The sequence below is a fragment of the Promicromonospora sp. MEB111 genome, assembly GCF_030209445.1.
Taxonomy (GTDB): domain Bacteria; phylum Actinomycetota; class Actinomycetes; order Actinomycetales; family Cellulomonadaceae; genus Promicromonospora.
In genome coordinates this window covers 111,123-341,808 of the sequence record NZ_JARVSD010000011.1, presented here as the reverse complement: position 1 = coordinate 341,808, position 230,686 = coordinate 111,123, and the positions used below count along the sequence as shown (strand labels likewise).

Sequence of the window (230,686 nt, the reverse complement as noted above, 5' to 3'; positions counted from 1 at the left end):
CCGCCACCGCCGCCGGGGCCCGCGTCGTCTGGCTGCGCAGCGGCATCGTGCTCGCGCCGTCGGGCGGGGCGCTCGGCAGGCTGCTGCCGCTCCTGCGCCTCGGTGTGGGCGGGCCGCTCGGCAATGGCCGGCAGTGGTGGAGCTGGATCACGCTCACCGACGAGGTCGCGGCGATCCGCCACGTCATCGGCGCGGACGTGCGCGGCCCCGTCAACGCCGTGGCGCCCGAGCCCACCACCAACCGGGACCTGACCCGGGCACTCGCCCAGGCCCTCCACCGGCCCGCTGCCCTGACGGTGCCCCGGTTCGCCCTGCGGATCGCGCTCGGAGAGTTCGCCGGCGACCTCGTGGCCTCCCAGCGGGTCGTCCCCGCGGTGCTCAACCGCACCGGGTTCACCTGGACGCACACCGCCCCCGAGGAGGCGGCGCGCTGGGTCGTCGGACGCTGAGCCGGCCCGGCGCGCCCGGCGGGCCCGGCGGACCGGACCGGCCCGCCTGGCAGCACCGGGTCAGCGGACCTCGCTGACCCGCCAACCGGCCGGCGTCCAGACCAGGGTCAGGTCGGCGGACTCCTTCGATGCCGGCACCGCCGTCTCGCCGTCGGCGGACACCTGCCGGTGCGCGGTGATCGTGTACTGGATCCGCACGATCGCCTCGATCGGCACCTTCTTGGCGGACGTCTGCTCGGCGGCGTCGTCCGACGTCTGCACCGTCTTGCGCGACGCCGTGGTCGCGCTCTGCACGGCCGACGCGGCACCAGGGCCCTGGGTCACGACCTCGATGGACTCCACCTCGGCGGACGCGCCGACCACCTGGGACCGGTTCTGCTTGAGCTCGTCGAGGATCTGCTGGTCGGCAAGGTAGGCCGGCGAGCCCTCCAGGTTGACCGTGCTGATGTCGGAGACGGCGCCCGCCAGCAGCGCGAGGCGACGCTCGGTGAGCTCGACCGCGGCGCCTGCCGGGTCCTTGGCGTTGCTCACCGGGTTGATGCCGCCCCAGACGGGGGTGGAGGCCTCGGGTGAGGGCGCCGCGACGGCGGGCTCCTCGCCGCCGAACGCCTCGGGCAGGGCGGTGACCCCCGCCGTGATCCCCGTGACCACGCCGGCGGCGATCATGACCGTCGCGAGCACGGAGCCCGCGGTGACGCGCGGCTCGGCGGCCCGCGCGCCCGGTCGTGCGCCGGCGGCCCGGCCCGTGACGGGCATCGTCGCCCGGCGCCGCGCGCTGGTCGCCCAGGAGCGTGCGTCGACCGCCGCGATGGAGCCTGTCAGCGTCTTGGCCGCGGAGCGCCAGGCCGACGGCGTGTGCGCGCCGAGCGGCACGTGACCGGCGATGGGCACGGGACCGCTGATGGCGGCCGAGACGAGGGCGGAGGCGTCCGGGAGGCGCACCGGCTGCGGCGTCACGGCGTCGTTCGCGAGCGCCGCGAGCGTGCCCGGCTCGGGCCGGTCGCGCGGGTCCTCCGCCCGGGCGCGGGCCAGGACGGCCCGCAGCGCCTGGTCGGCCTTGGAGTCCAGGCTCGGCCCGGGGAAGCCCAGCACCGACTCGACCAGTGTGGCCAGCGAGGTGACGTCGACCGGGTCGTCGCTGTGCTCGGGCAGCGTGACGCGCGGGCGCAGCACGGCGCTCCCGTCGCTGCGCAGCAGCACGTCCGTGGGCCGCACGCCGCCGTGGACCAGGCCCACGCTGTGCAGCGCGGCGAGCGCCTGCGCGATGGCGACGGTGATCCCGGCGCCCTCGGCGGCGGTCAGGGGACCGCGCGAGCCGACGGCGGTCGGCAGGTCGACCGCGCCCGTCCGCGACAGCCGGACGTCGAGGTTGTCCGGGCCGTTCGGCGAGATGGCGATGAGCGGCACGAGATGGGGGTGGTCCAGTGTCGCGAGGGTGTCCAGGCGGCGCACCAGAAGCTCCCGTGCCGCGGCCTCGGTGGGGACGGCTACGCGGACCAGTTCCGCGGATTCGATGTAGTGCACCCGATCATGAGAACTCCGTGAATCGGAGCCCGCTCTTTATCCACAGGATTTGCCGAATTCGACGCCCTGTGGGTGAACTCCTGGGTACACGCAGGGAATCACACGTCGACGAGCCGCCCCTCCTTGGCCGAGACCCGGGCCGCGTCCAGGACCTCCGCGGTCCGGACGGCGTCGGCGGGATCGACGGGCACGTCGGCCTCGCCGGCGAGCCACTCGGCCACGGCGGAGTAGAAGTCGCCGTGGCCGCCGCGGGGCTGCGGCACGGCGGTCCGCTCGCGGCCGCGGGTGAGCCAGCCGTGGGTGCCCTCGGGCTGGTCGTCGTCGAGCACGTCGAAGGGCGACGCGTCGCCCTCGAACGAGTTCACCAGGTACGCGCCCCCGTCGCCGAGCACACGGGTGCGCGGTCCGGGGGCGCCGACCAGGGAACCGGCCCACAGCCGGGAGACCACGCCCTTGGCGGGCGGCTCGACGCCGAACAGGACGTCGGCGGCCGCGGCGCGCCCCGGGACCGCACCGGGCCTGGTGCCCGGCGCGGCGTGGTGCAGCACGAGGAACACGTCGTCCTCGGTGGGCGTCGAGAGCGAGCGGGTCTCGGCGTACACGGAGACCACCGGCCCGAACAGCTGGGTGGCCGAGTCCACGAGGTGCGGGCCGAGGTCGAGCAGGAGCCCGCCGCCCACGACGTCGTTCTCCTTCCACCGCTGCTGGGGCTTGGGCCGCCAGCGCTCCCAGTGCCGCTCGAAGGTGTGCACCTTGCCGAGGTCGCCCCGGTCCAGAAGGGCCTTCAGCGTGAGCTGCTCCGGGTCCCAGCGCCGGTTGTGGAACACGGTGAACGGCGTGCCCGACGACGACGCCGCGGCCACCACCCGGCGGGCCTCCGCCGCCGTGGTCGCGATCGGCTTGTCCAGCACGAAGGGCTTGCCCGCCACGGAGACGGCGTTCGCGTGCTCGGCGTGCAGGGAGGAGGGGCTGGCGATGACGACCAGGTCGTAGAGACCGGGCTCCGCCAGCATCGAGGGCAGGTCGTTGAAGAGCCGCGCGCCGGGCCAGTCACCGGCCGCCTGGACGCGCCGTCCCGAGTCGCGCGCGACGACCGCCGTTACCGACATACCCGCAGCTCGCGCCAGCCGAGCGTGAATTTGCCTGCCCGCGCCGCCGTAGCCGACAATCCCGATCCGAAGTGCCATGGCCCCATCGTGCCCCGCGGGACGCAGCGACGCGAGATTACTGGTCAGCCGCTTAATTCCCGTAACACAACTCTGGCAGACTGGGGCAAGAGGTGCGTTTCGCACGTTCTTAGACTTTGTCCGGCCATCTTTGGTCGGACCAACGGCCGACAGATTGAGGGGCTCGTGTCCGCCACAGCCAAGAAGTCCAGCCAGACCCGTAAGACCCTGCAGCTCGTGCTCATCGCCGTCGCGGCGCTGGTGCTCGCCGGCAACTTCGTCGTCAAGTCCCTGGGTGACGACGTCGCCCCCGCCGAGGGCGCGGAGGGTTCGGCCCTCGCGGCGCTGGACACGCTGACCGTCCAGGACGCCGCCACCGAGGACGGCTACGACCGCGAGTCCGACTTCGGCAGCGCCTGGCAGGACGCCGACGACAACGGCTGCGACACCCGCAACGACATGCTCCAGCGCGACCTCGACGACTTCGTGCTCACCGACGGCGACTCGTGCCAGGTGGCCTCCGGCACGCTCGACGACCCGTACACGGGCGAGACCATCGAGTTCGAGCGGGGCGAGAACTCCGGCGCCGTGCAGATCGACCATGTCGTCGCCCTGATGAACGCGTGGACCACCGGCGCGGCCGACTGGGACAAGGACAAGCGCGTCGCCATCGCGAACGACCCCCTCAACCTCGTCGCCTCGGACGGCCCCGCCAACATGGGCAAGGGTGCCAAGGACGCCTCGGAGTGGCTGCCGGAGAACCAGGCCTACCGCTGCGAGTACGTGGCGCGGCAGATCGCCGTCAAGGCCAAGTACGAGCTGTGGGTCACGCCGGCCGAGCACGACGCCATGGAGGACGTCCTGACGAGCTGCCCGGCGGAGACGCTCCCGGCCTCCTGACGGGGCGGATCCTTTCTGACGGTGGATCAGCAGGCAGTCGGCGACCATCACCGGACCGCACGCAGTCGTCCCCGGCCTGCTGAACGCCACTCAGCACCATTGGCCCGGCAGACCCTGGTTGAGGTGGCAGCAGAGGCGTAGCGCGACCACAGGTCCGGGTTCGGCGAGGTTGTGCACAGGCTCGGCCCGCGCGCCGTCGACGGCGGGTTCCGCGGTGATCTGATCCCCGCATGCGTTCGCTCACCGCGGTCCCCCAGATGCTGCACGACCTCGCCGCCAGACAGGAAGGCCTCGTCTCCGTGCGGCAGTGCTACGCCGCAGGCGTCGACCGGCGGCGCATCGGACGGCTCGTCGACCGCAGTGTCTGGCGCAGGGAGGGTGGCCGCGTCGTCGACACCGACCCCGCTCCGCCGGCCACGCGGGTAAGGGACGACTACTTCGACCATCTCCGACGCCGGTCCGCGGTGAAGGGTCTGCTCGTCTGGCCGGGAACGGCTGCCGTCGGGTGCGCCGCACTCGCCCTGCACGGCGTCGCCGGCCTGCCCCGGCGCATCGACCCCGAGGTCTCGTTCCCCCCGGGGCACTCGCCATCAGGGGCGGGACGGCGTGCTCGTGCGCCAGTACGGGAACTTCGGGTCCCAGGTCCACGGCTCCTGGCGCATCGCGAAGGTCGAGTGCGCGCTGGCCCAGGCCCTGCCCGGTCTCTCGCGGGACGACGCGGTCGCCGTGGTCAGCAGTGCCCTGAACAAGGGCCTGCTCGGCACGACCGGGCGCGCCGACGTCGAACGGCTGCTGCGCGGGCGCCGGGGATCCGTGGAAGCCGTACGTCGGCTCGGCCTCGCGGACGGCGGGGACGAGTCCCCCGCGGAGACACGTACCCGCCTCTCCTGCATCGACCACGGCGTACCCCCGGACCGCGTCCAGGTTGAGTTCCGAGAGAACGGGAAGTTCCTCGGCCGCTGCGACCTCGGCTGGCGGCTGCGTGACGGGCGATGGCTCGTGGTCGAGGTCGACGGCGTCGGACCGCACTCCACACCGGAGGCCCTGGTCAAGGACGCACCCCGGCAGAACCGGCTGCTCGCGACCGGGAAGATCGTGCTGCTGCGCTTCAAGCCGGCCGACAACGACCTCCCGGGAGGCATCGGGGCGGTCGTCGCTGCCCGTCTCAAGCACCTGGGCGGCCACTCCCCAGAACCCGCGCCCCGACTGTCTCCGGTCCACCTGGACTGAGTGCGGTTCAGCAGGCCGAAGGCGACCGCGACCGGGCCCCTGACGGCCGTCGATCTCCTGCTGAACCCTGATCAACACGCTCTCGGCGGCGGCCCGGCGGCGCGGGTCTAGGCTTGCGCGCATGGACATCCGACACCTCACCGGGCACGTCGAGTACCACGAGGGCTGGGACCTGCAGCGACGCACCCACGAGGGCGTCCGCGCGGAGGACCTGGCCGACACCGTCTTCTTCCTGGAGCACGAGTCCGTCTACACGGCGGGCGCGCGCACGCACCGCGACGAGTACCCGACCGACGGCACCGAGGTCGTCAAGGTCGACCGCGGCGGCAAGATCACGTGGCACGGGCCGGGCCAGATCGTGGCCTACCCGATCATCAAGCTGGCCAAGCCGTTCGACGTCGTCGAGTACGTCCGCACGCTGGAGCAGGCGGTGATGGACGTGTGCGCCGCGTTCGGCGTGGAGACCATGCGGGTCGAGGGCCGCTCCGGCGTCTGGGTCGCCGCCGACTCCCCCGACGTGCCGAACCCCCGGCTCGAACGCAAGGTGTGCGCCATCGGGGCCCGGGTCGCCAAGGGTGTGACCATGCACGGCCTGGCCCTGAACTGCGACGCCGACCTGGCCGCGTTCGACCACATCGTGCCGTGCGGCATCCCGGCGGAGGACGCCGACGTCACCTCGCTGACCGCCGAGGCCGGCCGGCGGGTGACGGTCGACGAGGTCCGGCCCCTCCTGGAGGCGGCCCTGATCGAGCGCCTCTCGCCGCTGCTCGCACGGGACTCCGCGCCGGCCGAGGCCGTCGCCGCGTCAGCGTGACGAACGCCACGTGCCGCCCCGGGGACGGCCGCGCGACGGCGGTCTCCCGAGGCTTAGGCTGGGCCAACCCGCTGACCTGGGAGGGATCTGCGTGACCATCGCACCTGAAGGCCGACGCATGTTGCGCATCGAAGCGCGCAACTCGGCCACGCCCATCGAGAAGAAGCCCGAGTGGATCAAGACCCGGGCGGTGATGGGACCCGAGTACCGCGACATGAAATCGCTCGTGAAGGGCGAGGGCCTGCACACGGTCTGCGAGGAGGCCGGCTGTCCCAACATCTTCGAGTGCTGGGAGGACCGCGAGGCCACCTTCCTCATCGGCGGTGACCAGTGCACGCGCCGCTGCGACTTCTGCCAGATCGACACGGGCAAGCCCGCCGACTTCGACAAGGACGAGCCGCGCCGCGTGGCGGAGTCCGTGCGGACCATGGGCCTGAAGTACTCGACCGTCACGGGCGTCGCCCGCGACGACCTGGCCGACGGCGGCGCCTGGCTCTACGCGGAGACCGTCCGCCAGATCCACGCACTCAACCCCGGTACCGGCGTGGAGCTCCTCATCCCGGACTTCAACGCCATCCCCGAGCTGCTCGACGCCGTCAACGAGTCCCGCCCCGAGGTGCTCGCGCACAACGTGGAGACCGTGCCGCGGATCTTCAAGCAGATCCGCCCGGCCTTCACCTACGAGCGGTCGCTCTCGGTCATCACCCGGGCCCGCGACGCCGGCCTGGTCACCAAGTCCAACCTGATCCTCGGCATGGGCGAGACCGTCGACGAGGTCAAGCAGGCGCTGCAGGACCTGCACGACGCCGGCTGCGACATCATCACGATCACCCAGTACCTGCGCCCGTCGCTGCGCCACCACCCGGTGGACCGCTGGGTGCGGCCGGAGGAGTTCGTGGAGCTGTCCGAGGCAGCAGAGGAGATCGGCTTCCTCGGCGTCATGGCCGGGCCGCTGGTGCGCTCGTCCTACCGCGCGGGCCGGCTGTGGGGCCAGGCGATGACCAAGCACGGCCGCGCGATCCCCGAGGCGCTCTCGCACCTCGCACAGCCCACCACGTCCCGTCAGGAGGCGGCGAGCCTGCTGGCGCGCTGACCCGGCACGCCGAACCCTCGCAGCGCACTAGAATCGATGACCATGGCCCGAACCTCGTCCGGAGGCGAAGCGCGCGACGACGCGTCCGTCACCAAGCAGAAGAAGCCCAAGAAGCGCCGCTGGTATCACCAGCTGTGGGACGTCTACCAGATGACCCGCAAGCAGAACCCGCTCGTCACCTGGTGGATGCTCGCCGCGTTCATCGGTGTGGTGGCGGTGGCGCTGCTCATCGGCGTGCTCGCGGGCCCGTGGGTCTACGCGCTCGTCATCGGCGTGCCGTTCGGCGTGCTGGCGGCGATGTTCGTGCTGTCGCGCAGCGCAGAGAAGGCCGCCTACACGCAGATCGCCGGTCAGCCGGGTGCGGCGCGCGCCGCGCTCGGCACCGTGCGCGGCGGCTGGACGTTCGAGGACGAGCCCGTGGCCGTCGACGCCCGCAACCAGGACTTCGTGTTCCGGGGTGTGGGCCGAGCCGGCGTGGTGCTGGTCTCCGAGGGTCCCTCGCACCGCGTGACGCGCCTGCTCGACCAGGAGCGCAAGAAGGTCAGCCGCATCCTGTCCAACGTGCCGGTCACCGTGATCCAGTGCGGCGACGGCGAGGGCCAGGTGCCGCTGACCAAGGTCGCGCGAGCCGTCACCCGGCTCAAGTCGACGCTGACCCGGGCCGAGGTGGCCGAGATCAGCAAGCGCCTCAAGGCCATCGGCGGCATGAAGCTGCCGATCCCCAAGGGCATCGACCCGACCCGGGCCCGCCCCGACCGCAAGGGCATGCGCGGTCGCTGACCGGCTCCCGGCCGGCACCGGCCGGCCGCGGACGCCGTCGGGCAGCCGAGCGGCCTGACCTCGAAAGGGGCGCCTCCCGTACGGAAGGCGCCCCTTTTGCGCACCCGGCGGCCGTCCGATGGACGGACGCCGCCGGGCCGCGGCATGTGAGTTCTGGCACGCTGTGATAACGCTGCCGGAGCTACCACCAGCACATCTCCCCACGGTTACACGGTCGAGAGGCGCGAGAAACACTCCGGCAACAATCAGTAACCCGAGAGAAACCACCTGCCCTTAGGTTCGTGGCGATCCGCGTGCAAGCCTGCCCAGCCGTTCGGCGTCGTGCGACGGACTCCCCCTGGACTTATCGAGCGAGCAAGGAGCGCAGATGTTCAACAACGCCGAGGAGGCGATTGCCTTCACCCGCAACGAGGGGGTGGAGTTCGTCGACGTCCGGTTCATCGACCTGCCGGGTGTCACTCAGCACTTCAACATCCCGGTCGAGCAGTTCGACGAGGACGCCTTCACCGAGGGCCTCATGTTCGACGGCTCGTCGATCCGCGGGTTCCAGGCGATCCACGAGTCCGACATGAAGCTCGTGCCGGACATCGCGACGGCGTACATCGACCCGTTCCGCAAGGCCAAGACGCTGATCGTGAACTTCTCGATCGTGGACCCGTTCACGGGTGACGCCTACGCCCGCGACCCGCGCAACATCGCGGCCAAGGCCGAGGCGTACCTGAAGTCGACCGGCATCGCCGACACCGTGTTCTTCGGTGCCGAGGCCGAGTTCTACGTGTTCGACGACGTGCGCTTCAAGACCGCGTCGAACGAGAGCTTCTACTCCATCGACTCCGTCGAGGCCGCGTGGAACACCGGTCGCGAGGAGGAGGGTGGCAACCTCGGGTACAAGACCCGTTACAAGGGCGGCTACTTCCCCACCTCGCCGAGCGACCGCTTCGCGGACCTGCGCGACGACATGGTCAAGACCCTCGGCCAGGTCGGCCTCTCCGTCGAGCGCGCGCACCACGAGGTGGGCACCGCCGGCCAGCAGGAGATCAACTACAAGTTCAACTCCCTGCTGCACGCCGCCGACGACCTGATGAAGTTCAAGTACGTCATCAAGAACGTCGCGTTCGAGGCCGGCAAGTCGGCCACGTTCATGCCGAAGCCGATCTTCGGCGACAACGGCTCGGGCATGCACTCGCACCAGTCGCTCTGGAAGAACGGCGAGCCGCTGTTCTACGACGAGAAGGGCTACGGCGGCCTGTCCGACCTGGCTCGCTGGTACATCGGCGGCATCCTGAAGCACGCGCCGTCGCTGCTCGCCTTCACCAACCCGTCGGTGAACTCGTACCACCGCCTGGTCCCGGGCTTCGAGGCCCCCGTGAACCTCGTCTACTCGGCCCGCAACCGCTCCGCCTCGATCCGTATCCCGATCACGGGTACGTCCCCGAAGGCGAAGCGCATCGAGTTCCGCGCGCCGGACCCGTCGTCGAACCCGTACCTGGCGTTCTCCGCGATGCTGATGGCCGGCCTGGACGGCATCAAGAACCGCATCGAGCCCCCGGCCCCGGTCGACAAGGACCTCTACGAGCTGCCGCCCGAGGAGCACGCGCAGATCGCCCAGGTCCCGACGTCGCTCAACGGCGTGCTCGACGCCCTCGAGGCCGACCACGAGTACCTCACCGCCGGTGACGTGTTCACGGAGGACCTGATCGAGACCTGGATCGCGTACAAGCGCGAGAACGAGATCGACCCGATCCGCCTGCGGCCGCACCCGCACGAGTTCGAGCTCTACTACGACATCTGATCCCTGGGCCCGGTAGGGCCTGGAGATGTCGCCGGAACGGCGGCTGACCTGCGCTCTCGTCTCGCGACGAGGTGCGGCGTCGGCCGCCGTTTCTCGTGCTCCGGTGTATCTCGTGTGTGGGGGTTCAAGTCCCCCTCCGGACACACTCACGACCAGGCGCCACGAGGCAGCGGACGTACCGCCGAGCCCGCCGCGCCCGATACCGGTCCAGCACAGCAGTTGCTGCCACACCGGGCTGACTCCTGGCAGCACCTGCTGTGGTCAAGCAGTCCAGCGGTGTCGAGCTCCCGTGACCAGTCCAGCCCCGTCAGCGGTCGTAGAACTGCATCCTCCAGTCGACGGTCCAGTTGCCCGGTTCGTACTCCAGCACGATCGGGCCGCCCGTCCCGCCCACGATCTGGTACGGCGTGGTCGGGAGTGCGGTGTCGACACCATGCGACGTGTTCAGGATGCCGTCGAACCGGTCGAGGGTGACGAACGCGGCGAACGGGCCCCCGCAGACCTCGGTGGTCTCGCCGACGTCGGTGCGGACGGCCACAGCCACGTAGGACCGTCCGCTCGGCACCATGCCGACGCCGAACCAGGGACTCTCGGGGCAGTCCCCGGGGCCGTCGTTCGCCCACATCAGGGTCCGAGGCCCCCAGCTCGTCCCGGCTGAGCGGGTGTAGAACCGGTGCTCGTCGCCGGTCATCCCGGCCCAGACCAGCCGCGTGAGGGAGTCGCCGGCGGCGAGCTCGGCGCGGTTGCTGGTCCGGAACTGGTAGGTCGGCATCGTGGTGCTGCTCGCCTGGCGCCACAGCTTGTCGCGCGCGAGCAGCGTCTCCCGCCCACCACCCTCGGTGACGAGCCGGAGCCGCGGCCTGGGATGGTCGACGGTGCCAAGCGCCACCGACGGGGACCAGGTCGTGGCCCCGGGCTGGATCACGGTCCGCCGGATCTCCGCCGTCGTCCCCTTCGGCGCCGCCCAGACCACGGTGACCTTGCCCGCGTCGTTGATGGCCACGTCCCTCGGCGCGTCCACCAGGACCGAGGGGACGCGGCGGGTGACCCAGGAGCTGCCCCGCTCCAGCCGGCTCAGGTACGCCCGCCCGCCCGCAGCGCTCCACAGCAGGGCGGCGTCTCCGTCCTTGTTGCCCACGAGCTTCGACCGCGCGACCTCCTGCGCGGCAACCGTCACGGGGCCGTCCCATCCCGTCCCGTCGAACAGCCAGGACACGCTTCCCGTGACCGCCATCGCGTAGTCCCCCGGCCCCGCGATCACGCCGCCCTGGGAGCTGGCGGGTACGTCGACGCGTGACCAGTCGAGCAGGCGGCCGTGCTCGAGCCACGACTCGTCCTGGGTGCCGGGCCCGGGTAAGCTCACGCTGAACACGCGACCCGACCCCGAGACCGCCACGTCCCGGTGGACCTCCCCCTCCGGGCCGCTCCAGCCGGACGCCGGGTCGCCCGGAGCGGCGGACGCCGACGCTCCGGCAAGCAACGTCGTGGCGAGCAACGCCGCGGCAAGGGCACCGGCCGCGATGCTCGCGGCTGCAGTCCGACGCATGATGCCTCCTGGGTCAGCGTCACCGCTGCCGCTCCGGAGCCCGTGGCGTCGTTGCCAGGGGCTGGGGTACGCGCGGTCTGTTCCGATGGTGGCACGGGCCCACGACACCCGACAGCCCTTTCACCCGTGCGTCACCTGAGGTCAGGCCGCCGCGGAGCGCCGAGGTCCCGGCCCCGGACCACGGTCGCCCGTTTCGGGGGAGGCCCCGCGGGCCGCCGTCCGCCATCGTGTGCCTAGCGGACGAGGCGCCGACCTGCTCCAGGGTGCGCCCGCAGGACCGCGCTGGAGGCGACCATGTCGCGGACCGTGGGCCGGATCGCGGTGGACCCGGCGTCCACGCACGCTATCGAGGTCGCCAACCGGCTCCACGTGGACGTGGTACAGGGCCTCTCCCTTGCCGAGGCGGGCCGTCGGCTCCAGATGTACGGGCCGAACCGGCTGACCGCGGCCAAGAAGGAGTCGCCGCTGCAGGCTTTCGGGCGCCAGTACCGCGACTTCATGCAGATCGTCCTGCTGGTCGCGGCGGTGGTGAACCTCCTGGTCACCGGCGACGTCGGCACCTCGCTGGTGCTGGCCGGACTGACCCTGTTCAACGCCGTCATCGGCCTGCGGCAGGAGGCCAAGGCCGAGGAGAGCGTCGCTGCCCTGGCCAAGATGATGAAGACGGTCGCGCGCGTCCGGCGCGACGGGCAGGCTGTCGAGATCGACGCCGGGGACCTGGTGCCGGGCGACGTCGTCCTCGTCGAGGCGGGCAACCGTGTGCCCGCTGACGGCCGGATCACGCTCGCTGCCACGCTGGAGATCGAGGAGGCCGCGCTCACCGGGGAGAGCCTCCCGGTCGGTAAGTCGACCGACCCGGTGGCGGGCGACGACGTCCCGCTGGGGGACCGCACCTGCATGGCCTACATGAACACCGCGGTCACCCGCGGCCGCGGCGAGATGGTGGTCACCGCGACGGGCATGAACACCGAGATCGGGCACATCGCGAACCTGCTGGCCGGCACCGAGACGGACAAGACGCCGCTGCAGAAGCAGCTCGACGGCCTGTCCAAGATCATCGCGACGATCGCGGCCGTCGCCCTGGTCTTCGTGGTCGTGCTGGGGCTGGTGCGGGGCGAGTCGTTCGACACGCTGTTCATCACCGGCGTGGCGCTGGCGGTGGCAGCGATCCCGACCGGTCTGCCCGCCGTCGTGACCGCCCTGCTCTCCATGGGCACCCGCGAGATCGCGCGTCGCCACGCGATCGTCAAGCGGCTGCCCGCGGTGGAGACGCTCGGGTCGACGTCGGCCATCTGCTCGGACAAGACGGGGACCCTCACGCTGAACAAGATGACCGCCCGGGAGCTGGCGATCCCCGGCCAGCACGCCTTCACCGTCACCGGCGAGGGCTACGGCACCACCGGCGAGATCAGGCACGTGGGCGGCTCGCGCATCGACCTCGACCCGTACCTGCTGCCCATGGTCCTGTGCGCGGACGCCGTGCTCGACGGCGAGAGCCTGATCGGCGACCCCACGGAGGGCGCGCTGATCGTGCTCGGCGCCAAGGGCGGCCTGGACATCGACGCCACGCGGCGTGACTTCCCGCGCGTCGCCGAGGTGCCGTTCGACTCCGAGTACAAGTTCATGGCCACCTTCCACGAGATGGCCGACGACGCCGGACGTCCCGTGGTGCGCTGCTACGTCAAGGGTGCCCCGGACGTGCTGATCGCACGCGGTGCCGCCTACCGGTCCCCCGACGGCGCCGTCGTGCCGATCACCGACCAGAACCGTGGCCTCGCGCTCGAGGCGAACAACCGGATGGCAAACTCCGGCGAGCGGGTGATGGTGGTGGCCCAGCGGGACATCGACCACGCGACGTTCGAGGCGGCGCGCGTGAGCGGCCGGAACCTGATCGCCCTGGTCACCGACCTGACGCTGCTCGCGATGGTGGGCATCGTGGACCCGCCGCGGCCCGAGGCGCGAGCGGCGATCGCCGAGTGCCGCTCCGCCGGGATCCGGGTGCGGATGATCACCGGCGACCACGCCTCCACCGCCGCCGCCATCGCCAGGGAGCTGGGTATCGAGGGTCGCGCCCTGACGGGCAACGAGTTCGCGGACCTGACCGATGACGAGCTGCTGGCCCAGCTCCACGACATCGGGGTGATCGCGCGCGTGGCGCCCGAGGACAAGATCCGGCTGGTGCAGCTGCTCAAGCGCTCGGGCAACGTGGTCTCGATGACGGGCGACGGCGTGAACGACGCGCCCGCGCTCAAGGCCGCCGACATCGGCGTCGCCATGGGTATCACCGGCACCGAGGTCTCGAAGGAGGCCGCGGTGATGATCCTGACGGACGACAACTTCGCGACCATCGTGAGTGCCGTCTCCTACGGGCGCAGCCTCTACGACAACCTCGTGAAGTACCTCCGCTTCCAGATGTCCACGCTGGTCGCCTACATCGCGATCTTCCTGATCGCGGGCATCCTGAACATCGCGGCCGGCACGCCGCTGAACCCCCTGCAGATCCTGTGGCTCAACATGGTGGTGGACATCCCGATCGCGATCGCGCTCGGCTTCGACCAGCCGACCAAGGGCCTGATGAGTAGGCCCCCGCGACCCGTCGGGGCGCCGGTCCTGTCCCGGGCAGCCTGGGTGCGGCTCTGCGTCCAGGGCGCCGTCATGACGGCCGGGTCGCTCTGGGCGTATCAGATCGGGACCGACGCCGGGGCCGTGGTCGCGGCCACCATGCTGCTCACCACGCTGTCGCTCTTCCACGTGGTCGCCGGCCTGCTGTCCCGCGACCAGCTCGGCACGATCTTCGACCGCGACGCCGTGCCCGGCGCCGCCCAGCTACGGCGCTACGGCCTGGCGCTGCTGGCGATCGTCGCGGTCACCACCATCGGGCTGCTCGAACAGGTCTTCGGTACGACGGAGCTCGACGGGCGGCAGTGGGGTGTCTGCATCGCGCTGGCGCTGAGCCTGCTGGTGATCGAGGAGATCATCAAGGTGTTCCTGCGCGGGCGTGCGGACGGGGGCGGCAGGGCACCGCGGATCGAAGCTGGGCGAAGGGCTGGGCGGGCGGTGTGAGGAGCCGGGGCCAAAGGGCGTGCACCCGTCTGAGATGATCCGGCACGAGCAGCTCCTGCTGCCTGCCGGTGACGAGGGAGCATGGTGGCTACGGTGGAGATCGCAGACGAGCCGACGGCGATGTTGCACTTCGGCACCGTGGGCGCACCCGATCTGCCGCGGCGAATCGACCTCCTGCTGACCACGAACGGCCTGGCAGCGTTGACGGGCGCAGAGTTCCTGCTGGATGTGGAAGCCGACTTCTCCGTACGCGATGGCCAGGACGTCATCCTCGCCGAGCCGTCGTTTCCCGTCGCCGAACTTGCCCGGGCCCTGGAGCTGTGGGCGCCGGAGACAGACGAGCCGCGAGACGACTTCGCGTTCGACTCCATGGTGTACGAGGTCCTGGGTGCCGTGCGGATCGTCAACACGGTCGACGGATGGACGATCGGGTCCCACTACGGGCGGACGACGACGGAGCCGCGCCCCTGGCCGGTCGTTCGCGCAGAGATCTGGGCCTTCGTCGAGGCGGTCAAGGCAGCCACCCCCGTCGCGGTCCACGCCGCCACCGGCTCGATGATCACCGCGATCCTGGCCATGCACCGCGCCTTCGACATGCACCTGGCCGATGCCAAGTCCTTTGTGGCGGACGCCGTCGGCGAGGTCGATCCGGTGAGCCCGTGGCCGCAACGTGGCGGCATGAATCATGCCTGACGCCGCGAACGGTCTCTTTCGATGATCGATCGTTCGCCGTCGACGAGTACCGCCGGCGGCGGGTGCGTGACCGGCCCTACGCTCGCGCCCATGGACGGCATCGAACGATCTGACGAACAGCGGATCGTCGGACTCCCCGAGACCTTTGATGACTCGGCGAGCTGGTACTTCGGCATCGAGCACTACAAGACTGAGTACCAGCATGGGCTCGACGCGATCACCGCCAGGCACGGAGATCGCCTGGACGCACTGGCAGGGCGAGTACTCAGGCGCACCTGGGTGCTCTGGGACGCCGAGGACGACTCGTGGTTCTCCGATGCGCCGGTACTGTTCGACTTCGGGAACGAGCAGCTCGAGATCCAGCACTACAAGTTCGACGAGCTCTCGATCACCTGGAACACCATCGATGCCCGGTCCGCAGTCCGTTGGCCGGAGAGCGAACTCGTCTGGAGCGATGACGCGCTGGCCGGCCTCTCGCACCTGCATGGGCAGCGGGTGCTCGCCGGGCAGCTTCTCGAGTGGCGGGGACCCGACCCCGACCTGGCGAACGGGATGGTCGCCGTCGGAGTCGTTCTCGAGAACGGTCGGGTGCTCGTCTACAACGCCCTCGACGAGAACGGTCTCGATTTCGGGCAGCCACGCCCTGAATACCGGTCCTGGTCCCTCGACACTCGATAACCCATCATCCGAGCCGTACCACGCGGGCCCACGACGGCGGCGACGGTCGTTGGTAGGTGCTGTCCTCGCGCCACTTGCTCGGTCGAGGGAACAGCCCCACCACCGTCCGGCACGACGGCCTGGCGGAGGGCCACGCCGTCTGGCCGTCGGTCAGGACCACGAGCGCGTCGGGCTTCGGGTGACAGCCGAGGGCTGCCGCCATTCCCGTCGTCAGGTCCGTGCCCCCGCCGCCGACGAGCGGGATCCCCGCCGTCTGACAGACGCGTCCCGCGGTCTGCACGGCCGCGTCGCACGAGAACACGGTCACCAGGTCGCGCCGTCCACCCACTGCCTTCAGGATCGCCGAGACCTCCAGAAGTGCGGTGCCGAGCTCGTCGTCGCTCACCGATCCGGACGTGTCGATGACCACGCTGACCCGCGGCGGCCGACGGCGCAGGCTGGGCAGAATCGCCCCGGGCAGCGAGGCACTCCTCCGACCGGGACGCCCGTAGGTGTAGTTGTCGCCGACGCCGCTGCTGGTCACCGCCGAGCGAAGGGCAGCGCCCAGCAGGTCGCGCCAGGTCTGCGGCGGATGGACGACGTCGTTGGCCCAGCGCTGCCACCCCGCGGGCGTGCTACCGGGTGCCCCGACGATCCCGCGTGCGACCCGGAACCTGACGGCCTCACGCTCCGACTCGGACAAACCGTGGGAGCTCCCCTGCCCCAGGTCCCATGCCCGGTCCTGCCCGTCGGCACCACTGCCGCAGTCGTGCCAGGCGTACGGGTCGGTCAAGGGACCAGGGCTGATGTCGTCGACGTACTCCTCCAGGAGCAGGCCCGGCTTCAGATGCAGCCGGGCAGGAGTGACGGCACCCGACGGCAGCGGCAGGTCGTCGTCGTCGATGTCGTCGTTGATCTCGCAGTCGGCGGCAAGGTTGATCTGGAACGGCCGGACACGCGCCTCGGGGCCCGTCCGGGCCGCCACGAGGCGTTTGCCGCGACCGTGGTGGTCACGCAACAGGTGGGAGACCTCGTGCACCCACACCCCGGCGAGCTCGTCCAGCGGCGTCCGTTCGACGAAAGCCGGCGAGACGTAGCAGCACCAGTGCCTGTCGACGGCCATGGTCGGCACCGTCGAGGTCGGCACCACCTCCAGGGCGAACAGTGCGGTCGCCAGATAGGGGCGCAGGTGACAGGCCCTGAGCCGGGCCGCATACAGCTTCTCGGCATCCATGTTCGTCGTCACGCGCTCACGGGCAGCAGGCCGGCGTGCTTGCCCAGCGGCACCGCGACCGCGAGCCGTTCGATCGCGGCGGGCACCGCCCAGTCCGGTCGGCGCAGTGTCGACAGGGTCATGACCGGCGTGACGAGCAGGTCGGGTGCGCCGGTGTCCAGGGCTCGGACTAGCACCTCCCATGCCGCGGTCCACCGGCCCTCGTCCGGCCGCTTCTTCACCGCCAGCACGACGGCGTCCAGGACCGCCAGCCGCAGGTCCCCCCGCTCGGGCAAGACAGCCGAGGCAGGGTCGGCGAGGAGTGTCTCCGGATCGGGCAGGTCGAGCCGGTCGATTGCAGCCAGCAGCTCGAAGCCCGGCCCGTCCCCTACTGCGCCCTTGACCAGCAGCGAGAGAACATCACGGTCCACGTCCGCTGCCGTGGCGAACGCGATGAGACGCAACGCCGTCTCCCAGCTGCGCGGCGACGGCCAGGCGCCGCCGCGACGAGTCTCGGTGGTCGGCAGCTGGTGCATGAGCGCGGGCCGCGCCTCGAGGAAGGTGCACACGGCGCGCCGGGCGAAGGCCACGGCATCGGGCAGATTCTCCGCGTCCAGCCTGGGCAGGACGGCGCTCGGCCAGGTCCCGCTCAGCCCGCGGACAACCACGTCGGGGTCGTGCCGCCAGGGTAGGTGGACGAACCGGTTGGCCAGCGGGGCACTCAGCTCCCACCCGTCGGCGGCCGAGCCTCGCGGGTTCGCCGCAGCCACGATACGGACGCCGTCGGGTAGCCGAAGCGCCCCGACCTGGCGTTCCAGGACGACCCGCAGGAGGGCCGCCTGCACGGCCGGCGGTGCCGTCGACAGCTCGTCGAGGAAGAGCAGTCCCCGGCCGGCATCGGCCAGGCGGACCGCCCAGTCCGGCGGGGCCATCGGCACGCCGAGACGCGCCGGGTCGTCACCGATGACCGGTAGGCCATTGAAATCGGACGGCTCGTGCACGCTCGCGATGACGGTGGTCAGGGGCAGAGCCAGGGAGTCGGCGAGCTGCGCGATCGCCGAGGTCTTGCCGATGCCCGGTTCGCCCCACAGGAGCACGGGGACGTCGGCGGCCACCGCCAGCGCGAGTGCGGTGAGCTGTGGTTCGGGTCGTGGTTCGGTGGTCGAGCCGGTGAGCAGAGACAGGAGGTCGGATGCGACCGAAAGCTGAGAAGTCATGGGTCACCTGTGAGTGGTAGAGGTCCGGCCGGGGCCGGGCAGGTCAGTGGGACGCCGCGAGAAGGCGGCGGGTGTGCCGGTCCCGCTGACGGCGGGGTGTGGAGGAAGCGACCACGCGCGCACGGAAGCTCTGGTCGGAGCGGGCATACGGATCGGGCGGAACCTCGGGGTCGATGTCGAGCAGCAGCGGCAGAAGGCCCGCCCGGTATGCGCCGTACGCGGTTCGTCCGGCCGCCACCGCGGCCAGCTCGTCCTGGAGGTCGCCGACCCGGAGCACTGCCTCGGGACCCAGGAGGTTCTCGATGACGGCCAGGGCGGAGTCGACGTCGCCGTGGTCGAGTCGTGCACGCACGTCCGCGAGCGCCGTCGGCGCACGGTGCAGCTGGTCGATGACGTGGAGGCAGGGCAGCGGCGTTCCGCCGAGCCGCGCCAGCAGCTCTTCGCGCCGGACCTCGTCGGGAGGGTGGTCGAGGGCGGTGAGGACGCCGTCGACAACCGCCAGTCGGTGCAACGCGCCGCGGCACTCAACCTGTCGTGTGCCCGGCGCCGGCTCGGGGCGCCGGCTGCGGATGCTTCCGGGAGCCAGCGCATGGGCGACGAGCGGGTGCAGGTCGCCGGGCGCGATCAGCCCAGCCCGCAGGAGCAGGACGTCGGGTGGCACCCAGGTCGCGGCATTCGGGAGCACCGCAATGCCGGGGACCCGACGTCGTCTGGCCTGGGGCGTTCCGGAGAGCCGGCCCTCGTCGAGAAGGTCCGCCAGGTCTTCGGGCGTCGGCGGCCACGGGGTTCCGTCGTCGTCCAGGCGGAGGACCAGGCGCCTCGCGCCGAGGTATACCACGACGCCACTATCAGGCGCGCCGTCCGACTCGACGAGGAGTGCGGCTTCAGCCGCCCACCGGGTCACCGCCCAGTCCGACGGCGTAGCCACGGCCGGGTCAGGCCCGACCGGGATTACGGCCTCCGGCGCTCGCCCGGCTCGTTCGGCGAGCTCGTCGCTGCGCCGCACATCCCAGAGGTGCCGGTGCAGGTCGAGCCGGAATCGCCGGTCGGGATGTGGCGCCGCCGCGTCGGCGGCGTCCCACCACGCCAGGCTCATCCGTTGCGGCCCGGCCGCCCACGCGGGCGGTGTCCGGACCACCAGGTGCCCGGTGCCGCCGTCGGGCAGGTGGTACCGGGCGAGCGTGCAGCTGGTACCGGGCCGGAGCAGGCCGTCGGGCAGCACCCGCGGCATGTGCCAACGCAGCAGGTCGGGTGCGAGGTGGCGGAGGTCCGCCCGGACCGCAGAGGGGAGCTCGGCGCCGTGACGATGTCGAAGGTCGCGCAGGTTCACGTCAAGGTCCACGTGCGCGGCCGCGCAGGCGCCCGCCCAGTCGCCCATCTGACGGCGGGCCGTGGAGATCTCGATCATCGGCGGCGGTACGGCGTACTCACGTACCCGCTGCCAGGAAAGGAGCCGGAGGTTCTCGGTCGACCTCGATGAGTGCATCAGCACTCACCTTCGGTGTACCGGACCCCCAATCTGGTGATCGTGAAGGTCATCATCGGGAGGGAGGCTAGCAGGCCGGATGCTCGACCGGTAGCCTCCGTGACGATGAAGCTCGTGGACGACCCGACGGCGGCTCTAGCGGGCCTGCCGATCGAGGACGGCGGCCTGACCGGGATGGACGCCGTCGGATGGCTGGACAGCACGTGGGTCCTGCACGACTTCGAGCTCGAGGTCGCACGTGAGCCGGCGAGTGACCTCGTGTGGGAGCGGAGACGATGGGCCGACGTCGCGTCTGAGCCAATCAGTCCTCGCCTCCAGTCGAGCACGAGGCCGCCGAGCTCGTGGCTACTCCCGCGGGAGCTTGGCGGCACCACGACCGAGGGCTCGATGCAGGGCGAGAGTGTTCGCGGGTTGCTCGAGGTCCTGGCCGGCGTTACCAGGGCTACCGACACGTGTTACGCGTTCTATGCGCAGATGACGACGTGGGACTTCGACTCACTGGCGCTGTACGAGATGTCGTGGGACGTCCCGCATGTCTTCGGTTCGGTGAATCTTCCCTCGTCCAGTCCGTCAAACCTCTGGCCCGCGGACAAGTCATGGTTCGTCTGGACCGACTATGACCTGTGCGCCACAAAGGTGAGCGGAAGTCCGGAGCTCATCACGGCCGTCCGCACACACGCGCTGCTCGAGACAGTGGAGTGGCCCCGTGACTGAGGACCCGGACCTGGACGGCCCGGCCTTCGTCGCGTTCTTGAATGCCGCGAAGGCGTATTGCACCGAGGTCGAGGCCGTCGGGGCCGAACCGCCCGACAGCGCGGACGAGAGGGCGATGGTCCTCGGGTTCAGGGCACGGGTCGCGGCGCTCTTGGCCGCGGCTGTCGCCCTTCCCGACGTCGAGGTCACGACGTCGGAGATCTCGCCGAGTATCAGTCACGAGGCCTGGAGCGCCAAGTTTGCCGCCCTGGACAGGGCTCTCGGTCCGGCGGCGACCTACTGGGCCGCCTTACCGACCGCCGGCACTGAGGCTGATGTCGCACTGGTGCCACTCGCCGACGACCTGGCCGACATCTGGCGTGACCTTCGTTCGGCGCTGGACTGGCTGGACTCCGGCGCGGACCCAGCCGATGTTCTCTGGGAGTGGCGGTTCGGGTTCGAGACGCACTGGGGCCGGCACGCGACCCAGGCACTTGGCGCATTGCACGCAGCCGCCGTGAGTTCCTGACGACTCGACCACCATGCGGTTGCTGCCAGGACCTGCCCGGTCCTGGCAGCAACTGCATGCCCGATTTGTGGAGCCGGCAACGGAGCCGGCGGTGGAGCCGGCAGCGCAACCCCGCACCGCTCGCGGCGCGTCACGCCCACGCCCCCTCCCGCACCGGTTCGAACCGGTCGTGCTCCGTGCGGCACATGCCCTCCCCGTGCGTCAGGCCCGGCAGGTCCCGCTGCAGCGCGGCGACGCTCCCCGCCGGGATCTCGCCGCGCATGACGACGATGCCGCCGCTCCCGACGCGCGACTCGAACGGCACCCCGCCCATCCGGCCCACCAGCGAGGCCACCGGTCCGACGGTGTCCTCCGGCAGCTCGATCACAAACCGGTGCACCGGCTCGCACACCACAGTCCCGGCCCGGCGGACCGCGGCGGCGAGCACGCGCGGCGCCAGCCCGCGGAAGTCGGCCCCCGTGCTGGACATCGCCTTGTTGAACTTCTGGTGCATGTGGCTCTGTCGGGGTGAGTAGCCCGAGTGAGTCATCACCACGCGGGCGTCGGGAACCGGGAACCGCAACGGACCGCGAGCGAGCGAGCGGCGCACGGTGTCCTCGGTCGCGTCGAAGAACGCGGGCGGCATCGATCCCCGCTCGCACTCCAGCTCGAACGTCACGCCGCTCCCCGGAGCCGCGGGCTCGATCCGCAGCCCGATCGTGGCGTGGAACTCGTTGCCGTTCTGCTTCTTGATCTCCAGTGCGTGCCCGGTGCCGACCAGCCGCTCGGTGCGCGCCGTCCGGACCTCGCCGAACCGCGCGTCGACGCGGTACTCCCGCTGCAGGATCGCGGCCAGAACCTCCCGCTGGACCTCGCCGTACAGGGAGACGGTGATCTCCTCGTCGCGGCGGCGCACCCGGATCAGCGGGTCCTGCTCCGCCAGCTCGGAGAGTGCGGCGTACAGCCGCCCGCGCGCGGCCGGTTCTGCGTCCACCACCGTCTCGTACGACGGCGGCGGGAACTGGCTCGCCCGCTCGTCCCCCGGCCGCGGCTGCCCGACGACGTCGCCGACGCGCGCCGTCGCCAGCCCCTGCACGACGGCGATCTGGCCGGGCCGCGCCGTCGAGCGCGGTTCGAGCGTGCCGCGGTGCGCGACGCGCAGCCCGGTGATCCGCTCGGACCTCCCGTGCCCGAGGTCGATCCGGTCGCGGACCCGCAGCGCGCCGGACCGCATCCGGACGAACGCCCGCTTGCGGCCGTCCTCGCGGTCGATCGCGAAGACGACGGCGGACGGCGCGTCCTCGCGGGGGCCGACGGCGGACGGCGCATCCGGACCGGCCTCGGGAGCATCGTCGGCTCGCGCGTCCCCGGGCGACGCCGGTCCGCCGCCGTCGGCCACGACCGGGAGGTAGGTTCCCAGCGCCGCGGCCAGCTCGGACACGCCGACGCCGGTCACCGCCGACCCGAACAGCACCGGGTGCGCGGCCCCACGGCGCGACTCTCCCGCGAGCCAGGCCCGCAGGCCGTCGTCGGGCAGGGGCTCCACCCGGGCCGCGGGTGCGCCGGCGTCGAGCACCCGCTGCACCGGCAGGACGTCAGGGCTGAGGCGGCGCGCGACGGCGTCTGCCACCGCCTCCGGACGCGCACCGCGCCGGTCGATCTTGTTCACGAACACGATCACGGGCAACCGCAGCCGTTGCAGGGCGCGCATCAGCACGAGGGTCTGCGCCTGCACACCCTCGACGGCGGACAGCACGAGCACCGCGCCGTCGAGCACGGCGAGGCTGCGGTCCACCTCGGCGATGAAGTCGGGGTGGCCCGGGGTGTCCAGCACGTTGACGGTGACGTCCCCCGCGGGGAAGGACGCCACGGACGCGCGGATGGTGATGCCCCGCTCGCGCTCCAGCGCGAGCGAGTCGGTGAGGGTATCGCCGCCGTCGACGGAACCGAGGCGGTCGATCACGCCCGAGTGGTGCAGCAGGCGTTCGGTCAGGCTGGTCTTACCGGCGTCGACATGGGCGACGATCCCGAGGTTGAGGTACGACAAGAGCAGTCACGTCCGTGGTCAGGTGGGTCAGGGCACGGGGCGTGACAGCTGTCATCGGTGTTCCAATCTCTCGGGTTGCCCCGACCCTGCCCTCCCGACCGAGGCCGGGGCAACGGTTTATTCGGCCGCCTGCCCGTCGCACCGGGCCACCGACCAGGGTCGCCGTCGCGTCCAGGGGGCACTCGTCCGCATTCGCTCCGCCATGTTCAGGCCATCACAGGAGCCGTCATGGCGCGAACACTTCTGGCCTCCGGCGGATCGTGTGTCACGGGCCGAGGGGATGGACACTCGCCGTCCCAGACGCGCGCTGCAGGCCTCCCTCAGACGTCGGCGAGACGCGCCGGATCGACACCGGCCAGGCGGGCCGCGTCCTGGCCTGGCGGGAGCCCGAACAACCGTCGGTACTCGCGGCTGAACTGCGAGGCGCTCTCATAGCCGACGGCGAATCCGACGGCAGCCACGTCGCCCGGTTCAGCCAGTAGCCGGGCTCGCGCCGCCTGCAGCCGGATCACCTTCTGGAACTGGATCGGCGTCATGGTCGTGACGGCCCGGAAGTGGCGGTGCAGAGAGGTCACGCTCATCCCCGCGACCCGTGCCACGTCCTCGACCCGGAACAGATCGGCGTGGTGCTCCCGGATCCAACGGATCGCCCGGCCGACCTGCACGACGTTGCCGTCGCCCAACCCGATCTGCCGAACTGTCCCCCGCTGCGGACCGGTGAGCAGCCGCCACACCAGCTCGCGCTCGGCCCCGGTCCACAGCACACGCTGGTCGTCGGGTCGGTCGAGCAGCCGGAGCAGCCGGACCACCACGTCGAGCAGCTCGTCGCCGGCCGGGCTGACCCCGACCCCCGGAGACGGCCCGCCTGCCGCCGGAAGCGGTGCGTCCAGGACGAGCTCGGCGATGAGCGTGGGTCGGAGGGCCAGGCCCATCACCAGGTAGGGCTCGGCGGCAGAGGCTCTGCTGACATGGGCGATCACCGGGAGCTCCATCGATGCGACCAGGAACTCGCCGGCGCCGTACGTGAAAACGCGCTCGCCGAGCACCGCGCGCTTCGCGCCCTGCACGACGAGCACGAAGACGGGAGCGGTCTGACCGGGCATCGGCTCGGTCGGACCGTCACTACGGTGCAGAACCAGCCCCGCCGGCGTCGCACCCCCGGCGTGGCGGAGGACCAGCTCGCGTATCTCTGGCAACGCACTCACGGTCCCACAGTGTCAACGTTGGAAGGATCAGGCAATCCGGTGGCAGCATCGCGCTACCTCGGCAAGGTCGTGCGGGTGTGCAATCGACCCATGACACTCGACAGCTTTGTCACGCTGGGCCGCTCTGGCCTGCGGATCAGCCCCTACACGCTCGGCGCGATGACCTTCGGGGAGGACCATGGCTGGGGAGCCCCTGTCGCGGAGTCCGAAGCGATGATCACGGAGTACCTGGAACGTGGCGGCAACTCGATCGACACCGCCAACATCTACACCAACGGCCACTCCGAGAAGATCATCGGCGACTACCTCGCCGCCCGCCCTGGCCTGCGCGACCGGGTCGTGCTGGGCTCGAAGTTCTTCGGGAACCTGTTCCCCGGCGACCCCAACGGTGGCGGCGCAGGGCGCAAGGCGGTCGTCGCACAGGTCGAAGCCTCGCTGCGCCGGCTGGGCACCGACTACCTGGACCTCTACTGGCTTCACAACTGGGACCGCGGTGTCCCGTTGGAGGAGACGCTGCGCGCGCTGGACGACCTCGTCACCTCAGGCAAGATCCGCTACGTCGGCCTGTCGGACCTGCCCGCGTGGAAGGCCGCGGAGGCACAGGTCGTCGCGCACTTCCGGAACTGGACGCCCGCCGTCGGGATGCAGCTCGAGTACTCGCTGCTCGAACGCACCGTCGAGGGCGAGCTCATCCCCATGGCAGCCGAGCACGGGCTCGGGGTGCTGCCCTGGAGCCCGCTGAAGAGCGGATGGCTGTCCGGCAAGTTCACGCGCGGAGGCGGTACGACCGACACGATGCGTGGCGGCATCGTCGGTGGGCCGGGAGATCGCGACTGGCCGGTCATCGACGCCCTGGTGGACGTCGCAGCCGAGGCAGGCGTGACGCCCGCCGCGGCGGCGCTCGCATGGGTCGGCGCGCGACCGGGTGTCACGTCGGTGCTCATCGGGGCCCGGCGCCTCGACCAGCTCCGAGCAAACCTCGACGCCGTGGACGTCCGGCTCACGACCGCGCAGACGGCGCGGCTCGACGAGGTGTCGGAACCGGCACTGAGCTTTCCGGCGGCCAACAACCGGGACCTGGCGCCGAGCCTCGGCTTCGCGGGCGCGACGGTAGACGGCAGGCCCAGCAGTGCGATGCCCTGGCTCGAGGGGAGCCCGACGCGCTACTGATCGGCTGCTACGGGCCGGCCGCGCTATCGAGCGGCCGGCCCGCGGACCGTGAGCTACTCCGCACCGTAGAAGATCCGCTCCATCACCGCCCGGGCCCGCCGGGCCACGCGCAGGTACAGCTCCTCCAGCTCCGGCCCCGTGCCGACGTCGCCGAGCAGCCGGGCGATGCCGGTCAGGGCGTGGCTGTCGTGCGGCAGCATGTCGACGCCGGCGCCCGTCGTCCGCCCGGACCACAGCACGATCGCCGACCGCAGCCGCGACGCGAGCACCCACGCCTCCAGCAGCACCTCGGCGTCGTCGTCGGTGAGCAGGGCCGCCTCGTTCGCCGCCTTGAGCGCGGAGACCGTGCCCGTGGTCCGCAGGCCCGGCACCTCGTGCGCATGCTGGAGCTGCAGGAGCTGGACGGTCCACTCGACGTCGGAGACCCCGCCCCGGCCCAGCTTCAGGTGCCGCGCCGGGTCGGCCCCGCGCGGCAGTCGCTCCGACTCGACGCGCGCCTTGATGCGCCGCACCTCGCGCAGCACCGCGGCGTCCAGCCCGCCCTCGGGGTAGCGCAGGGGGTCGACGAGCTCCGTGAACCGCGCGCCCAGCGACCGGCCGCCCTCGGCGCCGGGTCCCAGGTCGAGCTCGCTCCCGCCCTCGGGCAGCGCACCCCCGCCGTCGGACAGCGAGGCCGCCACCGCGCCCTCGTCCGGGCCGCCCGCCGCGACCACGCTGAGCGTGCCCGACAGGGCGCGCGCCCGGAGCAGCGCCTGGGCCTCCCAGGGCGAGGACCAGCGGCTGTAGTACTCGACGTACGACTGGAAGGAGCGCACCAGGGGCCCGTTGCGGCCCTCGGGCCGCAGGTCGGCGTCGACGGGCAGGCCCGGCTCCGGCCCGACGGCGGTGAGGATCCGCCGCATGCCCTTCGCCACCGTCAGGGCGTAGTCGTTGGCCTCCTTGTCCCCGGCGCCGCCCACGGCCTCGTAGACGAACATGATGTCCGCGTCCGAGCCGTACCCCATCTCCTGGCCGCCCAGCCGGCCCATCGCGACGATGAGCAGCCGGGCGGGCTCGTCGCCGCGCGCGATGTTCCGCTCGCCGCGCGCCTCGTGCTCCGCGATGCGCAGCCCGCCCGCCAGGACGACGTCGGCGGCGTCCGAGATGGCTCTGGCGGCGTCGACCGGCCCGAGTTCGCCCAGCACCTCGGCCACGCCGGTGCGGGCCAGCTCTCGGCGGCGCAGCGCGCGCAGCGCGACCGTGGCGGTGTCCACCTCCTGCGCGCGCCCGAGCAGCGCGTCCGCCTCCGCGGCCAGCCGCCGCGCGCCGCGCGGGGCTAGCGAGTCGGACTGCGCCAGCCAGCGCACCGACTCCGGGGACCGCCCGATCGCGTCCGCGAGGTAGCGCGACGAGGACAGCACCTGAGCCAGGTGGGAGGCCGCCTCCGCGGAGTCGCGCAGCAGCCGCAGGTACCAGTGGGTGGAGCCCAGGGTGTCCGACAGCTTGCGGAACGCGAGCAGCCCCTCGTCCGGGTCGGCGCCCTCGGCGAACCAGCCGAGCAGCACCGGCAGGAGCTGGCGCTGGATCGCCGCGCGCCGCGAGACGCCGTCGGTCAGGGCCTGGACGTGGCGCATCGCGCCGGCCGGGTCGCGGTAGCCGATCGCCGCGAACCGGGCCATGGCCGCGCGTGGCGCGAGCGACGCCTCGCTCGTGGACAGCAGCGCCGTGGCCGGCAGGAGCGGCCGGTAGTAGACGGCCTCGTGCAGGTCGCGCACCTCGCGCCGCACGGACCGCCAGGTCTTGACCAGGTCGTCCGCGCCGCCCTGCCCCAGCCCGCGGGCCAGCCGCCGCAGCTCCGCCTCGGCGGTCGGCATGAGGTGGGTGCGGCGCAGGCGGAAGAGTTGGATCCGGTGCTCCAGCGCCCGCAGGAACCGGTAGCACTCCCCCATCCGGCGGGCGTGCTCGCGCCCCACGTAGCCGCCCCGCGACAGGGCCGCGAGGGCGTCGAGCGTGGTCCGCGACCGGATGTCCTCGTCCGCCCGCCCGTGCACGAGCTGCAGCAGCTGCACGGTGAACTCGACGTCGCGCAGGCCGCCCTTGCCGAGCTTGATCTGCCGGTCGGCCTCGGCCACCGGCACGTTGTCCTCGACGCGCTTGCGCATCGCGCGGGCGTCCTCGACGAAGTTGGGCCGCTCCACGGCCTGCCACACGAGCGGCCCGACGGCGGCGGTGTACGCCTCCCCCAGTGCCAGGTCGCCCGCCACGGGACGCGCCTTGAGCAGCGCCTGGAACTCCCACGTCACCGCCCACCGCTCGTAGTACGCGACGTGGCTGGCCAGCGTCCGCACGAGCGGCCCCTGCTTGCCCTCCGGCCGCAGCGCCGCGTCGACCTGCCACAGCGCCGGCTCCGCCGACGCCCCCGAGCACACCTGGGCCAGGCGGCCCGCGAGCCGTGCAGCGACCCGCAGGGCGTGGTCCTCGTCGCACGCGGGCGCGCCGTCGGGCAGCACGCCCGGCTCGGCCACGTAGATGACGTCCACGTCCGAGATGTAGTTCAGCTCCCGGCCGCCGGTCTTGCCCATCCCGAGCACGGCCAGGCGGACGCCGGCCGCGTGGTCCTCCTCCTCGGAGCGCGCCACGGCCAGCGCGCCCTCCAGCGCGGCGGCCGCCAGGTCGGCCAGCGCCGCCGCGACGGCGGGCAGCACCGTCGTCGGCTCGGACGCGGTGACGTCGGTGGCGGCGATCCGCAGCAGGCGCGCGCGGTAGGCGCGGCGCAGCCGGTCGGTGTACGACGACGAGGTGCCCTCGTCCGGTGCCGTCTCCCCGTGCCGGCCGTGGGTGCCCGCGACGGGCTCGGCGGAGTCCGGATCAGCGTCGACGGCGCGCAGCAGCTCGGCGCGCACGGCCTCGGCGGGGACACCGGTGCCCGGGGTCAGGTCGCGGATCAGGTCGAGCAGCGCGGGGTGGCGCACGAGCTCGTCGCCGAGCGCCGAGGACGAGCCCAGCACCCGCAGCAGCCGGTCGACGGCGGTCGGGCGGGGCGCGCCGTCGGCGTCGGCGGGGCCGTCGTCCGTGCCGTTGCCCGAGCCGCCGTTCGCGCCGGAGCCGTTGGTGGAGCCGTTGCCGGCAGATCCCTTGTCCGGAACCTCGGCGTCGGCGCCGGCGGCCGCGAGGACCGGGCGCAACCGGTCCGGGGCGGCCGCCGCGAGGCGGACGAGCTGGAGCAGCGCCAGGTCGGGATCGGCGACACCGGCGAGCGAGCGCAGGAGCGCCACGTCGGCGGGCTCCAGGACGACCGCGCCGCGGTCGGGGCCGGCCGCGCGGCCCGCTCCGTTGCCCTTGGGGCTGCTGTCCAGGACGGCGACCAGGTCGGGGTCGCGCCACAGCGAGGCGGACCGGGTGAGGTCGGCGAACCCGGCCCGGATCAGATGGGTCGTCAGGGTCTCGGGTCGGCGGCTCTGCACCCCCCGACCCTACGACGCGGGTGGGGGGTGCAGCACCCCTGTCAGAGCTGCGGGAACGTCAGAGCTGCAGGAACGTCAGAGCTGCAGGAACCGCTTGAGCTCGAACGGCGTCACCTGGGCGCTGTACGCCTCCCACTCCTCGCGCTTGTTGCGCAGGAAGTAGTCGAAGACGTGCTCGCCGAGGGTCTCGGCCACGAGCTCGGACTTCTCCATGAACTGGATGGCCTCGTCGAGGTCGCGCGGCAGCGGCGCGATGCCCAGCGCGCGGCGCTCGGCCGGCGTGAGCTCCCAGACGTCGTCCTCGGTGTGGTCCAGGAGGTCGTAGCCCTCCTCGATGCCCTTGAGGCCTGCCGCGAGGATCACGGCGAACGCGAGGTACGGGTTGGCGGCGGAGTCCAGCGCGCGGTACTCGATGCGCGCGGAGTTGCCCTTGCCCGGCTTGTACATCGGCACGCGGACCAGCGCGGAGCGGTTGTTGTGGCCCCAGCTCACGTAGCTGGGGGCCTCCTGCCCGCCCCAGAGCCGCTTGTAGCTGTTGACGTACTGGTTGGTGACGGCGGTGATCTCACCCGCGTGCACCATGAGGCCCGCGATGAACTGGCGCGCCGTCTTGGACAGCTCGAACTGGGCGCCGGGCTCGTAGAACGCGTTGCGGTCGTCCTCGAACAGCGAGACGTGGGTGTGCATGCCGGAACCGGGCTGGTCGGCCAGCGGCTTGGGCATGAAGGACGCGAACACGCCCTGCTCGAGCGCCACCTCCTTGACCACGGTGCGGAACGTCATCAGGTTGTCCGCGGTGGTCAGCGCGTCGGCGTACCGCAGGTCGATCTCGTTCTGGCCGGGGCCGGCCTCGTGGTGCGAGAACTCGACCGAGATGCCCATGGACTCCAGCATCGTGATCGCGGCACGGCGGAAGTCGTGCGTCGATCCCCGGGCCAGGTGGTCGAAGTACCCGCCCTGGTCCACCGGCTCCAGCTTCGGGTCCGACTTGGTGAGCTGGTTGAACAGGTAGAACTCGACCTCGGGGTGCGTGTAGAAGGTGAACCCGCGGTCGCTCGCCTTGGCGAGGGTGCGCTTGAGCACGTTGCGCGAGTCCGCCAGGGACGGCTGCCCGTCCGGCGTCAGGATGTCGCAGAACATGCGGCCCGTACCGTGCCGCTCGCCGCGCCACGGGAGCACCTGGAAGGTGGTCGGGTCCGGCTTGGCGACCATGTCCGCCTCGAAGACCCGGGTGAGGCCCTCGATGGCGCTGCCGTCGAAGCCGATGCCCTCGCTGAACGCCGACTCGAGCTCGGCGGGTGCCACAGCTACCGACTTCAGCACGCCGAGCACGTCGGTGAACCAAAGCCGGATGAAGCGGATGTCGCGCTCCTCGACCGTGCGGAGCACGAACTCCTGCTGCCTGTCCATGGGCCCATCTTGCACTAAACCTGTTACAGGTGCGTGTACCGAGCATGGACGACCGGTCGTAGGCTTTCCAGCGGCACCGAGGCCGTTCGAACCACAGGAGGACCATGTCCGCCCACACCTCACCCACTCAGGGTCCCAAGAGGGTCCGCGTGCACCATCTGGCCGAGGCCAAGGCCAAGGGTGAGAAGCTCGCGATGCTCACCGCGTACGACGCGGTGACCGCAGCGATCTTCGACGCGGCCGGCATGGACATCCTGCTGGTGGGCGACTCCATCGGGAACGTCATGCACGGGCACACCAGCACGATCCCCGTGACCGTGGACGACATGATCCCGGCCGCCCGCGCCGTCGCGCGGGCCACGAAGCGCGCGTTCGTGGTGATCGACCTGCCGTTCGGCTCGTACGAGGCCGGGCCGCAGCAGGCGCTGGAGACGTCGGTGCGGATCTTCAAGGAGACGGGCGCCGACGCCGTCAAGCTGGAGGGCGGCGTCCGCTCCGCGCCGCAGATCCGGGCGCTCACCGACGCCGGGATCCCCGTCGTCGCGCACCTCGGCTACACGCCGCAGTCGGAGAACCTCCTGGGCGGACCGCGCGTGCAGGGCCGGGGCGACGACGCCGTCGAGCGGCTCGCCGACGACGCGAAGGCCGTCGAGGAGGCCGGCGCCGTCGCCGTCGTCCTGGAGATGGTGCCCACCGACGTCGCCGCGCGGATCACCGAGATCGTGCGCATCCCGACCATCGGCATCGGCGCCGGACCGCACTGCGACGGCCAGGTGCTCGTGTGGACGGACATGGCCGGGATGACCGACTGGTCACCGCGGTTCGCCCGGCGCTACGCCGAGCTCGGCGCGGCGCTGCAGCAGGCCGCGGAGGACTACGTCTCCGAGGTCAAGGACGCCTCGTTCCCGGACGCGGAGCACTCGTTCGAGAAGTGATCCACGTGTCAGACGTACAGATCACCCGGGTGACCTGTACGTCTGACACGGGTGCTCACTTGTTGCGCCAGTCCTCGTCCTCCTTGTCCCAGGACTCGTTGCGCGACCTCGCGCTGTCCAGCGCCCGCTCGGCCTCGGCGCGGGTGCTGTACGGACCCATCAGGTGCGACCAGGACGAACGGCGTCCCACTTCGACCGCCCCGGTCTCGGTGTTGTACCAGTACTGCTCCTCGGTGCTCATGAGACGATCCTGACATGAGCGACCTGGCGTTCGGCATAGACATCGGAGGTTCGGGGATCAAGGGTGCGCCCGTCGATCTCACGGCGGGCGAGTACGCGGAGAAGCGGACTCGCATCCCGACACCCCAACCGTCCACCCCGCAGGCCGTGGCGGACGTGCTCGCGGAGCTCGTCGACACCTACCACCTGCCAGACGACGTCCCGATCGGCGTGGCCTTCCCCGCACCGATGCAGCACGGCGTGGTGCGTTCCATGGCGAACCTCGACCAGTCCTGGACCGGCGTGGACCTGCCGGCGCTCGTGCAGCGCGTGACGGGGCGCCACGTGGTCGCGGTGAACGACGCCGACGCGGCCGGAGTGGGCGAGGTCCGCTACGGCGCCGCCCGCGACGCGGACGGCGTGGTGCTGGTGGCGACGCTCGGCACGGGGATCGGGTCGGCGCTGGTGGTCGACGGCGTCCTGGTGCCCAACACCGAGCTGGGCCACCTGGAGATCGACGGGCACGACGCCGAGTCGCGCGCGGCCGACTCCGCGCGGGAGCGCGAGGACCTGTCGTGGGAGGACTGGGCCGAGCGCCTGCAGCGCTACTTCGGGGTGGTCGAGGACCTGATCTCCCCCGACCTCATCGTCGTGGGGGGCGGCGTCAGCAAGCACCACGAGAAGTACCTGCCGCACCTGCACCTGCGGGCGCCGATCGTCCCGGCGCAGCTACGCAACGCGGCCGGCATCGTCGGCGCCGCGGCACTGGCCGCCGGGCGCTGAGGCGCGCGCGCCCGGCCTCCGTGCCGGGCGCGGTCAGGCCTCGCGCGCGGCGCGGGGGTGCGCGGGCTGCGCGAAGAGCGCGTCGACCCCGAGCATCTCGATGACGTTCCGGACCACCGGCGGCGGCTCCGGAAGGCTGACGGTCAGGCCCTCCTGCGTCCCGTAGGTGTACATCTGCATGAGGAACGCGACGCCGGTCGAGTCCATGAACGTCACCTTGGACGTGTCGATGACCACCGCCTTGGCCCGCTCGAGGGCGTTGGCTATGGCAGCACTCGACTCACCGCGCAAAGAGACATCGATCTCTCCCCACATGCTCACGACGCTCGTGCGAGCCTGTTCCTCGAACAGGATCCCGCCCGTGCGCCCCCTGTTGTCGAATTCGGTGTTGCTCACTTGCATCGCCCCTGTTCATTGCTCCCCGACATGGCCGCCGGAACGGGTCGCCCGACCCCCCGGGCAACTCTGGGAGATTGCAACGCCTTCGTCGCGATCACGGGCAGCCTACATCCGTGAAGATCGCAAGTGGAACAGCCTGCAAGGGTTACATTTCGAAGACCCTACTGGTATAACCCAGTATTTCTCCGGGCAAACTAGCACACAACTCCCGGTCAGATCGGACATAAAGATACCGAGTTGGACATACGTCCAAGAAAAAAATTCACCGGAATCAATTCTCCGACGACCGATTGGGGCCGTCCGGGCCTTCGGAGGCACCGGGATTGCGAACGTTCGGTGCGCTTTCCTTCTCCCATGCATCGAGCTGCATAGTGAGAGCCTTGGCGAGCTCGAACACCTGCTGCGGAGGAATGCGCACGCGCGAAACCACCCGGCCCGGCACGGTGATCGACGTGACCTCACCCGACTCCGGGTCCGAGACCGGGCTCGGCGGCTGCTTCACGGCGATGAAGTCCAGGATGAACGACGTCGGTGTGTGCCACACCGAGGCGAAGTCGGCCGGTACGCCGGTCTCCATCTCGTCGGGCACGTCGATCTGGAACTCCTGGGGCAGCTCGTCGGACGACACTGAGGCTCCTCGTTAGGCCGGGCGGTGCACCGACCGTACCGTGGGGCAGGTTGGCGCGACAGTGGAAACGGACTCGAAGGACATATGGTTCCTGACCGGCCGAGCTGGCGCCCCGGTCAAGAAAATGTGCCGCCACGTTCAGGTTCCCGGCACTAGACTCACGCGGCCGTTCGCGCGAGCGCCTCGCGCGCCGAACATCCCGCACCGACCCGCTCACACACCCTGGAGGACCTGCCATGCCCGCCGACGCGTCCGAGCTCGCCACGGAGCGGGAGTTCCTTGCCGAGGCCCGCTCACAGCTCGGCCGGATGCGCGACCGCGTCGCCGCGCTCGACGGCAGCTACGCGGGCGACTGGGTGAGCGCCGAGGTCCTGGAGGCCACGCTCGCGCGCCGCATGGAGCAGCTCACCGACGACCCGGAGATCCCGCTCTTCTTCGGCCGCATCGACCTCGCGGCCGGCGAGACCTTCCACATCGGACGACGCCACGTGTCGGACCCGGACGGCGAGCCCATGGTCGTGGACTGGCGCGCCCCCGTGAGCACCCCGTTCTACCGGGCCACGGCCAAGGAGCCGATGGGCATCACGGCCCGGCGCCGGTACGGGTTCGCCCGCGGCCACCTGACGGCGTTCGAGGACGAGTCCCTGACCCGCGCCGGCCTGGGTGGGCAGGGCGGGCAGGGTGACGACGGCGCCGCACACTCCGAGATCCTCGAGGCCGAGATCGAGCGCCCGCGCTCCGGCCCCATGCGTGACATCGTCGCGACGATCCAGCCCGAGCAGGACGTCATCGTCCGTATGCCGCTCGAACGCACGCTCGTGGTGCAGGGCGCGCCCGGCACCGGAAAGACGGCGGTGGGCCTGCACCGCGCGGCGTACCTCCTGTACGCGCACCGGGACCAGCTCACCCGCCGCGGCGTGCTCGTCGTCGGGCCGAACAAGAGCTTCCTGAGGTACATCCGCGACGTGCTGCCCGCCTTGGGCGAGATCCACGCGACTCAGGCGACCATCGAGGAGATCGTGAGCGGCCACGCCCCGGTCCGCGCCACGGATCCCGCCGACGTCGCGACCCTCAAGGGCGACGGGCGGATGGCCGAGGTGCTGCGCCGCGCCGTCTGGTCGCACGTCGGCACCCCGGAGGAGACGCTCGTGCTGCCGCGCGGCTCGTTCCGCTGGCGGGTTCCGGCCTACGAGGCGCGCGAGGCCGTGGAGCAGGTCATGGGCCGGGGCGTGCCGTACGCGCTGGGCGCGGCCCAGCTCCGGCACGCGCTGGCGCACCGGGTGCTGGTCCAGATCGAGGAGACCGGCGACGCGCTCGACGACAAGGCCTGGGACGTGCTGGCCCGGACCAAGCCCGTGCGGGACTACGCGGCGGCCGTCTGGCCCGCGGTGGACCCGCGCAAGCTGCTGTTCCGCCTGTTCTCCGACCCGGAGTTCCTGGCCGAGTGCGCTCAGGACGTCCTGACCGACGCCGAGCAGGCCCTCCTGACCTGGGCCCGTCCGCCCCGCACCGCAGGCTCCGCCCGCTGGACGACGGCGGACCTCGTGCTGCTCGACGAGATCGCCGACCTGCTGGACCGGACCACGTCGGTGGCGCACATCGTGGTCGACGAGGCGCAGGACCTGTCCGCGATGATGCTGCGCTCCCTCGGCCGGCGCGCCGCCACCGGCTCGCTCACCGTGCTCGGCGACCTGGCCCAGGCCACGACGCCCTGGGCGGCACGCGACTGGGCGGACGTGCTGCGCCACCTGGCCAAGCCGGACGGGTACGTGGAACAGCTCACGGCGGGCTTCCGCGTGCCCGCCGACGTGATCGAGCTCGCCGCCCGGCTGCTGCCGAGCATCGCGCCCGGCCTGGAGCCGCCCACCGCGGTGCGGCGCGCCCGAGGCCGCCTCAGGTTCACAGCGGAACCGCTCGACGACGTGCTGGTCGGCGTCGGCATCGCGGACCTGGAGGGCTCGGTCGGCCTCATCGTGCCCGACGCCGCCGTGCCGGACGTCCGCGAGACGCTGGCCGCCGTCGGGCTCACCTTCGCCGTCGTGGGCGAGCAGGAGGACGCCACCCCGGCCGCGGCAGGCGGCGACCACGCGGAGCCGGACGACTCCTCGGAGTTCGACGTCCACCTGGACCTGGTGCCCGCCTCCCTGGCGAAGGGCCTGGAGTTCGACCACGTGCTGCTGCACGACCCGGCCGCGATCGTCGCGGCCGAGCCGAACCACGCCACCGGCCTGCGCCGCCTCTACGTCTGCCTCACCCGCGCGGTCACGTCGCTGGTGGTGCGGCACGACGGCGACCTGCCGCCGGAGCTCGGCGTCGAGGCTCCGGACGGGGCCACGGACGAGGCTCCGGACGGGGCCGTGGCCGGCGTCGGGCGCTAGTCCCCGCAGCGGCAGCCGTCGTCGCCGCACCCCTGCTCGGCCCTGAGCCCACCCTGGAGCTCGCCCTCGCCCACGAGCTGGGCCACGGGGGTGCAGCAGGCGTCGCCGTGCCAGGCCTCCCAGCCCTCGCGGACGGCGAAGCCCGCAATGACCACGGCAGCGACCGGGTCGGCCCACCACCAGCCGAGCAGGCTGTTGAGCAGGAGCCCGGCGAGCAGGGCCGCCGAGAGGTAGGAGCAGATCAGGGTCTGCCGGGAGTCGGCCACGGCGGAGGCGGAGCCCAGCTCGCGCCCCGTGCGGCGCTCGAACCAGGACAGCCCCGGCATGACCAGCAGGCTGACGGCGGCCAGGACGATGCCGACCGTGGAGTGCTCGGGCGAGGTGGCGCCGAGCAGGGCGCGGGCGGCGTCGACGGTGACGAACGCGGCCAGGCCGAAGAACGAGACGGCGATCAGGCGCATCGCGACCTTCTCGCGGGCCTCCGGGTCGCGGCCCGCGAACTGCCAGGCGACCGCGGCCGCCGACAGCACCTCGACCACGGAGTCCAGGCCGAACCCGATCAGCGCGCTGGAGGAGGCGATGTGGCCGGCGGCCAGGGCGACCGCCGCCTCGACGACGTTGTAGGTGATCGTGGCGGCCACGACCCAGCGGATGCGGCGGGCCAGCACCGCACGCCGCGCGACGCCCAGCGGCCGGGGCACGGGGAGCGCGGTCATGCGCACGTGCAGTCGGGGCCGCAGCAGCCGGGGTCGACCGCCAGCACCAGGCCGAGCAGGTCACCCAGCGCGGGCGCGAGGCGGGTGTCCGCGAGCCGGTACCAGGACCGCCGTCCGTCCTTGACGGACTCGACCAGCCCGCAGCCCCTCAGGCAGGCGAGCTGGTTGGACATCACCTGCCGGGACACGCCCAGCGCGTCGGCGAGGTCGGACGGGTAGGCCGGCGCCTCCCGCAGCGCGAGCAGGATGCGGGTGCGGGTCTCGTCGGACAGCGCGTGCCCCAGCCGCGCCAGGGCGGCGGTATGGGTCAGGGTCACCGACTCGGCGATCGTCTCGGTCATGGGAGCGACAGTACACGGAATCGTGTATTCACGGAACGCTGTATCGAGAGCCGGTGCGGTCGTCGGTGATCGGCGGTGCGCCCCCTCGTCGGGAAGGGCCTACGGCTCGACGGGTTCACCCGTCGGGTCGTCCGCGGCCGGCGCGGCCAGCTCGGGCCCGCCCGCGGGGTCCGCGTTCCACGCCTTCAGCCGCCAGCCGCCCACGGGGTCGCCCTCGACCTCTACCAGGCCGGTGTTGGCCAGCGGCGTGCGCTCGGCGTGGTCGACGTCGACGTCCGCCGCGCGCGCCGCCGCCCACGCGCGGATCGCGGCGCCGTGCGAGACCACGAGGACGCTCTCGAGGCCCTGCGCGGCGAGCTGCGCGACGGCGTCGTCGTACCGGCTGAGGAACGCGCGGCCGTCGGGGCCGCCGGGCATCGCACGGCCGACGTCGCCGCGCGCCCAGCCGAACACCGTGTCGAGGTAGCGCAGGTGCGCCTCGTGCGCTCCTGCCATCTCCAGCTCGCCGGCGTCGATCTCGCGCAGGCCGTCCAGCACCTGCGGCTCGATCCCACGCTCCTGGGCGAGCGGCGCCGCCGTGAGCGACGTCCGTACCAGCGAGGAGACGGCGATCGCGTCGATCTGGCGGCCGCGCAGCGCCGCGGGGACCGCGGCCGCCTGCCGCTCGCCGAGCCGGGTCAGGCCCGGTCCGGGGTGTGCCGTGTCGAGCAGCCCTTCCACGTTCGAGGGGGTCTGTCCGTGGCGCAGCAGCAGAAGTCGCATGGGCGCATTCTCCCCGACCGGCCGGGTCCGGCCGACGCGCGGGGCCCGCGCGCCGGCCGGGCCGGTGCTAACTTCGAGACGTGGCTGACGACGCGCCGCACGGCCTGCGTATAGCCCGTCCGGCGCGGTGGGCGCTGGGCCGGGTCGAGCGTTCGGGCGGGTTCGTCACCCGGATGACCTGGCATCTCGTCGACGGCTCGTCGGTCCGCTGGGCGTCGCGCGCGGTCCGTCGCCGCGGCCGGGTCGAGATCCGGGACGCCGACGGGAGCGTGACCCGCGTCGTCGGTGCCGAGCCCGCGACCGCGACCCGGCTGGCCCGGGCGAACCTCGCCGCGGGCATCGCCTTCATGATCGGCGGCTCCCTGTTCGCCCTCGGCCCCTTGCTGGCCCAGTTCGGCGCGGGGAGCGTCCGGGGCGTCGACATGGTCTACCTCGTCGGCGGGGTGTTCTTCAGCGCGGGCGGCTACGTCTCGGTGGTGCAGGCGTCGAACATGCCGACCGACATCGACGCGCGCGGCATGCTGCGCACCACGTCGTGGCGGTGGTGGGCATGGTGGCCCCGGCAGATCGGCTGGCTCAGCGCGGCGGTGCTGTTCGCCGGCACCCTGTCCTTCGGGGTCAGCCTCGTCGCCGCGTTCGCGTCCGACCTCACGGCGCGGCAGTCCAACGGGTGGATCTGGTTCCCGGACATCGTGGGCTGTATCTGCTTTCTCGTCTCGGGGCACCTCGCCCTGGTCGAGGTCTGCCACGGCCGCATCGGGCTGCGGCCCCACGATCTCGGCTGGTGGGTGGTGGCGGTCAACCAGCTCGGCTCGGTCTTCTTCTTCCTCGCCGGGCTCGCCGCGTTCACCCGGCCGGCCACGTCGACCGTGGTGGACCTGGGCATGGTCAACTGGGGCACGTTCGCGGGGGCGGTCTGCTTCGTCGTCGGCGGGGCGCTGCAGCTCGCGGAACGCCCGGACCGCTGACACCGCGGACAGACCCGCGAGCGCCGGGTCAAGTTCGCCCTCCCTCGGGTCGACGGTGCCGGGGCGCCGTGCTTGACTCGAAAACATGGCCACGCGCGACGAGCGCACGACGGCGCTCTACGGAAACAGATTCCTCACCGAGGAGGCACCCTCCTCGGTGTTCCCGGCGACGGGGATGAGTCCCACCGACACCATGCGGATGCTGGGCGAGGACCTGGCGCTCGAGGGTGACCCCATGCGCAACCTGGCGACGTTCGTCACCACCTGGATGGAACCCGAGGCGCAGCGGATCATCGCCGAGAACCTGCACCGCAACTTCATCGACCACGCGGAGTACCCGATCTCCGCGGAGATCGAGCAGCGGTGCGTGCGGATGCTCGCGGACCTCTTCCACGCCCCCGGGGAGACCACCGGGTGCCGCACCCAGGGGTCGTCGGAGGCGATCATGCTCGGTGCGCTCTCGCTGAAGTGGAAGTGGAAGGAGCGCCGCGAGGCAGCAGGTCAGCCCGTCGACCGCCCCAACCTGGTCTTCGGCGGCGACGTGCACGTGGTCTGGGAGAAGTTCTGCCGGTACTTCGACGTCGAGCCCCGGATCATCCCGCTGGCGAAGGACAAGTACACGATCGGGCCCGACGACGTGTCCCCGTACCTCGACGAGAACACGATCGGCGTGGCCGCCGTGCTCGGTACCACCTTCACGGGGCACATGGACGACATCGTCGGCATCAACCGGCTGCTCCTGGACGTCCGGGCGGAGCGCGGGCTCGACATCCCGCTGCACGTCGACGGCGCCAGCGGCGGCTTCGTCTGGCCCTTCCTCTACCCCGACTCGCCGTGGGACTTCCGGCTGGAGCAGGTCCGGTCCATCAACGTGTCGGGCCACAAGTACGGACTGGTCTATCCCGGGATCGGCTGGCTGGTCTTCCGTGAGACGTCGGACCTCGCGAAGGACCTCGTGTTCTACGAGAACTACCTGGGCAAGACGGACGCGACCTTCACGCTCAACTTCTCGACCGGCGCGGCGATGGTGCTCGCCCAGTACTACAACTTCGTGCGGCTCGGCCGTGAGGGCTACACCTACGTGATGACGCAGATGCAGCAGAACGCCCGGGTGCTGGCGGCCAACCTGCGCGAGACGGGGCGGTTCGAGGTGATCGGCGACGACGCCGAGCAGCTGCCGCTGGTCGCCTTCCGGCTGGCGGGCGACCACGTGGGGTACGACGAGTCGGACATCGCCTGGCAGCTCTCGGCGGAGCGCGGCTGGATGGTGCCGGCGTACACGCTCCCGCCGGACGCGCAGGACGTGAAGATCCTCCGTGCCCTGGTCAAGGAGACGATGAGCCGGGCCCAGGTGGACCGGCTGACGCAGGACATCGAGGACGCCTGCACGACCCTCGACCTCAAGGGTGGCGCGCACCCGACCGAGCGGCTGCAGGCCAAGACCGGTACGGGCTACTGACCCGCGGGGGCCGGGTCGTCGGCAGGGTCGTCGGCCGGGTCGTCGTCGAAGGCCCGCAGGCCGTCGATGCTCGTCAGGTTCTTCCGTCGCCGGTACTCCTGCTGCCCGGCCTCGCCCTTGCGCTCGAAGTAGGGGCCCATCAGGTCCCGCTCGCCCTCGTACGCCATGAGCGGCACGCCCCAGCCGCAGCTGTCGGAGACACGGTCGACGTCGACGACGACGACCGCGCGGGCGCCGGGCACGTTGATGAAGCCGCCCGCGAGCGCCGCGTACCCGTCGTCGTACCGAGTCACGACGCGGCCGGTGCCGTGCAGCCGGACGATGTTCGGCGGGCCGTCGAACGCGCAGAACATGACGGTGATCCGGCCGTTCTCGCGCAGGTGCGCGATGGTCTCGCTGCCGCTGCCGGTGGCGTCGAGCCACGCGAACGTGTGGTCGTCGAGCACGCCGAAGGTGCCGGGGACGCCGCGGGGCGAGAGGTTGACGTGCCCGTCCGCGGCCAGGGGCGCCGTCGCCACGAAGAACACGGGCTGCCGTTCGACGAACTCTCGCAGCCGGCCTTCGATCCGTTCGTGCAGCTTCATGGCCCGCATGCTGCCATGCGGGGCGCGGCTGGTGCTGGGGCGTCCGAGGGACGTCAGGGCGGAGCGACGAGGACGGACGAGGGCGGGCAACCGGCCGGCGTCCGGGGCGCCGGATAGGGTCGGTCGCATGTTCGTGCTGGAGACCGAACGCCTGCTGCTGCGGCCGTGGCGCGTGTCCGAGGCCGCCGTCCAGCACGAGATGTGGACCGAACGCGACCCGCGGGTGCCGCGGCACCGGCGGATCGGCGCCGACGGCCGGCCCACCGTCGAGGACGTCGAGGGCTGGATCCGCGACGGTGCCCCGCCCGGTTCCCTCGGGCTGCCGGCGCTGGAGGTCAGGGCGACCGGCGACGTCGTCGGCTACTGCGGGCTGATCGCGAACACGCACGGGCCGGAGGACGAGCCGGAGCTGGCATACGAGCTGCTGCGCCGCGCCTGGGGTCAGGGGTACGCGACCGAGGCCGCACGGGCGGTGCTGGGCTGGGCACGGGAGTCGGGCTACCGGCGGCTGTGGGCCACGGTGCGGGACTGGAACGGCGCGTCGCTCCGGGTGCTGGCGAAGGTCGGGTTCGTGGAGTCCGGCCGCGTGGAGAAGGACGCCGTGCACGGGGACTCGCTGTTCCTGACGACGGAGCTGTGACCGGGTTCGACCGGTCACACAACGTCGAAGAACGTCTCCGGGCGGCCGAGGAACCTCTTCCAGAGGGCGACCGACTCCAGCTCGGACCAGGTGCGCTCGGCGATGCCGTGCTCGGTCATCTCCAGGATCTGCGCCCCGGGGAGCGCCGCCACGAGCGGTGAGTGCGTCGCGTAGATCACCTGGGCGGCATGGTCGGCCACCAGGTCCTGCAGCCGGTACAGGAGCTGCAGCGTGGACTCGAACGACAGCGGCCCCTCGGCCTCGTCGAGCAGATAGAGGCCGGGACCGCTGAACCGGCCCGAGATGGCCTGGAGGTAGGACTCGCCGTGGCTGACCTCCGTCGACAGCCGGTCGCCGTAGCCGCTCACCCCGGCGCCCGTCATGAACTCCAGCATCCCCGCGGCCGTCTCGGCGCGCAGGTAGAACCCCTTCGCCTTCTGCCGGAGCATCCGGGACCCGGCGATCGTCCGGTCCAGGACGAGCGCCTCGCCCAGCGGGCTCGTGTCGAGCTCGCTCGCGTACTTCCGACCGCCGTGGCCACCCCGCACGTCGATCCCGTACTGCTCCGCGATCGCTTCGAGCACGGTGGACTTGCCGGACCCGTTCGCCCCCATCAGGACCACGATACTGCTGGTCAGCCGCACGCCACGCGCGGCGATCTCGGCGACGGCGGGTACGGTCCACGGCCAGGCGCCGTCTTCGACCAGGGCGGGTCTGACGCTCACTCGCTCGATCAGCACCCCGCCAGGTTAGCCGCGAGGAGGCCGAGCACCGGCGCCCCGCGCTCACTCGACGAGCCCTCGCTTTCGCGGCATATGCCCGTATCCTCACGATGGTGGACACGCAGGAGAGTTCGCCGGGCCGCCGGGCGGGCTGGTTCGGCCAGCACTCGGTCGCCGTCGTGGCGGCCGTCGCCGCCGCGGTGCTCGGCGGCGTGGCGACGGCCTGGGGCGAGAACCTGTTCGCCCCGGGCACGTCGGACTCCGGGGCGCAGGTCCGCGTGCTCGAAGCCACGATCAAGGACCTGGAGGCGGCCAACGGCCGGCTCGACGACGAGCTGACCGCCCTGCGCGACCAGAACGACGGCCAGCGGGCCGAGCTCGACGACCTCGAAGCGCAGAACCAGGAGCTGCGCGAGGAGATCGATCGCCTCAATGACCAGGCGAGCGCGGACGACAGCGCCGGGACCGACGCCGGGAATGATGACGGCACGCAGGACGATTCCGCCGGGGGCGCTTCCGCCGTCGTCTCCGGTGTCAGGCGCGAGACGGACGCCGCCGTCCAGGTGATGCTCCACACCTGCCTCGACCTGGACACGACGTCGGCCGGCTGGGGCGCGGCGTCGGTCCCCCAGGACCTCTGCTACGGCGACGCCGGCGTCGAGGGCGCGCGCCTCACGATCATGAGCGGAGTGCCCAGCCGGGCGGACTGCGAGGCGCAGACGACCTGGCAGCAGACCATCGCCTCGGACGCGGTGACCGAGGGGATGCACCTCTGCGTGCAGACCAACGAGCGCCGTACCGCGTACGCGCACATCGCGGCGGTCGACCGTGCCGCCGAGACCGTCGCTTTCGACCTCGTGGTCTGGGAGTCGAGCTAGCGCCGCTGCCCGTTGATCACTGCCTTCGCCGCCCGGTCGACGTTGTCGGCGAGCTGGTAGACGCCGACGACGAGCTGGACGACGCCGACGACGATCGCCGCACCCCCGAGGAACAGGAACAGCGAGACTCCAGCTCCGCTGGCCGTGCTGGCGAGCAGGCCCACCAGGAAGAAGACGACCCCGCCCCCGAGGACCAGGCAGAGCCCGATCGTGAGCGAGCTGGCCGAGCTGTGCACAACCTGCTTCGGGGACGCGGCCTTCGGGGCTCCGCCCGTCTCGTCACTCATGGGGTGAAGCGTGCCACCGAACCGCCCGGGAATCGACGGAAGTCATGGCTCGAGAAGCGCACGAGCCGAGCCGGCTGTCGAGTCCGGGCAACACGCACCCTGGGCGATGCCGGCGTCAGACCCCGAGTCTCCGGCTCAGCACCGGCACGCCGTCACCCTCCAGGTCCGTCAGCGCCTCGCGCCGTCCCGCCATCGCCATGACCAGGGAGAGCAGCGGACCCTTTGCCACTGGCCCGTCGCCGGTCCGGAACTCCGCGTCGGTGGCCGTCAGCCGGAGCCCCTTGACCAGCGACCTGCTGTTCACCGCGAAGTCCTTCGCCGCGAAGAAGCGCGCGACCAGGATCAGGCCCTCGGCGTCCGGCTCGTGCTCCAGCCCCAGGGGCCGGCGGATGTCCTCGGCATGCACGATCAGCTCGCCCAGCCCGCCCACGCTCTCCTTCCGGGGGAGCGCGATGGGCCCGAATACGGCGTAGCGCTCCAGCGTCTGCGCCGACGAGTCCCCGCGGAACTCCTCCAGCCGCCGCTGGTTGTGCACGTCGGCGTCGAAGCGGGCACCGGCGATGCTGCGCAGCCAGCCCCAGAACGTCAGCGTCGACGCGGCACCCAGGTGCGCGACGACGTCCTCGACGTCCCAGTCGCCGCACAGCGTCGGCGAGCGCCACTGCTCCGGCGTCAGCATGCGCAGGTCGGCGACGAGCGCCGCGTGCTCCCGCTCCTGGATCTGCGACGGTCGAGTCATGGCGGACAGTCTAGGAGCGGGGTACGTCTTGTGATCGGGGCCCTGCCTTCATCCGGCGGGGAAGTAATGGCCGTTGTCCAGATCGGCGAGCAGGCTCGGCTGAGCGGGTTCCCAGCCGAGGGTCCGGCGGGTGATGAGGCTGGACGCCGGGTAGCTCCGCGTGACCACGTTCGTGAGGAACCCGAAATACCCCGGCAGCACCAGCTCGTCCAGGGGCACGCTCACAGCGGGCAGACCCAAGCGGCTGCCGATGGCCTCGGCGATCTCGCGGACCGAGATGCCCCCGTCCCCTACTCCGTGCCAGTACCTGCCGGCTGGGCCCGTCTCCAGCGCCAGGCGGAACACGGAGGCGACATCGCGGACGTGCACGGCGTTCCACTGGTTCGCGCCGTCTCCGGGATAACCGGCGAAGCCCTTCTCCTTCGCGAGCGCGATCAGCATGGGGAGGAAGCCGGCACGATCGGTCGTGCTGTGCGCGATGTTGGCGATCCGCACGACCGAGGACCGCACTCCCCGCTCGGCGAGTCCGACCACGGCGGCTTCCACGACGTTACGGGCCCGCAGGGTGCCCTTGTGCTCGTCGCCGACGGGAAGGGCCGGGTCCTCCTCGGTGGCCGGCCGGCCCAGGTTCCGCCCGTTCCCGGGCGAGCCGATGCTCCCCGCCGCGACCAGCGGCTTTCCGGTTCCCGCGAGTGCCTCGCCGTACGCGAGCACGACCGGGAGCTCCGCGGCGGTCACGGCGTCGATCCCGCCGGACGGAAGCAGGTCTTGCCGGTGCGCCACGTGGATGACGCCGTCGGAGTCCGCGGCCGCCTCCTTGAGCACGTCGAGGTCCTGGAGATCGCCGCGGCGTACCTTCGCGCCGAGTGCGGACAGGGCCGCCGCGGCCGTGTCCGACCGGGCCAGGCCGGTGACCTCGTGCCCGGCGGCGAGGAGCTCGGGGATGATGTACGAACCGGAGTGGCCGGTCCCGCCGGCGACGAAGACGCGCACGCTGCTGCTCCTTATGAGTTGTGCGGGATGAGTTGTGCGGGCGTGTGATGCGGGTAGGTGAACTGGCGCAACAGATGTTGGTGGAAGTGCGCTCAGCCCGTGAATTCGTCGACGCCGAGGGCGAAGCCCCAGTGGCCCACCCCGTTGCCGGCGAGGCTCACCGTGACCAGGCCCATCCCTTCCAGCCAGTGCGCCATCCTCAGGCCGCCGACGTCGAGCGGGCGCAGCCCGAGGCTCTCGACGAACGTGGCCACGTGCACCTTGGCCTGCGCGTCGTCGCCGGCGATGAAGACGTCGGGCCGGCCGTTCTCCAGGACGTTGCGGAAGATGGTGTTGAAGGCCTTCACCACACTCGCGCCGGCCGGGGCCACCTTGGCGACCTCCTGCGCGATCGAGGTCTCCTCGCCGTGGGCAAGCCCGTCGAACGTGGCGTTGAAGGGGTTGCTGATGTCGACGATGATCTTGCCCGCAAGAGCGTCCCCGTACTCGGCGACGACCGGGACGACGCCGTCGTACAACAGCGCCGTGATGACGATGTCCCCGGCCGGGACGGCGCCCCACTTGCCCGCCGTCGCGCCGCCGCCCAGAACCCTGGCCAGGTCGTCGGCCTTGGACTGATCCCGTCCCATGACCTCGACGGTGTTGCCGCCCGCCACCGCGAGCGTGCCGATGGCACGGGCCATGTTTCCCGTACCGATGAGGGTGATGCTGCTCATGAGTTGTGCTCTCTTCCCGATGCGTGGTTCCTGGTGCGTGCTTCAGATGGCGGTGGTGCCGCCGTCGGCGACCAGTTCCAGGCCGTTGACGTAGCTGGAGTCGTCGGAGGCGAGGAACAGGGCGACGGCGGCGATCTCCTCGGGGCGGCCCATCGTTCCGCGGGGGATGAGGGACTCGAATGCGGCCTTGGTCGCCTCGTCGAACAGTTCTTCCTGCTTGGCCGTGGCGACCTGGCCGGGGGTCAGGACGTTGACCCGGATCTTGCGGTCGCGCAGCTCGTTGAGCCAGACGCGGGCCCAGGCCTGCTGGACGGCCTTGCTCCCCGCGTAGAGACTCCAGCCGGGAAAGGCGCCGAGTGAGGCGTTGGACCCGGTCATGAGGATCGAGCCGTTGTCGTTGATCAGCGGCAGCGCCTTCTGCACGGTGAACAGGGTGCCGCGCGCGTTGAGCGAGAAGGCACGGTGGAACTGTTCCTCGGTGATCTCGCCGAGGGCGGCGGGTTCGCCCATCCCGGCGCTGGCCCACAGCACGTCGATCGAGCCCTTCTCCCGCTTGACGGTGTCGTACAGGCGGTCCAGGTCGTCCAGCTCGGCCGCGTCACCCTGCACGGCGGTGACGTTGCGGCCGATCAGCCTGACGGCGTCGTCCAGCGCCTCCTGCCGCCGGGCCTGGATGAAGACGTGCGCTCCCTCCTCGACGAACAGCTTGGCGCCCGCCAGTGCCATTCCGGTGGATCCGCCGGTGATCACCGCTACCTTGCCATCGAGCTTTCCCACTATCACTCCGTTGAATTGATGGATACTGCGATCAGATCCCGATCCCGAATTCCGGTTGCCGAATTCCGGCGTCGAATTCTTGTGCGGGAATCTTGTGCCGAATTCGCTCGGCCTCATGAACGATGCCATTGGCGCGAACGTGCCGTCCAAGACCCTTTTCAGCCGCGGTGATACCTTGGGGGCATTGCCGGACCGGGAGGGCCCATGGATCTGGACCTGCGCAAGCTGCGCTACTTCGTCGCCGTCGCCAACACGCTGCACTTCGGTCGCGCCGCGGAGGAGCTGCACATCGCGCAGCCGGTGCTCAGCCGGCAGATCCGCGCGCTCGAACACGATCTCGGCGCCACGCTGTTCACCAGGGACAGCCACGGCGCGGCGCTGACCGACGCGGGTCGACAGCTGCAGGACGACGCCGGTCCGCTGCTCGCCTCCGCGCACGCGGTCCGGCGCCGGGTGTCCGCGGCCGCCCGCGGCAGCCGGCGGCTGGTGGTCGGCTTTCGGGCGGGCATACCGGTCATCCCGGCGGCGCGGGAGTTCGAGGCCCGGCATCCGGACGTCGTCGTGGACGTGCAGCGCATGGAGTGGGACGACCAGGCGCCGATGCTGCTCGACGGCCGCGTCGACGTCGGCTATGTGCGGCTGCCCATCGACGAGACCGGACTGCGCCTGACACCGCTCTACACCGAGCCGCTCATGGTGGTGCTGCCCGCCGGTCACCGGTTGGCCGGCAAGGAGGAGGTCACCGAGGCCGACCTGGCCGGCGAGCCGCTGGTCTGGCACGCCGACGCGAGCACGCAGCCCACCAGGCGCCCGCACCCCGACTCCGGGCTCCGGGTGCGCGGGGTCGAGGAGAAGCTCGAGCACGTCGCGGCCGGCCGGGGTATCTCGTTCGTGGGGCGTTCGGAGACCGTGTTCTACTCACGTCCGGACATCAGCTACGTGCCCGTCCCGGATCTGGCGCCCGAGCAGATATACCTGGCCATGGCGGCGTCGCGCACCTCGCCGATGGCCGACGACTTCTTCGCCGCGGCTCAGGCGACGGCTGAGATCACGGCGGAATGCGGGAACTACGAGATGTGGCAACGTGCGAACGACGCCGTTTCACGGCGCAGTTGACCGGTCGCGGAGACGCGGACGTCTCCTGGCGGGGTGGCCATGAACCGGTACGAGACGAGGTGCTGAGCGCGGTCCTTCCTCGGCGGGTTCGGCCGACGGGTTGCGCGCTCGACCTCACCCGTTTCGGATGACTCGCGGGGACCGTCCCGGGCGCATACTGGCGCCGAGAGTGAGGTCGAGATGTGTCGTTGGCTCGCGTATTCAGGTTCGCCGGTGCTTCTGCAGGATCTTCTCTACAAACCTGAGAACTCGCTGGTGGTGCAGAGCAGGCACTCACGCCTGGGCGTGGAGACCATCAACGGTGACGGTTTCGGTGTCGGCTGGTACGGCGCCCTGGAGGAACCAGGCATCTACCACAGCACCGAGCCCGCATGGAACGATCGCAACCTGCGAGAGCTCTCAGCCCACGCATCCGCCGGGCGGGTCTTCGCTCACATCCGCGCATCGACCGGCACGGCGGTGCAGCAGACCAACTGTCATCCCTTCCGGCACCGCAGCTGGCTCTGGATGCACAACGGGTCCATCACGGACTTCACGGTGCTGAAGCGCGACCTGATCCTGGCCGTCGATCCTGCCCTCTACACGGAGATCGAGGGATCGACGGACTCCGAGCTGTTCTTCTTCCTGGCCCTGACCTTCGGACTCGAAGAGGACCCACCCGAAGCAGTGGCCCGAGCAGTCGGCCTCATCGAGGAGACGGGGCGACGCCACGGCATCGAGCACCCGATCCAGATGACGGTGGCCACCACCGACGGGACCACCACGTGGGCGTTCCGCTACTCCAGCGTGGGCAAGTCTCGGTCGCTGTTCCACAGCACCGACATCTCCACGCTCCGATTCCAGTACCCCGACAACCCCGTGCTGCACGAGCTCTCCAACGACGCACGGCTCGTGGTGTCCGAACCGCTGGGGGACCTGCGCGGAGCATGGCGAGAGGTGCCGGAGTCCACGTGCCTCGTCGTCCATGGCGGCCGCGAGGAGCTTCGCGAATTCTCACCCACGCATGCCCTGGGATGACGGCCGGAGCGACCACCCCGCGAACGCTCTCGCGCCCTGATCCGGGGCCCTGCGGTCATCACCCCAGAGGGGCCCGGAGGCCCTGTGGTGGCTACTGTGGAAGACGCAGGGGGCTGTCACCCAGGAGGGCGCTGTGGCAGAACATGCCCGCGAGAGAACCAAGCTCCTGCTTGATGCCATGGCGAACTTTGGACGCGGTCTTGATCTTGAAGCCGTCTTGAATCAGATCAGTGCGGTCGCTGCTCAGCTGGTCGGGGCGCGGTATGTGGCACTCGGCGTACTGGGCGACGACGGGCGCATCGCCCGGTTGCTGACGGTCGGGCTCTCAGCCGCGCAGGTCGGGGCCATCGGCCCTTACCCGACGGGGCGCGGAATCTTGGGCGAGCTGATCCGGCGCCAGGTGCCGTTGCGGCTGCATGATCTTTCGGCACACCCGGCATCCGTGGGTTTCCCGGCCAATCATCCGCCCATGCGGTCCTTACTCGGGGTGCCGCTACGTGTGCACGGCACGGCGTTCGGCAATCTGTATCTCACGCAGAAGGTGGACGGTGGCGACTTCACCGATGAGGACGAGCGGCTGCTGGAGGCACTGGCCGCCGGAGCGAGCGTCGCCATCGAGAATGCTCACCTCTACGAGGAGTCGCGCCTGCGGGAGCAGTCGGCACGTGCAAACGACGAGATCTCCCGCCGGGTGCTCGCCGGTCACTCACAGGAGGACTTGCACGCCCTGATCGCGGACCGTGCCCTGCACGTGGCAGACGCGGATCTCGCGGTCATCGCCAGGCCGGAGCCCGAGTCAAAGCGCCTTGTTGTGAGATCCGCGTCGGGGGCCGAGGCCAAGCGACTGGTCGGCGTCATGCTCCCGCCGGGTAGCACCTTCTCGGGCGCCGCGTTCGAGCCGGATGGGTCGAGCGTCGCCCCCGACGCCATGGCGGACGAACGCGCCCAGCTCTCCTTCGATCTGCGCCGTGAGATCGGCGCCCTCCTGGCGTTTCCGCTGGGAGAGCCAAGCAGTACGCGTGGGGTGCTGGCCATCGGGAGGTACGGCGGCAGGGTGCCGTTCGCGCCCCTCGTCGTCGAGGCGTTGCAGGGTTTCGCGGCTCAGGCGGCCGTTGCGCTGGAGCTGGCGGAGCATCGAGCGGACGTCGAGCGGTTCGCCGTGCAGCGTGACCGGGGGCGCATCGCGCGCGACCTGCACGATCTCGCCATCCAGCGCCTGTACGCGACCGGCTTGTCGCTGCTGGCCGCCGGCCGCGACCTCGACGATGATCACGCACGACGGATCGGCCGGGCGGTCGACGAGATCGACGAGACGATCGCCCTGATCCGGACCACGGTGCACAGGCTGCAGCCCGAAGGTGCGGGCTCACGACAGGCGGGCCTGAGATCACGGGTCTACGCGGAGATCGATGCGGCAACCAGCCGGTTGGGCTACGCGCCCCGGTTGCGGTTCGACGGCCCCGTCGATGCTGCTGTCCCACCAAACATCGCGGATCATGTCGTCGCTGTCCTGCGCGAAGGGTTGTCGAACGTCGCCAGGCATGCGCACGCGCGGACAGTCTCGGTACGCCTGGTGGCGTTGGACGACGTCGTCCTCACCGTGGCCGACGACGGAGTCGGCATTCCTACCGACGTTCCCCTGAGCGGGCTACGCAACCTCGCCCGGCGGGCAGCAGACCTCGGTGGTGCGCTCAGTGTTCAGCCGGCCGGGGCGAACGGCACTCGCCTGGAGTGGCGGGTCCCCCTGTCCCAGAGCTGACCCTGCCTCCGCGTCATGGCCTCTGCCGGCCGAGTTCGTTCATGACGCGATCACCGGCAGCTGCTGGTCAACGGCTATCTTGCGCCGAGTCCGGTCTGCTTCCTGGCACGCATCGCGTCCAGCTGCACTGTCGAGGGTTTCATGCCGCGTGTCACGGTCTCGACGACCCAGTCCCTGGCGACTCGGTGGGCCTGCCCTTCCGTCCCGAATCGTGCGGCGGACTGGAGACCGTCCGGGCCGCTGAACTGCCACTCGTAGGAAGCCTCCGGATCGGCCCGATCGACCATCCTCAAGCTGTAGGGACAGATCTCCAGCACCGCGCCGCGGGTCCCCGAGCTGTCCTGGACGTTCAGGAGGCTCGTCCGGTCGGGTGCAGCGGGGAAAGCGACGCCATACGCGAGCGCGAGCAGGTCGTGCGCTGACAGACGGTGCATGAGCCCCACCTCGGGTCTTGGGTCCTCCGAGCATAGAACCACCGACTGTGGGTGCCAGGCCCGTACGTCGCTCTCGCAGGTCGCGGAGGCGTCTGGTCAGGCGGAGAAGTTCATCCGTGGGTCCGCTGCCGATCACGGCACCTGGTTCTAGCATCCGAGTATGTCGGCTGACGTCATACTCACGATGCCTGGTGCCCTGCGTGGTCTGTCGGGTTCCACGGCGACCTACCTGCCCAAGGCGTGGGTTCGATCTGCGGCTGCGATCGCCGCCGGTCATCTGGCGCTCTCCTCAGAAGTCGCGCTGGCCTTCGAGGGACGGCCTGCGGCACGCGGTGGCATCGTCCTGGGGCCTTCCACGATGATGGCCGGCTTGGTCGACCGGGCGGCGGTACATCGCCGTGGAGCGCTCGGGCCACAGGCGCTGGGCGGTTCGGGGATCGACGTCGCCTATCCGCACAAGATCGCCGAGGCAGCCAACCTGCCGATCATCGTGCCTGCGGCAGACGCCGTGCAGTACATGGCCGACTACGCGATCGCCGTGCGGAGCATGTCCTACGGCAGTCCGCTGAGCATCACGCTCAACTTCGGGCCTCTCGGCAGTGTGCTCAAGGCCGGCCTGGAGGTGATGGTCGGCCCCGGCGGCCTGCGTCAGGTGATCCGTGCCGGGCACGAGATCAGACCTGACGCGGAAGGTGAACAGCCCGACCAGGTTGCACCGGTGCTCGAACGGCAGCACCAGGAGGCGCTGTACCGCAGCGCTGGTGGTGCCACCGTGGCGGCGGCGGCCATCGCTCAGGCCCTGGGCGCCGCAGGACACCCGCCCGAGCTCACCGGCCCGCTCGCGGACGAGATCATCATGGCGCCCGACCTCGTGCCGGACGTACACGCGACGCTCGGATCAGGGGTCGAGGTCCACGCCGGTGGCGAGTACGGATCCGAGGACGACATCTATTTCGCGCGTCCCTGAACTCTCGTCCCTCGACGTCGGGTATCACGTCAAGCCGCTGCTTGCGTGGGCCGGTATCGCATGGCGACCGCCCCCGACCGGAACTCATGGCGGTCCACGAGCTCGAGCTGGATGCGCTCGCGCAGACCGGCGAGCAACGTCGGCCCGTGTCCGGCGAGGACCGGCTGCACAACGAACTCGTACTCGTCGATCAGTCCCAGATCTGCCAACGCCAGGGGCAGCGTCACGCCACCCACCCACAGGCCCTCGCCTGACTCCTGCTTGAGCTGCTGCACCGCTTGACCCAGGTCGCCTCCCACCAGCTCGGCATTCCAGTCGACCTCGCTCAGCGTGCTCGACACGACGTACTTCTTCGCCCGGTCGATGGCCTCGGCGAACGGGGTCTCCCACTCACCCATCCAGTCGGGCCACGTCCCTGTAGCCGGCTTCCGCCACGCCGACTCCATCATCTCGTAGGTCACCCGGCCGAAGAGCAGGGCATCGGCTCGCTCCATCTCAGCGGTCCAGTAGCGCATCGACTCCTCGTCCGGGGGGAGCCCTGCCTCGTGGTGGCAGCAACCGTCGAGTGTGACGTTGATCGAGTATCGGAGTGGTCTCATCTTGTTGCTCTCCCTTGATGCGCCCCGCGTTCACCGGACCGTACTCAGCTCAGACGACTATCGGCGCCATTTCTCATCGTGCCCGATCCTGGAGTTGCACCTCTCGTAGCGGTATGTGGTCCGGTTGACCCACGTCCCGCCCACTGAGGAAGGCCCTGCCCATGTATTCGTCGTTCATCCCGCCGCGCCACGTGAAGATCGGTGACGCGGCGGCCTTCGTCGGCACCACACCGCGGGCGATCCGTCACTATCACGAGATCGGCCTGCTCCCCGAGCCTGAGCGGGGCAGTGACGACCGCCGCCACTACGGCTACGAAGACATGATCCGGCTGCTGTGGATCCGCAAGATGGCCGACGCCGGGATCGCCCTGGACGACGTCCGTGACGCCTTCGCCGACACGGCACCTGCAGGTGCCGACAGCGACCACGACGTCGCGAGCATCCTGGAACGGCTGGAGGAAACCCTCGTCGCCCAGGAAGCAGAGCTGCGGCGGCAGCGGACCGCCGTGCAGCGCATGCGCACCGAGGGCAGCAGGATGGGCCTGCTCTCCGACTTCGTCACCAGCCGCCTCAAGAGCCTGCCCGAGGGTTCCCTGCGCCAGGCGGACCTGGACAACCTGCTGGTCATCGAGCGGATCTTCGGCCCGCTCAGTGCGGCCGTCAACGCCACCCGTTACATCGCCCTGGCAACCCACCCGGGTCTGCGGGAGGAGTCCGACCGCGTTGATGCCGCCGAGGAGGCACTCGACGACACGATCGCTGTCGACGACCCCCGCGTGGCACAGGTGGCTGCCGAACGGCACGCCTTCGAACTGGCGCTGCATGCCGTCATCGAGGATTCCGGCCTGGCGCAGAGCGACGATGCGCTCTTCGACTCCTGGGACGCGTTGCACCCCGCTACCGCCGATGAGGGTACGAACGAGGCAGGCCAAGCCACTGGCAGGGGGCACGAGTCCATGAGCGCGTTCGAAGCCACCGGAAAGATGCCCTACGGCTTCTCCCCCGCCCGCCTGCGCTGCATGCAGTTGGCCGAGGAACTCGCGGCCCACGAGTCACGACGCGCCGTCGGGTAGGGCTGACGTACCGTGCTGTCCGCACAACCGATGACCGATGTGGTGAAGACCTCCTGACCGACCGAACGGGCGGTCACCGGTGTTGCCGGCAACCCTCAGTCAGCAGCGTCAGTCGTTCGCTCGTCGGTCAGGTCCGGTCTCGACAAGGGATCACGATGCGTTGAAACCTGGATCGCGGCGACGACCTCTGGGCAGGTCAGAGCGTTAAAAGCGGACGAGCCGGTCTGTACGCCGGGTTCTCCCGCGGGCTGTCACGGTATGTCTCGCGGTGTCCGACGAACTGGTTGGGCACCGCGAGATCGTTGGAATCTCGAGGATCTCACGGTGTCACGCTGCGTTGGTGGGAGTGGCGCCGCATGGGCTCAGACGGCGGCCATGTGTACCCGATGTGTACCCGGCCGCTCCCCACTCACACGGCGCACAGACTTGCATTGAGCGATTTCCAGGTGCCCTGGTCGCATTGGACAGCGCCGTCGCCACGCTGATCGCAGGCGCGCTGGCACGGTCCTGAGCAAAGGCCCAGCAGCCGCGTCGGCCTTCCGCCCGCTCAGCAGAGCAGGCCGGAGTCATGGCGGTGTCGATGTCCGCCCTGGTGCCGGCCACGCGGGTCAGGTGGGTTGGATGGCGCCCATTGCCTGGTCGAGCAGATCGCCGAACGGCGGCGCCTGGTTGGTGGTGAGCCACGTGGTCCCGGCCGCGATGAGGCAGGAGAAGGCGGCGCCGACGATGGCCGCGGCGCGCGGGTCGGCCGGATCGAGCCAGCCGGTGCGAGTGCGTGTCTCCTTGAGCACGAGCTCCTGCATCCGGGACACCCGGTCGAGGTAGCTGGCGTTGAGCGTCGGATGGTCCCGCACGATCTTCTCCATGGCGATCGTTGTGGCTCCCCGGGCTTCGCTCTCGAAGTATTCGGCGACCCGGCCGAACACCTGCCGCAGCGACGCCCAGATGGGTTCGCCGGCCGGGCGGGCGGCCAGGTCCTCGGCGAGCTGCTCACCAAGGACCTCGTACTTGCCCATCACGAGCTCTTCCTTCGACGCGAAGTAGCGGAAGAACGTGCGCTTGGACATACCGGCCGCCGCCGCCAGATCGTCGATGGTCGTCTCGTCGTAACCCTTTTCGACGAACAGGTCAACGGCGAGCTGCGTCAACTCGCCGCGGACGGCCCGGCGGGTGCGTTCCCGGACCGGGAGTGGATCGCGCTGCATGACGATAACAATACCACGCAGGCGCACTCTTGACACCGAGTGACATCTTTGACGTACAGTAGCCAGAGAGCCGATGCGTGACATGGGCGGCCAGCCCCCCTCATCCCGGCCGAAGGCATCCAGAAGGAGCAACGTCATGCCCACCACCAAGCGCCGCGCACTGATCCTCATCTCGTCGGCCCGACAGCTGCCGCTGGCCCAGCCGGCCGAGGTCACGTCGATCTCGACCGGGTTCTTCCTGGTCGAGATGGCTCAGGTACTCAAGGAGTTCGAGAACGACTACGAGTTCACCTTCGCCACCCCCGACGGCAACGCCCCACAGCTCGACATCAACGGCATGGCGCTGGCGGTGAACGCCGTCGAGAAGGTCGGCGCCAGGACCATGCCCCTGCGCATGGAGCAGCGCCGCAGCTCGTTCACCGTCAGCGGCTTCCGGGAGCGCCACCCCGATATGGTGGCCCGCCGCGAGCAGGAGGTCCGGCTGCTGGAGCGGCACCTCGGCCGGATCCCGGTCTCCGAGCTGCTGCCCAACAGCGAGCCGGAGCTGGCCGAGTACCGCCCCGAGCTGCTCCGCCGCCTCAACAAGCTGCCCGAGGGGACCTTCCACTCGCTGCCCGAACTCGTCGGGCGCCACCGCGACCAGGCCGACCCGTTCACCTTCGCCGACTTCGACTTCATCCACACCCCCGGCGGTCACGCCCCTATGGTCGACTTCCGCGACAACCCGTGGGTCGGCGAAACCCTCCACCTGGCCCGGGAGAACGACGTCACCATCTCGCTGATCTGCCACGCACCCATCGCGGTGACCTCCACCCGACAGCGCGTCGACGCACAGGGCCGCCCCTACACCGTCAGCGACAACCCGTTCGCGGGCACACCCATCTCGACCGTCCCCACCATGGGCGAGATCTTCGCGCTGCGGTTCCTCTACCCGCACGTCCCGGGCAAGAAGACCCGGTTGACCTACTTCGTCGACCAGGCCATCAAGGAAGCCGGCTTCACCCTCGTGCGCAACGGGGCCGCGCCGAAACTGGCCTACGAGCCGTCCGTGCGGCTGCTCACCGGCAACGGCCCGCAGGCCATCGACCGGCAGACAACCAAGCTGCGCAGCATCCTCACCAGCAACCGCACCGCCCTCCGCGCCGGCGACAAGCAGCTGAGCAAGTAGCCACTACCGCCGCCCACCTCCACAACGAACTCAAAGATCGTCGGATCGCCATACGCGTGCGGATGGCCGTCCATACCCACAGGAGCTTTTACGTCATGAGCAAGGTCTGGTTCATCACGGGTTCGTCGCGCGGTTTCGGCCGCGAGTTCGCCCTCGCCGCCCTGAAGCGCGGCGACCAGGTCGCGGCAACCGCCCGGGACACCACAACGCTGACCGACCTGGTCGAGCGGTTCGGTGAGGCGGTGCTGCCGCTGCATCTGGACGTCACCGACCGTGCGCAGGTGTTCGAGGCGGTCGCGGCGGCCAAGGAGCGGTTCGGCCGGCTGGACGTGGTGGTCAACAACGCCGGTTACTCCCTGATCGGCGCCGTGGAGGAACTCGGCGAGCAGGAGCTGCGCGACCAGCTGGAGACCAACGTGTTCGGCGTCTTCCACGTCACCCAGGCGGTACTGCCCGTCCTGCGGGCGCAGGGCAGCGGCCACATCGTCCAGATCTCCTCGGCCATGGGGGTGGCCACCTTCGGCGGCACGGGCGGTTACAGCGCCTCCAAGTGGGCGCTGGAAGGCCTGAGCGAGGCGCTCTCCCAGGAAGTCGCGGCCTTCGGCATCAAAGTCACGATGATCGAACCCGGCGCCTTCGCCACCGACTTCGCGAGCTCGTCGGTCTTCACCGCGCACCGCCAGGACGCCTACGGCCCCCTGCACGCGTCGCTGAACGAGATGGGCGCCTCCGCCCAGGCGCCCGGCCCCGGGGCTGTCGGCGAGGCGATCCTCCAGCTCGTCGATGCCGAGGAGCCGCCGCTGCGTGTGTTCTTCGGCGAGCAGCCCTCCCAGTGGGTGCCCGCGGTGTACCAACAGCGCCTGGAGACCTGGGCCGAGTGGGCGCACGTGTCCAAGGGCGCGGAAGGCAAGTAGGAACGCCCGGCCCTCAGGCCATGACACGTAGGGCCCACCCACAACGAACTCAAAACAATCCGGACAGCCCTCCCCCTTGCGGGTGGCCGTCCACACCAACAGGAGGTTTACATCATGAGCAACGTCTGGTTCATCACCGGCGCGTCGAAAGGCTTCGGCCGCGAATTCGCCCTCGCCGCCCTCGAGCGTGGCGACCAGGTCGCAGCGACCGCCCGCAACACGGACACCCTGAGCGACCTGGTCGAGCAGTACAGCGACGCCGTCCTCCCGGTCCAGCTCGACGTCACCGACCGCGACCAGGTGTTCGCTGCGGTGAAGTCCGCACACGAGACGTTCGGGCGGATCGACGTCGTCATCAACAACGCGGGCTACGGGCTCTTCGGAACGGTCGAGGAGATCACCGAGCAGCAGCTGCGTGACCAGCTCGAGACGAACCTGTTCGGCGTCTTCCATGTCACGCAGGCCGTCCTCCCGATCCTCCGCGAGCAGCGCGCGGGCCACATCATCCAGATCTCGACCATCGGCGGCATCGCCGCGTTCCCGGCCCTCGGTGGCTACCACGCCTCGAAGTGGGCACTGGAAGGGATGACGGAGGCACTCGCCCAGGAAGTGGCCGGCTTCGGCATCAAGGTCACCCTGGTCGAGCCCGGCGGCTTCGCCACCGACTGGTCCGGTGCCTCCGCCGTCGTCGCCGACACGCATCCCGCGTACGCGGCTCTGCACGAGAACATGGCCGCGCGGCTGGCGCAGGTCGTACTCCCGGAGCCGGTCGGCTTCAAGTCCGCGATCCTCCAGGTCGTGGACGCCGAGGAGCCGCCCTTGCGCGTGTTCTTCGGGGAGGGGCCGACGCAGCTGGCACCGCAGGTCTACCAGCAGCGCCTGGCCGAGTGGGCCGAGTGGGCGCACGTGTCCAAGGCCGCAGAAGGCAAGTAGAAGGCGCCCGGCCCGCGGGCCATGACACGCCCACACCACGGCGTGCACCCGCACCGCCGGCATCTGAGGGAGCCCGGGCGGCACCCCCGCCCGGGCTCCTCACCCGCAGCGTGAAGCCTGGGTCCGAGTGATCCGGGTCAGAAGTCTCCGGCGATCCGCCAGCAACCGAGCCACGCCCTCATCACCCCGGCGCCTGGTGCAGTCCCGGCGACCTGACCGGGTCAGCGCCGGACGACGCGCATCGCAACCTGGACGATGTCCCCCTCGCCGACGCCCTCCGCGCGCTGCACCGCAACCTTGACCGGGAGCAGGTACCGGCCGTCCCTGGGGAAGAGCGCCGTCGTGAACTCGGTCCGTCCGATCGTGGCGATCACCGGAACCTGGCCCCAGTAGACGACGTCGCGGGCGGCCTCACGGATGTCGTCGCTGTCGCCCTCGGGGATCGCGACGAAGAGGTACGGCGCCGGGCCGCGCCATTCGACCACAGGTCCGCTGAATGCCCACTCCATTCGAGCAGTGTGCCCGGACCGCCATCGCATGTCACGGCCAGCGCCCGTCGCTGACCAACGGCAGCACTCCCCGCGCCAACTGGTCGCTGAGAGCCGCTATGTCGACATCGCCGAGACCTTCCCTTCGCGACGTGGTCGCCACGCTAGTGGAGTTCCATGCCACCGCTCTGTGGACACGCAGCATCATGTGACTAGCTGGCTGCGGAGACGCTGCTGGTAGCGGCAGCGACCGCTTAGGACGCTCGGCGGGAGGAGATACGCATGGCCAACCGGTACTCCTCCACGGGCCCGACCCCTGAAGCTTACGCAGGCGACCGGTTCCAAATCCTCTCGCTCGACGGCGGTGGCGCTAAAGCGCTATTCACCGCAAGTGTCCTCGCTCGCTTCGAGGAAGACCACGGCGTCAGGGTTGTCGACCGCTTTGACCTCATCGCAGGCACTTCAGCCGGCGGCATCGTGGCACTATGCCTAGGCGCCGGTCTGCCACCAGCTGAGATTGCCGACCGTTACCTCGAACTGATCACCAAAGTCTTCCCCCGCAGCAGGCGACGCAAGTGGCGCCCCAGTCGCCTGGTGCGGCCCAGCTACTCGGGTAACGCCCTCCGCGAAGCTCTGGTCGAGGTGTTCGGTGACCGTCTGCTTGGCGAAAGCAGCAAGCGACTGCTTGTACCCTCCTGGAACGTCCAGAGCGGCGAGGTGCACCTCTTCAAGACGCCACATAGCGAACGACTCGTTCGAGATCGAAACGTAAAGATGGTCGACGTCGCGCTCGCCACATCGGCTGCACCGACGTACTTCCCAGCGGCGACGGCCGACTCTTCGCAGCTAATTGACGGCGGGGTCTTCGCCAACAATCCGTCGGTATTCGCCATCAGCGAGGCCAAGAGCATGCTCGGCGTCCCACTAGAGTCGATTCGGGTTCTCAGCATTGGGACGATGGTGCCCTTCACCGACCACTCTGACCGACTCGATAACGCCGGGATCGGCCGATGGGCCACTGCCGCAGTAAACACCATCCTTACTGCGAGTAGCCACAGCAACAATGGTCTAGCACAACACCTGATCGGCTTCGACAACTTCGTCCGCTTAAACGCCACTGTGCCACAAAGCCTGTTTGCACTTGACCGCATCGACGCCGCCAAGGTAGCGGGCTACGCCGCCACGGTGAGTCGCAACCTCAGTCCGGAGTATGTCGCCAAGTTCATCGATCACACAGCACCAACACCGAGAACGGTGCTCTGCGCCGCTCGGCGTTCTGGGAGACGTGGAAGCGTGCGCTCAAGGAGGCGAAGCTCTCGGGCTACACCTTCCACGATCTGCGCCACTACTACGCGAGCCTGCTCATCCGCCACGGCTCATCCGTGAAGGCGGTTCAGGCACGACTGGGCCACAAGAACGCGAGCGAGACCCTGGACACCTACTCGCACCTCTGGCCTGACGAGGAGGAGCAGACTCGCACAGCGATCGACCTCGTCATGAGCACCCGGCCAACTCCTGCGGCCACGGCGAAGACCAACGAGGCCGCGACCGATGGCGAGCAACAGGCCGCCTGACCCCACGCGGTACACAGTCATGTGTACCCAATGTGTACCGGCCACCTTCGGCCAGCACTCCGCCGCAGGTCAGAGCGTTAAAAGCGGACGAGCCGGTCTGTACGCCGGGTTCTGTTCCCGCGCGCGGTTACCCCCGCGCGGGCGACGGTCATCCATCTAGGCCCTGCGTTGCCGCAGGGCTCGAGCGGTCTACCCGACTGTGCTTCTCAGAAGAGAATCGGGCGAGCAGCCCTCAAACACAGTCTGTCTGACCTTGCTCCAGGTGGGGTTTACCTAGCCGCCGCCGTCACCGGCGGCGCTGGTGGTCTCTTACACCACCGTTTCACCCTTACCCCCGGTCCGGAGACCGAGGGCGGTCTGTTTTCTGTGGCACTGTCCCGCGGGTCACCCCGGGTGGCTGTTAACCACCACCTTGCCCTGTGGAGCCCGGACGTTCCTCGGCGGGCACCCGAGGGTGCCCGACGCGACCGCCCGACCGACTCGTCCGCAGGTAGAAGAGTACCTGCCGGACGCCGGTTCAGACGTCCACGCGGTACCCCAGCGCCAGCTCGTCCCCCGACACCCCGCGGATCCCCCAGTTCTCGCGCGGGCTCTCCAGGATCACGATCTCCAGGTCGTCCACCGCCAGTCCGAGGCGCGGCGCGACGTCGTCGTACAGGGCGGCGATCAGCGCGCGCCTGGCCTCGCGGCTGCGACCGGTGAAGCAGACGATCTCCACGACCAGGTAGGCGTCCGAGCGCGGGGCGACCAGGTCGCCGTCGTCCAGGAGGAGGAAGCGGTGGAACCGCTTCTCCGGCGGGAGCTGCCAGGTGCGCACCAGAGCCTCGTGGAGCGCGTCGGAGACCTCCGCGCGCCGCTCGCCCCAGACCGACCGGTTCCCGTACACCTTGACCTGCACCATGCCCGCCAACCCTAGTGGCCTCGACGACCGGTCCGGGCGGCGACTTAGGCTAGGCGGGTGCTCCTGCTCCTGCCGCCCTCCGAGGGCAAGACGCCCGCGCCCGACGGCGCCGCTCCCCTCGACCTGACCGCCCTGGCCCACCCGGAGCTCACCGCCCGGCGCGAGCAGGTGCTCGCCGAGCTGGCCCAGGTCAGCGCGCGGCCCGGCGCGACGGCGGCCCTCGGGGTCAGCGACGGGCTCGCCGAGGAGGTGGCGCGCAACACCGCGCTCCACGCGGCCCCTGCGGCTCCCGCGGCCGAGGTCTACACGGGTGTTCTGTACGCGGCGGCCGGCCTCGCCGAGCTGCCCGACGCCGCGGCGCGGCGCGCCCAGGCGAGCGTCCTCACCTTCTCGGGGCTGTGGGGCGTGGTCGCCCCTGGCGACCGCATCCCCGCCTACCGGCTCGGCATGGGCGTCGGCCTGCCCGACGCCGGCCGGCTCGCCACCTTCTGGAAGCCCGCCCTGGCCGAGGTGCTCGACGCACGGGCCGCGGGCGACGTCGTCGTGGACTGCCGGTCCGCGACGTATGTCGCGGCCTGGAAGCCGCGGACGACGGCCGCCGCCGACGGGACGCCTCCCGCCGAATGGGTCGAGGTGCGGGTACTGCGCGAGACGGACGGGAAGCGCACCGTGGTGTCGCACAACGCCAAGCACACGCGCGGCGTGCTGGCCGGGCACCTGCTGCGCCGCGAGCACGAGGCCCGGACCAGCGAGGACGTGCTCAAGGCCGCCCAGGAGCTGGTGGGGTCCGTGGTGCTCACCGAGATCGGCTCGGGCAAGGACCAGACACTCATCGAGGCGAACCTGCTGGACGGCAGGCCGCGCGGACCGCGGACGCTGGAGCTCGTCCTCGCGTAAGCCTGACCCCCCGGCGTCGGTAACGGCTGGGCCACAGGCCTGGCGCCAACGCCTACCGACCGGTTGGATGTGCGGTCATGAGGATCAGCAGCCTGACGGGCGCCAGGATCGCAGTGGCCGCGGCGTTCTTCGCGCAGGGCTTTGTCTTCATCAGCCTCACCACGCGCCTCCCGCGGTTCCTGGAGCGGTGGGGGATGGACGAGGTGGCGCTCTCGCTGCTGCTGCTCATGATGGTGCTGCTCGCCGGGGTCGGGTCGCTGGTCGCCGAGCGCGCCGCGCACCGCACCGGCAGCGCGCCGATGCTCCGGCTCGGACTCGGGCTGATGGTGGTCGCCGTCCCGGCCATCACCCTGGCGCCTGCCGTCGGCTTCTTCGTCGGCGGGGTCGCCCTCTACGGGATCGCGCTCGGCCTGGTCGACGCCACCTCGAACATGCAGGCCGTCGACCTGGAGCACCGGTACGGCCGCCCCATCCTGCCGTCGTCCCACGGCTACTGGACCACCGGCGGCATCATCGCCGCCGCGATCGCCCTGGCCACGGGGCACCTCTCCCCCGCGGTCGGCGCGTTCGTCGCGGTGGTCCCCGCAGCGATCGCGTTCGCGCGGTTCGTCCCGCGCGTCGGGGCCGCGGCCGACGGCGCACCCGCTATCGGGGCGGCGCCCGGCCTCGCGCCCGACGCCGCCCCGATCCCGTGGAAGCCCATCTGGCTCGTGGGCGCCGGGCTGGTCGTGTTCTACATGGTCGACACCACGGCCTCGACCTGGGGGCCCGTCTACCTCGCGCGCTCCTTCGACGCGCCAGGCAACCTGGTGGCCCTCGCAACCTTCCCTTACCTCGTGACCTCGATCGTGGTGCGCCTGGCCGGCGGTCAGCTCGTGACCCGGTTCGGCGTGGTGCCCCTGCTCCGGGTCGGGGCGGTCGTCGCCTGCGGGGCCCTGACGCTGGTGGCGCTCGCGCCGACCTGGCAGGTCGCGGTGGCCGGGTTCACGGTCCTCGGCGCGGCGGTCGCGCTGGTGGCGCCGCTCAGCTTCTCGGCCGCGGGCCGCATCGCCGCGGGAACGGCGGCTGACGGCACGGCGGGCGCCACGGCGGACGGTTCGGCGCCCGCCGAGCCCGACCGCGCCCGGACCGACGCCGTCATCGCGCGCTTCAACCAGTTCAACTACGTCGGCGCGCTGCTCGGAGCGGTGCTCACGGGCTTCGTGGGCGCCGACAACCTGCGGCTCGGGTTCGCCCTGCCCGCCGTCCTCGTGCTGGCGCTCGTGCCGCTCGCCCCGGCGTTCGCCCGGGGCGCGCTCAACCGTCGGTAGGCACCCCGACGGCGGTCACCTCGGCGGTGCCGTCCTCCCACAGACGCAGCACCGACAGCGACGCGGGCGGGACGCGCAGCCGCGCCCAGTACGAGGCTGGCGCCCCCAGCGCCTGCCCGACGGCGGTGCGGATCTGCCCCGCGTGCCCCACCACCACGACCGTGCGGTCCACGCCGCCGGCCAGCAGCTCGGTCAGGCCGTCCCAGACGCGGGCGCCGAGCTGCGCGTACGACTCGCCGCCCGGCGGCACGAAGGTGCCGGTCGAGTGCCACTGCGCCAGCTCACCCGGCCAGCCCTGCTCGATCTCCGCGGCGGTATGCCCCTCCCACTGCCCGAACCGGCTCTCCGCGAACCGGTCGTCGGTGCTCACGTGCAGCCCGAGGCGACGTCCGACGGCGGACGCCGTCTCCTGGGTGCGCACCGTCGGGGAGGCGACGAGCGCCGTCGGACGGGGCAGGTCCGGCCAGAGGCCGCCGCCGCGCATGCCGCCCGACGACGACGCGCCGGCCCGCGGCGTCCGCCCGATCCGGAACACGGCGTCCGCCGCCTGGGCGGCCTGGAGCCGGCCGCGGGCGCTCAGCGACGGGCCGGGCGCGTCCGAGCCGGAGTAGACGCCGACCTCCGTCAGCGGGGTCACGCCGTGCCGCACGAGCACCACGGTGAGCGGGACGGCATCGTCGAACCGCGTGGGGATGCCCGAGGGACGCACGTGCGTGTCGAGGCCGGGCGCCTCGCTCATGCGCGGGTCATCCGGCGGCAGCGCCGGTCGTCGACGCGACGCGCACCAGGATGCGACCGCACTCCTCGCAGCGCACCACGGCGTCGGGCGCCGCGCTGCGGATCTTGTCCAGGTCGACCGGCGGCAGGTCCATGCGGCAGCCGTCGCAGCGGTTGCCGTTCAGCACCGCCGCCCCCGTGCCGCCGAGCTGCGCGCGGAGCTTCTCGTACAGGGCCACCAGACCCGCGTCGAGGCCCTTGACCGCCGTCGCGCGGCTTGCCGCGAGCGCCGCGACCTGCGCGTCGACGTCGGCCCAGCCCGCGTCGCGCTCGCCCTCGACCTTGGTCTTCTCCGCGACGAGCTCGTCGTTCGCGGCCTCGACCTTGGCCAGCGCGTCCTCGTGGGCGTCGAGGCGCTCCATGACGTCGAGCTCGACCTCCTCCAGCGCGGCCTGGCGGGCGGCGAGCGAGCGGAGCTCGTCGGTGAGCGCGACGGCGTCCTTGGCGCTCACGCTGCCCGTGTCCAGCCGCTGCTGGTCGCGCGCGGCGCGGTTGCGCACCTGCTCGACGTCGCTCTCCGCCTTGGTGAGCTCACGCTTGAGGTCGGCCACCCGGGTCCGCGACTCGACGAGCGAGGCGCGCAGGTCGGCGATCCGGCCGTCGAGCTCGGTCAGCTGCGTGAGCGCGGGAAGGCTCTTGCGCGTGTGGGCGAGCTGCTGAGCGCGGGTGTCGAGCGCCTGGACCTCCAGCAGCCTGCGCTGGTCTTCGGGTGGTGCAGTAGCCACGGGAGGCGTCCTCTCGGTCGTGATCTGGGGGTGGTCCAACGCTACCCCGCGCCCGAGGCCCTGGGCGCACCCGGGCCGGGTCCTCAGCGGGACGGGATCTGGCCCGTCCAGGGGTCGGTGACCAGCTCGCTGACGCGGGCCTCGACCGCTAGGCCGTCGGCCGCGAGCGCCGAGGCGAGGTCCTCGACGGCGTAGCGCAGCCAGGGCCACTCGCTCGCGTAGTGGGCGGTGTCCACGAGGAAGGGGGTGCCCGCGGGCCCGGGGACGCCGGCCGCGCGGGCCTCGAACTCGGCGCGTTCGCGCAGCTCGGAGGCCGGGTGGTGGCGCAGGTCGGAGGTGACGTAGACGTCGGCGGCGGCCGCGCGGACGGCGTCGAAGTAGCCGTCGCCGGACCCGCCGAGGACGGCGGCCGTGGTCACCGGGGCGTCCGGGTCGCCGGAGAAGCGGATGCCCTGGGCGGTGGCGGGCAGCGCTTCCGCGACGCGGCGCGCGAAGCCGGCGAGGGTGGTGGGCTCGGCGAGGCGGCCCACCCGGCCGATGCCGCGGGCGGCGTCGGTACCTTCGCCGCCCGACGGCGCGGCGCTGACCTCGAGCGGCCGCCGGTCGGTGATGCCGACCAGGTCGGCGAGCGCGTCGGCGACGCCGCGCGGTGCGGCGTCGGCGTTGGTGTGCGCCACGTGCAGGGCGCAGCCGCCGGTGAGCAGCCGGTGCACCACCGACCCCTTGAAGGTGGTGGCGGCCACGGAGCTCACGCCGCGCAGGAACAGCGGGTGGTGGGTGACGAGCAGGTCGGCGCCCCAGTCCAGGGCCTGGTCCACGACGGCGGACACCGGGTCCACCGCGAACAGCACCTTGCGCACCGGGGCGGCGGGGACGCCCACCACGAGGCCGACGGCGTCCCAGCCCTCGGCCGTCGACGGCGGGTAGAGGCCGTCGAGCGCGGCGACCACCTGGGCCAGCGTGGGAGGTACGTCGGGGGCGGGGGCGTCGCTGCTGCTCACGCGGTGCAGCGTAGTACGGGGCTCCGGGACCGGGCGGGCCGGCGGGCGGTCCGGCGCCGTGCGGCTGGCGTCGGCCGCAGGATGACCGGTGCGCCCCGTTACGCCGGAAACGTGCTCTGACCTGGGCGTTTATCGCGCCGCTCGCCAGGCGGACGGCCCGTGACCTTGCTAAGGTCATTCACTTATGGGGGATACCGTCGAGCACCGCCTTGGCGGGCCACCGACCATGCGCGCCAGGCTGACCGCTGCCGTCCGCGAGCGCGTCGACATCCGCGATCTCATGCCGTCGCGCGCCGACTACGACCTGCGGCCGCGCACGCTGCGGTCCGACCTGCTGGCCGGCATCACGGTGGGCGTCGTCGCCCTGCCGCTCGCGCTCGCGTTCGGCGTCAGCTCCGGCGTCGGGCCGGCCGCCGGGCTCGTGACGGCGGTCGTGGCCGGCATCGTCGCCGCGGTCTTCGGCGGGTCCAACCTCCAGGTCAGCGGCCCCACCGGAGCCATGGCCGTGGTGCTGGCGCCGATCGTCGCGCAGCACGGTGTCGGCTCGGTCGCACTGGTGACGCTGCTCGGCGGCGCCCTCGTGCTCGTGTGCGGGCTGCTCCGGCTGGGCCGCGTGGTCACCTACATCCCGTGGCCCGTGGTCGAGGGCTTCACGCTCGGCATCGCGGCGATCATCTTTCTGCAGCAGGTGCCGGCCGCCGTCGGCATCACCGCCGAGACCGGGCACAACACGCTGGTCACGGCGGTGCGGTCGGTCGGCTCGGCGTTCACGTCAGGGCTCACGTCCGGCAGCCCGGCCGACGGCGGGGCGCCGGGCTGGGTCTGGACGCTGGGGGTCGTGGCCGTGGTCGCGGCCGTCATGCTCGTGCTGCCGCGCGTGGCCAGCGCCCTGCCCGCGTCGCTGGTCGCCGTGGCCCTGGTGACGCTGCTGGCGGGCCTGCTCGACGCCCCCGTGCCGCGCATCGGCGCGCTGCCCAGCTCCCTGCCCGTCCCCGTGCTGCCCGACGCGACCCCGGACGCCGTCCGCGACCTCGTGGGCGCGGCCGTCGCCGTGGCGGCGCTGGCCGCCATCGAGTCGCTGCTGTCCGCCCGCGTGGCGGCCACGATGAGCGGCGCACAGGGCAGGACGGCGACCTACCACCCCGACCGGGAGCTCGTCGGGCAGGGGTTCGCGTCGCTGGCCAGCGGCGTGTTCGGCGGCATCCCCGCCACCGGCGCCATCGCACGGACCGCGGTCAACGTGCGCTCCGGGGCACGCACCCGCCTGGCCGCCGTCGTCCACGCCCTCGTGATCCTCGCCGTCATCTACCTCGCCACCGGACCCGTGAGCCACATCCCCCTGGCCGCGCTCGCCGGCGTGCTCATGGTCACCTCGTTCCGCATGATCGGCGCCTCCACCATCCGGGCGGTGCTCACCTCCACCCGGCCCGACGCCGTCACCTTCGTGATCACCGCCGTGATCACCGTCGCGTTCGACCTCATCGACGCCGTCCAGATCGGCCTGCTCGTGGCCGCGTTCTTCGCCCTGAAGGCCGTGGCCGGGGCCGCGAGGGTGCACCGCGAGCCGCTGCCCGGCGTCGCGCACGAGGGCGACGAGCGCATCGCGCTGTTCCGCCTGGAGGGCGCCATGTTCTTCGGCGCGTCCGACCGGATACTGAGCGAGGTCACGGCAATCACGCACGGCGAGCCCCGCCTGCGCGAACCCGTCAACGTGGTGATCCTGTGGCTCTCGCACCTGCAGCTCGTGGACGCCACCGGGGCGCGGGCCCTGGCCGATCTCGTGCTGGAGCTCGAACAGCGCGACGTGACCGTGCTGGTCAAGGGGATCCAGCCGCAGCACCGCAAGCTCCTGGAGGCGGTGGGCCTGAACCGGATGCTGGCGCACGAGAGCCACCTGTTCACCGATCTGCCCTCCGCGGTGGAGCACGCCAGGTCGCATGTACCGGCGCCGCTGACGGCATAGGCTCGGACCGTGACCGAGTCAGCATCCTCCCCAGCGCCCCGTATGAACGTCGAGTCCTTCAACCTCGACCACCGCGCCGTCGCCGCGCCCTACGTGCGCCTCGCGGACCGCAAGCAGCTCCCGCACGGCGACGTCATCGTCAAGTACGACGTGCGGTTCACCCAGCCCAACGTCGCGCACCTCGAGATGCCCACCGTGCACTCCCTGGAGCACCTGTTCGCGGAGCACTCGCGCAACCACTCCGACGCCGTCCTGGACTTCTCCCCCATGGGCTGCCAGACCGGCTTCTACCTGATGCTGCAGGGCGAGCCCGAGTACGACGACGTGCTCAGCCTGATCGACGCGACCCTGCGCGACATCGTCGCGGCCACCGAGGTGCCGGCCGCGAACGAGGTGCAGTGCGGCTGGGGCGCGAACCACACGCTCACCGGGGCGCAGGAGGCGGCGTCCGCGTTCCTGTCCGCGCGCGGCGTGTGGTCGGAGGTCTACGCGAAGGGCGCCCCGGGCGATGCCTCGGCCGCCGACGCCGCCGCCCGCGACGCCGCGGCCCGCGAGGCGGCCGCGCGTGACGCCGAGGCCGGCCTCCAGCGGGAGGGTTCGCCGCTGCCGGGTTCGCCGGTGTCGCCGGAGCAGACCGGCGGGGCCAACCGGTGAGCGACGCGCCTGTCGCCGTCGTCCTCGTCGCGATGGACGACGAGGCGGCGCCGTTCCTCTCCCTCGCGTCCGACGTCGGGGAGCCCGAGCGGGTCGGCCTCGCCGAGCAGCGCACGATCACGCTGGCCGGACGGCCCGTCGTGCTGGTGCGCACCGGCATCGGCTTCGTCAACGCGACGGCCGCCGGCACCGGCGCGATCCTCCGGTACGGCACGGACGTGCCGCTGATCAGCGCGGGCAGCGCCGGCGGTCTCGCCAAGGACGTCGCCGTGGGCGACGTCGTGCTGGGCGCCCGCCTCGTGAACGCCGACGCCGACGCGCGCGCCTTCGGCTACGTGCTCGGCCAGGTGCCGGGCATGCCGGAGGCGTACGACGCCGCTCCCGCGCTGGCCGACGCCGTGCGCCGTGCCGCGACCACGGTCGACGAGCAGGTGCTGCGCGAGGGCAGCATCGGGTCCGGCGAGAAGTTCGTGACCACCGACCTGGCGCAGCAGCTCCGCGCCGACTTCCCGGACGTGCTCGCCGTCGACATGGAGTCGGCCGCCCTGGCCCAGCTCTGCCACAACTTCGGCGCGGACTTCGTGTCGGTGCGGGCGGTCTCCGACCTGTGCGCCCCGGACGGTACCGAGTTCCGCACCCACGTGGACGACGCCGCGCACCGTTCGGCCGAGTTGGTCACGGCCGTGATCGGGCTGCTGGAGGACTGACCGGGGCTGGGCCGGCGCGCTGGGCCGGCGGCGCGCTACGCGGGCTCCCGCGCGGCGTCGCCGGAACCGCGGGCGGCGGCCTGGAGCTGCGCCACCGCGTGGCCGATGAGCGCGGCCCGGCGCCGGTCGAGGCGGGCGTGCACGACGATGCGCCGCACCACCGCGGGCCGCACCACGGGCCGGGCGACGAGGCCCCCGGGCAGGTCGGTGACCGCCAGGAGCGGCAGGACCGTCACCCCGACCCCTGCCAGCACCAGGCGGAGCGCCGCCCGGTGGTCGTCGAGCCGGGCGGCGTAGCGCGGGGTGAACCCCGCGGCGCTGCACGCGGTCAGGACGATCTGCCCGATCGGGCTGTCGTAGATGTCGTAGTCGATCCAGGGCTGGTCCGCGAGGTCGCGGAGGCTGACCTCGGGGCCGGCGGCGAGCGGGTGGTCGGCGGGGAGCACGGCCACGAAGCCCTCGACGGTGAGCTCGTGTCGCCGGTATCCGTCGAGGTGCACCTCAGCGCCGCCGTCGGGCTCGGTCCGGACGTCGAGGTCCGGCCGCCGTCGTCCCCGCCCGTCCACGGGCTCGTTCAGGCTGATCTCGACGGTGAGGTTCGGCTGGAGCTCGCGCACCCCCCGGACGACGGCCGGCATCCACTGCTCGGCGGCCGACGCGAAGCAGGCCACGGCCAGGTGCTGCCCCTGGCCGCTGCGGAGGTCCGCCACGACCCGTTCGAGCAGGCCGAAGTCGGCCAGGAGCACCTGGGCCTGGTCCGCCAGGTGCCGCGCGTCGTCGGTCGCGACGATGCCACGCCCCCGCTTCTCGAACAGGACCAGCCCCGTCTCGCGCGCCAGGGCGGTCATGTGCTGGCTGATCGTCGCGGGCGAGTAGCTGAGGTTCCGGGCCGCCTGGTTGATGGAGCCGGCCGCCAGGACCGCCCGCAGGATCTCGAGCCGTCGGGGATTGAGCATGACGCGACTGTACGGGTATGGCGAACGGTCGCGCGGTTTTGTTTGCTTGTCCTGATCCTTTCGGGAGACCGAAGATGGCATCCGGCGCACCGGGTCCGGTTGAGCGGACGCTTCGGTTCACACGAGAGGACGGCGATCGACATGACGTTCCAGGACGAGGCGGACCGCCTCCTGATCCGGTACGGCCCCAGCTTCAGCCCGCGGCTGATCGAGCGCGCCGCCGGCTCGTACGTGTACGACAGCGACGGCACGCCGATCCTCGACTTCACGTCGGGACAGATGAGCTCGATCCTCGGGCACGCACACCCGGACATCGTCGCGACGGTGTCGTCGTCGGTCGCGTCCCTGGACCACCTGTTCAGCGGCATGCTCAGCGCCCCGGTCCTGGGCCTGGCCGACCGGCTGACGGCGACGCTGCCCGCCGGCCTCGACAAGGCGATGCTGCTGAGCACGGGCGCGGAGTCCAACGAGGCCGCGATCAAGATGGCCAAGCTGTACACCGGCCGCTACGAGATCGTGTCGTTCGACCGCTCGTGGCACGGCATGACCCAGGGCGCGGCGTCCGCCACCTTCTCGGCGGGGCGGCGTGGCTACGGTCCGCCGACGCCGGGAAACCTCGCCCTGCCCACCCCGAACGCCTACCGCTCGCCGTTCCGGTCGGCCGACGGGTCGTACGACTGGGAGGCCGAGCTCGCGTACGGCTTCGCCCTCGTCGACCAGCAGTCCGCCGGCAGCCTCGCCGCGTGCGTCGTCGAACCCATCCTGTCGTCCGGCGGGATCATCGACCTGCCCCCCGGGTACCTGCGCCGCCTCAAGGAGCTGTGCGAGGAGCGCGGGATGCTGCTCGTCCTGGACGAGGCGCAGACCGGCCTGGGCCGCACCGGGACCATGTACGCGTTCGAGCGCGACGGCGTCACGCCCGACATCCTCACCCTGTCGAAGACGCTCGGCGCCGGGCTGCCGGTGGCCGCCGTCGTCACCAGCGCCGAGATCGAGCAGGTCTGCTACGACCGCGGGTTCCTCTTCTACACGACGCACGTCTCGGACCCGCTGGCGGCGGCCGTGGGGCTCACCGTCCTCGACGTCATCGAGCGGGAGGACCTGGTCGAGCGGGCCGCGCGCCTGAGCGAACAGCTCAGCGGACGGCTGCTCGCGCTGCGCGACGCCTACGAGGTGGTCGGCGACGTCCGCGGCCGTGGGCTGCTGCAGGGCGTCGAGCTGGTCCAGGACAAGGTGAGCAAGGCGCCCGCCGACGCGCTCGGCAACGCCGTCACCGCGGCCTGCCTGGACCGGGGCCTGCACATGAACATCGTCCAGCTGCCGGGGATGGGCGGCATCTTCCGGATCGCGCCGCCCCTGACGATCAGCGAGGACGATCTCCACCGGGGCGTGGACATCCTGGAGGCGTCGCTCAAGGCGGTGCTGGATCGGTAGAGCTGGACCGGTAGCGGCGGTCTGCGGGCCTGGCCGGCACGAGGCGTGCCCGGCCGGGCACGGAGCCCGGACGGCGCTGGCCTCGACGATCAGCCCTTCGCGTCCGCGTAGCTCTCGGTCACGGCGACGCTGAGCGGAAAGTCGACGGGGAAGTCACCGAACAGGAGCCGGCCGGCCTCCTCCGCGGCGGCGCGCACCTCCTGCGCGACGACGTCGGCGAGCGCCGCCGGGGCGTGCACCACGATCTCGTCGTGCAGGAAGAACACGAGGTGCGGCCGGCGGTCGAACGGCGCCGGGGCAAGCCCGGGGGCGCCGTCGGACGCATCCTCCCCGAGCGCCCAGAGTCGACGGCGGATGGACGCGATCCAGCACAGCGCCCACTCCGCCGCGGTGCCCTGCACGACGAAGTTCCGGGTGAACCGGCCCCAGGACCGGGTCTGGCTGCGGGCGCGGGACTGGGCGTCGGCGCCGGCGTCCTCGTCGAACGCGGAGCCCTGCACGGCGGCCCACGACTCCCCTGGAAGCGGCGAGCTGCGGCCGAGCCGGGTGGTGACCACCTCGCCGCGCTCCCCCGCCCGGGCCGCGCGCTCGACCAGTTCGATGGCCTGCGGGAACGCCCGGGCGAGCCGCGGCAGCACCTGGGCGCTGACGCCGGTCGTACCCCCGTACATGGCGCCGAGCATGCCCACCTTGGCGTGCTCGCGGGAGTCGACAGCGCCCGTGGCGACGATCCCCGCGTACATGTCGGTGCTCGCCCCGTCCTTGGTGCGGCCGGCGGCGGCCATGCGCTCGTCGCGCGCCAGGGCGGCCAGCACGCGTGGTTCGAGCTGGGCGGCGTCGGCCACGACGAAGGTCCAGCCCGGGTCGGAGACCACCGCGCGCCGCACGTTGTGCGGGAGCTGGAGCGCGCCGCCGCCCGTGCTGGCCCAGCGGCCGGTGACCACGCCGCCCACGACGTACTCCATGCGGAACCGGCCGTCAGGCGCCCAGGTGTCGAGCCAGTTCCAGCCGTTCGCGGTATAGAGGCGGTAGAGGCTCTTGTACTCCAGGAGCGGCGCGATCACGGGGTGGTCGAGCTTCTCCAGCTCCCACTTGCGCAGGCTGCGCGAGCCCACGCCCGCGTACTCCATGGCGCGCAGCAGGTCCTGGTGGGAGTCGGGGTTGAGTGTGGGCGGGGCGTCCAGCGCGGCCCGGATCTTCTGGGCCAGTGCCTCGAGCTTCGCGGGCCGTGCACCCGGCCGCGGCCGCGGCCCGAGGGCCTCGGTGAGGATCTCGTCGTGGACGTCGCCGCGCCACGGGAGGCCGGCGTGATGCATCTCGGCGGCGGCCAGCGCGCCCGCCGACTCCGCCGCGAGCAGGAGGCGGAGCCGCCCGGGGTCGGTGCTGTCCTTGATCGCGAGGAGCTGGGCGGCCAGCTCCGTGACGGGGTCGAGCGGGTCGACAGGGTCGTCTGCTGCACTGCCGGCTGGGACGGTGGCGGCGGGTCCACTCTCGCCGAGGTCGAAGAGTGCCTCGGCGCCGGGGTGCCGATCGGGCCGGACGAGGGCGGCCGCCGTCGGCCCGCCCGGGGGCGGGATGGGGGTGAGCCGGTCCCAGGCCGTAGCCCCGGCCTCGGCGAGCGCCGTGTGCGCCGACAGGGTCGAGGCGCGAAGCACCGCGTGCGCGAGCCGGAGGTCGTGCGCCCGGTCGACCCGGACGCCCTCGGCGAGGAACTCGGGGTACCAGCCGTTGGTGTCGTCCCAGGTCCATCGCACGTGAGCCGCCTCGTCGCGCGCCACCTCTTGCGCCAGGGCGGACGTCTCGACGACCCGCGGCTCCCCCTCGGGCACGCCCGTGTCGGACACCGGCCGCAGGCCGATGCCGGAGCCGTCCCGCGAGACCACCGTGTGCATGGGACCCAGTCTGCCGTGCGCCTCTGACACTCTGTCGGAGCCCCGGTACGTGCAGCCCCTCGCCCGGCAGGAAACCTCGCAGGAGACCTGGCGCGAGGCACGGAAATGCATCCACTCCGGCTGGACCCTCGTTGACCGCCACGGCCGGGAGATCCACCCGGCGGGCAGCCCGCTCCGAGCGATCGGGGGACGGAGATGAAACAGCCCGCCGGTGCTCCAGGCAGGCGGGTGCGTACCGCCGCCGTCCCGGCCGGAGCACCGGCCGGGACGGGCAGGTTGGTCAACCCGCCACGTGGTCAACCCGCCACGTGGTCAACCGCGACTTGGTCAACCCGCGACGTCCGCCACAGCTCGGGCCCGGCCCACGACGAAGGCGGCGTGCAGCACCGCGGGCGGTGTCAGCTCGCCGGCCAGGAGGCCCTGGGCCGTCCGCTCCAGTGTCGCGAGCCCGAGGTCCCGGGCAAGCACGCGCGCCTGCTCGACGTCGGACCGCTGCCGCACCGTGAGCGCCGGCCGGCCCGTGGCTGCCGCGGCGAGCAGGACGTCGCCCAGCAGCAGCGCCACGCGGCGCACCGGGGGCGGCGGCGCCGTCGGCGGCCGGACGACCTTTGCCGAGGACGCCTGGGCCTTGAGCTTGCGGATCCGCTTGCGCCAGAAGTCCCAGTGGCTGTTCTCGAGCGACCAGGCGGGCGTGATCGTGGGGCTGACCAGGCGGATCGCACCCTTGTCGCGCACGAACAGGCCGACCGGCTCGTCCCGGTCCTCGCGGCGCTCGATCGTCACCGCGACCAGCCTGGACCGCACGGACAGCAGCGTCTGGACCGCTTGCTCCCCCGCGGCCGGCAGGCGCAGCTGCCGCGTCTCGCCGTCCGAGGTGACGACGGCGAGCGTGAGCTCCTGCCGCACCTCGTCGATGCCGACCTCGCCGACGTCGCGGACCAGTACCAGCCGGACGTTCGCCGGACGGCGACCGAACCCGACGACGTCGCGCGGCCGCACGCCCGCCCCCGTGCGCTCCGCGATCACGCGGAGCTCCTCGAGGGCGAACCCGTCGCCGTCCAGGCGCTGGAGCACGGGCGTGCCGCCCGCGCCGAGGCCGCCGTCAGGCTTGGTCCGCACCTTCGTCAGGGCGAACGCGCCCTCGCACAGCGTGCTCAGGGACCTGTTCCACAGGAGCGGGCTGGTCCAGCTCCGCTGGAACCTCGGGTCGCTGCCCGACGGCCGGCCGGTCACGACCTGCCGTACCTGGCCGGCGTCCGCCGTGGCGGGCGCGCCAGCTTCGGTCTCGGCGTCCCAACCCAGGTAGGCCAGGCCGCGCGACCCGCTCTGCGACGTCCACCAGCGGGCCCCGAGCGGCACCCAGCGGGAGATGTCGATCTCGTCGTCCGTGCCCTTGCCGGGCCCGCGCCCCCGGCCTGCCGCTGCACTGCCTGTCGCTGCGCGGCCCGACGTGCTCGCGGCGCTGCCCGACGCACCAGCGGCAACGCCCGAAACGCCGGCGACGGCGCCCAAGGTGCTGACGGCATCGCCCGAACCGCCACCAGCATCTCCCGGAACTCCCGCGGCACCCGACGCTGTCGTGGGTCCTGCACCGGCAGTTGCCGCCGGGTCCGTCGCGCGTTCCAGCACCTCGCACATCGCCCAGACCTCGGCGAAGGCGTCGAGCAGGTCGGACTCCGTGACGGCGTCGTCGCGACCGGCGAGGCCCGCGACGAGGCCGCCGGCGACCCGGATGAGACCGTCGAACCGCACGTTGCCGACCTGGTCGGGCGCGACCTGGTCGAACCCGGCGACCCGCACCCGGCCGGCCAGTGCGGTCAGCGACTCCGCGTCGTCCGCCCCGAGGTGGGACAGGCCGCCCGACATGAGCCGCCCGACGACGTCGCGCACCTCCGCGAGCGCCTCGCGACGGCGCTTCACTACCGCCGCGGACGGGGCGCGGCCCGCCGCCGCGCCGGGGGCTGCGGACCCGGTGGCCGAACCGGCCGCACCCGCACCGCCGGGCGCGCCCGCTGCGCCGTCACCCGCACCTGCCGGCCCGCCGGGCCCTGCGGCCCCACCGGGTCCGGCGGTCGGGCCAGATCCGGTCAGCGCACCAGGTCCTGCCGCGGATCCCGCCCTGGGCACGGACTGCGCGACGACCGCCGCTGCGTCCGCCGACACCACGTCGGGCGCGATCCCGATCGCCCACAGGCAGGCGGCGACGACGTGCTGGCACACCCCCGCCGTCGGGCAGTCGCACGCGACCGCGGCCGGGCCGCGGCCGTCCACGCGCACCGCGACGCCGGACACGTCGAGCACCGCACCCTTGGCGTCGAGCGACACCTCGGTCACGGTGTCCTTGCGGGCGCGGCGCAGCAGGCCGGCGTTGCCGAGCGCCTTGAGCGCGTCGTCGTCCAGGCCCGCGTAGGGCGCCGCCCACGCGTAGGTCTTCCGGTCGCTCATGAGAGCACCTCCCCCAACCACTCGGCGAAACGTTCGGGCGTGAGCGCGGCGACCTCCATGCCGCACTCGGCCAGGTGCCGGGCGGTGCCCTGGTCGTAGACGGGTTCGGCCGCCTCGTCCAGGGCGGCGAGCCCCAGCATGGTGACGCCGGAGGACGCCATGCGGCGCACCGTCGTCAGCAGGTTGGACACCGATCCGCCCTCGTAGAAGTCGCTGACCAGCGCCACCACGGTCCGCGACGGGTTGCGGACCTGCTGCTCGGCGTGCCGCACCGCCCGTGCGATGTCGGTGCCGCCGCCGAGCTGCGCGGTCATCAGGACCTCGACGGGGTCTGCGGCCAGGTGCGACATGTCCACCACCGAGGTGTCGAACAGGTAGAGCTGCACGTTGATGCCGGGCAGCCCCGACAGGATTCCCGCACACACCGCGGAGTACAGCAGCGACGGCGCCATCGAGCCCGACTGGTCGACGAGCAGGATGACGTCCCAGGTCAGGGTCCGCTTGGCACGCGCGGAGAAGCGGACGTCCTCCACCGTCATCCGGCCCTCGGCGTCGACGCGGCCAAGGTTGGCGCGCAGCGTGCGCTTCCAGTCGAAGTTCCGCGCGACCCGGTGCATCGACCGGCGCGACCGGTCGATGCGGCCGTTGACCGCCGTGGTGAACCGGGGTCGCAGCCGTCGCACCACGTCATCGACGACCCGGCGGATGATGCGCCGCAGCCCGGACGCGGCCTGCTCGCTCAGGGCGCCCCGGACCTGCAGCATCGCGACGGCGAGCTCACGCGACGGTTCGAGGGTCTCGAGCGCGGTCTCGTCCTGCAGCAGCTCGGTCAGGCCGTAGCGGCTGACGGCGTCGACCTGCATGCGCTCGAAGGTCTCCCGCGGGAACAGGCTGCCGGCCTCGCTGAGCCAGCCGAGCGCGGTCACGTCCACGCCGTGCGGCTGGGACCCGCCGAGTCCCGCACCCCTGCCGCCGCGCGCTCCGCCGCCCTCGCCCGGACCCGTGCCTCGGCCGACGCGGTGCCCGCGGGCCGTGTACTCGCGGTCGTACAGGTACCGCAGCGACCGCTCCAGCCCCTGGTCCTGCTGCCCCACCTGTAGCTCGTCGGCCGCGTACCGGCCCAGCACCAGGCGCCAGCGCCGGGCGGCCTCGTCGTCCGAGACAGACGGGGCTGGTTCGGGCGCCTCAAGGTTTTCGGACGTCTGAACGCCTTGGGGCGCCCCAAGGACGGCGGGCACCACGGGATCAGACACCTCGAGATCGGGCACCGCCTGATCGGTCGCGCTCATGCTTCTCCTCCTGCCGTGCCGACCTGTGCAATACCGACTCCTGCCGTGCAAACGCCGGCGGCGCCCACGGCTCTGGTCGCTTCCGTCGCCGGGCCCCAGTGGGCCAGCCCGTCCCGTTCCAGCACCGCGACCAGCTCCCGGTCCAGCACCAGGCCGGTCGCCAGGTCCTCCTCCGACAGCGCGACCCGCACGTCCACCTGGTCCACCCGCGCGCCGGTTCGCTCGGCCACACGCTTGGCCAGCCGGTGCGTCTCGGTGGGACGCAGCCAGGTGAAGGCCCGCCGCAGGTCCGGCAGCACCGCCAGGAACGCGTCGCCGTCGAGCGTGCGCAGCGCGTCGTCCACGGCGTCGAACATCTCCGGCGTGTGCAGGATCAGGTCCGGCGCGGCGCGCATCACGCCGCCGAGGAACCGCACGGCCGCTCCCGGGTCCGCCCCCGCGGACAGGGCGCCACGCACCCGGGTGACCAGGACGTCGTCAGCCACCTCGCCGTCGGTGAAGCCCAGGGCGAGCAGGGCGCCCGCCACGGCGGGCGCGGTGCCCTCGTCATCGCGCAGGCGCGCGAGCTCGCGCTCGACGGCGATGCGGTTGGCCGCGCCGTCGGCTCGGCTCGCACCGCCGTCACGCACGACGTTGTCGGGCGCGCCGCCGTCTGCCGCGCTGCCGTCCGCCGCGCCGCCGTCTGCTGCCGCCGCGTCCCGCAGCAGGGAGCGCAGGCCGATCAGCGTCCCGATCGCGGCGTCCTCGTCCTCGGCCCGGACCTTGCCCAGGTCGCTGACCAGGTAGGCAGCCGTCGCGAGTGCCTGGCTCACCAGGTCGAGCAGCTCGCCCGCGTACTCCTCCGCACCCAGCTCGACCCGTGCCTGCCACAGCCCGAGCAGCCGGCGCGCGCCCGAGACGACGGAGTCGACGTCGCGGTCGGTGTCGAGGGTGACCCGCAGCAGGGTGACGATCCGGGGCAGGTGCGAACCCATCCCGATCACGAGCGCCTGCGCGACGAGCCGCGCGAGGGCGTCGACCGACGCGGCCGCTGCCCCGGGCACCGAGCCCGCCCCGGTGCCGGCGAGCCGCGCCTCCGCCTCGTACAGCCGGGCGACCGCGACCGCCTCGAGCGTCGCGCCGAGGTGCACCATCTCCACCAGCCGTGCCTCGACCAGCGGCGTCCAGCAGTACTGCCACTCCTCCGTGATCAGGCCCAGCCCACGGCCGGCCACGTGGTCCGGACCCGAGACCAGCTGCCCGAAACCAGCCCCGACGAAGTCGAGCAGCGCCAGCACCTGACGCTTGGCGCGGTGCGACGCCGTCCGGCGCGCGTCCAGGCGGGCCGTGCGCGGCAGCGAGTCGTCGACGACGAGCCGTACCGCCCGCACCCGCTTGCGCACGTCGCGTACGAGCGGCGGCGACGCGCTGCCGGGCGGCACCTCCCCCAGGGCCCGGCCGCCGAACACCTCGGCGATCGCCAGCCCCAGCGGCCGCTCCGGCTCGCCCGGTCCGCCGACGCCGCCGTCGTCCTGCACGTAGCACGAACGCATCGCGTCCAGCAGGTCGGTGCGGCCGGCGAAGGCGCGTTCGCGCAGGTCCGCGAGCCGGGTCGCGGACGCCGCGGCGGCCCCCACCTGCGGCAGGCTCACGGCGTGCCCCCGGTCGACGGCGCCCCGGGCGACGTCGACCAGGATCTCCGCGGCGAGGGCGCGAGCGCCGACAGGACCGGACGCCGCGGACACCGTGCCCGCAGCGCCTGCCGCAGTGCCGCTCGCCGCAGTACCGGTCGCCGCTGGACCAGTCGCCGCGGTACCGGAAACCGCGCTGCCCTTCGCGGACCGACGCTTCGTCGACCCAGGCTTCGCCGCAGAGGTCGCGGCAGTGGCACCGATTGCGCCTGTCGCGCCTGTCGCGCCGGTCGCGCCGACCGAGCCGAACGCCGGGAAAGCCGTGCCCTCGACCGCCAGCTCCCGCAGGTGCGCCGCGTGCAGGCGCTCGTAGTAGCCGGGCGAGGGCATGCCCGCGCCGTACCCGCGCAGCCCGTCGAGCCGCTCGTGGTCGTAGCGCACCAGCCAGGCCTCGCCCTCGGCCACCGGGCCGAAGCCGCCCTCGGGCTGCCGGTCGCGCACCGGAGCGCCCTCCGGCGCGCCGGACAGGGCCTCCACCAGGGCGAGCGTGTGGAAGGCCCCGGTCACGACGAGCACCGGTCCGCCCGCCCCTGCCACTGCTTCTGCCGCCGCCTCAGCCACACGGGCCGACATTCGCGCCTCACGGTCCAGGGACCCGTCGGCGTCGAGCACACCCTCCTCGTAGTCGAGACGCGCGAGCGCCGCCCACGCGAAGACGTCGTCGAAGACGGCCCGCCAGTCGGCCAGCTCGGCACTGCGCCGGGACTCGAACAGGTGGTCCCACACCTCGTCGTGGTCGCGGCACCCGAGCCGACGCGCGAGCGTCGCGACCGCCTCAGAGTGCGCCAGGTACCGCTCGGACATGAGCGTCCGCGCGAACGGATCGGGCTGAGCGGCGACGTCCGGCCCGTGGCCCGGGCCGGCACCCGGCCCTGAGGCGTCCGGTCCGAAGCCGGCTGGCCCAGAACCGCCGGGCCCCGAGACCGCGCGTTCCGCCGCCGACCGCTCGCCGAAGGAGCGGTCGATGAACCTGAGCTCCGCACCGACGTCACGCCCCGCGTGCAGGGCGACCCACTCCGGGGAGAAGGACGCGAGCGGGTAGAAGCCGGCGCCCTCCCCGGGTTCGCGGTCGCCCGTCTCCGCCGTGGAGCCCGTACCCGAACCAGCCGGGCCGCCGAGGCTCAGCACCGCGATCGGCGGCCGGGTCGCCTCGTGCAGCAGGTCCGGGATGAGCCGCGTGAACTCCTCCGGCCCCTCGATGAGGACTGCGGCCGGCCGCAGCTCCTCGATCGCCGCGCGCACCGCCACGGCGCACGCCGGGCTGTGGTGCCGCACCGGCGCGAAGTAGATGCCACGCTCGGTCTGCAGCCGTCCGACGGCGTCCGCTGCCGAGCGCAGGCGCTGCGGCGCGAGATCCCAGACGGCGCCCGCGCCCGCCCCGCCCGTCACCGCCACAGCGGTTCTGCCGCGGTGAAGAACGCCTTCCAGCGCGCGTCGGTGCGGGCACGCTCGCGCACCACGTTGTCCACGTAGTGCCGCAGCCGGCGCGCGTCCTCCTCCTCGCCCTTGAGCGCCACGCCCGCGACCTGCCGCGCCACCTCGGCGGCGGTCACCGTGCCGTCGCCGAGGTACCGGGCCTCCAGCGAGGCGGCGACGGCGACGTTGACGGCCTCGGCCGTGGACATGACCGTCTCCGGTCGCTTGACCGGCGCGCCCTCGCGGGTGCTGCCCGTCCGCAGGTCCTGGAAGACGGTGACCAGCACCTCGAGCACGTCGCGCGGCACCTCGGGGCGGTCGCCCTCCGGTCCCAGCTCGGCCGCGAGCTGGCGCTGCACCAGCTCGATCTCGAACGCGCGGTCGCGCACCGGCGCCACGGTCTCGAAGCTGAACCGGCGCTTGAGGGCCGCCGACATCTCGTGCACACCGCGGTCCTTGAGGTTCGCCGTCGCGATCACGGTGAAGCCGGGGCGGGCGGCGACCCGCGCGTCGGGCCCGAGCTCGGGGACCATCAGCTGCTTCTCCGACAGGATCGACACGAGCGTGTCCTGGATCTCGGGCGCGCAACGCGTGATCTCCTCGAAGCGCACGACACGCCCCTCGCGCATACCCGTGCAGATCGGCGACGGCACCAGCGACCGCTCGCTCGGCCCCTCGGACACCAGGAGCGCGTAGTTCCACGAGTACCGGACGTGGTCCTCGGTGGTGCCCGCGGTGCCCTGCACCGTCAGGGTCGAGCTGCCCGACACCGCCGCCGACAGCAGCTCCGACAGCATCGACTTGGCCGTGCCGGGCTCACCCACGAGCATCAGGCCCTGCCGCCCCATCAGGGAGACGACGGCGCGGTCCACCAGCGGGTCGTCACCGTAGAACTTGCGGGTCACGCCGAGCTCCTCGGAGCCCACGACGAACGCCCGCACGGCCCGCGGGCTGAGCCGCCAGCCCGGGGGTCGCTCGTGCCCGCGCTCGGTGTCCCAGGCGTCGAGCGTCGCCAGCTCGGCGGCGTAACGGATCTCGGCGGGCGGGCGGATCTCGGCATCGGCGGTCGTGCCGGCTGAGATGGTGGTGTCCGTGGTCATGACGTCCTTCGGTGCTTGCGTTCGAGTGATGGCGTTTCGGGTGCTGGCGTTTCGAGGTACTTCGAGTGGTGGCCGACGTGGCAGCGACGTTTCGCCCCAGGTCAGGGCTGCTCCGGTCAGCGTGCGATCAAGGTAGCGGGAGCCACTGACACCGCCGTAGGTCAGCTCAGAACCTGCTCTTCCTCGCCCGGTCGGGGTCGAACGACCCTGCCTGGGCCACCGTCACGTACGCCCGGTCCGAGACCGCGACGAGCGCCGCCGCCAGGTGGGCGCCGGTGAACGCGATCTCCACGGTGACGCCGGGACGCGGGTACTTGGTGTAGGCGCGGGTGTCACCGACACGGCGGCGATGCGCCGCTGATGAGCCGGAGCTCGTCGATCGGTCCCGCGGCCAGGAGCGGCTGAGCGAGCCGTGCTGCGCGGGTATCGCGACCCGCGCAGCACAGAGCTCAGTCAGCACAGAGCTCAGGCAGGACAGGGCTCAGTACTGGCTCTTCTTCTCCCAGTCCGGGTCGAAGGCCCCGCCCTCGGCCACGGTCACGTAGTCCCGGTAGGACACCGCGAGCAGCACCTTCGGCACCTCCTTGAGCTTGAGCCGGCCCCGGTCGTCCCACGTCCCGGTACGGCGGAACACCAGCTCCTGGACGGCCGCGGTGATGTTCTCCTCGGGCAGGAACGCCCCGGTGAACTCGATCTCGACCGTGAGGTCGAGGGTCGGGTACTCCTTGCGGTAGGCCGAGAACCAGCCGGCGTCCTCGGCCTGCGAGCGTGAGTACCCGAGCTTGGTGGCACGGCCGCGGATCGTGAACGAGTCGCTGAGCCAGCCCTTCCGGGTGTCGACCACGGTGGCCTCACCCGGCAGGTCCGGCAGCCCGCCGGCGTCGTCCGCCTCGGCTCCCAGGCCCTGGTCGAACAGCGGTGTGATCTCGTAGTCGGCGAGGTGGCCGCGCCAGGCGGGCGCGCCGGTCTCGTCGTCGTCCCCGAGGGTGGCGGCGTGCACCAGCGACACCCGGGCGTCGTCCGGCAGGGTGACGTCCTCGTCGTCGACACCGATCAGCGCGCCGCCGTCGCCCGGCCGGAACGTCACGGTCGGGCCAGCCGTCGTACCCGCGCCGGCGGCACCGGCAGCACCATCAGTGCCGGGCAGCTCCGCCGCCCACACCAGGCGCGCGGCCAGGCGGGACATCAGCGGGTGCCCCAGCACGAACTCGCGCCAGTCGGCGGCGCTCCACGTGCGGCCCGTGACCATGGCCTCGGCGAACCGCTGGGTCTGCAGCGCGACGACGGCCTTGAGCTCGGCCCGCGACTCCTTGAGCTGCCGCTTCGCCTCGGCATACACCTCGTCGTCGTCGGACGCGCGCTTGGCCGGCAGAGCCTTGACGACCTTGCCCGCCGGGTTGCGCAGCTCGAGCGTGAACGCCTCGGTGATGCGCCCGGTGACCACGCGCGCCTCGCCGCCGTCGGCGCCACCGTCGTTCCCGGCAGCAGAGGGTCCGCCGAGGTCGAGGCGCAGGATGCCGTCGTCGTCGAACCCGGCCGTCTGGACCGTACGGTCGGCGAGCTGGTCGCCGTCCCAGCCGTTGCGGTCGGCGATGTCCTGGGCGAGCACCCCGGCCGTCTCCTGGACCGTGCGCTGCTTGAACCGGCGTGACACCGCGAGCAGCTGCTGCACCGCGGCCCGGTCGCCGTTGGCGGCGAGCGCCCGCACCAGGTACTCGGCCTGGGCGCGGCGGCCCTTGTGCGCGGCGAAGTAGTGCTGCGCGGTCGTCGCCAGCCCGGCCCCGGGCATCCCGACGGTCAGCGCGAGCAGCCCCTTCTCCTGCGTGGCCGACCCGAGATACGTGGCCTGGTCCTCGCGGTAGAGCCTCTTCCAGAAGTCCTCGACGGTCTGCCCGGCCTGGTCCGAGTAGTACTCGGGGTAGCGCTTGATCGCGGACTGCAGGTTGTCCCAGCGGGACTGCGCGTGCTGGTCGGCGTACTCGCGGGAGTGCTCCACGGACGGGTTGCGGGTGTCCTGGGCGACCCAGGCGCGCAGCACGAACGAGCCGAGCGCGGCCCGCGAGGCCGGGTCCAGCAGCCCGACGTACCGGGCGATCAGGCCCTCGCCGCTGGGCGCCTTCAGCTTGGTGGCCAGGACGACCCACCAGCGCACGACGTCCCGCGGCACGACGCCGCCAGCCTCGCCGGCGACCCCGGCACCGGCCCCAGCACCAGCAGCACCCGCCCACCGCACCTCCGGGAGCTGCTCGAACGGGAACCAGTCGAGGCTCGCCGGGATCCTCGCCTTGAGGCCCTTGACGGCCTCGGCCAGCAGGATCTCCGGCGCGAGGTCGGCCGAGATGTCGTCGCCGAGCGTCTCCAGGGCCGAGAGCAGCGCGGCCCGCGCCGCCTCGCGACGCTCCTTCTTCAGGGCGGCGCGCAGCGCGGGCACCGCGGCGGGGTCACCGATGCGGGCGAGCCAAACCGCGGCCGACGCACGCACCTCGCCCTTGCTGTCCGCGAGCGCCTGCTCGGCCAGGGACCGCGCCCCGGTGTGGGCCTCCAGGACCTGCTGCGCCGTGACACGGTGGGTCTTGCCCGCACCGAGCGCGAGCGCCGTGAGCTTGGGCAGCAGCATCGGCGGCAGGGCGGGGAACTCGCGCAGCATCGCGAGCGCCTTGCCGGTGCGCTCGCCGCCGTCCCCGGTCCGCAGGGCGCGTTCCAGGATCTCGGGGCGCTCGGCGAACCAGGGCCAGGCGACCGGCGCCGGGATCTCCTCGTGCCCCCACCAGCGGTTCAGGACGAGATCGGTGACGAGCCGCTCGACGTCCGGGATCCCGGCGCGCTCGAGGCCGTCGTGGAGCTGGCGCAGGTCGGTGATCTCGTCGAGGTGCCCGCGCAGGCTCCACAGCAGGTTGTTGCCGTCGCTGCGGCCGCCGTGGACCAGCGCCCGCAGGCGCACGTGGAACATCAGGCCCTGGTCGGCGAACGGCTCGTGGCGCCGGTCCGTGAGCCAGGCGACCAGGGGCGAGCTGCCGAGCTGCCGAGCCGGAGCCTTCGCCGTGAGCACCCGCGGGAGGGCCTCGACGTCCTTGGCGGTGATCTTCTCGAGCTGCTTGAGGTTGTTCTGGGCGGTCTTGAGCACCCAGTCGTGGCCGCCGGCCTTCGCGTTCTTCCGGGCCTCGTCGAGGTTGGTCCGGGCCCGGGCGGTCGCCTGCTCGACGTCGGTGCGGAGCTGCTTGACCCACGCGTCGTCGAGCACCGGGTCGGGCAGCGACTCCCACTCCGGGAGGTCGATGACGACGTCCTGCGCGGGCGTCTCCAGCGCGCGGGAGCGCTCGACGGTCTGTTCCAGCAGCTTGACGCGCGCGCCCTGCCCGGCCGCGATCTTCCCGTTCTCGTCGCGCAGCGTGGCGAGCGCCGCCTCGCACGCGGCGAGGCCACCGTCCAGCGCGGCCAGCCGCGTCACGGCCTCGCCGAGCGCTCCCGACTTCGCCGTGGTCAGGAAGGGCGCGAGCAGCGCCACCTGCCGGTCGTCGGGCAGGGTCGCGAGGTGCTGGAGCGCCGCGATGCGCACGCCCTTGGCCGGGTCGGCGGCGAGACCCGCGACGATCCGCGCGAACTCGTCGCTCGGGACCTCCTGGGTCGAGATGCGCTTGCCGATCCGGTCGAGCACCTCCTCCTTGCTCGCTGCGGTCAGCCCGGGGACGACGTCGGCCAGGAGCACGGCGTGCAGGCCCACGAACTCGCCGAACGCGGCGGACTTCATGATCCCCTCGCGGGCGTCCGAGTACCAGGAGCGGCCCTTCGAGGAGCGGTGCACGATCGCCACCAGCACGGTGCGCGGGGCGTCGTCGGCCGGCACGCCGCCCTCGACCGCGGCCTCCTCGAACATCGCCGGCGTCCAGCGCGTGCGCGTGGCCTGGTCCCCGTTGCCGGGACGGTTGCGCTTGGGCGTGCCGATGTGGCCGATGTCGTGCACCAGGAGCGAGAGCCACTCGGGCACACCCGGGATCTCGACCGTCTCGCAGGCCTGCGCCAGCAGCCGGGCGAGACGGACCACCTGCGCCATGGCGCCGACGGCGTAGACACGGCGACGGCCGTTGACACCCTTGTCGGTGGTCCAGTTCTTGTGCTGGGCGGCGACCTTCTTGACGAGGTCGGGCGAGACCCAGCTCGACCAGTAGGTGGTGCGGCCCGGCTGGTCGAGCAGCCGGTCGACGTCGTCCGTGGCGGCGGACGCCACCTGGGTCAGGACCTCCGGCGTCGTGCCCTCCAGCACGTAACCCACCGCGTCCTCGTACAGACCGGTGCTGATCAGCGACAGCGGCGCCAGCGCATCCGCCACGCCTCGCGCCGTCTCGTCGCCGCCCCGCACCCGGTCCATCAGCTCCTGCAGCATCTCGCCCCATCACGTCGTCGTCGGCCATCGGGGCAGAGCTCGCCCCTGGATCGTGCCGCCTTCAGCAGCACGCGCACAAAGTAGCGGTGGCCACTGACACCCCGACCGACAGCCAGGAGGGGCTGCCCGCCCGGGCGCGACGGGAGACGCGACGGCTACGGCGTCAGCCGGTGCAGGTCCCGCGGGAACGGCGTCACCTCGCGGACGTTGGCGGCCCCCACGAGGCGCGCCACCCAACGCTCCAGCCCGATCGCGAACCCGCCGTGGGGCGGCATCCCGTGCCGGAACGCCTCCAGGTAGGACGCGTACGACGCCGGGTCTTCGCCCCGGGCCTCGATCGCCGCCACGTAGTCGGCGTACCGGTGCAGGCGCTGCCCGCCCGTGACCAGCTCCAGCCCGCGGAACAGCAGGTCGAAGCTGTTGCTCCACCGGGAGTCCCCGGGCCTCTGCCGAGCCGGCTCAGGGTGCGTGTAGAACGGCCGCTTGGCCATCGGGTAGCCCTCGACCGCGACGAAGTCCGACCCGTGCTCGGCCCGCGCCCACTCCCCCAGAGCGCGCTCGTGCTCGGGTGCCAGGTCGGGTTCGTCCGACGGCGCCCCGACGAGCTCCAGCGCGTCGGCGAAGTGCAGCACCGGGAACTCGGCCGGGACCCGCGGCACCTCGACGCCCAGCCGCTCGGCGGCCCCCGACCCGCGGACGGCATCGGCCATCCCCGCCAGCACGTCGCGCAGCACGGCCAGCACGTCGCGGTGGTCGCGCACGAACCCGAGCTCGACGTCGAGCGAGCGGTACTCCGCGAGGTGCCGCACGGTGTCGTGCGGCTCGGCCCGGAACACCGGCCCCACCTCGTAGACCCGCTCGAAGACGCCGACCATCTGCTGCTTGTAGAACTGCGGCGACTGCGCGAGGTAGGCGGGCCGGCCGAAGTAGTCGACGGGGAACACGTTCGCTCCCGACTCCGTGGCCGTACCGACCAGCTTGGGCGTGCAGACCTCGGTGAAGCCCGCCGCGTCGAGCGTCGCGCGGAACCCGCGCAGGCTCGCCGCCGCGACCTCCCAGCGCGCCTTCTGCGCGGGGTGCCGCCAGGCGACGGCGGCGTGGTCGAGCATCGTGGGCAGGGCGGCGGTCAGGGCAGGCCGCCACAGCTCGACCGGCGGGGTCTCCGCGGCGTCCGTGAGCGGCGTGATCACCGGTCCGGCGTCGCTTGGTCCGGCACCCGCCAGCCCGGTGACCTCCACGCCGCCGGGTGCCTGCGGGTTCGCGGTGACCGTGCCGGTCACCTCCACGGTGGTCTCCTCGGGCGGCACGCCCGGCGCCTCCCGCCCGACGCCGGAGCGCACCACGACCTGGGCGAGACCCGTGCGGTCGCGCAGCACCAGGAAGGTCACGGTCGCGAGCTCGCGACGGCGGTGCACCCAGCCCTGCAGCCGCACGACGGACCCAGGCGGGACGTCGGGCAGGTCGCGCGCGAGGGTGCGGGCGGGAACCGCTGCGGACGCGGTCACGGCCGGAGCCGGGGACGCCGTCGGGGACGGCACAGGTGGTCTCATCGTTCCTCCAGAGAGCGCAGGCCCTGGAGGAGCGGGCGGGGGCTAGGTCGCGGTGCCACCACTCCTTTGCCGGGAAGTCCCGGCCTCTCGTCGGTACGCCGCACGCGCGGGTGGTCGCTCGCCCGGCGGACCGGGCCGAGGTTCGTCACGCCTCACGCTCACCACCGCACACGCTATGCCCGACGGCGACGGCGGCGCCACATGATTCGGCGTCCGTCCCACCGCCGACCGACTCACACCGACTCACACCGACCGCACCGACCGCACCGACCGCACCGATACGGCCCAACCAGCTCACCCGGCATCGGCGGCGGCGAGCCAGTTCCGCACGGCGCGACCCGCCGCGACGTCGTCCTCCAGCGGCACGAGGTGACCGCGCCCGGCGAACGCGACCACCTCAGGGTCGCCGGGAAGCCGCTCTCGCAGGCGCGTGGCCTGCTCGAACGGGATCCACGGGTCGGCCTCGGCCCAGCCGATGCGCACCGGGCAGCGCACCTCGCCGAGCCGGCGCACGATCGGCGCGGTGTGCTCGGGCGAGAGCTGCGCGATCTGGCGGTAGAACGCGGCCTGCCCCACGTCGCCGAGCCACGGCTCGGTGAGCAGCTCGACCTGCTCGGGGGCGAGCGCGTGGTTGGCGGCGCCGGCGATGTACTCCCGCACCAGGGCGCCGTGCAGCGGCCCGGGCACCGCCGCGAAGACGGACTCGTTCCGCGCCACGAGGCGGAAGAACTCCGAACCCCAGGGGTCCAGCGTCACGATGTCGAGCAGGAACAGGCTCGCCAGGTCCGCGCCCTCCAGGAGGTGGGCGCCGAGCGCGACGGCTCCCCCGATGTCGTGCGCGACCAGGTGCGGGCGGTCCAGCCCCCAGTGCCGCAGGAGCGCGGCCAGCCGCCTGCGCTGGGACACGAGGTCGACGTCGACCCCGGCCCCCTTCCGCGAGGCGCCGTACCCGGGCATGTCCCAGAGAAAGACCCGGCGGTCCCGGCTCAGCGCCCGGGCCACGGGCTCCCAGACCCGCACGGACCACGGCGTGCCGTGGCAGAGCACTACATCACCGGCAGCCGGTCCGGCCGGCTCGGTCCCGTCCGGCTCGCTCCCGTCCGGCTCCGGCCCGGACCGCTCCGGTTGATCGGGCTCCAGCACATAGGTGGCGATGCGCTCGCGGGCGCCGGCACCGCCGCCGCCGCCGTCGACATCGACCTCGACGAACACCGGCTCGAGCAGGGCGGACGGGCGTGGGGCGGAGGCGCGGCCAGGCATCCCCCGACGCTATCCCGAGCCTCCGACACACCCCATGGCGACGGGCACCAAGCCAGCCGACCCAAGGGGTGAATAAGGTGAGGCTAGCCTTACTTCTATTGCTATGATCGGCTCGTGATGACACATTGTCAGCACGTCAGAACTGCGCCGGAGGAGACCCTGTGAGCCTGCCCGTCGAGGAAATCGCCCCCGTCCCCCTGTCCGCCGTGCTTCGTCAGGGCACCCGTGACGCCCATGCCGGTGCCAACTCGGAGCAGTTCATCGAGGAGCTCCTGTCCGGGGCACTGACCCGGGACGCGCACGCCGACCTCACGGCGCAGCTCCTCGTGGTCTACGAGGCTCTGGAGGAGGCGAGCGCCGCCCTGGGGAGCGACGACCGGGGTGCCGGCCTCGTCTTCGCGGAGCTCACCCGCGTTCCCGCGATCGAGCGGGACCTCGCCTTCCTGTACGGGCCGGGGTGGCGCGACAAGATCCGGATCCTGCCCGCGACCCGGGCGTACGCCGATCACGTCCGCGAGGTGGGCGGCAGCCTGCCGCAGTACGCCGCGCACTCCTACACGCGCTACCTGGGCGACCTGTCCGGCGGGCAGATCGTCAAGCGCATGATGAAGGAGCACTACGGCCTCGGCGAGGAGGGGCTGGCGTTCTACACCTTCCCCGACATCCCCAAGGTCAAGGTGTTCAAGGACGCCTACCGCGAGGCCCTGGACGAGCTCGACCTGGACGACGACGAGGTGGCCGCCACCCTCGCCGAGACGCACCTCGCCTTCACGCTCAACCGCGCGGTGTTCACGGAGCTCGCCGAGATCCACTGCTGACCCCGGTGCGTGTCAGACGCTCAGGTCACCCGCGTGACCTGGGCGTCTGACACGCACCGGCGTCTGACATGTCACATCGTCTGACTTGTCACATCCGGAGGCGTCACGTTCCGCGTTCGTGCGTTGTCAGATGGAGTATGAACACCACCGAACGTCGCATCTCCACGACAGCGCTCGTCATCGGTACGGGCGGTTCCGGCCTGCGCGCCGCCATCGAGCTCGCCGAACAGGGAGTGGACGTCCTCGCCCTCGGCAAGCGGCCCCGGATGGACGCCCACACCTCGCTCGCCGCCGGCGGGATCAACGCCGCCCTCGGCACCATGGACGCGGAGGACAGCTGGCAGCAGCACGCCGCGGACACCATCAAGGAGAGCTACTTCCTGGCCAACCCGCACACGGCCGAGATCGTCGCGCAGGGTGCCGCACAGGGCATCGCCGACCTCGAGCGGTACGGCATGGCCTTCGCCCGGGAGGACGACGGGCGCATCTCCCAGCGGTTCTTCGGCGCGCACACCTACCGCCGCACCGCGTTCGCCGGCGACTACACCGGCCTGGAGATCCAGCGGTCCCTCGTGAACCGGGCGACGCAGCTCGACATCCCGATCCTCGACTCGGTCTACGTCACCCGGATCCTGACCCACGACGGCGCGGTGTTCGGCGCCTACGGGTTCGACCTCACCGACGGCACGCCGTACCTGATCCACGCCGACGCCGTGATCCTCGCCGCGGGCGGCCACAACCGCATCTGGCGGCGCACGTCGTCCCGCCGCGACGAGAACACCGGCGACTCGTTCCGCCTCGCCGTCGAGGCCGGCGCGCGCCTGCGCGACCCGGAGCTGGTCCAGTTCCACCCGTCGGGCATCCTGGAGCCCGAGAACGCCGCGGGCACGCTGATCTCCGAGGCGGCGCGCGGCGAGGGCGGCATCCTGCGCAACGCCCTCGGCGAGCGGTTCATGCAGAACTACGACCCCGAGCGCATGGAGCTCTCGACCCGCGACCGCGTGGCGCTCGCCGCGTACACCGAGATCAAGGAGGGCCGCGGCACCGAGAAGGGCGGCGTCTGGCTCGACGTCTCGCACCTGCCGCGCGAGACGATCATGACGCGCCTGCCGCGCGTCTACCAGACGATGCTCGAGCTGCAGATGCTCGACATCACGGCCGAGCCCATCGAGATCGCCCCCACCGCGCACTACTCCATGGGCGGCGTGTGGGTGCGGCCCGAGGACCACAGCACCGAGGTCGACGGCCTGTACGCGATCGGCGAGGCGTCCAGCGGCCTGCACGGCGCCAACCGCCTGGGCGGCAACTCGCTGATCGAGCTGCTGGTGTTCGGCCGCATCGTCGGCCGCGCCGCGGCGGCCTACTCGGCCGGCCTGGAGGCGCAGCGCCGCTCGCACGACGCCGAGGCCTACGCCCGCGCCGAGGTGGCCGACCTGCTCACCGCCGACGGGCACGAGAACGTGCGCGCCCTGCAGCGGGCGATCCGCAACACGATGACCGAGCACGCGGGCGTCGTCCGGGACGAGGAGGGCCTGGTCACGGGCCTGCGCGAGCTGGACGAGATCGAGGCGCGCACCCAGGAGATCGGCGTGCACCCCGACATCGCCGGCTTCCAGGACCTCGCACACGCCTTCGACCTCAAGGCGTCCCTCATCGCGGCCCGCGCCACCCTGGAGGCCGCCCGCGAGCGCCGAGAGACCCGCGGCTGCCACAACCGGAGCGACTACCCGGACCTGGACCCGGCGCTCCAGGTGAACCTGGTCTGGTCCCCGAAGACCGGCATCGTCCGCGAGGAGATCCCGGCGGTCCCGGAGGAGATCGCGACCCTGATCGCGGCCCAGGAGGTCTCGACGGAGGGCAAGCTGGTCGAGTAACCCTCCCCCGGCTCGTTGAGTGCTGGGTATTCGCCCTTCTGGCACACGAAAAAGGGCGAATACCCAGCACTCAACGAGTTGGGGCGGGCGGGTCAGCGGCGGTGGCGGGGGTTGTGGGCGTGGCCTGTGGCGCGTTCGGTCCAGCCCGGCCAGACGCGTTGCGCGTCGCGCTCGTGGAGCTTGCCGCCCAGGTGCATCGCCCGCCAGACGCCGCGGTAGCCGGGCAGCACGCCGGAGGCGATGATCACGTGCCCGACGACGACGGGGGTCACCACATACGTGGACCACCGGTGCACCGCCGCGAACCACACGAACGCCGGTCCCCCGCTGACGACCGCCAGCCCCACGCCGGACACGACCAGCGCGAGCAGCGTCGCGACGAGCACCAGGTTCGCGATGCGCTGCCCCGGGTCGAACCGGCCCTCGTGCCGCCCGAACCGCCCCGTGAGGATCGCGGCGGGCCAGCTCCGGAACCACGCGCCGTCGCCGTGCTCGAACCGGAAGGTCTCGCGCCAGAAGGTGCGCCAGCCCCGTACGCCGACGACGACGGCCAGCACCGTGAGCCCGGCGAGGACCCAACCCGTGACGGTGTGCAGGTCGGCGTCGGACACGCCGGTGACCCGCGCGACGACGCTCGGGCTGCCCTCGTTCCCGAGCAGCAGCCACCAGCCGGTGATCAGCAGCACGACGACGGTCACGTAGACGCCGGCATGGAACCAGCGTGCCGGACGGCGGTTGCGCTCGACCGTGCCGACGACCGGTCCGGAGGCCGCTCCGGTGGCGGCACCAGCAGCAGCCCCGGCAGCACGCTTGCCGGCACCGTTGGCGGCAGGGTCGGGGCGCTCAGTAGCTGTCACCGTCGTCCTCCGTGGCACCTCCCGTGTCGCCCGAACCGCCTGCGCCCACGGTCACCTCGATGTGGGTCTCCACCCCCGCCGGCGAGTGGTCGGCGTTGCGCAGCGACGCGTCGATCTCGTGCTCACCCTCGGGCAGGTCGGTGACCTCCACGCTGTCGCCCTCGACCACCAGGTACTCCTGGTCGTCCCCGTCGAAGTACACGTGCACGTGGTGATTGCCCGACTCGGTCGGCCCGAGCTCCTCGCTGGAGGAGAGGTCGACGGTGAACGGCGTCTCGACCGTGCCGCCGTCGTCGGGCGAGGTGATCTCCAGCGTCATGCCGCCGGCCGCACCGCCCGAGTCGCCCTCGTCGCCGCCACCCCCGCCGTAGCCGCCCCCGCTGCCACCGCCGCTGCCGCAACCCGCCACGAGCAGGACGGTCAGTGCCGCCCCGGCAGCGAGCCTCGCTCCGCGCAGCCTGGACGCCCCATGCAGTCCGGACGCTCCGCGCAGCCCGGACGCTCCTCGTAGTCTGGACATGGCTACCTCCTTGTTCCGGGCGTCGCCGACGACGCCCGTCACCTGTCCCTACGTGGCGGAGCGTTCGACGGATCTCTCGACCTCCGAAGCGCGACACGATCCAGCGGGGCGAGATCCACGGACCGGTCCCGGCACGTAGGGAAGGACATGACGGCATCGGACGAGGCGCTCCTCGCCGGGATGGCCGCGGACGACCCGGACGCGGCGGCCGTCTTCGTGCGCCGGCACCAGGCACGGGTGTACGGGCTGGCGCTCTTCGTGGTCGGCATCCCCGCGGTCGCCGAGGAGGTGGCGCAGGAGACGTTCGTCCGCGCGTGGCGGCACGCCGACGGGTTCGACCCCCGGCGGGGCCGCGCGACGACGTGGCTGCTCGCGATCGCCCGGCACGCCGCGATCGACGTGCTCCGGGTGCGGCGCGATGTGCCCGTCGACCCCGTGGTCATGGCGGAGCGGATCACGGCCGAGACCGTCGCCGACCCGGACCTGCTCGCGGACCGGGTGGCGACCGGCACCACGGTGGACGCCGCACTGGCCCACGTGCCGCGGGAGCAGGCGACGGCGGTGGTGCTCGCGGCGGTCTTCGGGCTCAGCGGCGCGGAGATCGCGCGGCGGACCGGCGTGCCGCTGGGGACGGCCAAGACGCGTATCCGGCTGGGGCTGCGGCACCTGCGCGACGAGCTGGCGAGCAGCCGGGAGGAGGAGCGGCCATGAACGGGGCGAACGGGAACGGGGCGGACACGAGCGGGAGCGGCCGCTGCGCGGAGCTGCGCGACGCACTCACCGAGGTGGCGCTGGGGGTCGCCGACGGCGCCACCCGGGCCGCCGTCATGGCGCACCTGGCGACGTGCGACCGTTGCCGCGACGAGCTGTCGTCGCTGGCCGACGCGGCCGACGAGCTGCTGCTCCTGGTCCCGGAGCGCGAGCCCCCGGCCGACTTCGAGGGGCGCGTGCTGGCCCGGCTCGCGGCCGGTCCGGCACGGCACGACACCGAACCGACGAGCCACGTTCCCGGTGCTCCGTCCGATCCGGGCGCCCAGGACGGCCCGGCGACACCCGGCCCCGCGACCGTCCGGCGGCACGGCGCCCGGCGCGCCGTCCTGGCCGCCGCCCTCGGGGCGGGGCTGCTCGTGGCGGGCGGCGCGGGCGTGTGGGTCGTGACGGCGCCGGACCGGGAGCTGGCCGCGTCGTACCGCACGACGCTCGACACGGCGCACGGCCGCTACCTCACCGCCGCCGACCTGGTCGCGACCGACACGACGGACGGTTCGGCGGACGGCTCGGCGCAGTCGGTCGGCACCGTCTTCCTCTACGAGGGCGACCCCTCCTGGGCCTCCGTGGTGGTGCGCGACGCCGGGCCGGCGCCCCGCTACGACGTCACCGTGGTGGTCGCGAGCGGCACGGACGATCCGGACGCCGTCGCCCCCACCCCGTACGGCAGGGGCATCCACGCGACAGAGCCGGGCCACACGACCTTCGACCGCAGGGCCTCGGAGGCCGGCACCCCACCCGGCGCAGGCAACCCAGGCAGCACCGGCGCCGTCCGCCCCGCCAACGAGGACACCCGCGAGATCGACCTCGGCTCGTGCGTCGTCACGACGGGCACCTGCTCGACGGGCGGGATCCTCGACGTCCCCGTGCGCGACGTCGTCGCGGTGCGCCTGACGACCCCGGACGGCGAGACGTGGGCCACGGCGATGCCCTGACGCCCGACGGCGGAACTATGCGGTGAGGCCTCCGCGGACCACCAGGCGCGGCTCGACCAGCACGTACGCGGCCTCCTCGGCCGAGTCGCGCTGGTCGCTCCGCAGGACGACGCCGCCCGTGGGCCCCATCAGCAGGTCCAGCACCCCGGCCGCGACCTGCTCCGGGAGCTGCTCCACGCTGCTGATGCCCAGCGCTTCGGCGGCCGGCGTGTTGTCGAACCCGACGACGGGCAGGTCCGGCCGGCCGAGCGCCGTGGCCGCCAGGTGCGCGCCGATCGCCAGGGAGTCGCTGACGCACACGACGGCGTCCACCGCGGGGTCGGCCGCGAGCGCCGCCCCGGTCAGCTCGCGGGCGAGGCCGACGCTCTCCTCGGTGTGCCAGCGAGGGCCGGCGGACCCGGCGTCGGCCATCGCCTCGCTCCAGCCGCGGGCGCGGTCGTCGCCGGTCCCGGACCCCTCGGGCCAGCCGAGGAACGCGATCTTGGGACCCGCCTGGTCGAGCAGGTGGCGCGTGGCGGCGTGGGTGCCGGCGGCGCCGTCGACGTCGGCCCAGGAGTGTTCGCCGGCGCCGTCGCCGTCGGACCGCCAGGGGCGGCCGAACGAGACGAACGGGACGCCGCGCTCGTGGAGCCAGGTAGTGCGTGTGTCCTCGTGGGACGTGCCGGTCAGCACGACGGCGTCGATCTCACCGCCGTCGACGAGGTCACCGATGCGCTCGATCTCCTCGGCGGGCGTGCGCGCGGCGTAGAGCAGGATGCGCATGCCGCGCTCGCTGGCGCGCTCGGTCAGGGCGTGGACGAAGCGGTCGAGCACCACGCCGGAGATGCCGCCCGCGTACGGGTCGAGCCGCACCCCGATGGTCGAGCTGCGCCGGGTGCGCAGGCGGCGTGCGGCGGCGTGCGGGCGGTAGCCGAGCTCGGCGATGGCGCGCTGCACGCGCTCGCGCGTGGGGCCGCGCACGATGTCCGGCGAGTTCAGGACGTTGGACACCGTCTGGCGGGAGACGCCGGCGGCGCGGGCGACGTCCTCCACGGTGGGGGCCTTGGTCATCGTGCCCCCTCCCCTGTGCCGTCGTGAGCTCTGCCGAAGTGCTTGCGCTGTCATGACCGGCCCGTCCTGCCCGGCACTGTCGTGAATGTTCGGAACGTCATCTTAGGTGCGTCGTCAGTACCACGGTCCACCTTGACACCGCACCCGAGCGCTCCATAGCCTCCTGCACAGCATAATTTGATCGTTCAAACTCCACCACATCATGAACCACGTGCCTCATCAAGGGAGAAGAGACATGACACGGCCCATCTCGCGGAAGCTCGTCGGAGCGGGCGCCCTGCTCGTCGCCGGCGCGCTCACGCTCACCGCCTGCGGCGGCTCCGGCTTCGAGGACACCGCCGAGGAGCCCGCGGCGGGCGCCGCGGAGCTCACCAGCTCCGACGACCCGCTGTCGATCCTCATCGGCTCGTCCGGCGACGCCGAGACCGACGCGGTCACCGAAGCCGTCGCGGCGTGGTCCGAGGAGTCCGGCGTCGAGGCCGAGGTCCAGGTCGCCAGCGACCTGCCCCAGCAGCTCTCGCAGGGCTTCGCGGCCGGCTCACCGCCGGACCTGTTCTACCTGGCGCCCGAGGCGATCGCCGGCTACGCCGACAACGGCTCGCTCCAGGCGTACGGCGACCTGCTGGCGAACAAGGACGACTTCTACCCGTCGCTCGTGGAGAACTTCACCGTCGACGACACGTTCTACTGCGCGCCCAAGGACTTCTCGACGCTCGGCCTGGTCATCAACACCCAGCTCTGGGCGGACGCCGGCCTGACCGACGCCGACCTCCCCACCACCTGGGACGAGCTGGCCACGGTTGCCGAGAAGCTGACCACCGACGACCAGGTGGGCCTCTCGTTCGGCGCGGAGTACCAGCGCGTGGGCACCTTCATGGCCGAGGCCGGCGGCGGCCTCGTGGTCGACGGCGAGCCGGTCGCCAACAGCGAGGGCAGCGTCGAGGGCCTGACCTACGTGCAGTCCCACCTGAAGGACGGCACCTTCGCGTACGCGGCCGACCTCGGCGCCGGCTGGGGCGGCGAGGCCCTCGGCAAGGGGCTGGCCGCCATGGTCATCGAGGGCAACTGGGTCACCGGCGCTCTCACGAACGACTTCCCCGACGTCGAGTACACCGTCGCCGAGCTGCCCGCCGGCCCTGCCGGCCAGGGCACGCTGCAGTTCACGAACTGCTGGGGCATGGCCGCCGACAGCCCCAACCAGGAGGCGGCGCTTAGCCTGGTGGAGCACCTGACGAGCACCGAGCAGCAGCTCGCGTTCTCGGAGGCGTTCGGCCCGATGCCGTCCATCGAGTCGGCTGCCGCCGACTGGACCAGCGCCAACCCCGACCTCAGCGCGTTCCTGGACGGGGCCGCCTACGCGCAGTTCCCGCCGAACTGGGCCGGCGCGACCGACGTCATCACCGACCTCAACGCGCAGCTCGAGTCGCTGGAGTCCGGTGACCCGCAGGCGATCCTCGACACGGCGCAGTCGAACCTCGAAGCGATCGCCGAGTAGGCACGGATGTCCGTCCTCGCGTCGCCGCGTGACGCCGCGCCACGCCGTGCCGGGTCCCCTCGCGGGATCCGGCACGGCGAGGCCGTGGCCGGCTGGCTCTTCACGCTGCCCGTCCTGGTGATCCTCGGCGTGTTCCTGCTCGTCCCGGTCCTGATGGCGCTCTGGGTGAGCTTCTCGGACTGGTCCGGGCGCGGCAGCCCGCTCTCCTCCGGCGTCGGCTTCGTGGGGCTGGACAACTACGCCGCCGTCACCACGGGCGGCGGCCTCGCCGAGCGCGACTTCGGCGTCGCGCTGCGCAACAACGCCTGGTACGTGCTGCTGGTCGTGCCGCTGCAGACCGGCCTGGCCCTGTTCCTGGCGGTCCTGGTCAACCGCGCGGTGCTGCGGGGCCGTGGCGTGTTCCGCACGGCCTTCTACTTCCCGTCCGTGACCAGCTCGGTGGCCATCACGGTGCTGTGGCTGTTCCTGTTCTCGACGTCGGGCGTGGTCAACACGATCCTCGCCCGGGTCGGTATCGCCGGGCCCAACTGGTTCAACGAGCCGAGCGGCGTGCTGCACAACCTGCTGGGCGCGCTCGGCGTGCGGACCGGACCCGACGTGCTGACCCAGCACGGTTTTCTCGGCGTGACCTGGTGGGACTGGCTGGCCGGGCCCTCGGTGGCCATGTCGGCGTTCGTGCTCATGGCGATCTTCACGACCAGCGGCACGTTCATGCTGCTGTTCATCGCCGGCCTGCAGAACATCACCCCCGAGGTCGAGGAGGCCGCGATGGTCGACGGCGCGAACGCCTGGCAGCGGTTCTGGCGCATCACGCTCCCCCAGCTCAAGCCGACCCTCTTCACCGTGCTGACCCTCGGCCTGATCGGCTGCTGGCAGGTGTTCGACCAGATCTACACCGGCACGCAGGGCGGCCCCGGCAAGACCACGCTGACGCCCGCGTACCTCAGCTACCAGTCGGCGTTCCTGTCCCAGGAGTGGGGCCAGGGCGCGGCGATCGCGTTCATCCTGTTCGTCATCATCGTGCTGCTGACCATCCTGCAGCGCTGGGTCCTGCGCGACCGCCCCGACGTGCCGCGGCGGGTCCGACGACGCGGCCGTGCGCCTTCTGCCACTGTCACCTCGACGACGGAGGACGCCCGATGAGCCGCATCACGCGCCGTCCGCCGCCGCCCACGCGCCACCGCATGCCGCGCAAGGCGTTCGCCTGGCAGCTCGGCCTCTACGCGCTGCTGGTCCTGCTGGCGCTGGTCTACGTCTACCCGTTCCTGGTCCAGCTCGCGACGTCGGTCAAGACCGAGGCGGACGCCGCGGCCGACCCGGTCTCGCTGGTCCCCGACCCCCTGACCTGGGCCGCGTACGGGCGCCTGTTCCTGCGCTCCGACTTCCCGGTGTGGTTCGCCAACTCCGCCGTCGTCACGATCCTCGTGACCGCGGGGCGCGTGTTCTTCGACTCCCTGGCGGGCTACGCGCTGGCTCGCCTGACCTTCCGCGGACGCGGCGTGGTCTACGCGGCGCTGGTCGCGGTCATGGCGGTGCCCACCGTCGTGCTGCTGATCCCCAAGTTCCTGGTCATCAACCAGCTCGGCATCTACGACTCGTACGCGGGCATGGTGCTGCCGCTGCTGGTCGACGCCGCGGGCGTGTTCATCATGAAGAACTTCTTCGAGTCCGTCCCCCGGTCGGTCGAGGAGCAGGCACGCATCGACGGGGCCGGCACGTTCCGGATCTTCTGGTCCGTGGTGCTGCCCATGGCCCGGCCCGCGCTGGTGACCATCGTGATCCTGTCGTTCCAGGGCTCCTGGAACGAGCTGAGCCACTTCATCGTCGCCGCACAGTCCCCCGAGCTGACGACCCTCACCAAGGGCGTCGCGTCGCTGGCGAGCGGCCAGCTCAGCCAGGGCAGCCAGTACCCGATCAAGCTCGCCGCCGCGGCGATCATGACCATCCCCGTGGCGGTCGTGTTCTTCGTGTTCCAGCGACGCATCATGAACACCAGCGAAGGAGCCGTCAAGGAATGACGCCGTCCACCACCCCACCCCTGCAGCCGCTGCTCAGCGACGCCGTCATCGCCCTGCGCGCCCCGACCCAGGTCTGGTCCGGCCGGGACGGCGACCTGGGCGCCGCGCCGATCGACGGCGTCTACCACGGCGACGTCCGGCACGTGCGCGAGCTGGTGCTGGAGTGCGCCGAGTCGGACGTCGAATACATCTCGGTCGCCCCGGACAGCGCCTCGCACGTCGTGTTCGGCGGCCTCCTGCGCGGGGCGGACGACGCCACGCCCGACCCCAAGGTGCGCCTCGTGCGCGACCGGCGGGTCGCCGACGGTGTGCTCGCCGAGACCTGGACGGTCGCGTCACACCTGCCGTCCGCGACGCGCGTGACGCTGCGGCTGCGGCTGCGTCCGGACTTCGCGACCCTGCACGAGGTCAAGGCGGGGATCGCGGGCGCGGCGGGTTCGGACGGCGGCGGGGGCGGCGACGCCCCGGTCGTCACGGTGGCGCCGGGCTCGGCAACGGCGCGCTCCGGCAGCGCCTCCTCCACCCTGACCGCCGAGGGCGCCACGGTGACCTCGGGTCCGGGCGGCGCGATCGAGGCCGTCTGGGCCCTGGACGTCCCGGCCCACGGCGAGGCGGCGGCGGTCTGGTCGCTCGCCCTGCACGACGACACGATGGTGGTCCGGGGGGCGGACGGCGCCTGGCCCGGCGCGGCCCGGATCGCCGTCCCCGACGGCGCCGACCCTCGCCTCGGCCGCTGGCTCGACACCGCCCTCGACGACCTCGACGCCCTGCGGCTGGCCCTGCCCGGTCACCCCGACGACGAGTTCTTCGCCGCCGGCGCGCCCTGGTTCTTCACGCTGTTCGGCCGGGACGCGATCTGGGCCGCCCGGCTCGCGCTCCCGCTCGACGTCCGCGTCGCGGCCTCCACGCTGCGCGTCCTGGCCCGCCTGCAGGGCACCGCCCACGACGTCGAGACCGCCCAGGAGCCCGGCAAGATCCTGCACGAGCTGCGCGCCGCGCCGCTCGAGATCCCCGGCGAGGGCGTCGTCCTGCCGCCGCTCTACTACGGCAGCGTCGACTCGACGCCGCTCTGGGTGTGCCTGCTCGCCGACGCCTGGCGCGCCGGCATGCCCGACGACGAGGTCGCCGCCCTGCTGCCCACGCTCCGCGGGGCCCTGACCTGGCTGCTGGAGCACGGCGACAGCGACGGCGACGGGTTCATCGACTACATCGACCGGTCCGGGCGCGGGCTGGCCAACCAGGGCTGGAAGGACTCCGGCGACTCCATCCAGTGGCGCGACGGCGCCCTCGCCGACGGCCCGATCGCGCTCTGCGAGGTCCAGGGGTACGCGTACGAGGCGGCGCTCGCGGGGGCCGAGCTGCTGGAGGCGTTCGGTCCGGCGGGAGACGCGGCGTCGGGCCCTGAGGCGGCGGGCACCTCGCCGTCGGGCGGCCTGAGCCCGACCGGGCTGCGCGCCTGGGCCGCGGACCTGCGCGCCCGGTTCGCGGCGTCGTACTGGGTCGAGACCCCGGAGGGCCGGTACCCGGCGGTCGCGCTGGACCGGGACAAGCGTCCGGTCGACACGCTGACCAGCAACATCGGGCACCTGCTCGGCACCGGCATCCTCGACCCGGTCGAGGAGGAGCACGTGGCGGCCCTGCTGCTCGGTCCGACGATGTCGACCGGGTTCGGCATCCGCACCATGTCGAGCGGCGCGGCGGGGTACTGGCCGCTGTCGTACCACGGGGGCAGCGTCTGGACGCACGACACCGCCATCGCGGTGCACGGCATGCACCGCGCGGGCCTCGCCGACCAGGCGGAGCGCGCCGTGGTCGGACTGCTGGCCGCGGCCGAGGGATTCGCGTACCGCGTCCCGGAGCTGCACGGGGGCGACCCCGCGACCCGCTCCGGCGTGCCCACGCCGTACCCGGCGGCCTGCCGCCCGCAGGCCTGGTCGGCGGCCGCGGCGATCACCTGCCTGGCGGTGTCGGGCGCGCGGGCGGGCGCTGTCGCCGTCTGACCCGGATCTCTGAAAGGTCCGCCGCGGAGGTCTCGCGGCGGACCTTTCCCGTGGTCCGGGACGCCAAAGGTAATCTTTCGTCATGAACCGGGTGACCCTGCAGGACGTGGCGGATCACGCCGGGGTCTCGATGAAGACCGTGTCCAACGTGGTGCGCGGCTACCAGCACGTGAGCCCGCGGATGCGCGAGCGCGTGCAGGCCGCGATCGACGAGCTGGGCTATCGCCCCAACCGGACCGGCCGCAGCCTCGCCACGGGCCGGTCGAGCATGCTCGGGCTCGCCTTCCCCGACCTGCGGCGGCCGTACTTCGCGGAGCTCGCGCACGTCTTCGCCCGGGTCGCCGAGTCGCGCGGCTACCGGCTCCTGCTCGCGGAGACGGGCGCGACCGCGGACGGCGAGCGCTCCGTGCTGCGCGACCCCGAGGCCGGAATCATGGACGGGATGGTGCTCCAGCCGCAGGTCCTGACAGCCCGGGACCTGGACGACCAGCGCCACGGCCTGCCCATCGTCTTCCTGGGCGAGGACCCGCAGCCCGACGGCGCGGACCAGGTGGCGATCGACAACGTCGCCGCGGCCCGCGACGCCGTCGGGCACCTGGTGCGCGCGGGACGACGCCGCATCGGGTTCCTCGGCCACGAGACCGACCGGATCTCGTGGACCTCCACGCTGCGGATCGAGGGCTACCGCGCGGCACTTGTCGACGCGGGCCTCCCCGTGGACCCGGCCCTGCTCGTGACCCGGCGGCAGGACGGCGACGCCCGCGACGCCGAGGAGGCCCTCAGCGCCGCGCTGGACGCCGGGCTGCAGCTGGACGGCCTGCTGTGCCGCGACGACCTCGCGGCGATCGGCGCCCTGCGCGCGCTGCGGCGGCACGGCCTGGACGTCCCGGGCGACGTCGCCGTGATCGGCTGGGACGCCATCGAGCTGGGTGCGAGCACCGCACCGAGCCTGACGTCGGTCGCGCCCGACACCCGGGCGCTCGCGGAGCGGGCCCTCGACCTGCTGCTGGAGCGCCTGGAGGGCTACGCGGGCCCGGGCCGCCACGTCACGGTGGGCCACACGATCCAGTTCCGCGAGAGCGCCCCGGAGCTGCCGGCGTAGCGGGAGCCCCTCGCCCGGCGGCCGCCCGGTGAGCCCGGCGGCCGCCCGGTGAGTTCGGCGGCTCTCGTCCAGGTCGGCACTCTCCTGCCCAGGTCGGCAGTTTGCATCGAGGTCGGCACAGGCCTGTGCCGACCTCGATGCAAACTGCCGACGCCAATGCGAACTGCCGACCTCGCGCACTCAACGGCCCGTCACCCGCTCACAGGACGCCGCCGACGGGCGCCCAGATCGGCAGGTAGCTCGCCGAGGTCGGCAGGTTGCTCGGCGAGATCGGCGATCCGCACCGCGCGGTCGGCAGATTCCTCACCGAGGTCGGCAGGTCGCATCGAGATCGGCACAGGCCTGTGCCGATCTCGGTGCCAACTGCCGACGTCGATGCGGACTGCCGACCTTGCGCGCACGGCACCGGCGCAGTGCGCGTGGCCGCACAGCCGCCTACCCAGTCATTGGGCCCGAAACAGCCCTCATTTCGGGCCCATTGACTGGGTAGGCGCCGCGGCGTCCGACGACGGCATCCAGCGTCCGGTGCTGATGTCTGGTGCAGACGTCCGGTGCTGGCATCCGGTGCCGGCGTCCGGTGCCGGCGTCCGCAGACCGTAGGCGTGGATCTCTGTTGAGTGCCGGTTGGACTCAGCTGCGTTCAGCGCAGTCGGTCGGCGTTCACCGTGGCTGGACAGTTCGGCTCAGCCAGAACACCCAGGGCGCAGCCGGACGAAGTTCAGCCCAGGCGACACCCCTCGATTGTCCTCACGTTACCCCCGGCGGCTTCGACAAATCCCCCACACCAGTCAGCCCGTACTCACCGGCCCACACCAGTCTGCCGGTGCGAGGCAGTCTCGCCCGGGACGCCCGCCCGAGAGACCCGCACCGGGACGCCAGCACAGGACCGCTTCGCTCACGCGTGTGTCGGGTCGACGGCCGCGAGTTGCTCGACCAGCGCCGCGCGCACCGAATCCGGCAGGTCGACGGCGGAGAGCTCCGCGAGCTTCTCTCCCACCGTCCGCGTGCTGCTGACGATGTCCCAGGCCTCGAGCTTCTCCGGGTTGCTCGACTGCGCGCTCTCCAGGATGACGCGGGCCGCCTCGGTCCGGTCCGAGCCGATGCGCAGCGGCCCGCCCTCGACCCGGACCACGATCTCCGCCGTCGGCGGCGCGGAGACCTGGACGCTCCACCGCCCGTCGACGCCGTCCACCGCGACCACGGCACCGTTCACCGTCACGGGCCCCTCGGGCAGTCCGGCGAGGAACGTCACCGTCCAGTCCCGGTGTGCGGGCACCGCCGTCACGTCGCCGCGCACGGGCCCCACGCGGAACTCCCCGCGCTCGCGGTCCCAGCGCAGCGTGGCCGTCGTGGCAGGTCCGGCACCGGCCGCCGAGGCACCGCCGATCGAGGCAGCACCGTCCACCGACGCCCCGTCCGGCAACGCGGCACCGCCAACAGAGGCAACGCCGTCCACCGACGCGGCGTCGTCATCCAGCGCAGCACCAGCCGCTCCGTCCAGGCCGGCCGCTCCGTCCACGGAACCAGCCCCGCCGTCCTCGGCGTCCTCCACCAGCACGAACTCCCCCGACGCCCCCGGCGCCACGAGCACCTCCAGGGCCTCGGGGTTGCGGGTCGCGTCGAGGTCGGGGCCGGCGTCGAGCGGCAGGATGCCGCCCTCGCGCAGCAGCGCCGGGACGGACCCGAGGGTCCGGTGCATCTCGACGGTGCGTCCGCCCTGGTAGACGGCGTCGGTGAAGATGTCGGTCCACAGCCCCTCGGGGAGCCAGACCCGCACGCTCCCCCGCAGCGACGCGGCGTCCCGGGGCGAGGTGATCGGCGCGACCACGAGCTCGCTGCCGAAGGCGTACTGGTTGGGCACGCGGTAGGCCTCGGCGCGCCGCGGCTCCAGGTGGTACATCGGCCGCACGAGCGGCACACCGGCGGCTGCGCGGTGGTTCATGGTGTGCAGGTAGGGCACCATGCGGTGGCGGAACCGCAGCGCGTCCTCCATCGCGGACCGGTGCTCCGGCGGGAACACCCACGGCTCCTTGCGGATGAACGGGTTGTTCGCCGAGTGCAGCCGCATGATCGGCGAGAACACGCCGAACTGCACCCAGCGGGTCGCGAGCTCGTCGTCGCGCACGCCGCGGGTGTGCCCGCCGATGTCGTGGCTCCACCAGCCGTAGCCGATGTTGGCGGCGGTGGCGGTGAACTCCGGCTGGAACGCCAGCGACTCCCACGAGACCACGGCGTCGCCGGAGAAGCCGACCGCGTACCGGTGGCTGCCGGGTCCGGCGTAGCGGGAGAACGTCATGCCGGGCTTGCCGTCGCGGGCGGCGTCGAGGTGGTGGAAGTGGTTCAGCACCCACAGCGGGTCCACGCCCGCCGTCCCCGAGGTTCGGCCCTGCTGCCAGTCGATCCACCAGAAGTCGACCCCCTGCTCCTCCAGCGGGTGGTGCAGCTCCCGGAAGTACGCCTGGAGGAACGCCGGATCGGTCGGGTCGAACGGGATGGGCCGCTCGGTGTCCGGGTCCACGCCCAGGGCGCGGGCCATGGCGGGGTAGGCGTCCTCGAAGGCGCGGACGCCGTCGGCCGGGTGCAGGTTGAGCGTGGTGCGCAGCCCGCGCTCGTGCAGGGCGCCGAGGAAGGCCGCGGGGTCGGGGAACAGCGTGGGCTCCCACGAGTAGCCGGTCCAGCTGCTGCCGAAGCGCTCCGGCACGGAGTCCACGCGGTGCCAGTCCATGTCGATCACGGCGACGGAGAACGGGATCCGCTCGGCCGCGAACCGGTCCATGAGCGCCAGGTACGACTCGTCGCTGTAGGGGTGGTACCGGCTCCACCAGTTGCCGAGCGCCCAGCGCGGCAGCCGCATCGGGTGCCCGGAGACCCGGTACAGGTCGCGGACGGCGTCGCCGTACTCGCGGCCGAACGCGAACACGTACAGGTCCTGGCGGCCGGGCACGCGGGAGCCCACCCAGCCGTCGTCCTCGAACAGGAACGACGCCGAGTCGTCGACCACGCCGATGCCGTCGCGCGACACGACGCCGGGCTCCAGGTCGGCGCGGCCGTCGACGTCGTCCAGCGTGCGGGCCGTGCCGCCCAGGTCCCACGTGGGCTCGCCGTACCGCCAGCGCCCCGAGTCGCGCCCGAGGATCTCGACCACGAGGCCGCTCGCCGAGAACTCCCCGCCGTCGTACCGCAGCCGGGCGCGCGCCGTCGTGAGCACCACGCCCTCGCCGACCCGCTCGACGGCGAAGTCGGCGGGCGGCAGGTCGCGCCGGATCGCGAACGTGGAGGCGCGGTCCTCGAACCCGCCGTCCGCCGAGCGCTCGACCCGGAAGACGCCGTCGCTCAGCACGGTGATGCGCCAGCCGGCGCCGTGCACCTGCTGCTCGCTGCGTGCGCGGGGCGCCGCCTCCGGCAGGGGCCGGACGACGGACAGGCTGTCGACGATCTCTGACATGGAACTCCTCGGTGCTTGTCTCAACTCAGCTCTTGACGGCGCCCTGCGTCACGCCGCTGATCACCCAGCGCTGCGCGAACAGGTAGGCGACGATCGTCGGCGCCATCGCCATGAGGTACGACGCGAAGGCGACGTTGTAGTTGGTGCCGAACTGGCTCTGAAAGATGTTCTGCACCACGGGCAGGGTCTGCAACGTGGGGTCGGACATGATGAGCGACGGCATCATGAAGTCGTTCCAGGACGCCAGGAACGCGAAGATTCCGACCGTAGCGTTCATGGGCCCGAGCAGCGGCAGGATTATCCGCCAGAAGATCTGCCACGTGCTCGCGCCGTCGATCCGCGCGCTCTCCTCCAGCTCGATCGGGATGGAGCGCAGATAGGCGGTGTAGAGCAGCACGCTGAACGAGAGCTGGAACATCGCGTGCAGGATCCCCACACCCAGCGGGTTGTCCAGGCCGGTGAGCGCCGTGAGCTGGATCTGCGGCAGCGCGACGACGGGGAACGGCAGGAACAGCGCCGCGAGCAGGTAGACCATCGACCACCGGAAGAACCGGTGCGACCAGTTCCGGGCGATGGCATAGGCCGCCAGCGAGCTGAGGAACAGCGTGAGCAGCACGGCGATCGCCGCCACGGCCAGCGAGATGCCGAACGAGACCGGGAACCGCGTGAGCGACCACGCCTCGGCGAAGCTCGCCGGGTGGAACGGGGCCGGCAGCGAGAACGCGTTGCCGTCGGCGGACTGCGCGCTGGTCTTGAACGCCATCGACAGCGTCACGTACAGCGGCACGAACACCGTGAGCGTGGCCAGGCCGAGCAGGATCGTCAGCGGCCAGTTCGTGCGGTGCACGCGGCCGGCGTGGGCCGGGCGCGGGGATCGGACGGACGGGCGCGGTCCGGCCGCGCGGGGTGCTTCGACGGTGGTCACAGCTGGACCGCCCTTCCACGGGTGGCGATGATCTGGGCGACGGAGATGAGCGCGGTGACGATCAGGAACACCGTGGCGTTGGCCATCTGGTAGGCGTAGTCGCCGCCGGTGAAGCCGCCGAAGATCGTCATGGCGACGCTGCTCGTGGCCGTTCCGGGCCCGCCGCCGGTCAGGCCGACGATGACGTCGTACACGCCGAGGTAGCCCTTCACGCCGAGGATCGTGTTGATCAGGATGAAGCCCGCGATGAGCGGCACGGTGATGGACCGGAACTGCCGCCAGGGCGTGGCGCCGTCCAGGGCGCTCGCCTCGTACAGATCGCTCGGGATGGACGTCAGCCCGGCCGTGTAGACCAGGAGCGCGCCCGGGATCGTCTGCCACGCGGAGACGATCACGATGGACAGCCAGGCCAGGTCGGGGTTGCCGAGGATGCTCTCCTCCAGCGGCCCGAAGCCGACCGCCGTCGCGATCGCGGGCAGCGAGTTGGAGAACAGGAAGTTGAACACGTACGCGACGACGATCCCGGAGACCACCATCGGGATGACGAACACCGTGCGCAGCGTGGTCGCGAACCGGATGCGCCGGGTCAGGGCGACGGCGAGCGCGAGCGCGATCACCTGCGCGACGACGACGGTGACCAGCGCGAACCCGAGCGTGAACCCGTACGACTCCAGGATGCGCGGGTCGCTGAACAGCGCGGCGTAGTTGCGCAGGCCCAGGAACGACCAGTCCCCGAAGCCGACGTAGTCGGTGAGGCTGTAGAAGATGCCGATCAGCGCGGGGACGATCACGAAGGCCGTGAAGATCAGCAGCGTCGGGACCAGGAATACGTAGTACAGCGGCTCGACCCGCCGTCCGGTCGCGCGACGGCCCGTGCGCCGGGCCGTCGTCGGGCGTCCGGCCGTCGTCGAGCTCTGGTACATCGTTGTGTCAGTCATACCGTGGCCTCCCGTCCGGCGAGCCGGCGCCAGTCGGCGTCGAGCTGGCGGAGCATGCCCTCGAAGTTGCCGGAGCGGATCGCGGACTGCAGGTAGTTGCCGAGCGGGATCGACGTCGGCACGAACGTCCCGGCCCCCTGGTAGAAGGCGGCGCGGTCCACGTAGTCCTGGAGCCCGGCCAGACGCTCGTCCTGCTGCGGCGGGGCGTCCTTGAGCGTCGAGTACGCGAGGTTGTCGCTGTTGTAGGCGTTGATGATGTCGGGCCGCATGAGGAACTCGACCAGCTCGCGCGCCTCCTCCTGGTGGGCCGACGCCGTCGGGATCCACAGGCCCAGGTCGATGTTGACCCGCGCCTGTCGCTCCTCGGGGTTCTCGGAGACCGGCAGCGCGAAGGTGCCGATCTCCAGGTCGGGGTCGACCAGCGCGATCTGGCTGAGCGCCCACGGACCCTGGAGGTACATGGCGGCCTCGCCCTTGCCGAACGCGAGGTTGCCGTCGGCGTAGGCCCGCACCGCGTGGTCCTTGTTGAAGTACGACGAGATCGTCTTGGCGCGCTCCATCGGCAGGGCGAAGTCCTTCTCGAAGGAGACCTCCGAGTCCGGCCCGACGTCGGTGCCCAGCTCCTTGAGCCGGCGGAAGAACTCGCCCGGCGCCACGAGGCTGCCCACGGAGTAGTCGAACAGGCCCTGCCAGAGCGTCCAGGTGTCCCGGTCGGTCGCGTAGACCGGCGTGATCCCGGCGCGGGTCAGCTCCTCGCAGACGTCGACGAACTGCGTCCACGTCTCCGGGACGGGCAGCTCGTGCTCCGCGAAGATCTTCTTGTTGTAGATGACGCCGGCAGCGGCGAGCGAGTACGGCAGCACGCTGGTGCGGCCGGGGTACGTGGCGTACTGATCGGTGAGCTCGCCGATGTCCGTGCGGACCGCCTGCGCCGACGGCAGGTCGGAGAGGTCCCCGAGCACGCCGCGCTTGATGTAGCGGGCCAGCTCCAGGTTGTCGTTGAAGCAGCCGACGTCGGCGGGTTCGTTGCGCACGAACTGCGGGGCGATGGCGACGGTGCTGTCGTGCACCACGGCGATGCCCGGGCGCTCCTTCTCGAACCGGCGGAGCAGCTCGTCGAAGTAGGCGATGACCTCCTGCTTCTGCTCGTAGAAGCGCAGGGTGGTGCCCCCGCCGGACCCCGCCGAGGCCGACGCGCACCCCGCCACGCCGAGCGCGACCAGTGCGGCCGAGCCGGTGAGAAAGGACCGTCGGCTCAGCGATGAGGGACGACCTGAACCTGGACTCACGCTGCATCTCCCATGCTCGAACTCCGTTGCTCGCTGCGACCGTCGGAATTTACAGCGCTGTAAATGATCCGTCAAACGTCCGGGGGTTCGATTCGGCCTGACGTGGCAGGATCACCGGCGAGGGTCCAGGGAGGTCCAGATGAATACCGCGCCACCGCCCGTGCGCACCAGCGAGCGCCTCATCGCGTTCCTCGACGCCGCGATCGCCATCGCGCTGACCCTGTTGATCCTGCCGCTGATGGAGAGCGTGTCCGAGGCGGTGGGCGAGGAGCAGACCCTGGGCGACTACGCCGCCGAGCACAGCTGGCAGCTGGTGGCGTTCACGCTCAGCTTCGTGATCATCGCGATGTTCTGGCGCATGCACCACGGGATCCAGGCGCCCGACACGCCGCTGACCCAGCCGCACCTGACGCTGCAGCTCGCGTGGCTGTTCACCATCACGGTGATGCCCGTGGTCACGGCGCTGACGGGCGGTCTGGACACGGACCGGGCGCTGGTGGCGTCGTACATCGGCAACCTGGCGGTGAGCGCGTGGCTGCTGTTCGTGATCGCCGTCGTCGAGCGCCGCGACCGGACGGCGGCCGGGCTGCCCGTGGCCGCCACGCTCCCGGCGACGCCGCTGGCCGTCGCGCTGCTGTTCACGCTGACCCTGGTGCTGGCGCTGATCGTCCCGTCGTACACGTGGCTGTTCCTCATGGCGCTGTCGGGTCTGGTCCGGGCCATGCTGGTGCGGTTCAGCGTCGTGGGGCGGGACCGGGCGGCCGACGGCGGCGCCGGCAACCCGGCCGGCGGCGTCGTCGGGCACTCGTCAGGAATCGAGAAGCACACCCCGCCGTCCGCTCCCTAACGTGGTGGGCATGGCAAACATCGACTCCGTCACCCTCGAGGTGGCCGACCCCAGCACCGCCCGTTCCTTCTACGACGCCGCCTTCGGCCTGGGCGAGGACCGCCTCGACCTGCGCGCCGGCGAGACGCCCAGCACCGGGTTCCGCGGCTTCCACATCTCCCTCGTCTCCGACCAGCCCGGTGACGTCCACGCCCTGTTCGACGCCGCCGTCGGCGCCGGAGCCACCGTGCTCAAGCCCATGGCCAAGTCCATGTGGGGCCACGGCGGCGTGGTCCAGGCGCCGGACGGCACCATCTGGAAGATGGCGACGTCCGCCAAGAAGGACACGCGCCCGGCCGAGCGGCGGTTCGACGAGATCGTGCTCCTGATCGGCGCCGAGGACGTCTCGGCGAGCAAGAAGTTCTACGTAGGTCACGGCCTGACGGTCGGCAAGAGCTTCGGTTCCTACGTCGACTTCAAGATGGGCTCCAGCCCCATCGGTTTCGGCCTCTACAAGCGCGCCGCGCTGGCCAAGGACGCCGGGGTGCCGCCGGAGGGCACGGGCTCGCACCGGCTCACGGTGGGTGGCGACCTCGGTGAGGTCACGGACCCGGACGGGTTCGCGTGGGCGTGAGCCCGGCTTCGTCGGTGAGGGCGCGCCGGTCGGGCCCGTCGTAGGCGGACCCGACCGGTCAGTAGCTGTTCGGCGCCTTGACCGACTGCCAGTGCCACGGCTCCGGGTTGCGCCCGGACGGCTCGGCGAACGGCGGGTGCACCCAGCCGTAGGCCTCCGCGTTGGCCTTCAGCCAGTCGTACTGCGCCGACCCGAACGCGGCCACACCACCGCCAATGTCGATCGCCAGGCCCGTGCCGTGGTTGGAGCAGCCCGGCGGCGCGGCGGTCTTGGACGACGGGTCGTACAGCGCCTCCTGCTCCGCGTAGGTGCGGTAGGAGGAGTTGATGGTCATGTTCACGCCGAACTCCGCCGCGTAGGCGGCGTTCAGCTCGGCCAGGGCCCCGACGACGTCGGAGCGCACGTAGTGCCCCGAGGCGAACGGGATCTGGGCCAGCTCGGACGACGACAGGTGCCCGTTCTCGGCGGACCACACCTGGTCGGGCTCGGGGCACGAGCCGGCCGGAGCGGTGTCGGTGTCGTCGGTCGTGCCCGCGTCGTCGCCCGGGTCGGTGTCGGTGTCGTCCGCACCGGGGTCGGTGGCGTCAGTCTCGGCCTCGGGTGCGTCATCCGCGGTCTCCGCCGACACCGCAGCAGCGGCCTCCTCGATACCGGCCGTCGCCTCGGTCAGGGCCTTGGTCAGCCGGCTGGCGTCGCCAAGCACGTCGGCGCTCGCCTCCGATGCCGCGCCGGCCTCGGCGCCGGCGGCCTGAACGGTGCCGGCCTGCGCCGTCGCAGCGGGAGATGCGTCCGCCTGGATGTCCGCCGCAGTCTGGGCATCTGTCGCGGCCTGGGCCTCCGCCGCCCGCGCGAGCAGCTTGTCCGCCTGGGCGGTCAGATCGCCCCCGTCGTCCAGCGCGGCGCGTAGGGCATCCCGCCCGGCTGCGTCCGCGGTCGACTCCGCGTGCACCTGCTCGCCGTCGACCATCGCCGTCTTCAGAGCATCCCGGGCCGTCTCCAGCCCGGATACGGCTCGGGCCAACCGGGCCTGCCGCCCCGAGGCGGCGACCGCAGCGGTCGCCTCGCGCAGCGCGGCGGTCACGGCGGGCACGTCGACGTCGAGCGCGGCGCTCGCCTTCAGCAGCGCGGTGGCCTCGGCCTCCGTGCCCGACGGCGACGTGGTCACCGACTTCAGGGAGGTCACCGCCCGCTCGGCGTCCTCGATCGCCGTGTTGAGCGCACTCCGCGTGGACTTGTCCGCGGCCTTGCCGTCCGGGCTCTTCAGCACGGCCCGGGCGTCGTCCAGGTCGGTGGTGAGGGCGGTCTGGAGCGACACGCTCTCGGCGATCGCCGCCTGCGCCCCGGCCACTGCGGACGGCGGGTTGGTCGCCTCCGGTTCGAACACGTCGAACGCGTAGGCGCTTCCGGCGGCGACGACCAGGCTCGTCACGGCCGCGACGATGCCGATCGTCCACCGCTTGCGCCTCCGCTCCGAGGCGCGCGTGCCCCGCCGAGGCCGCGGCGACGTGGGAGGCGCCGGCGGCTCGGGCCAGAGGGGGGTCTGGGTCAGCACCGACGAAATGTACCGTCGGCGCGAAGCAGGCGCAGGCTAAATGGCGTCACGTCCCCGCGAGCGCCCCCGCCACCAGCGTCCGCAGCGCCGGCACCACGTCCTCCTCGAACCAGGGGTTCTTCGCCTGCCAGCGGAAGTTCAGCGGCGACGGATGCACCAGCGGCACGGTCTCCGGCAGGTACTCCTGGTAGGCCCGCACGGTCTCCGTCAGGCTCTTCTTCGCCCGGCCGCCCAAGTAGTGCTTCTGGGCGTAGCTGCCCACCAGGACCGTGAGACTGCGGCGCGGCAGCTCGGCGAGGATCCGCGGATGCCACCGCTCCGCGAAATCTTTGCGCGGCGGCAGGTCGCCGGACGCCCCCTTGCCCGGGTAGTAGAAGTCCATCGGGAGGATCGCGAACAGGTCAGGGTCGTAGAACTGCTCGTCGGTCACCCCGAGCCAGGACCGCAGCTTCACGCCGCTGGCGTCGTTCCACGGTGTGCCGCTCTCCTGGGCCTTGCGGCCGGGAGCCTGCCCGACGAGCACGATCCGCGCACCAGATGCCACCGAGTAGAGCGGCTCGTAGCCGAGCTCGGCCGCCCACGCGTTGGACGGGTCGGCGACGATCTCCGCGCGGATCAGGTCGAGGGTGCTGGCCACCGGCCCAGTCTGTCCCCCGTGCGAGCTACCCGCGAGTGTCCACCCTGCGGTGACGACCGCGGACCTGGGAATTCATAGCGTTCGGGGTACCCCGCGGCGCCCGGCCGCGGCCCCTTCCCAAGGAGTCATCGTGCGTCTGGTGTGGCAGCTCATCGCGATCCTCGCGGTCTCGTTCCTCGGCGGCCAAGGCCTCGTGGCGGTCCAGGACAGCCCCTGGCTGACGCTCGCCGTCGGCCTCGCCACGGCCGTGGTCGGCGTCGTCGTCTACACGTGGGTGGTGCGGCTGACCGAGCGCCGTCCCGTCATCGAGGTGGCCCTGAAGGGTGCGGCGCCCGCGCTGACCTGGGGCACTCTGCTCGGCCTCGGGCTGTTCGGCCTGGTCATCGTGAACCTCGCCCTTCTCGGCAGCTACACCGTGCACGGCCTCGGCTCGCCGCTCGGCGCCCTGGGGCTGGTCGGCTTCATGGCCGCCGCTGCCGTGACCGAGGAGCTCATGTGGCGCGGCGTCCTGTTCCGGATCGTCGAGGGCTGGACCGGCACCTGGATCGCGCTGACGATCACCGGCCTGCTGTTCGGCCTGGCGCACCTGCTCAACGCCAACGCCACCCTGTGGGGCGCCATCGCCATCGCCATCGAGGCCGGCGGCATGCTCACCGCCGCGTACGTCGCCACCCGCAAGCTCTGGGTGCCGATCGGCCTGCACCTCGGCTGGAACATCGCCGGCAGCGCGATCTTCAGCACCGAGGTCTCCGGCAACGACACCCCGCAGGGCCTGCTCGACGCCACCACGCAGGGCCACGTGCTGGTCACCGGCGGCACCTTCGGCCCCGAGGGCAGCCTCTACTCCGTGGTGTTCTGCGCGATCACCGCCGCGATCTTCCTCGTGATCGCCCACCGGCGCGGCCACATCGTGCCGGTCCGCCGCGCCGCCCGCGCCGAGGTGGCCGCTAGGCTCCCCCGGTGATCGAGCTGAGGCAGGTCCCGGGCCGGTGGCGCCGTCTCGACGTCACGGTCCGGGACCTGCCGCTCGCCCTCGGCCTCGCCTGCGCGGCATTCCTGCCCGCGCTGCGCGACTACGGCACCCAGGTGGGCGAGCTGCCCGCGCGACCCCTGGACGGGTGGGCCGTGCTGGTCATCGCCCTGGAGTGCCTCCCCCTCGCCGTCCGACGGCGGTGGCCGGCCCTCACCATGCTGCTCGTCGCGGCCGGCTTCGCCGCCGGCCAGGTGTTCGGCTACCACTCGTTCGCGGGCAACGCGGTCGGCATCGCGCTCGTCAGCACGGGCGCCCACCTGGGCCGACGGCGGCGCGTGGTCGCCGCCGTCCTGACCGTCGGCTACGTGGCGCTCGCGGTCACCCTCGACCAGCTGACCGGCGCCGAGCGCGTGGACGAGTTCGTGACGTTCTACCTGGCGATGGCCCTCGCCTGGGGCATCGGCGCCTGGCTGCGCTCCACGCGGGCGGCCGAGGCCGAGCGCCGACACCGCGTCGCCGAGGACACGCTGACCGCCGAGCGCACCCGCATCGCCCGCGAGCTGCACGACGTGGTGACGCACCACGTCACGGCGATGGTGGTGCAGACCGAGGCGGCACGCTACCTGACGGCGGCGCCCGACCGGCTGGAGCAGACGCTGGACGCCGTCACCGACACGGGCCGGCGCGCCATCGCCGACCTGCGGCACCTGCTCGACCTGCTCGATCCGGGGCACGACGGCGCCGCCCGGACGCCGTCCGCCGCCGAGGTGCGCGTGCTCGTGGAGCAGACGCGCCGGGCCGGGCAGCCCGTGGACCTGACCGAGGTAGGCGAGCCGGCCGGGTCGGCGGACAGCGCCGGGCTGACCGCCTACCGGGTGGTGCAGGAGGCCCTGACGAACGCGCTCAAGCACGCGCACGGCGCCCCGACGACGGTCGCGGTGCGACATGCCGAACAGGAGGTCGTCGTGGAGGTCAGCACGGCGGGGCAGGGTGCCGGGGCGGTATCCGGCGGATCCCCGGGGGTCGTGGCCCCGGCCGCCGTTCCCGGTGGCAGCGGCCGGGGACTGGCCGGCCTCCGCGAGCGCGTCGAGGCCCTGGGCGGCGAGTTCGGCACCCAGCGGCTGGACGACGGCGGCTTCGTCGTCCGGGCGCGCGTGCCCCGCACGTACTCGGCGGCGGGGAGCCGGTCGTGAGCGCGGGCGCGGTCCTCACGGGCGACGCCGCGAACGCTCCGGTCCGCGTCCTGGTGTGCGACGACCAGGCGCTGATCCGCACCGGCTTCGCGACGATCATCGACGCCCAGCCCGACCTGGAGGTGGTGGGCGAGTGCGCGGACGGGCGCGCCGCCGTCGACCTCGCCCGCCGCCTGGAGCCGGACGTCGTGGTGATGGACGTGCGGATGCCGGTGCTCGACGGCATCGAGGCGACCCGCCTGCTCGCGGGCGCGGGGGTGGAGCGCCCGGTGAAGGTGCTCGTGGTGACCACGTTCAACCTCGACGAGTACGTCTACGAGGCGCTGCGCGCGGGGGCCAGCGGGTTCCTGCTCAAGGACGCCCCGGCGGGCCAGCTCCTGCAGGGCATCCGGACGGTCGCGAGCGGCGCCGCGCTGCTGGCCCCCGAGGTGACCCGGCAGCTCGTGGGCCGGTACGCCGCCCGGATCCGGCCCGCCGAGAACGCCCCCGCCCACACGACCCTGACGCCGCGCGAGCTGGAGGTGCTGCGCCTGATCGCCGACGGCCGGTCCAACAGCGAGATCGCCGCGACCCTGGTGATCAGCCAGGAGACCGTCAAGACCTACGTGTCGCGGCTGCTGGCCAAGCTCAACCTGCGCGACCGCGTGCAGGCCGTCGTGTACGCGTACCGCACGGGCCTGGTGACCTGAGCGGCAGGGCCGACGTCCGCGGGTCCGGGTGATCTCTCGGCGCCGGGCGGTGGCGCCCACGGCCCGGACGTACGTTGAAGGTCCGGAGGGCGGACCGGGTCCGACCGACCTACCCGGACGCCCTTCACCACAAGGAGGTGGTGAACATGAGGCGTGTCATCCTGACGTGCGTCGTCACAGCGGGGCTGACCCTCGGCGGTGCCATGTCGGCCATGGCGGGCGAGACCAACGGCAACGGTGACCCGATCCCGGGCGCCCACCAGGCCAGCTCGGCCTGCGCGTTCTCGGGTCGGGACCTGCCCGACGCGGAGGAGAACCAGCCGCCCGAGTTCAACGACGACTTCGTCACGGACGGACGGGTCCAGAGCTACGGCAAGTACGTGAGCCACGGGCTGAAGGCCGCCGTGCCCAGTCCCGGCCAGGCGTGCCGCGGCAACGTCGACTTCGAGGGCTGACGTCGACACACGGCCGGCGTCTTGCCCGGCGACCGCCATCACCTTTGAGGCCCGGGTTTCTCCACTTTCGAACCGTCGAAAGCGGAGAAACCCGGGCCTCAAAGGGGAGTGTCAGGCGCAGTCCGCCGCCGGGTAGCCTGCCGTCAGGCCGGGCTCGCCCCGCTTCGCGACGGTGACGCTCCCGGCCTCCAGCGCCGTGGACTTCGTGCTGACCACGGCCGATCCCGTGCGGCCCGGCGCGACGTCCCGCACCACGCGCGTGCCGAACGGCGTCCGGATCTCGACGTCCGCCCTCCGGTCCCCGGTGTTGCGCACCGTGGTCACGAGCTGGGCCTGGTCGCGCCCCACGCACCGCGCCGCCACCTCGGGCACGACGGCGGTGGTGCGCGCCCCGACCCCGAGCGCGGGGATCTTGAGGTACGAGCCGGGAGTCGCGAACGTCAGGCGCACGGCCGACGCCCAGACCGGCTCGAACTCGACCAACACCGGCGTGCCGGTGGCACCGGGCACCACGTCCTGGGCCGTGGTCGGGTGCCAGGTGCCCGCGGCGTCGCGGTACTCGACGCCCACGTGCGCGATCGTGCCCTCGGTGGTGGTGAAGCCGACCCGGTCGACGGCGCGCGGCTCGGCCGGCTCCACCGTGAACGTCACCTCGTCCCGGCCGGCGCTCCCGGACCACGTGGACCAGGACGTCGATGCGTTCCCGTCGCACGCGTTGGCCGCCGGCAGGGTCTCCCACTCCGTCTGGTGGAAGCTCGCCGAGACGGTGGTGCCGTCGGCACGGCAGAGGTCCTCGACGTCGTCCGCGCCCCAGACCTGCACCTCCGAGACGGACTGCCACGTGTTCGTCGCCGTCGTCAGGCGCAGGCGCAGGCCGTTCGTGCGCGGCAGGCCGGAGACGTCGAGCACGGCGACGGGCGCGGACGACGCGGCGTCCTGGGCCAGGTCGACGCTGATGTCCGTCGTCGTCCAGGCTCCTGACGCGTCGAGGTACTCCGCCGCGACGGTGGACGGCCAGCTCGCGCCCGCACCGTCCTTGTACGTGTGCACCACCACCTCCGTCAGGTCCTGCGTGAGCGGCCAGGTGAAGGACAGCCAGCTGTTGCGGGGGTAGCCCGACGACGTCCAGTCGTCCCAGCCCTTGCCCTTGACGTTGCCGTCGACCACGGTCGGGGCGAGGTTCGCCCGGCTGGAGGCCGCCACGGACGCGCCGGGCGCGAGGTTGGCGATGCCGTCCTCGTGCACCTCGACGGTGCGTGTGAAGGTGCGGCCCGCCGTGAAGCCGTCGCCGGCGGCGAGCGTGCCCGTGAGGGTCTGGGTGCCGCGCTCGTCGAACGACGTGGCGCTCCAGGTCACCGCGACGTCCGTCGTGACGCCGTCGACCTCGACCGGGACGGCGTCGGGCAGGGCGGCACCGAAGTCCTCGCCGGGCGCCACCTGGTCGGGCACGCCGTCCTCGACCACGCGCCAGATCTTGGTGCCGGCGCCCTTGTCGTCCCAGTAGCTCTCGTCCCAGCCGGCGCCCCAGCGTGCCGGGTCCTCGGTGGCGGGGTTACGCATCTCGGCCCGGCCGTTCTCGCCGATCGTGATCGGGAGCCAGACGTAGTTCGAGTTCGCGGCCCCGGCGTTCCACCGGTCCCCCATGTAGACGAACCGGCCGCCGCCCAGGTCGAGCACGTTGGTCGACTGCGAGCCGAAGCTCGTCCGCCGGGTATCGCCGACCGACAGGAGCCCGTCGCCGCCCTCGGGGATCGCGTTGTACGCGACGTTCTCGTGCTGGTCGCCCGCCTCGACGCCGCGGATCCACGGCCCCAGGACGCTGTCGGCCGTGTAATAGGTCTGCGGGTTGGGGGCCCAGCCCGTCGCGCCCGACGCCACCGTGTAGTACCTGCCGCCGTGCTGGAACAGCGCGGGCGCCTCCAGCACGCCGCACTCCTTGACGATCTGGAAGTCCTCGCCGCGCACCGGAGCGGCGGCGGTGCCGTCCGCGAACAGGTACGGGAAGCGGCCGTCCTCCGAGTACTGCCCGGCGTCCGCCATGTCGACGTCGGTGGTGTGCGTGACGTTCGTGTAGTCGGCGTCGAGCTCGGCGATGTAGAGGGAACGGTTCTCCTCGGAGGAGTAGACGATGTACGCCGTGCCGTCGTCGTCCTGGAACACCGTCATGTCCCGCGCCTGTCCGGGCACCGCGGCGGAGATGCACGCCTGGTAGTTGGTCCGGTTCGGCATCCGGTAGACGCCCGTCATCCTGAACGGCCCGGTGGGGCTGTCCGAGACCGCGACGCCCGCCATCGAGCGCGCGTACATGCTGCCGCCCACGGTGCGCTGCCCGTCGGAGTGCCACCACAGCACCCACTGGTTCGTCTGCTCGTTGAACAGCACCTTGGGACGCTCGAAGATCGTCGTGTAGTCGGCGGCCTCATCGGTGTTCAGGTGGTAGTCCAGCTCCGCGATGCGGTCCGCGCGCGGTTCGCCGGCGTCGTCCACCGTGTCGTAGAGGGCGTCGAAGTAGTCCGACTCCAGCTCCGCGGCGTCGGACACCGAGCGCAGGACGACGCCCTCGTCGGTCCAGTTCCTCGTGTCGTACGACTTGTAGGCGTGGACGCCCGGGCTGCCGTAGTAGCCGTTGCTGCGGTCCTCGCCGTACCAGTAGTAGACGGTCTGCCCGGCCTCCTCGCCCTGGACCACGGACCCGGCGTCGACGCCGAGCGCCTCGGCCGAGACGGACACGACCTGGCCGCCGTGGGCCTGGATGTGGTTGCCGGCGTCGTCGAGCCAGGACGGCGTGAAGTAGTCGGCGGCACCGGCGCCGGGGTCGAGGATGGGCGAGTAGGCGGAGTAGGCGGCGGAGTCAGCGGTCGCCGCGAGGGGTGCGTCGTCGGTCGCCGCGGCGGAGGCGGCCGGGGCTGCCGCGGGCGCGGCGTCGCGCACGGCCGCGTGCCCGACGGCGGGCAGTGCCGGGACAGCGAGCGTCGCGGCCAGTGCGACGGCGAGCGCCGGGCGAACGGGTGCCGAGCGATCCGGGGCCGGGCGAGCGGGTGGTGCGGAGGGGCTGGTGCGCCGAGCGCGGCGAAGTCCCATGTCCGTCTCCTTCATCCTCGAAGTCTGTGGACGTGCGAGGACGGACGGCGCCGGCCTCGCGGAACGCGACCCTGCGTTCCGGCGGGCCCTGCGGGACCGCCGCGCAACAGGCTGGCACCCGCGAAATGTTCACGTCAACAAGATGTCCGAAAGTGATCGACTCGGGCACCGGTTCCGACGCCACGGGCCGACGCCGCGGGACGCCGTCGTCCCCGCCGCTCCGCGCTCAGCCGTGCGCGAGCAGCTTGAGCCCCACCACGCCGACCGCGAGCGCCGCGAGCACGCCGAGCGCCAGGATGCGCGCGAGCCAGGGCAGCTTGGTGCGGCGGATGCCGAGCCAGGCGATGAGCACCAGGGTGGCGATGAGCACGCCGACGCCCACGCGCAGGGCGGTGGTCACCTCCCACCAGCCGAGGCCGGCGGCGGCCAGGGCGAGCAGCGGGATGACGAGCGTCAGGAGGGCGCCGCCGCTGGTCCGGGTCATCGCCGCGAGGTGGTGCCGGTCGGGGAACCCGCCGTGCGCGGCGAGGTGGGAGATGAGCTCGGCGAGCCAGGCGGCGGCCACGGTGCCGACGGCGGTGATGGTCAGCGACGCCGCCGCGGTCCCGGCGCCGAGCCCGTGAGCGTGGGCCAGCAGCGTGAGGATGACGGCGAGCGAGGCGAACGTGACGTAGACGCGCTCACGCAGGCGCTCGGCGAAGCTCTCCCGCTCCTCGGGGGTGATCGTCTCGAGATCCGGGTGCGGGGCGCGGCGCGGGGTGCTCATGCGGGTCATTCTCTCGTGGCGCCATCGTGCGGCTCTCGTGCCGCCCTCCCGTGTCACCGCAGGTCGTCGCGGGCGTCCGCCGCCCGATCCCCTACCCTCTCGTCAGAACGCCGACCGGACGAGGGAGCCCGAGCATGTCGAACGACGCACCACAGGTGGTCGCGATCACCGGAGCGGCCGGCCGGATCGGCCGCGCGATCACGCCGCTGCTGCGGCGTCCCGGACGGGAGCTGCGCCTGCTGGACCGGGCGCTGCCCGCCGAGCGCGACGCCCGTGACCGGTGGTTCACGGGCGACATCACCGACCCCACCACCCTGGACGACGCCGTCCGGGGCGCCGACCTGGTGGTGCATCTCGCGGCCCACCCCTGGGAGCGCCCGTGGCCCGAGATCCTCGCCGTGAACATCGACGGCACCCAGAAGGTGCTCGACGCCGCGCACCGCGGCGGCGTCCCGCGCGTGCTGATGGCGAGCACCATCCACGCGGTGGGTTACGCGACGCCCGACGAGGCCGGGGCGACCGACGTGCTCGTCCCGCGCCCCGACACGTTCTACGGCGTGAGCAAGGCGGCCGGCGAGGCGCTGGGCAGTGTCTACGCCGACCGGTTCGGCATGACCGTGGTGAGCGCGCGGATCTGCGCCTTCAGCGACGACGTCCGCGAGGGCCGGTCGGTCGCGGAGTGGCTGTCCCCCGCCGACGCCGCCCGGTTGGTCGAGGCCGTCGCCGCCCTGGACCGGCCCGGGCACCACATCGTCTGGGGCGTCTCGGACAACGCTCCGGGCTGGTTCCCGCTCGGCCCCGGTCACGCGATCGGCTTCCACCCGCAGGACGACGGGGTGCGCCGCGCGACCGAGCGCGACGGCGTCGCACCGCCGATCCCGGAACGCGACGGGGCGCTCGCGGGCATCTTCGCGGACGACGACCACCCGCTGGGCGGCGAGTGGTGACCGCCTGAGCTCATCCGTGGGCGGACACGCCGGCGCGGTGCTCGGCCCCGGCCGGCCAGTCCCGCAGCGCCGTCGGCGCGATCCGGGCGCCGGGCTCGGGCAGGAGCGCGCGGCGGTCGACCACGCCGCCGAAGTACGTCGCGCTCGGGTCGCGGACGACGGCGTGGGCCGCGCCCAGCCGGGAGAGCGCCTCGCGCACGAAGGTGTCGAGCTCGTACTGGTCGGGTCCCGCCAGGTCGAGGTCGGTCATGCCCGGCGGCGAGCTCACGAGCCGGACGAGCTCCGCGGCGACGTCCGCCCCCGCGACCGGCTGCACCAGCAGCGGGGCGATCCGGGCGGGCCCGCCCTCCGGCGCCGTCGAGGCCCGGGCGATGGCCGGGGCGAACTCGAAGAACTGGGTCGCGTGGAGGATGGTGCAGTGCGCGTCGCCGCCGCGGACGGCATCCTCGAGCCGCACCTTCGCCGCGTAGAACGGGACGTCGGGCGCCCGGTCCGACCCGACGATGGACAGCATGACGTGGTGTCCCACGCCCGCCTCGCGCTCCGACCGCGTGACGTTCTCCCCGGCACGGGCGAAGAACTCGTCGATGCGGGCCGGGTCCAGCGAGCCGGGCTTGGCGGTGTCGACCACCACCCGGGCGCCGTCCAGCACCTCGCGCAGGCCCTGCCCCGTGACCAGGTCGACGCCGGTGGCGCGCGACGCGACCCGGACGTCGTCGCCCCGCTCTCGCAGGAGCTGGACCACCTGGGTGCCGATGGTGCCGGTGCCGCCCAGCACAACGATCGTCGTCATCCTCGACTCTCCCCTCCGGCCGGTATGCCGCGGCGCTGCGGCGTGACCAGTGCTGACCGCCCAGAGACCCATCGTGTACCGGGAGGCGGTGATCGGCTCGGTCATCCCTCTTTCCGGGCCTCTCGGCTCGCCCCTCGGTTGGCTCTAGAGTCGTGCCGTGTCCGACGAACGCACCACGCCGAGCACCACCCCGCCCGCCTGGCGGCCGACCGGCCTGACCTGGGCCGACGGCGGTGCGGCGCTGGAGTGGCTCTCCCCCGCCGGGGCGACGCGGAGCAGCGCGCTGGAGGTCGGGGCACCGCTCGGGCTGCGGGTCGGCGCCGACCGGCGCTGCCTCGGCCTGTGGTGGGACGGGCGCCGCGTGCCGTGCGTGGCGGAGGCGCGGATCGACGCCGCGGCGAAGTCGGGCCAGTGCGAGTCGTGCGCCGCGATCGCCCGCACCCGGTCGGTCGCGACCGACACCGCACTGGACGACCCACGGGAGTTCCGCGTCTACCTCGCCCACCACGGGAGCGTGATCAAGGCGGGCATCACAGCCTCGGCCCGCGGGCCGGCCCGGCTCCTGGAGCAGGGCGCGCTGTCGTCGCTGTTCCTCTCGGCGGGCACGCTGGTCTCCGCACGGCGGTGCGAGTCCCTGCTCACCGCGGCGCTCGGCCTGCCGCAGCAGGTGCACACCGCGCGCAAGCGGGCGGCCCGCTGGGCACCGGGGACGACGACGTCCCGCGCGGCCGAGCTGGCCGCCGTCGTCGGGCAGGCGGCCGGGCTGGACTGGCCGCCCGGGCAGGCGTGGGACCCGACGTCGGCGCTGGACCATACCCCGACATACGGGCTGCCCGAGGGCGGTCTGGCGCCCGCGGGGCAGCTCGACCCGCTGCGGCCGGGGACGACGGTCACGGGCGAGGTGACCTGCCGGATCGGGCGGGACGTGTACCTGAGTACGCCGGGGCGCACGACGTCGGGCGGTGTGCTGCTGGTCGACACCGGGCTGCTGGAGGGCTGGGACCTGACCCGGGCCGATCCGGCGGTGCCCGGGACGGCGAGCACGTCTCCGGTCAGCGCGCCGGGCGGGGCGGGTGCTGGTGTGGAGCAGGACGCGCTCTTCTGATGGGTCGCGGCGTCGCGGCGACGGCTGCGGCGCTGCCGCGAGCGCGGCGGGTCCGGCGGTGCGAGCAGGTCAGAGGCGCAGCAGGTCCCGGGCCAGGCCCTCGCGCAGACCCTCAGGCGGGTCGACGTATCCCTCCGCGTACAGGGCCTCGGGGAACCCGCCGGCCGCGAACGCGGTGTTGAGGTCGTCCACGAACCAGAGCGTCGGGCCGACCAGCCCGTCCACCCCGACTCCCGGGAGCTGGATCCCGTACGGGCCGTCGCCGCTGATGTTGGCCTTGTGCAGGGCATCCGGGGCGAAGTCGAGCTGGAACGGCTGGGAGTCGTCGTCGGCGTCCTCACGCCACATCTCCCACTCGCCCTCGTAGTACTCGCGCGAGCCGCCGCCGTGGAAGCTGTGCTCGAACTCGACCACGAGCGGGTCCGCGAGCACGCTCGCGGCCCACCGCGGGTGCTCGCCCACGAGCCACACGTCCCCGACCTCGCGGATCCACGCCGACACCGTCATCGGGAACGGCGCGAACGTCTCCTCCAGCCACTCGGCGAGGTCGGCGGCGCCGGCCGACGGCGGGAGGTGCGCCGGACGGGGCGTCATCTCGTCGTCGTTCTCCGCGGCGACAAACCCGTCGGACTGGAGCCGGTCGACGATCGTCTCCACGTTCCGGCGCGCCCGCACGGCCATCTCGCGGGCTACGGCCTGCGCGTCCTCGCGGTGCTGCTCGTCGAACGCCGTCAGCCCCAGGGCACGCAGGTCGCGCCACACGTCGTCGTGCTCCCCGGCCCGGTACCGGGCGAAGTAACTGGTCACGAGGGGAATCCTGGCAGAACCCGGGCGGCGGTGTGCCGGGCGGGACTGGCCGCGCCCGGGGCGGAACCGTGGCCGGCTGCCGCCGAGGGAGGCGGCGCAGCCGTGACGGGCCGCCTCTCACGGCAGCGCCTCACAGCTCAGTCCGGATCGAAGGACAGCAGGTCGGCACGCAGCCGCTCGGTCTCGGGCTGCGGTCCTTGGAGCCGGTCCCGTGCGTCCAGCGCCCTCAGCACCAGCCCGCGGCCGACGTCGTCGATCTGCCCGGTCAGGCGCAGCAGCGCGAAGCCCGCGCCGATGGTGAAGTCGGCCATGTCCATGTCGTCTTCGTCGAGGCCCGCCGCGACGGCAGCCTCGTCCTCGAACCACTCGGGGTCGATCTGCACCAGGGTGGTGCTGCCGTCCAGCTCGTCGACCCGCTTGGCGGCCTCGACGAGCGTGTCCCACCCCTCGTCGTTGCCGAACGGTGCGAAGTCGTCGCCCTCGTCGTCGTAGATCGGGTCGCGAAAGTGGGCGGCGAACGCAGGGTGCTTCGGTCCGAGGTCTTCGTCGTCAGGTTCTGCCGTGTCCGTGGGGTCGAGGCGGTCAGTTGTCATGAGCGCTCTCCAGGGTCTCGACGCCCGCCGAAGCCTCCAGTGCCCGCCGAAGATCAGCGACCGCGGCCTCCGCACTGCCGAGCCACTCGCGGAACGACTGGTCGCTGGCTTCCTGCCAGAGCTCGAACACCTCCGAATCGGAGCTGAGCACTCGGTCCGACTGGGTCAGCAGCCAGGCGGCACGATCGTCGTCGAGCACGATGCGGGCCGCGTCAGCGACGTCGTCCTCCGGAAGCTCGCGCAACCCGCGCACCGCCAGCGCCACCTCGATGAGCGCCAGAACGGCGTCCCCGGCGCTGCTGTCGATGTAGTCGTCCTGCAGATCCGCGGCCAGCTCGGTGAACGAGAACTCGCCGGCCGCGAGGTCGCCCAGCGTGTCCATCGCACTGTCGTTGCCGAGGATCTCGGTGCTCCATGTACCCATGGCCGGGAACCTACGCGGAGCCACTGACACTCAGCCTGCCCGCATCAGCTCCCGCAGCCAGGCGATGCTGGCCTCGGCCTGCACCCGCTGGAACTGGCGCAGGTGCGGGATGCCGGGCGGCGGCGCCTGGAGCGAACCGTGCACGAAGTACGCCGCCAGCACCGCGACCTGGGTCACCACGGCCTCAGGGTCGGTTCCGGCCGGGAGCGGGGTCCGGTCCAGCACCTCCGACGGCGCGGGTCCGCCCAGCGCGTGCATGGCCGGCAGCATCCCGACGACGTCGAGGAACGCGGCACCCCGTGCCGCGTGCGGCCAGTCGACCACCACGCCTCGCCGCTGCTCGTCCGGGCCGAGGATCAGCACGTTGTCCGCCCGGAAGTCGGCGTGCACCAGCCGATCACCGGCGCTTGCCTCGGCCTGCCGCTCCGGGGCGGCGACCCGCGCGATCAGGTCGAGATGCTCGGCGAACCAAGGGTCGTAGGTCGCCAACCCCTGTGGGCGCTCGTCGGCCAGGGCCTGCGCCTCCGACCGGACGTGCTCGGCGGAGTCGGGAAACACGTCGCCGTCGGGCGCCGGATGCTCACCGATCTCCAGGGCGAGGCGGGCCAGCAGGTCGACGTCGTCCAGGTCCCACGGCGCGGTGCGCACCGCGCGGCCGTCCACGGGCTCGAAGGCGAGGACGGCCCACTGCTCGGATTCGGCGGACGCGTCCGGGCTGGCCTCAGGGCTGACGGCGGCATCGGGCTCGACGGCGGTGTCCCCGCCGTCCGACCCAACGACGTCGGCGAGCCCACCGCCGCCCGGCACGTCGAGCGACCACAGGAACGCGGGCGACGGCACGCCCGCGGGCAGGCTGGCGGTCTTGGCCGCCTCCTTGCGGTGCAGTCGCAGCGCCTCGGTCTGGCCGGGGGCGGCGGTCTTGACGAAGACCGGGCCGCGCTCGGTGGTGAGCACGCTGGCCAGGCCGGGCGAGTATCCGCCGTCGTGCGAGACCCAGGAGGTGACCTTCGCGCCCAGGCGAGCCTCGATCGCCGTCCGAATCGAGGCGGGCAGGTCGGGCCAGGTGGGGCGCAGGCGGGTCATGCCAGTGCAGCCTGCCGGAGCAGGCGACACGGCACCAACGGAATTTCTGGACGGCTTCCCGTCAGAAGACGACGGCCGAGAACCAGTCGAACCCGACCTCGCCGTTGCGCTGGATGAAGATGCTCGCGAAGCCCTCGGTCGTCGTCCTGACGCCGACCGGAACCATGAGCGGGAAGGAGCTCTGCCCCACGGTGAGCACGGCAGGGCTGTTCGTGCCCGAGATGCGGACCGTGCCCGCCGAGTAGACCTGGAGGGTCACGTTGACGGTGCGCGCCTGGTTCGGCGGGAACTTGAAGAGATAGACGATGTGGTACGGGTTGTGCGAGGAGAAGCTCGGGAGCCGGTGGTACGCGGGCTCCGCCTCCGTGTTGATCAGGCAGTCCTGGACGTACATGCCGAGCACACGCCCGGCCGAGAGCCTTCGGCGGGACTGGCGGGGGTTGAGCTGCCCGATAGGTGTGGCGTCGAGGGCGGTGGCGTCGTCGTCCTCCTCCTCGACGAAGGTCGCGGCCAGGTTCGTGCCGTCACGTTCGGCCTCGTAGAGGACGTCGCGCACGGGAAGGCCGTCTCCCAGGTCGACCAGTCCGGCCGCTGTGAGCTGGTCGAGCACGTCACCGTCGGCGCGGACCGAGGTGATCTCCCTCAGCCGGGTGAGCGGGTCGATCTCCGTGTGGGTCTCATCAGACATGATCGCTCCTCGTCGAGCGTTTCCACGGTTTCTTCTGTTGCCGCGGGCTGATTCGATCGTAAGAGCGGGACGGCGCGGGTTCTTGGCGAGGAAGGCGTGACGTGCGTTGTTCACCCCTTCTGGCCCTTTGACAAGCCGGCGTTTTCAACGGCGCGTTCGAGGGCGTCGACGGACTGGTCGAGGATGTCGCGCAGCAGGCGGGCCTTGTGCAGGGCGTTCCGCGCCTCGGCCGGGGTGTCGGCGTCGAGGTCGAGCGTGACGACGCGGCCGCAATCAGCGATGGTCAGGCGTGCGCTGACGCGCGTCGACTGGTCGTCCGGGGTGAAGCCGGGTTCGGTGGTGATGTCGGCCAGCGCGTATGCACCGGCGTGGTGGCCGCGGCGGTTCAGGAAGGTGCGGCGGTAGAAGCGTCGGAACGCCATGGGTACCTCGTCTCAGGACAACTCCCGCCTGAGGGGGCGGGGTCGGTACCCGCTCGCGCTGCTCACCATGTATGAACTGTAGGTCGGTGGGGTTGGGGGACGCACGAGAATTCGGCCGCTCACCGCACCGACTGGCCATTCCGATGGCGCACGAGCATCTCTGCTGATTCTCTCCAGTCATGACACTCGTCGTGGTGGGCGCGGTCCTGTTCCTGGCGGGCACGGCGGGTGCCTTCGTCGCTGCCCGGCCCCGGGACGGCGTTCCCGCGGCCGGCTGGTATCCGGACCCGAGCACCCGGCTGGCCCGGCAGCGATTCTGGGACAGCCGCGCCTGGACCGGCGAGGTGGCCGACGGCGGCCCGGCTGCGGCACAGGGTCGGCACTTCCGCGGACGGTTCTGGGGCTCGTGGGTCTGGTACCTCGTGGCGGCCGTCGTCGTCCTGGCGGCCGGGTCGATCGTGTACCAGTCGTCAGGAAACATCCACGTGATGGGTGTGGCAAGCCTGCTCGGCATGGCCGGCGTCTGCTGGGCCTTCTACCGGTTCGTGAACCGCCAGCTCGCGCTGGACGACGTCGTAGGCCCGGTCACGGTCCTGGCGGTGGCCGTGGGCACCAGCGGCGCCGTGCTGTTGGTCGCCGCGAACATCAACTCCTGGATCATCAACGGCGCCGGGATCGTGACGGCGACCGCGTGGGTCGGGGTCGTCGAGGAGGGGACCAAGCTCCTGGTGCCGCTGCTCCTCTTCGCGGTGGGCCGGTACCGCGACCCGCGTGCCGGCATCGCGGTGGGCCTGGCGTCGGGTTTCGGCTTCGCGATCACCGAGACCACCCAGTACGCCTACGAGACGGCGGCCGCGTCCGGGCCGAACTTCTGCGGCACCGGCACGCTCGACAGCACGCCCGCGGCGGTGGTGCAGGAGCAGATCTTCCGGGTGTTCACGGTGTCGCCCTTGCACTGGCTGTGGACCGGTATCGCCGTGGCGATCGCGTGGCGACTGTGGCATCTGTACGGGTGGCGCGGTACGTGGGGCGCGCTGGGCGGGATCGCGCTGGTGATGGTGGTGCACTCGCTCAACGACAGCTCGGCGACGGCGTTCTGCGACAACCCCGCGGCTAGTACTGGTGCGGTGGTGCTGCGGTGGGTGCTGCTGGTGGTGATGTACGTGGTGTTCCGGGCGTGGGCGCGGAAGTCGGTGCCGCCGCAGCTGGTTGGGGTGGTGAGTCGGGGGTGGACGCCGAGGCGGTTGCCCCGTCGCCACGGCTCGTGACGTCGTACTCCGCCTCAGCGAACCAGGTACCGCGGGACGTGGGCCTGGATGTGAGTTCGGACAGATACCTGGTCATCAAGGGGCACTGCCCGCTTGGGCAGCCAGTAGATGAGTGAGGCCACTCCGTTTGGCACATAGACGTAGTACGCCTCGTTCGTCTCCAGTGCGCGCGTGGCCACGCTCCACGTGAAGGCTTGGCTGCCACTCGGGCCCTCGTGACGGAAGCCTTCGCTGTCCAAGACCGCGTGTACGGGTTCGCGGTTCTGCGGCTTGCGCCAGACGGCCATGCCGCCAAAGCGCGCGTACCCGAAGGCAAACAGTGTGGCCGCGACGGCAGCCACGGTGAGGGGCAGGAGCGTTACCAAGTCGATGGCGGGTTGGCCATCATCGCGGACGAGGAAGAAGCTCATCAGGACGGCAACTGCGAGCAGCGCGAGCATCAACCAAACGAACGCCTTCAAGATCCGCAGCTGGGGCATGCTGCGGAGAAGATCGGCGTAATCCGACTGTGCGGGCGCGAAATCGTACGCTGCCGCGAATGTGGTGCCGGCCGTGTGGTCGTCTAGTGTCACGCGGCGCAGCGTAACCATCGCGGACTTGCCGTTGGCCGGCGAGCGGGGTGAATGTGCGGGTGAGGTGCGCCTCGCGGGTCGCAAGACCGGGCACTGCCACACTGTTCACGACACATGTGCCAGCATGACGGCATGTCAGAGAGCGTGTTCTTCGCCGATCTCCACATGGCTGACCTCGTGCTGGACAGGGTTTACCAGGGTGGGTCGAAGGGCAACATGGGAGACGATCCCATCGGGAAGCTCCTACCGGTGGGCAACCAGGGGGGATTCCGATATAAGGGCAGCGTCGACAAGCAGGATGTACGCCTCGTCGTCCTGTACACCTCGGGCGAAGAGACTGATTGGCCCGACCAGCTTGACCCGACCACCGGCGACTTCACGTACTACGGCGACAACCGCAAGCCCGGGAGCGGTCTCCACGAGACGCAGAGGAAGGGCAACCTGCTCCTGCGAGACATCTTTGACTGGTCGCGTGGCGACGCCACCGACAGAGAAGCAGTGCCGCCACTCCTCCTGTTCCAGAAGTCGTCAGGCAGGGACGTCGTCTTCCGTGGGCTTCTCGCCCCCGGCTCCCCTCGCCTGGAGAGCGACGAGGAACTCGTCGCGGTCTGGCGAACGACACGGGACCGGAGATTCCAGAACTACCGCGCCCACTTCACGATGCTGGACACGCCAGCCGTCACGCGTTCATGGATCGACCAGATCCTCGCGCGCGACCCGCTCGGAGACGCCTGTCCACCGGAGTGGCGAGCATGGGTGAAGAGCCGGTCCTACCGCGCCCTTGAAGCGCCGAGGACCATCGCGATCCGCACCAAGGAAGAGCAGCTCCCGCTCGCTGGCGACCTATGGATCCTCGAAACCATCTACCGGCACTTCAGCCACGACCCGATCCAGTTCGAGCACTTCGCAGCGAGTGTCTGGGCAAGGTCCGACAACAACGTCGAAGCAGTCGAGGTCACCCGCCCGAGCCGGGACGGTGGCCGTGACGCGCTCGGGACTTATCGGCTGGGTCCTGCAACAGACCCGGTCAGGCTCGAGTTCGCGCTTGAAGCCAAGTGTTACGGGCTTGATACCGGTGTTGGCGTGAAGATGGTCAGCCGCCTCATCTCACGGCTCAAGCACCGGGAGTTCGGTGTCTTCGTCACGACGTCGTTCATCAGCCAGCAGGCGTACAGCGAGATCCGTGAGGATCAGCATCCGGTCGTATTCATCACCGGGCGGGACATCGTCGAGTCCATGAAGCGGCGCAGCCTGACACGACCCGAAGCCCTGGAGGCATTCCTCAGCGCGGAGTACCCCATCGAGCGAAGCGTCGTCGAGGCGACTCTCCAGGACGGATTGACAGCAGGAGTGCCAGCGCCGAAGGCGTGACGGAGTGCATGGCCGGTGACGCCGCGAGCAAACCTTAGAGAATCTGGTTCGCAGAAACTCGCGCCGACCTCACGACGGTCACGGAGCAACTAGAAGTTGATCATGTGGTTCTGGCGGGGTGGATCGTTGGAATTCTGCGGTTTGTAGGTTAGCGCGGGTGGGGCGTGCCTGCTGCGTGCCACTTCGAACCGTGCGACACCAGCGCTGATCCCAATGAGACATGTCAGGCGCTCGTAGGCGGCCAGATTCTGTGCGGCAAGCGCTGCTCACGCTGCGACCAGTTCTCGCTTAGGGACGGCCCGCCAATGCGGGAGCGAATACCGTTTGAGGGGTCCTGCCCGAACCAGGACAGCGCCCGGGTGACAGGTGGGGGAATATGATCCGGTACGAAGTGGACCGAAGCGACACGCGGGCCCTACGGACTGTGTCAGCGCAGGCGGGGTCTCATCGCTACCGATAGGTCAATTACTGTTCGGACGCGGGCCCTCGACGATTGGCCATGAGGCGGCACCAATCAGATCCCGGCGACATTCGAAGAGAAACTTGAGAAGAAGCGGCTGCACTTCGAGTGGAGCTTTCGCCGAATCAGCGTTGATCGCAAAATTCACCTCACCGGCCGCCTCAAGGACTTGCAACGGGCAAATCAGCGTCATTTCATTGAGATGTTCCCTGACATGGGACCCAAGCTCCTCGCATCTTTGCCTGACCTCGCTCAGATCCGAGCCTGGGCCCTCCTCTTCTTCGAGAAGTATTGCCGCCTGTGATTCGATCATCCACTCATCTACCGTGCTCGAGAACCTCAGATAAATCGAGCGCCGCTCATCGATGTATCTCCGCCGATCGTCTCGCGCAGCTACCTCCCCCCTTTCGCGAGCCGACTCCTCAGACTCATTTCGCAATCTCAACGTTTGTGCACGACCGTTGAACGCCATGGTAACAACCACACCGATCAGGGTTGACACTGGGGCGATAAGAGGTTCCCACCAAGACGTGCTAACCAACCTCCTAAGGCCTGGATAATCGACAGGCGACTCAGCCCATTCCAGTACGCAACGTTCGACAGGAACGGCTTCCGGACTCACAACGGCCACACCCACTTTGCCGCAGCTCTGTGCACCTGGGCGACGATGTCTGGTGTGACTCCTTTCCGTGCGGCCAACTCTAGTCGCCGACCAGGAGAGCTTCAGGCCGCGAGGGCCTGGGGCGTGACGCTCCGATGGTCCAGTTTGCGGTGCTGCCATGCACGAGGGTGCGGGGGTGTCTCCGGTACTGTCTTGCAGGCGGCTGGCGGCGGTGCCCGGACCTGGACCTGAGGGGGGGCCTCCTCCGGCACTGCACACGAGCAGATGATCCTCGCCACTCCCGCGCCCGCTCGCGCATGCTTGAGGCGATCGGTTGGGAAGAGGGGCGCTGGTCGGGATCGCGGGAACCGAAGCACGCGGCTCGCGCATCCAGCAGATCACCACCACCGCCGCACCATGCCCTGTGGGCGTCGGCAGGTCACGACATCAAATGTTGGGTCTCGCGCCCGACCGAGTCCTACGCGTTCGTGGTCTTCCTACGCAACCCGGCCGGCACCATCCCGGCGCGCACGTTCGTCGTGTTGCTGGTCGGGGATCACCATCGATTCGGCCGGATCATGTGCACGTCACGAGGGTATTCCGGCTGGAATGCAATGCGTTGAATCACCCGGCAAGCCGCGCTGGCGCCCATCTGCCGCCAAGCCCACATCACCCGATCAGGTGAGTCCACACTCGGGCTACACCCGACCGGGCGAGCAGATCTACCCATTCGGGTGATGCCGCTCCTGAGCTAAATGGGGGATCGTCATCGTGCCGGGCGCAACACGGAGTCCTCAGGACCCGGGCGCCCATCCATCATCGCCGATGACCAGACGCCGCACCGCAACTTCTGAGGAGCATGATGTCCGAGGTATTTGAGGCTCGTTCTGGATCGGCCATGCCACCGACCGCCTTCCCGCATCGCCGCCCAGAGCTTCTCTCCATGCCTGGTACGTCACCAAGTAGCCGGAGCTCCGACGGCACCGGCTCCAGGCCTGTACGCACACTGCTCCCGATCGTTCGCGTGAACGCGGGCCACGGATCCGACGACGGGACGTGCGCCCGCTTCCTGCAGGCGAAGACGCGTGTGAACGAGAAAGTCGGCCAACGGCCCCGCCGGCGCAAGGAGCGCCAGAGCAGCTCCCTCATCCCGGCTGTATTCGGGGTGCTGGACCAGATCGAGGGCAAGGAACGTCCGTGGCCCGGCGACCTGCCTGCTCTGGCGGCTGGGCAAGGCACATTCGGTCCCGCCGAGATCGCTTGGATCACCAACGCCGTCACGACCTACCCCGACCTCGTGGCCGAGGGCCTGCACCCACTGTCAGGGCATTGGGTCAAGAGCGGGACTTCGCCCGCAGATCTCCGAGAGTTGTACGCGTGGGGCCGCGGGTACACCGACAGCACCGGAAGCCTGCGGGTCCTGGTACTTCCCGTCATGTCGACCGTCTCCGCTCGTCCGCCTGCGCGGTCGAAGGTGGCGATCGCCGCGTTCACGACCGCGTTCGGGACCCTGTCGTCCTGGCCGTCACCGTGGAGCGAGCGATTCCGGCCTATCGACTCGCCGGGCCCTTCTCCGACCAGGGTCTCTATCCGACAGGTCGGACTGCTCGACGGTTCGATGGTCGAGCTTTTCGATGGGACGCCGGACAAGGCGAGGGCCCTGTACCAGGAGGCCGGACGACCAGTCGCGGTCCAGGTCGCCACGGGAGGCCCTGCCTCACCCGGGCGTGACTGCGTCTCTTGCAAATCGCTCGACAGCTGCGACGGAGTGCCTCGATCGTCCGGGATAGTGGGGGTCTCTGCACCCGGAGCACCGCTTCGCCAGGTCTCGGGCACCACCTTGCGTTACCACGTGGCCTGTCCTCGACAGGCTCGTTTGTCGGCGATTCACCTGTCGAGCGACGCGCAGGAGTCGGCGCCGATCGAGGTCGGTCGTGTGGTCGACGATGTCCTGAACCGAGCCCACGGCACAGGCGATCCTGCCGCCTGCACGGCGGACCAGCTGGTGACGTCGCTCCAGGCAACACCCACGGCTCCAGCGATCGCCGATCGCGCGCTCAAGCTGCTCGGTCACCACGCGGAGATCTGCCCGCGTGCCAGTGGCTGCGAGATCACGGAGGTCCAGGTCCAGGCGACGGTAGTCGCCTTCGACCCAGCAGCTTCGAGCGTCGTCGTCGCGCGACCTGACCTGCTGTACCGGGAGGACGGCGACCTGGTCTGGCGTGAGACGGCGACAAGCCTGTTCCCTCCCAGCGGCAAGAAGCACCTGTTCGACACGCACAAGCGCCTCCAGCTCGCTCTGGCCGTGTTGCTGTGCCACGCCGGAGCGCTCGGTGAGCCCGTCGCCCGCCTCGAGGTCGAGTACCTCACCGACCGCGGCCCTGACCTGCGCTACCTCGACGTGACCGACCCTCTGCTCCTGGCTCAGGCCCACGCCGTCGTCGGCCCTGTCGCCCAGAACTGGCGCCACGACGAGGCCTTTGCGCCTGCCCCTGGCCCCGCCTGCGGATCCTGTGCCTACACCCGGTGGTGCCCCGATGCCGCCGCGAACGAGAGGACCGAACATGCCTGACGCGATGGAGGAGACGAGCTTCCTCGCCGGCCTCGCGGCCGCTGTGAGCACGCTGGCCCAGCGTGAGGTGCCTGGAAAGGTCGCGTACGACGACGTCGTGCAGCGCGCCTACAACCACTTCGTACTGCGCACCCTCGTCGAGGACGACTTTCGGACGCCGGGGAGCGTCCCCGAGATGATCGAGATCATCGCCGACCGGCCCGTCCAGGACTGGCTTCCGGGCTCGACCTCGGAGACGGTCCTGCTGCATGGTGACACGTTCAGCCCGACCCAAGAGTGCATCGAGCTGGTCGTAGACAACAGACGAGACCCGTTCGGTGAGAAGTACGAGAACGAGATCCTCAAGCTGGCGCTCAGCGCCTGCCAGGAGGCCGACTCCCCAGAGTCCTACGTGGCGTTCCGGCGTCTGCTGATTACTCGGCCAGCCCTGACGCAGACAGAGCTGGTGCTCCAGCGTGGTGAGCTCGATCTGCTGCCCGTCGCCGACCTCCTGGACCGGTGCTATCTGCCGGTTTCGCCACGGCTGCGGCGGGAGAGGCAGTACGCCGAGTGCGCACGGTGCCACTGCCTCCTGCGACCGGTCGGCAGGGACAGCTGGCAATGCGACCTGGACCGTTGCAGGACCACGACGGTGAAGGTTCGTCGATACCTCGACGCGACGGTCCCAGGCGGGATTCTCCAGCTCGGCCTGCCGTTGCGCACCTTCGTCACCGGACCCGGCCTGTTCGAGATCGACCTGGAGATCGCGCTGGGCAAACGAGGACTTGCGGTCGAGATGTGGCCCGGATACGACGCTTACGACCTGCTCGTGACCTTCCCCGACAAGATCCGCTGGGCCGTCGACGTCAAGGACTACGCCAACCCCGGCGTGCTGGGCCGTACCTTCGCCGGCCTTCCCTCTACCCCGCCCCGCGACCGCGGTTTCCTCGTCGTTCCTGACTACCGCCGCAGCGCCAACAAGCAGTACGCCGAGAGCTTCCGCTACGCCCGGCAGTCCGCGGGACGGAGTAGCGACTCGCTCTCGGTGACGTTCCAGAAAGACTTCCTCCGGGCGGTCGACCGGAAGCTCACCTCGACGACCGCCCTGGAGGGTCCGAATGCGTAGCACCAGCGGCTGGAGCCGCCCTGTAGTCCAGGCCCTGCACGGCTGGCCGACGAACCGGCCGGACCAGCTCCGCCCAACCGAGCTGGCCGAGGTCGAGCTCGCCCTGTACCTGCTGGCCGAGGTCGACCCGGCAGCCCGGGCGATCGACCTGTGGCCCCTACTTAGCGGCTTCCCCTATGCCCAGGCGTTCGTCCCGGACCTGACCGAGGAGACGCGACGGCGCCTCGGGACGGCCCGCCACTACCTGAGTGGCCTGCGCCGCAGGTACGTGTGGACCCATCGTCTCGAGCAGTACCTGGCCGTGGACCAGCACTTCCGTGGCTATGACCTCGACAGCGCGGAGGCGGTGCCCAGAGCGCGGCGGCCTTCCCTGGCGCCGGACCGGTTCGATGTCTACGAGCGGGCCCTCGAGGGCCTGGACCCGGCACCGGGCAAGGCCCTTCCGATCGCCGGCGCCGGGGAGCACAGGTTCAGCACAGGTCGTGACACGCATGGCGTCACGATCCCTGCCACCCTGGCCGGCCTTCCCCAGCCTGCCCGGATGCCGTTCCGGCTGAGTAAGGCCGGCAAGGGCGAGCCGATCACCGTGAGCCTGAGCGATCTGCGTGAGGCAGCACGCGTTATGGACGCCGCCGAAGCCGCCAACCCGGACGCTAAACCGCGCCACTGGCTGAAGAGCCTCGGCGAGGTCGAGATGTCCGTGGCCTCTCTGGACGGGCCGGCGGCATTCAGCGACGACGGGTTCAACCACGCCGCCGACTGGGAGCTGACGATCGACAGCCTCTTCCACCTGGTCGGCATGGTGGGCGCCGGCAAGAGCACGATCATGCACCTGCTCACCTACCACTGCGTCGTCGAGCTCGGTCTCAAGGTGACGATCGTGGTGGGCGATGTCGCCGAGAGCCTGAGGACAACCACGACGTTCAACAATCTGCAGCACGGCAGTCTCACAGCAGCCCCCATCGTCGGCCGCTCCACCCGGGAGCGTCACCTCCAGCGGCTCCATCGTCGCAAGCATTCTGCCGGAGCCGCCTCGATGCTCGCCCACTCCGACCCCGCCTTCAACTACCTGTCCAGCGCCTGCCCGATCGACGCTCTGCGCAATTACGAGGGAGTCGAGCAGCTCCGGATCGCCGAGGCCCCCTGCGAACGGCTGCAGCCGGTGCACACCCCGTCTCACGACGACCTGCTGAATCCGGAGAGTGCGACCGACGAGCCCGGGGAACCGCGGGAGAAGATCACGGAGAAGAAGCCGCACGGCTGCCCCCTATGGTCCGTGTGCCCGCGCCATCGCGCGGCCCGCGAGCTGCTCGACGCCCCGGTATGGGTCGCCACCATGCCCGGGCTCCTGCACGCCCGCGTCCCTCGTCACCAGACCGACGAGAACGTGCGCTACCTCGAGGCCGCAGCCGACCGCAGCGACCTCATCATCATTGACGAAGCTGACCGGGTGCAGACCCAGCTCGACACCGCGTTCGCGCCGGCTGAAACGCTCTGCGGCAACGGGGACGAGTCATCCTGGATCGACTGGCTGCAACGCCACACGATCAGCCAGCTCACGGCGCAGGGCCGCAAGGGGCTGACCGACACGTTCGTCTCCCGCTGGACCGGCTCGCTCGACGTCGTGCACCACGCGGCCGATCGGATCTACATGATGCTTAACACCTCCGGCGACCTGCGTCGGTGGGTCGGCACGAACTACTTCTCCGCCGTGACGCTGCACCAGCGTCTCTACAGCCGTTGGGCGGGTCCCGAGGAGAACCGGACTGCCGAGCAGGAAGCCGACGCCAAGTTCTTCGAGAGCGTGCTTGACGCCTTCCGCGACAACCCGATCCAGCCCGTGCTCGACCGGTCCACCGAAAGTGGCAGGCTGGTCGCCGAGCTCGTCGACCTGACCAACATGCTGCTCACGTCCGGCGAGGACGTGGCCCGGCTCGACGCCTGCCTCACCGAGCTCACCCGGGGGGCGTTCCGCCAGTCGTCGGACCCGGAGCGTGACCGGAAGCGGTTCGCCCTGGCGATGCTCCTGGCCGCCCTCTCTGACCAGCTCACCGTCTTGACGAACATGTGGCCCAGCGTCGAGGCCGAGCTCAGCCTCGAGTCCGCCGCCAACACACTGACCCGCCGCCCGCCCAAGGACTTCGAGGCCGTGATGGCGGAGTCCCCGATGGGGAACATCCTGGGTTTCCAGCTCACCGAGGAGCGGCCTGGCCCACCCGCCCACAGCGGGTCGCTGCGGTTCTTCCACTGCAACGGCGTCGGCCGCGACCTGCTGAACCGTCTTCCGGAGCTGGGCCTGTCCGAGGACGTCCCTGGTCCGCACGTCATGCTCATGTCGGGGACCAGTTGGGCCGGCACCTCTACCCGCTACCACCTGGGCCTCCCCGTGAACGCGATCCTCCGGCCGCCGCAGAAGAATGTCGACGCGGTGCGCAGGACGTCGTTCTCGCTGAACCTTCAGTACGACCAGAACGGTGACGCGATCTGGATCTCCGGGACCCGCCAGCAGGACCGGCCCGCCGCAATGAGGGCCCTTCTCACCGGGCTCGCGGTCCCCGACCCCACCTTGGCCGGGTCTCTGAGCCCGCTGGAGATCGAGCTCGAGGACCTGCCTGCCGACCGCCGTCGGCTCCTCCTGCTGACCGGCTCCTACGACGAGGCCCGGACCGTGGCCCAGTTCCTTCACGACCAGAAGCGGTGGAAGGACAAGGTCACGCTCCTCATCGCCGACGACGCCGACCAGGACGACGTCTGGTACTCCTTGCGTCGCGGAGACGTCGCGAACTACGCGGCCCTGGACAGTGAGATCCTCGTCGCCCCGCTTCTCGCCGTGGAACGCGGGCACAACATCGTCCTCGACGACGGGACCGCGGCGATCGGCGCCGTGTACTTCCTTGTGCGCCCGCACGACAAGCCCGACGACATCAACCTCGCCATCCATGCCATCAACGACTGGGCGATGCGCTACACCCGGCCCTTCACCGGCGAATTCTTCTGGCTCCCCGGTAGGTTCCCGACCATCGATGCCGCCGCCGGCGAGTTCCGACAGGAGGCACGCCGCAAGTGGTACCGCTACTTGACTCGCAAGGTTGCTTGGAGCGGACTCGGCGATGCCGAGAAGGACTCCTTCGCCTGGGACCAGCTCGTCGTGATGTGGCAGGTCATCGGGCGACTCGTCCGCGGCGGCGTCGAGGCCCGCGTGCGATTCTGCGACGCGGCCTTCGTCCCCGTGGGTGCCAGGCCGGATCAGCTGCAGGACACCCCCAGGACCTCCCTCCTGGTCCGCTTCCGGCAGATCCTCACCCCGTACTTCGACCCCCAGGACACCACGACGACACCGGCCGACAAGACCGTCGCCGCCGCCCTGCTCCAGCCCTTTTGGGACGCCCTGACTGAGATCAACGAAAGGGACTGAGATGACCCACGACGTCGAGACCGCCGCTTACCGGCTGCGGCATACAGCGGAGCTTCCGGACTTGCTCGGCAGCTTCCACTCGTTCGACATGCCCGAGCACTGGCCGGACGTCGTCCGTCAGGTCTGGGACCACGGCGGCAAGCCGCACGACCCGAGCTGGAGCCTGCCGATCGCGAAGCGCCTGAACCATGCCCTCCGCGCACTCGTACCCGACGTGCTGTACACGGGAAAGCTGGGGCTGGCGTCGGCGGACACCTGGCTCTACGCCCGGGAGCCCGTCGACACGGGTCTGCTGAAGCGAACGATGCAGACCTACCTGCAGGGCTGGCTCGACACGAAGAGCGACTACCCGAAGCTGCGGGAGGCGGTCATGGCTCTCGACGTCGCCTCGCACGCCGGTGACTGGCGGCCCGCCAATGTCGACCCGGCGTGGGTCGGGGTGAACGCGGCCGGGACAGCCACCGTCGACCCGGTGCTGTACCGGCTGATCCCGGAGGCCGTCGCCGCCCGCATCCTGGCTCAGGGGAAGTACGACGGCGAGCTTTCGTTCGTCCAGGTCGCCACCAACGAGGGGGCCGAACTCATGTCGTGGCCGCCGCTGGAGCACGTCGAGAAGGGCAAGGGTCGCGAGACCAAGGTCAGCCGCTACTCGGCCGTCATCACGATCGCCCTGATGATCACACCGTTCGACCCGGCGCCCCGCCTGCACCTGGGAGTCAAGATCCGCCGGTGGGTCTCCTCCGGGAAACTCTTCATCCCTACTGGGTCCTCCGCCTCGGTCTACCTCCGCCCACCCACCGACCCCGCCGCGGGACCCGGCCAGACGCGCTTCGCGGTCCCCTACCTGCAGTACGACAAGGCGACCCGGGCCAACGCCTGGAAGAGCAACGGCCCGGCAGGGGTCCTGGCTGGCCTTACGGTCGCCGGCCGATTCCCTGACGCGGCTCGGATCTCGACCGATCCCGGTGCCTATCTCCCGCCAACTACGGGCCTCGAGGCCGCCGTGACCCACCACACCCGAATGACCCCGCACGCCGTCCAGACCGGGATCATGCCCGACGAGCGCCGCCGGATCCTCACCTGGGCGGCCGCAGCTCTCCCGGAGGCCTTCGAGCCTGCCGTCAACCTAGAGGCCGTCGTCGGGCGGCCGAAGCTCGAGCGCCAGTACGTCAAGCGCACCTCGATCCCCAAGGAGCCCACGCCCCCGAAGAAGAAGCCCGACCCCGAGGACACGGAGGCCATGGCGAAGTACGCGGACGACTTCGCAAAGTACGAGCGCGACCACACCGTCTGGAAGGTCGAGCTTCCCACGGCCCTCGAGCGCCGCGCCGAGGACGACGCAGAGAACGCCCGGCGCAACCGCGAGCTGCTCAGGCGGGGAATGCAGGGTACCGAGCTGCGGATCGACGTCGTCACCGACACCGATGCCGTCCGCGCAGCCCTGCTCGGTGCGGCCGGCGACTGGCTCGGGCTCGCGCCCACCGAGATGGACATGCCGCAGCACGTCGTCTTCCGCGAGGGTGGGCTTGCGGTCCGCCTCGTCTGCCACTCCGCTGGTCGGCTGACCAGCCCGCTCGGCAACGGGACGCAACCCGCGCGGGGCGACGCTCACCAGCAGGCGATCCGCGACCGCGCCGCTCTCGTGCAGGAGTACCTGGAGGCGCAGGAGTTCAAGAGCGAGCTCGTCCTGGCAGAGATCCTCGCGCCCAAGGAGTTCACCGCAACCCTCCGCAGCGACCCGTACGACGCCGTCCGCCAAGGCGCGGCCCGAGCCGGACGGGTCACGCAGTTCATCACCACCAGCGGCGAGGGCGAACTCGCCTTCCGTGCCCAGGCCGCTTGGGCCGACGGTCTCCGGTCCCTAGGGATCAGCCTCGTCCCGCCGTCGTCCAAGAACCCGAGCCTCCCCAAGTCGATCGACCAGGTGGCTTTCTGGCAGGTCCGGCGCAATGTGACGGGCACCGTCTCGAAGGCGGTTTGGATGCCGATCGCCGTCCTGGTGAAGCCCGACCAGGCCCGGGTCCTGGCCCGCACCCCTGAGAGCCAGGGCTGGATCCCCTACAACCAGCTCCTCTGCGAGCTGGCCACTGCCGAGCCTCGACTCAAGGAACTCTCCAACGCCCAGCGGCAGACCGAGGAGATGGCCCGCTTCCTCCGGGTCACGCTCCCCGCGCTCAAGGGCCGCCCGCTCCTGCTCCTGGCCGAGGCCGCAAACCTCCGGTCCCGGTGGACCTGGCTGACCGACTCCGGCCTGGAGGCAGATCGCATCTCACTTGGCGAGCCCGACACGATGCGCCTGGCAACGCACAACAAGCAGCTCCGGGTCGTCCGGGTCCGGACGGACGCGAACCGGTTGGAGACCCCCATGTGGTGGGCGACGCCCCGCGGCGACGAACCCGCGGGCTTCACCAAGACGGTCCTTCAGGCGGAGGGCGCCGGCGAGCAGAACCGGGTGTTCTACAGCCTGGCCGAGAAGAGCAGCAAGCTGAACACCCACAACAAGGCGCTGCGCAAGCTCACACGTGACGGCACCAAGGCCCCGTCCCCCGACAAGGCTGCCCCCGTCCCGCGGATGATCGAGCTCACCGTCGCCGGTCTCGCCCCGACCGACGACGCCGCCGCGGCTACGGCCTGGGCGACCTTCGTTCACCAGCAGCGCTTCACGGCCGACTACCCGGAGGGCCGGGAGCTCCCCTACGCCCTCGATCTCTGCAGGCGCGCGGGGGATTACGCCTTCCCCGAGAGCGCCCGGGAGGACAAGGAAGATGGCGACCCTGCACCGGGCGATCCCGAGCCCGAGCAGGGTGTCCTCGACCTGTGAACCGTCGCGGCCGGACCGGGCAGATCAGCTGGTCCGGCCGCCCCGTCTCGGGTCGCGGCTCAGCCCGCGCCTCCCTCGCGCCGTTCCCACGGGATCCTGGCGTCAACGACGAACCTGCCGCTGACCGCCCCCGCGGAGAAGGTACCGCCCAGGCTCTCCGCCCGGTCCCTCATCCCGGCGATCCCTGAGTGCGGGCGCCCTTCGGTCTGCGGACCTGAGGCTCCGACCGGCAGCGGGTTGTTCACGACGATCGTGACCCCGGTGCCGGGGGCACCACGCAGCACGATGTCGATCGGCTGACTCTCGGCGTGCGCCAAGGCATTTGAGACCGACTCCTGCACGATGCGGTAACAGGTCCGCGTCAGGATCCGGCTTGCGGTCTCGCCATCCGCGACGTCGAAACTGCTCGTGATCCGGAATCCCTGGTTCCGCAACCGCTGCAACAGCCCACCCAGGTCGTCGAACGAGACGTCGGCCAGGCCCTCAGCCCCGGTCCGCAGAGCTTCCAGCACCGTCCGGAGCTCAGCATGGCCCCTCCGGACGACCGTCCGGAGCCGGGCGAGCTTCTCCTGGACTGCGGGGTTGTCCCTGACCTCGCGCTCGAGCTGGGTGATCACTGTGATGATCTCGGTGAAGGCGTAGCCGACGCCGTCGTGCATCTCCCGGGCCAGGTCCTCGTGCATGACTTGGTTCTGGACCGAGACCTGCCCGACGAAGGCGGCCCTCTTGGGTCGTGCCTCCGGCAGCAGCTCGCTCGGGGTACCGTGCCACACGACCACCACACGCTCGCGCGCCCGAGTGGTCGCCACGTACAGTAGCGATCGCTCGCGCTGCAATGCCTCCGCCGGATCACCGACGACGACCCGGCCGGCAACCCTCGTGGACTCGGCGGTAGCTCCGAAGACGACGACGTGCCGGAACTCCATGCCCTTGGACCTGTGCCTGGTCATGACGACGACCCGGTCAGCCCCTGGCGTGTCCTGGTTGCGAACGTGCTGGGCGGGGATGCCGCGCCCAGCCAGCTGCCTGGTGAGTGTCACCGCCTCGTTGCCGGACCAGACAAGCACGGCGATCGTCTCGTGGGCGACCCCTGCGGACAACCAACAGTCAATCTCGCGAGCTACGGCGTCATACGCCGCCTCCAGCGTCTCGCAGCCGAGAACCGTCGGCGGAGGCCCGGAACGCGCCGACCGAAGGCCGGAGTCGTCGACGACGCTGTCCTCCAGGTCCACCGTCGGATGACCCGCCAGGACCGCCGTGGCATAGCCGAGATTCTGCGACGTGGTCCGGTAGTTGAGCTGGAGGCGTCGGGACCGGCCGGTGACGAAGATGCCGTACCGGGACAGCACCGTCCGGGGAGCGTAGATCCGCTGCTGAGAGTCCTCAGCGAGCAGCAAGTCGTCGGCATCGCGAGCTACCAGGGCCCGGAGCAGATGCAGGTGAGCCGGCCCGAGATCCTGCGCCTCGTCGACGAGGACGTGGTCTGCCACGCGGGAACCACCGTTCTCCGCAGCGGTGTCCAGGGCCATGGCGACGGTCATGGCCTTCTCGTCGAAGTTCGTGGTCCCGACGCCCGCAGCCATCTCCCGGTAAGCCTCGATCACCTCCCAAACGGCGTTTCGCTGTGCCCGCCCAAGCGCGATGCCGCGGCCGGGACGCCGCACGCGCAGGTACTCGTCACGCGTCGCGATCCGCTGCGGGACGATGACGGCCGAGTACTCCGCGTCGAGGAACGCTGGCGTCCGCAACTGTGCGGGCAGGTCCTGGCCGCGCCCCCGCAGCACCGCCTCCCACACGCCAGGGTCCGTGGACGGGACAATCTCCCCTCGCACCCGGCCGAGAAGACTTGTCGCGGCTCGCCGCACATCGAGCCCGTGATCCTCCGCGCGGACGACGAGACGACGCGCCGCAGCGTCGAGCGTACCGACGTAGACCCCCGGGTCTCCCGGCTCCTTCGCGACGACGATGTTCGGATCCAGCAGCAAGAGCTGGGACCTGAGAGCAGTGGCGAGGGTCGTGGTGTACGTCGTCAAGAAGATCCGCGCAGCGGGATTCCGCCGGTGCAGGTGCCGCGCCCGGTGCAGCAGCACGACAGTCTTGCCCGTTCCAGCCCCGCCCGAGAGCCGAACGGGCCCCTTCGTCGACGCCGCGACGTACGCGCGCTGCTCCGGGTGGAGGAAGACCCGCCAGAGAGCGAAGTCCTCGTGCTCGATCGCCTCCCGGAGCGCGACGTCGTCCGTGAGATAGGCGAACTGCATCCGCGCGACCGGATGGTCGAGTGCCGCGATGAGGTCGTCGTCGGTGTCCTCGCCGGCGCTGGCCTCCGGTGCGTTCAGCTCGTAGAGCTCCCGAACCTTGTCCACGCTCGCCCCGCCAGCGAGGAGAAGAAGTGCGTCCCCCTCGTACGGCGACGACGTACCGTACGCAATGGTCAGCAGGCTCTCTTCGTCCGCCGCGTTGATCGCGTCGTAGGCGGTCCTCGCGTCGATCCCCAGGCCGATGATGTGGTCGAACGTCACCCCGGCGGCCTGCAGCAGCGGCAGGGCCGTCGCGCCGGTGCCAGCGGCCTGCGGCTCCCCCGTCGGCGCCTCCTCGATCGCTTCCTCCGCGCCGCCGAGCGGCACGGCCTGGCCCAGGTCGACCCGGACCACCTCGGCGGCGCTGGTCTGCGGGTTGCGCCGGAACACCAGGTTCGCGGCGTGCTCGTTGGCGACGTCGTGCTTGAAGATGCCGAGGAAGATGTAGCGCGGCTCCTCGTCGGACCCCGTGAGCTTGACCAGGACCGCGCGGTAGTTGTCGTTGACCCGGCCCGTCCGGATACGGCGATCAGCGGCGCCCTTGAGGGACTTGATCCGCAAGCCCGGGGCGGTGTCGTCCTGGCGGAGCTTCTCGATGAATTTCCACGCCTTGCCGGCGACATCTCCGTCGAGCGTCGGGACGTCGGACGGAATGATGACGTAAGGCATCGACCAAGGTTATCCGGCAGGTCACGGCTGTGGTGGGATGCTGATCCCGGCCAGTTCCGCAAGCGCCGCGAGCTCGGTACGGCGTCGGAGCCCCAGCTTGGCCAGGGCATGGCTCACATGGGACTTGACGGTGTGCTCGGAGATGAACAGGTCCACCCCGATCTCGGCGTTGGTCCGGCCCGCGATGTTCGCGATGACGTCGCGTTCCGCGGCGGTGAGCGTCTCGAGGGTGGCGCGAGCCTCGGCGGCTTTGTCTGCCCCGGAGCTACCTGACGACGAGTAATCGTCGATGAGCCGCTTTGCGGCGGTCGGGCTGAGCGCGCCGCCGCCCGCGAGCACGTCGTGGAGGTAGCTCACCCAGGCCTCGGGGGCATCGTGCTTCACGAGGTACCCGGCCGCCCCTGCCTCGAGCGCTCGCTTGATCATGACCGCGTCCTCGAATGTCGTCAAGGCTACGCACGGCGGCCCTCCCGGCAAGGCCCGGACCCGGCGGATCGCCTCGACGCCACCCACCCGCTGCATCCCGAGATCCATCAGGACGACGTCGGGCCGGTGCCTGACGATCGCGGGCAGGACCTCGTCGCCGTCCTCTGCCTCGGCAACGATCTCGAGGCCATGGTCGGTCAGGATCCCCCGGATGTGCTGCCGGACCAGGGCGTCGTCGTCCACGATGAGCACTCTCGTCACGGGTGCCAGCGTAGGCGTACGGCGGCGGCTCCTGCCGTTGCCTCACCCGATCGAGGGATCTTTCCGCGGGAAGGTACCCGTTCAGGCGATGTGTCGCGAGTACTTACCGGGCGAGAGTTGAACCACCGGCACGGTCCGCGGCCCGCTGGGGCCAAGGTGCCCCAGACATCGCGGGCCGTGCCGGGCCATGATCAACGCGACGCCGCACCATTCCCCAAGAGTTACTCGGAGCGCCACCATGTCCCAGCACCCCTCCCAGCCACGGCCGGGCCGAGATTCGTGGTCGTTGACGCTGATCGGCGTTGGGCCGTCAGGTAGTTCTTGGACGGGGCGATCTATCTGCGGTCTCGTGGGCAACCCGTCTCCGGCTCGAGACCTTCACAATCACGTCTTCCCAGGGCAGGGACACCAACACTTCGTGGAGACGTTGCTCGGACGTCCCACCCGATGTACGGCCGTACTTGTCCGCCGTGTACTGATGCCAGCGGGATGGGTGCCGTTGGTCAGGGCCGACGCTCCAGACCTCGTCGATTCCTGCAGCCTTCGCGACCGTAGCGAGCCAGGCGATCTGGACCTGGGCGTGCACACGCGCCGGGCCGAGATCGTGAAGACGCCCCCAGGCTACGAGCAACTCATCAGCGGCAGCGATCGTCGTTGCCAACGGTTCCCTAGATGCGAGCCAGGTTCTGGATTCGCGACCAACCTGCCGGACGTCGCCAGACGACGTCGTCGGAAGAGAGAGGAGGTTCCCGATCATGACCATGCCGAAGCCCAGTGCTGAGGCTGCCCGACCCACGGCAGCGCGCGTACGGTTCCCCGATGTGGTTGGCGGCGAGAGCAGGACGGCGGCCAAGGTGCGCCCCGGGGCCGAGCTTGCTGGAGCAGGCGGAGCGACGACAGGCACAGCCACCAACCTTGCCTCGTCAGGCGCCGCGCTGCAAGATTCCCGCAGGCGGGCCGGAACTCCTCAGGTTTCACCTCGCACCTCACCCGACGGCGAACGGCCCGCCAGTGGCCCCGGCCATATATTGGGGCAGGTGACGACGCTCCCACCCCGCCGCAAGCTGATCGAGGTCTCGCTCCCGCTGGAGGAGATCAACGCCGAGTCGGCGAGGGAGAAGTCGATCCGATACGGGCACCCGTCGACGCTGCACCTGTGGTGGGCACGGCGGCCGCTCGCGGCGGCACGGGCGGTGCTGTTCGCCCAGCTCGTAGACGACCCGTCGTCGGACGAGTCCCTGTCGCCCGAGGAGCAGAAGGCCGAGCGCGAACGGCTGCACGGGATCATCCGGCGTCTGGTCAAGTGGGAGAACATCAACGACGAGCGGCTCTACGCCGAGGCGCGCGCAGAGATTCTGAGATCGACCGGAGGGAAGCCGCCAGCGATTCTGGACCCGTTCGCCGGAGGCGGCACGATCCCGCTGGAGGCCCAGCGCCTGGGGCTGGAGGCGCACGCCTCGGACCTCAACCCGGTCGCGGTGCTGATCAACAAGGCACTGATCGAGATCCCGCCGAAGTTCGCGGGACGCCCGCCGGTGTTCCCTGGCGCGGCGGAGTCTCGACTCGGTGACTGGCCGCGCGCGACAGGCCTTGCCGAGGACGTGCGCCGGTACGGCGCATGGATGCGCGACCGCGCCGAGGAGCGCATCGGACACCTGTACCCGAAGGCGACGCTACCGTCGGGGGAGAAGGCAACGGTCATCGCGTGGATCTGGGCCCGGACCGTCACGTGCCCCAACCCGGCGTGCGGGATCGAGATGCCGCTGGTCCGCTCGTGGTGGCTCGCGAAGAAGAAGGGCAAGGAGACCTACGTCGTCCCCGAGGTGGTCGACGACGCCTCGGTGCCAGCTGGTAGGCGGGTCGTCTTCCGGATCGGGCATGACGTCGAGCAGGCGCCCACGGCAGCGAATGGCGGAACCGTCGACGGCAGCGGTGCGGTCTGTGTGTCGTGCGATACAGCGGTCGAACTCAAGGCGATTCGTGCCGAAGGCAAGGCTGTTCGCCTTGGGGCTCAACTAATGGCCACGGTCGCGGAGGGAAAGCGGCAGCGGATTTATGTCGAGCCTACCGAGGAGCACGTGAAGGCCGCTGAGATCCTCGTTCCAGACGCAATACCTGCGGGCTCATTGCCTGCGGCCGCTCTCGGCTTCCGCGTTCAGGCCTATGGCCTCACCAGGTGGGCTGACCTGTTTACAAGTCGGCAGCTCACCGCGTTGACCACGTTCAGCGACCTGGTGTCCGAGGTGCGCGAGCAGGTCCTCAAGGACGCGGCTACCGCAGGCCTCATGAGCGGAGCTCGCCTGCCGGACGGTGGCACGGGCGTTGAAGCCTACGCCGACGCAGTCGGAACCTATCTCGGTATCGCAGCATCCAACACAACCGACGATCACTCGTCACTTGTCTCTTGGCGTTCATCGCATGGCACCGGCGCAACGCGGTCAACCTTCGCGCGGCAGGCTCTCCCAATGGTCTGGGACTACGCCGAAGCCAACCCGCTTTCTGGCACCGCTGGCGACTTCGAGAACACGATTCCAGGCATCGCCGCGACACTTGATCGCATTACGCCAGCCACTCACGGGCAGGTTCATCAGCTAGATGCGGCGGCACGCGATTTCTCCGGAGTACTTGTCGCCACAGACCCGCCCTATTACGACAACATCGGCTACTCCGACCTCAGCGACTTCTTTTACGTCTGGCTCCGCCGATCACTCCGCCAGATCCACCCCAACCTATTCGGCACGATGCTCGTCCCCAAGGTCGAGGAGCTCGTTGCTGACCCCTACCGCCACGGCGGCAAGGACCAGGCGGAGAAGTTCTTTGAGACGGGCTTCGAGCACGTGTTCGGCCGCGCCCGTCAGTCCGCAACGCCGGACTACCCGATCACTGTCTTCTACGCCTTCAAGCAGAAAGAGCTGGAGTCCGAGGGCGTAGCGAGCACCGGCTGGTCCACCTTCCTCGATGGCATGATCCGCGAAGGTTGGACCATCACCGCCACCTGGCCTGTGCGCTCCGAACGTGCCGGACGGATGCGCGACGTCGGGTCGAACGCTCTCGCTTCGTCCATCGTCCTTGCACTACGCCCTCGCCCCGAGACCGCCGCCGCCGCGGACCGCACCGGCTTCCTCGTCGCGCTCCGGGAAGAACTCGAAGAGGCTCTCCCCCGCATCCGTGAAGGCGCGATCGCCCCGGCCGATCTGCGCCAGACCGTCCTCGGGCCGGGCATGGCCGTCTACTCCCGCTACTCCCGTGTTCTGGAGGCCGACGGCACGCGCATGCCCGTCAAGACCGCCCTGGCCCTGATCAACGCCACCTTCGACGCAATCGAGACCGAACAGGACGCCGACGTCGACCCGGACACTCGCTTCTGCCTCGACTGGTACAAGTCCTACGGCTGGGCCACCCGCCCCTATGGCGATGCCGAATCCCTGGCTGTCCCCCTCGGCCTGTCCGTAGACGGAATCGCCCGAGGCGGCATCCTGACCTCTGGCGGCGGCAAGGTCGCCCTTATTAAGCCCCTCGACCTCGACCCGTCCTGGGACCCGGCCCGCGATGACCGCAACTCCGTCTGGGAGGCCACCTGCCACCTTGCGCGTGCCTACGCCACCGAAGGCCGCGAGGCCGCAGCCCGCCTCATGGCAGTCCTTACGGGCGAAGCGACCGGTGCTTCGTCGTCGGGCAGGATCAAGGTCTCCCTTGACGACGCCCAGCGCCTCGCCCTGCGACTCTACGAGCTCATGGAAACCAAAGACGCCGCCACCGCCGGCCTGTTCAACGGACTCGGCGGCGCCTGGGCCGAGGTCGCCGCCACCGCCCAGAACCTCCCGAAGCCCGCCGTCCAGGACGGCTTCGACTTCGACACCGTTGCAGAGGAGACCTTCTGACATGGTCACCCTGACGAACAACGAGAAGGTACTGCGCGGCCTCGACATCCTGCAGGAGGGGATCCTCCCGTGGGTCGAGATGCGCATGGCGATGCACGCGCCAGCCGGGACGGACTGGCTGGAGGCGTGGTCCGCGGCCGAGAACGCGAAGTTTGGCACCGCCAAAATCTTCACCAAGGACGACGTCCGCGTCCTCCTCCGCGTCGTGACCGAGCGGTGGCAGGTCTTTAAGGACGATCTGGAGCGCCCTCAGTCGGCCCTGGCGACCGAGCTCCGCGACACCGCCAACCGCGCGCACCACGGCGAGAAGTTCTCCTCGGACGACACCTACCGGGCCCTGGACACAATCGAACGCCTCCTGATCGCCATCGGCGCGGCCGACCAGGCCGATGCCGTCGCGACCCTACGCTCAGAGCACCAGCGCGAGGTGTACGAAAAGCAGGCCCGCAACCGCGCCTCAAAGGTCGCCCCGATCGCCGTCGCCGGCACGCTGGCGGGCGTCACGGTCAAGCCGTGGCGTGACGTCGTCGTCCCGCACCCCGACGTCATGAAGGGCCAGTTCTCCACCGCAGAGTTCGCGGCGGACCTCCACCAGGTCGCGACCGGGCAGTCTACGTCGCCGGAGTACGCCGACCCGCGGGAGTTTTTCGCGCGAACCTTCATCACCTCCGGCCTGCAGGACCTGCTCGAGCGGGCCCTGCGCCGCCTCTCCGGGGACGGCGGCGCCTCCCCGGTCGTCAACCTGCAGACGCAGTTCGGTGGCGGCAAGACGCACTCAATGCTCGCGCTGTTCCACCTGTTCTCCGGGATCGAGGCGCGGTCCCTGCCCGCCGGCGCCCAGGACGTCGTCGGGCACGTGCTGACAGCTGCGACCGACGAGCCGGACCCGCTGGCCGCGCTGCGTGTGCGGCGTGTGACTCTAGTCGGGACCCGCCTGTCTCCCGGTCAGGCGGCGACCAAGCCGGACGGGACGACGATCCGCACCCTGTGGGGTGAGCTCGCCTGGCAGCTCGGTGAGGCCGGCGCCCCGGGCGGCGGCCAGGCCGCCTATGCACGCGTCGCCGAGGCGGACGCCAACGGCACCCCGCCCGGCACAGTGCTCGACGAGCTGGTCCGCGAGATCGTCGACGGTGGCGAGCGGATCCTGATCCTGGTCGACGAGTGGGTAGCCTACGCCCGCCTGCTCGTCGATGCGCCTGCGCCGCTGCCGGGCGGTACCTTCGAGGGTCAGTTCACGTTCGCCCAGCACCTCACCGAGCTCGCAAAGTCCACGCCGGGCGTGATGCTCGTGGTCTCGATTCCCGACTCGGAGTCCATCGATAACGGCGGCGGTGGGTCCGCGCTGGAGGTCGGCGGGCCCAAGGGTCGTGTGGCCTTGGAGATGCTGCAGCAGGTCATCGGCCGCAACGCCGACGACTGGCGCCCCGCGACTGGCCTGGAGTCCTTCGAGATCGTCCGCAGGCGCCTCTTCCAGCAGCCCGATGCGGCGGCCCTCGCGGACATCGCGGCCGTGGCCAAGCAGTACGTGAAGTTCTACCAGGACAACCACGGGTTCTTCCCCAAGGAGGTCACCAACGGCGCCTACGAAGCCCGGATCAAGGCGGCCTACCCCATCCACCCCGAGCTATTCGACCGGCTCTACGAGGACTGGTCGGCCTTGCCGAAGTTCCAGCGCACCCGCGGCGTGCTGCGGCTGATGAGCCAGGTGATCTCGGCCCTGTGGAACGCCGGGGACACCGCGCCGCTGATCACGCCTGGCGTGGTGCCAGTCTCGTCGTCGGACGTGTACTCGGAGATCACCCACTACCTGGACGACAACTGGCGCCCCATCATCGACAAAGACGTGGACGGCCCGGGCTCCACTCCCGTGGTGATCGACGGCGAGCGGCCCGCATTCGGATCCCGGCACCTGACCCGTCGGATCGCCCGGACGGTGTTCATGGCGACTGTGCCAACACTGCGCACGCAGCACGTCGGCGTCGACATCCGCCGGCTACGGCTCGGTGCGGCCGTCCCCGGCGACGTGATGAACCACCTGGGCGACGCCCGGGAACTCCTGTCGACCCGGGCGACGTACTTCTACGAGGATGGCGACCGGTCCTGGTACGACACCGCGGCGTCGTCGACCCGTCTGGCGGCGGAGAAGGCCGCCGGATACTCGGAGGAGGACGTGTACGCGGAGATCGTCACGCGGCTCCGCCAGGAGAACAGCAAAGCCAAGGGCCAGTTCGGCACGTTGCATGCCGCACCGGAGGACGCCGGCGACGTGCCCGACGGTGACGCACTCCGGCTCGTCCTCGTCCACCCGCGGCGCACCTGGGCGAAGGACGCGTCCCAAGCCACGGAGTTCGCCGAGGAGACCCTCACGCGGGCCGGATCCGGCCAGCGGCAGCGGCGGAACCAGGTGGTCTTCCTAGCTGCCGACCGCGGCCGCTACGGCGACCTGGAGAACGCGGTGCGCGAAGGGCTGGGCTGGCGGTACGTCGTCGAGCGCGCCGAGGAGCTCGGCCTGTCCCTGCAGCAGAAGAATCAGGCGATCAAGCGCGCGGCGGACCTGGACGTCATGGTCGAGGCTCGGCTCCGGGCGGCGTACACGGCCCTGCTGACCCCGGTGGGGCAGCCGGGGGCGAAGGTCACGCTGTCGTTCGACCGGCTCACCGACGGCCCGACCTCGATGGCCGAGCGGGTCACCGCCAAGCTCAAGAGCGTGGGCAAGCTCGCCGACCTGTACGGGACCGCGCTGGTCCGGATCGCCCTGGATGGACCGCTCGCCTCGGCCTGGGCGGACGGGCACGTCGCGTTCGGGACTCTGTGGACGTGGTACACCCAGTACCCGTACCTGCAGCGGCTCCCCCGCCGCGAGGTTCTGGAGCAGGCAGTGCTGGCGGTCGGCAGCTCCCTGGTCTGGCAGGCGGAGGGCTTCGCCCTGGCCTCTGGGTACGACGACGCGAGCGGGCGGTACCTCGACCTCTGGCTCCCCGGCGACGTGCCGGAGCCTCCGTCGGTACCAGACACGTGGCTGCTCGTGCGGCCGGACCGGGCCATCACACAGCGCGCGGGCGACCGGCAGCCAGTCGCCGATCCCGAGAACGAACCCGCGGCCGACAACAGCGACGGCCGGGTCACCACCGGCCCAGGCGGCGCGCAGCTCGCACCGCGGGACCAGCCGAAGCGCCGGTTCTTCGGTTCCAAGACGCTCGACCCGGTCTCCTACGTCAAGGACTGGAACGTGCTACGCGAGGAGATCCTGGGCGCGCTGGCTGCTGCGGAAGGAACGTCGCTGCGGATCACCGTCGAGATCGAAGCGCAGAACCCCGGCGGCTTCTCGGAGAGCACCGTCCGCACTGTCAGCGAGAACGCCAACGTGCTCGGGCTTGAGCAGAAGGGCTTCGAGGAGAGGTAGCGATGTCGATGGCGGAAGGGCGTAAGACGGTCTCCTCCCGTGAGCTGCTGGACATCCGGGAGGAGAGCTGGAGCAAGCGGCTGTCGCACGTCTCGCTGGTGGCCGAAGCACTGGACAGAATCAAGCCGGAGTTCAGGCAGCAGGCCCTCGGCGTTCTAGGCAAGCTCTATCTGCGCGCTGCGCCGCGGGACCATCGCCGGATCCTCCAGCGCTGGCCGGCGGTCCATGTTCTCGCGACGACGGGGGCGGCGACCGACCACTACGCCTCGAACACCTTCTGGCCGTTCCTGGCGAAGTCTGTCGGGATGAGCAGCCCAGTCCAAGGATTCCAGCAGACCTGGGGGACCGCGTTCCTCGACAACCTGCATACCCTGGACCTGCCCGCCTTCGAGGACAGCGACGACGCCGGGACACGGTACGTCGGCCGGATCCTCATGCACTCCGGCATGCCGACGTCCTGCCTCCCCATCTACTTTGAGCTGGTCAGCAGGCGCCGAGCCGGGATCGCCGGCCTGAGCCCTGAGGCCTTCGTCTCCTGGGCCTCCGCACAGGCGGGACGAGGGGCGCTGCACAACGTCGACAAGCCTGTCGCCCGGTTCCTCCAGTATGGCGGTGAGTTCGCGGTCGATGTCACCGGTCGCGTCTTCGACTTGCTCGACGCCGTCGCCGGTGGCGGTGACGGGACGGACGTCGCCCTGCCGGAACGGTTCGCCGCGGTGGCCCAGGACCTGCAGCGCAAGGGCCGGGTGGCACGGGCGGCCCGCGGTTCGACGTCCTCGGTCGCGAGCGCAGCGGACCAGCAGCCGCGCCTGGTGCTGGACCCCTTCGGTTTCGGGGTGGTCCTGCGGCTGCCGTCGGCGTCGTCGGTGAGCGATCGGGCGACAACCTGGATCGTGGACGCGGACGGGACCAGGCAGCGGGTTAAGGCCAATATCGTCCCACCGGGCCTCGACGAGGCTCCGCCGACCGACGTCCCGCTGCCTCGCCCCGTCCGCCTGGTCTCGGCAGCTCTCACGGATCATGAGGACCTGACCGCCACGGTCGACGTGGTGGACGATGCGGATCCCCTCCTGGCATTCGACGAGAACGGTGAGCTGCGGTCGACTGCAGTGCCGCTTCCAGGTCGACCCGTTTGGTTCTTGTTTCCGGGCACGCCCGACGACCTGGTGGTAACGGGCACTCGGAACGTACGGACCGAGAGCCCGTTGCCACCCGGCTGGGCCGGCTGGTGCCTGCTCCTGGTCGATCTTGAGGGTGCGCAGTCGGTCTCCGTCGCAGACACGGGATCGCCGCGTGCCGTCCGCAACTACGCCTCGGCCCGAATCCAGATCAGCGATCCGGTGGCCGGGGTGCGCACCACGCTGGGACGGCCGGTCCATGCTCACCTGCCGTCGATCACGCTGCCGGAAGAGCTGCGCGGGGCCGAGTGGGAAGTCTCTCTGCTTGCGGCCGACCGTCTCGCCGTGGCGCGGTGGCGGAGCAGCGACGGTGGCAATCCCGACGAGATCTGGGACCGGATCGACCGGCCGCTGGTCGGCTCGTTCACCCTTCAGGTTCGCGGGCCCTGGGGGCGCGGGACGTCTCGGGCCTTCGACGTGGTCGAAGGGCTGCGAGCGACGTCCACGCCGACCTGGCGGTGGTTCGACGCCGGTGGGCTCCAGCCCGCGAAGGTCATGCTCCGAGCCGACGACGGCGTGGCACTCGCCCGCGACACCCTCGATCTGCCCTCAGTCGCCCGCGTGACCCACGTCCGGGCGGGCGCCCGGGACCGGTGGCTGACGCTCGTCGTTGGCCCGCCGCACATGACGGTCGCCTACCAGGCCGCGGGCTCAAGCATCGCGCCGTCGATCCGTCCGCTACAGCTCTCGCAGGAGGGCCTGAGAAGCGATCCAGGGACACTCGTCCTGGACGTGGGGCAAGGGGCCGAGCCGCGGCTGCACTTCCTGACTGCGGGCGGAGTCCAGCAAGTGGTGGAGCCCGGCGCGGGACGCAACGGGATGTACCAGTTCAATCTGGCGCGGTTGACGGACACGCTAGCCACCCACCCGCACGGGCGTCTTGCCCTCGATCCGGAGGGTGGGCTCGTCGTCGGGCACGTGCGACCCCAGCGGTTGTGCTCTCTCATACGCCCAATGGCCGAGGGACTAGAACTGGTCGATTCCGTCGACGTCGAGGGCTTGACGGCGATCGTCTATGCGACGACAGCACCGTGGCGGCCACCTGTGTCGCTTCCTGTGGAGGGCGGCCGGGCGGAGCTCCCGGAGGAACTGCGGAACGCGGGACCGCTCCTCGTCACGGTCCGGATCGAGGACCCGTGGGTCCCCGCCGAAGTGCCTGAGTGGCCGGGACCTGGTGACAGCAGACTCGTCGAGATCGGCGGCCACGTGACGTCCGACCAGGCAGACCTGACCGCGCTGTCGGCGTACTTGGCGGACGAAGGGCCCGAACCTGACGACGTCGCCGACCTCGAAGCCGTCTGGACCACCCGCGGACTGGCCGAACGGCTCGGGATCGGTGCCCGGGCCACGGCCGTTCGCACGGTGCTGGATCGGATCCTGCGGTCCCGCCCTCGTGAGGCCCTCCTATCGGTGACCGAGTCTCGGGCGCCGGGCGAGATGGTCCCGTCGTTCATCGTCCAGTCGGGCTTGGCGTGGGCAGATCTCGCCAATGCCCACGAAGATGAGCCACTCGTCTGGAATGTGCGCAACGCCGTGCCGGCAACGCTGCTGGCGGCGGCGGACGGCAGGTGGTCGGACGAGGAGGTCGAGGCCGCGATCGCGTTGTGTAGCTCCGAGGTGACCACACTGCTCACAGGGGCGGACCCCGCCCCTCAAGCAGGACTGCTCGACCAGTCTGCGGTGCTCTTCGACGGGTTGCCGTCCGCCGCGCGAGACGCGATGGTCCGGCAGATGGGTCTGGTGCCGAAGGGGCTGCTGAGCCTCGACTCGCGCGTAGCAGCGGGCATGGCGTTCGTGGAGCGACGCCGCGACGGGCGCTTGTCCTGGCTCGTGAAGAACGCCCACGACCTGCTGGCGGAGAGCCGCCGGTTCCTGACCCTCCTCGCGGATCCCGTCGCCTCGGCAAGCGTGTTCGCCCGAACACCCCGTGATGCCGACGGCGGCTGGCGAGTGGTGCCGGCGATCTCGCTGACCTATGCGTTCGCCGCCCGCCACGCCGCACGCGGCCACACGATGGGGGTGACCTGGCTAAGCGGTCGCCGGAAGTCGACCTGGACCGCGATCGCCGAGGTCGCCCCGGAGCTGGTCACCGTCGACCTGATCCTTGCTGAGCTGCTGGTCTCCAGCACAACCACCGACCGAACGGAGGCCTGATGGCCGAGAGCCTGGACGCGATCCGCACCTCCCGCGAGATCACCTCGACGTACCGCCGCTACCTCCAGACGCTTCTGGCAGTCCGGGACTCCGAGATCAGCGATGCGCTCGCCGAGACGATCGACCGAACCCCGATGCTGGACAAGGGGCCGTACCTGGAGGCCACGCCGCCATACGCGCCGGGCGCCACGCTGCAGTCCCTCATTGACGACGGCGTCTTGTCGCGCGGGTTCGCCGAGCTGGGCAGCACTGCCCTGCCCCTGGACCGTCCGCTCTATGTCCACCAGGAGCGGTCGATCCGGAAGGCCGCCGAGGGACGCAACGTGGTCGTCGCGACCGGCACAGGTTCGGGCAAGACGGAGTCCTTCCTCCTGCCGATCCTGGACAGTCTGGTCCGTGAGCGGGAGGCCGGCACGCTGGGGCCCGGCGTTCGGGCTCTCCTGCTCTACCCGATGAACGCGCTGGCCAACGACCAGATGAAACGCCTGCGCCAGTTGCTCGCCGGCTACCCGGATATCACGTTCGGCCGGTACACCGGCGACACGGAGACTGATCCCGCCCGTGCTCGCGAGGCCTTCGGAAACCTCAACATCGGCGAGCCGATCCTGGACAACGAGCTGCTCAGCCGGACCGAGATGCGGGCGACGCCACCGAACCTGCTCCTGACCAACTACGCGATGCTGGAATATCTGCTCCTGCGGCCGCTCGACCTGGAGCTGTTCGGCAGCGGCAAGGACAGCCCGTGGCGCTTCATCGTCGTGGACGAGGCCCACGTCTACGACGGCAGCCAGGGCGCTGAGGTGGCCATGCTGCTGCGCCGGGTGCGGGACCGGGTGGCCCCGGACCGGCCGATCCAGTGTCTTGCGACGTCGGCCACCGTCGGCGCCGACACCAACCCGTCGGCGGTGACCAAGTTCGCGACCAACCTGTTCGGGGAACCCTTCGAATGGCAGGTGAGCGACCCCGCCCGGCAGGACCTGATCGGCGCGCAGCGCGTTGCGATGCCCCCAGGCCCGTTCTGGGGCCCCCTGGACGCGAAGGACTACGTCAGGCTGGCCGAGGACTGGGACCGTGAGCAAGCTGTGCTCGACGCGGCCCGGTCCGCCGGCTGGCAGGGCACGGGTTCGGCTGTCGACGCGATCCTGCACGAAAAGACGCTCGCGACCCTCCGCACCCGCCTAGCCGACGGCCCGGAGACCTTCGGACGCGTCCAGCGGGCGCTCTTCGGCAACGACCCCGACGGCGAGCGCGGGCTCGCCTCGCTCGTCGAGCTCGCGAGCGCCCTGCACCGCCCAGACGGGACGACGGCGCTCTCGGCGAGGTACCACCTGTTCCTGCGCGCGACCGAGGGGGCGTTCACGTGTCTCTCGCCGTCGGGCCCGCACGTCCAGCTCGCCCGGCACACGGAGTGCGCGGACTGCGACGCGCCGGTATTCGAGATCGGGTCCTGCCGCCGTTGCGGTTCCGTGCACGTTCTGGGCAGCCCCGAGGTCCACGAGGGCCTGTTCCACCTCCGGCCGCGGAAGGCGATGACGCGCGGCACCTGGTATGTCCTCGGGGATCAGGAGTCGGTCGACGACGAGGACGAGGACGCGACTGTTGACCTCGTCCCCACCGACGGGAACGAGACGGACGCCCCGGCTCAGGGCTCAGACGCGCCCGTAACCGCAGTCGGCGAGGACGAGAGGCTCTGCACGACTTGTGGCGCGATCAACGCGGGTGCAGCGCGGACTTGTGCCGGGTGCGGGTCGGGTTCGCTGCGGACGATCCGCAAGCTCAAGCAGCGCGGGGACGAGATCTCGGGGTGCCTCGTGTGTGGTGCCCGCGGCCCCGGGACGGTCCGGGTGTTCGAGACGGGCTCCGACGCGAGCGGCGCGGTCATCGCGACCTCGCTCTACCAGAACCTTCCGCCGGCGACGGACCAGGCCGCGGGCGGCTTTCTGCCGGGCGAGGGCCGCAAGCTCCTGGCTTTCAGCGACTCGCGGCAGGCCGCCGCGTACTTCGCGCCGTACCTGCAGGACTCCTATGGAAAGGTCCAGCGCCGCCGCCTGATCACCCAGGGCCTGGCCAAGGCCCACGCCGACGACGAGGCCGTCTCGGTGGAGGATCTCGTGTTCAGCACGCGCGCCGCTGCGAAGAAGGTGCAGTTCTTCAAGGGCGGGCTGACGGCGCAGGGCGAGTCGCGGATCGTCGCGCCGTGGGTCATGGCGGAGGCCGTGGCCACGGACGACCGTCAGTCTCTCGAAGGCCTGGGACTGGTCGGGATCGTTTTGGAGCGGCCTTCGGGTCCGGCACCGCGTCCGCTGACCGCCCTGGGGCTGTCCGACGACGAAGCCTGGGACCTCCTCCAGGAGCTCGTCCGCACCCTGCGCCAGCAGGGCGCGGTGGAGATGCCGGGGTCCGTCCCGTCGAACGACGAGATCTTCGCTCCGCGTCTGGGCCCGATCCGAGTCCGCGGGAAGGGCTCGGAGCCGATGCGCAAGGTGCTCTCCTGGCTGCCGACCAAGGGCACCAACCGGCGCGTCGACTACGTAACCAAGGTCCTCGCGGAGCTCGGCTCGGACGCCGACCCGCACGAGTTCCTCGCAAATATCTGGCGGATGCTGACCGCACCGACCCCACCGGTCAAGTGGCTCCGCGCAAGTACCGAGAAGTCCCTGGGCGTCGTCCACCAGATCGACCACGAGCTGCTGCGGTTCTCCCTGATTACGGAGAAGGCCCCCGTGTACCGCTGCTCGGTGTGCCGCCGGACCTCCCCCGTGTCGGTCCGTGACGTCTGTCCGGCGCTGCGGTGCGAAGGAACCCTCGAGCCCTTCTCGCCTCCACCCGTCGACGAGGACCGAGACCACTACCGCACCGTGTACCGCACCCTCAACGCCGTCTCGCTGACGGCGATCGAGCACACCGCTCAGTGGGCCAACACCCGGGCGGCCGAGATCCAGCACCAGTTCGTAAAAGGCGAGGTCAACGCTCTGTCCTGCTCGACGACGTTCGAGCTCGGCGTCGACGTCGGTGAGCTGCAGGCTGTGATGATGCGGAACATGCCTCCGATGACCGCGAACTATCTGCAGCGGGCTGGGCGGGCCGGGCGGCGGTCCGGTGCGGCCGCGCTCGTCGTGACCTTCGCACAGCGCCGGTCCCACGACCTAACGAGGTTTGCCGATCCCGAGGTGATGATCAGCGGGCACGTCCGCGCGCCGTACATCCCGCTCGTCAACGAGCGCATCGATCGACGTCATGCCCAGTCCATCGCGATGGCTGCCTTCTTCCGATGGGTCTTCGAGAGCACGGGGCGGATCTACCGGAAGGCCGGCGAGTTCTTCCTGCCGGACGACGAGGGGAACGATCCTCCTGTTACCTTGATCAAGGGCTTCCTCAGTCCGGTGCCGCCCGGCGTAGCGGAGTCGCTCGCCCGCGTGATCCCGGCGGAGATTGCCGCCGAGGTGGGCCTTGACGACCAAAGCTGGGCGGGGCGTCTCGTCGACCTTCTGGAGAAGGTTCGCCTGGAGCTGACTGGCGAGATCGACGTGCTTGAGCAGCTCAGCACCGAAGCCTCCGAGCAAAAGAAGTACGGTCTGGCCGAGCGATACCAGAAGGTCAGCAACACCCTGCGCAGCCGCGACCTGCTCGGCTACCTCGCAAACCGCAACGTCCTCCCGAAGTACGGCTTCCCCGTGGACTCCGTCGAACTCCGGACCGACTTCGGATATGGCAAGGACGGCGGCGCAGACCTCGACCTCACGCGGGACCTCTCCTCGGCCATTCACGAATACGCCCCCGACGCCGAGCTCGTGGCCGGAGGCCGGCTGTGGGTGTCGCGTGGCATCTACAGGCTGCCTGGGCGCGAACTCCAGGAGTTCAAGTACCAGGTCTGCGGACATTGCGGCGCGTTCTGGCAGGGCCTGGAGGCGCTCGACAGCACGTGCTCCGTCTGCAAGCACGTGAACCAGGCGAGCCCGCGGACCCTGACGATCCCCGAGTTCGGCTTCATCGCCGGCTCTGAGCCGAAGCGCCCCGGGGCTCGCCCTCCGCAGCGCTCATGGAGTGGTGCGGTGCACGTCCTGGCGAAGTCCCCCGAGGCTCACACCCGGGAGCTGCGGCTGGCCGGCGGCGGGATCGAGGCCGAGGCCGGCCCACGAGGACGACTCGTCTCCGTCGCGGACGGTCCCGCGGGGATGGGATTCTGGATCTGCGAGTGGTGCGGGTTCGGGACGTCACGGGCCAAGCATCCGAAGGTTCCGCCAGCCAAGCACAAGCACACCTTGCGCAACGTCGACTGCACGGGGCCGATGCGACTGCTCGACCTTGCCCATCACTACGAGACGGATCTCGTCTCCCTCCGGTTCTCTGTCGGCGGCGGCCGGAGGACGCAGGGCGCCTGGAAGTCGGTCCTGTACGCGATCGTCGAGGCCGCCAGCGACACGCTGGAAATCGCCCGTGACGACCTCGGTGGTTCCCTCGTCCCGGAGGGACTCGAGGACTGGTCCATCTCCCTGTTCGACCGGGTCCCCGGCGGCGCCGGGCACGTGCTGAACGTCGAGGCGAACCTGGAACGCGTGCTCGACGCCGCCCTGCGACGGGTCAGCTCGTGCGAGTGCGGAGCCGAGACGTCCTGCTACGGCTGCCTCAGGTCGTTCAGCAACCAGCGCGATCACGACGAGCTCTCTCGCGGCGACGCGGCCGACATCCTGCGCAGCCTCCTGGGCGCCGAAGGCTCGGCTGTCCCGTCTGGCTGGGAGCAGGCCTTCTCCCTCTCGACCGGTGCGGAGCGCGCCGTCCTCCAGATCCTCGCCGACCACGGCGCGCCTGTGCCGGACCTCGGATTCGAGTCCGAAGGTGGCGTCCCGATCGGAATCTCCTGGGCCGACCGGCAGATCGCCTTGGAGGTGGAGGATCTTAGCGACGCGGATCGGCGCGACCTCGCCGCCGAGGGCTGGGTAGTCCTGCCTGTGGGCACCGAGCTTTGGGAGCGGCTCGCAGGATGACCGCGGACGACGACTCCCGTGTCACAGCGGCGCTCGGGACTAAGCTGGAGAAGCTCGTTCCCGGGCTTCGCGTGCGAGGCGTTGCCGGAGACGTCGTCACTGTTGTCGCCGCACGATGGATCGGCACGAGCGCTGTCGAGCTGACCTACCGCGACGTGTCGGGCGGTCTGGGCGAGGCCCTTCTGCGACGGTCCGACGAGGCACGGCTCCGTGTGGAGGGCTCGACCCGCCGAGCCTTCGATGCCGACCCCGCCGAGTGGCGCCTCGCCGCAGAAGCGCTGCGGATCCGGTATGCCGCGCTCTACGACCCGATGCTCGCTGTCTCGACCTCGGACCTGGACCCGCTGCCTCATCAGCTGCGCGCGGTGTACGAGGACCTGCTGCCCCGCACGCCCCTGCGATTCCTGCTGGCCGACGATCCCGGTGCCGGCAAGACGATCATGGCCGGCCTGTACATCAAGGAGCTCCTCCTTCGCGGTGACCTGGAACGCTGTCTCGTCGTCGCTCCAGGGTCACTGGTCGAGCAGTGGCAGGACGAGCTCGCGGACAAGTTCGGGCTGACGTTCGACATCCTCACCAAGAGTGCGATCGACGCCGCCCGCGATCCGGCTGAGGTCTTTGCCAGATCGCCGCTCCTCATCGCGCGGATGGACCAGCTTTCCCGGCATGAGGGCCTGCTCGAAGCGCTGAAGGCAACCGACTGGGACCTGGTCGTCGTCGACGAGGCCCACCGCATGTCGGCCCACTGGGCAGGCCAGGAGCTCAAACGGACCAGGCGTTACCAGCTCGGGTTGCTGCTGGGACGGATCGCCAGGCATCTGCTGCTCATGACCGCGACACCGCACTCCGGGCACGCCGACGACTTCCAGCTCTTCCTCGCCCTGCTCGACGCCGACAGGTTCGAGGGCCGGCCCCGAGGCGGATCCTCGGCGAGGCCGAACGACCTCATGCTGCGCCGGGTCAAGGAACAGCTGCTCACCCTGGATGGCAGGCCGCTGTTCCCCGAGCGGTGGGCCTACACGGTGCCCTATGCCTTGTCGCCCGGCGAGGCCGAGCTGTACGAGCGGGTCACCGAGTACGTGCGAACCGAGATGGGCCGGGCCGAGCGGCTCGCAGCCGATGCAGGACGTCGCAACACCGTCGGCTTCGCCCTCACCGTCCTGCAGCGCCGTCTGGCCTCAAGCCCGGAGGCGATCCTCCGAAGCTTGGAACGTCGCCACGATCGGCTCAGCTCGCGCGTCCGCGAGATCGAGGCGGGCGGAACCCCAGACACAGTCGGGCACCACGAGACGCGGCTGGAGGCCTGGGAAGGAGACGACCTCGACGAGCGACTCGACGACCTCGACGCCGGCGAGGTCGAAGGCGTTGAGGATGAGGTGCTTGATGCTGCTACGGCCGCGCGGACGGTCGCTGAGCTCCGAGCCGAGATCGCGGCGCTCGACGACCTCGTCGTCCTGGCGCGGCGGGTCAGACTCGCGGGCGCCGACCGGAAGTGGACGGAGCTGCGGTCCATCCTCATCGACCAGGGCGTGGCGGCCGGTGCCGACGGTGCGCCCCGCAAGCTGATCGTCTTTACCGAGCACAAGGACACGCTGAGGTACCTGGTCGACCAGATCGGGACGCTGCTCGGCGACTCCGGCGCCGTCGTCTCAATCCACGGCGGACTGGCCCGCGAGGCGCGCCGGGGAGTGACAGAGCGGTTCACGCAGGACCGCGAGGTCAGGGTCCTAGTTGCCACCGACGCTGCCGGCGAAGGGCTCAACCTGCAGCGGGCCCACCTGATGGTCAACTACGACCTGCCCTGGAACCCGAACCGGATCGAGCAGCGGTTCGGACGCATCCACCGGATCGGGCAGACCGAGACCTGTCACCTCTGGAACCTCGTGGCCGAGGACACCCGAGAAGGCCAGGTCTTCACCAGCTTGCTGGCCAAGGTGGAGCAGCAACGGAGGGACTACGGCGGGCAGGTCTTCGACGTGCTCGGCGAGGCCTTCGAGAACCAGCCGTTACGCGGTCTCCTGCTCGAGGCGATCCGATACGGCGACCGACCCAACGTCCGGTCCCGGCTCGAGGAGGTCATCGACGCGACCGTCGGCGAAGGACTGGACCGGCTGCTCGCGGAACGAGCTCTGACCTCGGACGCTCTCACAGCCACCGACTCAGAGGAGATCGCACGCCGGCTGGAGCTCGCCCGGGCGCGACGGCTGCAGCCCCACTACGTGCGGGCCTTCTTCCACGCGGCGTTCTCCCGGCTCGGCGGGCGCATCGTGGCGCGAGAGACGGGGAGGTACGAGATCACCCGGGTGCCGCTCCGGCTCCGCGAGCGCCGTCGGCGCGGTGCTGCTCCCTCTGTGCTCGAACGGTACGAGCGAGTCGTGTTCGAACGCGCCGAGATCCGGAAGCCTGGGCTTCCTGTCGCAGAGCTTCTCGCGCCAGGGCATCCCCTGCTCGACGCCGTCGTCGACCTGACGATCGAGGATCTCGGGTCCGCTCTCGAGCGCGGCACCATCCTCTACGACGCGGAGGCCGAGGAGCTCGACCCATGGCTGCTCGTCGCGTCGACCGAGGCGATCCACGACGGCCATGGACGCGTGGTCTCCCGGCGGTTCGCGTACACCGAGCTGGATCCGTCAGGTGAGGCACGGGCAGGCGGCCCTGCACCGTACCTCGACTACGGGCCGGTACCAGTCGATCTGTCCGACGCCGCCGATCAGGTCTCGGGTCAGGGCTGGCTCGCGGACGGCGCCGAAGCTCTGGCTCTCGCCTGGGCGACCGAGCACACGCTGCCAGCACATTCCGATGACGTCGGACGCGCGGTCGGCGCGACGGTCGGTAGAACCCGAGCAGCGGTCCGGACACGTCTGATCGCGGAGGTCAACCACTGGGACGCCGAGCACGCCAGGCTGACGGATCAGGTCGCAGCCGGGAAGAAGGTGCGGACGAGGCCGGAGACGGCCTTCCTGCGAGCCCGCGAGCTGGAGGTCCGCCTTCTTCGACGAATGGCCTCGCTCGATCTGGAGGAGCAGCTAACAGTGCAGCCTCCGCTGGTGCGTGGGGCGGCGATCGTGGTCCCGGCCGGCATGCTCCGGCCGGGTGCGCCGGTCGACATGGAAGTCGACGTTCCGCTGCATGCGCGCGACACCGCCCGTGTGGACCGCAGAGCCGTGGAAGCCGTGCTGGCGGCCGAGAGGGTGCTCGGTGCCGAGCCCGTCGAGATGCCGCACAACAACCCTGGCTTCGACGTCAGGTCGGTCAGAGCGGACGGGTCCGTGGTGCAGATCGAGGTCAAGGGGCGGATCCTCGGCGCGGTCGACTTCACCGTCACGAAGAACGAGGTCATCTACGCCAAGAACCTCGGTGACGGTCACCGTCTGGCCCTGGTGGAGGTCTCGTTCGGTCCCGCAAGCGAGGACCGCCTGCGATACGTCCTGCGCGCCTTCGACGACACCGACACTGATGACTTCACGACGACGAAGTACGTCAAAGATTGGGTGAAGCTCTGGAATCTCGGAGGTGAGCCGCAGTGAGCACTTGGCCGGTGCCGCTCCGGGTAAGCGTGATTTCAGCGACGCCGGTGGTTTCGACGGAAGATCACCCGCCAAAGGCCCAGCGCCCGTTGTCCAAATCTGTCAGGGTTACGCCGTGACCGGTGCCCAAGCCCTCGACGACGAACCGTTCCTCGACCCCGCGCCGCTCATCGATGCGGCGAAGTCCGAACGGGACCGGATCGGCCGGTTCAATCTCGTGGTGGTCGGCGGAACAGGAGTAGGAAAATCCACGCTCGTAAACGCCGTCTTCGGAGAAGACCTCGCAGAGACGGGCATCGGATTGCCCGTCACAAAGGGCATCAACTACTACACCAACGCCGACAAATCTCTGGGGATCTGGGACTTCGAGGGTTTTGAGATCGGCTCTCGCACGGATCCTGCCGAATCGGTGCGTGCCGACCTGAAAACCATCGCCGCAGGGCCGGCGCACCAGCGGATCTCCGCGGTTTGGTACTGCGTCCTGTCGACGCTCGGCAAAATTCAGCCTGCAGAGATCGCCGTCCTCCGCGAGTTCCGGAGGCAGGGTGTGCCCGTGGTCATCGTCCTCACCAAGGTCGCACGGAGGATGAACCTCACAGGAACGTGGACTGCTTCGGACGACTCGCAGAGCCTGCGCGACTGGCTTGAGGGCCCCCTCGATCGAGAGGGTGAGTCATTTGATCTGCCGGTCGATGCAGTCGTCCTGACCGCCGCCAAGGATCAGGGCAGGTTTGGTGGGCCTGCCCATGGACTGCACGAGTTGGTTGAGACGACCCTCGAATTGTCTCCTGGCGACACGAAGGATGCGCTTCGCGTCGCGCAGCGCCTCTCGCTGCCGCTCAAGCGGGCACTGTGTCGTCGGTACATAGCCGCAGCATCGGGCGCTGCCGCGGCAGCGGCAGCAACGCCGATTCCGTTGGCCGACGCCGCGATCATCGCGCCGATCCAGCTGACGATGATGGGCAAGATCGCGTCTGTCTACGGGCTTGACATCAAAGTAGTGCTCAGCGCTCAGGCTCTGGCACAGCTCGCCGTTCAGTTCGCAGGCAAGGCCCTTGCAAGGAGCTTCCTCAAGTTGATCCCTGGCCTCGGGAACGTGATCAACGCCGCCGTCGCAGGCGCCTTGACCACCGCTACCGGCGAAGCTTGGATGCGACTGTGCGAGCGGGTCTACAACGGCAAGCTCCCGATCGAAATGGTCGAGACGGCCTGGAAGGACTACGCACCGACCGTCATGCAGGTCGTCAATGCCCTTGTGAAGCAGCGAACCAAGAAGTAGTTCCCCGAAGCCTTCTGCGCAGACTTCGCCTCCTGCTTGGTATGCCTCCCCCGGGAGGCCGCAGTTTGCGAAGTCCCGGCGATCTCGCTGCGAGCCGCTCGGCCTGCCGGACGCCCAGGTTCTGGCTGCCCGCTTAGGCGGGCGCACCCAGCGCGGCCGCTCGCAGCACGGCAAGGTGCTCGGGATACTTGGTGGACACGTACTCATTGGCGCCGAACGCGGCGGGATGGGCGAGCTGCACGATCGTGCGCCGTCGACCTGCGATCTCACGCACGACGGCCGGCGTGTGCTTCTTGTCCCACCCTAGGTCCCAGATGCGCGCGACGCGGTCACGAGCCTTGCCGCCAACGACAACCATCACAGCGGCGGGACAATCGGCGAGTATGCGGTCCATGTGCAATCCGCTGCATCGGTCCAGGGCCTTATTGACTCCAGTCTCGCCCTTGCTCTTGCAGTGGACGACCTCCGTCATGACGTAGTCGGCCGCCGGACTCGCTTGATACCCGAGAAGGTCGGTGGCAACCTTGCGGATCGCCCCCCAAAACGCGACGTAGGTGTAGCCACCATCGATGCGCCGATGCTTTCCTTCGGGTCGCGCCCAGCACCCGTCGAAGCGGTGGACGACGAAGTCCGCGATGAGGTCATTGTCGTCCGCTGCCGCGGGATATGCCTCGGCGGACTCGGGTGGCTTGCCCTCCTTGGGCTCGCTGATCGACGGGTTCGAGCTCAGGAACACGATCCGCGCCTGGGCCAGGTTGCCGGCCCACCCTTCGGGAACTTGGAACCTCTCAGGCGGCCCTTCCTGGACGTTCACGATCGTGCGGCACGGGTGCGCGAGGTCGCTCCGCGCCCGATCGACCTCGGGACAGCGCGCGACCGAGAGGGCGAGGTCTCGTAGACGTTCCTCGTCACCGTTGATCGGGACCCGAGCTTTTCCTGGCCCGTGCACTGGCTCTTCACGACCTACGTCAATGTCAAGACGCCTTTCCTTCGTTCAGGGGAGGGTGATACGGATGCGGGCGACGAGAGGTCAATCTTGACAGGTCACGGCTGGGACGCATGCGTGCTCGCGGGTGAATCTGGGGCAACGAGGATGAAAAGCCGCGGTCGGGCCGGGGAGCGAAGTCCTTGCCTTCCGGTGCGGACCGAGCTTGGACGACTACGCCCGCCTCACCCTCCTGGACGGCGCACTGACGATCAGCACAGGGATCGCCATGCTGACCGCGATCCTCACGTTCATGCTGGGCATCGACACGGTGGTCGACTCTCGGACCGGGTGGGTACAGCCGGCATTCTTCTACCTGATACTCGCGGCGGTACTCATCATCGAAATCGGGAAGCTCGACGCATTCCCGAAGTTCGCTGGCCGCAGCCGGTTGCTGGTCAAGACCACACTGGCCCGCAGCGTCGCCGGACGGCGCGACCGCGCCAGGCGTGTCGGCCACCTCAGGGCGGCGCGCACACTGGGCATGGTCCTTGCCATCCACTGCGCGGGCTACCTCGCACTCGCCCGGCCGGCCGGCCGGGCCCACAGTCCTGAGCAAGAGTCTGACCGTCGCGGGTGCCGGCCTGCTCAGCATCGCGCTGCTGGCGACCCTCGCCGGCCTGCATCTGGGTATCGGCGACCGGCCCACCGCCGTGATGAGCGTGCTCACGGGCTCTTTGATCGGGATGTTCTGGGTCAGGATCCTCCTGTCCGCGGCCAGTGAACTGCGGACCTACTCGGCCAACCCGTGGAGTGTGATGGTCGGTGCGTGGCTGTTCGCCCCGCTCTACCTCCTCATCACCCTGGGCATGATCGGCACCGGACCGTTGAGCAGACTTGCGTACTACAGCCTGCAGATCGACAACGTCCTGAGCGGCTGGGACCGCGCCATGCAGGCCGGGGCCTGCAGACGGCTCGCCCTAGAACCGACCGCGAGCAAGAGCGACGGCCCGGTCGAGATGGCGGACGGCGACGCGACGCCGCAGCCCGGCGGCCGGCGGCGGCCCGTCAGTCCACCCAGCATGGCCGATGCCCGCACCGCCGAGCACACGGGTCACCCTGCCGCCGCGACAACAGCCACTACTGCGGACGACGGTCCTGCCCCGGTGCCTCCCTGCGCCGAGCGGGCCCCCGACACAGCCGTGGAGCCGCAGTACCCGGGTAGCGGGGCTGGTCCTCGCCACGCGGTCCGACCCGGGCCCGTGCGCTCGACGGGCAGGAGGGGCGGACAGAGCCACGGCAGCGAATCGAGACCGGCGATTCCTGAGTGCCGCCCCGTCATCGGCCCAACGGGTGCTTCCGCGTCCGCTCGGCCCCAGCCGGTGGCGCGGTCGTGCCGCTCCGGCTTTCCCGTGGTCTCTACCAGCTGGGCCCGGTGAAACTGTCGCGTGCACCCTCAGCATGGTCACGGCGGGCGCGCTCATCAGCCTCGCGGCGTAGCTGCTCGCCGGCACGCGATCGCGCCTCAGCCAGGACCACCGGAACACGCTTCATCGGCTGCCCAGCCGCGACGACGTTGCGATGAACTCCACCGCAGCTTCGGTTGTCACCACCACGCCGCGCGATGTAGACGGTCCAGAGAGCTTCGACGACGCACTGAGGGTGTTCGGGCTGGATGACGCATGGCTGCGCGGCTGGATCGTCGCGACTGTCGATTCGCTATACGACCGCACGGGCTGGAAGAGCGCCGTGTTCTGGATCCCCACGTACAAGGGCTACGTTGCGGTTGGGTATCCGCGAGTTCGCACGGCATACGTCCGCCGAGACAGCGTCCAATACCCCGCCGTGGATGGCTGGCCCGTCATCCAGTACCCAAGTCGGTGAGCCACCTGTCCGACCAGCGCACCTTTCGATAGGGCGTGAAAGCCGCGATCCTCGAGCAGGAAGGTGATGTGCGTCGAGCTACTTCGACCGTTCAGGACAGGTGTGCTCGTCTCGAAGAGCTTCGCGGCCTGACTTGGGCAGCTGCGCCTTCTTCCTGAGGTTCCTTCGGATCAGCACGACGACGGGTGCCGCCACGATCAGGAGAACCACGAGGGCGATTCCTCCGGCGACCATCAGGACGTTCCCGACACCAGCCATGTGGTCTCCGACGCTCGTGTCATCGAGACCGGCAGGCCGCGGGCCGAGCTCGTTCGCCAGCCACTCGTACTCGATCTCCCGGGTCTCACCCTGGTACTCGATCGCGAGGATGTCGAACTTCATTGGCAGCTCGTTCCACACCACCGTGGCAGCCGTCTTCCGCGCGAGGTCACCGTTCATGGTGTCGTGCAGCAGCACGATCGTCACGACGTCGACCGATTCTTCGAGATGTTCGAAGTACTCCTTGCGCCCGGCGTGTACCCCCGCGTCGTCGAACCCCGCGGCAACAAGCTCCGACCGAACGGAGGCAAAACTCTTGAGGAGCTCCCCCGATTCCGCCGTCGACGAGCATCCCGTCAGAAGAATGAGCGTCGCCGCGAGCATGGCTAGCGCACGCCCAAGCGGGCTGCTTCCGATGGACCCGTGTCCGGTTGCAGACCCATGCACGGTGCCACCCCTCATCGTCGTGACCGAATGGTCCCATATAAGCCTCGTCACCAGGACCGTCTTCACCCGGGCCCGGGCGAACCATCAGCATCATCGCCCAGTCAAGGTCGCCGCAAAGCGGCTCGGAGGCACCGACCTCGGTCCCGGTCTGGGCAGGTCACCGCACAGAAAAGAGGCGCCACCTTCACCTGCGCTCACGAAGACGTTCAGCCGCGGATCGGCTTCCGCCGGGCCACTGCCAGTCGAGAGTCTCCAGGAGCGGGTGCGAGCGGACCGCCTCGATCAGGGTGCGCGATCCAGACACTCGGGTCGCGGTGAGGTCGTAGTCCGTCCAGACGAACCACGATCGGTCCGAGGGCCACCAATTCGACGGGCTGAGGCCGCGGAACAGGTCTTCATTTCGTGTCAGGCCGCCGATGGCCGACAGCGTTCCCTCTAGGACGGTGAGTCTCTCGTACTCGTTGGCGGGCACCATCCCGTAGTAGGCGAAGCAGGCTAAGCCAGGTCCGGAGAAGTCACCCACGATGTCGAGCAACGCTGTCAGCGACTCGCCACCGAGGACACCCTCCTCAACCTCAATGTCCGGCCACCGAAGATTCCTGACCAGGTACGCGGCGTTCGGCGGCCATCCCCTTGCTTTCGACAACGCCGGCAGATCCTCGTCGGTGACGTCACGCCATCGGCGCCGGAGCCGTGGCCCTTCCTCGCGATCTGCGAGATCGATCGGGACGGTCAGGTCGTGCAAGATCCACGTGTCATCCTCCCAACCGGAAGCGTCCATTCCACAGGTGACTCCGTCCTCACGAACGTCCCGCGGGATCCACGCGAGCACAGCCTGTGGGTCGACGACTGGCCGGAACCCATCGACCCCATCGGCGTCTTGCGTCATGACCGTCCTTCACGTTGCGAGTTCGCTTCATCAGTATCGGCGAGGAATCCGCTGGCGGCTGTCAAACGCCACTGGAAGCACGTCATTTGCCTGGGCCCATGTCGCCCACGACGTCGACCGGGCCAGTTCTTCGGACGCGACCTTAAGCCACGCGGGTCGTGCCAAGGCCTCGCCCAAAGTGCTCAAGAGCCCGGCCTTCTCCTGCACAGAGCATCCGAGCCGTGCTGCCACGCGCGACCGGACATCGTGAGTGAGCGTTACTGCGACCCGAACCCGGGCACCAGTGGCCTCCTGAGAGGCAAGGTGGCGCGCGTACTCGGCGAGCACGATCCGCGCCGGCGGGTACCGCGACAGATCCAGTCCCATCCCACTGGCGCCTGCCATCGCGCTGAGCAGACGACCGGTGTGGTCGATCAACTCGTCGTCTACCACGGGTCGGATGATCGCTTCGTGGAGGCTTGCCGCGAGTGCGACTTTGCCCGCGAAGTACGCGTTGAGAAACTCACCGTCGAAGGCGTGACGTAGCAACCAGTCCCGATACTCACCGGAGTACTCGCTCAGCGCCTCGACGTAGTACACGCGGCCCCACCCGGACGAGCGCTCCGCGAGCCAGAGCAGGCTTTCGCCACCATCTCGGACCCGGCGCAGGAACCATACTGCGAGTGGCGCGAACCGGTCCGAGAGCAGTCCAATCGTCCTGACAACCTCGACGTCGTCGGCCGAGGGCCGCGCGGCGAGAAGTACCAGGCCGATCGTCACGGCGCACCGATCACGCGCGTGCTCGACGAGCCACCGCCCGTTACGTCGCACCAGTTCCGGATCCGCGCGCAAGGCAACTGATCGCAGGTGGTCGTTGTGGTGGATCGGAACGTCGACACCATGGAACGCCTTCTCAACCCGGTCGAGATCGTCGTGTGGATCGCTGAGAAACTCACCGAGGAGGTCCGCGGCTGCGGCCCCCTGGAGCAGCGGATCTTTTGGACGGTCGGCCTTGCGCCTACGGTGTGCCTCGTCGTCAGGAAATGGGTAGCCGTCCCTCGGCAGCGGGACGTCCGGGTTCTCGTCGCGCAACCGGACCGCGTGCTGGAACACGGAGTTCCGCGAATCCGGCGGGACATTCGATCCGGCCGACCGCGTAGCGCGGCCCGTCACGACTCCAGGCCTCGCAGCCATGTCGCGATCTCGTTGACTCCGTCGGAAGTCAGCCCGACAGACGATTCGACCTGGAACAGCAGCGCAGGCCCAGGATGCTCCAGCTCGACGAACCAGCGGTCCGTCTCCGTGATGACGTCGTCGACCCACACGAACGGTCGGCCCTCCGCAACCCGGACCAGGGTGCGCGTCTTCCACCCCAGACCGTTCGGATCGCCCTCGCCATAAGCCGGCAGGTCCGCGACCGACAGCTCTGGTAGCCCGGCCCGCGGCGCGATCACTTCGTTGGCGTCACCCATCCAAGCCGTCGCCCACACCAGGTCGCAGCCCAGACCCAGCAGGAGCGGACCGAGGGCCGGATCGATGAAGTCGAGCTCCGGGCGCGGCGTGTCGGGGTCCTCGGGCTTACCGTCGCGAGGCTGAGGCAGCATCCCGGGCCCGCCGAACGGCAACAGGGTCCCGTCGACGTCGAGGAACAGCAGCGTGCGGGCAACAGTCACGCACGCACGATAGCGGCCTGCGAACAGCGGCCGGCACTGGTGTGCCCCCGCCCTCTCAGACGATAGGAGGCGAACGATGCGCACGGACGCGCACCGCCCGGGAGATGCAGCAGATCGGGACGCCAATCTCGAACGACCGTGCCGCGGAGCGGGACCCCACGACGACGAATAGGTGCGCGCCCCTGACCAGGGCGTACGCCCCGCACACCAACAGGTGTGCGCTCCTTGGGCGTGCGGAAAGTGCGCGCACGATCTGCATGATCGCGCCCATGAACACGAAGCCAAACGCTCCCTCGCCAGATCCCGCGTTGCACGGTGACCCACGCATTTCGTGCGGCCCGCGACCACCAGACACCGCGGCCAATCTGCACGAGTTGGGGGACATGGACGACCCACACATCGACCTGCGTGAACGCCATGTCCCCCAAGCGCCGGGACTGCAGGATGCGCGCCCAGGGGGACGTCGCGTGGTACCTCGACGGGTACAGGTGCATGTCACGGTGCAGGACATGGACGCCACCGATCGCATGACGCCGCCCGGCCCGCTCGGCCAGCCGGTAGAGCCACGCAGATTCACTTCACCAGACGGCCTGCGTCAGCTCTTGCTTCGACTGCATGACGCAGGCCCTGACGTCTGGGCCACCGATCCGGAGGCAGAGGCCCTGCTTGAGCACTGCGCCTACCGGTTCGGTGCGCTGGCCCGCCGGTATCGGCAGACTCCGCACGACGCCGCGGTGGCCGCGTTCGAGGTGCTGCGTGCCGCCGCGACGGCGCGTGCCGCGGACCCGTGGGCGGTGGTGACCAGAGCGGTGGAGCTGACCGTGCAGGCGAACGAGCGCGCAGACGCCCTGCTGTGCTCCACGGGCAAGGCTCGACGCCTGATGTCCGGCGGGCACCATGACGTGGTCCGGTTCGGCGAGCGTGATGACGGCGACCGCTCCTGGACGGATCACCTCGACACGATCACTGATGCTCGGCGTCGGGCGTCGGACGACACTTCCGCCGACCCGAGTTCAGTCAACGGTGTCACACCCCGGGAGGTTCCGGTGGCCGTGGCGAACATCGTCGAGCTGCTCGTCGCGCTCGGCTGGCCCCGCGCCGTCGCGACGAACGGCTTGGACTACATCTGCTCCCGCCTGGTCGAGGCCGGCAACCCAGCCACCGCGTTCGAGTACTTGCGGCGTGACCTGACGCCGCTGACCCTGCTGGACATCCCGCACCGCTCGTGGACCGCCCTGTGCCGCATCGTCCTGGGACCCGATGATGGCCTCGGGCAGGTCTCCGGTCTCCTGCGCCGTGTCCTGTCCGGCGAACCGATCGCCACTCTGCTGACGGATCAGAAGCTCGTCAGCCAGGTCGCCCGTTCATGGCTGTCAGGACGCGACGCCATCACGCCCGCAACAGATCGATCGGCCATGACACGGACGGTGCGCAATGCCTGACGAAGCCGACGCCCTCGCCGGGGCGCTCACCGTGACAGTCGACTCGATCATCGTCGGGGCTCGCCATCGCAAGGACGCTGGCGACCTTGATTCGCTCGCCGCGTCGATTGACCAGCTCGGGTTGCTGCAGCCGATCACCGTCACGCCGGACCGGGTGCTGGTGTGCGGGTGGCGGCGTCTGGAGGCCGTCAAGCGCCTGGGCTGGGAGTCGATCAAGGTCTGGGTGCGCTCCGGGATCTCCGACCCGGTCGCAGCTCTGCTGGCCGAACGCGACGAGAACACCCAACGCAAGGACTACACCCACTGGAGAAGGAAGCGCTCTACCGCGAGATCAAGGAACTGTTGCGCGAAGATGCCCAACGCCGTCAGGCCGAGACGCGGTTCGGTGGGGCGCGGCGGAACGAGAACAAGAGGACAGCCACGGTCGGTGCCGGCGGTGGAGTCCACCGGACCTCACCGGGACAGCCTGAGGGCAGGACAGATGCCGCGCAGGATCAGTCTGGACGGGGCAAGGTCCGGGAGCAGGCAGCGCTGATCGTCACTGGCAGCAAGTCGCAGAACACGCTCGAACGCCTCAGCATGCTCGTCGACCTCACCCGCGACACCACCCGGACCGACCACATCCGGAACCTCGCCACTGGGGCCCTGGCTCGGATCCAGGACGGGCACCCGGTCTACCCCGAGTACGAGGCCGTACGGGCAGCTCTCGCCGCCACCGATCCCGACCAGCAGACCATCGAGCCCGTGACCGCCGCCGATGTTCAGGAGCTACTGGCCACGGTCCGGAAGAACGAGAACCGCCCTCACCCGTCAGGCAACGACGCGGGTAAGTTCGAGGGCCGCGAGCACGATTACCCCGACAACAGGTTGCACACCGCACCGGCCAGCCTGCGCCAGTGGGCCTCCATCTGGCCTGGCCTCAGGGGCTGGTCCGCCCAGTACGACCCCACGGTCATCGCCGCAAACGCCTCCGAGGCGGACTGGGCCACATTCCGCGAAGTGCTCGCCGAGATCAACGCGTTTGCTAGACGCGCCCAGGTCGCTCGAAACGCGAAGAGGCAGCCGCGCGACACTACCGACGACCAGACCCTCTTCGACGCGACGGACTCCGCGCCGGACGGACACGAATGATGACGGCGCAACCGGTCGCCAGAGGCTCGGAACTGACGTGTCCGCACCGTCGACTTCAGATCGGCGCAACACCCCATCTCACCTGTCTCTGTGACGCACGTCTGACTCGGGCCTGGGACGCTGCGCCAGCCACCCGACTACTGCGACGATCAACGTGATACCCACGACGCCAACCACCGACGGCAGGAGGAGCGAGACCGGTGTCACACACGGAACGGTCGTACGGCGTCCCAGGACGGATCAGGCGCTGCGTGCACTCGGACTCGAGCCCCGGAAAAGGTTCTCACCTTCGTCTTGAGGTCGTCGGCGCCCTTGTTGTCGGCGTAGACGTGGAACGTACGGCTACCGCCACCAGTCTGAACCGCGACCACCTGCCCCACTCCGTCTACGGCCGCGCTCAGGGCCCTCTCCAGGTCAGCTAGATCGCTCTCGTCGCGCGGTCCGGGCATACCCGCCGACGTCGCAGCCCGGAACTCCGCGGTGATCGCGACGTGATGGTCAAGGTCCGGAGCCTGTACAGGCGACAGCCGATTCAGGCATCGCACAAGCATGGGTCCGTGCGGCGTCCGTGCCTCGGCCACGAGCCAGCCCATCTTCCCCTCGGGGGCGTACTCCTGGGTCACCAGGGCAAGCATCGCCGGAAGCTCAGCGAGCGGACTACTACCGGCCGGCTCCTCGAGTGCCCAGTCGATCTCCCCGATCCAGAGCTCCGTCGTCTCCTCGCCCAGGGCAGCATCCAAGCAAAGGAATGCGATCTGTCCACGGACTTCAGCCGGAACCGCAGTGAACACCGGGTGATACACCGTTACGTCCAGCCCCGTTGCCCGCCGCTCAGCGACAACACGCACGTCGGCGAACGCGACCTCCGCGTCCTCGATCCTCAGCACAGCGTCCAGCGAACCTGGTAGCCGCATGTCGTAGTACGACCAAGTCCGGTCCGAGCGCGGTGCCGAGCGCCTCCACCGCCGCGCGATGCGCCGTAGTGCAGGGTCCCCGCTGGCAGTCACAGTCAGCTGGTGCTTGCTATGGATGCCCGGCCCGAACTCCCAAGCCAGCTCAGGATGGATCGCGTTCACCCGTTCGCTGACCACGTCGGCATGCTCAGCAAGGCGGCCAGCCGGCACCGCATCGGCGAGCTCCCCAGCAGCGCTGTCCCACCACCGCCAGAACTCCTCAAGCTTTGCGCTGAGTTCAGCGTCGGTCGTTTCTCGCTCGCGCTTCCTGAACAGGCCCACGACTCCCCCTTGCTCATGTCCGTTCCACCAGTTCGCGGCCGACCCTACCGCCGCTGCCAGATCGCGAAAGTCCATCTGGAAGGATGCACAGGTGCTGCTCCTGCGAGGACTCGTCACGCAATGGATCGCGGACGATCCCCAACCCGGACTGGTCAGGATCGAGATCACTGACGCCGACGGGCATGTTCATCGCCTCGAAGAGAAGGCTGCAGTTGTCGACGCTGACGGTGGACTCACCGCATCGACGCGATATCCCGCTCCGGTTCAGATCGCATGTCTACCCCGGCGGCAGGAACACCGCTCCCACGACGGACGAATACTCAACCTCGTCGATCTGTCGCCATGGGGAGTCGACGACGACACAACCCTGTATCCGGTGGAGCGAGGCTCGCTGACGTGGACGGAGCCTGCGATCTACTCGGACCTGTCGGTTCGGGCAAGGCAGGCCACCGCGTTGGTGACCTTCCGCCGCTGGCGCCACGTCGTTGGCCTGGACGTGCCGGAACTGGCGACGGTCGAGAACCACCTGTGGGACTTCATCACTACTGTCCCAGACGCGTTCGACGCCTGGCACGGGTCGCATCCCTTGGCGCGACTCGGCGCGAACGAGCTGTGGCCGCAGAACGTCCGGGACGAGATTGCGTCATGCGGCATCGACCCGGGCGCGACGCGGGAAGCGGTGGACGCTCTCGTCGAGATCACATACGGAGGGTTGCTCGCAGGCATCGACAGCGCGTCGTCGCTCAGAGAACTCGAAACTGTGGGCCGGTTCACGGCACTGCGCGGCGTCCCGCTGGCCTCCTCGGAGGGTTTCGTCGACAGCCTCTGGATCGATGACAACTGGGGAAGGCCGAGCGAGGCATTGGCACACCGCTGGCGTGCGATCGCCTGACCTCGCAGCTAAGCCTCAGTGTCGATCACGACCACGATCGCTGTGGGCGTTCCGGCGTCGTCGAGCTCGAGGTGCACGGGAAAGTCACCGTCACCGACCGATGTCATCGCCATCATGATGTCGGCGCCGCCGACCGAGATCGTGCCTGCCTCGTGCTCGTCCGCGCGGACCTTTGCCATGACCTGCCAGTGGTGCGAGTGCGGCCGGAAGTCGAAGTTGAACATCGACTGCCCGCTCGATCGCCGTCGCGACTCCAGGTCGAGCGCCCGGTTCAGCGCGTCCTGGAACGGCAGGTCCACCCAGCCGTAGCCGACGTCGCCCGGGCCGGTCAGACGCGGGGCGTCGAGCTCGACCGCGAGTTGTGCCTGGTCCCGACCCCAGAACACGACGTCGGCCAGGCCATCGATCGGGTCCTCGTGTACCCACGAGCTGAGGGCATCGGCGTCGGCGATCACGAGGCGGGCATGATCGACACGCAAGTGGCCAAGCACCCGGGTCTGGGCGGTTGCTGCCGCGCTTAGCGCGATGCGGATCTGTGTCCAGCCCCAGTCACCGGCGGTCGCGGTCACGAGAAGCGAGCTGCTGGTGGAAACACCGCCGACGGGGATCACGGGTACGCCGACATTCAGGAAGGTGTGATTACCGCTGGCGATCGCGTGCCGAACCCGCTCGCGATGCGGGACCTGCTGCGGCAAGACCTGGAGGCCGGCATCGAGCCCCGCCTTCTTGCAGTGCTCGGCGAACGCCTCGGTGACCTCCTCGATGCCTTGGGCCGGGATGTCATAGAGCCTGGTCCCGGGCTGCCGGTCGAACGTCCGTGCGGCGGCACTGGCATCGGGTCCGACGATCTCCATGTCCGCGGCGGGACCCGGCCGCGCCGCGACGTCCTCAGGGCGACGGTCACCCGACCACAGGCTGAGGTAGCCGCCGTCGGTCAGCACGAGCTGTCCCGAGGGGCAGGTGATCTTCCCGAGTTCAACGACGTCAGCCATGTGCCGGGAGTCTAGGGCTCTCCTCGGCCGTCGTGCCGAGGGTGACCGATACCGCTCAGACCTGAGCCGGTGGGAACGTGATCGCTATTCGATGAGCCAGTCAGCCTGGTAGCGACGACGAAACTCATCGGCAGCCTCATGGGTCCGTGCACTCATAAGAATTGTCGTCTCGTCGACCAGCACGATGACGTCATCGACCATCAGCCAGCGCGCTCCGGTCTGGGTGCTCAGGTGCCCCGTGGGGAAGGGAGCGATGTCCAGCGACCTGCCATGTGCAGCGACCTCGGCGAGGTCCTCAGGTCGTTCGAATTCTGTAGCCAGATCACCGACGGCGGGACGCATGCACGATTCGTAGACCAGCCATTGGACCACCGCTGCGGAGAACGTTTCGGTCCATGGCTCCCACTTCTCCAGGGACTTGTCCGCGAGGTCGCCAAGCACGACGACGGGCGGGTCGTCGCGGTCCAGGTGCTCCAGGAGGATGCCCCACCGGCACGCACTCTGGTTCTCGGGGCGGAGGATCAGCGCGCCTTCGTCGACGTAGATCTGTCTCTGCACGACGGACAGCATCACGTCCTGGTTGCTGAACAGATCATCGCGGCGGCCGAAATGCCGATAGAACTCACGCACCGCCGGCGGTAGCCGAACACCTAGGAGAAACGAGCCCCGGACGTCCTGGCCTACTTCGACCGGACCGGCACGAGCAACGGCCCGACTGAAGCGATCAACGGACGCCTCGAACACCTGCGCGGCTCCGCCCTCGGCTTCCGCAATCTCACCCACTACATCGTCCGCTCACTCCTGGAAACCGGCGGCTTCAGACCCGCGCTACACCCTCGATTCGGATGAGCCGATGAAGTACGCCCGCGCAGCGCGCTGCGACCAATGCGGCAGCGAGTTCACAGAAGCGACCCTTTCGGTCGCAGCACGCTCTTCAAGGACGAAGAGGGCACCTACTGCCTCAACTGCGGCTGTGCCATCGATTCTGCCCACTCACGTCCCGATGCGTAGCGCATCAGTTCCCCCAGGCAGAGGTCCAGCTTCAAGAACGCGACCGCCCGCACCCGGCCGGACGAGATCCCCTGCGTTCAACGCACGCCACCCGTTGCGCTCGGTACGAGCGTAGGCGCTGGCCGAGTCCCGGTCGATGTATTCCCTGGCACCGTCCACCCGCCCTCAGCAGCCAGGATCGGGGTCAGGTCGATCCGCTGACGCTCGATCGCATCCCGCCCGCCCCCGTGTGCCCGTGTGCCCGTGTGCCCGTGTGCCCGTGTGCCCGTGTGCCCGTGACAACTTCAGATACAGAAACACCCCACGCCACCTGAATGACGCATCGAGTGATGTGATCATGCGCCAGGAAGAGCCATATTCGTTATGTCGAGAATATGGGCCCATTGAATTTCAGCATGCTCGATTGCGACTGCGCGATTAAACACCCGCAGCCGAATGTACTCATCCGTCCCCGTCGCAACACGCTCGATCGCCTGATCCATCCCCCCTGCGGCGGCAGTTCGAAGCCGCCGCTACCCTAGACGACGACCTGCAGCCCGGGTCGTGGGCCAGGTACGTCATCGGGCTGATGAACCGCCTCTTCGCGCCCGCGCAGCACGACTCAGGCCAGGCGATAGTGGCGTCCACTTCAAGTTTCACAACCAGCAAGCGGGCATAAGACACGCACTATCGCCTATCAGCTCCAACCCGCAGCACGGGCCGCATGAACGGCAATTTGCTCCCGAATAGCAAAAGTTCCAACAATAGCAGTTATCCTGGAGTTAAATAGCAATGTCAGCCCTGACGGCGCCTGGAAACTCTCCCAATCTCGATCGAGCCAACGCATTTCGATATTCTCGAGAGTGCCATCAAGCCTCACACCAGGAATATCGCCCCCGCGATCAACCAAGCCATCGACGGAGCTCCAGAAATCGGCAGCCACCGTCCGGATCATCCGTGCACGATCCGCAACCGATGGGTGTGCAATATACCCGCACAGAATTGCAGCGGTGTGGACGTAGTACTCGCGGTCGAGGAAGACCACTTGCGTCGAACCCATTCTCGCAGAGCACTCTTCGATCTCCTCGAGGGCCTGGTCGAAATCGCTCTTATCATTTCTCGCTATAGAAGTCACGAACAAGGAAACTGCGGTCGCCAAACTTCTGTCTGCACGCTGAATAACTGGAGTCATGCGAAACAAACTTAGCGCGCCAACAAATCCGACCCGGTCGATAAAATTGTTCACATCCCCCACCGAGCCGAAGCTCATTCTATTCAACCCTACGAGTCATCGTTCGCCACACGGTGTTGCCGGTCTTCGAAATCCCGCGACCAAAACCAATCATATTCGCTGTCACCGACGCCACGGGTGTGCCCTGCTGGTCGCAGACCAACGAGGTGACCCCGCCAAGGCCTCGGCCGTTGCGCACCGCGACGGTCTGGCCGGCGAAGCTGTAGTACCGCGTCGTCGCCACCGCGCCGGCGGGGTCGACGTGCACCTCTTGCGCGCCGGGCAGGTACACCGTCGTGCCAGAGGCATCGGTACGCGTGATCCGCTCCCCCTCGGCGGAGTACACGTACGACGCCTCACCGGCTTCGGTGGTGTTCTCCCCCTCGGTCCCCTCGCCGCTGGTGGCGACGGTGGCCAGCTCGCCCTCGCCGTCCCAGCCCAGCAGCTGGGTCGTCTCCACGGCACCGTCACCGTCCAGGTCGTCCTCCACCTGGCCCGGGTTCGAGGTGTCGACCGGCTCGGAGAAGTTCCGTGTGGTCTGGTTGCCCGCGGCGTCGTAGGTGAATCCGGCCACGGTCTTGCGTGGGGCGGAATCGATCGTTGCCGATGGCCCGGTCTGCTGGGTCATCGACGTCACCTGGTGCGGCCCGGCTCCACCGCCTGCGTGCTGGTAGTTAGTCCGCACGACGTTCGTGCCCCCGTCGAGCACGTGCTTGGTAAGCGACGTCCGGTTGCCCACCGCGTCATAGGTGTACTCGTGCCAATAGGGCGCAGCACTATTGCCCGGGGTGCCAACATCCGCAGGCATCACGGCGTTAATCGACGCCGCGCATGTGCCGTCGGCCTCCGTCCAGGCCCCGATGAGCCGGCCAAGGCCGTTCACGTCGAAGCACTGGGTGTCGTCGTTGGCCCGTGGACTCGCGCCGTCCCCGACGACCGGCTTGTCGCTGATGGACAGCACATTGCCCGCGTCGTCGTACGTGTAGGCCATATCGACATCGCGGCCGGAGAACCGTTCCCGGTCGAGGCGAATCCCGTTCAGCCGACCCGTCGAGTAGTTCCAGTTGTAGGTGACGACGGCGCCATAGGTGTTGCCCAGGTCCATCGCCAGCGGCTTGCCGTCCGCGGTGAACTGCGAGTCGGCCACGTATGTGCCCCAGCCGAACCCGCCGCCCATCCACACCGGCATGCCCGCGTCGTCGTAGAACGTGGTCACGTGCTCCGCGCCCAGCACCAAGGCGTCCGCAGTTGCGGCGTCGTCGTCGGTAGCGGTGACGCCAGGCAGTACCTGCTGGCGCACCGAGCCGTCGAGCCGGTACTCGTACGACGTCGTGAACTGACGCTCGACCAACCCGGTCAAGCCTGGCAGCTTGTCCGGCAGGACCGTCGTGGTCGACGTCGGGCGGTACGCCGCGTCGTAAGCGTCAACCTTAGTCGTATTTGTATAGCCGTCCTGGATCCGGGTCGAGCTGGACGCCAGACCAAGGGCGGGCTTTCCACCCGGTCCCGAAGTGGCGTCGTACGTCCACGACGAGCGCACCGTACCCGCGCCGTCCGCGACCTGGGTCGTGCGGCCGAGGTTGTCGTAGGAGTAAACGAGCGTGTTGGCCTTCTTGACCGCGTCGCTCGCCCCGGCCGCGTTGCCGTTTCCGTTGATGGTGCCGGTTCCTGGCTACTGACTGCGCCGCTCATCTCAGGTGCAGAGTCGGCCATCCGCTGCGGCTAGAGGTCCGTCTGGTTCAGGAGGCGGTCGGCGTAGCGCTCGACCATGACCCGCCGCACGTCTCCAGTGGCCAGCCGCTCCCGAGAAGTCGCGTCCGCTGCGCCAACGGCGCGGACGCCAAACTCATCGGCACACCATGCGCATCCGGGTGCGTGACCACAACCGGCTCAATGTCGCGCAACGACGCCACCCGCGCTCTCAGGGGACCCGTCGAGATGTCGGCGTTGCTGTAGGCGATCGAGACGTGCGGGTGGAACTCGGGGTTCTCGGGAACCTCGTCCCAGACCTCGGCGATGCCTGAGCGGATGCCGTCGCGCACAGCATTCACAACGGCCCTTAGCCGCACCAGCAGACCGGTAGCCTCGTCGTCGGCCTAAATCGGGCCGAGCGTCAACTCAAATGCTGGGACCGCCGCCAAGCGCTCGGCTGCGGCGCGGGTGATGGCCTTGACGTCGTCGTCGGAGACCTCGTCGGTAAAGCCGAGTCCCTGCATCGTCACCTGCGGCCACCGCTGCGGGATCAGATACAACCGCTCGACACCCGCCAGCTCTTCCTGCAGCCGGCCGACGAGCTCATGCAGCGGTGCCGCCGTGGCGTCATCGAACGTGAGGTGCCACTTGTAGAACGTGCGGCCAACGGACCAGCCGGGCACCATCACCAGTGGTTGACCAGCCGCTCCAGCCGGCCGAAATCTTCCAAGCAGTGAAACTGTCGAACTCTGGTGTCGGCGTCCGCCTTCTCCTCGATGGTAGGTGGGGTGACGGGATCAGTGTGGCCTGGCCCGAGAACTAGATGTGGCACGCACGAGCCGCGGAAACATTCAGATGTATGGCGTTGTTCGGGACCGTGATGGCGACAACCATGGATTACTTACCGATCACGGTGGTCCCGCTCATCAATCACCAGCGTGTAATTCGGGATTGCCTCAGAGCCACGCGCAGCAATGTTACCCCGCGCGGGCACCAACGTTCGGTTTGGCGCGAGACCACGTAGGCATGTATCACACCAAAAAACGGCCATCGCCCGCGCAGCTCCAACATTGTCCGCAACGAAGACCAGCCGAAGTGTCATATTCGCACAGTGCGGGCATCGGACATTTCCCAGGTTCGACGGATCGCTATAGGCAAGTTCGTACGCGTTGAGCCAGGATTGATATTCATTTATCGAGCTACTCGGACTCATCGACTTGACCACCAGGCATCCTCGAAGGCGATTGCCGCCTGCTCCCACTTGTTTGCTGCATCATATACCGTCGGGTACCCCATCCCGGAGTCGATCTGGTGCACATGAAATCTCTCGTGCGCGAGCGTGCGCGCCAGTTGCTCCTCGTTCTCAAAGGCATTTCGAAAGAGTGTGATTGTCTTGTCAGGAGCCGTACTTCCATAGGCCCCTGCTCGAGATTTGTCAATCCTCACTCGAACGCCCGTCAGATCGACGTCATACTTGCACGCCACGTCACAGACACTATCCATATTCATAGGGAGGCGGGCGCTCGGGGACTTCCCACCCGCCCGTAGAAGTGCACTCTCCGCGCTCGCCGCGCCACCTGCTGCCCGAGCTGCTCCGCTGGCCCCCGCGGTCGCAACCCTGGTTGCGCCAAAACTGCCAGCCCAACCGACCAACTCAAGCTCAAGTTGATCCTGCCATGCCAGTGGTCCGCGTTCGCCCCAAAACTCCCAGAAGAGGGCAGGGTCGTTCCATGCGTGGTATGTGTCGATTCCGAAATTCACCGAATTGGTGATGAAGAAGTCGCCCCACCCCTCTTGCGTCAGATAAGGGGGCAGTGCTGGCGGGATGGTGCCGTTGGCAACACCTTCATCGTAAAGAGACAGGTCGGAGGGATCTGCCACCGGAGCTTCGTCACCCGGGTCACTTGGCCCGCTAGATCCACCACCGTCGTACCCGTTGTCGCAACCACAACCACCGCCACTACCGGGGTCAAGTGTGTAGCCGACGTATTGGCCGGTGGGATCGCTCAAGGTGGTGGGGTTGTTGTTGGAGTAGGAGTACGCGTTCCACTGCTGGGGGTCGGTCAGGTCCATGACCGGGTCGATTGTGATGAACCGGCCGAGAGCCGTGTCATACATCCGTGCCCCGACCGCGGTCAGCCCGGTCGCGTCCAGCGGCTTGTCCAGGAATGCGTGGTCGCCAGCCCATCCGGCTGCTGCACCGGTTGTCCCACGTTCGACACCGAACGGGTCGGTGTACTTGCGGGTGACCACACCGGAGACGTTGGTGATCTGGATCTGAGCAGTGTTGTGGTGGTCGGGAACGATCGTTGCGACGTCGTCCCGGGCCATCCCCGTGCGCACTGCCACTGTCTTGCCCTCGAGGGCGTAGTACCGCGATGCCGTCAGCTGACTCGTGGTCTTGTCGAGCACGAGTTCTTGCCCGCCGGGCAGGTAGACCGTGGTCGTGGAGCCCTGCTCACCGGACTGGTGTCGGACCAATCGGTCGCCGTCGGCGGTGTAGACGTACTTGTCCCCGGCGGCCTTTTCGGTGTCGGAGACGGTTCCGTCGCCGTTCTGGTCACTCCCGACACTGGCCAGCTCGCCTTCGGCGTCCCAGGTCAGGGCCTGTGCGGCCTGGCCCGCCACGGCTCGCTGGAGCATGTTCCCGGAAGCGTCGTAGATGAACGACGAGGTCCCGGCGTCAGTCCCGGTAGCAGTCACCCCGGTGACCGCATGTGGCCGCGCCACACCCGGCCCGGAGGTCGGGTAGGCGTAGGTCGAGGTCGTCGACGTCGCGGCAGTACCGCCGACCGCCGGAGTGCGGGTCGTGACCCCGGTCCGATTGCCGATCGCGTTATACGAGTAGGTGTTCCAGTACGGCGCGCCCCCGCCGAGCACGGTCGAAGTCGTGGGCGACGTGGCGCAGTCGCCATTGGACGGCGTCCACGCCTGAGTCAGCCGGCGCGCCCAGTCATACCGGTAGCACTGCTGATCGGCCGGCTGGCCGCCATCCGCTGTCACCGGGGTGTCCTTGACCGAGGTCAGGTTCCCGGCGTCGTCCCACGCATACGCAGCGTTGACCAAGGAGTCGATACTGCCGTCCGCGCGGTGAGCGTTCTGGGTCACGCCGACCAGGCGGCGCGTGCCACGCTCGATGTTGAGGTAGTGCTGGTAGCTGTACTCGGAACCAAGGTCGAGGTAGTCCAGTTCGCCGAACGGCGAGTGGGTCGCCGCGACCACGTAGTACCCGTAGTTCCCCGCACCCGACAGGGCGTCGGGCAGGTTCGCGGCCCCGTAGTGGATCCGGACGTTCTCTGCGCTCAGCTGTCCAGCGGCCGGGTAGTCGGTCTCGTACAGGCGACCGTCCTGCGTGTAGGTGTACCCGGTCGTGTACGAGGTGCCCGCCAGGCTGCCCAGCGCCGTCACGTTCGTCGGAAGTGTCACCTTCTGACCGGTCGGCTGGTAGTCGTTGGAGTACCCCGTCACCGCGGTGATGTACTCCGCGGTGCCCTCCACACGGCTGCTGGAAGTGAGCTGTCCCTTCTGGACGGTGTCGTAGGCCCACTTGGCGCGCACCGTGCCGCTGACCCCGCCCGACCGCTGCGTGGTCTTCCGGTCCAGCGCGTCGTAGGTATAGCCGAGGATCTGGTTGCGAGCGTCCTTCGTGGTCAGGACGTTGCCGACCTCGTCATAGGTGGTCTCAGTGGTGCCCTTGTCCGGGTCGGTCGTGAGGGTCTGCCGACCCCGCAGGTCGTACTCGTAGCCCCACTGGTTGCCCGCGTCGTCGGTCACGGACTCCAGGCGGTTGGCGTGGTCGTACTTGTACGTCGTGTCGTGGTGCGTACCCGAGTGGGTCGCGCCTTCGTACTGACGCAGCTCGATCGTGTTGCCTCGTGCGTCATTGATCGTCGTGGTCGGGGTGCCACCGGCAGGCGGGTTGACGTGCACGCGGTCACCGGCGTAGGTGGTGAGTGTCGTCCACGATGGGTCGTAGTTGCCGTCCGTGTCGGGCATGTTGTCCTCGCCGACATAGAACGTCTCGTTCACCGCGCGGCCGGCGCCGTCGAACTGGGTGACGGTGCGAGATGGTACGGCGATGGTCGGTTTGGCGAGCGTCGTGACCGGGGCGCTGGTGTTGTACCAGCCGTCGTTCGTCTTGATCGGCAGGTTGCGCGAGTCGTAGATCGTGTCGGTCACCACACGTCCAGGCTGGGTATCCGACGCCGACGGTGCCTGTGTCTGAATCGAACGCAGCAGACCGTCGAAGATCTGGGTCGACTTCACGTACGCCGACGCGTCATGGTTCAAGGTCTCGGTGATCACGGCGTTCAGGCCCGTGGTCCGCACCCAGTACGCGTACTTGGTGTTCGGGGTCGCGGTGGCCTGGGGACGGCCAGGCTCCCAAACTTGCTTGAGCCGGCCCAGCGCGTCATAGCTGCCGGACGTGACCTTGCCGTTGGGGTCGGTGATCTTGATCGGGGAACCCCAGGCGGGATCGACCTCGGTGGTCGTCTCATGCACCGTGAGCGCGCCGGTCCCGTCAGGGTCCGGGCTTGTCACCTTGGTCTGCGAATTCAAACCCGCGGCGGTATCCACGTAGCTGGTCTCCGTGACCCGGAGCTTGGGGTCGGTGACCTTGGTCGGCCGTGCGTAACCGGTTCCGACGAGCTCGTAGTCCGTTGTCGTGGAGACGTACTTCGGGGTGGTCCCCTCGTACCGATCCAGCTCCTCAGTCTTTGTCACCAGGCCGCGCGACAGCGTGCCGCCGTCGTACGTGTACTTCGTCTCGGAGATCGCCTGATCCGGCAGTGTAGGCGTCTGGTCGCAGCGCACGCTGACAACGTCCTGCTGCTGCACCGGCGTCAGCTGATTACGGGCCAGCACCGCCGCGCTCGCGCCCGGGTTCACCATGTAGGCGGTGGTCGTGCAGGTCTCGTCTCCGGTGGTACTGGTGTCGCCCCGGTCGGACACCGTGTGCGGCCGACCGAAACCGTCGTGCACGGTGTCGACCTGCGTGACCATCTGACCACTGGCACGTTCCGGGGCTCGCGCGGTGGTCACCACCGAGCTAACACCGGTGTGGAACGCTTCCTTGGAGGTGTCGTCCGGATTCGTCGCCGTAGAGGACGAACGCCACGGCGTGCTCACCGTCGAGGACACCTGGGTGTCACCCGCGGCATCCTGGTAGGTGATCTCCTCGCGCACCATCCCGGCATACTGGTCGAGATCCGTGATGCCATCGACATCTTCCGACTTGACGGTGTTGCCATCGCGGTCGTTGCGGTCGCCGTCCATTCCTTGGAAGTACCGGTAGGCAGTCCGCAACCGCGGAGCGTTCGCATCCCCGCTGTCGCCGGTGTACACATCCACGCGGGAGTAGCCGCGGAGCTCACCCCAGGTGCGTTCCTTGGCCTTGACCAGCTCGTTGTCGTCGTAGTGCCACGCCGGGCCACCCGTGTACACGAAGTCCGTGGTCACCAGTGTGCCGCCGATCGCCGAGCCCGCCGACTCGGTCATCCGCTCCACCCGGTAGTGATGGAAATAGTGCTCCGTCGCTTCCTCCACGCCCGGTGGGGTGAAGAACACCGGCATGCACCGCTTGTCATTGCTCCACGGGTTGGCCGGAAGAACGTTCGACGAGCACTCCGTCCCGGAATAGTCGATAGCCGTGACGCCACCAGACTCAGAAAGGATCTCGTTCACGCGCAGGCGCGTCATCGCTTTGGCACCGTCGTCGCCAATGCCGTTGACCCGGTTCGCCAGCTGCTCACTCGTGAAATCGACCACCGGCAACGCGAGGTCATCAGTGTCGTCGTTGTTGCCACCCAGGCCCTTGTGGGTGATCGTGTCCAACCACAGGGTCGGCATGGAATCGCCGACCGTCGGCAACGTCTGGACCAGACCCCAGTTGTCGACACCCACCAAGGTGCCGTTGGACCGGATCTGTGTGGTGATCCCGGTCATGCGGAACCGGTCGAAGAAGACCTGGCTCTGCACGTCCGGGCACGTCGTGCTTGACGTGCACACCAGGTCCAGGGGCAGGTCGGGCCAGTGCGAACCGTGCTCGACGGTGCGGTCCTCGGCCGCGCACGTGAACGTGCTGGTCGGGATGCATCGCTCTCCGTAGGAGAATGCGACACGCGCCGGGGCCTCAGCAGTCGACCCGGTCTTGGTGCCGTACTCGATCGAGGCCAGGCGCCCGCCGGTGACGTACTGCGTGACGCCGCCGTTGTTGTTGTGGCCGTACCGGTTGACCTCACGGTTGTAGGTGTAGGTCATCGTGTTGCCGCGTACGTCCTCGACGTAGTCGAGCATCCATCGCCAGCCCATGGTGCAGGCAGAGCCCGAGTACGTCGTGACGTTGCACGGCTCGCCGGCGTGGTTGCTGTACACGCGCGCGAAGTAGACCGAGCCCAGCGCGGCTCCGGTGGCCGAGGTCTTGTTGCGCCCGAAGTAGTACTTGGTCCCGTCGTCCGTGGTGACGATCCAGTACTCGCCGGCGTCGGTGCCGTCCTCGCCCTCGCCCCACCCACCGGTCGCCCGGGTGACCATCGTGTTGTCGTCGTTCACCGGACGCCACGTGTCCGACTCACCGTCACGGACCAGCTCGGTCGCAGACCCGTTGAAGACGAGGGTGGCGTTGTTCGTCTTCCAGCACAGGTCGCCGGTGTCACGCGTCGCGTTGTTCGGCGCGACGTTGTTCTTGTCCTGCTGGTCTTCGACGCAGGGCACGTACTTGCGCTCCACGTACCCAGAGACGTTCGCCTCCCAGCCGTCACCGACCTGCGAGGACTGCGTGTTGCTAGATGCGACCTTGCCGTCCAGCGAAGCCGAGGAATAGGCCAGCGACAGCTGCGGGGACAAACCTCCCGGGACCGGTGGCGTCCGCATCGGGTAGGACCAGTTGAAGCTACCGGTCTGCTCGGACACGTCCCAAGACGCCGACGCCGACAACGACGTCGCGGCCCAGTCACCGTTCGGGCCCTCGTCCTCGGCCATCAGTGCGACCACGGTCTGGCTCTGGGCCGTGGTGCTGCTGGCCGAACGCGCCGCCGTGTTGGCCGTGCCCTCAGCGAGAAGGTCGACCTCACCCGACAGGATCATGGCGCCCGACGTGGCGCTCTCGCCGCGCTGATCGTCGAGCGTGACGTGGTCGAGTGGGACGCGCGTGCGGCACTCCTCCAGCTCTGGTGTGCTCAGGGCGCACTGCGGCAGCTGCACCAGCGTCAATCGGGAGGCAAGGTCGGCGCCCGCTCCGGCGAGGAATCCGACGTCCACTCCCACGCGCACGCGGGTGGTCTCGTCAGCGCTAGCAGTGGTACGGGAGGTTGTGACGGCGGCCGATCCTGATTGATCCAGGGTGATGACACCGCCGATCGCGCCGACCTGTGCCGCGATCGAGCGCGGCTCGTGCTCGACGCGGACGTCGCCGGCAGCAGCGACCGCGCTACGAGCAGCTCCCGCTTCCTTGCCGGCGGTCTGCTCGGCGGCCGCCTGTTCGATCTGCACGGGCAGCCCACCCGCGCGACCCTCAGCGACCCCAGCGGCCGGTGCGGGCAACGGCAGGGTGACGTCACCGGCTGCAGGCCACGTCACCGGGTCGGCCTCGACCCGGGCCTCAGGCGTGTCCTCGTATCCGGTCAGATCTGGTGCCGGGGAGTCCGGGTCGACGTCGACAGCCGGGACCGGCGTCTCCTCCGAGGAGAGAGATGTGTCCTTGAGCTCCTCGCCGTACTCGCGGCGCTCCTCCAGAGTCCAGTTGGCCCGATCATCATCCGCCGCCGCAGTAGCGGGCACGACGCCCGTCCCCATCAGCGTGATCACGACGGCTGCGGCCACGACACTCATGCCAGCCTTACCCGTCCACCTTGCCGCGCCGTACCCGCTCACGAATGTCTCCCGCTCGTAGCCGCTAGCACCTGACGTTCGGACTGCCCTTGCACTCGCGCCACTCATGACTCCACCTGCACCGAGCAGAGCCGTGCGATCTCGGCGACGGCCGCCGCATCGCTGCCCATCCCGAGGACCTGGTCCTCGTACACGCGGACTTCGTCGATGGCGCCCTTGAACTGCCACATCGGGCTGCCGTCGCTGACTCCCGAGCCCAGGCGCAGGGGTCCTGTCGCGTTCCAAGCGGGCTGGAAGTCCTCCAAGTCGGATTGCTCGACCTCGTGGTGGCTGTTGGGTCCGGCCGAGCAGGCGTACGCGTGGATCTTGTCCGCCGTGGCGTCGTGTACGCCGACCACGAACGTCCACTCGTCAACTACTACTGGCAGGTCCACGAGGGCGATTGTGTTGTCGGAATTCGGATCGTCGGTGTTGCGCATCCAGAATGCCCAGCAAGGCTCACCTTCAGTGGGGCAGTCGGCGGACGTTGACAACCCGAGGTGGAAACTTCCGACGTGCTCGCCTTCTTGCGTAACTGCGGCTGCCGAGCCAGTCACCTCGCTCGGGTGCAGGAAGGCTGAGACAGAGAACGACTTGTCGACGCCCACCACAGCCTTGGACGACTTGGCCACGTCACCGGGCGCATCGAACACCAGGGCACCATCCGGTACGCCTGTCTCCGCCGTGGAGCCAGGCGGGAAGGTGCCGTTCACACCGTCGTAGCCCCATCCCCAGCCCACCGTCGAAGTCCTCGTCAGACCGCCCGTTCCCGAACCTGCGAGGCTATTGGCGGCTACCAGTGGCGGTGTCGTCTGCCAGCCTGCGTCATTGAACCGCCAGATACCCGTGGCGTGCGGGAACCCGACGTAGAACTCGTACTGCACAGGAATCCCAGATGTGCGCCCAGACACGTCATACGCGTACGCGGCGAGGAAGTTACGTCCTGCACGCGTGACGTCAGCCTCCAACGTCCCGGTCGTCGACTGGCCCGGATCGATGTCCGCCCACTCGGAGGGTTCCGTGGTGTTGATGCCGTAGTAGAAACCTTCGACGTCGTTGGAACCGTTGGGCGACAACGTGAACTTGATTGGCGTGCCGATCCCGCCTGAGACGATCCCGGGTGGGTAGTTCGAGCTGGTGATCTTCGGGTCGTTCGGGTCCTCTCCATCGACCCGGAAACGGCACGATGGAACATCGTCCCAGGAGAGCGTCCTGGTCGTCTCCACGATCGAGTCCGTGGACTTGGCTCGCGCCTGCCAGCGGTACTCCTTGTCCTTCACCACACCACTGGTCACCGTTGCGGTGGCATCAATGCCCGGCCCGACCGGGCCCCGCCAGCTCGACTGCCAGACCTGCTCACCCGTCAGCGCAACAACCCGGAACTGCAGGTATACCGGGGTGCCGTCCGGGTCGTTGGTCCGGGCCTCCAGCGTTGGGTTGTCTGACCGGAGCACCGGCCGGTTCTCGTCCTGGTAGCAGTCGTAGTCCGGCGCCGCGGCACTTTCGTCGTTCTTGATGTCCATCGACGCTTCGCTCGGTGCCAGCGGCGGACGGTCATACGTGATCCGCAACGCTCCGGAGTCGCCCCGGTACTGCTTCCACCAGGTCATGCTCGTCTCGTTCGCGGCCTGCAGCCCGATCGCGATCCACGACTCGTCCGCGTTCGCCTGGACCTTGGCCCGCGTCGTAAAGTCGAACTCCGCCCGGCCGGTCGAGCAGCCCGCACGGTGCGTGCCCGACCATGTGTCCTGCACCGGTCCCCAGTCAGGCTGGTTGCTCCAGGTCGTTGCGCTGCTGATCCGGCCCGTGGCGTACGCGTTGACCTGGCGCGACGTGCAGTCCCAGCTCGTCGTCCCGTCCACACCGAACTCGGCGCTAACGATGTCAGCGCCGTCAAGGTTGGCGAGATAAGTGCCGTTGTTGTCCAGGGAGAAGAACTCGAACAACAGGCGCTCAGTGTTCTCCACGCCAGCGCACCGCGCGTCCCAGCTCGGATTGCAAAATCCCAGGCCTTCGGAGCCCTCGTAGTTGAACGTGGCCGTGGTCGGCCAGTGGCTCTGCACCATCGCGTACCGGGCCGGGGTGTGCGCACCCATCTCCGGGTCGAGGTAGAACGGCGCCACGCTGCCTGGTGCCGTCAGTGCCGCGCCGTCCGCCACCACCGTGAAGGCGTTCTCGGACAGCTGCACCTCCATCGCGGCGACGTTGTCGCCCAGGACGGGCTGCTCCACCCGGTCCGGCGCGTCCTGCTCCACCAGGGCGCGAGCGGAGGGGCTGCTTTCGGCCTGGTCGCCACCGGCGCTGTCCCACATCAGGGCAGGCCCCGACGTGAACCGGGGTGTCCCGTCAGACTTCACGATCTCGAACCCGCCCTCGCTCTCCTGCAGGGTCAGGCCGGCGGACGTCTCCAACGGAAAGTCGAGCCCCAGCTCGCCCACCGGGTCGCCGGTCCGGTCAACCAGGGCGTCCAGAGCGGCAGTGTCCTCGAGTCGCACGACCGGCGTCACCGAGGTCCCCTGACCATTCAGTGAAGCGACCAGCGAGATCCCCTCACCGAGGTCGTACGTCACGCGGTCGTCTTCGACGCTAACGGCCCCGGTGATCGGCAGCGATCCAGAGAACATCCGCACCTGGTCGCCGTCGGGCCCGATGACCGCCAGCGGCAGGTCAGCACCCGCAGCACCACCTGGGTTCAGCCAGATCGGCTCCACACCACCGGTAACGGCGAGCATCCCCGTGGCTGCGTCAGGGGTCGCTGCGATCTGGACATCGACCGGAGCCCAGGCTCCGTCGTCGTCCGAGTCCTGCCGCACCGCCGAGACCGCCGTGTCGACAGCGACATGGCCCGTCTCGGCCTCTACCACGGCCGTCTGCCACGGAGTGAGCGAGTCGGTCACCGTGACGTCGATGTCGCACTCCGCGGCGATGGCCTCAGCCTCAAGGACCGTGCCTGCCTCGGTCACCGCACAATCTGCCTCGACGGACACCGGCACCGCCTCAGCCGACTCCCATGCGGCTGCGGGAAGCCCGACCATCACTCCGGACGACAGCGCGAGGCAAAGCGCTACCGCTGCCCCACCACGAAGACGCCCATCCGCACGACCCGACGTTACCACCATTGCCACCGGTGCTCCCCTAGTCCGCAAAGGCACCACCAGGACAGTGGGACCAAGACCGCGAAACCGTATCCAATCGGACAAGTCATCAAATCGTTTCGCGACCTAGATCGTGCGGACTTCACCCGGGTGAGATCGGCGCGCTCGCTGGGAAATAACCCACAACGCCGATCGGAAATATCGGACAATCGGTCACCAGGGAGCCGATTCTGATCACCTGGACTCACGCGGATGAACGCAAGCGGCGGGCCCATCCAGGCCGAGCGTGTCGCCGTCACCCTTTAGCGATCAGAACCCAGCGCAACACTCCACCGTTCAGCCGTCTCCCGTGGAGGGCGTGATCCCGACGGAGCGACCAGGTCGTCAGTGCGCAACGCACTGCTCCCCATCACGAGGCTTCGTGGCCGACCCACGGCGCTCAATCTACGAGCCACCACGCAGTTCGCCGCAAGTAGGCCCCGAGTGAGTGCGGTTCGGACAACTCGTGCCTCGTCGCCGGAGTTCGCTGCGCACCTGTGGCGTAGAGCCAGGACTTCGGAATGGAGCCATCATGCCGTACACCAACCCAGCACCCGCCCACCCCACCCACCTGGTCCCGCTGGCCGAGGCCGCCGAGCACTTTCACGTGTCCGTCAAGACGCTGCGTCGCCGAATCGCAGACGGCACCATCGCGGGCTACCGAGTAGGCCGGCTCATCCGGGTCGACCTCGATGATTTGACACAGAGCCTTATTGTCACGATCCCGTCTGCGCGTTCCGTGTGAACGCCAGACAGATCGCGGCAGCGCGTACCGTGCGACCACAGCGGCTGGACCTCCTCGCGGAGGAGGTCCAGCCGCTCGAGCATCAAGCAGCCCTGTCCCTTCGGGACTTCGCACGCTCCTTCTCCAGCCGGATCTCCTCCCCCGCCGTCGCACTCATCCGCGCCGCGAGCTCGATGTCCCGAGCCATCGTCGCCTTCTGGTACCGCAGCAGCACCGTCACATCGGAGTGCCCGCCACGCCGCATGAGCTCAGCCAGCGTCGCCCCCTCCTGCGCAATCCGCGTCAGCCCCGTGTGCCTCAGGTCGTGGAACCGGTAGCCGTCCGGAAGCCCCGCCACGGCGCCCCGAGCGCCCGCCCAGATGCCGTTCCACCGCGACGCCGACAGGTACTGATTACCCCGCGCTGCACCCGGCACCACCGGCGCCATCCGCCCCCGTCCGACGTGCTGATCGAGGTGCTCGCGCAGCCGCTCGATCATGAGCGGAGGCACGGCCATGGACCGGCGGCCGCTGTCCGACTTCGGGTCCGAGAGCTTCCCCGTGCTCCCGTTCTTCTGCCGCCGCACATGCACGATCGCCGCGGTCCGGTCGCTGTTCCAGACGATGTCGTGCCGCTGCAGCCCCAGCACCTCCCCGCGCCGAAGCTGGCACCACGCCGCGAACAGCACAGCGATCCGCCAGGGCTGAGGCACAGCCGCGTGGAGCGCGTCGACCTGAGTCGGCGTGGCGACGTCGTCCTCAGGCGTGTGGGAGTCGTCGTGCCGCACGGACTTGCGCCTCGGCGTCGGAACATCCGGCATCTTCGCGAGAACCCCGTCACGTACCGCCGCCCGGAGGATCATCTTCAGCACGTCGACGGCGTCACCCGCGATCCCGTTGTGCCGGGCGTCCTCCTTGAGCACCGAGGGCATGGCAACGAGCTTGATCACGAGCGCGCGTACTCGGTCGGTATCGATCTCCCGGACCTTCACGTCCCCGAGCGGTGCCGTGAGGTAGTTGCGCACCCGCCCTCGGTACGCGAGCACGGTCCCCGGCCGGCGGAGCTTGCCGCCCTTGCCGGGCTCGGTCGCGATGCGTTCCAGCCACCGCTCGGCGTACTCGCGGAAGGTCACGTCCCTCGCGGCTGCGGCCTCCGCGGCAGCCCGACGTCGTCGGACGGCCTCGCCGGGCGGAAGCCACTCCCCTCGGCTGATCGCCGCGTGCACACCGTTGAGCCACGCACGAGCGTCACCCTTGGTGAGAAAGGTCAGCGGCTTGTCGTCCTCGGTCCGTGCCGAGTAGACCTTGTCGTCCGGACCCACAAAACGTGCCTGCCAGCGCTTCGAGGGCAGCTTGCGCAGCCTGCCCCATGCCTCTCGCTTCTGCGGCCTTACCTCGGTCTTCGTGCCCATCGTCGGTTCCCTCCTGGTCGTATCGGCGTGCCTCCTGCGTGCCTCTCGGGGAGGCAATTCGGGGCTCCTCACGTCCATAGGTGTCCACGACACCCCAGGACGCGAAGAGGCCCGGATCCGCGGAATTCCGCGGATCCGGGCCTCTGACCAGGTTCGACTCCCGAGAAACCGGGAGACCGGTCTCAGAAGTTGATCATGTGGCCGGACGCCGCCCAGACACCAACGACCGAAGAAACTCCCGAGTCTCCTCATCCGTGGAGTAGATCAGCGTCCCGACCATCCCCCGAGTAAGCAGAACCTTGTAAGTGTTCCGGGTCAGCCGTTCGAACCGAGCATCAGTGACACTCTTCTTGGTCAGCTCCCCGTCGCGACTCTCAGCCCGCTGCACGACCCACGCCCCTCGACCCGCACCGGCAGCCTGTCGCCACACAAGGTCAGGACCAAGGATCACTCCGTTCCAGTCGTACTCGAACCCCTGCGCCGTATACACGCACCCCACCTGTCCGAACCCAGCGGGATCGGTCGCCCACAAAGGAGACGGCGGCGCCCCGCCGACCGCGCGTTCGCCACGCAGATTCCACGGACGCTGCCAGGCGCCGATCGTGACGTCCGGAACGAGCGACCCATCGTCGCGGGGATCGGACCACGGCCAGCAGAAGCCGGCCGTCATCCGCGCGCCCTTGCCTGCATTTCGGTAAGCCTGCAGCCGCGACTCGAGTTCCTCGGGCGAGTCCACAACGTCGACCTCGAAGTTCTCATCCACGCCGTCCCACGGCTGAGGTCCGTCCTCGACATCACGCAGACCGAGCAGGCGCTCGACCCACTCGATATACGCGAGGCTGCCACCGGAACGGAACTGATCGGTCAGGTCGATCTGACGCACCTCGAGCCCCTTGGCCTCAGCAGCGAGACGAATGTCGTCAGGTGTTCCCATCTCACCGGGCCGCACCACCTGGTTCTGATCCAGCAGGAAGACGGGCACGCGAGCCGCGTCGAGCAGTTCGTCGACCTGTGCTCGTGCCCGCTCGCGGAGTTCCTTGCGGGTGTACCGGTCCACCGACTTCTCCCGGATGCGGTGTGCCTCGTCCAGGATCAGTACCTCGAGGCCGTTGCGTTCGGCCTCCATGAAGTTGTTGAAGTACTTGAACAGCCCTTGCGTCCGCGTGGAGCCCTTCCCCGCGACCTTTCGAAGCGTCTGGGTGAAGCTTCGTGAACCCGTCGCATGGATCGCCGTCCGGCCCTCCCGGGCAAGCTCGCCCATGAGCGACAGCGCGATCACGGACTTGCCCGAACCCGGGCCACCCGTCACCAGGACCACCGACTTGGAATCGGCGGTTACCGCCTTCTTCACCTGGTGCAGCACCAGGTCGCGCGCCGTCTTCTGCTCGTCAAGGAGAACGAACTGCTCCTGCTCGCGAATCTCCTTGGCCACGACAGACATGAGCTGCTTGGAAGGTGCGGTCTTGGAGCGAACGAGGCGGTCTGCAGCCTCGGCACCTGACGCGTCCTTGGCAAGCAGCGACTGCAGGTGCGCGATGAACTGGCTGCGGCGCTCTCCCGTGAACATGGGGGCCTGCGCGAGCTCCTTGCTCGCGAGCAAATCGCCGACGCCGAAGTCGGTCGCGTTGTGGAGGTACACGACGCCCTGAAGCTGGTCGGGCGTGTGCTCGAAGGCCTTTGCGAAATCACGCAAGTACTGGACGTAACCCGCGACCTGAGTGCTCGGGTGCGACGACAGATAGCCGGCGCCATCAACCTCGACGAGCGCGTCGTCGTCCTCCCACAGGTGCGCCTCGCTCCATTGCTTGAGCTCGACGACCACGTAGGAGTGATCTCCTGTTCGCGGATGGACTCCCGCGAGGATCGCGTCAGTTCGCTTCGACGTCAGCGGCAGGCGGTGCTCCAGCAGCACTTCCACCTGGTCCAGGCCGGCATCGCTCAGGTCGCGAGCGAGAGCCGGTAGCGAGTTGCGCCACGAGCGACGCTCGCCCGCACCGACGTACACACCTTGGCGAGAGAGCTGGTCTGCGAGATGCGTCTCCACAGCGGATGAGTCTGAGGTGAGCGACGACGACAACGACGCCGCCGAGTAGCGGATGACCGACAAGTACGTCCCCTGAGCAGCACGAATGAACGTGCGGCGGGGACATATCCGCAGGTCAAGCCGGAAGTCCGTCGATGCCGCGTAGGCAGGTCGAGTCTAGGCAGGTCAGGCGCGTGCGAGTCGACGGCGCACGGGCGATTCGCCCAATCAGGAAGCAGGCTGGGGCGGCGGAGGAAACCGCCCGTCGTTCCGCGAGATCTTCGCGTGGCCGGCCTGTACCAGATCGACGCCGCAGACGTCGGCCAGCTGGACCAGGTACAAGAAGACGTCGGCGAACTCTTCCTCGACATCGCCTCGCGTGCGAGGGTCGGCAAGCTTTTCGTGGACCTGGTCGTCCGTGAGCCACTGCATCTCTGCGAGAAGCTCGCCCACCTCGCCACCCAGCGCCATCGCAAGATTCTTCGGTGTGTGGAACTGGCCCCAGTCCCGGGCGCGAGCGAAATCGCGGAGTCGGTCCCTGACGGACTCGATGGTGGTGGCGTCGTCCATGAGGTTGATTCTGCCCCGCTGTACGACTCCCCCCACTTCGACGCCGCTCGGCGAGGGGCGATGAAGCAGGGATCGTCGATCGACCCTCAGGCACCTTCCACGAGAACGACTCGGAAGATGGCTCCCTTGAACCGGTGCTCCGCCGCCGCCTGATAGGCGGGGCTGTCGTACCACGCGCGGGCAGCGGCCGTCGTCGGGAACTCGATCACCACGATTCCCTCGGGTGCAGGGCCTTCGAGGATCTGCTGCTCGCCGTATGCGGCGAGGATCTTGGCGTCATGTCTTTCGAACGACTTCCCGACATTCTCCAAGTAGGCGTCGACCTCGGACTGGTCGTGCGTGCTTTCCTTGAAGAACACGACGTAAGCACTCAAGGCGGGGCCCTTTCGAACGGCTTCTGGCGATGCGTGTCGTTGAGGCGTCCAGCCAACAATCCATCTAACGCCTGTGAGCGCCGAGCATAGCGACTGGTCAGAGATGCCGACCGCGTGGCGTCGTCACACGGCGGCGATCGGGAGCCGCCGGATGTCCACTCGCTGCACGATTCCCCTCCCGGCATCAGGCCCGCCACACCGCACTGATCACAATCACTACACCGATCAACGCAAGCACCCCGTAGAACGGCAGGATCGACCACGACCTCCAGACGTTCCAGCCGGGCAGCCATGGCCTGCGCGCGGCCGCCAGCCGGCCCGGCCGCGAACCCGGCCGCGCCGGCACAGCGACACCGGAAGGGTCCAGCGAGAAGGCTCTGATCGGCGCGGCGTTCCGCGCGACGGCGTCGTAGAGCTGCCGGTACTCACGCTCGACGCGCAGGTAGTTGGCGTCGATGTACATGAGCAGGAGCACCGTAGCCAGCCCGAGCAGCGCCAGGCCGGCGGACCGTTCGGTCACGCCGAACCCGTACAGGGCTGTAACCACCGGGAGCAGCCAGGTCTTCACGTTCGCCGAGGCGCCGGCCATACGGGTCACGACGGCCTGGACGAGCTCAAGATGCTTGCGACGGTCCTCACCGCTCGGTCCGTCACCCACAGCCACCCCGGTCTGGCATGCCGTGCGCAGCAGCGCCCATGCCTCGTCCTTCTCGGCCTCCGAGTACCTCGTCCTGGCGGGCCAGATGCGTCCCATCGCATCCCCGGCCCGTCTCGGCACGAGGTGTACGTGCAGGTGGAACACAGTCTGCGTGGCGGCCGCACCGTTCGACTGGATGACGTTGAGGCCTTCGGGACGGAGCGCCTTTCTGACGACGCCGGCGAGCCGCACGCAGACTCGCCCGAGGTAGGCGGCCTCGCTCTCGTCCAGCGCCCAGATGTCCGGTACGTGACGGCGCGGAACGACGAGGACGTGCCCGACGACCGCCGGCTTGGTCGGGAAGAAGGCCACCACGCGTTCGTCCTCGTAGATCACGCGGGCGGCCGGATCGTCCCCGCGAACGATCCTGCAGAACGAGCACCTGTCGGACGTCGTCAAGGTCGGCACCTCTCCGCGCAGGGCAGGACACGGGCGTCACCACTGTCCGTGTCCCGGATGTCACCTTCGTGACGATCCTTCCAGACGGTTCGCATGACGGAAACACCCGCCAACCGGTGGTGGCGCCGGACGACGCCGGTCGGGAAGGATGACGGGCACCAGGCATCTCCACCCAGGTCAGAGGAGTGCGATGACGCGGGACGTGTACCAGCTAGCCCAGGTCTTCAACGAATCGCAGGCGTCGGGCATCACCTACGTCGCGCCGGCCGAAACACAACGACTCAAGGGTTCGCTCGTGACGCCGGGAAAGCACGTCACCCTCGTCGGACCGTCCGGGAGCGGCAAGTCGACCGTCGCCGAGCGGGCACTCGCAGCAGCCGGGTTCGACGCGGACCGGGTCCTCTCCTTCAACGCCCGGGCCCATACCGGGGCGCAGAGCATCTTCACCGTCCTCGGCGCCGAGCTCGGCGTCGGGCGGACGGCGAAGGCGGTAGAGCCGAGGCTGCGGGAATTCGACCTGATCAAGATCGAGGACGTCCACCGCCTCTCGCTCAAGGCGCGCACCCAGCTCGCCTCGCGCCTCAAGCTCTGGCACGAGAGCGGCATCCGCGTCTTCATGATCGGGATCGCCAAGACGAGCGACGCGATCCTCGGCCACGACCCGGAGCTCGCGATCCGGAACGACACCTGGTATCTGGGCACGCAGAGCGACACGTTCATGGACACGCTCATGACCCAAGGGGAACGCGCCCTCAACATCAAGTTCGACGACGCGACCCGTGGTGCGGCGATCAGGGCCGCCAGGGGATCACCGTCGATCTTCCAGGCGATCTGTCGGTCTGCTTGTGTCGAGGCCGACGTGATGCGGACGGCCGCGGAGCCGCAGCAGGTCGCCATCGACCTCGCCGTCGTCGCCCCGCAGATCGCCAAGCAGTTCGACGGCCGCTACATCCGGAAGATCGTCCGCCTGACACAAGGGCGGCGTTCTGTGCACGACGTCTATTTCAAGTTCGTCCAGCGCGCCGCAACCAGCGAGGGGTTCCGCACCACCTACAAGGAGCTGGACGCCGCCGTCGTCGGAACCGCCGACCCGGCCATCAAGGGCCGGGTCAGGAGCGCGTTCCGCCGCGCGATCGATTCCCTCCCGGCCGTGATCGAGGAGAGCGGCCTGGACGCGACCCTTACCTACGAGCACCGGACCCTGCGGATCGATGACCCGGCCTTCCGCTTCTACCTCGACCACCTCGACCTCACCCAGGTCAGCTCCGAGGTGGTCCCCCGTCGGTCGAGGTACGAGTACGACGTGGCGGTGTCGTTCGCGGGGAACGACCGGTCGGTCGTTCAAAAGTTCGTCGAGATGCTCGAGGAACGAGACCTCAAGGTCTTCTACGACTTCAACCAGCAGGCGGAGCTCTGGGGAAAGGACCTACGCCGCGGGCTCGCCCGCATCTACGGGGAGCAGGCACAGTTCATGGTCATCTGCTTGTCCGACGACTACCCCGAGCGCGACTGGACGACGTTCGAGTACGAGGTCGGAAGGAACGCGGCGAGCAAGCGGACCGAGGACTATCTGCTGCCCCTCATCGTCGGAAACCGGCCACCCATCACGGGGCTGCCCGCGACCTACGGCTTCCTCAGCCTGCAGGACCAGCCGATGGAGAAGGTGGCGGACCTTCTGCTGGAGAAGCTCGCCGCGGTGCAGGAGATCTCCCCGAGCGCTCTGCGGCTACGTCCGGCGCCCTGACATCGACGCCGACCTCACCGGACCATCCAGATCTTCACGATCCCGAGATCGTCCCTGAACGACGCGCCCTCGGTCCTGAACCCGCACCTCTCGTCGAACCGACCCGCTCATCGACCACCACGGGCTCGGGGAGCTGACCGGCGCGCAGCATCAGGTAAGCAGAAGCACCGCATCACCCCGCCACGTCCAGCACCAGCTTCCCCCGCGTCCGATTCCCCTCCCCCAGCCGATGCGCCTCCGCGACCTGCTCCAGCGCAAAAGCCCGCTCCACCTCGACCCGAACCGCACCAGAGTCGACCAGCCCACCGATCGTCGTCAGTGCCGGTGCATCAGGCTCCACCAGGAACGCGCTGGCACGCACCCCAGCCCGACGAGCCACGACCGCAAGCCGCTCAGAGACTCCGCTAGGGATCGACACAACCAACCCGCCAGCACGGGTCACCGACACCGACCGCACATCGGTGTAGTCATGAGCCCCGACCAGGTCGATCACTACGTCGACCTCGCCGGCGACGTCCTCGAACCGCTGCCGGGTGTAGTCGATCACCTGGTCGGCCCCCAGCTCCTTGAGCCAGGCGTGCCTCGGTTCGCTGGCCGTGGCCACGACCTCGGCACCGAGGTGGCGCGCGAACTGCACGGCCAGGTGCCCGACGCCGCCGGCCCCCGCGTGCACCAGCACGCGCTGCCCGGCCCGCACAGCGGCGGTGTCGACCAGCGCCTGCCATGCGGTGAGCGCGGCGAGGGGCAGGGCCGCGGCCTCGACGTGACCGATCGAGTCCGGCTTGCGGGCGAAGTGGCGCGAGGGCGCGGTGACGAACTCGGCGTAGGCACCGGCGGGCCGCGGGAACCACGGCAGCGCATAGACCTCGTCGCCGGGCGCGAGCGTGGTGACGCCGAAGCCCACCTCCTCGACGACGCCGGAGACGTCCCAGCCCAGGATCGCCGGGAACGTCTGCAGGCCGGCCATGCCCTGGCCCGCACGGGTCTTCCAGTCCACCGGGTTGATCCCGGCGGCGTGCACCCGGACCAGCACCTCGGTCGGCAGCGGCTCCGGCCGGGCGACCCGCTCGACGGTCAGCACGTCGGGTCCGCCGAACTCCCTGATGGTGACGGCCCGCATCGTGTCCTCGCTCATGTCCACTCACTCACTGTCCGTTGAAGGTCGATCGCCGGGCCAACGCCCGGCGAGACCCACTCTGGGGCGCACCGACGGCGCCCAGTGAGTGGCCTGAAGGTCACCTGTCGTACCATTCTGGCCATGCCGCATCATGTTGCCGTCCTCGCTCTGGACGGCGTCCTGCCGCTGGACCTGGGCATCCCCGCCCGCGTGTTCAACGAGGCGCGCGCCGCCGACGGCACCCCGCTCTACTCCGTGAGCACCTTCTCGCCCGGGGGCCGGGCGGTCCGTACGCGCGAGGACTTCCGCATCGTCGTCGACCACGACGAGTCGGTGCTGCGGACCGCGGACACCGTGGTGATCGCCACCCAGGAGCCCGGCGAGCACCTGCTCGCGACGGGGACGCTGCCGGACGACCTTGCCGCGATCCTGGACCAGGTCCGGCCACAGACCCGCATCGTGAGCCTGTGCACGTCGGCCTTCCTGCTCGCGGCGGCCGGCCTGCTCGACGGCCGGCGGGCCACCACCCACTGGACGCTGTGCGACACCTTCGCCGAGCTCTTCCCCGACGTCGAGGTCGATCCGGACGTGCTGTTCGTCGACAACGGGCGCATCCTGACGTCCGCCGGCGGCGTCGCGGGCATCGACCTGTGCCTGCACCTGGTCCGCCGGGACCACGGGGCGGCCGTCGCGGCGGCCGCGGCGCGTCGGTGCGTGGCGGCCCCGTGGCGGGAGGGCGGGCAGGCCCAGTTCATCGAGCACGCCGTCCCCCGGGAGACCGACCGTTCGACGTCGGCCACCCGGGAGTGGGCCCTGCGGCAGCTGGCCGAGCCGATCACGCTGGAGGACATGGCGCGGCACGCGCACATGAGCGTGCGTACCTTCACCCGCCGGTTCAGCAGCGAGGCGGGCACCAGCCCGCTCAAGTGGCTGAACCAGCGCCGGCTCGCACACGCACGCCTGCTCCTGGAGTCCACCGACCTGCCCGTCGCCCGGATCGCCGCCGCGTGCGGCTTCGGCGATCCGGTCGCGCTGCGCAAGCAGTTCCACGCCTACCTGGGCCTCTCCCCGGTGGCCTACCGCCGTGCCCACAACGCGCCGGAGCCGACGGCGCGACCCGAGGCCGTCCTAGGCTCAGCACGATGAACGGCCCGACGACCGCCCACGCGCCCCCGCCCCGGCAGCCGCTGCGAGACCGCCTGGTCGACTGCGTCCTGATCGCGCTGGCCGTAGCGCTCGCCCTGATCGCCCTCCAGGTGCAGACCACCGAGCCCGACCCACTCCCCACCGGACTCCTCGTCGCCGACCGCCTCACCGGCCTCCTCGGCTGCATCGCCCTGTGGTGGCGCCGCACGTACCCGGTCCAGATCGGTATCGCCCTGGCCGCGACAAGCGTCTACTCCGAGACAGTCACCGGAGCCGCGATCGTCGCCCTCTTCACCGTCGCCGTGCACAGCTCGATCCGCGCCACGGCAACTGTCTGCGCCATCAGCGTCGCAGCCCTGAGCACCTACCAGCTCGTCTGGCCCGACCAGAGCACCCCGCCACTCACCGTGTTCACCATGATCGCCCTGGGTAACGCCGCGACCGTCGCGTGGGGCCTGACCATCCGCAACCGACGAGCCCTCGTCACCTCCCTGCGCGAGCGCGCCGCGGCCGCCGAGGTCGAGGCCCAGCTCCGCGCCGAGCGCTCCGAACGCGAAGCCCGCGAGACCATCGCGCGCGAGATGCACGACGTCCTGGGCCATCGCCTGTCCCTGCTCAGCGTCCACGCCGGCGCCCTCGCCTACGCGCGCACCGCGCCGCCCGACGACGTCGGCCGCGCCGCCGAGGTGGTCCGCGAGAACGCGCACCGCGCCCTCCAGGACCTGCGCGACGTCATCGGCGTGCTCCGCGCGCCCGTCGGAGAGCTGCCGATGCCGGCCGCAACAGACGTCCTCCAGCTGGTCGAGGACGCCCGCGCCACCGGTACCGAGGTAACCCTCCTGGACGACGCCGGGCTCACCACCGGCGCACGAACCATCCCGGACGTGCAGGGCCGCACGCTCTACCGCATGGTGCAGGAGTCGCTGACCAACGCGCGCAAGCACGCCCCGGGCGCACCGGTCACCGTCCGCATCACCGGGCGGCCCGACGACGTCGTCGTCGCCGAGGTGACCAACGCGCGCCCCGCAGCCACACCCCAATACCCCCAAGGCTCCGGGACCGGACTCCGCGGACTCGACGAACGCACCCGCCTCGTCAACGGCGCTCTCGACCACGGCCCCACCGACCGAGGCGGCTGGCGCGTCCGGCTGCGCCTACCCTGGCCGACGTGACCCATTCCGCCCCCGGCGACGAGCCGGCCATCGACGTCCTCATCGCCGACGACGACGCCATGGTCCGCTTCGGCCTCAAGATGATGCTCGACGGCGCCCCCGACCTCCGCGTGGTGGCCGAGGCAGGCGATGGCGCCGAAGCGGTCGAGCTGGCCCGGCGTCACCACCCCGACGTCGTGCTGATGGACATCCGGATGCCCGGCACGGACGGGCTCACCGCGACCGAGATCCTGCGCGGCGACTCCCCCGCACCCCAGGTCATGGTGCTGACCACGTTCGACGCCGACGCCCACGTGCTGCGCGCGCTCCGGGCCGGGGCGGCGGGGTTCCTGCTCAAGGACACGCCGCCCGACGAGCTCGTCGTCGCCATCCGGCACGCGGCCCAGGGGCGCCCCGTGCTCTCACCTGAGGTGACCCGGCGGCTCATCGCCAAGGTCGCGGAGTCGGACGACGACGCCCGGCGCACCACGGCCCGCGAGCGCCTCGACGCGCTCGGTGAGCGGGAGCGGGAGGTCGCCGTCGAGATCGGGGCCGGGCGGTCCAACGCCGAGATCGCGGCGCGCTTCTTCCTGGGTCTGACGACGGTGAAGACCCATGTGTCGTCGATCCTGGCCAAGCTCGGTCTGAACAACCGGGTCCAGGTGGCGCTGCTGGTGCAGGAGGCCGGGCTCGACTCCCCCGACGGACCGGAATGACCTGCGCGGGCGAGGAGGCTCCGACTTCGGTCGGCGAGTCCGGACCCATCGGCCGATAGCCCAGGTCGGACGGCGTTCCTAGGGTCGATCGCATGCCTGGATCAACCCGTTCCCCGAACGCCGCGCTGCGCATCGCCGCTGTGCTCGCCGTCGTCTCCCTGGCCGTGTCCGGGTGCGCCGCCGGCGCGGGCGGTGCGCTGACGGCGTCCGCCGCGAGCGGCGCGCCCGCCGCGCCGAGCGCCCCACCCGCCCCGGAAGCGACAGCCCCCACCCCCGACCCGATCGACTGGGCCGAGTGCGGCCCCAACCTGGACTGCGCCACCGTCGAGGTCCCGCTGGAGTACGCCGAGCCGGGCGGCGAGCAGATCCCGCTCGCGGTGGTCCGGCACCGCGCCACGGACCCCGACCGGCGCATCGGCAGCCTGTTCATCAATCCCGGCGGACCGGGTGTGCCCGCCTCCGAGATGGTCCGGTCGATCGACCCCGCCGGCGAGACCAGCCCGTTCTCGCCCGACGTCGTGGCGCGCTTCGACGTCGTCGGCATGGACCCGCGCGGCGTCGGGGAGTCGGACGCCGTCCGGTGCCTCACCGACGAGCAGCGGGCCGCGCAGGCCGCCGAGGACCGCGACCCGAGCATCCCGGGCGGCAAGCCGTTCGGGCAGCTGCTCAAGGACGCCCGGACCTTCACCAAGGGCTGCGCCACGCACCAGGACCGCGCGTTCCTGGCGAGCATGTCCACGGACAACGTGGCCCGCGACCTGGACCAGGTGCGCGCCGCGATCGGCGAGGACCGGATCACGTTCTACGGCGCCTCGTACGGCACGGTGGTCGGCCCCATGTACGCCACGCTGTTCCCCGAGCGCGTGCGCCAGATGGTGATCGACGCCCCCGTCGACACCGACCTGTGGCAGAACGACCCGCTTCGCCTGCTCGACGACGTCGCGCGGTCCAACGAGGAGACCCTCGACCTCTGGTTCGAGACGTGCCGCGCCGAGGGTGTGGCGGCGTGCCCGTTCGGGGACGGCGATCCGGAGGCAGCGTTCGACGCCCTCATCGCCGACCTGGAGCGGGAGCCCCTGCGGGTCCCGCCGGTCGAGGGCCTCACCCCCGGCGGGACGCTCGACGGCGCCATGGCGCTGGAGGGCATCCGCGCCGCGGCGGGCGTCCGCACACTGTGGCCCTCGCTCACCGCGGGCCTGCTCTCCGCCCAGCAGGGCAACGGGACGTTCCTGCACTTCCTGGTCTCGAACGTCACGGTCGCGCCGTTCGGCGGCCCGTTCGCCACCCTCCAGGAGCCGCACACCGCCGTCCGCTGCGCCGACTGGCCGTCCCTGCGCAACCTGGGCGAGCACCGGGCCGCCGCCCGCGAGATCGCCGCCCGCGGCGAGCGCCTGGGCAGCCGGGCCGCCTACAGCGCGCTGAACTGCGCGCTCTGGCCGGCCACGAACGAGGACCGCTTCACCGACGAGCTCACCGGCGCCGGCGCGCCCCCGATCCTGGTGGTCGGCGGCGAGGTGGACAACGTGTCGCCGTACCACTGGGCGCAGGCCATGACCGAGCGCCTAGAGGACGCCGTCCTGCTCACCCGGACGGGCGTGGGCCACACGTCCTACCGCACCAGCGGGCCGTGCATCGACGAGGCGGTGGACGCGGCGCTGATCGACGGCGTGCTGCCCGCCGAGGGCACGGTCTGCGAGGCGGTGCCGGCGGGGACGACGCGGGTGCCGGCTCCGGCGGGCGAGTAATAGTCCGGATGCCGACCGAGGCGACTCGCAGCCCCGCGAATCAGCTCGCGGCGCGCAACGCCTCGGTCGGCACCCATTCGGGCAGCGCTTCCCGCTGGCCGAGCCACGCGTTCGGCACGCCGACGACGCCGTCCCGGTCACCGTGCCCGGTGTACGCACCCACGATCCCGCCGACGATCGCAGCGGTGGTGTCGACGTCCCCGCCGGCCTCGACACAGGCCTTGATCGCCGCGGGGTAGTCAGTCAGATGGGTAGCTGCGACCCACAGGCAGAACGGCACGGTGTCCTGCGCCGAGACGCGTGACCCGTTCCCGAGCTTCCAGGCGGCCTCGCCCACCGACGCACCCAACAGGTCGCGCGCGGCGGCCACGCCCCTGGCTGTCGCACCGGACAGCAGGTACGGCTCGACGCTGTCGAGCACCTCCTCCGGCTTCGGGATGACGTGCGCAACCGACGCGTCGGCCACGAACGCCGTGGCCACCGCGACGACGACCGCGCCGGCGATCCCTTCCGGATGCGCGTGGGTGACCTCCGACGAGCGGATCGCCTGCTCGGCGGCATGGTCCAGGTCACCTGCGAAGTAGGCGCCGAGCGGCGCGACCCGCATGGCCGCGCCGTTGCCGAACGACCCGGCGGGAAACGCGGCGACGGCCGCCTCGCGCCACGGCACGCCGTCCCGGATCTGGTGCAGCACCTGGACCGCGCCCGCACCGTAACCGCGGTAGGGATCGCACCGCTGCGCGAAGTTCTGAGCGATCCTGTCGCGGTCGATCTCACCGTGCTGGATCAGCTCGGCGGCGACGGTGCAGGCCATGTCGGTGTCGTCGGTCCAGGGCCACGGGCCGGGCGGCAGGGTCCCTTCCCCGAGGAACAGGGCCGGATCGTTGGTCGGGACGAAGTACTGGGCACCGAGCGCGTCGCCGGCCGACAATCCGGCAAGGCTGTTGGCGCACAGTGCGACTCGTTGCTCGGGATGAATGGTCGGGTCAAGGCTGCGTGGCACCCGCAGATCCTGTCAGGCGGAGGACGTCGCGGCCAGCAGCAATCACGACCCGCCGGGCCGATCAACGGCAGAGGCCGTCGACCCAGACCCGCAAGTCGGGCAGTCCCGCCGGTGCCTCCGCGACGATCTGCTCCACGGGCCTACGGCGCCCCGGCGCGAGCAGCTCGGCAGCCCGCACAAGCTCAGCATGGGGGCGCACGACCCGGTCAGGCTCGGGCTGGAAGTAGCGCTCACCAGGCTCGAACTCGCTCGGGACGTCGTGCGGCCCGTACCCGTGAGCGAAGAACCACAGCGCGTCCCAAGCATCGGCGGCCAGGACGGCGACGTCGCCGTCCGACCCGAGATAGATCACCGGCTGATCCGCCAGGTCCGCACCCGGCCGGATCGTCCACGAGCAGACGTACCCGCCACCGCCGTCCTGCCCGAAGGGACGAAACTCCTGGCCGGTGACCTCCGGACTTCCCGTCCAGTGCCGGAACCACCAGCCGGTCTCCGCAACAGGCTCCAGCCCGGGGTAGGGCTCGAAGGCGACGCCCCGCCCGTCGTCGTAGTCGTGGCAGGCGTCCATGATCGCGCGCAGCGGCGGGGGCACGTCCTCGGGAACGGGCGGACCGGCCACCTCCCGCACCCAGGCTTCCACCGCAGCGGCATCGTCCTCCGTCAGTCCTAACGTCGGGCTGACGTGGTGCAGCAGCGCCGGACCAGGATGCGCCGCCTCGACCCACTGCACGTCGAGGTCACGGATCTCGTCATCGAGCCAGACGAACGGACGCCCCGCCGCGAACCGGACCAGAGCCGCCGCTTTCCAGTGCAGCCCGCCGGGCACCGGGACGTCGTCGTCCTGGTCGAAGTCGACAACCGGCAGTCGGCCGAGCGCCAAGATCGGCGCGACGACGTCGTTCGCGTCCTGCCCCCACGCAGTGGCCCACACCAGCTCGGCTCCAAGCCGGAGCAAGTTGTAGCCGGACGTCCGGCGGAGCTTGGCCAGCTGTGGGTTGGACTGCGCCCGCCACTCCTGAGGGATGTCCACGGATCGCGACCGGTCGCCAGGCCCGAGCGGCAGAAGGGTGCCGTCGATGTCCAGGAACACGATGGGTCGCTGTGTCACGAACCGGCACCCTACCGTCCGCCGTCGAGCACAATGGCCTCCATGACCAGCATGATCGGCGCCAGGCCCGGCTGGCACACCGACCCCAGCACCCTGCTGCCAGTGCTCGACGACGAGGTGGTGTTTCGTGTCGCGAACGCCACCGACCCGGCGCTGGAGGTACTCGTCGCACTCTGGTCGGGAGCCCCGGACCGCGCGGCGTCGCTGCTCAAGCCGCTGTTCGACGGCGATCCGACGTCGCTGCGCCTGCAGACCCTCGCGGCGGACGTGATCCGCGACCGTGGCGACACCTCGACCGCGATCAAGATTCTCGAGAAGCTCGTCGACACCCACGAGTACAAGCCAGGCGAGGAGGTCGCGGTCTGGCATCTGGGCGAGGCGCTGTTCGTGGCTGGGGACTATCCGCACGCCGCCGCTCGCTTCCGGCGCGCGCTCGACCTTCGGCTCGCTACCGGTGCAGACGCCTCGTCCGTCAACGACTCGCGCATGGCGCTGAACCGCGCCCTGGATCTCATCCCGTGGCCGCTCACTCACACCCGGACCTGGGGCTGGGGCGTCGCCTTCCTCAATGAACCCGTCGACGGCGAGATCCCCGAGGTCGACGACGAGTCCCCTGTCATCACGTCGCCGCTCGGACTCTGCATCCGGGTCCGGAACGCCTCGGACGTCAACTGGCAGGCCGACGGACATGGAGCCGACGAACAAGGACCGGCGCTCGTCACCATCTATGTCGACCACCCTTCGAGGTTCGCACGACCGCAGCGGGCTGTGGTGATCGACACGATGCTGGAGACCCCGAGCAAGTCATTGCGCCTCGATGACGCCGAGGGCGAGATCCTCTTGCCCGCCCCCGGCGTCCGTACCCGAGTAGTCGTCAGCCACCACGACGACGAGTGGAACCAGCCGGACGAGGTGTGGATCGACCTCTACTCCGCGAGCTGATGCCTCACTACGATGCCGATCACGAATCCCGAAGTTCAGCGTGAGAAGGTGCCGGCCCGATTGGTCTCAAGGACCACGTAGCTGTTCTCTGAGATAGTCCACGTACTCGATGGCCCACGGTTGCGTCCACAGGCGACAACCTGGCACGCGTTGCAGAACGTCGCTGGGAACGAGATCCCACGCCGCAAGCTCCGCCAGTGCATGAAGCTGGGCTTCAAGCGCATCAGGCGAGTCCTCGAGTAGGAGCGCAATCTCAAGCGCTCTGCTCACTACTTCGCCGGCACTGCGGTCAATGCTGTCAGGCCAGTCGACAGCGCCATCGGCTGCCAGTCCGCGCTCACGGGCATCAGTGACGAATAGAAGCGCAATGAGACCCCGAAGATCCGATGTGCTCACTGCGACTTCACGTCGACAGATTGCTGCCTGACCTCCACGGGCTACCAACCTACAGGGACGCACGTCACGCGCGGCCTCTCCGAGCCCTCTCGACAGACACAAAGCACAGGCCTGGTTTCAGCAACGCTCGTACCATAGTCTCAGGTCACAGTGGATTCGGAGGGAGCCCCGTGGACAGGCGCACGCTCCTGGCAAGCCCCGCGCCCATTCCCTCGAACCCCGCTTTCGACCCGTCGACCTACATCGACTTCGCCAACCTCACGATCGCTGTAGCGATGGCCGCGATCACTGTGATCACGTTTGCTCTGGCGATCGTCGCGGTGCTCGGTGTGCGGACCCTCAATGAAGTACGGCGGGACCGAGATTCCCTGCGGACGGAATTGGCAGAGGCATCCCGACGTCGCGCTGAGCTCGACGAGCGCTTGCACGCGTTCGAGCAGGAGTCAGAGCGCATCGTGCTTGCCGCACACCTCTTCAACGAAGGACAGTCGGCTTACGTCGAGGCGGACTATGACCGGGCGATCAGTTATTACCAGCAGGCATTGGAGATCCAACCGGGTAACGGACGGATCAGGGTGCGTCTGGCTCGGTCGTACATCAACAAGGGCATCAACCGGGTTGCCGAGGCAGTGCTTGAGGCCGCCGATCCGAACGACATCGACTCTGCGGGGACCTGGCGCGCTCTGGCGACGGCTTACCGGTATGAGGCTCCCGACCGAGCAATGGACAACATCCTCAAGGCGATTCGTGTCGACGGATCATCCTACGAGAGCTGGGACTACCTCGGCCTTCTGCTCCGCGACCAGAAACGGTGGGCCGAGGCGCTCGAAGCACACCGGAGGGCGTTGTCACTCGCCCCGATGGAGCCGACCTCATCATTCTTTGCTGCGCTCGTAGCACTGAAGGACGGCGACGCGGGCGGCTCACGGACGCTGCTCGCCGACGCAGCCAAAGGCGTGCAGCTCAAGCGGCAGTCCGGTCGGATAAAGCGCGCGTGGGCCGACGTCATCGAGTGGGCCTACGAATACTCGCGCGGGACGGCCTCATCACGGGCAAAGGCCCTGAGAATTGCGAAGCAGATGGCAAGGTACAGCGTGGCCAGGAATCGGCAGGCAGTGCTCGGCCACATGGAGTTCTACCTGGCCGCGCGCGGTGAGTTTCCAGCAGACAACCTCTGCATCCAGGCGTTCAGTCATCCCGCCGAGGCAAGGGAGACCACTGCGTGACCGCACTGCCACGTGACATCGTGATCGAGTTCGCAGGCATGCCCAAGAGCGGGAAGACCACCGTGCTGGACATCCTCTCCCATCGGATCCGGCGGGCCGGCTGGACCGCAGCCGACTTCCACGGCGGCGGACGGTATGCGCCGGTCGGCAAGAAGAACCTGGCGAGCCTCAATCTGTATCTCGCAGGAAGTGCGCTGCAGTATGTCGCCACGATCGGGTCCGACGAACGCCCGCCACGCTTCCATCTGCTCGATCGCGGACTGAACGACCGGGTCATCTTCTCTCGTGCACTGCGGTCTCTTGGCCTGCTCGACGGCGTCCACGTCGCCGCGATCGAACAGCTCGCTGACGTGCCTGACGTACGGTCGAAGGTCGATCTGTGCTTCGTCTTCACCACGACGTCCGAGCTCAGTCTGCGGCGGGAGCGCGCCAACCGGCTGACTACCGCCGACGGCAGGATCATGAACTCGCCACGGATCGAGGCACTACGCAAGGCCGCGACTGACTTCTCCGCCGCGGAACCAGCCCCAGCCGGCCCTAGGATCATCCCGGTCGATACGGCCCGGCTGGACGGTGCCGTCCGCGAGACGGCCCGGTTCGCTCTGGAGGCCATTGCCACCATCGTTCCTGAAGATGTCGCGCGGAGCCTTGGAGCGGACACATGACAACCAAGCTGACCCCCTTACGAGGCTTCGCCGACAATGACGTCCGCGCCGCTCTCGGCCGGATCGTCATGACCAAGGGCGTCTACGACCTCACCCACGCGGCGCACGTCAGATCCCTCGTGAGCGCCCGAGCACTGGGCGACACCCTTGTTGTCGGCCTCGCCACCGACGAGTCGGTGCGACGCACCAAGGGACCGACACGACCGATCCTGTCGTTCGCCGAACGGGCAGAGATCCTCAGCGCGCTCTCCTGTGTCGATTACGTCGTTGAGGACGACGCAGGTTCCACTGCCCGCACGATCCGCGCCGTCCGCCCTGCACGGGTCTGCGCAAGCCACTTCGGGTGGATCAATCCCGCCGACCGGGCAGACCTGGAATCCCAAGGTGTGGCCTTCACAAAGCTGCCACGCCCCGCGCTGAGGTCGACCTCGGAGATCATCGCCTCGATCGTCAACGCTGAAGGGGTCAAACTGTGATCGACAGCCAGCAAAGAGTCGGGGTGAGCTTCGCCGTCGAAGGAGAAGCCGCCGACGACGCCGTCCGCCTCAACGCCGCCCTCGCACAGAGCTTTGATTCGCAGATACGGCTGGGAGCGGGCGGCAACAGCAGCCCCCACGTCACCATCGCCCTGGGCGAAGCAGATCGCGCCGCGCTCGCCAGCATCATCGCGGTGGTGGACAAGGCAGTCCGAGACACGAAGCCGTTCCGGATGAGTTTCGGCCAGGTCGCCCGAGAGACCGTCACCGGCCGATACGTCCTCGCCGACGTCGTCATCCCAGTACAGGTCGCGGTCTGGCGAAGCACTCTGCACGCGAAGATCACAGAGCACCTCAGTGGGGTCGGCCGGACTACGGACGACCCGCACCTCACCATCGCCGTCGTCGACGGCCAGGAATCCGCCGTTGATCGGCTCCTGGCCAACCACACGGACAAACCCCTTGCGGACTGCCGAGTCACTCACGTAGATGTCGCGCGCGCCGGCGCGCGCGGGGCCAAGGGCACCGTCATCGAGAGATTCGTGCTCGGTGCCGCCTGACTTCGCTGAAAGACTCGTCCAGCATGGACCACGTCTTCTGGTGAACGACGGCGAGCCAGGGCCTCGCGTGATCGAACATGACGGCAGGTCCTGGTACCGATTCATGGACTACCTTTACGTCCCCACACCGCCCGCCGAGATGGAGCCTGAACTGGTCCAAGAGGTCTGTGAGCTCCGGCTCCGTGAACGACACCGTGTCCTGGACCAGGATTTGCACGACAAGGTCCAGGCGGCAATGGTCGGCCTCGTCCGCGATACCGAGATCGTGCCCCACAGGACCCTTGATTTCGGCACGGGCTCAGGCGAATCGATGGACGTCCTCAGTGCGTTCGCTCCGAGGGTGGTCGGCTGTGACATGAGCCTGAACTCGCTCATCGCCTGCCGACGGCCGAACACGATCGTGGTAGCGCCGGAAGGACCGCTGCCGTTCGCGGCCGACGTGTTTGACCTGCTGCACGCGCTATTCGTCATGCACTTCAGAGTTCCGACGTCGATGCTCCGGGAATTGCGCCGGTGCTCCACGACAGATGGCTTTCTGGTGGCGAACTGTTACGGGAGCAGCATCGTCCCCTACCGAGAGCAGATGACCGAGGCAGGTTGGACACTCGCCGAGTCGCGCGTAGTTCCCGACCTGGACGGACACGTGGTCGAACTGTGGAGACCGACTTGACGCGTTCTATCCCACTTCACCAGGGGTGCAGGTAGTCCTTGACGTCGTCGAGACCGTTGAGCGCCCGGCTGTCCACGTCCACCGGATCCGCCTCGGCACGCGCTGCCAAGGAGTGCACCAGCGCGACAGCTTCATCGCTGAGATGTCCGAACCTTCGAGCGGTGTGTCCGAGGCACAGACCGGCCAGCCCGAGCAGCGGGCTGCCGGGCACGGCCCGCGTCCCGACCTGCATGCACCAGTGCTCGACGAATTCCCGATCGTTGTCGTTCAAGGCGCTTCCGACCAGCGCATTCGCCGCCTCGCCTTCATAGGCACGGTCGCCGAGCGCCCATTCCAGCGTCTCGACCACCTCGTCGTGCGGCAGTGCTGGAGGGTTGTAGAAACTCCGATGCACATGCATGCCGGGAGGCTACGCCCCTCGCGCGGATAGGCGCGCCCCTTTACCGCAGCACGACAACCCCCGGCCCCCGCACAGTCACCACCACCGCCCCGTCCCGACCCTCCACAACCGCGGCCGCACCCCCGAGCACCACCCCGGTGTCGAGCACCACGTGCGCAGGATCACCGTTCCGCTCCACCACCACCGACACCGGCCCCTCCTCCACCACCAGCACCACATCCACGCGCCCACCCGAGCCACCAGGACCACCAGAGCCAGTACGCGTCATCACCACCGCCCCGTCCTGCACCCGCACCGACGTCCCACCCGCATCCCCCGAAGCCACAGCCGGCTCCGCACGCCGCAGCCCCACCAACGCCCGGTACAGCTCCAGCATCCGCGCCCCGCCCTCCGACGACGCCTCGTCCCAGTCCAGCCGAGACGCCTCAAACGTCGACAACGCCTGCGGATCCGGCACCACCACATCAGCCCCGTACAGGTCCGCCCACCCGTGCCCGCCGAACTCCGCCGCCCGCCCGCGCGAGATCGCCGCCGCGAGCTCCGGCTCCTCGTGGTCCGAGAAGTACTGGAACGGCGTGGTCGCGCCCCACTCCTCGCCCATGAACAGCATCGGCGTGAACGGCCCGAGCAGCACCACGGCCGCGCTGACCGCGAGCGCCCCCGGTGTCAGCACGCGGGAGGGCCGGTCGCCGAGCGCGCGGTTGCCCACCTGGTCGTGGTTCTGGGAGCAGACGACGAAGCGGCGCCGGTCCATGTCGTCCGGCACGGGCGCGCCCCAGGGCTTTCCGCGGAACGTGGACCAGCTGCCGTCGTGCACGAAGACGCCGGTGAGGGCCTTGGCGAGCGTCTCCGGGGTGCCGAAGTCGACGTAGTAGCCCTGCCGTTCACCGGTCAGGAGGGTGTGCAGGGCGTGGTGGACGTCGTCCGCCCACTGCGCCGTCATCCCGTACCCGGCCCGCCCCTGGAACGAGACACCGGTAGGCGTCACGGTCCGGGGATCGTTCGCATCCGACTCGGCCACCAGCGACAACGGCCGCCCAAGCTCGCGCGCGAGCACAGACACGGCGTCCGACAGCTCCGCCAGCACATGCCGCGGCGAGTCGTCGACCAGCGCGTGGACGGCGTCCAGGCGCAGCGCGTCGACGTGGAAGTCGCGGAACCATCGCAGCGCCTTCTCGACGACGAACGCCCGCACCTCGGCGGACCCGTCGCCGTCGAGGTTCACGGCGGCGCCCCACGGGGTCTGGTGCTGGTCGGTGAAGTACGGGCCGAACTCGCCGAGGTAGTTGCCGGAGGGACCGAGGTGGTTGTCGACGACGTCGAGGCAGACGGCGAGCCCGTGGGCGTGGGCGGCGTCGACGAAGCGCTGGAGCGCGGCCGGACTGCCGTACGGTTCGTGCACCGCCCACAGGGCGACGCCGTCGTAGCCCCAGCCGTGCCGCCCGCCGAACGCGGCGAGCGGCATGAGCTCGACCATGTCGACGCCGAGGTCGGCGAGGTGGTCGAGGCGTCCGACGGCGGCGTCGAGCGTGCCCTCGGGCGTGAAGGTCCCGACGTGCAGCTCGTAGACGACGGCGCCGCGCACGTCGCGGCCGGCCCAGCCGTCGTCGGACCATGAGTACGCACGTGCGTCGAAGGTGCGCGACGGGCCGTGCACCCCGGCGGGCTGCCAGGGGCTGCGCGGGTCGGGACGCGGCGGCCCGCCGTCGAGCGAGAACGCGTAGTCGGTGCCGGGCGGCAGCGAGCGCGACGCCGCCCACCAGCCGCCGACATCGGCCGCCATGGGTTCCGTCGCGTCGGTCGCCGGCAGCACGAGGTCGACGCGAGACGCGAACGGCGCCCAGACCCGCAGGGGCGCGGTCATGCGGACTCCGCCACCAGCAGCGCCACCGGCCACGACCCCAGCAGCTCCCCCAGCCGCACCGCCCCGCCGGCAAAGAACGACCCCGTCAGCACGGACCGCCACCCCTCCGCCGAGTCCAGTTCCGGCAACACCACGGAGGCCTCACCGAGCCCCGAAGCCTCCCCGAGCCGCGTCGCGACGACGGCCACCCGCGGCCCCGCAGCGTCGAGCCGGACGAACCCGACCGCCCGCCCCGTCGTCACCGGCAGCGGCTCGTACCCCGCGTCCTCGCCCACGAACGCCCCGGGATGCGCCCGCCGCACCCGCAAGGCAGCAGCCGTCAGCACCAGCTTCTCCTCCGCGAGCCCCGACGGCGTCCGCCCCGCATCGAGCGCTGCAAGCGTCACCGCGAGCGCTTCCCTGTCAACAGGCCGCCGGTTGTCCGGGTCCACGAGCGACGTCCCGGTGACCTCGGTCCCCTGGTAGACGTCGGCGACGCCCGGCACCGTGAGCTGGAGCAGCTTGGTCGTGAGCACCGACCGCCGCACGGTCGGCGTCACCCGCTCGACCCACTCGCTGAGAGCAGCGACGACCTCGGGATGGTTCAGCAGCGAGGTCGCGTACCCCACCAGCCCCTCCTCACGGGCCAGGTCGGGGGTGATCCACGTGGTCCACGCCTTCTGCTCCCGCGACGCCTTGACCAGGTACGCGGCGAGCCGCTCGGCCTCGATCGGCCCGTCCGGGGTCCACGTGCCGGCGAGCGTCTGCCACAGCAGGTTCTCGGTGCGACCGTCGAGGTCGGCAGGCCGTGCATCCGACGTCGCCTCGCGCAGCCGCCGCACCAGCGCGACCCAGGCATCCGGGTGCGAGGCGACGGCCCCGATCCGGGACCGCACGTCCTCGCCGCGCTTGGAGTCGTGCGTGGAGCCCGCGGTCATCGTCGCGGGCCACGACTCGGCCAGGTGCCGCGCGTGCTCGTGCAGCTCGTCCGGCCCGACACCGAAGAGCGAAGGCGCGCCGCCCACCTCGCACAGGCTGACCAGGTGGGTCCACCGGTAGTACGCGGTGTCCTCCACGCCCTTGGCCATGACGGCTCCGCACACCTGCGGGAACCGGACGACGAGCTCGGCGCGCCGCTCCTCGTCCCGCCGGCCCGCGGACCCGGCCTCCCGGCCGAGCACCAGGTCGACCACGAGGTCCAGCGTGTCGTGCCGGTCCGGGTCGAGCCGCGAGCGGGCGACGTCGGCCGCTTCCCGCACCACACGCTCCGCCTCGGGCGGAGCCGCCTCCCCCGGCACGACGTACGCGCGGTACCGGCCGAACGCGACGACCAGCTCGACCACGCAGTCCTGCAGCGACCGGAACGTGTGGTCGCGCAGCCGCACGTCCTCGCGGCAGATGTCCGCGACCATGGTGGTCAGCAGGTGGATCTCCGCGTACAGGGAGGTCTCGACGATCTGCCGCTTGGCCTGCTCGATCACGTCGTCGAGGCTCGTCTGCTCGCCCGTCAGCTCCTGCGTCAGGGCGGCGAGCGGAGCCGCGCCGTCGGGGTCGACCTGGAGGGCGTGCAGCCGCCAGGCCGTGTCATAACCGGTGGTCCCGGCGACGGGCCAGTCGTCGGGCAGGGCCTCGCCCTCCTCCAGGATCTTCTCGGCCACGACCCACGCCCCGCCGGTCGCCTCGTGCAGCCGGCGCAGGTAGCCGCGCGGGTCGGCCAGTCCGTCGGGGTGGTCGATCCGGAAGCCGTCGATCACACCCGTGTCGAAGAGCTCGAACAGGAGGGCGTGCGTGGCGTCGAAGACGTCGGCGTCCTCCACGCGGATGCCCGCCAGCGTGCCGACGTCGAAGAAGCGCCGGTAGTTGAGCTCCTCGTCGGCCACGCGCCAGTACGCGAGCCGGTAGTGCTGGCGACCGACCAGCTCCGCGAGCGGCAGGTCCTCGGTCTCGGGCCGCACGGGGAACAGGTGGTCGTAGTACCGCAGCACGGGCTGTGGCTCGCCGTCACCAGGGCCGTCGCCGTCGTCCCCGGGGACGACGACGTGGTCCAGCACGAGCTCCCCCGCGGCCAGCACCGTGCCGATGCGCGCGCCGAGCACCGGCATGAGCAGCCCCTCGCCCTCGGCGAGGCCGACGTCGAACCACGTCGCGTACGGCGACTCGTGCCCGTGCTTGAGCACGGACCACAGGGCCCGGTTGTGCCAGGCGGGCGTCGGCACGGCCATGTGGTTGGGCACGACGTCGACGACGACGCCCATCCCCCGCGCGTGCACCGCCGCCGCGAGCCGTTCGAGCCCTTCCCGACCGCCCATCACGTCGCTGATCCGGGTGTGGTCCACGACGTCGTACCCGTGCGTGGAACCCGGCGCCGCCTGCAGCACGGGCGAGAGGTAGAGGTCGGTGATCCCGAGGGTGTCGAGGTACGGGAGGGCTTTCTCGGCGTCCGCGAACGTGAGGTCGGGGCCGAGCTGCAGCCGGTAGGTGCTCACCGGGGTGCGGCGGCCGGGTCCAGGGAGATGGGAATGCACTGTGCCTCCGTCGTTCGGTGGTCGTCCGGCCGTCCCGTGTGGCCCACAATGGCTGATCACGGGGTATATCGCCAGGCCACCGGGTGAATCTCTCATCCTGGTCTCACGTACTTCTCATGATGGCCTGGAAGCGTGGTCCTTCCGCCCGACGGAAGGAACGGACCGCATGTCCAAGCTCACGAACATGATCGGCCTGGCCAAGAAGATGCTCGACTCGCAGAACGGGCAGCAGCAACAGCAGGGCGCGCCGCAGGGCGGCACGACGGGCCAGAGATCCTGGCAGTCCACGCTCCAGGACATCGCCGGCGCGGTGACCGGGCGCGATCAGCAGCAGGGCCACGCGCCGGCCCCGCAGGGCTACCCAGCTACGCAGCAGGGCTACCCGACAGGTCAGCAGGCTTACCCGGCGCCCCAGCAGGGCTACCCCGCCGCCGCACAGGGCCGGCCGGGTGCACCGGGAGCCACCGACGCCGACCGCCAGGCGATTGCCCGCTACGACTACCTCATGCAGACCGCCGACCCGCACCAGATCGAGCGGATCCACGCCGAGTCCTTCGCGCGCCTGACGCCGGCGCAGCGCCAGGAGGTGCTGCAGCGCATGCAGACGGAGCTCCCGCCGCACGAGCAGCCCCGGTCCGCCGACCCCGTGGAGCTGTCCCGGGCAGCGGCCCGGACCGAGGCCCGCCGGCCCGGCTCCATGCGGTCGGTGCTCGCCAAGGTGGGCACCGGTGGCGTCGTCGCCGGGGTCGCCGTGGGCGCGGTCGGCATCCTGGGCGCCGTCGCGGCCGGTGCGATCGTGAGCAGCGTGGCCGGCCCGATCCTGGAGAACGCGGCGAACCTCGGCGTCGACTTCGAGTCGCTCGCGGCGGGCGTCGACGTCGAGGGCCTGACGGCGGCGGCCGGCGAGTTCGGCACCGGTGCCCTCGGCGAGGCAGCCGCGGGCATCGGTGAGTACGGGACCGGTGCGCTGGGCGAGGCAGCCGCCGGGGTCAGCGCCTCGGTGCCGGCTACGTCGACCAGGCCACCACGGGCGTCGAGGACCTCGCCGGCACGGCCGAGGGTGCGGTGTCCGGGGTCGGGGACCAGGTCTCGGAGGCGGGCCAGTCGCTCTCGGACATCGCGGAGAAGTTCGACCCGCGCAACTTCTTCTGAGCGACCCGGTCCGTCCGGAGCTGACGTGCTACGCACCCTGGGTACTCACAGGGTGCGTAGCGCCTTGGGGCCAGGCAATACCATCCACACATGACGGGCGGACAAAGGTCCACGCCACACCAGGACCAGGACCAGGAGCAGCCGCGGTGAGCCGGCAGTGCGAGAGAGTCGCCGACACTCGTGCCGGCGTGATCGAAGCAGTCGGACCGCTCATCGCTCTCACGGCGCGCCCAAGTCATCGCGTACGTCTGGCACACACTCGTGGGGATCGTGGCGGTCGCGGCGGCCGTGCTGTTCATGGTCCCGCAGGTGGACTGGCGTTCTCTCAATGACCCACCGCCCGTGGAGCACAACATCGATGACGCCCCGTGCTACTCGGGCGGCGACCCCTGCGGCTGAGTCCGGCGCGCCTCACCACTAGCGGCTTGCTGCGTGCCGCCCTGGACCTGAGAGATGATCCAGGCCGTCGCGCTGGCGATGACCGCTCCGACCGTCGCGATCCCTACGATCATCAACCCCACGGCGATGAATCTGCCTTCGACCGTCACCGGGTAACGATCTCCGTAACCAACTGTGGTGACCGTCGTGGCCGCCCACCAGAGCGCATCGCCGATGGTCGTGATGTTCGCGTCGGCTGCGTCCTGCTCGGCATCGAGCACCGCGATTGCTGCGAGTCCCGAAACGACGATGGCGGTGCCGATCACATAGGTACCGACGCGGCCCACAAGCGAGTTCTTGGCAGACCGATTCAAGATGCGCGCGAGCGCCAGGACACGCAGCAACCTGAGCGACCTGAACATCGGTAGGACGATCAGCGCGACGTCGTACCAATGTCGGAGGATGTAGGTCCGGCGCTGATCCGCGAGGCAGATGCGCACCGCGAAATCGATCGCGAACGCTCCCCAGACCGTCCAACTCCCGACTCGCAGCACGGTCTCCAGGTCGGGGTTGAGCCGCGGATCAATCACCGGCCATGCGTAGGCGATGAGAAACGCGACCGCGAGCAGGAGCAACGGAATCTCCGCGCGGCCTTCCCACCTTTCGAGTCTCGTCATGTCTTTCACGTTACGCATGCGAGCAGCACGGTGCCCGACACGGGATCCGAGCGGTCTGACGGCTCCGTAGCAACGAACCCGCTACCCTCCGTGCAGGCCCAGCCGGCGCGCAGCAGCACCCGTGCCACGAGGCTTCCGCGTACGCCGCAATCGGGAGAACCGTTGTTCCTGGGAACCTGGTGGGCCGAACGAGCCGCCGCACGCAAGGCCGGGCTGTCGAAGTACGGCAGGAAGGTGCGCAAGAACCTCGTGGCGATACTCAAGGACACGACCACGAATCCAGACGGCTCGCCGTTCGCCGCCGACGGCCCTTGCCGGTGCGCACCCGCATGGCCAGGGATCGAGACGACGGCCAACGGCTATGTCCTGCGAGGGCTGCCCACCGACGCGCGTGCCATCTTGACCATGCCTGGCGTCAGCCCATTGATCGCTCGCTGTACCGGATGCCACGCCCCGTACCCGGAGCCTTGGATCGTCGATCCGGACGAGACGATGCCGTTCGCGTTCGCCCGAGAGGAATTCCCGTGACAGAGCGTCACTGTCAGCCGTCGGCAACTTTCACCGGCTGACGGACAAACGGCCGGTCACGTTCCGAGACCGCGCTCAGCGGACCTGCGGCGCGAAGAACGACGTCGAGCACCCGGTCAAGATCGGCGTGATAGGGCTGGGAGAACCAGGCCATGTTCGCCTCGACCACACTGACGTGCCGCTCGGGATCATCGGCCGGCCCGTGCAGCCCGACGTCCAGCACGACCGCACTCGGCAACGAGTCGCCGGCCAGTCGCCCCAGCGTGGCGACGAAGTCATGCACGCGCCCTTCGTGCGGTGAACCCTCCAACCAACCAGGATCAAGCCGACCCCACGTCAGGTAGCGCGAGCTGGCGTGGATCCGCCCGCCCAGAAGAAACAGGCGGTACTCGGCAGCGAACTCCACGACCTGTGCAACCTGCACCAACGTCTCCGGCGACAGGTGCGCGGTCGAGGCGAGCAGGTCCGAACCGTCGTCGTAGACCCGCGCCACGAACGCCTTGGACGTAGGCGGCTTCACGAACGCCCGCTTATCGAGACCCCAGGCTTCGGCAAGCGAGCAGAGGCGCGCCGCCCGATTCAGGAGCTCGCGGGGCAGCGACGTCAGCCACGTGTCAGCGGGCTCGAGCAGTCCGACCCCCAGGTCATCGAGGACGGTGTCCGCGTACAACGGACCGCCGTAGTAGTGCACGCGGTCGCCCGAGCGCGGTGCGTCCGGCAGGAGGCCCCGCCACCACGCGGCCCGTGCCAATGGTGACCGCTCCCGGAGGCCGGGTGCGAACACGAGGACATCACGACCGCCGCCGTCGAAACCCATGTCGTTCGGTAGGTCTGATCCCACGGCAGCCGGACGATCCCTTCGGTAGACCATGCGTCACTGCGCCAAGGAAGACGCCGCAGCTCGCGCAGCAGGCTAGACGAACCTGAGCCCGCAGGTCAGCCCTTCCCCACCGCGAACCGCCCGATCAGCAGCCCCAGCCGCTCGTCGTGCCAGGCCGCCGGAAGCCGCCCGCTGCGCTCGAGCATCGCCAGGCCGTGCAGGCTCGCCCAGAAGGTCTCGGTGAGGACGCCGGGATCGTCATCGCCGGCCAGCGGCTCGACCGCCGCGAGCAGCTCGCCGAACCCCTCGCGGAGGTAGGCCGGGCCGTCCTCGCTGGCGAACTGCACCTCGACGGTGTGGGTGAACATCGCGTCGTAGAGCGCCGGGCGCTTCCGGGCGAAGTCCGTGTAGGCCGCCGCGACCGCGGCCAGGGCCTCGGACGCGCCGGTGGCGGCCGTGCGCGCGGCACGCACTTCCTTCGCCAGCTCACCGAACCCCTCGGCGGCCACCGCCGTCATGATGGCGTCCTTGCCCTTGAAGTGGCTGTACAGGACGGGCTGGCTGTACTCGATCTCGGCGGCGAGCCGGCGGGTCGTGACCGCTTCCCAGCCCTCCGCCTCGGCCAGCTCACGTGCGGCCCGGACGATCAGTTCCTCGCGCTGAGCCCGCTCGCGCTCGCGGCGCGTCCCTGTTGCCATGCGCTGATTCTAGCACTGCTAGGAAATCTGTCTCCGCTCTGCTAGCGTTGCTATATCAGCTATCAGCGCTAGCAAGGAGACCTGACATGACCGTCGTCGCATACGCCCTGGCCGTGGTCCTCAACCTGTTCATCCTCTTCATCGGGGCGCGGTTCCTACTCAGCCCCTTTGCCGCCGCGGCCGGCTACGGCGTCCCGGCCACGCAGGACCGGGCCTACCTCGAGATCAAGGGCCTGCGGGACGCCACGTTCGGGATCGTGGGGCTGACGCTGCTCGCGTTCGCCGGGGCGCACGCCGCGGGCTGGTTCATGCTCGCCGTCGCGGTAGCGCCACTCGGGGACACCGTGATCGTCCTGCGGCACGGCGGGCGCAAGGCGGTGGCGTTCGGGATCCACTTCGCCACGGCCGTCGTCGTCCTGATCAGCGCGGCCCTGCTGTTCGCCGTCTGAACGAGCGGCTGGACGACGGCGGTGTCGCCGCAGGTCACGCCCCAAGAAGGAGCGGTAGGTGGGCCCGGAGGGATTCGAACCCCCGACATCCACGGTGTAAACGTGGCGCTCTAACCAACTGAGCTACGAGCCCCGGCAGCACTGCCTCGGCAGCACAAGACCAGCAGCGGACAACAATACCTGCCCCGCGCCCCGGACCTGGTCAGATTTACCGGCCGGGGAGGGGTCAGATCTCCTCGACCGCCCGGCGGTAGTCCTCCAGGTCACGCGCCTGTCCGCGCGGGTTGACCACGGTCCACCGGACGATCCCGTCGGCATCGATCAGGAACGACCCGCGCAGCGCGATGCCCGAACCATCGTCGAACACGCCGTAGGCGCGCGCGACATCGCCGTGCGGCCAGAAGTCCGAGAGGAGGTCGAACTGGTAGCCCTCCGCGGCCTGCCACGCCTTGAGCGTGAACACCGCGTCGGTCGAGATCACGAACAGCCGCACGCCGGCGGTCTCGAAGTCCTCGATGTTGTCGCGCAGCTCGCACAGCTCGCCGGTGCAGGTGCCGGAGAAGGCGAACGGCACGAAGACCACCAGCACCGGCGTGCCACGCAGGTCGGACAGCGTGGTCGGGGTGCCGTGGGTGTCGGGGAGCGTGAAGTCGGGTGCGGGGTCACCCGGCTTCAGCGCCACCGTCGCAGCGGGCGCGCCGGAGAGCTCGGTCATGACCGGCTACTTGCCCCGGCCCCGGTAGCCGAGCTTCGTGGCCGACCAGTCCTCCGCGATGGCGAAGGTGCTCGTGGTCTGCAGGCCGGCGGTGGTGGCCGCCTCCTGGATGTCACCGTGGCCCACCTCGCCGTCGCGCCCGGGCTTGGGCGTGAAGATCCAGATCAGGCCGCCGTCGTCGAGGACGGTCTGCACGTCGACCAGTGCATCGGTGAGGTCGCCGTCGTCGTCGCGCCACCAGAGGATGACGCCGTCGGTGACGTCACCGAAGTCCTCGTCCTCCAGCTCGCTGCCGATGATCTTCTCGATCTCGGCGCGGAGCGCTTCGTCGACGTCGTCTCCCCAGCCGAACTCCTGCACGACCTGGCCGGCCTCGAAGCCGAGGCGCCCCGCGCCCTGGGTGTCCGTGCTCACTTGGTTGATCGTTCCTCTCTCTGTCCGGCACTGGTTGCCGGGTCGCGTCCATCTTCTGTCGGCCCGCCGTCGGGCCCTCCGTCGCCAAAGGTAGTGCACGCACCCCGGCCATGCCTCGCAACCAGGACGTGTGGTGCCTTTTTGATGATTCGATCCGACCTCGGCAACGCCCTGGTCATGCACTCAGTCTCAATATTGCGATACCGGGTATCAATACTGGTGCGAACCGCCACAGACGTAACGCAGATCACGCGCTCTTGACCGCCCTATGGTGTGGACGGAGGCTGTGAGGGGACAGAATAGATAGACCACCTGTGCGTGGGCGTGCACAGCCGCAACCCCAGCTGTGGCGACGCTGCCGACGCGACGGGTCCTGACGAGGCGGCGGGGAGCGCGAACCGCGACCGCGCCGCGCGACACCGAGAGAGGTTGCTGGTGGCTTCGTTTGACGAGACCGGACCGCTGATCAACGGTCTGCTCAGCGCCGTACCTGACATCGACCCGGCCGAGACCGAGGAATGGGTCGAGTCCTTCGACGGGCTGATCGACGACAAGGGCGGACCCCGCGCCAGATACGTCATGCTCAACCTGCTGCGCCGCGCGCGGGAGCGGAACGTGAGCATCCCCGCGTCGATGGCGACGCCCTATGTGAACACCATCGGTGTCCACGAGGAGCCGTACTTCCCGGGCGACGAGGCCATGGAGCGTCGCTACCGCTCGTGGATCCGCTGGAACGCGGCGGTCATGGTGACGCGCGCCCAGCGCGAGGGCCTCGGCGTCGGCGGCCACATCTCCTCGTACGCCTCCGTCGCGACGCTCTACGAGGTGGGCCTGAACCACTTCTTCCGTGGCAAGGACCACCCGGGCGGCGGCGACCAGATCTACTTCCAGGGCCATGCCTCCCCCGGCGTCTACGCTCGCGGCTACCTCGAGGGCCGCCTGACGGCGGAGCAGCTCGACGGTTTCCGCCAGGAGAAGTCGCACGCGGGCGGCGGTCTGCCGTCGTACCCGCACCCGCGCCTCATGCAGGACTTCTGGGAGTTCCCGACCGTCAGCATGGGCCTCGGCCCGGCGTCGGCGGTCTACCAGGCCTGGACCAACAAGTACCTGCACAACCGCGGGATCAAGGACACCAGCCAGCAGGACGTCTGGGCGTTCCTGGGCGACGGCGAGATGGACGAGCCGGAGAGCCGCGGCATGATCCAGCACGCCGCGCAGCAGCAGCTGGACAACCTGACCTTCGTCGTCAACTGCAACCTGCAGCGCCTCGACGGCCCGGTGCGCGGCAACGGCAAGATCGTCCAGGAGCTGGAGGCCCAGTTCAAGGGCGCCGGCTGGAACGTCATCAAGGTCGTGTGGGGCCGCGAGTGGGACGCCCTGCTCAACGCCGACAAGGACCGCGCGCTGGTCAACCTGATGAACGTCACCCCCGACGGTGACTACCAGACGTACCGCGCGGAGTCCGGCGCGTTCATCCGCGAGCACTTCTTCGGGCGCGACCCGCGCACCAAGGCCCTCGTCGAGAACATGACGGACGAGGACATCTGGAACATGAAGCGCGGTGGCCACGACTACCGCAAGCTGTACGCGGCCTACTCCGCGGCGCGCGCGCACACGGGCCAGCCGACCATCATCCTGGCGCACACCGTCAAGGGCTACGGCCTGGGCGCCGGCTTCGCCGGCCGCAACGCGACGCACCAGATGAAGAAGCTCAAGGGCGACGACCTCAAGACGCTGCGCGACTCCCTGCGCATCCCGATCTCGGACGCCGAGCTCGAGGCCGACCCGTACCTGCCGCCGTACTACCACCCGGGCCCCGACGCACCGGAGATCCAGTACATGCTGGAGCGCCGCCGTCAGCTCGGTGGGTTCGTACCGGAGCGCCGCACGACGGCGAAGACCACCCTGACGCTGCCGGAGGACAAGTCCTACGAGCTGCTGAAGAAGGGCTCCGGCACGCAGCAGGTCGCCACGACCATGTCGTTCGTCCGGCTGCTCAAGGACCTCTTCAAGGCCAAGGACTTCGGCAACCGTATCGTGCCGATCATCCCGGACGAGGCCCGCACGTTCGGCCTGGACTCGATCTTCCCGAGCGCCAAGATCTTCAACACGCTCGGCCAGAACTACCTCGCCGTGGACCGCGAGCTCATGCTGAGCTACAAGGAGTCCGAGTCCGGCCAGATCATGCACACCGGCATCAACGAGGCCGGTTCCGCGGCCGCGTTCCAGTCGGTCGGCACGTCGTACGCCACGCACGGCGAGCCGATGATCCCGGTCTACATCTTCTACTCGATGTTCGGGTTCCAGCGCACGGGCGACCAGTTCTGGGCGGCCGGCGACCAGCTCACGCGCGGCTTCATCATCGGTGCCACCGCGGGCCGCACCACGCTGACCGGCGAGGGCCTGCAGCACGCCGACGGCCACAGCCCGCTCATCGCCGGCACCAACACCGCGATCGTGCAGTACGACCCGGCCTACGGGTACGAGATCCGGCACATCGTGCGCGACGGCATCGAGCGCATGTACGGCCCGGGCGAGAACGGCCACACGCCCGACGGGCGCGCGCAGGACGTCATGTACTACCTCACGGTGTACAACGAGCCGATGGTCCAGCCGGCCGAGCCGGAGGACGTCGACGTCGAGGGCATCAAGCGCGGCATCCACCGCATCTCGGTGTCCGACGCCGAGGGTCCCAAGGCCCAGCTCCTCGCCTCCGGCGTGGGTGTGCCGTGGGCCCTGGAGGCGCAGCAGCTCCTCAAGGAGGACTGGGGCGTCTCGGCCGACGTCTGGTCGGTGACGAGCTGGAACGAGCTGCGTCGCGACGCCCTCGCGGCGGAGCACGACGCCCTCGTCGACCCGTCGGCGCCGCTGCGCACCCCGTACGTCACGGAGAAGCTGTCCGGCGCCCAGGGGCCGTTCGTCGCCACCAGCGACTACGACCACCTGGTCCCCGACCAGATCCGCGCGTGGGTGCCCGGCGACTACGCGGTGCTCGGTGCGGACGGCTTCGGCTTCTCCGACACCCGCGCGGCCGCACGGCGCTACTTCCTCATCGACGGCCCGTCGATGGTGGTCCGTACGCTGCAGGTCCTCGCCCGCCGTGGCGAGGTCCCCGCCGACGTCGTGAGCAAGGCCGTCGAGAAGTACAGCCTGCTCGACGTCACCGCCGGCACGTCCGGCAACGCGGGCGGCGACAGCTGACCCTCGGGTAGCAGACGAGCTGCGGCGCACCGGTCCACCGGTGCGCCGCAGCTCTCTCTGTGTCCCGCGCGTGTTCCGAGCGCGTTCCGCGCGGTCAGGCCGGCTTCCGCCGCTCGGCCTCCGCGATCGCCTTCGCCAGCTCCTCCTGCAGCGGCTTGACCGCCTTGGTGTCCGGGTGCAGGTCCAGGGCGCGCAGGTGCTGCTTCGCCTCGAACACCCGGTCGGCCTCCAGCGCCGCGAGCACGAGGTGCTTGCCGACGACGGGCGAGTGCTCCCGCACCCGCCAGTGCCCCACACCCAGACCCAGGGCCTCGACCGGCATCCCGTTGTCGCGCAGGATCGCCAGGCCCTCGGCCAGGGCGTTGCCGTCCGGGTCCCGCTCGGCGGCGGTGATGAACCGGCGGACAGCGCCCTCCGGGTCGTCGGCCAGCGACAGCCGGCCCAGCTCGATCAGCGGGTACCAGCCCCGCGGGTGCCCGGCCAGCTCCTCCGCGAGGGACCAGACCGCGAGATCGGCCTCGCGCTGCTTCGACTCCGGGATCTCGTCGGAGTCCCGCAGCGGGTCCTCCAGCGTCGGGTCCTCGGCGGCCCGCCGGCGGACGATCTCCGCCAGGGCGGCGAACGCCTCCTCGTTGTTGGGATCGTCGGTCAGCTGCGCTCGTAGCGCGTCCTCGTGTCCCACGTCCCCACGTCGGGGTGCCGACGGTGACGGCCGGCGAGCCCCGACCGTGGACGCAGACAAGGGCCGACGGATGAGGCGACGGAGCCGGTGCATCAGGGCCATGCCTCGACCCTACAGTTTCTCACCCGCACTCACTGGAATAGCACTGTCGCGAAAGTCCGTTTGTGGACTCCCCACAACTCGGGCTCGTATGCTGCCGGGGTGCCAGCTACGCGACGGGCCGCTCGAGGCAGCGCCCAGAAGACCGACCGGGAGGCCGGGCAAGCGACCGACCGCAGCGCGGACCAGGACACTGGTCAGGCACCCGGGGCCGGCCCCGAGGGCACCCCGGAGCCCGACGCCGGTCTGGACCCCGCCGGCTTCCCGATGAACCTCCAGCGCGTCCGCGAGGCCAGCGGCGTGCTCACGGCCGCGGCGATGCGCCGGCTCGACGAGGACCTCAGCTGGTACCGCGAGCTGCCCGCGGAGGACCGCTCGTACGTGGGCCTCGTGGCCCAGGCCGGCATCAACGCGTTCACGTCCTGGTTCACGGACCCCAACCGGCCGCCGCACGGCGTCAGCGAGATCTTCGCCGCGGCGCCCACCGAGCTGACCCGCTCCATCTCCCTGCAGCACACGCTGCAGCTCGTGCGCGTGGTGGTCGACGTCGTCGAGACGCACTCCGACCGGATCGCCGCTCCCGGCGGCGAGCGCGACCTGCGCGAGGCGGTGCTGCGCTACTCCCGCGAGGTCGCGTTCTCCGCGGCCGAGGTCTACGCCCGCGCCGCCGAGTGGCGCGGCGCCTGGGACGCCCGCCTGGAGGCGCTCGTGGTCGACGCCCTGGTGCGCGGCGACGGCGACGACTCGCTGCGCTCCCGCATCTCGGCCCTCGGCTGGAGCGGCCGGGGCAACGCGCTCGTGGTCGTGGGGCTCGCGACCGAGGAGCTCGACGAGATCCGCACCGCCGAGATCCGCCGGGTGGCCCGCCGCGCCGCGGGCGACGCCCTCGTCGGCATCCACGGCGACCGGCTCGTGCTCGTGCTCGGCGGCGAGGGCGACCTGGTGGCCGCCGCGACGGCGCTGATGTCCCGGTTCGGCACGGGGCCCGTGGTGATCGGCACCCAGGTGCCCAGCCTGACCGACGCCCCGCGATCGGCCCGCTCCGCGCTCGCCGGCCTCACGGCCGCGCCGGCGTGGCCCCAGGCGCCCCGCCCGGTCATGGCGGACGACCTGCTGCCCGAGCGCGTGCTGACCGGCGACTACACCGCCCGCGCCACGCTCATCGCCCAGGCGTTCACCCCGCTGCAGGACGCCGGCGGCGCCGTGCTGGAGACCCTCTCGGCCTACCTCGGCACGGGCCGGTCCCTGGAGGCCGCCGCCCGTCATCTGTACGTTCACCCCAACACGGTGCGCTACCGCCTGCGCAAGGTCTCCGAGATCACGGGCTGGGACCCGCTCGACGCCCGCGAGTCGTTCGTGCTGCAGGTGGCGCTGGCGCTGGGCCAGCTCGGCCGGGGCTGAGCCGGCGGGAGACCTGGGCCACTAACTGCTGGCCAGGGTGAATGCCTTGTAGGTTCCCGACAAGGGCCCCCGACCAGGTTGGTACAGGTCGCGACGTCCCGGGAGCGGCTCGGGTTGGCAGAGTGGACGCGTGCTCGCCGTCGTCTGCCCTGGACAGGGCTCTCAGACCCCCGGGATGCTCAGCGACTGGCTCGAGCTGCCCGGAACCGACCAACGCCTCGCCGCGGCCTCCGAGGCCGCCGGCCTGGACCTCGTGGCCCACGGCACGACGTCGGACGCGGACACGATCCGCGACACCGCCGTGGCCCAGCCGCTGATCGTGACCACCTCCCTGCTCGCCCTGCGGGCCCTGCTCGACGGCCGTGCCGCCTCGGACGTCGTGGACGTCACCGCCGGCCACTCGGTCGGCGAGCTGTCGGCCGCCGCGGTGGCGGGCGCCCTGTCCGACGACGGCGCGGCCGGCCTGGTCGCACGCCGCGCCCGCGCCATGGCCACGGCCGCGGCAGCGGCGCCGTCCGGCATGAGCGCCGTCGTGGGCGGCGACCCGGACGAGGTGCTCGCCGCGATCGAGGCCGCGGGCCTGTGGCCCGCCAACGTGAACGGCGCCGGCCAGACCGTCGCGGCCGGCGCGCTGGAGAACCTCGCCAAGCTCGCGGAGAACCCGCCGACCCGCGCCCGCGTGATCCCGCTGCAGGTGGCGGGCGCGTTCCACACGCCGTTCATGGACGCGGCGCGCGCGGAGTTCGAGCCCGTCGCCCTCGGCTGGGACGCGGCCGACCCGACGCTGCCCTTCCTCGCCGACCTGGACGGGACCGCCTACACCGGCGGCGCCCACGGTCACGGGACCGGCGCCGACGTGCTGCGCAACATCGCGGGCCAGGTCACGGCCCCGGTGCGCTGGGACCTGATCATGACGAACCTCGCCGAGCGCGGTGTCACGGGCCTGCTGGAGCTCGCCCCCGGCGGCGTCCTGACGGGCCTGGCCAAGCGCGGCCTGAAGGGTGTCGAGACGGTGGCCGTCAAGTCGCCCGCCGACCTCGACGCGGCCCGCGAGCTGATCGCGGCACACAGCAACGCCCTTTCCAGCGGCACGAGCGCGACCGGAGCAGCCCAGTGACCACCCTGCAGCAGGCCCAGCCCACGCAGTTCTCGAAGATCCTCGCGATCGGCGCGGAGCGTGGCGAGCTCGTCGTGACGAACGACGACATCGCGGGCCCCATCGACTCCTCGGACGAGTGGATCCGCCAGCGCACCGGCATCGTCACGCGCCGTCGGGCGGGCGCCGACAAGGACGTGCTCGACCTGGCCGAGGCGGCCTCGAAGAAGGCGCTGGAGGCCGCGGGCCTCGTCGGCGCCGACATCGACGCGATCATCCTCTCGACGATCACGCACATGCACATGACGCCGTCGGCGGCCGCGATCCTGGCCGACCGCATCGGCGCGACGCCCGCGGCAGCCTACGACGTGTCGGCGGCCTGCGCCGGCTACGCGTACGGCATCGGCCAGGCGGACGCCCTGGTCCGGGCCGGCCTGGCCCGGCACGTGCTGGTGATCGGCGCCGAGAAGCTCAGCGAGATCATCGACCCGACCGACCGCTCCATCTCCTTCCTGCTGGGCGACGGCGCGGGCGCCGCGATCGTCGGCCCGTCGGACACGCCGGGCATCGGCCCGACGGTCTGGGGCTCGGACGGCTCCAAGGCCACCGCGATCCGGCAGACGCACTCCTGGACCGAGCTGCGCGAGAACCCCGAGCTGGGCTGGCCCACGCTGCGCCAGGACGGCCCCACGGTGTTCAAGTGGGCGAGCTTCCAGATGGCGCCCATCGCCGAGAAGGCGATGGCCGAGGCGGGCGTGACGGCCGAGGACATCAAGGTCTTCATCCCGCACCAGGCCAACATGCGGATCATCGACCAGATGAAGAAGCAGCTCGGCCTGCCCGACAGCGTGGTGATCGCGCGGGACATCGCCGAGACCGGCAACACGTCCGCGGCGTCGATCCCGCTGGCCGCCGAGCGGCTCCTGTCCGAGGGACAGGCCAAGTCCGGCGACCTCGCCCTCCAGATCGGGTTCGGCGCAGGCCTGGTCTACGCCGCACAGGTCGTGGTGCTGCCGTAGCCAGGGTGCGGCCGGGTCGCAGGACGGCCCGTTGTGCATTCCGGTCGCAGGATGCGCCAAGATCTGACCAGCAAGACTCCGGTGCCCGACGGCGCCGGTGACCGTTAACGAAAGATAGGAAGTCCCATGGCCAACACGGACCAGGAGATCCTCGAGGGCCTCGCCGAGATCGTCGCCGAGGAGACGGGCCTCGACACGGCCGACGTCCTGCTCGAGAAGTCCTTCACGGACGACCTCGACATCGACTCCCTGTCGATGATGACCATCGTCACGCACGCCGAGGACAAGTTCGGGGTTCGCATCCCGGACGAGGAGGTCAAGAACCTCGCGACCGTCGGCGACGCCGTGAGCTTCATCAAGGGCGCCCAGGACTGAGCCGCCCCCCGACGGCGGCCGCGCGGCCGGCTGAGATCCACCGGCCCGCGCCGCCGTCGGGCACCCGCTGCCCACAGGCAGCATCTTGAGCACCTGCCCCCTTCGTCCCACCATTCTCGGGAGCATCATCATGACCTCCGCACGCGAAGTCGTCGTCACGGGCCTCGGCGCCACCACCCCGCTCGGCGGTGACGTGGCCTCCACGTGGGAGGCCGCGCTCGCCGGCGTGTCCGGTGCGCGCACCCTGGAGAACGACTGGGCCGAGAAGTACGGGATCCCCGTGACCTTCGCCGCCACCATCAAGGTGGACCCGGCCGAGGTCCTGTCCCGCCCCGAGACCAAGCGCATGGACCCGTCCGCGCAGTACGCGATCGTCGCGACCCGCGAGGCCTGGGCCGACGCGGGCAGCCCCGAGGTCCCGGGCGAGCGGCTCGGCGCCGTGGTCTCCTCCGGCATCGGCGGCATCCAGACCATCCTGGACGGCTGGGACACGCTGCGTGAGCGCGGCGCCCGGCGCATGCTGCCCATGACCGTCCCCATGCTCATGCCGAACTCCCCGTCGGCCTACGTGTCGCTCGAGCTCGGCGCCCGCGCCGGCACGCACGCGCTCGTCTCGGCCTGCGCCTCCGGTGCGGAGGCCGTGGGCTACGCGGTGGAGATGATCCGGTCCGGCCGCGCCGACGTCGTCGTCGCCGGCGGTACCGAGGCGTCGATCCACCCGATGCCGCTCGGCGCGTTCGCGGCGTCCCGCACGCTCTCGCTGCGCAACGACGACCCGGAGCACGCCTCCCGCCCCTACGACATCGACCGCGACGGCTTCGTGCTCGGCGAGGGCGCGGCCGTGCTGGTGCTGGAGAGCGCGGAGCACGCCGCCGCCCGCGGCGCCCGCGTCTACGCCAAGATCGGCGGCGTGGGCCTCTCGTCCGACGCGTACCACATCACCTCCCCCGACCCCGAGGGCACGGGCCAGGTGACCGCCATGCGCTTCGCCATGGAGGACGCCGGGGTGACGACCTCCGACGTCGTGCACGTCAACGCGCACGCCACCTCCACCAAGGTGGGCGACCTCACCGAGACGGCCTCGATCCGCAAGCTCTTCGGGTCGGACGCCGACCACGTGCAGCTCTCGGCCACCAAGTCGAT

The 230,686-nt window shown here is 70.3% G+C and carries 183 protein-coding genes, 1 tRNA gene, 1 other RNA gene and 3 pseudogenes (2 of these 188 only partly in view); 93 read left to right on the top strand and 95 right to left on the bottom strand.

Going from position 1 to position 230,686, the window contains the following annotated elements; genetic code table 11:
- Positions 1-449 carry the 3' portion of a TIGR01777 family oxidoreductase gene (locus QRN56_RS14270; protein WP_285104293.1) on the top strand. The gene continues 475 nt to the left of window position 1, outside the view, so 449 of the gene's 924 nt are visible here — the last part of the coding sequence; the start codon falls outside the window, past its left edge; the stop codon is at positions 447-449.
- 60 nt (positions 450-509) lie between these two features.
- On the opposite strand, the gene QRN56_RS14265 is transcribed toward QRN56_RS14270, so the two are convergent.
- Together QRN56_RS14265 and QRN56_RS14260 are read right to left on the bottom strand one after the other, a co-directional pair.
- Positions 510-1,973, bottom strand: coding sequence for a serine/threonine-protein kinase (locus QRN56_RS14265; RefSeq protein ID WP_285104291.1), 1,464 nt, complete (start codon positions 1,971-1,973; stop codon positions 510-512).
- 98 nt (positions 1,974-2,071) lie between these two features.
- Entirely contained in the window at positions 2,072-3,160 is a 1,089-nt protein-coding gene (locus tag QRN56_RS14260; protein ID WP_285104289.1) for a Gfo/Idh/MocA family oxidoreductase, read from the bottom strand.
- Between the two features lie 165 nt (positions 3,161-3,325).
- On the opposite strand from QRN56_RS14260, the gene QRN56_RS14255 reads away from it, so the two are divergent.
- From QRN56_RS14255 to glnA, 6 genes are all read left to right on the top strand, one after another.
- Positions 3,326-4,039 (top strand): HNH endonuclease family protein, encoded by a 714-nt coding sequence (locus tag QRN56_RS14255; protein WP_285104288.1) that lies wholly within the window; start codon positions 3,326-3,328, stop codon positions 4,037-4,039.
- A gap of 606 nt (positions 4,040-4,645) precedes the next feature.
- Complete coding sequence (locus tag QRN56_RS14250; protein WP_285104286.1) at positions 4,646-5,269, top strand: putative endonuclease domain-containing protein; 624 nt, start codon at positions 4,646-4,648, stop codon at positions 5,267-5,269.
- 121 nt (positions 5,270-5,390) lie between these two features.
- Entirely contained in the window at positions 5,391-6,083 is a 693-nt protein-coding gene (gene lipB, locus QRN56_RS14245) for a lipoyl(octanoyl) transferase LipB (RefSeq protein WP_285104284.1), read from the top strand.
- 91 nt (positions 6,084-6,174) lie between these two features.
- Complete coding sequence (lipA, locus tag QRN56_RS14240; protein ID WP_285104283.1) at positions 6,175-7,176, top strand: lipoyl synthase; 1,002 nt, start codon at positions 6,175-6,177, stop codon at positions 7,174-7,176.
- Positions 7,177-7,218: 42 nt separating this feature from the next.
- A complete protein-coding gene (locus QRN56_RS14235; RefSeq protein ID WP_285104282.1) occupies positions 7,219-7,956 on the top strand; it encodes a DUF4191 domain-containing protein in 738 nt (245 codons plus the stop codon).
- A 367-nt stretch (positions 7,957-8,323) separates the two neighbouring features.
- Positions 8,324-9,748, top strand: coding sequence for a type I glutamate--ammonia ligase (glnA, locus tag QRN56_RS14230; RefSeq protein WP_285104280.1), 1,425 nt, complete (start codon positions 8,324-8,326; stop codon positions 9,746-9,748).
- Between the two features lie 307 nt (positions 9,749-10,055).
- On the opposite strand, the gene QRN56_RS14225 is transcribed toward glnA, so the two are convergent.
- Positions 10,056-11,294, bottom strand: coding sequence for a hypothetical protein (locus tag QRN56_RS14225; RefSeq protein WP_285104279.1), 1,239 nt, complete (start codon positions 11,292-11,294; stop codon positions 10,056-10,058).
- Between the two features lie 294 nt (positions 11,295-11,588).
- On the opposite strand from QRN56_RS14225, the gene QRN56_RS14220 reads away from it, so the two are divergent.
- The 3 genes from QRN56_RS14220 to QRN56_RS14210 all read left to right on the top strand — a co-directional run bounded on the left by QRN56_RS14220 (position 11,589) and on the right by QRN56_RS14210 (position 15,728).
- A complete protein-coding gene (locus tag QRN56_RS14220) occupies positions 11,589-14,357 on the top strand; it encodes a cation-translocating P-type ATPase (protein ID WP_285104277.1) in 2,769 nt (922 codons plus the stop codon).
- Between the two features lie 93 nt (positions 14,358-14,450).
- The gene (locus QRN56_RS14215; protein ID WP_285104276.1) at positions 14,451-15,050 is read left to right on the top strand and encodes a DUF7878 domain-containing protein; all 600 of its coding nucleotides are present in this window, start codon (positions 14,451-14,453) and stop codon (positions 15,048-15,050) included.
- A 90-nt stretch (positions 15,051-15,140) separates the two neighbouring features.
- Positions 15,141-15,728, top strand: coding sequence for a hypothetical protein (locus tag QRN56_RS14210; RefSeq protein ID WP_285104274.1), 588 nt, complete (start codon positions 15,141-15,143; stop codon positions 15,726-15,728).
- 4 nt (positions 15,729-15,732) lie between these two features.
- Here QRN56_RS14210 and QRN56_RS14205 read toward each other — a convergent pair whose 3' ends face one another.
- Genes QRN56_RS14205 through QRN56_RS14195 form a run of 3 tightly spaced genes read right to left on the bottom strand, consistent with a single transcriptional unit; the run spans position 15,733 to position 19,623 of the window.
- A complete protein-coding gene (locus QRN56_RS14205; RefSeq protein WP_285104273.1) occupies positions 15,733-16,953 on the bottom strand; it encodes a vWA domain-containing protein in 1,221 nt (406 codons plus the stop codon).
- Entirely contained in the window at positions 16,950-18,137 is a 1,188-nt protein-coding gene (locus QRN56_RS14200) for an AAA family ATPase (protein WP_285104272.1), read from the bottom strand. The genes QRN56_RS14205 and QRN56_RS14200 overlap by 4 nt, the downstream gene beginning before the upstream one ends.
- 43 nt (positions 18,138-18,180) lie before the next feature.
- Positions 18,181-19,623: a hypothetical protein gene (locus tag QRN56_RS14195; protein ID WP_285104270.1), complete on the bottom strand. Its 1,443-nt coding sequence runs from the start codon at positions 19,621-19,623 to the stop codon at positions 18,181-18,183.
- A gap of 42 nt (positions 19,624-19,665) precedes the next feature.
- On the opposite strand from QRN56_RS14195, the gene QRN56_RS14190 reads away from it, so the two are divergent.
- A complete protein-coding gene (locus QRN56_RS14190; RefSeq protein WP_285104268.1) occupies positions 19,666-20,337 on the top strand; it encodes a hypothetical protein in 672 nt (223 codons plus the stop codon).
- The gene (locus QRN56_RS14185; RefSeq protein ID WP_285104266.1) at positions 20,330-20,845 is read left to right on the top strand and encodes a DUF5063 domain-containing protein; all 516 of its coding nucleotides are present in this window, start codon (positions 20,330-20,332) and stop codon (positions 20,843-20,845) included. Before QRN56_RS14190 ends, QRN56_RS14185 begins: the two co-directional genes overlap by 8 nt.
- Positions 20,846-20,975: 130 nt before the next feature.
- Here the strand turns inward: QRN56_RS14185 and QRN56_RS14180 are convergent, their stop codons facing one another.
- Positions 20,976-22,871 carry an elongation factor G gene (locus tag QRN56_RS14180; protein ID WP_285104264.1) on the bottom strand — a complete coding sequence of 632 codons (1,896 nt, stop codon included), beginning with the start codon at positions 22,869-22,871 and terminating at the stop codon, positions 20,976-20,978.
- 320 nt (positions 22,872-23,191) lie between these two features.
- Entirely contained in the window at positions 23,192-24,076 is an 885-nt protein-coding gene (locus QRN56_RS14175) for an AraC family transcriptional regulator (protein WP_285104262.1), read from the bottom strand.
- A 90-nt stretch (positions 24,077-24,166) separates the two neighbouring features.
- Here QRN56_RS14175 and QRN56_RS14170 point away from each other — a divergent pair, with 90 nt between their 5' ends.
- Positions 24,167-25,246, top strand: a complete 1,080-nt coding sequence (locus tag QRN56_RS14170) for an aldo/keto reductase (RefSeq protein ID WP_285104260.1) — start codon at positions 24,167-24,169, stop codon at positions 25,244-25,246.
- Positions 25,247-25,299: 53 nt separating this feature from the next.
- On the opposite strand, the gene QRN56_RS14165 is transcribed toward QRN56_RS14170, so the two are convergent.
- Both QRN56_RS14165 and QRN56_RS14160 read right to left on the bottom strand, forming a co-directional pair.
- The gene (locus QRN56_RS14165; RefSeq protein WP_285104258.1) at positions 25,300-28,689 is read right to left on the bottom strand and encodes a bifunctional [glutamine synthetase] adenylyltransferase/[glutamine synthetase]-adenylyl-L-tyrosine phosphorylase; all 3,390 of its coding nucleotides are present in this window, start codon (positions 28,687-28,689) and stop codon (positions 25,300-25,302) included.
- A gap of 75 nt (positions 28,690-28,764) precedes the next feature.
- Complete coding sequence (locus QRN56_RS14160) at positions 28,765-30,099, bottom strand: glutamine synthetase family protein (protein WP_285104256.1); 1,335 nt, start codon at positions 30,097-30,099, stop codon at positions 28,765-28,767.
- 104 nt (positions 30,100-30,203) lie between these two features.
- On the opposite strand from QRN56_RS14160, the gene panB reads away from it, so the two are divergent.
- Entirely contained in the window at positions 30,204-31,034 is an 831-nt protein-coding gene (panB, locus tag QRN56_RS14155) for a 3-methyl-2-oxobutanoate hydroxymethyltransferase (RefSeq protein ID WP_182617797.1), read from the top strand.
- 55 nt (positions 31,035-31,089) lie between these two features.
- On the opposite strand, the gene QRN56_RS14150 is transcribed toward panB, so the two are convergent.
- The gene (locus tag QRN56_RS14150; RefSeq protein WP_285104254.1) at positions 31,090-31,275 is read right to left on the bottom strand and encodes an SPOR domain-containing protein; all 186 of its coding nucleotides are present in this window, start codon (positions 31,273-31,275) and stop codon (positions 31,090-31,092) included.
- A gap of 14 nt (positions 31,276-31,289) precedes the next feature.
- Here QRN56_RS14150 and ppgK point away from each other — a divergent pair, with 14 nt between their 5' ends.
- On the top strand, positions 31,290-32,036 hold the full coding sequence (ppgK, locus tag QRN56_RS14145; RefSeq protein ID WP_285104252.1) for a polyphosphate--glucose phosphotransferase: 747 nt from the start codon (positions 31,290-31,292) through the stop codon (positions 32,034-32,036).
- A gap of 33 nt (positions 32,037-32,069) precedes the next feature.
- On the opposite strand, the gene QRN56_RS14140 is transcribed toward ppgK, so the two are convergent.
- Both QRN56_RS14140 and QRN56_RS14135 read right to left on the bottom strand, forming a co-directional pair.
- Positions 32,070-32,438 (bottom strand): STAS domain-containing protein, encoded by a 369-nt coding sequence (locus tag QRN56_RS14140; protein ID WP_285104250.1) that lies wholly within the window; start codon positions 32,436-32,438, stop codon positions 32,070-32,072.
- Between the two features lie 268 nt (positions 32,439-32,706).
- Positions 32,707-33,063, bottom strand: coding sequence for a DUF3467 domain-containing protein (locus QRN56_RS14135; protein ID WP_285104248.1), 357 nt, complete (start codon positions 33,061-33,063; stop codon positions 32,707-32,709).
- 236 nt (positions 33,064-33,299) lie between these two features.
- On the opposite strand from QRN56_RS14135, the gene QRN56_RS14130 reads away from it, so the two are divergent.
- Positions 33,300-35,441 carry a HelD family protein gene (locus QRN56_RS14130; protein ID WP_285104247.1) on the top strand — a complete coding sequence of 714 codons (2,142 nt, stop codon included), beginning with the start codon at positions 33,300-33,302 and terminating at the stop codon, positions 35,439-35,441.
- On the opposite strand, the gene QRN56_RS14125 is transcribed toward QRN56_RS14130, so the two are convergent.
- From QRN56_RS14125 to QRN56_RS14115, 3 genes are all read right to left on the bottom strand, one after another.
- Positions 35,438-36,157 carry a cation efflux transmembrane domain-containing protein gene (locus QRN56_RS14125; RefSeq protein WP_285104245.1) on the bottom strand — a complete coding sequence of 240 codons (720 nt, stop codon included), beginning with the start codon at positions 36,155-36,157 and terminating at the stop codon, positions 35,438-35,440. The two genes, QRN56_RS14130 and QRN56_RS14125, sit on opposite strands and share 4 nt — an antisense overlap.
- Entirely contained in the window at positions 36,154-36,498 is a 345-nt protein-coding gene (locus tag QRN56_RS14120) for an ArsR/SmtB family transcription factor (RefSeq protein WP_285104243.1), read from the bottom strand. Before QRN56_RS14120 ends, QRN56_RS14125 begins: the two co-directional genes overlap by 4 nt.
- Positions 36,499-36,597: 99 nt before the next feature.
- Entirely contained in the window at positions 36,598-37,260 is a 663-nt protein-coding gene (locus QRN56_RS14115) for a histidine phosphatase family protein (RefSeq protein ID WP_285104241.1), read from the bottom strand.
- An 80-nt stretch (positions 37,261-37,340) separates the two neighbouring features.
- On the opposite strand from QRN56_RS14115, the gene QRN56_RS14110 reads away from it, so the two are divergent.
- Positions 37,341-38,228 (top strand): hypothetical protein, encoded by an 888-nt coding sequence (locus QRN56_RS14110; protein WP_285104239.1) that lies wholly within the window; start codon positions 37,341-37,343, stop codon positions 38,226-38,228.
- Between the two features lie 85 nt (positions 38,229-38,313).
- Positions 38,314-39,687, top strand: a complete 1,374-nt coding sequence (gene gad / locus QRN56_RS14105; protein WP_285104238.1) for a glutamate decarboxylase — start codon at positions 38,314-38,316, stop codon at positions 39,685-39,687.
- On the opposite strand, the gene QRN56_RS14100 is transcribed toward gad, so the two are convergent.
- A complete protein-coding gene (locus QRN56_RS14100) occupies positions 39,681-40,271 on the bottom strand; it encodes a pyridoxamine 5'-phosphate oxidase family protein (RefSeq protein ID WP_285104235.1) in 591 nt (196 codons plus the stop codon). The two genes, gad and QRN56_RS14100, sit on opposite strands and share 7 nt — an antisense overlap.
- 127 nt (positions 40,272-40,398) lie before the next feature.
- On the opposite strand from QRN56_RS14100, the gene QRN56_RS14095 reads away from it, so the two are divergent.
- Positions 40,399-40,911, top strand: coding sequence for a GNAT family N-acetyltransferase (locus QRN56_RS14095; protein ID WP_285104233.1), 513 nt, complete (start codon positions 40,399-40,401; stop codon positions 40,909-40,911).
- 14 nt (positions 40,912-40,925) lie between these two features.
- Here the strand turns inward: QRN56_RS14095 and QRN56_RS14090 are convergent, their stop codons facing one another.
- Positions 40,926-41,651, bottom strand: a complete 726-nt coding sequence (locus QRN56_RS14090) for an AAA family ATPase (RefSeq protein WP_285104231.1) — start codon at positions 41,649-41,651, stop codon at positions 40,926-40,928.
- Between the two features lie 95 nt (positions 41,652-41,746).
- On the opposite strand from QRN56_RS14090, the gene QRN56_RS14085 reads away from it, so the two are divergent.
- Positions 41,747-42,511, top strand: coding sequence for a hypothetical protein (locus tag QRN56_RS14085; RefSeq protein ID WP_285104229.1), 765 nt, complete (start codon positions 41,747-41,749; stop codon positions 42,509-42,511).
- On the opposite strand, the gene QRN56_RS14080 is transcribed toward QRN56_RS14085, so the two are convergent.
- The 5 genes from QRN56_RS14080 to QRN56_RS14060 all read right to left on the bottom strand — a co-directional run bounded on the left by QRN56_RS14080 (position 42,508) and on the right by QRN56_RS14060 (position 46,023).
- A complete protein-coding gene (locus QRN56_RS14080) occupies positions 42,508-42,798 on the bottom strand; it encodes a hypothetical protein (protein ID WP_285104228.1) in 291 nt (96 codons plus the stop codon). The two genes, QRN56_RS14085 and QRN56_RS14080, sit on opposite strands and share 4 nt — an antisense overlap.
- Before the next feature lie 115 nt (positions 42,799-42,913).
- Positions 42,914-43,537, bottom strand: coding sequence for a maleylpyruvate isomerase family mycothiol-dependent enzyme (locus QRN56_RS14075; RefSeq protein WP_285104226.1), 624 nt, complete (start codon positions 43,535-43,537; stop codon positions 42,914-42,916).
- A 48-nt stretch (positions 43,538-43,585) separates the two neighbouring features.
- Complete coding sequence (locus QRN56_RS14070) at positions 43,586-44,530, bottom strand: SDR family oxidoreductase (protein ID WP_285104224.1); 945 nt, start codon at positions 44,528-44,530, stop codon at positions 43,586-43,588.
- Between the two features lie 92 nt (positions 44,531-44,622).
- Positions 44,623-45,246, bottom strand: coding sequence for an NADPH-dependent F420 reductase (locus tag QRN56_RS14065; protein WP_285104222.1), 624 nt, complete (start codon positions 45,244-45,246; stop codon positions 44,623-44,625).
- Between the two features lie 42 nt (positions 45,247-45,288).
- The gene (locus tag QRN56_RS14060; protein WP_285104220.1) at positions 45,289-46,023 is read right to left on the bottom strand and encodes an SDR family NAD(P)-dependent oxidoreductase; all 735 of its coding nucleotides are present in this window, start codon (positions 46,021-46,023) and stop codon (positions 45,289-45,291) included.
- Between the two features lie 204 nt (positions 46,024-46,227).
- Between QRN56_RS14060 and QRN56_RS14055 the strand changes: the two genes are divergently transcribed.
- The 3 genes from QRN56_RS14055 to QRN56_RS14045 all read left to right on the top strand — a co-directional run bounded on the left by QRN56_RS14055 (position 46,228) and on the right by QRN56_RS14045 (position 49,915).
- A complete protein-coding gene (locus tag QRN56_RS14055; protein WP_285104218.1) occupies positions 46,228-47,139 on the top strand; it encodes a LysR family transcriptional regulator in 912 nt (303 codons plus the stop codon).
- 180 nt (positions 47,140-47,319) lie between these two features.
- Positions 47,320-48,156, top strand: coding sequence for a class II glutamine amidotransferase (locus tag QRN56_RS14050; RefSeq protein WP_285104216.1), 837 nt, complete (start codon positions 47,320-47,322; stop codon positions 48,154-48,156).
- Between the two features lie 133 nt (positions 48,157-48,289).
- Positions 48,290-49,915 carry a sensor histidine kinase gene (locus QRN56_RS14045; protein WP_285104214.1) on the top strand — a complete coding sequence of 542 codons (1,626 nt, stop codon included), beginning with the start codon at positions 48,290-48,292 and terminating at the stop codon, positions 49,913-49,915.
- Between the two features lie 74 nt (positions 49,916-49,989).
- Here QRN56_RS14045 and QRN56_RS14040 read toward each other — a convergent pair whose 3' ends face one another.
- Positions 49,990-50,349 (bottom strand): hypothetical protein, encoded by a 360-nt coding sequence (locus QRN56_RS14040; protein WP_285104213.1) that lies wholly within the window; start codon positions 50,347-50,349, stop codon positions 49,990-49,992.
- A 160-nt stretch (positions 50,350-50,509) separates the two neighbouring features.
- On the opposite strand from QRN56_RS14040, the gene QRN56_RS14035 reads away from it, so the two are divergent.
- Positions 50,510-51,316, top strand: coding sequence for a hypothetical protein (locus QRN56_RS14035; protein WP_285104211.1), 807 nt, complete (start codon positions 50,510-50,512; stop codon positions 51,314-51,316).
- Between the two features lie 29 nt (positions 51,317-51,345).
- Here QRN56_RS14035 and QRN56_RS14030 read toward each other — a convergent pair whose 3' ends face one another.
- Complete coding sequence (locus QRN56_RS14030) at positions 51,346-51,915, bottom strand: dihydrofolate reductase family protein (protein WP_285104209.1); 570 nt, start codon at positions 51,913-51,915, stop codon at positions 51,346-51,348.
- Between the two features lie 161 nt (positions 51,916-52,076).
- Here QRN56_RS14030 and QRN56_RS14025 point away from each other — a divergent pair, with 161 nt between their 5' ends.
- Positions 52,077-52,988 (top strand): MerR family transcriptional regulator, encoded by a 912-nt coding sequence (locus QRN56_RS14025; protein WP_285104207.1) that lies wholly within the window; start codon positions 52,077-52,079, stop codon positions 52,986-52,988.
- A 608-nt stretch (positions 52,989-53,596) separates the two neighbouring features.
- Here the strand turns inward: QRN56_RS14025 and QRN56_RS14020 are convergent.
- Positions 53,597-54,193, bottom strand: a complete 597-nt coding sequence (locus tag QRN56_RS14020) for a TetR family transcriptional regulator (RefSeq protein WP_285104205.1) — start codon at positions 54,191-54,193, stop codon at positions 53,597-53,599.
- Between the two features lie 136 nt (positions 54,194-54,329).
- Between QRN56_RS14020 and QRN56_RS14015 the strand changes: the two genes are divergently transcribed.
- From QRN56_RS14015 to QRN56_RS14005, 3 genes are all read left to right on the top strand, one after another.
- The gene (locus QRN56_RS14015) at positions 54,330-55,361 is read left to right on the top strand and encodes a type 1 glutamine amidotransferase family protein (protein WP_285104203.1); all 1,032 of its coding nucleotides are present in this window, start codon (positions 54,330-54,332) and stop codon (positions 55,359-55,361) included.
- A gap of 95 nt (positions 55,362-55,456) precedes the next feature.
- Complete coding sequence (locus tag QRN56_RS14010; protein ID WP_285104201.1) at positions 55,457-56,275, top strand: SDR family NAD(P)-dependent oxidoreductase; 819 nt, start codon at positions 55,457-55,459, stop codon at positions 56,273-56,275.
- Positions 56,276-56,389: 114 nt separating this feature from the next.
- Positions 56,390-57,208, top strand: coding sequence for an SDR family oxidoreductase (locus QRN56_RS14005; RefSeq protein WP_285104199.1), 819 nt, complete (start codon positions 56,390-56,392; stop codon positions 57,206-57,208).
- Between the two features lie 221 nt (positions 57,209-57,429).
- On the opposite strand, the gene QRN56_RS14000 is transcribed toward QRN56_RS14005, so the two are convergent.
- The gene (locus QRN56_RS14000; protein ID WP_285104197.1) at positions 57,430-57,717 is read right to left on the bottom strand and encodes a DUF1905 domain-containing protein; all 288 of its coding nucleotides are present in this window, start codon (positions 57,715-57,717) and stop codon (positions 57,430-57,432) included.
- A gap of 261 nt (positions 57,718-57,978) precedes the next feature.
- Between QRN56_RS14000 and QRN56_RS13995 the strand changes: the two genes are divergently transcribed.
- Both QRN56_RS13995 and QRN56_RS13990 read left to right on the top strand, forming a co-directional pair.
- Positions 57,979-59,082 (top strand): CBASS cGAMP-activated phospholipase, encoded by a 1,104-nt coding sequence (locus tag QRN56_RS13995; RefSeq protein WP_285104195.1) that lies wholly within the window; start codon positions 57,979-57,981, stop codon positions 59,080-59,082.
- A pseudogene (locus QRN56_RS13990) lies at positions 59,004-59,270 on the top strand (tyrosine-type recombinase/integrase); the annotation flags it as partial. The gene QRN56_RS13995 and the pseudogene QRN56_RS13990, both read left to right, overlap by 79 nt.
- A gap of 84 nt (positions 59,271-59,354) precedes the next feature.
- On the opposite strand, the gene rnpB reads toward QRN56_RS13990, so the two are convergent.
- Positions 59,355-59,753: RNase P RNA component class A (gene rnpB / locus QRN56_RS13985), an RNA gene on the bottom strand.
- 34 nt (positions 59,754-59,787) lie between these two features.
- Positions 59,788-60,171, bottom strand: a complete 384-nt coding sequence (locus QRN56_RS13980) for a tautomerase family protein (protein WP_285104193.1) — start codon at positions 60,169-60,171, stop codon at positions 59,788-59,790.
- 57 nt (positions 60,172-60,228) lie between these two features.
- Here QRN56_RS13980 and QRN56_RS13975 point away from each other — a divergent pair, with 57 nt between their 5' ends.
- Positions 60,229-61,068, top strand: coding sequence for a YaaA family protein (locus QRN56_RS13975; RefSeq protein ID WP_285104191.1), 840 nt, complete (start codon positions 60,229-60,231; stop codon positions 61,066-61,068).
- Between the two features lie 77 nt (positions 61,069-61,145).
- Entirely contained in the window at positions 61,146-62,378 is a 1,233-nt protein-coding gene (locus tag QRN56_RS13970; protein WP_285104189.1) for an MFS transporter, read from the top strand.
- On the opposite strand, the gene QRN56_RS13965 is transcribed toward QRN56_RS13970, so the two are convergent.
- The 3 genes from QRN56_RS13965 to QRN56_RS13955 form a co-directional block, all read right to left on the bottom strand.
- Positions 62,365-63,117, bottom strand: coding sequence for a histidine phosphatase family protein (locus QRN56_RS13965; protein ID WP_285104187.1), 753 nt, complete (start codon positions 63,115-63,117; stop codon positions 62,365-62,367). The genes QRN56_RS13970 and QRN56_RS13965 overlap by 14 nt on opposite strands.
- Positions 63,118-63,124: 7 nt before the next feature.
- Positions 63,125-63,880 carry a zinc ribbon domain-containing protein gene (locus QRN56_RS13960; protein ID WP_285104185.1) on the bottom strand — a complete coding sequence of 252 codons (756 nt, stop codon included), beginning with the start codon at positions 63,878-63,880 and terminating at the stop codon, positions 63,125-63,127.
- A gap of 83 nt (positions 63,881-63,963) precedes the next feature.
- Positions 63,964-64,881, bottom strand: a complete 918-nt coding sequence (locus tag QRN56_RS13955; protein ID WP_285104183.1) for a Nif3-like dinuclear metal center hexameric protein — start codon at positions 64,879-64,881, stop codon at positions 63,964-63,966.
- A 226-nt stretch (positions 64,882-65,107) separates the two neighbouring features.
- Here QRN56_RS13955 and QRN56_RS13950 point away from each other — a divergent pair, with 226 nt between their 5' ends.
- From QRN56_RS13950 to mtnN, 3 genes and pseudogenes are all read left to right on the top strand, one after another.
- Entirely contained in the window at positions 65,108-66,844 is a 1,737-nt protein-coding gene (locus QRN56_RS13950) for a SulP family inorganic anion transporter (RefSeq protein ID WP_285104181.1), read from the top strand.
- 42 nt (positions 66,845-66,886) lie between these two features.
- Positions 66,887-67,336 (top strand): annotated as a pseudogene (locus tag QRN56_RS13945) (S-ribosylhomocysteine lyase); the annotation flags it as partial.
- A 158-nt stretch (positions 67,337-67,494) separates the two neighbouring features.
- Positions 67,495-68,205: a 5'-methylthioadenosine/S-adenosylhomocysteine nucleosidase gene (gene mtnN / locus QRN56_RS13940; protein WP_285104179.1), complete on the top strand. Its 711-nt coding sequence runs from the start codon at positions 67,495-67,497 to the stop codon at positions 68,203-68,205.
- Between the two features lie 35 nt (positions 68,206-68,240).
- Here the strand turns inward: mtnN and QRN56_RS13935 are convergent, their stop codons facing one another.
- Positions 68,241-69,161, bottom strand: a complete 921-nt coding sequence (locus QRN56_RS13935; RefSeq protein ID WP_285104177.1) for a LysR family transcriptional regulator — start codon at positions 69,159-69,161, stop codon at positions 68,241-68,243.
- 141 nt (positions 69,162-69,302) lie between these two features.
- On the opposite strand from QRN56_RS13935, the gene QRN56_RS13930 reads away from it, so the two are divergent.
- The gene (locus QRN56_RS13930; protein WP_285104175.1) at positions 69,303-70,595 is read left to right on the top strand and encodes an aspartate aminotransferase family protein; all 1,293 of its coding nucleotides are present in this window, start codon (positions 69,303-69,305) and stop codon (positions 70,593-70,595) included.
- 89 nt (positions 70,596-70,684) lie between these two features.
- On the opposite strand, the gene QRN56_RS13925 is transcribed toward QRN56_RS13930, so the two are convergent.
- The 9 genes from QRN56_RS13925 to QRN56_RS13885 all read right to left on the bottom strand — a co-directional run bounded on the left by QRN56_RS13925 (position 70,685) and on the right by QRN56_RS13885 (position 87,598).
- Positions 70,685-72,487, bottom strand: a complete 1,803-nt coding sequence (locus QRN56_RS13925; protein WP_285104173.1) for a bifunctional 3'-5' exonuclease/DNA polymerase — start codon at positions 72,485-72,487, stop codon at positions 70,685-70,687.
- A gap of 327 nt (positions 72,488-72,814) precedes the next feature.
- Complete coding sequence (locus QRN56_RS13920) at positions 72,815-74,932, bottom strand: hypothetical protein (RefSeq protein WP_285104171.1); 2,118 nt, start codon at positions 74,930-74,932, stop codon at positions 72,815-72,817.
- On the bottom strand, positions 74,929-76,221 hold the full coding sequence (locus QRN56_RS13915) for a VWA domain-containing protein (protein WP_285104169.1): 1,293 nt from the start codon (positions 76,219-76,221) through the stop codon (positions 74,929-74,931). The genes QRN56_RS13920 and QRN56_RS13915 overlap by 4 nt, the downstream gene beginning before the upstream one ends.
- Complete coding sequence (locus QRN56_RS13910) at positions 76,218-79,280, bottom strand: DUF5682 family protein (RefSeq protein WP_285104167.1); 3,063 nt, start codon at positions 79,278-79,280, stop codon at positions 76,218-76,220. The genes QRN56_RS13915 and QRN56_RS13910 overlap by 4 nt, the downstream gene beginning before the upstream one ends.
- Complete coding sequence (locus tag QRN56_RS13905) at positions 79,277-80,407, bottom strand: ATP-binding protein (protein ID WP_285104165.1); 1,131 nt, start codon at positions 80,405-80,407, stop codon at positions 79,277-79,279. The genes QRN56_RS13910 and QRN56_RS13905 overlap by 4 nt, the downstream gene beginning before the upstream one ends.
- A 166-nt stretch (positions 80,408-80,573) precedes the next feature.
- Positions 80,574-80,699: a hypothetical protein gene (locus tag QRN56_RS13900; RefSeq protein ID WP_285104163.1), complete on the bottom strand. Its 126-nt coding sequence runs from the start codon at positions 80,697-80,699 to the stop codon at positions 80,574-80,576.
- Between the two features lie 189 nt (positions 80,700-80,888).
- Positions 80,889-84,788 carry a DUF4132 domain-containing protein gene (locus QRN56_RS13895; protein WP_285104161.1) on the bottom strand — a complete coding sequence of 1,300 codons (3,900 nt, stop codon included), beginning with the start codon at positions 84,786-84,788 and terminating at the stop codon, positions 80,889-80,891.
- A 155-nt stretch (positions 84,789-84,943) separates the two neighbouring features.
- Complete coding sequence (gene aspS / locus QRN56_RS13890; RefSeq protein WP_502928799.1) at positions 84,944-86,338, bottom strand: aspartate--tRNA(Asn) ligase; 1,395 nt, start codon at positions 86,336-86,338, stop codon at positions 84,944-84,946.
- Positions 86,339-86,632: 294 nt separating this feature from the next.
- Positions 86,633-87,598: an alpha/beta fold hydrolase gene (locus QRN56_RS13885; protein ID WP_285104157.1), complete on the bottom strand. Its 966-nt coding sequence runs from the start codon at positions 87,596-87,598 to the stop codon at positions 86,633-86,635.
- Positions 87,599-87,759: 161 nt separating this feature from the next.
- Between QRN56_RS13885 and QRN56_RS13880 the strand changes: the two genes are divergently transcribed.
- Together QRN56_RS13880 and QRN56_RS13875 are read left to right on the top strand one after the other, a co-directional pair.
- Positions 87,760-88,416, top strand: coding sequence for a biliverdin-producing heme oxygenase (locus QRN56_RS13880; RefSeq protein ID WP_285104155.1), 657 nt, complete (start codon positions 87,760-87,762; stop codon positions 88,414-88,416).
- A 137-nt stretch (positions 88,417-88,553) separates the two neighbouring features.
- A complete protein-coding gene (locus tag QRN56_RS13875; RefSeq protein ID WP_285104153.1) occupies positions 88,554-90,290 on the top strand; it encodes an L-aspartate oxidase in 1,737 nt (578 codons plus the stop codon).
- A 92-nt stretch (positions 90,291-90,382) separates the two neighbouring features.
- On the opposite strand, the gene QRN56_RS13870 is transcribed toward QRN56_RS13875, so the two are convergent.
- Both QRN56_RS13870 and QRN56_RS13865 read right to left on the bottom strand, forming a co-directional pair.
- A complete protein-coding gene (locus tag QRN56_RS13870; RefSeq protein ID WP_285104151.1) occupies positions 90,383-91,147 on the bottom strand; it encodes a cytochrome b/b6 domain-containing protein in 765 nt (254 codons plus the stop codon).
- A complete protein-coding gene (locus tag QRN56_RS13865; protein ID WP_285104149.1) occupies positions 91,134-91,667 on the bottom strand; it encodes a hypothetical protein in 534 nt (177 codons plus the stop codon). The genes QRN56_RS13870 and QRN56_RS13865 overlap by 14 nt, the downstream gene beginning before the upstream one ends.
- A gap of 147 nt (positions 91,668-91,814) precedes the next feature.
- Between QRN56_RS13865 and QRN56_RS13860 the strand changes: the two genes are divergently transcribed.
- Positions 91,815-92,378, top strand: coding sequence for an RNA polymerase sigma factor (locus tag QRN56_RS13860; protein WP_285104148.1), 564 nt, complete (start codon positions 91,815-91,817; stop codon positions 92,376-92,378).
- Positions 92,375-93,370: a zf-HC2 domain-containing protein gene (locus tag QRN56_RS13855; RefSeq protein ID WP_285104145.1), complete on the top strand. Its 996-nt coding sequence runs from the start codon at positions 92,375-92,377 to the stop codon at positions 93,368-93,370. Before QRN56_RS13860 ends, QRN56_RS13855 begins: the two co-directional genes overlap by 4 nt.
- A 15-nt stretch (positions 93,371-93,385) precedes the next feature.
- Here QRN56_RS13855 and QRN56_RS13850 read toward each other — a convergent pair whose 3' ends face one another.
- Complete coding sequence (locus tag QRN56_RS13850; RefSeq protein ID WP_285104143.1) at positions 93,386-94,420, bottom strand: LacI family DNA-binding transcriptional regulator; 1,035 nt, start codon at positions 94,418-94,420, stop codon at positions 93,386-93,388.
- A gap of 235 nt (positions 94,421-94,655) precedes the next feature.
- Between QRN56_RS13850 and QRN56_RS13845 the strand changes: the two genes are divergently transcribed.
- The 5 genes from QRN56_RS13845 to QRN56_RS13825 all read left to right on the top strand — a co-directional run bounded on the left by QRN56_RS13845 (position 94,656) and on the right by QRN56_RS13825 (position 101,035).
- Entirely contained in the window at positions 94,656-95,915 is a 1,260-nt protein-coding gene (locus tag QRN56_RS13845) for a sugar ABC transporter substrate-binding protein (RefSeq protein ID WP_285104141.1), read from the top strand.
- A gap of 6 nt (positions 95,916-95,921) precedes the next feature.
- Positions 95,922-97,058 carry a carbohydrate ABC transporter permease gene (locus QRN56_RS13840; protein WP_285104139.1) on the top strand — a complete coding sequence of 379 codons (1,137 nt, stop codon included), beginning with the start codon at positions 95,922-95,924 and terminating at the stop codon, positions 97,056-97,058.
- Positions 97,059-97,099: 41 nt separating this feature from the next.
- On the top strand, positions 97,100-97,933 hold the full coding sequence (locus QRN56_RS13835) for a carbohydrate ABC transporter permease (protein WP_285104397.1): 834 nt from the start codon (positions 97,100-97,102) through the stop codon (positions 97,931-97,933).
- Positions 97,930-99,933: a glycogen debranching N-terminal domain-containing protein gene (locus QRN56_RS13830; RefSeq protein ID WP_285104137.1), complete on the top strand. Its 2,004-nt coding sequence runs from the start codon at positions 97,930-97,932 to the stop codon at positions 99,931-99,933. The genes QRN56_RS13835 and QRN56_RS13830 overlap by 4 nt, the downstream gene beginning before the upstream one ends.
- An 82-nt stretch (positions 99,934-100,015) precedes the next feature.
- Entirely contained in the window at positions 100,016-101,035 is a 1,020-nt protein-coding gene (locus QRN56_RS13825) for a LacI family DNA-binding transcriptional regulator (RefSeq protein WP_285104135.1), read from the top strand.
- An 895-nt stretch (positions 101,036-101,930) separates the two neighbouring features.
- Here QRN56_RS13825 and QRN56_RS13820 read toward each other — a convergent pair.
- The 4 genes from QRN56_RS13820 to QRN56_RS13805 all read right to left on the bottom strand — a co-directional run bounded on the left by QRN56_RS13820 (position 101,931) and on the right by QRN56_RS13805 (position 107,632).
- Positions 101,931-104,480 carry a glycoside hydrolase family 31 protein gene (locus QRN56_RS13820; RefSeq protein ID WP_285104133.1) on the bottom strand — a complete coding sequence of 850 codons (2,550 nt, stop codon included), beginning with the start codon at positions 104,478-104,480 and terminating at the stop codon, positions 101,931-101,933.
- Positions 104,481-104,505: 25 nt separating this feature from the next.
- Positions 104,506-105,327 carry a carbohydrate ABC transporter permease gene (locus tag QRN56_RS13815; protein WP_502928798.1) on the bottom strand — a complete coding sequence of 274 codons (822 nt, stop codon included), beginning with the start codon at positions 105,325-105,327 and terminating at the stop codon, positions 104,506-104,508.
- 74 nt (positions 105,328-105,401) lie between these two features.
- Positions 105,402-106,343, bottom strand: a complete 942-nt coding sequence (locus QRN56_RS13810) for a carbohydrate ABC transporter permease (protein ID WP_285104129.1) — start codon at positions 106,341-106,343, stop codon at positions 105,402-105,404.
- Positions 106,340-107,632, bottom strand: coding sequence for an ABC transporter substrate-binding protein (locus QRN56_RS13805; protein WP_285104127.1), 1,293 nt, complete (start codon positions 107,630-107,632; stop codon positions 106,340-106,342). The genes QRN56_RS13810 and QRN56_RS13805 overlap by 4 nt, the downstream gene beginning before the upstream one ends.
- Before the next feature lie 139 nt (positions 107,633-107,771).
- On the opposite strand from QRN56_RS13805, the gene QRN56_RS13800 reads away from it, so the two are divergent.
- Both QRN56_RS13800 and QRN56_RS13795 read left to right on the top strand, forming a co-directional pair.
- The gene (locus QRN56_RS13800) at positions 107,772-108,479 is read left to right on the top strand and encodes a TMEM175 family protein (RefSeq protein ID WP_285104125.1); all 708 of its coding nucleotides are present in this window, start codon (positions 107,772-107,774) and stop codon (positions 108,477-108,479) included.
- A 10-nt stretch (positions 108,480-108,489) separates the two neighbouring features.
- Positions 108,490-109,092: a VOC family protein gene (locus QRN56_RS13795; protein ID WP_285104123.1), complete on the top strand. Its 603-nt coding sequence runs from the start codon at positions 108,490-108,492 to the stop codon at positions 109,090-109,092.
- Between the two features lie 58 nt (positions 109,093-109,150).
- Here QRN56_RS13795 and QRN56_RS13790 read toward each other — a convergent pair whose 3' ends face one another.
- Positions 109,151-110,644, bottom strand: coding sequence for a M15 family metallopeptidase (locus QRN56_RS13790; protein ID WP_285104121.1), 1,494 nt, complete (start codon positions 110,642-110,644; stop codon positions 109,151-109,153).
- A 46-nt stretch (positions 110,645-110,690) separates the two neighbouring features.
- Entirely contained in the window at positions 110,691-111,281 is a 591-nt protein-coding gene (locus QRN56_RS13785) for a uracil-DNA glycosylase family protein (RefSeq protein ID WP_285104119.1), read from the bottom strand.
- Positions 111,282-111,411: 130 nt separating this feature from the next.
- Between QRN56_RS13785 and QRN56_RS13780 the strand changes: the two genes are divergently transcribed.
- From QRN56_RS13780 to QRN56_RS13765, 4 genes are all read left to right on the top strand, one after another.
- A complete protein-coding gene (locus QRN56_RS13780) occupies positions 111,412-112,245 on the top strand; it encodes a CPBP family intramembrane glutamic endopeptidase (RefSeq protein ID WP_285104117.1) in 834 nt (277 codons plus the stop codon).
- Positions 112,242-113,447, top strand: a complete 1,206-nt coding sequence (locus QRN56_RS13775; RefSeq protein ID WP_285104116.1) for a sensor histidine kinase — start codon at positions 112,242-112,244, stop codon at positions 113,445-113,447. The genes QRN56_RS13780 and QRN56_RS13775 overlap by 4 nt, the downstream gene beginning before the upstream one ends.
- A complete protein-coding gene (locus QRN56_RS13770) occupies positions 113,444-114,136 on the top strand; it encodes a response regulator (RefSeq protein WP_285104114.1) in 693 nt (230 codons plus the stop codon). The genes QRN56_RS13775 and QRN56_RS13770 overlap by 4 nt, the downstream gene beginning before the upstream one ends.
- Positions 114,137-114,282: 146 nt before the next feature.
- Complete coding sequence (locus tag QRN56_RS13765) at positions 114,283-114,591, top strand: hypothetical protein (protein WP_285104113.1); 309 nt, start codon at positions 114,283-114,285, stop codon at positions 114,589-114,591.
- A 111-nt stretch (positions 114,592-114,702) separates the two neighbouring features.
- Here the strand turns inward: QRN56_RS13765 and QRN56_RS13760 are convergent, their stop codons facing one another.
- Positions 114,703-117,672, bottom strand: coding sequence for a glycoside hydrolase family 43 protein (locus QRN56_RS13760; protein ID WP_285104111.1), 2,970 nt, complete (start codon positions 117,670-117,672; stop codon positions 114,703-114,705).
- Positions 117,673-117,898: 226 nt separating this feature from the next.
- Positions 117,899-118,438 carry a hypothetical protein gene (locus QRN56_RS13755; protein WP_285104109.1) on the bottom strand — a complete coding sequence of 180 codons (540 nt, stop codon included), beginning with the start codon at positions 118,436-118,438 and terminating at the stop codon, positions 117,899-117,901.
- 134 nt (positions 118,439-118,572) lie between these two features.
- Here QRN56_RS13755 and QRN56_RS13750 point away from each other — a divergent pair, with 134 nt between their 5' ends.
- A complete protein-coding gene (locus QRN56_RS13750; RefSeq protein WP_285104107.1) occupies positions 118,573-119,385 on the top strand; it encodes an NAD-dependent epimerase/dehydratase family protein in 813 nt (270 codons plus the stop codon).
- Positions 119,386-119,395: 10 nt separating this feature from the next.
- Here the strand turns inward: QRN56_RS13750 and QRN56_RS13745 are convergent, their stop codons facing one another.
- Positions 119,396-120,178 carry an SDR family oxidoreductase gene (locus QRN56_RS13745; RefSeq protein WP_285104105.1) on the bottom strand — a complete coding sequence of 261 codons (783 nt, stop codon included), beginning with the start codon at positions 120,176-120,178 and terminating at the stop codon, positions 119,396-119,398.
- 157 nt (positions 120,179-120,335) lie between these two features.
- Here QRN56_RS13745 and QRN56_RS13740 point away from each other — a divergent pair, with 157 nt between their 5' ends.
- Positions 120,336-121,283, top strand: a complete 948-nt coding sequence (locus QRN56_RS13740) for a DUF2797 domain-containing protein (protein ID WP_285104104.1) — start codon at positions 120,336-120,338, stop codon at positions 121,281-121,283.
- Between the two features lie 69 nt (positions 121,284-121,352).
- Here QRN56_RS13740 and QRN56_RS13735 read toward each other — a convergent pair whose 3' ends face one another.
- From QRN56_RS13735 to QRN56_RS13710, 6 genes are all read right to left on the bottom strand, one after another.
- A complete protein-coding gene (locus tag QRN56_RS13735; protein ID WP_285104102.1) occupies positions 121,353-122,090 on the bottom strand; it encodes a hypothetical protein in 738 nt (245 codons plus the stop codon).
- Positions 122,091-122,227: 137 nt separating this feature from the next.
- Complete coding sequence (locus QRN56_RS13730; protein ID WP_285104100.1) at positions 122,228-122,683, bottom strand: hypothetical protein; 456 nt, start codon at positions 122,681-122,683, stop codon at positions 122,228-122,230.
- Positions 122,673-123,107 (bottom strand): DUF4259 domain-containing protein, encoded by a 435-nt coding sequence (locus tag QRN56_RS13725; protein WP_285104098.1) that lies wholly within the window; start codon positions 123,105-123,107, stop codon positions 122,673-122,675. The genes QRN56_RS13730 and QRN56_RS13725 overlap by 11 nt, the downstream gene beginning before the upstream one ends.
- A 30-nt stretch (positions 123,108-123,137) precedes the next feature.
- Complete coding sequence (locus QRN56_RS13720) at positions 123,138-124,190, bottom strand: phosphotransferase (protein ID WP_285104096.1); 1,053 nt, start codon at positions 124,188-124,190, stop codon at positions 123,138-123,140.
- Between the two features lie 61 nt (positions 124,191-124,251).
- Positions 124,252-124,878, bottom strand: coding sequence for a hypothetical protein (locus QRN56_RS13715; protein WP_285104095.1), 627 nt, complete (start codon positions 124,876-124,878; stop codon positions 124,252-124,254).
- A gap of 110 nt (positions 124,879-124,988) precedes the next feature.
- Positions 124,989-125,300 (bottom strand): hypothetical protein, encoded by a 312-nt coding sequence (locus QRN56_RS13710; RefSeq protein ID WP_285104093.1) that lies wholly within the window; start codon positions 125,298-125,300, stop codon positions 124,989-124,991.
- A 179-nt stretch (positions 125,301-125,479) separates the two neighbouring features.
- Here QRN56_RS13710 and QRN56_RS13705 point away from each other — a divergent pair, with 179 nt between their 5' ends.
- Positions 125,480-126,568, top strand: a complete 1,089-nt coding sequence (locus QRN56_RS13705) for a PrsW family glutamic-type intramembrane protease (RefSeq protein ID WP_285104091.1) — start codon at positions 125,480-125,482, stop codon at positions 126,566-126,568.
- A gap of 14 nt (positions 126,569-126,582) precedes the next feature.
- Here the strand turns inward: QRN56_RS13705 and QRN56_RS13700 are convergent, their stop codons facing one another.
- Entirely contained in the window at positions 126,583-127,140 is a 558-nt protein-coding gene (locus QRN56_RS13700) for a YcxB family protein (protein WP_285104089.1), read from the bottom strand.
- Positions 127,141-127,272: 132 nt separating this feature from the next.
- Here QRN56_RS13700 and QRN56_RS13695 point away from each other — a divergent pair, with 132 nt between their 5' ends.
- Positions 127,273-128,511, top strand: coding sequence for a restriction endonuclease (locus QRN56_RS13695; protein WP_285104087.1), 1,239 nt, complete (start codon positions 127,273-127,275; stop codon positions 128,509-128,511).
- A 461-nt stretch (positions 128,512-128,972) separates the two neighbouring features.
- Here QRN56_RS13695 and QRN56_RS13690 read toward each other — a convergent pair whose 3' ends face one another.
- Positions 128,973-129,473, bottom strand: a complete 501-nt coding sequence (locus QRN56_RS13690) for a hypothetical protein (RefSeq protein WP_285104084.1) — start codon at positions 129,471-129,473, stop codon at positions 128,973-128,975.
- A 1,123-nt stretch (positions 129,474-130,596) separates the two neighbouring features.
- Between QRN56_RS13690 and QRN56_RS13685 the strand changes: the two genes are divergently transcribed.
- Genes QRN56_RS13685 through QRN56_RS13670 form a run of 4 tightly spaced genes read left to right on the top strand, consistent with a single transcriptional unit; the run spans position 130,597 to position 139,485 of the window.
- Positions 130,597-132,144 (top strand): PD-(D/E)XK nuclease family protein, encoded by a 1,548-nt coding sequence (locus QRN56_RS13685; RefSeq protein WP_285104082.1) that lies wholly within the window; start codon positions 130,597-130,599, stop codon positions 132,142-132,144.
- Positions 132,137-133,249: a restriction endonuclease-related protein gene (locus QRN56_RS13680; RefSeq protein ID WP_285104081.1), complete on the top strand. Its 1,113-nt coding sequence runs from the start codon at positions 132,137-132,139 to the stop codon at positions 133,247-133,249. The genes QRN56_RS13685 and QRN56_RS13680 overlap by 8 nt, the downstream gene beginning before the upstream one ends.
- On the top strand, positions 133,242-136,664 hold the full coding sequence (locus QRN56_RS13675; protein ID WP_285104079.1) for a pPIWI_RE_Z domain-containing protein: 3,423 nt from the start codon (positions 133,242-133,244) through the stop codon (positions 136,662-136,664). The genes QRN56_RS13680 and QRN56_RS13675 overlap by 8 nt, the downstream gene beginning before the upstream one ends.
- A 1-nt stretch (position 136,665) precedes the next feature.
- On the top strand, positions 136,666-139,485 hold the full coding sequence (locus tag QRN56_RS13670; RefSeq protein WP_285104077.1) for a pPIWI_RE module domain-containing protein: 2,820 nt from the start codon (positions 136,666-136,668) through the stop codon (positions 139,483-139,485).
- A 59-nt stretch (positions 139,486-139,544) separates the two neighbouring features.
- Here QRN56_RS13670 and QRN56_RS13665 read toward each other — a convergent pair whose 3' ends face one another.
- Both QRN56_RS13665 and QRN56_RS13660 read right to left on the bottom strand, forming a co-directional pair.
- Positions 139,545-142,451, bottom strand: coding sequence for a UvrD-helicase domain-containing protein (locus tag QRN56_RS13665; RefSeq protein WP_285104074.1), 2,907 nt, complete (start codon positions 142,449-142,451; stop codon positions 139,545-139,547).
- Positions 142,452-142,472: 21 nt separating this feature from the next.
- The gene (locus QRN56_RS13660; protein WP_285104072.1) at positions 142,473-143,120 is read right to left on the bottom strand and encodes a response regulator transcription factor; all 648 of its coding nucleotides are present in this window, start codon (positions 143,118-143,120) and stop codon (positions 142,473-142,475) included.
- Positions 143,121-144,175: 1,055 nt separating this feature from the next.
- On the opposite strand from QRN56_RS13660, the gene QRN56_RS13655 reads away from it, so the two are divergent.
- From QRN56_RS13655 to QRN56_RS13630, 6 genes are all read left to right on the top strand, one after another.
- A complete protein-coding gene (locus QRN56_RS13655) occupies positions 144,176-147,019 on the top strand; it encodes a DUF1156 domain-containing protein (RefSeq protein WP_285104070.1) in 2,844 nt (947 codons plus the stop codon).
- A gap of 1 nt (position 147,020) precedes the next feature.
- Positions 147,021-150,422, top strand: a complete 3,402-nt coding sequence (locus QRN56_RS13650) for a Swt1 family HEPN domain-containing protein (protein ID WP_285104068.1) — start codon at positions 147,021-147,023, stop codon at positions 150,420-150,422.
- Between the two features lie 2 nt (positions 150,423-150,424).
- Positions 150,425-153,754: a hypothetical protein gene (locus QRN56_RS13645; protein ID WP_285104067.1), complete on the top strand. Its 3,330-nt coding sequence runs from the start codon at positions 150,425-150,427 to the stop codon at positions 153,752-153,754.
- Positions 153,754-158,739 (top strand): DEAD/DEAH box helicase, encoded by a 4,986-nt coding sequence (locus QRN56_RS13640; RefSeq protein WP_350224568.1) that lies wholly within the window; start codon positions 153,754-153,756, stop codon positions 158,737-158,739. The genes QRN56_RS13645 and QRN56_RS13640 overlap by 1 nt, the downstream gene beginning before the upstream one ends.
- On the top strand, positions 158,736-162,266 hold the full coding sequence (locus tag QRN56_RS13635; protein ID WP_285104065.1) for a helicase-related protein: 3,531 nt from the start codon (positions 158,736-158,738) through the stop codon (positions 162,264-162,266). The genes QRN56_RS13640 and QRN56_RS13635 overlap by 4 nt, the downstream gene beginning before the upstream one ends.
- 115 nt (positions 162,267-162,381) lie before the next feature.
- Entirely contained in the window at positions 162,382-163,545 is a 1,164-nt protein-coding gene (locus QRN56_RS13630; RefSeq protein ID WP_285104063.1) for a DUF697 domain-containing protein, read from the top strand.
- A 133-nt stretch (positions 163,546-163,678) separates the two neighbouring features.
- Here the strand turns inward: QRN56_RS13630 and QRN56_RS13625 are convergent, their stop codons facing one another.
- The gene (locus tag QRN56_RS13625) at positions 163,679-164,359 is read right to left on the bottom strand and encodes a hypothetical protein (RefSeq protein WP_285104061.1); all 681 of its coding nucleotides are present in this window, start codon (positions 164,357-164,359) and stop codon (positions 163,679-163,681) included.
- Positions 164,360-164,696: 337 nt separating this feature from the next.
- On the opposite strand from QRN56_RS13625, the gene QRN56_RS13620 reads away from it, so the two are divergent.
- Positions 164,697-165,254, top strand: coding sequence for a hypothetical protein (locus QRN56_RS13620; protein WP_285104059.1), 558 nt, complete (start codon positions 164,697-164,699; stop codon positions 165,252-165,254).
- 797 nt (positions 165,255-166,051) lie between these two features.
- Positions 166,052-166,354 carry a hypothetical protein gene (locus QRN56_RS13615; protein ID WP_285104057.1) on the top strand — a complete coding sequence of 101 codons (303 nt, stop codon included), beginning with the start codon at positions 166,052-166,054 and terminating at the stop codon, positions 166,352-166,354.
- A gap of 78 nt (positions 166,355-166,432) precedes the next feature.
- Here QRN56_RS13615 and QRN56_RS13610 read toward each other — a convergent pair whose 3' ends face one another.
- The 4 genes from QRN56_RS13610 to QRN56_RS13595 form a co-directional block, all read right to left on the bottom strand.
- Positions 166,433-166,996 carry a hypothetical protein gene (locus tag QRN56_RS13610; protein WP_285104055.1) on the bottom strand — a complete coding sequence of 188 codons (564 nt, stop codon included), beginning with the start codon at positions 166,994-166,996 and terminating at the stop codon, positions 166,433-166,435.
- Between the two features lie 247 nt (positions 166,997-167,243).
- Positions 167,244-167,948, bottom strand: coding sequence for a hypothetical protein (locus QRN56_RS13605; protein WP_285104054.1), 705 nt, complete (start codon positions 167,946-167,948; stop codon positions 167,244-167,246).
- Between the two features lie 30 nt (positions 167,949-167,978).
- A complete protein-coding gene (locus tag QRN56_RS13600) occupies positions 167,979-169,040 on the bottom strand; it encodes a hypothetical protein (protein ID WP_285104053.1) in 1,062 nt (353 codons plus the stop codon).
- Positions 169,041-169,096: 56 nt separating this feature from the next.
- Positions 169,097-169,600: an HAD domain-containing protein gene (locus tag QRN56_RS13595; protein ID WP_285104051.1), complete on the bottom strand. Its 504-nt coding sequence runs from the start codon at positions 169,598-169,600 to the stop codon at positions 169,097-169,099.
- Between the two features lie 509 nt (positions 169,601-170,109).
- Between QRN56_RS13595 and QRN56_RS13590 the strand changes: the two genes are divergently transcribed.
- Genes QRN56_RS13590 through QRN56_RS13580 form a run of 3 tightly spaced genes read left to right on the top strand, consistent with a single transcriptional unit; the run spans position 170,110 to position 172,173 of the window.
- A complete protein-coding gene (locus QRN56_RS13590; protein ID WP_285104049.1) occupies positions 170,110-171,042 on the top strand; it encodes a hypothetical protein in 933 nt (310 codons plus the stop codon).
- Positions 171,035-171,577 carry a ParB N-terminal domain-containing protein gene (locus QRN56_RS13585; protein ID WP_285104047.1) on the top strand — a complete coding sequence of 181 codons (543 nt, stop codon included), beginning with the start codon at positions 171,035-171,037 and terminating at the stop codon, positions 171,575-171,577. The genes QRN56_RS13590 and QRN56_RS13585 overlap by 8 nt, the downstream gene beginning before the upstream one ends.
- A 44-nt stretch (positions 171,578-171,621) precedes the next feature.
- The gene (locus QRN56_RS13580) at positions 171,622-172,173 is read left to right on the top strand and encodes a hypothetical protein (protein ID WP_285104045.1); all 552 of its coding nucleotides are present in this window, start codon (positions 171,622-171,624) and stop codon (positions 172,171-172,173) included.
- Positions 172,174-172,376: 203 nt separating this feature from the next.
- Here QRN56_RS13580 and QRN56_RS13575 read toward each other — a convergent pair whose 3' ends face one another.
- Entirely contained in the window at positions 172,377-173,408 is a 1,032-nt protein-coding gene (locus QRN56_RS13575) for a DUF695 domain-containing protein (protein WP_285104043.1), read from the bottom strand.
- 91 nt (positions 173,409-173,499) lie between these two features.
- On the opposite strand from QRN56_RS13575, the gene QRN56_RS13570 reads away from it, so the two are divergent.
- Positions 173,500-174,300 (top strand): hypothetical protein, encoded by an 801-nt coding sequence (locus QRN56_RS13570; protein WP_285104042.1) that lies wholly within the window; start codon positions 173,500-173,502, stop codon positions 174,298-174,300.
- Positions 174,301-174,308: 8 nt separating this feature from the next.
- On the opposite strand, the gene QRN56_RS13565 is transcribed toward QRN56_RS13570, so the two are convergent.
- Positions 174,309-175,292 (bottom strand): hypothetical protein, encoded by a 984-nt coding sequence (locus QRN56_RS13565; RefSeq protein WP_285104041.1) that lies wholly within the window; start codon positions 175,290-175,292, stop codon positions 174,309-174,311.
- Between the two features lie 654 nt (positions 175,293-175,946).
- On the opposite strand from QRN56_RS13565, the pseudogene QRN56_RS13560 reads away from it, so the two are divergent.
- A pseudogene (locus tag QRN56_RS13560) lies at positions 175,947-176,141 on the top strand (transposase); the annotation flags it as partial.
- Positions 176,142-176,979: 838 nt separating this feature from the next.
- On the opposite strand, the gene QRN56_RS13555 reads toward QRN56_RS13560, so the two are convergent.
- The 6 genes from QRN56_RS13555 to QRN56_RS13530 all read right to left on the bottom strand — a co-directional run bounded on the left by QRN56_RS13555 (position 176,980) and on the right by QRN56_RS13530 (position 190,061).
- Positions 176,980-177,552 (bottom strand): hypothetical protein, encoded by a 573-nt coding sequence (locus QRN56_RS13555; RefSeq protein WP_285104040.1) that lies wholly within the window; start codon positions 177,550-177,552, stop codon positions 176,980-176,982.
- 1 nt (position 177,553) lies between these two features.
- Positions 177,554-178,873, bottom strand: a complete 1,320-nt coding sequence (locus QRN56_RS13550; RefSeq protein WP_285104038.1) for a hypothetical protein — start codon at positions 178,871-178,873, stop codon at positions 177,554-177,556.
- Between the two features lie 379 nt (positions 178,874-179,252).
- Positions 179,253-179,555, bottom strand: a complete 303-nt coding sequence (locus QRN56_RS13545; RefSeq protein ID WP_285104037.1) for a hypothetical protein — start codon at positions 179,553-179,555, stop codon at positions 179,253-179,255.
- 54 nt (positions 179,556-179,609) lie between these two features.
- Positions 179,610-179,891 carry a 2'-5' RNA ligase family protein gene (locus QRN56_RS13540; RefSeq protein WP_285104035.1) on the bottom strand — a complete coding sequence of 94 codons (282 nt, stop codon included), beginning with the start codon at positions 179,889-179,891 and terminating at the stop codon, positions 179,610-179,612.
- 523 nt (positions 179,892-180,414) lie between these two features.
- Positions 180,415-187,026 carry an RHS repeat domain-containing protein gene (locus QRN56_RS13535; RefSeq protein ID WP_285104033.1) on the bottom strand — a complete coding sequence of 2,204 codons (6,612 nt, stop codon included), beginning with the start codon at positions 187,024-187,026 and terminating at the stop codon, positions 180,415-180,417.
- 113 nt (positions 187,027-187,139) lie between these two features.
- Positions 187,140-190,061 carry a LamG-like jellyroll fold domain-containing protein gene (locus QRN56_RS13530; RefSeq protein WP_285104031.1) on the bottom strand — a complete coding sequence of 974 codons (2,922 nt, stop codon included), beginning with the start codon at positions 190,059-190,061 and terminating at the stop codon, positions 187,140-187,142.
- A gap of 679 nt (positions 190,062-190,740) precedes the next feature.
- Between QRN56_RS13530 and QRN56_RS13525 the strand changes: the two genes are divergently transcribed.
- A complete protein-coding gene (locus QRN56_RS13525; protein WP_285104029.1) occupies positions 190,741-190,953 on the top strand; it encodes a helix-turn-helix domain-containing protein in 213 nt (70 codons plus the stop codon).
- 82 nt (positions 190,954-191,035) lie between these two features.
- Here the strand turns inward: QRN56_RS13525 and QRN56_RS13520 are convergent, their stop codons facing one another.
- The 5 genes from QRN56_RS13520 to QRN56_RS13500 all read right to left on the bottom strand — a co-directional run bounded on the left by QRN56_RS13520 (position 191,036) and on the right by QRN56_RS13500 (position 196,415).
- On the bottom strand, positions 191,036-192,343 hold the full coding sequence (locus tag QRN56_RS13520) for a tyrosine-type recombinase/integrase (protein ID WP_285104027.1): 1,308 nt from the start codon (positions 192,341-192,343) through the stop codon (positions 191,036-191,038).
- Positions 192,344-192,536: 193 nt separating this feature from the next.
- Positions 192,537-194,387, bottom strand: coding sequence for a DUF2075 domain-containing protein (locus QRN56_RS13515; protein ID WP_285104025.1), 1,851 nt, complete (start codon positions 194,385-194,387; stop codon positions 192,537-192,539).
- A 207-nt stretch (positions 194,388-194,594) separates the two neighbouring features.
- On the bottom strand, positions 194,595-194,936 hold the full coding sequence (locus tag QRN56_RS13510; RefSeq protein WP_285104023.1) for a nucleotide pyrophosphohydrolase: 342 nt from the start codon (positions 194,934-194,936) through the stop codon (positions 194,595-194,597).
- An 86-nt stretch (positions 194,937-195,022) separates the two neighbouring features.
- Entirely contained in the window at positions 195,023-195,295 is a 273-nt protein-coding gene (locus QRN56_RS13505; RefSeq protein WP_285104021.1) for a DUF1330 domain-containing protein, read from the bottom strand.
- A 199-nt stretch (positions 195,296-195,494) separates the two neighbouring features.
- The gene (locus QRN56_RS13500; RefSeq protein WP_285104019.1) at positions 195,495-196,415 is read right to left on the bottom strand and encodes an HIT family protein; all 921 of its coding nucleotides are present in this window, start codon (positions 196,413-196,415) and stop codon (positions 195,495-195,497) included.
- A gap of 181 nt (positions 196,416-196,596) precedes the next feature.
- Here QRN56_RS13500 and QRN56_RS13495 point away from each other — a divergent pair, with 181 nt between their 5' ends.
- A complete protein-coding gene (locus tag QRN56_RS13495; protein WP_285104018.1) occupies positions 196,597-198,150 on the top strand; it encodes a TIR domain-containing protein in 1,554 nt (517 codons plus the stop codon).
- A gap of 172 nt (positions 198,151-198,322) precedes the next feature.
- On the opposite strand, the gene QRN56_RS13490 is transcribed toward QRN56_RS13495, so the two are convergent.
- Positions 198,323-199,285: an NADP-dependent oxidoreductase gene (locus QRN56_RS13490; RefSeq protein ID WP_285104017.1), complete on the bottom strand. Its 963-nt coding sequence runs from the start codon at positions 199,283-199,285 to the stop codon at positions 198,323-198,325.
- 123 nt (positions 199,286-199,408) lie between these two features.
- Here QRN56_RS13490 and QRN56_RS13485 point away from each other — a divergent pair, with 123 nt between their 5' ends.
- From QRN56_RS13485 to QRN56_RS13470, 4 genes are all read left to right on the top strand, one after another.
- Complete coding sequence (locus QRN56_RS13485) at positions 199,409-200,413, top strand: GlxA family transcriptional regulator (RefSeq protein ID WP_285104015.1); 1,005 nt, start codon at positions 199,409-199,411, stop codon at positions 200,411-200,413.
- Entirely contained in the window at positions 200,410-201,585 is a 1,176-nt protein-coding gene (locus QRN56_RS13480; RefSeq protein WP_285104013.1) for a sensor histidine kinase, read from the top strand. Before QRN56_RS13485 ends, QRN56_RS13480 begins: the two co-directional genes overlap by 4 nt.
- Positions 201,573-202,280: a response regulator gene (locus tag QRN56_RS13475; RefSeq protein ID WP_502928802.1), complete on the top strand. Its 708-nt coding sequence runs from the start codon at positions 201,573-201,575 to the stop codon at positions 202,278-202,280. The genes QRN56_RS13480 and QRN56_RS13475 overlap by 13 nt, the downstream gene beginning before the upstream one ends.
- A 92-nt stretch (positions 202,281-202,372) precedes the next feature.
- On the top strand, positions 202,373-204,025 hold the full coding sequence (locus tag QRN56_RS13470) for an alpha/beta hydrolase (RefSeq protein ID WP_285104009.1): 1,653 nt from the start codon (positions 202,373-202,375) through the stop codon (positions 204,023-204,025).
- 40 nt (positions 204,026-204,065) lie between these two features.
- On the opposite strand, the gene QRN56_RS13465 is transcribed toward QRN56_RS13470, so the two are convergent.
- Positions 204,066-205,028 carry an ADP-ribosylglycohydrolase family protein gene (locus QRN56_RS13465; protein ID WP_502928797.1) on the bottom strand — a complete coding sequence of 321 codons (963 nt, stop codon included), beginning with the start codon at positions 205,026-205,028 and terminating at the stop codon, positions 204,066-204,068.
- Between the two features lie 61 nt (positions 205,029-205,089).
- The gene (locus QRN56_RS13460; RefSeq protein ID WP_285104005.1) at positions 205,090-206,136 is read right to left on the bottom strand and encodes an HAD domain-containing protein; all 1,047 of its coding nucleotides are present in this window, start codon (positions 206,134-206,136) and stop codon (positions 205,090-205,092) included.
- Positions 206,137-206,238: 102 nt separating this feature from the next.
- On the opposite strand from QRN56_RS13460, the gene QRN56_RS13455 reads away from it, so the two are divergent.
- The 6 genes from QRN56_RS13455 to QRN56_RS13430 all read left to right on the top strand — a co-directional run bounded on the left by QRN56_RS13455 (position 206,239) and on the right by QRN56_RS13430 (position 211,071).
- Positions 206,239-207,078 (top strand): tetratricopeptide repeat protein, encoded by an 840-nt coding sequence (locus tag QRN56_RS13455; protein ID WP_285104003.1) that lies wholly within the window; start codon positions 206,239-206,241, stop codon positions 207,076-207,078.
- A gap of 566 nt (positions 207,079-207,644) precedes the next feature.
- On the top strand, positions 207,645-208,700 hold the full coding sequence (locus QRN56_RS13450; protein ID WP_285104001.1) for a tetratricopeptide repeat protein: 1,056 nt from the start codon (positions 207,645-207,647) through the stop codon (positions 208,698-208,700).
- A complete protein-coding gene (locus QRN56_RS13445) occupies positions 208,697-209,365 on the top strand; it encodes a hypothetical protein (RefSeq protein ID WP_285103999.1) in 669 nt (222 codons plus the stop codon). The genes QRN56_RS13450 and QRN56_RS13445 overlap by 4 nt, the downstream gene beginning before the upstream one ends.
- Entirely contained in the window at positions 209,362-209,841 is a 480-nt protein-coding gene (locus QRN56_RS13440; protein ID WP_285103997.1) for an adenylyltransferase/cytidyltransferase family protein, read from the top strand. The genes QRN56_RS13445 and QRN56_RS13440 overlap by 4 nt, the downstream gene beginning before the upstream one ends.
- Positions 209,838-210,401, top strand: a complete 564-nt coding sequence (locus tag QRN56_RS13435; RefSeq protein ID WP_285103995.1) for a 2'-5' RNA ligase family protein — start codon at positions 209,838-209,840, stop codon at positions 210,399-210,401. The genes QRN56_RS13440 and QRN56_RS13435 overlap by 4 nt, the downstream gene beginning before the upstream one ends.
- A 40-nt stretch (positions 210,402-210,441) precedes the next feature.
- Positions 210,442-211,071, top strand: a complete 630-nt coding sequence (locus QRN56_RS13430) for a class I SAM-dependent methyltransferase (RefSeq protein ID WP_285103993.1) — start codon at positions 210,442-210,444, stop codon at positions 211,069-211,071.
- A 16-nt stretch (positions 211,072-211,087) separates the two neighbouring features.
- On the opposite strand, the gene QRN56_RS13425 is transcribed toward QRN56_RS13430, so the two are convergent.
- Genes QRN56_RS13425 through treY form a run of 3 tightly spaced genes read right to left on the bottom strand, consistent with a single transcriptional unit; the run spans position 211,088 to position 215,839 of the window.
- On the bottom strand, positions 211,088-211,471 hold the full coding sequence (locus QRN56_RS13425) for a hypothetical protein (RefSeq protein ID WP_285103992.1): 384 nt from the start codon (positions 211,469-211,471) through the stop codon (positions 211,088-211,090).
- Between the two features lie 40 nt (positions 211,472-211,511).
- Entirely contained in the window at positions 211,512-213,335 is a 1,824-nt protein-coding gene (gene treZ, locus QRN56_RS13420) for a malto-oligosyltrehalose trehalohydrolase (RefSeq protein ID WP_285103990.1), read from the bottom strand.
- Positions 213,332-215,839, bottom strand: coding sequence for a malto-oligosyltrehalose synthase (gene treY, locus QRN56_RS13415; protein ID WP_285103989.1), 2,508 nt, complete (start codon positions 215,837-215,839; stop codon positions 213,332-213,334). Before treY ends, treZ begins: the two co-directional genes overlap by 4 nt.
- Before the next feature lie 166 nt (positions 215,840-216,005).
- Between treY and QRN56_RS13410 the strand changes: the two genes are divergently transcribed.
- Positions 216,006-217,085 (top strand): cation-transporting ATPase, encoded by a 1,080-nt coding sequence (locus tag QRN56_RS13410; protein WP_285103987.1) that lies wholly within the window; start codon positions 216,006-216,008, stop codon positions 217,083-217,085.
- 277 nt (positions 217,086-217,362) lie between these two features.
- On the opposite strand, the gene QRN56_RS13405 is transcribed toward QRN56_RS13410, so the two are convergent.
- Positions 217,363-218,046, bottom strand: coding sequence for a potassium channel family protein (locus tag QRN56_RS13405; protein ID WP_285103986.1), 684 nt, complete (start codon positions 218,044-218,046; stop codon positions 217,363-217,365).
- 162 nt (positions 218,047-218,208) lie between these two features.
- Between QRN56_RS13405 and QRN56_RS13400 the strand changes: the two genes are divergently transcribed.
- Positions 218,209-218,574: a hypothetical protein gene (locus QRN56_RS13400; RefSeq protein ID WP_285103984.1), complete on the top strand. Its 366-nt coding sequence runs from the start codon at positions 218,209-218,211 to the stop codon at positions 218,572-218,574.
- Between the two features lie 13 nt (positions 218,575-218,587).
- Here QRN56_RS13400 and QRN56_RS13395 read toward each other — a convergent pair whose 3' ends face one another.
- On the bottom strand, positions 218,588-219,391 hold the full coding sequence (locus QRN56_RS13395) for an ATP-grasp domain-containing protein (protein WP_285103982.1): 804 nt from the start codon (positions 219,389-219,391) through the stop codon (positions 218,588-218,590).
- Between the two features lie 119 nt (positions 219,392-219,510).
- Positions 219,511-220,092, bottom strand: coding sequence for a TetR/AcrR family transcriptional regulator (locus QRN56_RS13390; RefSeq protein ID WP_285103981.1), 582 nt, complete (start codon positions 220,090-220,092; stop codon positions 219,511-219,513).
- An 86-nt stretch (positions 220,093-220,178) separates the two neighbouring features.
- Here QRN56_RS13390 and QRN56_RS13385 point away from each other — a divergent pair, with 86 nt between their 5' ends.
- Positions 220,179-220,541 (top strand): DUF4267 domain-containing protein, encoded by a 363-nt coding sequence (locus QRN56_RS13385; RefSeq protein ID WP_285103979.1) that lies wholly within the window; start codon positions 220,179-220,181, stop codon positions 220,539-220,541.
- A 59-nt stretch (positions 220,542-220,600) separates the two neighbouring features.
- Here QRN56_RS13385 and QRN56_RS13380 read toward each other — a convergent pair.
- The 3 genes from QRN56_RS13380 to QRN56_RS13370 all read right to left on the bottom strand — a co-directional run bounded on the left by QRN56_RS13380 (position 220,601) and on the right by QRN56_RS13370 (position 221,670).
- Positions 220,601-220,674 (bottom strand) — tRNA-Val (locus QRN56_RS13380).
- A gap of 93 nt (positions 220,675-220,767) precedes the next feature.
- The gene (locus tag QRN56_RS13375) at positions 220,768-221,256 is read right to left on the bottom strand and encodes a peroxiredoxin (RefSeq protein WP_285103977.1); all 489 of its coding nucleotides are present in this window, start codon (positions 221,254-221,256) and stop codon (positions 220,768-220,770) included.
- Between the two features lie 6 nt (positions 221,257-221,262).
- Positions 221,263-221,670, bottom strand: coding sequence for a DUF3052 domain-containing protein (locus tag QRN56_RS13370; RefSeq protein ID WP_285103975.1), 408 nt, complete (start codon positions 221,668-221,670; stop codon positions 221,263-221,265).
- A 435-nt stretch (positions 221,671-222,105) separates the two neighbouring features.
- On the opposite strand from QRN56_RS13370, the gene aceE reads away from it, so the two are divergent.
- Entirely contained in the window at positions 222,106-224,871 is a 2,766-nt protein-coding gene (gene aceE, locus QRN56_RS13365) for a pyruvate dehydrogenase (acetyl-transferring), homodimeric type (RefSeq protein ID WP_285103973.1), read from the top strand.
- A gap of 94 nt (positions 224,872-224,965) precedes the next feature.
- Here aceE and QRN56_RS13360 read toward each other — a convergent pair whose 3' ends face one another.
- A complete protein-coding gene (locus QRN56_RS13360; RefSeq protein WP_285103972.1) occupies positions 224,966-225,553 on the bottom strand; it encodes a hypothetical protein in 588 nt (195 codons plus the stop codon).
- A gap of 201 nt (positions 225,554-225,754) precedes the next feature.
- Here QRN56_RS13360 and QRN56_RS13355 point away from each other — a divergent pair, with 201 nt between their 5' ends.
- From QRN56_RS13355 to fabF, 5 genes are all read left to right on the top strand, one after another.
- A complete protein-coding gene (locus tag QRN56_RS13355) occupies positions 225,755-227,053 on the top strand; it encodes a PucR family transcriptional regulator (protein WP_502928796.1) in 1,299 nt (432 codons plus the stop codon).
- A gap of 130 nt (positions 227,054-227,183) precedes the next feature.
- Positions 227,184-228,170, top strand: a complete 987-nt coding sequence (locus QRN56_RS13350) for an ACP S-malonyltransferase (RefSeq protein WP_285103970.1) — start codon at positions 227,184-227,186, stop codon at positions 228,168-228,170.
- Complete coding sequence (locus tag QRN56_RS13345) at positions 228,167-229,168, top strand: beta-ketoacyl-ACP synthase III (protein WP_285103968.1); 1,002 nt, start codon at positions 228,167-228,169, stop codon at positions 229,166-229,168. The genes QRN56_RS13350 and QRN56_RS13345 overlap by 4 nt, the downstream gene beginning before the upstream one ends.
- Positions 229,169-229,294: 126 nt before the next feature.
- The gene (locus tag QRN56_RS13340; RefSeq protein WP_020014121.1) at positions 229,295-229,543 is read left to right on the top strand and encodes an acyl carrier protein; all 249 of its coding nucleotides are present in this window, start codon (positions 229,295-229,297) and stop codon (positions 229,541-229,543) included.
- A gap of 130 nt (positions 229,544-229,673) precedes the next feature.
- Positions 229,674-230,686: the 5' portion of a beta-ketoacyl-ACP synthase II gene (fabF, locus tag QRN56_RS13335; RefSeq protein ID WP_285103966.1), read on the top strand. It continues 232 nt past the right edge of the window; the window shows 1,013 of its 1,245 coding nt (coding positions 1-1,013); the start codon lies at positions 229,674-229,676; its stop codon lies beyond the right edge, outside the window.

Bases quoted from the DNA above. Each gene is read 5' to 3' on its own strand.
- QRN56_RS14260 (WP_285104289.1), bottom strand. From the start codon at position 3,160: ATGGCACTTCGGATCGGGATTGTCGGCTACGGCGGCGCGGGCAGGCAA.
- lipB (WP_285104284.1), top strand. From the start codon at position 5,391: ATGGACATCCGACACCTCACCGGGCACGTCGAGTACCACGAGGGCTGG.
- QRN56_RS14235 (WP_285104282.1), top strand. From the start codon at position 7,219: ATGGCCCGAACCTCGTCCGGAGGCGAAGCGCGCGACGACGCGTCCGTC.
- glnA (WP_285104280.1), top strand. From the start codon at position 8,324: ATGTTCAACAACGCCGAGGAGGCGATTGCCTTCACCCGCAACGAGGGG.
- QRN56_RS14225 (WP_285104279.1), bottom strand. From the start codon at position 11,294: ATGCGTCGGACTGCAGCCGCGAGCATCGCGGCCGGTGCCCTTGCCGCG.
- QRN56_RS14220 (WP_285104277.1), top strand. From the start codon at position 11,589: ATGTCGCGGACCGTGGGCCGGATCGCGGTGGACCCGGCGTCCACGCAC.
- QRN56_RS14210 (WP_285104274.1), top strand. From the start codon at position 15,141: ATGGACGGCATCGAACGATCTGACGAACAGCGGATCGTCGGACTCCCC.
- QRN56_RS14200 (WP_285104272.1), bottom strand. From the start codon at position 18,137: ATGACTTCTCAGCTTTCGGTCGCATCCGACCTCCTGTCTCTGCTCACC.
- QRN56_RS14195 (WP_285104270.1), bottom strand. From the start codon at position 19,623: ATGCACTCATCGAGGTCGACCGAGAACCTCCGGCTCCTTTCCTGGCAG.
- QRN56_RS14170 (WP_285104260.1), top strand. From the start codon at position 24,167: ATGACACTCGACAGCTTTGTCACGCTGGGCCGCTCTGGCCTGCGGATC.
- QRN56_RS14160 (WP_285104256.1), bottom strand. From the start codon at position 30,099: ATGGACAGGCAGCAGGAGTTCGTGCTCCGCACGGTCGAGGAGCGCGAC.
- panB (WP_182617797.1), top strand. From the start codon at position 30,204: ATGTCCGCCCACACCTCACCCACTCAGGGTCCCAAGAGGGTCCGCGTG.
- QRN56_RS14150 (WP_285104254.1), bottom strand. From the start codon at position 31,275: ATGAGCACCGAGGAGCAGTACTGGTACAACACCGAGACCGGGGCGGTC.
- ppgK (WP_285104252.1), top strand. From the start codon at position 31,290: ATGAGCGACCTGGCGTTCGGCATAGACATCGGAGGTTCGGGGATCAAG.
- QRN56_RS14140 (WP_285104250.1), bottom strand. From the start codon at position 32,438: ATGCAAGTGAGCAACACCGAATTCGACAACAGGGGGCGCACGGGCGGG.
- QRN56_RS14130 (WP_285104247.1), top strand. From the start codon at position 33,300: ATGCCCGCCGACGCGTCCGAGCTCGCCACGGAGCGGGAGTTCCTTGCC.
- QRN56_RS14125 (WP_285104245.1), bottom strand. From the start codon at position 36,157: ATGACCGCGCTCCCCGTGCCCCGGCCGCTGGGCGTCGCGCGGCGTGCG.
- QRN56_RS14120 (WP_285104243.1), bottom strand. From the start codon at position 36,498: ATGACCGAGACGATCGCCGAGTCGGTGACCCTGACCCATACCGCCGCC.
- QRN56_RS14115 (WP_285104241.1), bottom strand. From the start codon at position 37,260: ATGCGACTTCTGCTGCTGCGCCACGGACAGACCCCCTCGAACGTGGAA.
- gad (WP_285104238.1), top strand. From the start codon at position 38,314: ATGGCCACGCGCGACGAGCGCACGACGGCGCTCTACGGAAACAGATTC.
- QRN56_RS14100 (WP_285104235.1), bottom strand. From the start codon at position 40,271: ATGAAGCTGCACGAACGGATCGAAGGCCGGCTGCGAGAGTTCGTCGAA.
- QRN56_RS14095 (WP_285104233.1), top strand. From the start codon at position 40,399: ATGTTCGTGCTGGAGACCGAACGCCTGCTGCTGCGGCCGTGGCGCGTG.
- QRN56_RS14080 (WP_285104228.1), bottom strand. From the start codon at position 42,798: ATGAGTGACGAGACGGGCGGAGCCCCGAAGGCCGCGTCCCCGAAGCAG.
- QRN56_RS14075 (WP_285104226.1), bottom strand. From the start codon at position 43,537: ATGACTCGACCGTCGCAGATCCAGGAGCGGGAGCACGCGGCGCTCGTC.
- QRN56_RS14065 (WP_285104222.1), bottom strand. From the start codon at position 45,246: ATGAGCAGCATCACCCTCATCGGTACGGGAAACATGGCCCGTGCCATC.
- QRN56_RS14055 (WP_285104218.1), top strand. From the start codon at position 46,228: ATGGATCTGGACCTGCGCAAGCTGCGCTACTTCGTCGCCGTCGCCAAC.
- QRN56_RS14050 (WP_285104216.1), top strand. From the start codon at position 47,320: ATGTGTCGTTGGCTCGCGTATTCAGGTTCGCCGGTGCTTCTGCAGGAT.
- QRN56_RS14040 (WP_285104213.1), bottom strand. From the start codon at position 50,349: ATGCACCGTCTGTCAGCGCACGACCTGCTCGCGCTCGCGTATGGCGTC.
- QRN56_RS14035 (WP_285104211.1), top strand. From the start codon at position 50,510: ATGTCGGCTGACGTCATACTCACGATGCCTGGTGCCCTGCGTGGTCTG.
- QRN56_RS14030 (WP_285104209.1), bottom strand. From the start codon at position 51,915: ATGAGACCACTCCGATACTCGATCAACGTCACACTCGACGGTTGCTGC.
- QRN56_RS14025 (WP_285104207.1), top strand. From the start codon at position 52,077: ATGTATTCGTCGTTCATCCCGCCGCGCCACGTGAAGATCGGTGACGCG.
- QRN56_RS14020 (WP_285104205.1), bottom strand. From the start codon at position 54,193: ATGCAGCGCGATCCACTCCCGGTCCGGGAACGCACCCGCCGGGCCGTC.
- QRN56_RS14015 (WP_285104203.1), top strand. From the start codon at position 54,330: ATGCCCACCACCAAGCGCCGCGCACTGATCCTCATCTCGTCGGCCCGA.
- QRN56_RS14010 (WP_285104201.1), top strand. From the start codon at position 55,457: ATGAGCAAGGTCTGGTTCATCACGGGTTCGTCGCGCGGTTTCGGCCGC.
- QRN56_RS14005 (WP_285104199.1), top strand. From the start codon at position 56,390: ATGAGCAACGTCTGGTTCATCACCGGCGCGTCGAAAGGCTTCGGCCGC.
- QRN56_RS14000 (WP_285104197.1), bottom strand. From the start codon at position 57,717: ATGGAGTGGGCATTCAGCGGACCTGTGGTCGAATGGCGCGGCCCGGCG.
- QRN56_RS13995 (WP_285104195.1), top strand. From the start codon at position 57,979: ATGGCCAACCGGTACTCCTCCACGGGCCCGACCCCTGAAGCTTACGCA.
- QRN56_RS13980 (WP_285104193.1), bottom strand. From the start codon at position 60,171: ATGGTGCAGGTCAAGGTGTACGGGAACCGGTCGGTCTGGGGCGAGCGG.
- QRN56_RS13970 (WP_285104189.1), top strand. From the start codon at position 61,146: ATGAGGATCAGCAGCCTGACGGGCGCCAGGATCGCAGTGGCCGCGGCG.
- QRN56_RS13965 (WP_285104187.1), bottom strand. From the start codon at position 63,117: ATGAGCGAGGCGCCCGGCCTCGACACGCACGTGCGTCCCTCGGGCATC.
- QRN56_RS13950 (WP_285104181.1), top strand. From the start codon at position 65,108: ATGCGCGCCAGGCTGACCGCTGCCGTCCGCGAGCGCGTCGACATCCGC.
- QRN56_RS13935 (WP_285104177.1), bottom strand. From the start codon at position 69,161: ATGCTCAATCCCCGACGGCTCGAGATCCTGCGGGCGGTCCTGGCGGCC.
- QRN56_RS13930 (WP_285104175.1), top strand. From the start codon at position 69,303: ATGACGTTCCAGGACGAGGCGGACCGCCTCCTGATCCGGTACGGCCCC.
- QRN56_RS13925 (WP_285104173.1), bottom strand. From the start codon at position 72,487: ATGCACACGGTGGTCTCGCGGGACGGCTCCGGCATCGGCCTGCGGCCG.
- QRN56_RS13920 (WP_285104171.1), bottom strand. From the start codon at position 74,932: ATGAGCGACCGGAAGACCTACGCGTGGGCGGCGCCCTACGCGGGCCTG.
- QRN56_RS13915 (WP_285104169.1), bottom strand. From the start codon at position 76,221: ATGAGCGCGACCGATCAGGCGGTGCCCGATCTCGAGGTGTCTGATCCC.
- QRN56_RS13905 (WP_285104165.1), bottom strand. From the start codon at position 80,407: ATGACCACGGACACCACCATCTCAGCCGGCACGACCGCCGATGCCGAG.
- QRN56_RS13895 (WP_285104161.1), bottom strand. From the start codon at position 84,788: ATGCTGCAGGAGCTGATGGACCGGGTGCGGGGCGGCGACGAGACGGCG.
- aspS (WP_502928799.1), bottom strand. From the start codon at position 86,338: ATGAGACCACCTGTGCCGTCCCCGACGGCGTCCCCGGCTCCGGCCGTG.
- QRN56_RS13885 (WP_285104157.1), bottom strand. From the start codon at position 87,598: ATGCCTGGCCGCGCCTCCGCCCCACGCCCGTCCGCCCTGCTCGAGCCG.
- QRN56_RS13875 (WP_285104153.1), top strand. From the start codon at position 88,554: ATGAACACCACCGAACGTCGCATCTCCACGACAGCGCTCGTCATCGGT.
- QRN56_RS13865 (WP_285104149.1), bottom strand. From the start codon at position 91,667: ATGTCCAGACTACGAGGAGCGTCCGGGCTGCGCGGAGCGTCCGGACTG.
- QRN56_RS13860 (WP_285104148.1), top strand. From the start codon at position 91,815: ATGACGGCATCGGACGAGGCGCTCCTCGCCGGGATGGCCGCGGACGAC.
- QRN56_RS13855 (WP_285104145.1), top strand. From the start codon at position 92,375: ATGAACGGGGCGAACGGGAACGGGGCGGACACGAGCGGGAGCGGCCGC.
- QRN56_RS13850 (WP_285104143.1), bottom strand. From the start codon at position 94,420: ATGACCAAGGCCCCCACCGTGGAGGACGTCGCCCGCGCCGCCGGCGTC.
- QRN56_RS13845 (WP_285104141.1), top strand. From the start codon at position 94,656: ATGACACGGCCCATCTCGCGGAAGCTCGTCGGAGCGGGCGCCCTGCTC.
- QRN56_RS13840 (WP_285104139.1), top strand. From the start codon at position 95,922: ATGTCCGTCCTCGCGTCGCCGCGTGACGCCGCGCCACGCCGTGCCGGG.
- QRN56_RS13835 (WP_285104397.1), top strand. From the start codon at position 97,100: ATGCCGCGCAAGGCGTTCGCCTGGCAGCTCGGCCTCTACGCGCTGCTG.
- QRN56_RS13830 (WP_285104137.1), top strand. From the start codon at position 97,930: ATGACGCCGTCCACCACCCCACCCCTGCAGCCGCTGCTCAGCGACGCC.
- QRN56_RS13825 (WP_285104135.1), top strand. From the start codon at position 100,016: ATGAACCGGGTGACCCTGCAGGACGTGGCGGATCACGCCGGGGTCTCG.
- QRN56_RS13820 (WP_285104133.1), bottom strand. From the start codon at position 104,480: ATGTCAGAGATCGTCGACAGCCTGTCCGTCGTCCGGCCCCTGCCGGAG.
- QRN56_RS13810 (WP_285104129.1), bottom strand. From the start codon at position 106,343: ATGACTGACACAACGATGTACCAGAGCTCGACGACGGCCGGACGCCCG.
- QRN56_RS13800 (WP_285104125.1), top strand. From the start codon at position 107,772: ATGAATACCGCGCCACCGCCCGTGCGCACCAGCGAGCGCCTCATCGCG.
- QRN56_RS13795 (WP_285104123.1), top strand. From the start codon at position 108,490: ATGGCAAACATCGACTCCGTCACCCTCGAGGTGGCCGACCCCAGCACC.
- QRN56_RS13765 (WP_285104113.1), top strand. From the start codon at position 114,283: ATGAGGCGTGTCATCCTGACGTGCGTCGTCACAGCGGGGCTGACCCTC.
- QRN56_RS13760 (WP_285104111.1), bottom strand. From the start codon at position 117,672: ATGGGACTTCGCCGCGCTCGGCGCACCAGCCCCTCCGCACCACCCGCT.
- QRN56_RS13755 (WP_285104109.1), bottom strand. From the start codon at position 118,438: ATGAGCACCCCGCGCCGCGCCCCGCACCCGGATCTCGAGACGATCACC.
- QRN56_RS13750 (WP_285104107.1), top strand. From the start codon at position 118,573: ATGTCGAACGACGCACCACAGGTGGTCGCGATCACCGGAGCGGCCGGC.
- QRN56_RS13745 (WP_285104105.1), bottom strand. From the start codon at position 120,178: ATGACGACGATCGTTGTGCTGGGCGGCACCGGCACCATCGGCACCCAG.
- QRN56_RS13730 (WP_285104100.1), bottom strand. From the start codon at position 122,683: ATGACAACTGACCGCCTCGACCCCACGGACACGGCAGAACCTGACGAC.
- QRN56_RS13725 (WP_285104098.1), bottom strand. From the start codon at position 123,107: ATGGGTACATGGAGCACCGAGATCCTCGGCAACGACAGTGCGATGGAC.
- QRN56_RS13720 (WP_285104096.1), bottom strand. From the start codon at position 124,190: ATGACCCGCCTGCGCCCCACCTGGCCCGACCTGCCCGCCTCGATTCGG.
- QRN56_RS13715 (WP_285104095.1), bottom strand. From the start codon at position 124,878: ATGTCTGATGAGACCCACACGGAGATCGACCCGCTCACCCGGCTGAGG.
- QRN56_RS13710 (WP_285104093.1), bottom strand. From the start codon at position 125,300: ATGGCGTTCCGACGCTTCTACCGCCGCACCTTCCTGAACCGCCGCGGC.
- QRN56_RS13705 (WP_285104091.1), top strand. From the start codon at position 125,480: ATGACACTCGTCGTGGTGGGCGCGGTCCTGTTCCTGGCGGGCACGGCG.
- QRN56_RS13695 (WP_285104087.1), top strand. From the start codon at position 127,273: ATGTCAGAGAGCGTGTTCTTCGCCGATCTCCACATGGCTGACCTCGTG.
- QRN56_RS13680 (WP_285104081.1), top strand. From the start codon at position 132,137: ATGCCTGACGCGATGGAGGAGACGAGCTTCCTCGCCGGCCTCGCGGCC.
- QRN56_RS13675 (WP_285104079.1), top strand. From the start codon at position 133,242: ATGCGTAGCACCAGCGGCTGGAGCCGCCCTGTAGTCCAGGCCCTGCAC.
- QRN56_RS13670 (WP_285104077.1), top strand. From the start codon at position 136,666: ATGACCCACGACGTCGAGACCGCCGCTTACCGGCTGCGGCATACAGCG.
- QRN56_RS13665 (WP_285104074.1), bottom strand. From the start codon at position 142,451: ATGCCTTACGTCATCATTCCGTCCGACGTCCCGACGCTCGACGGAGAT.
- QRN56_RS13650 (WP_285104068.1), top strand. From the start codon at position 147,021: ATGGTCACCCTGACGAACAACGAGAAGGTACTGCGCGGCCTCGACATC.
- QRN56_RS13645 (WP_285104067.1), top strand. From the start codon at position 150,425: ATGTCGATGGCGGAAGGGCGTAAGACGGTCTCCTCCCGTGAGCTGCTG.
- QRN56_RS13640 (WP_350224568.1), top strand. From the start codon at position 153,754: ATGGCCGAGAGCCTGGACGCGATCCGCACCTCCCGCGAGATCACCTCG.
- QRN56_RS13635 (WP_285104065.1), top strand. From the start codon at position 158,736: ATGACCGCGGACGACGACTCCCGTGTCACAGCGGCGCTCGGGACTAAG.
- QRN56_RS13615 (WP_285104057.1), top strand. From the start codon at position 166,052: ATGAACTCCACCGCAGCTTCGGTTGTCACCACCACGCCGCGCGATGTA.
- QRN56_RS13610 (WP_285104055.1), bottom strand. From the start codon at position 166,996: ATGCTCGCGGCGACGCTCATTCTTCTGACGGGATGCTCGTCGACGGCG.
- QRN56_RS13605 (WP_285104054.1), bottom strand. From the start codon at position 167,948: ATGACGCAAGACGCCGATGGGGTCGATGGGTTCCGGCCAGTCGTCGAC.
- QRN56_RS13590 (WP_285104049.1), top strand. From the start codon at position 170,110: ATGGACGCCACCGATCGCATGACGCCGCCCGGCCCGCTCGGCCAGCCG.
- QRN56_RS13585 (WP_285104047.1), top strand. From the start codon at position 171,035: ATGCCTGACGAAGCCGACGCCCTCGCCGGGGCGCTCACCGTGACAGTC.
- QRN56_RS13580 (WP_285104045.1), top strand. From the start codon at position 171,622: ATGCTCGTCGACCTCACCCGCGACACCACCCGGACCGACCACATCCGG.
- QRN56_RS13565 (WP_285104041.1), bottom strand. From the start codon at position 175,292: ATGGCTGACGTCGTTGAACTCGGGAAGATCACCTGCCCCTCGGGACAG.
- QRN56_RS13555 (WP_285104040.1), bottom strand. From the start codon at position 177,552: ATGAGCTTCGGCTCGGTGGGGGATGTGAACAATTTTATCGACCGGGTC.
- QRN56_RS13540 (WP_285104035.1), bottom strand. From the start codon at position 179,891: ATGGTGCCCGGCTGGTCCGTTGGCCGCACGTTCTACAAGTGGCACCTC.
- QRN56_RS13525 (WP_285104029.1), top strand. From the start codon at position 190,741: ATGCCGTACACCAACCCAGCACCCGCCCACCCCACCCACCTGGTCCCG.
- QRN56_RS13520 (WP_285104027.1), bottom strand. From the start codon at position 192,343: ATGGGCACGAAGACCGAGGTAAGGCCGCAGAAGCGAGAGGCATGGGGC.
- QRN56_RS13510 (WP_285104023.1), bottom strand. From the start codon at position 194,936: ATGGACGACGCCACCACCATCGAGTCCGTCAGGGACCGACTCCGCGAT.
- QRN56_RS13495 (WP_285104018.1), top strand. From the start codon at position 196,597: ATGACGCGGGACGTGTACCAGCTAGCCCAGGTCTTCAACGAATCGCAG.
- QRN56_RS13490 (WP_285104017.1), bottom strand. From the start codon at position 199,285: ATGAGCGAGGACACGATGCGGGCCGTCACCATCAGGGAGTTCGGCGGA.
- QRN56_RS13485 (WP_285104015.1), top strand. From the start codon at position 199,409: ATGCCGCATCATGTTGCCGTCCTCGCTCTGGACGGCGTCCTGCCGCTG.
- QRN56_RS13480 (WP_285104013.1), top strand. From the start codon at position 200,410: ATGAACGGCCCGACGACCGCCCACGCGCCCCCGCCCCGGCAGCCGCTG.
- QRN56_RS13470 (WP_285104009.1), top strand. From the start codon at position 202,373: ATGCCTGGATCAACCCGTTCCCCGAACGCCGCGCTGCGCATCGCCGCT.
- QRN56_RS13440 (WP_285103997.1), top strand. From the start codon at position 209,362: ATGACAACCAAGCTGACCCCCTTACGAGGCTTCGCCGACAATGACGTC.
- QRN56_RS13425 (WP_285103992.1), bottom strand. From the start codon at position 211,471: ATGCATGTGCATCGGAGTTTCTACAACCCTCCAGCACTGCCGCACGAC.
- treZ (WP_285103990.1), bottom strand. From the start codon at position 213,335: ATGACCGCGCCCCTGCGGGTCTGGGCGCCGTTCGCGTCTCGCGTCGAC.
- QRN56_RS13410 (WP_285103987.1), top strand. From the start codon at position 216,006: ATGTCCAAGCTCACGAACATGATCGGCCTGGCCAAGAAGATGCTCGAC.
- QRN56_RS13405 (WP_285103986.1), bottom strand. From the start codon at position 218,046: ATGACGAGACTCGAAAGGTGGGAAGGCCGCGCGGAGATTCCGTTGCTC.
- QRN56_RS13395 (WP_285103982.1), bottom strand. From the start codon at position 219,391: ATGGGTTTCGACGGCGGCGGTCGTGATGTCCTCGTGTTCGCACCCGGC.
- QRN56_RS13390 (WP_285103981.1), bottom strand. From the start codon at position 220,092: ATGGCAACAGGGACGCGCCGCGAGCGCGAGCGGGCTCAGCGCGAGGAA.
- QRN56_RS13385 (WP_285103979.1), top strand. From the start codon at position 220,179: ATGACCGTCGTCGCATACGCCCTGGCCGTGGTCCTCAACCTGTTCATC.
- QRN56_RS13375 (WP_285103977.1), bottom strand. From the start codon at position 221,256: ATGACCGAGCTCTCCGGCGCGCCCGCTGCGACGGTGGCGCTGAAGCCG.
- QRN56_RS13340 (WP_020014121.1), top strand. From the start codon at position 229,295: ATGGCCAACACGGACCAGGAGATCCTCGAGGGCCTCGCCGAGATCGTC.